Genomic DNA, 230,686 nt, shown 5'->3' on the forward strand with positions numbered 1-230,686 from the left:
TTGTTTACGGATATCGCAGAAAAAGTATATGAGATGACAGCTGAACTGAGCGAGACTGAGGAGTGAGAATATGAAGATTGTATTCATGGGAACCCCAGCCTTTGCGGTGCCAAGCTTGCAAATGCTGATGGATGAGGGCTATGAAGTTGTAGCCGTCGTCACCCAACCAGATCGACCGCAAGGACGTAAAAAGATATTGGCTCCTTCACCAGTTAAGGAAGCCGCATTATCTCTCGGTTTACCTGTGCTCCAGCCTGAACGGATGCGCAAGCCTGAGGCTGTCGCAGAGCTAGCTGCATATGAGCCTGATTTAATTGTGACCGCTGCATATGGTCAGATTTTGCCGAAAGCTGTATTGGATTTGCCGCGTAATGGTTGTGTGAATGTTCATGGTTCACTGCTTCCTAAATACCGGGGTGGCGCACCGATTCAACGCAGCATCATTAACGGTGAGAAAGTTACCGGTGTTACCTTGATGTATATGGCTGAAGGACTTGACACTGGAGATATGATCTCGCGCGTCGAGGTGGCTATCGAGGATGAGGATACTTCCGGCACGATGTTCGAGAAGCTTAGCCTTGCTGGACGTAATCTCTTGAAGTCTGAAATGCCGCGATTAGTAAACGGCCTTGTTCACGCGACTCCGCAAGACGACAGTCAAGCGACCTTTGCTCCTAACCTGAATCGTGAGGATGAGCGTTTGGATTGGAACGCTGGCTCACGTGATAACTATAATCGAATTCGTGGATTAGTACCTTTTTCCGGTGCGTTTACGCTTTGGAATGGAGAGACCTTCAAAGTATGGGCTTCAAAAATTCGTGCTGAGCAGAAATCAACGGATACTGTGCCAGGAACGGTACTTTCGGTCTCTGAGCAGGGTGTCGAGGTTAAGACTGGAGACGGAAGTCTGCTGCTAACTACGGTTCAACCTGCTGGTAAAAAAGCGATGAGCGCTGCGGACTTTAGCCGTGGCGGTGTCATGAAACCAGGGACGGTGCTAGGTTGAGCGCGGGTGGTAATAAGGGCGGCACGGGAAATAAAGGTAAAGCTGTTACAGCTTCTGCCCGCGATATCGCTCTCGATATCCTGGTTAAGGTCGAACAGCAAGGGGCTTACAGTAACTTATTGCTGAACAGCAGTCTGCAGAAGTCTGCACTCAGCAGGGAAGATGCTGGATTAGTTACAGAGCTTGTCTATGGTACCATCTCTCGGATGAATACACTTGATTATGTGCTCGAGGAATTTGTTAGCAAAGGGACCGCTAAATTGCAGCCCTGGGTGCGTAACTTACTGCGTCTAAGTTTATATCAAATTATGTACCTGGATCGCATACCCTCTCATGCAGCTGTAAACGAGGCTGTTAATATAGCTAAGAAAAAGGGCCATCAAGGAATTTCGGGTATGGTTAATGGCGTGCTTCGTAGTGTGCTGCGCGCTGGAGATCTGCCGGTAATACCTGATGGATTGAGTCCTGCGAAGCGGATATCTATTCAGTATTCCCATCCTATATGGTTAGTGAAGCGCTGGATTACCGAGTATGGTGTTGACGCTGCGGAAGCTATTTGCGCTGCTAACAATGAGCCACCCGCTGTCAGTGTACGCGTAAATACTACGATGATCAGCCGTGAAGCGCTGTTGAGTCAGATGATTGAACAAGGTCTGCAAGCTTCTGCTTCTGATGTCAGTCCTTATGGTATTGTTGTAAAAGGCGGCGGGAATCTTGCTCTTTCATCCTGGTATCGGGATGGATATTTATCTATTCAGGATGAGAGCTCCATGCTTGTAGCTGAAGCTGTTGCACCTGAGCCTGGAATGAGAGTGCTTGATTGCTGCGCCGCGCCTGGGGGCAAAACGGCCCATATGGGCGAGCTGATGAAAGATGAAGGATCTGTTCTCGCTAACGATTTGCATCCGCATAAAGCTAAGCTTATCTCGGATCAAGCTGCACGGTTAGGTCTCGAAAGCGTAGTAACAGGCAGTGCAGATGCACTGGAGCTGGAGCATACACTTGAGCATTATTCCTTCGACAGAATTCTATTGGATGCGCCTTGCTCTGGGCTTGGCGTCATCCGCCGTAAGCCAGATCTCAAATGGCGTAAGCAGCCTGAGGATGTTGTCAGTGTAGCGTCACTGCAGGGTCAATTACTGCAATCAGTCTCTAAACTGTTGAAACCAGGTGGTGTTCTGGTTTATAGTACCTGTACGACTGAACAAGCGGAAAATAGTGAAGTAGTAGCTTCCTTTTTGAAACAAAATCCTGAGTTCACTTCTATAACATTTGCTTCCCCGTTGTGGGACAGATTGGAAGGTACTGCGCTGGCTGAAGGTGAGGGAATTCAGATATTACCGCACCATTATGGCAGTGACGGGTTCTATATCTCCAAGCTTCAAAGAGTCTTGTAATATAGCAGATCTACTGACAATTGTTGTATCTTCCGCCCGCCGGGCTAACGTACGGCGGGCTATTTCTTTTACCGTCTCTGAAATTTGTGTTAAAATAGGAAGAATGAGAAATAATACGCATATCCTTATGAAAGAACAGGTGCTAATAATAATGAAACCTTTAATATATGATTTTTCTTTAGAAGAGTTACAGCAGTGGGCGAAAGATAACGGTGAGCCTGCTTTTCGTGGTGGACAGATTTTTGATTGGTTGTATGTAAAACGTGTAAGTGACTTCGAATCCATGAGCAATTTGTCTAAAGGACTTCGTCAGAAGCTGAACGAGCAATTCTCCATTGCAGCACTTACTGAGATTACTAAAATGGAATCCAAAGATGGAACAGTAAAATTTCTGTTTGGATTGCATGATGATCATGCGATCGAGACAGTTATCATGAAACATAATTATGGAAATAGCGTTTGTGTAACTACTCAAGTAGGCTGCCGAATCGGCTGTACTTTCTGCGCCTCCACGCTTGGTGGATTAAAACGTGATTTGACCGCAGGTGAAATTGTAGCACAGGTTGTACGCTCTCAACAGATCTTGGATGAGCGGGGTGAACGTGTCAGCAGTATTGTTATCATGGGTACTGGTGAGCCGTTTGAGAACTATGATGCAACTATGAGATTCTTACGTCTTATGATTCATGAGAAAGGTCTAAATATCGGACAACGGCATATTACTGTTTCCACTAGCGGGATTGTGCCGAGCATTTATAAATTTGCAGAAGAAGATACACAAATAAATTTAGCGATTTCGATTCATGCACCTAACGACAAACTGCGTTCGAAGCTAATGCCAGTTAACCGCCGCTTTCCGTTTGATGATGTGATTGAATCTTTACGTTATTATCAAGCTAAGACGGGTCGACGGGTCAGCTTTGAGTATGCACTCATCGGCGGGGTGAATGATCAGCCGGAGCATGCTGAGGAATTAGCAGGCGTGCTTAAGAACATGCTGTGCCACGTCAATTTAATTCCAGTAAACCACGTGCCAGAGCGGAAATATGTACGTACTTCACGCAATGATATCTTTGAGTTTCAACGTATTTTGGCTGACAACGGCGTGAATGTTACCATTCGCCGTGAGCAAGGCCATGATATCGCGGCCGCATGCGGACAGCTGCGTGCCAAACATATGGAGTTGGGGTGAGGATATTTGATCAGAACAGTTCATGCCAGCGATATTGGCCGAGTGCGCTCTGTCAATGAGGATTCGGTCTGGATCGGCGCGACGCGCCACGGTTATACACTCGGCATAATTGCCGATGGGATGGGTGGACATCAGGCTGGTGAAACCGCGAGCAGGCTTGCTTTGGAGACGATGAGGAATACCCTGGACGGGCTCCTTCCTGAGCTTCAGGACGAAGCACTGCGTGATGCGTTATCAGCTGCTATTTTGGAAGCTAACAGCACTGTCTTCAAGGAGGCTTCCAGCGACGATAAGTACCACAATATGGGTACTACAGTCGTTGCTGCCCTGATGAATGGTTCAAACGGATATATTGGCCATATCGGAGACAGCAGAGCCTATTTAATAAAGGACAGTGCAGCAGTTCAATTAACCGAAGATCACACGCTAGTCAATGAGCTGTTCAAGAACGGTCAGATCAGTGTGGAGGAATTAGATAATCATCCTAGACGGAATGTGCTGACGAGAGCACTCGGAACAGATGCTGAGGTGCTGGTTGATTTAGCCCCTGTTACCCTGCTACCTGGGGAACTTTTGCTTCTGTGCAGTGATGGTTTAAGTAATTTTGTTAACAATGAGCATTTGGGCAAGGTAGCGGGAATACATGAGATACCGTTAGAGGAAAGAGCGGACCGCTTACTTCAGTTGGCACTGCTTGCTGGCGGCGGCGATAATATTAGCGTCGCTTTGTTAGAACATCATGGAGAGGCCGCTGTGCCCGAAACAAAGGAGTGGGATTGATGATCGGTCACGAACTGGGCGGCCGTTACCAAGTCATCGAACGAATCGGCGGAGGTGGAATGGCGCTCGTCTATAGAGCACATGACATTCTTTTAAACCGAAACGTCGCCATAAAAGTATTGCGTAATCAATTTGTTCATGACGAGGAATTTATCCGCCGTTTTAGGCGTGAGGCGCAATCAGCTGCATCTTTGTCTCATCCGAATGTGGTTAGTATTTACGATGTAGGGCAAGAAGACGAAATTCATTATATTGTTATGGAATATATTGAAGGCAAGAATCTTAATGAAATTATAAAAGAACGAGCGCCATTACAGGTTGACGAGTCCGTAAGGATCGCTTCACAAATCTGTGATGCACTTGATCACGCTCATCAGAATCAAATTATTCATCGGGATATTAAACCACATAATATATTGATCGGGCGCAATGGCCGGGTGAAGGTGACGGATTTCGGTATTGCTCGTGCGGTAACATCTACTACCATTACTCAGACAGGCTCTGTAGTAGGTTCCGTTCATTATTTCTCACCAGAGCATGCTAAAGGTGTCTCAACAGGAGAGAAATCCGACCTGTATTCATTAGGGATTGTACTCTATCAAATGCTTACCGGAAGTCTTCCATTCTTAGGGGAGAGTCCGATTAGCGTAGCTCTAAAACATCTGCAAGAAGAGTTTGAAGAACCAAGGCTCTTGAACCCACTTATTCCGCAAAGCGTTGAGAATGTAATTCTAAGATCGATGCGTAAAAATCCGGAAGAGCGCTATCAGTCTGCAAAGCAAATGCTGCAGGATTTAGAAACCTGCTTGCTGCCTGAGCGGCGTAGTGAAGCAAAAGTTCTTTTTAACGATGAGGAAGACGAGGATCGAACGCGGGTAATACCAGCGATTAAACCGATCCAAAGAAGTAATGGCAATCGTAATCATCGCCACGACCGGATGGATACTGATGAAGACGACGATGACGATCCGGTACCTGTGAAAAAAGGTAAAAAACAATGGACTAAGCCTGCGATATGGATTGGTCTAACTTTAGTGTTATTGCTGGCCATGGCCAGTCTCGTGTGGTACGTTAAATCCCAATTAGTTGTTCCGGAGGTATCGGTGCCATACGTGGTCGGTAAACAGCTGGAACAAGCCAAGACTGAACTAGAGGATTTGGGACTTGAGGTTGCTGATCCTATACTGTATGACTACAGTCCGAATTTCGAAGAGAATGTGGTTATGAAGCAAAGTAGGGAAAAGGACGCCAAAGTGAAAAAGGGAGCCTCCCTAATTCTAACTGTGAATACGGCAAAACCATTAACTAAGATGCCAGATGTTACAAATTTAAGCTTTGATGAAGCAGTTAAAGCGCTGATGGCAAAGGGTGTACCCCAGAATCAAATTAAGAATGATCCTCTCTTCGATGAAAATACGGCGGTGGGTAAGGTTATAAAATCAGATCCGGCCTTTGAAAGCGAGTTTGATCCTGAGACGGTTTCAGTCACCCTCTACGTTAGCAAAGGGGAAGAAAGTGTCACGATGCCAGACCTCATCGGTAAGACGGAGAGTGAAGCTAAGGCGCTTTTGGAACAATACAAGCTGGTGCTAGGAGATGTAAAGGAAGAATCCAGCTTCACAGTTGATGAAGGTAAGGTAACGAAAACTTGGGCTTTTGAGAAAGGTACCTCTGTTCCACCTGGAACAGCGATTACGATTTACTTAAGTACAGGTTATCCACCTGAAGCCCTGAATTATACCTTTAATGTACCAGTAGCTCCTGCACAGGATGGAAAGAAGAGCAAGATTCGAATTGAGTTCGTTGATGCGCGCAATAATGGTGAGAAACAAGATTGGGGAACGCGTACCATTGGAAAGAGCCAAGTGCTGTCCGTTAATCTAGTGCTTGCTCCGAATAAAGATGGCTCTGTTATTGTTACCCGAGATGGTGTGCTGTTAGACACTTATGTGATCCCATATATTGATGCGAAGAATGGAACGGTGCAAGAACCTGAACCACCGACGGTTCCGACTCCGCAGCCGACTCAGACACCGACAGATCCTACACCTACTGCTGAACCGACCATTGAACCTGAGATTCTGCCTCCAAGTTCAGACAACGATGGGTCTACTAATACTGGATCAGTCAATCAGACGGGATTCCTTACTAACAATTCGGTGAATAATGAATCGAGCAATAGTGGTAACAACAAGAACAGTAATAAAAATGATGACAAGCATAATAATAAAAACAAAGACAAATCTAAAGATAAAAGCGATAACTAATCAGGGTAGAAGTACATGAATAGTTGTGGCAGCGAAGTGACCCGGGGGATTTTCAAACTTGGGTCATTTTCGCAAAATCAGGAGAGGAAGGCTCACTATGTATGCCTGAAGGAATAATAGTAAAGGCGTTAAGCGGATATTATTACGTAAAACCGCTTCGTGAAGGATTAATTGCAACAGAGGAAGATTCAGTTCAATGCAGAGGCCGAGGCATACTTAAGAAAAAGGGGATCGCTCCTCTTGTAGGAGACCGTGTGATGTATATGCTGACTGAGCATGGTGAAGGGATGGTGGATGAGCTTCTCCCTAGAGAATCTGAGTTAATTCGTCCACCTGTAGCGAATGTAAGCCTTGCCGTTCTACTATTTTCTGTGCGGGAACCTGATATGAACCTGAATCTATTGGACAAGTTCCTGGTTCATATTGAACACTCGGGACTGGAACCCTTAATAGTTCTGACCAAACAGGATTTGGCTAATGATAATGGTGAAGCCACTAAGTATGTTAAAGAGCTCTATGAAGATATTGGTTATGAAGTGATGGTTACAAGCTCAATTACAGGAGCTGGCAGTGATGAACTAAGAGAGCGGCTTACGGGTGGCATCAGTGTATTTGCCGGACAATCTGGGGTAGGAAAGTCGACCTTATTGAATCGTATTGTGCCAGGACTTAAACTGGAGACAGGTGAGATCAGCTTACGTCTGGGCCGTGGTCGTCATACTACTCGCCATGTAGAATTGATGGATATTGGCGGGGGGGGATTTGTAGCGGATACCCCTGGTTTTAGTCAGCTTGATTTTCTTGAGCTTGGGGTTGAAGAGCTCTCTACTTGTTTCCGTGAATTTGCAAACTATGCTGGGGATTGTAAATTCCGTGGTTGTAGTCATCAGCATGAACCAGGCTGCCGAGTTATCGAGGCATGGAAGGCCGGAACTATTGCTGATAGCCGGTATGAACATTACAAATTATTTTTTAATGAAATGAAAGATAAAAAGCGGAGGTACTAAGTTATGATACGAATAGCACCATCTATATTGTCTGCCGATTTCGCGAGTTTAGGTTCAGAAGTTGCAGAAGCTGAGGTCAGTGGTGGAGATTGGATCCATGTGGATGTAATGGACGGGCATTTTGTGCCGAATATAACGCTTGGTCCACCAATCGTAAAAGCAGTCTCGTTACATACCAAACTTCCACTAGACGTTCACTTAATGATTGAGTCTCCAGAACGTTATATTTCTGATTTTGCTGCTGCAGGCGCTAGTGTGATTACTGTTCACGCTGAGGCTTGCGTTCATTTACACCGTGTGGTGCATCAGATCAAGGAATTGGGTCTTAAGGCAGGAGTAGCTATTAATCCGGGCACTCCGGCATCAGCGGTGCGTGAGGTGCTTGAGGATGTGGATATGGTTCTCGTGATGACTGTTAATCCTGGCTTTGGAGGTCAAGCATTCATTCCTAACACTTTGCGTAAAATTACTCAAATTAGAGAATGGGCGAATGAAGTTAATCCCGATTTACTTATTGAAGTCGATGGTGGTGTTTCGGAAGCCACAGCGCCATTGGTTGTTAGTGCAGGGGCAGATGTTTTGGTTGCAGGAAATGCAGTTTTTGGCCGGAGTGACCGTGCTGCAGCGATCCTTGAGATTCGAGAAGCAGCGGAAGCGGCACTTCGTTAAAAAAATAGGCTATTACGACTAAAGGTATAGGCCAAGTCCTTGATGCATAAATATGGTTACATGAGCAGAAATCTCATGTAGCCTTTTTTTGTTTTGGCAGGGAGGACTGCAGTACGTTACCGTTAGAACAAGAAGAAAGTCTCCTGCGTACGGCATGAATTGATGGGAGGGTAAACCATGAAATTTTACACGTTTAAGCTGCCAAGGTTTTTGGGAGGTTTTGTTAAAGCAATTTTAAACACATTTCAGAAGAGTTGATCTTGGGCTTGAAACAGAAAAGAAAACATGAAAAAAAGCACCTTACAAATGTAAAGGGTGCTTTTTGCTTCATATGAGTGATCGCTCGGTCTTTAAAATTGCAAAAGACTAAACGCGTTCAACTTTACCGGCTTTCAAAGCACGGGTGCTGACGTACACGCGTTTTGGTTTACCGTTCACGAGGATACGGACCTTCTGAACGTTAACTCCCCAAGTACGACGGTTGCGGTTATTTGCGTGAGACACGTTGTTACCGCTGCTCGGTTTCTTGCCTGTTACTGCACATTTGCGGGACATAGATTACACCTCCTTATTCCTAACACCTGCATAAAACAATACTTATCTATAATATCACAGCAAATTTTGCTACGTCAACCGATTCAAAAACATTTATTTCTTTTAATACTTATAGTACAATGTAAATTAGTGCATTATGTCCTGTTAATCATAGAATGATTAGGCATGAAGTTAGGAAGGGGAATTCTCAATTGAGTAAGCGTTCTATAAACGGAACAGATTTTACCGCTATGGTATTGGCTGGAGCGGATAAGCTGCAACAGCATGCAGAACACGTCAATTCCCTAAATGTTTTTCCGGTTCCAGACGGAGATACCGGAACGAACATGAATTTGACGATGACCGCAGGTGCGAATGAATTGAAGAAAAATAATACAACGTCTGTTGGTCAATGTGCAGGTGTACTCTCCAAGGGCTTATTAATGGGCGCGCGAGGGAACTCCGGTGTTATTTTGTCTCAGTTGTTCAGAGGTTTTAGCAGATCTGCAGCCCAACATGATGAGCTGAACACACAGCAATTCGCTGCTGCTCTGCAAAGCGGAGTGGACGCAGCTTATAAAGCAGTTGTTAAGCCTGTGGAGGGAACTATTCTTACAGTGGCTAAAGAGGCTGCAAGACATGCTGTCTACTATGCTCGCCGAACTACAGATGTTACAGAGCTCATGACAGAGGTATTGGCCAAAGCAAAAGAAGCCTTAGCCTATACACCCGAGCAATTGCCTGTTTTGAAGCAAGTCGGAGTCGTAGATTCTGGCGGCCAAGGTCTGGTCTATATTTATGAAGGGTTTCACCAGCATCTGACGAGTGGAAGCTCCGGAGTGTCTGGACCTGTAAAAGGACAACCTCAGGCACCAATCGTGCCAGCATCTGTACCGGTGTTAAAGAAACCTGAAAGCGAACTGTCTTCTGTACAGTCTTCTGCACAATCACAGCTTTCTACAGAAGACATAGAATTTCTATATGATATGGAGTTCTTCATTAATCGCCAGTTAGGCGGTAACGTGAGAACGGATTTTGATGAGGAAGCCTTTAGGAAAGCGTTGTCAGTAAATGGAGATTCCATTATTGTAATTTCGGATGATGAAACCATTAAAGTACATGTGCATTCCAAGGCTCCAGGTGAAGTTTTGAATCTGGCACTCCTCTATGGGGAAATTACGCAGATTCATATTCTCAATATGCGTGAGCAACACCGTGACTTGCTAACAGCAGGGATGGATATTGCACCTATGCCAGATGTTTTCGCTGATATGCCGGATGAACAGAGCCGGGTACAATCAGCTCCAGCCGAACCACCAGCAGATGATTTGGCACCTTACGGATTCATCGCAGTATCATCAGGGGCTGGGATTGCAGATATATTCAAAAGTCTCGGTGTGGATGTTGTCCTAGCTGGAGGTCAGACTATGAACCCTAGTACAGAGGATTTCGTGAACGCGATTTCTTCTATATCTGCGAAGCATGTATATATTCTGCCGAATAACTCCAATATTGTTCTTGCCGCTCAGCAAGCTAAAGATCTCTTGGAGGGCGAACGTGAGATTACGGTTATTCCAAGTAAAAGCATTCCTCAAGGAATCGCTGCAGCCTTTGCGTTCCAAGAAGAGGATTCCGTGGAAATTAATTCTGGGAACATGCTAGAAGCAATCTCACAGGTCAAGTCAGGACAAGTAACAAATGCTGTCCGTGATACAAGCTTTGATGATCTGGAGATTAAATCCGGGCAATTTATCGGAATTTCAAATTCCAAAATTGTCGCTGCCGCAGATGATCTGTTAGCTGCAAGTCAGGCCCTGCTGTCCAACATGCTTGAGAATGGCGATGAAATCGTTACGATCCTTATTGGAGCAGAAACTGATTCTGAGGTCACAGATTCCTTAAGAGATTGGCTGGAAGAGACTTACCCGAATGTGGAAGTAGAGATTCATGAGGGTGGCCAACCCCTTTATTATTATCTTTTCTCCGTAGAGCCATAGATAGATGCTGAGGGTTCTATAACAGTTCAGAAGCAACTTGCTAATTACGTAGTTGGCAAAATTATAGTATGGGGGAGATAATCCATGAATCGTACCATTATCGTCACCGACAGCACATCTGATATCCCGCCAGCAATGGCGGAAACGTATGGCATTGAGGTCGTCCCTTTGACCTTGATGTTCGGCGAAGAGGCTTTCCGGGACAATCTGGATATGACGCCGGAGCAGTTCTATGAGCGACTTCCCCGCTCGTCACAGTTGCCGACTACTTCTCAACCTTCACCGGTTGAATACATGAATGTGTATCGAGATATTCTGGAACGTTCCCCGGGAAGTCCTATCCTTTCGTTTCATATTTCTTCTGGACTAAGCGGTACGTATCAATCAGCACTATTAGCTAAATCGATGTTGGAGGAAGAGGGAGAAGGGATCACTGTAGTAGATTCTCTCTCCGCTTCTTACGGTTTTGGATTTATGGTGGTGGAAGCCGCCAGGTTGGCTGCTGAAGATAAGAGTCCCGAAGCGATTCTTGAAGCTGTAGAAAGTCTGCGCCAATCTCGTAAGCTTTACTTCTTGGTAGATACACTTGAATATTTACAAAAAGGCGGGAGAATCGGAAAGGCCTCGGCCATTCTGGGAACGCTTCTTAATATTAAGCCGATCCTTTCTATTGATGCAGAAGGAATAATATATGCGGTCGAGAAAGTTAGAGGCCGTAAGAAGGCTATTGCCCGTATGATTGAATTATTTAAGAAGGATATTCAAGGTGTAGACAAAATCAATGTGGCCGTGGGTCATACGGCTGAACCGTCTTCTGGTGAAGAGTTCCTGAAAGAGCTGTCAGGACATTTTACACTGGAAGAGAAAGTGCTGACGAACGTCGGCCCTGTCGTGGGCAGTCATGTCGGAAACGGTACATTAGCTGTATTCATTTGGCCTGCAAAATGAGGGATCAATATGACACTGTCATTAAATCAAATTGAAGTAAAAAACATAACTGGCGTGAGTGCTCAAAAGCAAAGCGAGCTTCACGCCTTTGGCGTCTTTACAGTAAAGGATTTGTTAGAATATTATCCGTTTCGTTATGAGGATTATCGCCCGCGCTCGCTGAGTGAAACCAAACATGGGGATAAAGTGACTACAGAGGCTAAAGTGATCGGTATCCCTGTGCTGCAGCGTTTTGGAGGTAAATCACGACTTAGTTGTAAAATGGTTGCTGAGCCATGGATGTTCACAGCTACATGGTTTAATCGTCATTATGTGCGTGAGCAGCTTACTGTGGGAAGAGAAATTGTACTCACAGGTAAATGGGATCAGAAGCGAAATCAAATTACAGTGACGGATTTTGAATTTCCCGATCGTGGGGAAGGGAAGACAGGGACACTACAGCCAGTCTATTCCGTCGGTGGAAAGATCACGCAGTCGTGGATCAGGAAAAGTATTAATCAGGCGCTTCAACAGTATGGAGATCTAATTCCCGAGATATTGCCACATTCTATTATGCGCCAATATGATTTTATGCCCCGCAAACGGGCGATTGCTACCATTCATAGGCCAGAGGATACGCGTGAAGGGCAGCAGGGACGCCGCAGGATGGTGTATGAGGAGTTGTTTCTGTTCCAACTGAAGATGCAGGCATTCCGGGTGCTCAATCGCGGTAGGATGGATGGTGTAGTTCATACTGTGGATAACGCAACCGTTCGTCAGTTTGTTCGCAGCTTGCCTTTTGAGCTTACAGATGCTCAGAAACGAGTGGAACTGGAGATTTTACATGACCTGCGATCGCCCTATTGTATGAATCGGCTGCTTCAAGGTGATGTCGGTTCCGGCAAAACGGTACTAGCTGCCGTCGCGCTTTTTGCTACCGTGCGATCTGGTTTTCAGGGTGCGCTTATGGTGCCCACTGAGATTTTAGCAGAGCAGCATATGCGTTCACTTACGAAGATGTTTGAGCCGTTTGGAATTACGGTTGGTCTGTTGACAGGGAGTGTAACTGGACGGAAACGTAAAGAATTGTTAGCTTCACTACAAATGGGGATGCTCGATATTGTTGTAGGGACGCATGCATTGATTCAGGAGGATGTATTTTTCCGTGATCTGGGTCTTGTAGTTACGGACGAGCAGCATCGGTTTGGTGTAAACCAGAGAGGTGTATTGCGGCGCAAAGGATATAATCCGGATGTACTAACAATGACTGCAACGCCAATTCCTCGAACACTCGCGATCTCTGTTTTTGGAGACATGGATGTATCCACTTTATCGGAAAGACCGAAAGGCCGAGTGCCTATAACCAGTTATTGGGTCAAGCATGATCTCATGGATCGTGTCCTGAATCTGATTAAGCGTGAAATAGAGCTGGGACGTCAGGCTTATCTGATCTGTCCGCTCATTGAAGAATCGGAGAAATTGGATGTGCAGAATGCTATAGATTTACATATTCAGATGAGCCAAGCTTTTCCTAACTATAAAGTTGGGCTTTTGCACGGGAAAATGTCTCCTGCTGAAAAAGATGAAGTGATGCGAGCATTCTATAACAATGAATTGCAACTCCTAGTGTCCACAACGGTTGTAGAGGTGGGTGTAGACGTTCCTAATGCCACCTTAATGATTATTATGGATGCAGACAGGTTCGGACTATCTCAGCTACACCAGCTGCGTGGGCGGGTTGGTAGAGGGGAGCATGCCTCTTATTGTGTACTAGTGGCTGATCCAAAATCTGAAATCGGGCGTGAACGAATGACTGCCATGACGGACACCGATGATGGATTTGAGATTTCTCGGAGAGATTTGGAGCTGCGTGGTCCAGGTGATTTTTTTGGAACCAAGCAGAGTGGGTTACCGGAGTTTCGCTTGGCGGATATGACGGCTGACTTTGAAGTGCTGGAGCAGGCGCGTGATGATGTGGCAGAGCTGCTCAAGGATGAGAAGTTCTGGACATCTCCTGAATATGCACCTCTTCGGCATTATTTACAAGGCGAGCAAATTTTCCAAGGGGAATTAATTGACTAAGTAGGCACATCCAGCTCCTAAGCCTCATATACTGTGAAAGATTGGATATGACGGGAGGTGCTACACTTGGGTTATCAACAATTCGGAATTAGCCCTCAGCTCGTGGAACGCATCAAGCTGAAGATGAAAAACGCGACTGTCAAAGATCGTATTAAAAATATGATTAACGGCGTCTCGAAACAAGAATTACAGGACACTGCGGTTGTTCGCAGGCTGGTACGGAATGCGTCAGGTGTACTGAACGAGAAATTGACCTCGACGCAGGAAGACCAAATTGTGAAATTTATTATCGCTCAGAAAATTGATCCGAACAACACCTTCCACTTGATCCGTTTATGGGGAATGTTCCGTTAGGAAAGTGTGCTAGCTCAAAAAAATAGAAGCTGTCTCCAAAGTAGTGAATTGGGACAGCTTCTATTTTTGATTTATGCAAATCTGCAGGAATTCTTGCCTCAGAAGAAGCTTACGAGCGATAATTGAGGATATTCCTGTACTTTTGCAGAAATTCTCTTTTCTAGTGAAAGAAATGGGTAAATAAGAGGGGTCATCACTTGATTGTCAGTTATGATGGCAGGTTACTCAATCTTTGATCACTGGCAGCTGATTTGAGCACAATTTGGCTGTTGGGATCACAATCAAGGACGATGGTCCGCAGTTGATGTTCCTCCATTTTGTTGATGAGACAAAACAATGTGCTAAGCTCTCCGTTTTGCCCTGAGCCTTCAGCAAGGCCGACTTCTCGATGTAGTGAGTTTTCGAGCGCTTCCTGGACATCCTTACAACGATTGCTGGTAATCCATGCAGCGCGTGAATCGGACAAGCCTCGGAGTGAGAATCTCACACCTTCGAAGGCCAATAAGTAAGCAATAATGGAGTACATGGCTTGCTCCCAGCCAAATAGTGTGCCTGCTATAAGTAAAATAGCACAGTTCAGAATCATGATGACGACTTCGGTTGACTTTGGCGGTCCACCACTCAGAAGTGAATATCCTTGATCACTTGCATGTTTGTTCACACCACCGAATCGGACAGATATACCGATACCAAGTCCTAAACAGATGCCACCTGCCATAGCAGCAGGTAAAGGATCACTAATCACTGCAGGAAAACGGTGTAGAGCAAGAGAAGCGATGGTCAAGCAAGTCAATCCTAGAACGGTATACAGAGCAAAGCGAAGATTCACTTGCTTTCGAGACATGAATATAAAAGGCAAATTGAATAGGAAAAGGAACAATCCCAGCCGCATTTCAGTGGTATGAGCGAATAATGCCGATAAACCTGTGATTCCACCAACTACAAGCCCATGTGGTATGAGAAATAACTCTAATCCTACTGCGGCAAGTAGTGCTCCTGCAATAACGGTTAGAACTCGGAATACTAAATTTTTACGTAGTTGTTTATGTTGTGTTGTCTTAGTCTGCAATGTTTTTCCTCCTTTAGCAGGGGAAACAACTTTATTCATTTTCGTTACCTACATTTAGGTGTCTTATAATCATTTCACTTTCTTCGAATATTTATCAATGGAAGTTCTAAATGCCTTTCAGCTAACATTCATTTAAGGCAGAGATGAACTTCGCATGGCGTATTGATATTAGAAAGTGAGAAGTGAATTTTAGCAGGTACAGCCGCAGTCGAAGCAAAAATTTATAGATCACAGGACGGAATACTAAAGAAAGTGCAGGGAGTATTGCAGCTACTGCAATAGATTTAGTTCCCCACTGTTCAGTTATTTTGATGGCTCCTATTTGAGGAGTTATTTGGGGTGCCGTCCTTACGGGAGGTATAAACTTTCGCTCGTAGCGTTCAATTTCGGTTGTCGTTGATTCTTGCTCCGTAGTGAGTAATCCTCCAGACCAAACCGGCGGAAAAGAAAACATCATTCCTAGAATTAGGACTATACGAAGAAACCAATGTAGTGACAAACGCGCTATATATTGCACCGAAATAACACCTCCCAACCGTATGTAGTATAAAAAGCATACCATACCTTTTCATTTGATTCCAAATGGTTTTGTGAAAAAAAATCATTTGAAAACGATGAAAACATGAAACCGAACGGGAATAATGACGTATTTCGTAGAAAAGAAGACTTTTATTATCTTTTATCAGTCAGGAGGAATAAATTTGAGCGAATGGCAGGATTTTAACGGTTTTGATGAACGAAGCTTTTTCGGGAATTTCATTCATGAGTTGCCCCTATTTTTTAAATTATTTGCTTTGTTAATTCTAGGTATTTTCGTTTTTATAATTTATAAATCAGTGAGAAGCTGGATGTCCAACAACGCAAGTCCTTTGATAAAAGCTAGCTCTAAAGCTGTGACGAAAAGGACTGAGGTATGGGGTGGATCGGGTGAATCGAGCGCACATACTAGCTATTATGTGACATTTGAGTTTGAGGATGGTGGACGTTTGGAACTGCAGGTTAGAGATCAGGATTACGGTCTGATTGTAGAAGGGGATCGAGGAGAACTCCTTTATCAAGGGACTAGATTCAAGAGCTTTGATCGAGTCAAGGAGACTGAACGGCTTAATTTCTAAAATTGTACATAACGTTCTAGAATCACTATGCCTTTTTTGGGTAAGACTCATATGAGAGGTTTTACCATAATCTCAATCCCGGAAGGAGGCTATTGTCTTGAACTCAAAGGATCCAAAATCGCAGGGGCAGGTACCTTTTCATACACTAAGTGAGGAAGAAGTGCTCAAAAGGCTGGAAACAAGGAAAGATGGTTTGTCTTCCGGTGAAGCCGCTAAACTTCTGGAGCAGTATGGGAAGAACGTACTTCAAGAAGCAAAAACCAAATCTCTGCTAGGGAAATTTATTGAACAATTTAAAAATGTAATGATCTTTATTTTGCTAGTAGCGGCAGTATTGTCTGGGGTTTTGGGAGAATGGACAGATACAGTCATTATTTTGTTAGTAGTCATCCTGAATGCGGTACTTGGCGTTATTCAGGAAAATAAGGCAGAGCAGGCGCTAGATGCCCTGAAAAGTATGTCTTCTCCACATGCCAGGGTGCGACGTGGAGGTCAGGTCTCTGAAATTAAAAGTGAAGACCTTGTACCTGGGGATATCGTATTGCTGGAAGCTGGAAATGTAGTTCCGGCGGATATTCGACTATTAGAAGCTGCTTCATTGAAAACGGAAGAAGCCGCATTAACCGGAGAATCATTGCCTTCAGAAAAGAAGGTAGGTGTGCTTGAGGGAACAGATATTGTTATCGGCGATCGCACCAATATGGCTTATATGAGCAGCAATGTAACTTACGGTAGAGCTGTTGGTGTAGTCACAGCTACAGGAATGCAGACTGAAGTCGGCAGGATTGCTGGGTTTATCTCGGAGGAAGAGAATGATGTAACACCGCTGCAAAAGAAACTGGATGAACTAGGAAAATATTTCACCTTTATTATTCTTGGTGTCTGTGTAGTTATTTTTGCCGTCGGTATATTTGAGGGTAGAGAGCTGCTGGATATGCTTCTCACCTCGATCTCACTTGCAGTTGCAGCGATTCCTGAAGGGCTGCCAGCCATTGTTACGATTATCTTGGCACTCGGTGTGCAGCGGATGGCTAAACGAAAAGCGATTATTCGCAAACTCCCCGCTGTAGAGACACTCGGAAGCACCGAAATTATTTGCTCTGACAAGACAGGTACTTTGACTCTAAACAAGATGACTGTCGAAAAAGTGCATGTCAATGGAACTACGAAAGAAGCTGCTGAAGGTCTTGAAGGGACACCGGGTGGTGAACTATTGCTTCAGGCTATGACGCTTTGTAATGATTCCAGCATTGACGAAGGGAATTCCTCTGAAGAACCTGGAGGGAATGAAGGAGCTAAGGACCCACAAACTAAGAGTGGTAAAGCGATTATCGGGGATCCTACGGAAACAGCGTTAGTGGACTACGCGCTCAGTATAGGTACTGACAAAAGGGATTTAGAAAAGAAATTCCCACGTAAAAATGAACTGCCATTTGACTCGGACCGCAAGCTGATGACGACGATTCATGAAGTTGAGAACGGACGTTATCGTGTGTTAACGAAAGGTGCACCAGATGTGCTTTTGTCCAAATGCAGCCATATCTACGTGGATGGAGAGATTGTTCCTTTTAAGGATGAACATTCACGACATATCATGGAATGTAATACAATGCTTGCGAATGATGCACTGCGAGTGTTGGCATTTGCTTTCAGAGATGAACAGCAGCTACCGACTAACCTTTCACCGGAAGCTACGGAGAAAGAACTTGTATTTATCGGTTTAGTTGGTATGATTGATCCTCCAAGAGAGGAAGTAAGAGATGCGGTAGCTATCTGTCGTAAAGCGGGGATTAGACCTGTAATGATTACAGGAGATCATCGAGATACTGCAGCGGCCATTGCTAAAAGATTAGGTATTATCGAAGATGAGACGGGCGTATTGACCGGCAGTGAGCTGGATAAATTCAGTGAAGAGGAATTTGCTGAGAAAGTCACTAATTATTCGGTTTATGCACGTGTATCTCCTGAACATAAAGTTCGGATCGTTAAGGCATGGAGGAAAAAAGGGAAAATTGTTGCCATGACGGGTGACGGTGTAAATGATGCTCCTGCGCTTAAATCATCAGATATCGGCGTCGGGATGGGAATCACAGGAACGGATGTAGCCAAGGGCGTCTCAGACATGGTACTAGCAGATGATAACTTTACGACCATAGTTGTTGCTGTTGAGGAAGGGCGGAAGGTTTACAGCAATATCCGTAAAGCAATCCAGTTCCTACTCTCGGCCAATCTTGGGGAAGTGCTCACGCTATTCATTGCAACCATGATCGGCTGGCGTATCCTCGAGCCAATTCATATTCTATGGATTAATCTTGTTACCGATACCCTACCGGCACTAGCTCTTGGGCTTGAGAAGGCGGGGGATGATTTGATGTCCAAGAAACCACGCAAAGCCAGTAGCAGTATCTTTGCTGGTGGCGTGGGAATCGGGATCATTTACCAGGGTATATTAGAGGCTGCTCTTACGCTGTTTGTATACCAGTGGGCACATACCCATTACAATGAGGGAATTGCGGTTACGATGGCATTCGCCACATTAGGATTACTGCAAATTTCTCATGCGTTTAACGTCAGATCCAATACGAAATCGTTGTTCCAGATTGGCTGGTTCAGCAATCGGTATATGCTGTGGGCATCACTGATTTCAACACTTATGCTGGTGCTGGTGATCATCATCCCAGGACTGAATGATTGGTTTGGTGTCTCACATTTAAGCGGGTTACAGTGGGGAATTGTAATTGCTGCAGCACTGGCGATTATAGTGATTGTAGAGTTTGTAAAGCTGTTTGTACGTTTAAGTGGCAAGGGCAAGAACTGGGATTAAGAATACCGCTTTATGCTGCAACAAAGAAGCCTGAACCCTTCCAAAGCGGAGGATTCAGGCTTTCTTTAGAGGTGCCTTTAGTCAGTGAATGTGGTTACAGAATGCGCTGCATATGCAGGATTACGTTGCTCCAATACCCTGAGTCGAGTTCACTGATCTGAACGCCGGGATCACCCCAGGTGTGAATGAACTTGCCGTCCCCAATGTAAATACCAACATGCCCTGGTATAGCATCACTTTCAAACCGACCTGGGACAGTGAAGAATATAAGATCGCCGACATCTAGTGCATTGCGTTGTACTCGAGAACCTATATTATCTTGATCCTTGGCAAGACGCGGTAAGTTTACACCGAATTGTTTGAATACATGCCTTGTAAAAGAAGAACAATCAAATTTCTTAGTCTCTTCATAAGGCCCGGTACCGAATTCATAAGGTACGCCTAAGAATTTTTTGGCATAAGTAACTAATTCCTTCTTGTCTGCTTCAGAAATACTTTGAATGCGAAATGGTTTAGCTTCATTTAGTGATTTAGCAGATGGCGTTTTTATAATAGCCTCATGGTCGGTCGGTGTGGCTATGTTGATTTCACCAGACTGAGGATTCCAACCCACTTCTGTTTGAAGAAATTTGGATAGAGCTAGCGGTGTGATATAGATTTGACCTTCTTGTCGTCTAGGTGCCTGCGGTAGTGTGATTTTCTCACCTAGGGAGAAGACTTGAGTAGAGCCAGGGCGCAGCATATACATAACATCACTGTAGCCAATTTTGGTGTATCCACCATGAGTAGTATCATCTTTCATTCGATAGCCGAGTGAAGTGATCGCAGGTTTGAGTGGAATCCAGTACTTTCCTTGAGCATCGGTGATGGCGGACTTTTCATAATAACTTGAGGCTTGCATACCATCGGGAGTTACAGCGTTTACCTTGGGTTTTTGTGATTGTGAAGAGTAACCGCATGCGGTACTTGATAAAACGGCAGCGAGCAATACAGTAGCAGTGGATAGTAATTTTTTGTGGTTATTAGGCATATGACACGCTCCATGTTCAAACTGTAGTTTAAGTTTGTGCAGGGGGCTATTTTTTATGTAATGAGGACCAAGGCAATCACTGTAAGACATAACCAAGTCCTTCCTATATTGGTGAGTTATGCGCTATAAAATTTGTAATCTATGGAAGTAGGATAAGTGATTGACGGATAAACAACCTCCATATAATATAGGTTTAATAGATTTCCATCATTATTGTGAGGTACGTGTAAGCTTATGCTTTAATGCTTTTATCGATAAAAGTGATAATGCTGAGTCGCTCACTTTGATGCACGCGTTAATAATCTAATGAAATGGGGTACTTTAATGAAAAAGAAAAACATTTTAATGGGTTTAAGCTTATGCTTCATGTTAGTAGCTGCTGGCTGTGGCAACAATAACGCCGCTGTAAACTCAGGCAACGCAACAAACACTGGTAATGCGCCAACGAATGCTGGAACTGCTGATTCCAAAACGTACAAAATCGCAATTTCGCAATACGTAGAACATCCATCACTTGATGCTACACGCGAAGGTATTCTTGCTGCTTTAAAGGATGCGGGGCTTGTTGAAGGAGAAAACCTGAAGGTTGACCTTGAGAATGCTCAAGCTGACCCAGCGAATAACTTGACCATTGCTCAGAAGATTGCTGGAGACACCAACGATTTGGTAGTAGCTATTGCGACACCTTCTGCTCAATCTGTTGTTCAAGCACTTAGTAAGTCAAGTAAGGATACTCCGATTCTGTTCGCAGCTGTGACTGATCCAATCGATGCAAAGATCGTTACTGATCTAGAGCATCCTGGGGGAAATGTTTCTGGTGTATCTGACACGAATCCTGAAGCTATCAATCGATTAATGCAATTTATTGCTACTCAATTTCCTAATGTGAAGAAGCTGGGCATTGTTATCAATGAAGGTGAACCGAATGCTGTAATTATGGCGGATATTGCTAAGAAAGAGCTGGATAAACATGGCATTGAGCTTGTGAAAGCAGCCATCACGAATACTTCTGAAGTGAAGCAAGCTGCTGAATCACTTGCTGGTCGTGTAGATGCATTCTATATTACTTTGGATAACACAGTTGTGAGTGCTGTGGATACGATCATTCAAACGGCTAATGATAAGAAAATTCCGTTCTTCTCCAGTGACCGGGATACCGTTGAAAAAGGCGCATTTGCAACCGTTGGGTTCAAATATTTCGATCATGGATACCAAGTTGGACAAATGGCAGTGGACATTCTGAAGAATGGTAAAAAGCCAGCAGATATGAAAGTAACGATGCAAGAAAAGCTCGATCTTATCCTTAATCTTAAAGCCGCTGCCGCACAAGGGATAGAAGTGACGGATGCGATGAAAAAAGAAGTTGCCGATCAAGCTAACAATATTATTCAATAAGACATTATATAGGGGCGTTTCCATAAGGGCGCCCCTTGACGCTTGAAGGGAGAAGACTTCTATGTATGATTCAATGCTCGGGGCTGTGGAGATGGGATTGCTCTATGCATTTATGGCTTTAGGGGTGTATATTACTTTTCGCATTTTGGATTTTCCTGATTTGACTGTAGATGGAAGCTTTACTACTGGCGGTGCAATTGCTGCCGTTATGATTACCAATGGTTATGCTCCCTGGTTAGCCACGCTTGCTGCTATTGCAGGTGGGATGCTGGCAGGAATGTGTACGGGTCTATTACATACGAAGGGCAAGATTAATGGATTGTTATCCGGTATTCTAATGATGATCGCACTTTATTCCATCAATCTGAGAATTTTTGGCGGCAAGCCTAACTGGTCACTAATGGGTGATACCACGTTGTTCACGTCCATCAATCCACTTCTTGTTCTTCCTTTTGTTGTTTTATTTGTGAAAATTCTAATGGATTTATTCTTGCGTACAGATCTTGGGCTTGCTTTAAGGGCTACCGGAGATAATGCAAGAATGATCCGTAGTCTGGGTGTAAACACAGATAATACGACCATTCTCGGCGTCAGCTTATCCAACGGAATGGTGGCACTTTCAGGTGCATTGATCACTCAGTATTCTACTTTTGCGGATTCCTCCATGGGTATAGGGATGATTGTTATCGGCTTAGCTTCGGTAATCATTGGTGAAGCCATTTTCGGTGCTGGAAATGTATTCCGTGCGACGTTGGCAGTTGTTCTGGGTTCTATTGTTTACCGAATCGTAGTTGCACTAGCCTTGTATGTACCATGGTTGAGACCTTCGGATCTTAAGCTGATTACGGCAATTATCGTTATTTTCGCACTTATATTCCCATCGATTCAGCGTTTCTTGAAGCAGAAGAATATGGCGCGTAAACGTTCGCTTGAATTAGCTGAACAAGCGCTTAGCAGCAAGAGAGGAGGCACCATCGATGCTTAAACTGGATAACGTATCTAAGCTGTTTAATCCTGGGACACCGGATGAGAAGATCGCGCTACTTGGCATTGATTTGGAGCTTCTTCCCGGTGACTTTGTCACCATTATTGGAAGTAACGGTGCTGGTAAGTCGACACTAATGAACATTATTTCTGGTGTGATGAAGCCGGATCTTGGTTCAGCGAGTATTGAAGGGAATTCGATTAGCCATTTAGCAGAATATCAGCGCAGTCGCTGGATCGGACGGGTTTTTCAGGACCCGATGGCAGGTACGGCTCCACGGATGACGATTGAAGAAAATTTAGCGATGGCTTTTAAAAGAGGGAAGAGTAGAGGATTATCGTTTGGTGTAAATGCAGCGAGACGGACGATGTTTCGTGAGGAGTTAAGCCGTCTTGGGATCGGACTTGAGAATCGTCTGCGAGCTAAGGTAGGATTATTATCTGGTGGGGAGAGACAAGCGCTGAGTTTGCTAATGGCAACCTTTACCCAGCCGCAAATCTTGTTATTAGACGAACATACAGCGGCACTTGATCCTTCACGAGCAGAGCTGATTACTAAACTAACAGAGTCTATCGTCCGTGAGATGAAGCTGACTACGCTTATGGTTACCCATAACATGGAACAGGCTATACGTCTTGGCAATCGTCTTATCATGATGGATAAGGGCCGTATTATCCTAGATATTGATGAAACAAGGAAAAAGGATCTTACGGTAGAACGCCTGCTTGGAGAATTTGAGACCATCAGTGGTCATAAACTGGCGGATGATCGAATGATGCTTGGATAGTCTTCTATAGGAGTGTCTTAGGCTCAGGATAAGGGCTTAAAGTGAATTCTGACTCTGGATTTCACTTTAAGTCCTTTTTGTTGTAAGTTTTCCCAAATGATTCAATATCATTTATGATAGGTTATAGTGACGATAAATATTAAATACCATAATAAGGCTTTAGAGTGAATTGGAGGATGCTTATGTTTTGGAGGAATGTTAGCGCTTACAGGAGTTCGGGTATTTTTAATAAAATGATATTGATCATTTCATTTTTGCTGCTGCTGTCCTTTCTGTTCTCTTTAACCGTCCTGCAGTATGTTTATCGAATTTATGACAAGCAAATCTATGAAAAGGCATCTGAAGTGCTGGGGATGTCATCTATCAGTATAGAGAGTACTTTAAGAGAGCTGGAACAACTTTCTTTTACAGTGGTCTCTGATGAGCAAATTCAGGAATGTCTTCGCCAGTTGCAGGATGATCCTCAACCGTATGAGCGGCAGGTCCTACATAATAAAATCATAAACAGGTTGGTTGCCTTTGCAGGAGCAGAGAAATACGTCTATTCCATGATGTTGTTGGATACGAATGGCGGTGCCATGACTGCGGGGAATCGGGAAGGTGTATCACAGGATCTTCAGGATCAATTAAAGCCTCTGGCTAAGGAAGCTAGCGGTAGTATTGTGTGGTATCCCCAAGGTAATAAGAATTCACTCCTGGCTGTTCGGCAGATTAAATCTTACACCGGATCAACCTTTACGCTGGACGATTTAGGGACGTTAGTCATTCGAATTCGGATTGATCGTATTATTGCAGATAGCACTAGTAACACTTCGGATGGCGATCAGTTGATTGTTGCAGATGCCACTTCAGGGCTAGCGGTTTATCCCCAAACTCCGATGTTGCTGCCAAATGAGCTTAAAGCGGAAACGGAACGTTCCGAACTTTATCGTACGGCTAAGTATGAAGAAGGAACATACTTTATAACGAAGACTAAATCATCTTATATGGAATGGATGTATATCAATGCGACCCCCTTCAATGAGATGTTCAAACATATTACTTTTGTAAAAAAATTGGTTGTCATCATATTCGCGCTCATCTTACTCATTGGATTACTCTTAGGCTATCGATTAGCCCGAAGTATTGTACGCCCGATTTCAAAGCTGACCAAAAATATGAAACAAATTGAAAAGGGAGATCTGGATAATTTGGAGGAACAGTCGCTTGGTGTCGTTTCGCAGACTGCGCAGGACGAGGTAAGTCAGCTTAACAGAACCTTTAAAATGATGATCCGCAGAATCAGAGAACTTATCGATGAGAATTATGCGAAGCAGCTCATTATTAGAGAGACCGAGCTTAAAGCACTGCAGGCACAGATCAATCCGCATTTTTTGTACAATACACTTGAGTCGATCAATTGGTTAGCGAAGATGAACAAACAAGCTAAAATCTCAGAAATGGTAGAAGCTCTCGGCTACTTGTTTCGGAGTTCGATCGGTCTTAAAGACCCTTTGATTACGATTGAAAAAGAGCTCACCATTGTACGTAATTATGTCATTATCCAGAAGACACGATTTGACGATAGACTGGATTTCCGCATGGAGTTTCCTGAACATTTGCATGACGCTTTAATCCCGAAGCTGACGCTTCAGCCGTTGATCGAGAATGCGATCCGATATGCTTTGGAGCCTAATATCGAGCCTTGCACGATTTCTATAACCGTGAGTGAGGAAGAACAGGGCCTTGATATTCGTGTTAGTGATAACGGGCCGGGGATGAGTGCCGAGTTCATCAAAGATTTACAGCAGGGAAGAGTTAAGACACGTGGCGAAGGCATTGGGTTAGCGAACATCGCAGAGCGTATTCAAATCGTATTTGGTCCAGCATGGGGTACAGTGATTGAAAGTGAGCCAGGTCAAGGAACGACAATACATGTACGTATACCTTATTTAAAAGGAGTGCAAGAGAATGTTTAAGTTACTGCTGGTTGACGATGAACGGTTGATACTAGAAGGCATATCTCAGGTAGTGGACTGGGCTCAGGCAGGAACGGAACTTGTGGGTACTGCGCGAAACGGGATAGAAGCCTTGGAGAAAATAGAGGAGCTTCGCCCTGAAATCGTGATTACTGATATTTCCATGCCCGGATTGGATGGACTAGGCTTGGTGCAGAAATGCAGTGAACGGTTTCCTGAGGTGAAGTTCGTTATGTTGACGGGGTATAAGGATTTTGACTACGCCTGTATCGCTATGCAGCATGGAGTGAAGCATTATCTGCTTAAGCCTTGCAACGAGAATCAAATTCATGATGCGTTAGTTGAACTGGTAGCAGAGCTGAATGAACTAAAAGGCCGGACGGAATTTGTAATTGATATGAAGCAGCGTTTTACTAAAGTTCTGCCGCATGTGAAGGAACAATTTTTGAAGGAATGGATCTCTAACAAGACATACGGGAGTCAAGATTTAGAGTATTATCAGGAGCTGCTTGGCATCGAATTAAATGACAAAGTGGTGCGTATGATCTTGTTCAGATTAGAAGGTTCTTATGAATATGAGCAACTATTTGCTTTGCAAAATATTGCACAGGATATGCTACAAGAAACGTTGCTTAGTACAAGGATAGGCGGATTTATTCTGACACTAATGGAAGTCGAAGGAGAGACTGCGCTGAATAGTACACTGCTTGAGCGAATTTCTGATGTAAGGAAAATGTTCTACAAATTTTATAAAGTGGATGTAACCATTGCGATTAGTGACGCGGACTTCATGATACATTCACGGAGATTGTATCGTCAGACCCTGCAATGTCTTAACCACTGTTTTTATATGGAAGAGGGAGGTCTAATCACAGGAAGTGATATTCCTAGTGATGAACTAAGCGGAAGAAATGACATTGAACTAGATGAAGAGCAACTCTGTCTGCTGATTAAGGCGGGCGAACAAAGTGCAGTAGAATTTGAATTAGAACGGTTATTTAATCTGCTAGCTGAACAGCGTGTGGATATTAATGTAACGCGTTCTTATGTTTTGCAATTGTATTCTGCGATGATACGTCTAGCCGTCCCTGATGAAAGAAATAACTTTACTTCAAGTATGGTGGAACTGGCTGAGATCAGGACTTTAAGTGGTCTTAAAACCTATGTAAAAGATGCTGCTGCTCGGTTGACAGCGATGTATGATCGTCATTTTCGGAGTCGCCAATCGTTAATCGTAGATAAAATGTTCAAGATTATTGCTGACGATTATAAAAATGCAGAACTGTCACTTAGCTCAGTAGCTGCTGAAATGTTATATATGAATCCTGATTATCTTGGGAAGATATTTAAGAAAATTACAGGGGAGAAGTTCTCTAACTACGTTACCAACTACCGGATTACTAAAGCATCGGAACATATTATGCATAGTGGTGATGTAAGAGTATTTGAACTCGCTGAAATGTTCGGCTTCGGTGGGAATGCACAGTATTTTAGTCAAGTGTTCAAAAAAGTAACTGGGCAGACACCCACAGATTTCATGAAACCCCCTCAAGCGAACTGATTATTGAACAAACAAGACGGTTTTTTGTATTCAACAATTACTGAATATTTGAGAAGATTTAAACATGAAAGCGCTACCTGAAGGGATCAGAGCCTTTACACTATTATAGGAAAAGGGGACATGAATTTGAAAAAGAGATTCGCTTTATTAGCCGTACCATTGTTGCTGTCATCCATGTTAGCCGGTTGTGGTGGAGGGAACAACAATAACAGTGCTGCCGCTACGGATTCTGCTACAAATGCTCCTTCGGAAACGAAGCCTGCAGCTACGACCTCAGCAGAACCGGTAACCCTGCGTATTGCTTGGTGGGGTGGAGACACACGACATTCTTATACACAACAAGTAATTGATATGTATGAAGCTAAATATCCGAATGTAACGATTGAGCCTGAATATGCTTCATTCGATGATTACTGGAAGAAGCTTGCCCCTCAAGCAGCGGCGAATCGACTTCCTGATATCGTTCAAATGGATATTTCTTATATTAATCAATATGGATCTAACGGACAGCTCGAAGATTTGAAGCCTTATTTAAACGCTCAGATACAAGTCAGTGATGTGAATGAGAACGTACTTAGTACTGGGGTGATTCATGAGAAGCAATTCGGAATTCCACTAGGCGTTAACGTACTTGGTTTTCAATATGACCCAGAATTGCTAAAGAAGGCAGGGGTGGATTCCATTCCTGAGAACTGGACTTGGGATCAGTACAAAGAACTTGCTGCGAAAGCTAAATCGGCTGGACTGTATATCGACGGTTCTATGGCAGCTGACGTATTCTTCAACTATTATCTGCGTACAAAAGGGCTGGCACTTTATAACAATGATGGTTCAGCACTTGGATATGAGGATGATGCCTTGTTCGCTGACTTTTTCGGAATGCTGTCTGGTTTAATTAAAGATGGAGCGGTTCCATCCCAAGACAAACTGAGCCAAAACAAAGGCGTTATCGAAGAGTCAGATATTGTTAAAGGAACAGGTATCGGCGTATGGCAATGGTCGAACCAATATGTTGCTTTGCAAATCGCTGTAAATCGTCCTATGGCACTGGCACAAATGCCGGGCCCAGATATGGAAAAAGGACTCTACATGCAGCCAAGTATGTATTGGTCAGTTACTTCTAACTCAAAAGTGAAGGAAGAAGCAGCGAAGTTCGTTGATTTCTGGATTAATGATCCCGAAGCCAACAACCTAATCAAAGGCGAACGTGGTGTGCCAATTTCAAGCAAAATCAAAGAATCTGTAGCCTCACAATTAACGGATTCCGGTAAGCAAGTATTTAAATTCGTAGCTGACATGGAGCCAACTACTTCTCCAATGAGTCCGCCAGTTGGATCGCCAGAGGTAGTAGCACTCCTTACAGACCTTGCTGAACAAATGAACTTCGGCAAAATTGACCCAGCTGCAGCCGCCGCACAGTTCCGAAAAGAAGCGAACGCTATTCTCTCCAGCCGGTAATAGAAGGTAACAGATAACTATACTGCGTCTAACATGGGAAACGGCATGCCATTTGGTTAGGCGGCAGTCCGTTTCCCTTATTATTCACATAAAAAGGAGTTGGAGACCCTTGGCATCCACGAATCCCCTTCCTTCGAATCCGCTGGCTTTTAAGAAAAAGAAGCTAAAAGGCCGGAGTTTACGAAGCAACCTTACAGGATATGCCTTTATCAGTCCATTCGTCATTGGCTTCCTTTGCTTCACATTGATCCCGATGATCATTTCTCTTTATCTTTCTTTTACCAAATACAATTTGTTCGCTCCCCCTAAATGGATCGGATTTGATAATTACATCAAAATGTTCTCGAATGACCCGAAATATTTACATTCACTAAAGGTGACCCTGCTTTACGTATTTATTGGTGTGCCTTTACGTCTCACCTTTGCATTATTTGTAGCTATGATTCTAAATACAAAATCGCGCATGATCGGAGCCTATCGTACAACTTATTATTTACCTTCTATTATAGGTGGCAGTGTGGCGGTATCCATCATGTGGCGTAATATTTTTAGTGATACTGGAATTATTAATGGCATGCTCGGTTTTTTCGGCCTGGGTCCAGTAAGTTGGTTTGGTAATCCGAGCGCTGCGCTTATAATGTTGATCACCTTATCCGTGTGGCAGTTTGGTTCATCCATGTTGATCTTTCTGGCGGGTCTAAAAAATATTCCTGGTGAAATGTACGAGGCAGCTAGTGTAGATGGAGCAGGCTTTTTCAGAAAGTTCTTTAAGATTACAATGCCCCTCCTAAGCTCAGTTATTCTGTTCAATCTAGTCATGCAGACGATCAGTGCATTTATGACCTTTGTTCCAGCTTATATTATCTCTAAAGGTGAAGGCGGGCCAATGGACGGTACGATGTTGTATTCTCTATATCTATTCCGTCAGGCCTTTATGTTTAATAATATGGGTTATGCTTCAGCTATGGCGTGGGTGATGTTATTGCTAGTCGGCATCATGACCGGAATTTTGTTCAAGACATCCAAATCGTGGGTCTTCTACGAATCGGAAGGAGGAAAATAATCCATGGCTAAAATGAAACTGAAATGGCCGCTGTATCACATTCTTATCGGTGGCCTCGCTATCATTATGCTGTATCCGATTTTGTGGATGATCATGAGCTCTTTTAAAGAGAGCCGGCTTGTATTTGTTACCGCTCAGCAGCTTCTTCCCGATCCATGGGTGTGGGGGAATTATGCTAAAGGCTGGGAAGGGATTGCCGGATATTCCTTTGGTGTCTTCATAAAGAATTCATTAATTATCGTCGTTGTAGCAACGCTTGGGGCAGTGATCTCTTCTTCACTAGTGGCCTTCGGATTTGCACGCAATAAGTTTGTAGGGCATGGTTTATGGTTCGGCATCATGATGATGACCCTTATGCTTCCTTCAGATGTAGTACTAGTCCCGCAATATATTATCTATGCCAAATTGGAATGGCTCGATAGTATCAAGCCGATCGTGATTCCACAGTTCTTCGGTGTTCCGTTCTTTATTTTCCTAATGCTGCAGTTTATTCGGACGATACCTGTTGAACTTGACGAAGCGGCTACGATTGATGGGTGCGGGAAATTTGGTCTGTACTTCAGAATCATTCTCCCACTCATCCGTCCATCTATGGCTACTGCAGCGATCTTTTCCTTCTATTGGCGCTGGGAAGATCTGCTTGGGCCAGTGTTGTACCTGAACTCTCCATCTAAATATACAGTTTCTATGGGGCTGAAAATGTTCCTCGATAGTGAGTCCGTGTCCAACTGGGGGCCCATGTTCGCCATGTCCGTTCTTAGCTTGGCACCCGTCATGATTATTTTCTTTCTCTTTCAAAAGCAGATTGTGGAAGGAATCAGCACCAGTGGTTTGAAAGGATAAAATATCTAATGAAGAAAGGTGCGGCTGATTTTGGATAGCTATCATTTTGACTTTGGGATTAAAGATACAGCGCCCGGCTACACCAAAATTCGGCCGGACTCACGATACTCTACGGAAACGCGATTTGGTTTTACTTCAGACTCGACAGTATTCGGGCGTTCCAGGGGAGGATCAGAGACATTAAGAAGTGATTTCTGCATTCCGCAGAAGGCAGTCTTCCTGTTAGATATTCCTGATGGGATTTACCGGATTTCTTTGGTACTTGGTGACTCCTTAGCAGATACGAGTACAGTAATTCGAGCAGGCGCTGGGAAGTACGTATTAGACATATTGAATGTTCCGGCAGGTCAGTACGTACGTGAATCATTTGCGATGCGAATCATGGATGGTCAGCTAAAGCTCTCCTTCTCAGGTATTGCGCCTCGAATAAATGCTCTCGACATTGAGCCTGACAACGAAGCGCTCGTCTTATATTTGGCTGGTGATTCTACGGTGACCGATCAAGGAGAAGCTGGTTATCCCTATGCTGGCTGGGGCCAGTTGCTGCCTCGCTGCTTCAAAGCAGGTCTTGTAGTGGACAATCGAGCCATTTCTGGTCGAAGCTCCAAGAGCTTTATTGAGGAAGGGCATTTGGACAATATTTCTACTGCGCTTCGGCCAAGAGATTATATTTTCATACAGTTTGGACATAACGATTCGAAAGGGGATGAAGGTAGACATACCGAACCTTTCACTACATATAAAGAATATTTGCTACAGATGATTACAGTCGCTAGGGAAGCGGGAGCCTATCCGGTACTTGTAACTCCTGTACATCGCCGAAGATTTGATCATCTAGAAGCTATAGTAGACAGCCATGGTGATTATTTAACGGCAATGAAGGAGCTGGCCGAGAATGAGCAAATCCCACTGATCGATTTGGCGGAGAAGAGTCGTAAGCTATTTGAAGCATACGGTGTGGAAGGAACGAAGGATCTGTTCATGTGGAGTTATCCTGGAGAATATATCTTGCATCCAGTCGGTGTACAGGACAATACACATTTTCAGATTTTAGGAGCGCGTCTGCTTGCTGATTTAATCGTAGAAGGTATCCGTGAGGCCGGATTAAATGATCTTATTATTCATCTTCGACAAGGCGAATAAGGACAAGTAAAGATCTACCGATTCAACTTCTGTATGCGAGGTTAAGGTTAAGGAAAGAACTTAACTGGAAAGGCTTGCATGACAAGAAGGAGGATACTTAAACATGGCAGATAAGAAGCTGGAAGGTAAGGTAGCGATTGTAACAGGAGGTGGTTCCGGCATTGGACGAGCAACTGTGCTTGAGTTTGCCCGTAACGGGGCCAAAGTTGTGTTGCTGGATAGAACTGTTGAGAACGCAGAAAAGGTTAGAAAACAAGTGGAGAAAGAAGGCGGAGAAGCACTTGTAATTGAATGCGATGTTGCTGAACCCCCGCAAGTGGAAGCTGCTATAAACAAGGCGGCCGCAAAATGGGGGCGTCTTGATGTTGTTTTTGCTAATGCAGGGATTAATGGAGCCATGACCCCCATTGAAACGATGGATATTGAGTCTTGGGACCAGACGATTCACATCAATCTTCGTGGAACCTTCGCGACGGTTAAATATGCGATACCGCATCTAAAAGAAAGCGGCGGCAGCATCCTGATTAACAGCTCCATTAACGGAAATCGTGTATTTTCTAACATCGGTTTTTCTGCTTACAGTACGACAAAGGCAGGTCAGGTTGCTTTTATGAAAATGGCAGCATTAGAACTGGCTCAATTTCAAATTCGCGTAAATGCGATCTGTCCTGGAGCTATTAAGACCAATATAGATGACAACACTTTTCCATCCGAGGATCTGAAAGAGGTAAAGATCCCTGTTGAATTTCCGGAAGGGGATCAACCGCTAGAGGAAGGTCCCGGGCGTCCTGATCAAGTTGCGAAGCTGGCACTTTTTCTGGCCTCCGAGGATTCCGATCATATTACAGGAACTGAGATTTATTGTGACGGTGCTGAATCGTTACTTCATGGTTAAATATTTGTAAATAATCACTTCCTTTAAAACGGATTCTATCCTCTTTGTTATGCGGGATCTAATTGATCTAGAGCGCATATACATTGAGGATAGGAGTGCCGTTTTTTGCTGTAAAATAAAGCTAATCTTTATCTCTGTTTTCCGTTATAATGGAGTATCTTGGAGAAAGGAGAATGAATGATGGATTTTCATATTGAATCATTAATTAAGCTGCTAGTGGCCATGCTGTTCGGGCTGTTCATCGGGATTGACCGACAGATCAAGCAGAAACCGCTGGGGATTCGGACCAGTATGGTCATAAGCATTGCCTCGTGTCTTGTAACCGTAGTGTCCATTCATGCCTTTGATAAGTTTGCGGGTCCAGAGCATCCGAATATGGATCCGATGCGCCTCGCTGCTCAAATTGTCAGTGGAATAGGATTCTTGGGCGCCGGGGTTATATTGCGTAGAGGTGGAGATGCGATATCAGGTTTGACCTCAGCAGCACTCATCTGGACAGCTTCTGGAATTGGGATAGCTGTGGGTGCAGGATTCTATATTGAAGCTGCGTATGCAGTTATTCTTTTGATGTTTGCGGTGAATTTGGTTCCTCATTTAATTCGTTCGATTGGCCCTGAGGTGCTTAACAAGCATGAAGTTTCGGTGAGAATCATCATGGAAGCTAATTTTGTACTTACTGAAGTGATCCAAAAAATCGAGCGGCCTCAGGTTAGTACCCAACGAAGTACTAGAAGCCCCTCCCGAGCGATCCGCAGAATGAAAATTAAGGATTTGGAAGATGGAAGGCAAATGATCGATATGGTGATTTCAGCACCGGATAAAGATTACGCAACAGAAATCTATTATGATGTGAAGAAAATTGATCATGTCATGAGCGTTGAAGTGGAACAGCTGTAAAAAAGGGCATGTCACGTCATGACCAGATGTGGTAATCTATCAAGTAGAGACAATTATCAGACACTGGAAGGGAGAACATATTATTATGTCTATCACAGCCTATGAAGGACAATATGAAGGAGAAGCAGCCATCTGGTTAAAAGCTGGCCGTTATGAGGCAGCTATACTACCGGGTATCGGTGGCAACTTGATCTGTTTCCGTGATACCGAAAACGGTTACCGTTTCTTGCATGAACCGGGAGCTGAGGAAATGGAAGCCTTCAAGGCAAGTCCAGGCATCCATGGAATTCCTGTATTATTTCCTCCGAATCGTTATGAGGATGGCAAATTCCCATGGAATGGTCAAACTTATCAATTCCCAGTAAATGAAGTCGCTACGGGCAACCATTTGCATGGTTTTTTACATACGGCAGCTTGGGAAGTGGAAGAGTTCGGTAGCGGTAAGACAGAAAGCTTCGTAACCGTATTCATTAAAGTGGATGAGAATCATCCTTCTTATCAATACTTGCCACATAAATATACGATGAAACTACGTTACACCCTTGGTGAAGGTGGCTTATCTCAACAGGTGCAAGTGCATAATGATGGTGATGATGTGATGCCTTGCTTGTTGGCATTCCATACCGCGATTAATGCACCATTCGCACCGGAAAGTTCTCCACAAGATTACCGTGTAAAAGCAACTATCGGCGAGCGTTGGGAACTGGATGACCGCATGCTGCCAACAGGTAAATTCCAAGCGCTGGAGCCAGGAGAAGTTCAGCTTCGTGATGAAGGTGTGAGTCCATATTTTGCATCGATGGATAATCACTACACCGCTGTACCTCAGAACGGACGCAATCGGATGGAGCTTACTGACAGTAAAGCTGGAATAACCTTGGTATACGATGTAGGGACTTCGTACAAACAATGGATGATCTGGAACAATGGTGCTACAGAACAGTTCTTCTGTCCTGAACCGCAAATTAACTTGGTTAACGCACCAATGGTGGATCTACCGGCTGATGAGATTGGCTTGTTCAGCCTCAAACCAGGCGAATATTGGGAAGAAAGCAGTCGTCTGTACGTGAAATAGTGTTCATTTGAATAATAATATGTGATCAAAGAAAGGGCTGTCTTGTTCGTAGATTTCTACGAATAGACAGCCCTTTAACGTTTAATTAGGAGCAGAACTTTAATTTTTACTAACTATTTCTTTATTAATCTGTTCAATAATCTCTTGGATACTCTTTGAACCAAGATCCCCCTTACCACGTTTTCTTACAGATACACTGCCAGAGATTTTCTCATTCTCACCGAGAACGAGCATATAGGGTGCTTTTTCCAGCTGAGCTTCACGAATTTTGTATCCTAGCTTCTCATTTCGGATATCAACCTCTACACGAATGCCAGCTTGTTCTAAGGATTGTTTCACCTGAAATGCATAAGCAACGTAGTTCTCAGAGACGGGCAATAACTTCGCTTGAACGGGTGCTAGCCATAGCGGGAATGCGCCGGCATAATGCTCCGTAATAATCCCCATAAAACGATCAATTGACCCATAAACGGCGCGATGGATTACGACCGGGCGATGCTTAAGGTTATCTTCCCCGATATAAGTAAGATCGAATTTCTCTGGCATTTGCCAATCTAGTTGGATGGTTCCACATTGCCAGCTTCGTTTTAGCGCATCTAAAATATGGAAATCAATTTTTGGTCCGTAGAACGCGCCATCACCTTCATTCACACGATACTCGATCCCGAGATTGTCTAATACACTTTGTAAAGATTGTTCAGCTAGATCCCATAGTTCTTTTGATCCCATATAATCTGCCGGGCGAGTAGATAATTCAATCTTATACTCAAAGCCAAACACTTGATAAATATGGTCAATCAGTGAGATTACCCGGCTTATTTCATCCTCAATCTGCTCTGGTAATACGAAGAGATGGGCATCATCCTGACAGAAAGTACGAACACGCATCATCCCGTTAAGTGCCCCAGAGAATTCATGGCGATGTACTTGACCAAATTCGGCAATACGGATAGGCAACTCTCGGTAAGAATGTAGATTATTTTTATAGATCATCATATGACCTGGGCAGTTCATCGGCTTGAGTGCAAATTTTGTTTCGTCTACATTGGTGAAATACATATTGTCTTTATAGTGATCCCAGTGCCCGGATTGCTCCCAAAGCCGATTATTCATCATCAGCGGTGTACGAACTTCATCGTAATCTCTCTGTCTTTGTAGTTCACGTGCGAAATTCTCAAGCTCTGTACGGATAGTCATTCCCTTTGGAAGATAGAAGGGCATGCCTGGAGCTTCTTCAGAGAACATGAACAATTCCAGTTCCTTGCCAAGCTTACGGTGATCACGCTTCTTTGCTTCTTCAAGAAAGAGTAGGTGCTCTTCAAGTTGAGCTTTCTTAGGAAAAGCAGTTCCGTAGATACGTTGCAGCATTTTATTATTGGAATCTCCACGCCAGTAGGCACCTGCTACATTCAACAGCTTAAAGGCCTTGACCAATCCAGTTGAGGGAAGATGCGGGCCTCGACAGAGATCCGAGAATTCACCTTGTTCATAAATAGATAATACTGTGTCTTCAGGTAGATCACGGATAAGCTCCAGCTTTAAGGGCTCATTCATCGCTTCAAAAAGCTTGATTGCTTCAACGCGTGGAACGACACGGCGGACAATCGGGTGATTCTCTTGAATAATTCTCGCCATCTCTTGTTCGATTGCTACAAGATCATCCGTGGATAGAGGTGTTTCAATATCAATGTCATAATAAAAGCCATCTTCGATTACTGGACCTATGCCAAGCTGGACACCCTTATCTCCATATATACGCTTTATGGCCTGCGCCATGATATGTGCTGTACTGTGTCTATAAATTTCCAGGCCTTCTTTGCTATCCAACGTAACAATTTCGAGCTGGCAATCATGATCGATCGTTTGGTTTAGGTCAACGGATCTTCCATCGATTATTCCAGCTACAGCACTTTTTTTCAGACTGGTACTTATGACACCTGCTGCTTCTTTAATCGTCGTTCCTTGTAGTACCTCTCTAATTGTTCCGTTTTGCAGTGTTACCTTGATCTCCATGATTGTTAGCCTCCAGTTCTCAAAAATTGTTAGTGGTGAACGCAAAAAAACGCATCTCTCCCAGAAAGGGACGAGTGCGTTCAGCTCGTGGTTCCACCCTAATTCGACCTATCACAAGGATAGGACCTCATTGGTATCCTTTAACGTGGATAAGTCGGTGCCACATACTACCGTAAAATTTAGATCTACGGATTCAGCGCCACAGCTACAAAGGGGTAACTCCACAATCGTTTACTGGAGAAGCTTTCAGCCTAGACCTCTCTCTCTGGACAGTTCGTATAGGAAATCTTGTCTTTGATCATTGCCATATGATGTTGCTCGTTCATAGTACTCAATTGCACCCCATAAAGTCAAGAGGCGAGAAACCAGAAATTCAGATCTCTTTTATTGCGGTCATCATTTGTGTATTAGCGAAGGAGATGAAGTAGGCTTTGGCGAATGTATGATATCAACCTATTTTAAGGAGGTTTGATATGCAGATTCTCGCTATGCTGACGATGCTAATCGATCATATTGGCTATATCTTTTTTCCAGAGGATATCGCTTGGAGATATGTAGGAAGAATAGCCTTTCCAATCTACTGTTACGGGCTTGTGCAGGGGCATATCCATACATCATCCAGACCGAAATATTTATTCCGACTGCTTATAATCGCTATTATTGCTCAGATCCCATACAATTTAGCGATTAATCCTGGTGGATGGAATGTGGTGTTTACGCTTTTATTATCTGGAATTGTATTAGTTGTTTTAGATAAACTTCCTACTCTATGGCTTGGTATACCTGTTGTCATTGCAGCTATCGCGTTAATGGATTACTTCCCGATAGATTATAATGCGTACGGCCTGCTGCTAGTATTGATATTCCGTTATACGAGGTCATACTGGCTTGTTATGGCACATCTGGCATTAAACTTGTTTTACATGTTCTATAACTATTGGGTGGTCCAAATGCTTAGTATTTTACCGACATTGTTGATTGCTTTGATACCTGCACTTTGGGGATATTTAGAGCGTCACCGGGTGAAACGCTGGGTTTGGTGGTCTTTTTATCCTGCGCATTTACTGATTTTGGCAGTATTAAAAGGCTTGATTTACAATGAATGGGTTTCTATCGAATGGCGAAGTTTGTTGAATTTATAGTATTTTTACAATAACTCATCCTTTGATTTACAAATGTTACCTTTGCTGAGATAATGGATTGATTTTAAAAAAATTCTTAAAAAGGAGACTTGCTATGAGGAAAATGATAGCTAGAACAAAATGGTTTATTCCTTTTGTCGCGCTGCTGCTTGTTCTGGCCGGATGTCAATCGGTTGGAGGTTTCGATGTTAATAAGGCATTGATTGGGGATGTCGATGTTAAATCATCAGAATCCAGCATGACGTTTTCTATGAACGCTGAGCCTGCAGAAGGACTGAGCGCAGAAGATAAGGAAATGGTAGATCTCATAAATTCTTTTTCCCTGAGTATTAGCCATGCAAAGTTGCAAGAGAATGGTAATGTATCTGCCGATGGAACGATTGGCTATAAACAATTGAATATTCCATTCTCATTGTTTATGGACAAACAAACTTTAGTCTTTACGGTTGAAGGAGCAAAACAACCATTTTACTTCCCGGTTCAAGGCTATGATGAGGTCTTAGCTGAAGTTGGATTGGATCTGACTAAAGCTGAAGATCTTAGTAAGCTGCTAACGAAGTTTGTGGTGAAGAATCTTCCTAATCCAAGTGCAATTAGCGTAACACCAGTTAGTGAGGCTGTTTATGGCCAGCAGGTGAATATGACGAAGTTACATACCGAAGTGACGGGTGATGAGCTTCCGGCATTGTTAAAAGGATTCCTGAAATCGATCTCTAAAGATACGGAAGGCTTTACAGAATTAGTTGGTGGTCTATATGACTATCTGTATCCAGTAATCAAAGCTATGGACGAAAAAGGCTCCGGTGATTATGAAATTCCAGGTATTGGAGTCATTCCTCTGGGTGATAAAGAAGCTGTTGTAACCGTACTGCATGATGCAGCAAAATTAGCTGTGGATGCTTTACTACTGGTTTATGACAATCAACTAGACAGTCTTTACAAATCAACCCCTGAGCTTAAGACGGTCCTGAGTAAGGATACGAAGCTTGCTGTCGATATTTTTGTAGACAGTGGACTACATGTTCGTAAACAGAATGTTGATCTGAAAGTGGCGCTTCCAGGTACAGAAGATATGCCATTAAAGAGCTTCTCTCTTAAGGCTTCCAGTCAGATTTGGAATATTGGTGGGGCTGTAACGGCAGATCCAATCAGCACAGAAGGAGCTCTTGATGTTTCTTCCGGTGACCTGACTCCTGGAGAGACTTTGAACAATTTTGATCCGAATTCTAACGTTTATCGTATTTTGAAAGACGATCTTGGTATCACCAAGAGAACGATTGTCATCGAACCAGACGACGAATATTATTATCCGATCGTTGACAATAATACGACGTACATTCCTCTTAGGTATTTTGCAGAAGATTTAGATGCAACTGTGGAATGGGATACGGTCAATCGTGCTATTATCGTAACTGATGGTGTGTACGGTGATAAACTGGTATTCAAAATCGGTTCTTCCGAAGCAGTGATTAACGGTGACAAAGTGAAGCTTGCAGAGCCTGTATTTGTTGACGAATATGGTGATGCCTATGTATCGCTACGTCTGCTAGCTGAAGCACTTCATGCTACTGTGTTTGTAGATGAAGATGGTTGGATTACTATTACACGTAAATAGTTAGTTCGATCCTCATTGGCTAATTAACAGAAACAAACCCAGCTTCTAACTTCGCAGAAATGTGGGTGAAGCTGGGTTTTTATATGAAATAGGGCAGCTTTTTATTGCTTCGTTAAAACCACCTCTAGGTCGACATTACTTAACGATTTTTCTTCAGCCATACTTTGGACATACCCTCCTAAGAAACCGTCCTGATGTTCCTCCCAAAGCTTGTAGCCCGGCAACGCTTTAATATCCTTCGCAAAGGTACCTGCAGTTCCGGCGAAGTATTGTACATTCAGCTTGGACATTACCTTCGCCATGGATTCTTTTTCAGACTCCGTTAAAGGACTTTCCTTAAGACTATCCATAGCTTTGTCATAGGAGTTAGTAGCAAAGGTTTCTTCGGCATATGCCTTGAAGTTTAAGAGATTGTGATCTGTAATCTGGTTAGCTTCAGCCCAACCTTCTACGTTCAAAGACGCTGTTATATAATTTACGGTTCGCGAGACGGGATCGAAGGTCATGGCTCCATATTGATGCGGATTGACGGCCATCGCACTCGTAGCGATATCATAGATTGGCAATTGTTCAGAGGATGCTGTATCTTGATTCGCGTCTGCTGGATCTACTTGAATGTCCTGCATATGAATATGTCCTGAGAGAACTAGATTAAGTCCATTCTTCCGTAAGGATTTTATAGCTTCCTGGCTGTTATTAAGCTTGAATCCTGAAACGGACATAGAAGTGTGACTTAATAAATTATGATGCATCACCGTGATCACAGAAGCGTGCTCTTTGGCTGCGAGCTTAACGGATTCATCCATCCATGAAAGCGTAGAGGAAGCAAAACGCCCATCAGTCTGAGGGAAACCGTATTTTTTATTATTAAGGTATTGGCTACTGTCTATCATGAGAATCCATAAGTTGGGGGCAGCCTTGACGATATAGCTTAGTGATTCCTTATCACGTGATGCAGCTTCTTTGTAGCCGAAATCCGCATACATTTTGACGAAATCCTTATCTGTAATTGAATCCGTAAGGAGCTGTTTATCGCCACTGAAGGATCTAGCCCAAGGATTAAATAAGTCGTGATTGCCTGGAATGACATAAACAGAGGTTCCTTGTTGTTCAATTCGTTTTAAATTTTCGGTTAGCTTTTGATGGCTGCTGCGTTCTCCATTATTAGTTAAATCGCCACTGAGGATGATAAATGCAGGTTTTTTCTGTTCAGCGTCATAGACCAAAGCTTCAGCCATTTCATCACTGTAGGGCAGCATTTTTCCATCGCCTCCAGTTACATAAGTTTGAAAGGCCTGTCCACCATCCTGAAGAGCCTTATCCAAAAAGTGAGTGTCTGTGGCGACCCAGAAAGAGAGAGGTTTTAGCTCAGCTTGATCAAGTTCCCCAGCGTTTAAATTAGACGATTTTGTGTCTTTACAGCCAGTAAGTGCCAAGCTAAGGAAAAAGAGTACTACACAAGAGAATATGACCATTTTTTTATGTGGAATAAGAACTTTACCTGTTAAAAAATTCATTTATATAACCTTCCTTCTGTACTTTTGCTGCACTATTGTAGCTTATTTTTAGCCGGAATGTATATCGGAAAAGTGAAGGGGAGATGTTACTAATCGAGGCTAATTGTATATCCGACAAAATAAGTTGTGAATAGATGTTGTGTTTTCAGAAAAAAGGTGATAAGATGTACAAAAGTAAGTTACTTAAATAAATGGAGGTAATTATTTTATGTCTAACAATTTTCTTGAAGCAGTTAAAGGAAGACGTTCTATCTATGCCATCAGTAAAGAATCCACTGTAGCCGATGCTCAAATTATTGAAATCGTTGAGCAAGCGGTTTTGCATAGCCCAACTTCATTCAACTCCCAAAGCTCCAGAGCGGTTGTTCTTTTAGGTGAACAGCATGATAAATTATGGGATATCACTACAGAAACTTTGCGCAAAATTGTTCCAGCTGAACAATTTGAAGGAACAGCGCAAAAATTAGCATCTTTCAAGGCAGGATACGGTTCCGTATTGTTCTTTGAAGACCAAGCTGTAGTGAAGAACCTGCAAGAAAACTTCGCATTGTATGCTGAGAACTTCCCAGTTTGGTCTAACCAATCTTCAGGCATTCTGCAGTTCGTAGTATGGACTGCGCTTTCTGAAGCAGGTTTAGGCGCGTCGCTGCAGCACTATAATCCACTAATTGATGACGAAGTAAAAGAAGCTTGGGGTATCCCGCAAGACTGGAAACTGATTGCTCAATTGCCATTTGGCAAGACGGTAACTCCAGCAGGTGAGAAACAATTCCAACCGGTTGAAGATCGCGTTAAAGTCTTTAAATAAGCTTAAGTGAGTGTTTAAAACCTCCTAGACCAGGCTAATTAATTATATAGTCAGGTTAAGGAGGTTTTTTGTATGCCGTGGAACAAAGAAGATTATCCAGATTCACTCAAGAACTTCACTGCACCTATTCGTAATAAGGCGATTGATATTGCTAATGCATTGCTAGAAGATGGATATGAAGAGGGAAGAGCCATCTCTATTGCTACCGCACAAGCGAAAGAGTGGGGAGAGAATCGTGATAAGCAGGTCCGTAAAAAAGGACATTAATTAAAAGTTCGAAAGTAGGCACAAAAAAAGCAGGACAGCGTTTATTAACGCTTGTCCTGCTTTTTACTATCTTATTATTTAGCGGATTCAGTTTCTGCTTCTGCACTTGCAGATGGCTCAGGAGAAGCTGTTGCATCTTTTTTGGCATCCGTAAGTGAATTTGTGATTTTTGCTTTTGCAGTTGTATCTGTCAACCAAGTGTTGGAAAGAGTGGAAACCTTTTGAGACACAAGGGTCTTTTTGATTTCATCTTTCTTTTCTTCCATAGTGTAGTTTTTAGCGTCTTTGTGGTCGGTTACTTTAATGATGTGATAACCGTAATCGGATTTTACAGCACCACTTGTTTCCCCAACTTTAAGTTTAAAGGCTACATCGGAGAATTCAGCTACCATATCTCCACGTTTGAAGAAATCTAGATCTCCACCATTAGCCTTGGAACCAGTATCCGAAGATTTTTCTTTAGCTAGTTCAGCGAAATCTGCTCCATCTTTCAATTGCTTCAGAATTGCATCTGCTTCTTCTTTAGTCTCAACGAGAATGTGGGAAGCACGAACTTGTTCTTCTTCATTGAAAGTAGCTTTATTTGCTTCATAGTAGTCTTTGATTTCTTGATCCGTTACCGTTACTTGCGGCTCAAGAATCTTACGTAGTTTTACTTGCAATGGCATTTGCTTCTTCAAGTCATCAACAGTCATTGAGCTTTGTTGCAATGCAGCATTAAATGCAGCTTCTCCGCCGAATTGTGCTTTAAGGTCTTCTAATTCAGCATTGATGTCTTCATCAGTAACGGTTACGTTGGCTTTTTTAGCTTCTTGATCAACGAGTTCAGTAGTAATCATAGCTTGCAGCGTGCTTTCTCCGCCTGCTTCGATCAATTTATCATAAAGTTGTTCTTTAGTAATGTTAGTTCCGTTAACGCTTGCAACAGCTGTGTTGTCGCCGCCACTTTGGAATGGAGGCTTTATCAGTACAATGATGAGTGCCGCAGCCAGAACCACAGAGGCAATCATCCAGCCCTTGTTACCTTTAGGAGAAACTGGTGGAGCAGGTGGTGTCGTATTATTATTACTGCTGACTTTGTTCATTACTGGAATACCTTCCTCTTTTGTTATATTCACAGGTTCTTCAGCAGCTACGACCTCCACTTCTTTTACTTCATTGGTATTCTCGGTAGTGTTCAATTCTTCTTCCGGAGTACCGTTGTTTTCTAAGTTCTCATTTCCATTCAGATCTTTTTTGTCCATTATTAGTAATGACTCCCTTCAATATAGGTGTTGCTTGTCTATTTACAACTTTAACAGAAATCCTGATCCTAAACCTTAAGAAAGTATAAAAAAAGATAGGATCTTTTTAAGTTTCTATTAATAAAAAGCAAAAAGCCGGAAATGGCATCGGTAACATGCCCTTCCGGCTTATGGGAATAAGATGTTTACTTCAGTCCTTTCAATAGATGACGAATACTTTCCTGTTTCCGTCTTGGGACCCGTACGTTTTTAGCGAATAGGCCTTTTTCTCCGAAATAAATGCAGTCGTCTTCGATAGAACTGATCTTGTTCAGATTGACATAACAGCCACCATACACATGATAGTAAGTAGAATTGGATAACAATCGTTTTAATTGCTCGGCAGTCATTCTCTTTTTTATGTTGTAGTTTCTGCCGTGAAAAATGACCAAATCATGGTCCCCGACCTTAAAGAACAGAATGTCTGTTTCCACCTCGAAGTCCTCGTATACATTTCTGGCTTCCAGCAGGATGCTACTCATTCATGTTCCCCCTTTGTACTTAATAAAAGACTAATGTTAGCGCTTTCATTATAGCACAATCCCTAATCATTGGAAAGCCTTATTTTTGAACTATTTGTCACACTTTTTACTTTATAGTTTGTCTTTAACGTTTAAAAATTGTAAATTATATAATAGCAATACTTTGGAGGAGGATGTAGAGATGAAAAAGCAGACTAAGTTATTGCTGTTTACGGGTTCCTATGCAAGTGCCACGGAAAGCGGTGTGCAGGTATTTGAATTCGATGGCGAAGCAGGAGGTACGTTAAAATTAATCGACTCGGTTCAGGGTCTAACTAACCCCACCTTTGTTAATGTAGATGCTTCAGCCCAACGTTTATATGCCATAGGAGAAAAGCCAAATGGTGAGGGTGGAAAAGAGGGAGAAGTCGTTACCTTTGCTATCGATGCTAAGCGTGGGAAATTGAGCGAATTGAACCGTATGACCTCAATGCCTGCCTCAGGTAATGGTCAAACGACTACATGCCATATTTCTAGAGATCTAAGCGATGAATACATTGTTGTATGTAGTTATCATGGTGGCAGTGTAGGCTTGATCACATTAGATGAAGAAAAAGTTGCAAATCAACTGGCAGATGTCGCGATTCATTCCGGTCATGGTCACCATCCTGAACGTCAGGATCGCCCGCATCCCCATTCGGCTATTTTCAGTCCGGACGGACAGTATCTTTTTGTTTCTGATCTTGGGCTTGATATTATTCGGTCCTATAGAATCAATAGGGACTTGAACAAACTAGAAGTTCACGGAGATACTGCGCTTCATCCAGGGGCGGGACCTCGTCATTTTACTTTTCATCCAGATGGAAAGTCTGCTTATGTTATAAACGAGGTGGATTCCACGATAACATCGTTTACATATGACAGTGCTACAGGGACGCTTCACACGGTAGATACAGTTTCAACTTTGCCTGAGGATTTTAAGGAAGAGAATACTTGCGCTGAAATTGCTACTTCAGTAGATGGAAAATATCTTTACGCTTCTAACCGTGGAGCGGATAACATCGCAGTGTTTGCAGTGGATAACGCTACTGCCAAGCTTACACTAATTGAATATGTATCTACTCGTGGAGGGCATCCGCGACACTTCTCATTAACTCCGGATGGGGCTTACCTTATTGTTGCAAATCGTGACGGTAATAACCTGGTTGTGTTCTCAATTGAAGAGACCAGTGGCCGTCTCGTCTTTACTGGAAATACTGCCGAGGTATCCAAGCCGGTGTGTGTGAAGCCTGTGATTTTCCCTGTTTAAAAGAAACTCGTTTATGAAGAGTGAATAAGACAATTTAAGAAAATAATAAAGGGAACACCGGAGATGTAGACCGGTGTTCCCTTTATTATTGAAAATAAGATGAAGAAGTTTAATAAATGTGTGAACTATTTGAGTGAGACGGGCTTAAGAGGTACAATAGTGGATACTGCAGATTTGAAGAGCACATTCTGTCTGCCATCACCTTGCCCCTGTAAAGTGATTGTGAATGCATCATACGAGGTTACGACGCCTTGCATTTTTACACCATTTGTTGTAAAAATCGTCACGGGCACCTTTGTGGAAATAAACTGGTTCAACAAACGTTCCTGCAATTTTAGACTCTCCACTTTGGCAGCACTCCATCTTTTTGTATATTTATTTCTCTATAATTATAGCACGGGTTATAGCTTCTCTGGAAATGTGATCGACTGGCACAAAAATAGACACGGAGGTATTTATGCTTTATTATCAGAACTGGTCTAGAGGTTTTCGTTATTTTATAGGGTTTGCTGCTTGTTTCGTCGTTATTGCGATTCTAGTTCATATGAATAAGGTATCATCATTTGATAACTATATAATTCATTTTGTTCAATCCGCTGAATCACCTGGACTGACCACATTCGCCAAAGGACTATCTCTGATAGGTTCCTCCAAGGTAGCGATTGGCATATCTATCGGCACGATGGTACTGCTGTATTATCTGCTGAAACATCGGCTTGAGCTAATTCTGTTCCTATGGGTTGGACTAGGCTCACAGCTGTTGAATACACTTATGAAGTTATGGTTTCAAAGGGAGCGTCCAAATTTCCATCGTATTGTCCAAGAGCTCGGTTATAGTTTCCCAAGTGGACATTCCATGGCAGCTTTCTCCCTATATGGGGTAATTGCCTATTTACTGTGGCGTCATTTGCCTAGAAGAAGTGAAAGAATCCTGTTAATAATGTTTGCGGTATTTATGACTGTGGGCATTGGCTGGAGTCGTATTTACCTGGGAGTTCATTATCCTAGCGACGTAATTGGTGGTTTTGCTGCAAGTGGCGCGTGGCTGATGTTATCCATCAGTCTATTTGAAGCCTATAAAAAACGGATATCCTCATAAGAAATGAAGATACCCGTCTTTGTGGGGATATTTTAAAATATAAGAATATATATGTTTCACGCTATACACTATCCTTATATTTCTCGCATAAACACTTACCGTCCTAAATAGGACGCCGAAGGCGTTTTTGCTTGAGGCTTCATCACATGATGTTCCGAAGATTTATGATCTTGGAAATGACCCATTTTGCTTATTTTTTTCTTCAGCATAGACGGAAGTCCAGCCTTTAGCTTTTGAGCTTCGTCTTTTGTTAGACGTCCCTCGCTGAGGGCTTGATCCAGCCGCTTACTTGCGGATTCGCTGAGCTTTTGAATATATTGATCTTCGGTCCAGCCTTTCTTCTCAAGAGCAAGCTCGGGGAGGGTTTTGCCTGTTTTAAGGCTATTGATTAGCTCCGTACGATCCATCTCAAGCAGCTTGGCTGTTTCGAAAATAATGAAATGTCCGCCGGCTCTGAATTTCCCGTCTTTCCCTGGTGGGGGTCTATGACCGTTTTCCGAAGGCCCAGAATCAGGTGCAGTGGAGGCTACATTCTCAGCTGACACGCTCCGAGTAGGAGCAAGTGCCGGAGACAGACTGAGGACAAGAACAGCTGTGATGGTCACTAATTTTTTGATGTTGTTATTCATTCACTCACCTCGTATGTTATGTGATAGGTACTTACCTGAATTAGTATTCCCTGAAAGCTGAAAGAATCATAAGCGAGAGCTTAAATGATCATAAAATTCATCAACTCTAGGCTTGGGTAATTAGAGGAATGAGGAATTCGTAGATGTCCATATTGCAGAGTGGGCCAATTTTTAGGGGGGATATTTTTGGCTTTTGGAGCTCGCATATTTAAAACAGGAATGGCAGTCACGCTTGCCTTGTATTTAGCCGAACTGCTACATTTTCCATCTTCTGTGGGCGCTGCGATTGCAGCAATTTTCGCTATGCAGCCATCTATTTATCGCTCTTGGCGTTATTTTCTTGATCAGCTGACAACGACTACAATGGGTGCGGTACTCGCTCTTCTGGGGGGAATGCTGTTATCCAATAGTCCAATTGCGGTTGGGTTGGTCTGCATTCTTGTCATTATGATCAGTATGAAAATTAACCGAGCGGATACTATTAGCCTGACACTCGTCACTGTTATAACAGTGATGGAGGCTTCTGGAGAGTGGCAGTTCGCGCTGAATCGTTTCTTATTAACATTGACAGGGATTGTTTCTGCCTTTCTAATCAATATTATAGTAGTTCCTCCGAAACCACGGAAACAGTACATCAAGCAAATCGAGAACGTCTTTGCCAGTCTTTCCTTGCTGCTTAGAACGGCTGTATCTCATGAGATGAAGGAAAGTGTGTTTCGTGATGAAAAACTTGCGCTAGAGTCATCTATTAAATCTTTAGCCGATAAATACGCTTTGTTTGAGGAGGAGCAGAAACAGCTAAAGAGGGCGAAGTACAGTCAGACTAGACAAATGGTTGTCTATAAGAACCTGTTATCTTCTTTGCAAAAAGGCTTCGATGTTCTTGAGGCTGTGGATCGGCATTATTTTCAAGCGGATCGAAGTGAAGAGACAGATGCATTGTTTGACAGTCATTTGGAGCAGCTAATCAAATATCATCAACTGATCTTGCTGAAATTTGAAGATAAACTAAAACCAAACACTAATGAATCGGAACCCTTGGGAGAAGAGAATGATGGATTTTTGAATTCAACGATCCTGAGGTATAATGCGGAGAAAATAGGTCAACTACGATTGTATGTTGTAGCCGCAGCTATTTACGATTACGGATATCAATTAGAACGGCTTGATAAAGTGGCAGATCAGATGAATCGTATAGCTACTGAGGAAAAAGAAACGGATCACGAAGCTTAAAACATAACCTTGTGATGTGCAACATATAAGCTTAAGGGTTATGTTCAGGGTGAAACTCCAAAGGGGATGAAATGTAGTGGAGAATCATGAAATTGAATGGAAAGAGGAACAGCAGCGGGTTGACGGAGTGACTAAGCTTTTGTCTGCCCATATCCGGCGATTATCTGAGGAGCTTGGACTCCATCGCAGTGATGTGGTGGATATGCGTAAAGATTTCTGGGAAGAGGTAACGGTAAACTTCAGTAGTCCAGATGATTTAGGGGAAACTTCAACAAGTCTGCGCCAACAATCCCAAATCTTGAATGAACGTGAACGCCATCATTTACAGTCGAGCAAGGCTTTGAAAAAATATAAAAAGCTGCTCGTTTCTCCTTACTTTGGGCGTATTGACTTTACAGAAGCACCAAATGGAGAAACGGAAAAGATTTATCTAGGGATTGGATCCTTGATGGAGGATGATGGCACCTTCTTGATCTATGACTGGCGTGCGCCTATTTCGAGCTTATATTATGATGGTGCTCCTGGCCCAGCAGCTTATGAAACACCCGGTGGACTTGTTTCCGGTACAATGAATCTTAAGCGTCAGTTTGTGATTTCTGATGGTGTCATTGAAGTTATGTTTGATACTGGAGTAACGATCGGTGACGAGCTTTTACAGCAAGTGCTTAGCCATAGTGCCGATGATCGAATGAAGAGTATTGTAGCTACCATCCAGAAAGAGCAAAATGCGATTATCCGCAACGACAAAAGCCGAATGCTGGTTGTTCAGGGTGCCGCAGGGAGCGGGAAAACCTCTGCTGCATTGCAGCGGGTAGCTTATCTTTTGTATAAATACCGTGAAGTTCTGCAAGCTGACCAGATGTTGTTGTTCTCACCGAACCCGCTGTTTAATAGCTATGTTTCAACCGTGCTTCCAGAGCTAGGTGAAGAAAATATGCAACAAACCACTTTTCAAATGTATCTTGAGCATCGTTTAGGACATGAATTCCAGCTGGAAGATGTCTTTAGTCAGACAGAAAACCTATTGAATGCCCCTGATGGTCCTGAAGTGGGGATACGCAGAGAAGGCATCGCTTATAAATCATCCGTACCTTTTCTCGATGTGATTCGTCGGTATGCTACGATGCTGGAACATGAGGGCATGTTGTTCAAGCCTTTAATGTTTCAAGGTAGAGCGGTAGTCAGTAAAGAAGAAATGGAACGTCATTTCTATGCCTATGATCCCACCATTAAGCTTGCGAACCGCGTAGACTTAATGACACGCTGGTTACTGAAGAAGATTGCTGATTTTAGTCATGAGGAAAGAAACGCTTCATGGGTTGAAGATCAAATTGAGCTATTGGACTCCAGTGATTACCATCGTGCATATCAGATGTTACGACGTAAGAAGAAAGCCACGCAGGATAGTTTTGATGATTTTGATACTGAAAAAGAAGTGTTATCCCGGTATGTAGTCAGCCAACGCTTAAAACCACTGCGCGGATGGACTAAACGAGGCCGTTTTGTGGATGTTAAGGGCTTGTACAGTGCGCTGTTTACGGATCGTGAGCTTATGGAACGTCTAAATGGTGTTAATTCTCTGCCGGAAATCTGGGATGAGATCTGTGAGCAAACACTAAAATCAATCGCAGTAAACGAGCTTGCCTACGAAGATGCTACACCATTCCTTTATTTGAAGGAGTTAAGCCAAGGCTTCCGTACCAATACGCTGATTCGTCATGTGATTGTGGATGAAGTACAAGACTACTCACCTTTCCAATTAGAATTCATGCGCCGTTTATTTCCAAGGGCAAAAATGACCGTATTGGGTGATCTGAATCAGGCGATCTATGCACAAGGTGAGGTGCTCGGTGATTTGTCTAGTTTGGTAAGCATTTATGGGGAAGAAAACACAGAAGTGATCTCGTTAACCCGAAGCTATCGCTCCACTTTTGAGATTGTAGAATTTACGCGTTCAATGATTCCTGGAGGGGAAAGAATTGTGCCGTTTAATCGAAGAGGAGAAGAGCCTCAGCTAAGTGTGGTGTCTAGTGAGGATGAGCTTCTGGATGCAGTTGAAATGGATATCCGGAATTTGCAATCCAAGGGGTACCATTACGTGGCTGTCATCTGTAAAACAGCAGAAGAAAGCGCAAGAGTTCATGATGAACTACATAGTAGGCTACCCGTAAGGCTCGTTACGAAAGAAACGCCGAATTTCCAGAAGGGAACATTGGTGTTACCTGCTTACTTAGCTAAAGGTGTGGAGTTTGATGCTGTCATCATCTACGATGGTTCAGCTGAACGATATGGCAGAGAAAGTGAGCGTAAACTGTTCTATACAGCTTGCACTCGAGCAATGCACTTGCTGCATATTTTTAGTCTAGGAGAACCAAACCGGTTTCTTCCATCTGTAAAAGCAAAGACCATGATAACAAATTCGCTGTAAAGCCCAATTTTCTGATCATAAGATCGTCCTTTCGCATTGGCGGAGGACGGTCTTTTTATATGTATGAATAAAGAGGGATGAACAAACCACAATATAGAGAGTCGTCGCAAACAATGACAAAGGTGGTCAGTTCATGAAGGAAAGAAAATGGGATCTGCTTGCACTGGCATCCATTCCACTAATTATGACCCTCGGTAACTCCATGCTGCTCCCTATTTTGCCGCAGATATCTAAAGAACTAGGCATTAGCTCTTTTCAGGTGAGTATGCTGATTACTGTTTATGGATTGATGGCTATCGTGATGATTCCTATTGCAGGGTACCTGTCTGACGCTTATGGACGAAAAAAGGTGATTCTTCCGAGTCTAATCATTGCTGCTATTGGTGGAGTCGTCTGCGTGGTGGCGGCTTGGTTTATGAAGGGCGTTAGCGCCTATTGGGTCATTCTGGCCGGACGTTTGTTACAAGGGATAGGTGCAGCTGGTGCTTTTCCTATTGTGCTGCCCTTCGTTGGTGATTTATTCAAGGAAGAAGAGGATGTAAGCAAAAGTCTGGGAATTATTGAAACCTCTAATACCTTTGGTAAAGTACTCAGTCCGATCCTTGGTGCTTATCTTGGAATATGGCTCTGGTTTGCACCTTTTATCGCTATTCCTGTTCTATGTCTAATTTCATTTGCTTTAGTTCTGTTTCTAGTTCGAAAGCCGGAAGCGAAGGAACAACCTGAGAAACAGGGGATAAGAGAATTTTTATCCGGAATTATGAGCATTTTGCGTGAAAAAGGACGATGGTTGTATGCTATTTTTGCCATAGGCGGTATCTGTATGTTTGTAACCTTTGGCGTTCAATTCTATTTATCGGAAATGCTGGAATCTAAATTTAATATGCATGGCGCAATGAAGGGATTTGTGCTGGCAATACCATTAGCCTTGTTATGTCTGTCTTCATATGGAACAGGAAAGATCATTGGTCAGAACAAAACGCTAATGAAATGGCTGGGCTTTGGAGGTATGGTATTACTAACTGCAGCAATGATCTTTGCGGGGTTCAATAAAGGTATTTACTTCTTAGTCGGGTTTATGGGCTTAGGTTGTGTCGGAATCGGGATTGTGCTTCCTTGTATGGATGCTTTAATCACGGAGGGAATTGAGAAAGAGAACAGCGGTACGATTACCGCTCTCTACAGCAGTATGAGGTTTATAGGGGTAGCCGCAGGACCGCCAGTGGTATCGCTGCTGTTAAGCAGTGGCCATTGGGTGTTATTCGCTTTGATGGCAACAGTCGGCGCAATTGGTGGTTTGCTTACCTTATTTGCAGTAACGCCAAGCAAGGGGAGCAAGGGAGAATCTGGCGTGAAAGAAAAGGAGCAGGTAAATCCGCGCCTCTTGTCAAATCGTGTTCGTCAGACTTCTGCAAGGAATTTAGATGGAAAAAAGAGCTATCCTTAAGCTACGTTGCCGTAGCTTGCAGGATAGCCCTTTGATAAAAGAATGAAAGACAATCTTAAGCTTGTGGTACGGATTCCCAATCCTTCAGGAAGCGTTCGATACCGTTATCTGTCAGCGGATGCTTCCAGAGGGTAGGCAGGAGCGATCCTGGGATGGTAGCAATGTGAGCACCAGCAAGAGCGGCTTGCTCAACATGCGCAATGTTACGGATGGATGCTGCAATAATTTCGGAAGTCATACCGTAGTTAGTTAGGATGGTCTTCAGATCCTTGATCAGCTTCATTCCGTCAACACCGATATCATCCAGACGTCCTACGAAAGGAGAAATATAAGTTGCGCCTGCTTTTGCAGCCATCAAGCCTTGAGCCGCTGAGAAGACAAGCGTTACGTTAGTTTTGATACCTTTTTTTGTAAGCTCATAACAAGCTTCCAAGCCATCTTCAGTCATAGGGAGTTTAATGACAACGTTTGGAGCCCACTCAGCAATTTCATATGCTTCTTTAAGCATTTCTTCTGCTGTAAGTCCGATTACTTCTGCGCTTACTGGACCTGGAACGATGGCTACGACTTCTTTGATAACATCTTTAAACAATCTTCCTTCTTTAGCGATGAGTGACGGGTTAGTCGTTACGCCATCCACTAGTCCGAGGCGAGTAATACGTTTGATCTCTTCAATATTTCCGGTGTCCAAGAAAAACTTCATTTTAAGTTTCCTCCCTTGATTTCCATATGGATTGACAAACAATATTCATATTTTCATTATGAGACATGTCAAACGAAGTTTCAACTGTTATTTTGAATATTTCAAAATAACTTTATAGATTGAATATCGCTTACACTTGTTAAAGTGTTGAGAATATAGGATTGGTCTATGCAGTTATCCATGATAATATATAATCGGTATTGTTATTATGGAGTATTGGGTGGGACGTGATGAAATGTACTCGATATTAGTTATTTTGCTTGTGCTCGTGTTGTCAGTTGCCGGATTTTTGGCCTACCAGAACAGCAAATTGGTATCTAATCAGAATAAATTAGGAGCTTTATCACGCAATCCTTCACTAATGTATTCTATCTTTGACCAATCTTGCACTGCTAGTGTGGAAGATCCAGACGTAATTCCTTTAGTTCAATACACAGTTTTTGTGGAGTCCAGCGGGCAGGCCGTTGTGAATAAGCCTTTAGCAATCATTAATCTATGTAGAGTAAGTGCGGGTAGAGGCAATCTAGTTCTCGCTGATGTCGAACGTAGTGTGCTGGAGTATATTAAATTGACAGCCCCCTCAGATGCTTTCATTGAGCATAAAGCTTACTTACATAGGGCTGCTAACCATGCTGAAAAAGAGATGATCCTAAATTTAGAGGATGTAGTGAAATTGCAATATACATAAGACAGAATGAAGAATATTGATTTTTTCGGCTGCAAGAAGGATAATACGAAATTGGATACAAGAAAAGAGGAAATAGAGTGCCACCCGTAACGGAAGTGAAATTTGAAGTGGTTGATCCAGAGAACGCTGATTTAAGAGCGCTAATTACGTTTCTGGATGAGGAACTGAAGATGCGTTATCCGCATGAGATGATCTATGTTGTTGATTTCGAGGATCCCAAAGTTAAAGAAATGACTTTCGTAGTAGCCTACTTAAACGGAACACCAGTGGGCTGTGGCGGGCTTCGTCCACTGGATTATATCGGAATAGAGATTGCAACGATGGAGTTGAAGCGCTTTTATGTAGATTCTAGTTATCGTAAAATGGGCTTAGCTACAAATATGCTGTTATTCCTTGAAGAACAAGCAATAGCGGCGGGGTTCAAGGAGATCCGCTTGGAGACCGGAATCAAGCAGCCAGAAGCGATTGCGCTTTACATCAAGCATGGCTACCAACCGATTGATTTATTTGGACCCTACATAGGTGATCCGGACAGTCTTTGTTACGGCAAAATACTATAGAACTTTATAATGGATAACATGGGGGTATTAAAATGAGTATCAACGTTAAACAACTAGCAGCTGAAAAAGCAGTGGAATATGTAGAAGATGGAATGAAGGTAGGTCTGGGTACGGGATCAACTGCCTACTGGGCAATCCGCAAGCTCGGTGAACGAGTCAGTGAAGGCTTGAAAATTACCGCAGTAGCTACTTCACGCGCTTCCGAAGAGCAAGCACGAGAGCTAGGGATTCCACTTGTTGCTTTTGGTGATATTGATAGTCTGGACCTAACCATTGACGGAGCGGACGAGCTAGACAGCAGTCTGCAACTAATTAAAGGCGGCGGCGGCGCTTTGCTTCGTGAGAAGATTGTAGCTAGTAATAGTACCCGAATGATTGTGATTGCCGATGAAGGTAAAGTTGTAAACACGCTAGGAAAATTTCCGTTGCCGGTGGAAATCGTTCCTTTCGCGTGGGAATGGACTGTGGCAGAGCTTGCCAAACTGGGTTGCCAACCTGAATTGCGTCGCAGCGGAGAAGAGTTGTACAAGACGGATAATGGCAATTACATTGCAGACTGCCGATTTGAAGCGATAGAAGCTGCACCAAAGCTTGCGCGGACCATCCAAAACATCCCGGGTGTTGTAGATCATGGCCTATTTATTGGAATTGCAGCGATGGCGATCGTAGGTAAACTTGATGGAAGTATCGAAATTATTGAAGCTCAGCCTAAGAATTGATTAACCGCAGACATAAAGAAACTTACCGTTCATGGCCGCTAAAAGGATTGACACGGGTAGTGCTAACTCTGTATAGTGCTACTGTTATCTATTGGATGTTTATCGGATTTGGACGTGAGGTACATACCGGAGGTCCTCTTCAGTATAATCTGGTTCCATTTCGCACGGTGTCACTTTATTTCAACTTGGATAACGGTTTATCACTTATCAATCGGCTAGTAAATTTGCTAGGAAATGTTGTAGTTTTTATTCCATTTGGTTTTCTATCGCCATTAGTAAAGGTACGTCCGGTTTCTTGGCTTAGGATTTCGTTCTATGCTGTCCCTTGTATACTGCTTTTGGAGTGCTTGCAAATGCTGCTGCATGTGGGAAGCTTCGATATCGATGATTTACTTTTAAACATGCTGGGTGTGTGGACAGGCTACGGATTGTTTCGAGTGATTAGCTGTAGAAGGAACAAAGAAGGAGAAATGTGAAGAATGTTGATTGATCTTAAACCCCTCATTGGTACACCTGAGGTGAATGAGCTGCTGACTTATGCGGTCATAGATGATCCGAATGCTCTACAGCAGACTTCGTCTGAGTATAGCGAACAAGCCGGATTAAAGTTATATGGCTGGGAAGAGGAAGAATTACTGCTTGGTCTTGTGGGCTTCGAAGAAACAGAAGATGGTTCTTTGGATATTCGGCATATTGCTGTATTGCCAGAGAACAGAGGAAAAGGTTATGCACGGGGGATGATTCTGGAGCTGCTTACTACGCGTCAGCCGCGTTATCTGGTAGCTGAAACAGAGGATGAGATTGCTGCAGATTTCTACCGTAGTCTTGGGTTCATGGTGTACAGCCTCGGCGAAAATGCAGCAGGCATTGAAACGCTGAGATGTGTTTATGAAGTAGAAGAGATCGCGGATGAGGAATAAACAGTTGTTAGAAGACATACAATGGCAGGTCGAGATGAACTCTCGGCCTGTTTTTTTGTGGGGTACATTTTAAATTATTCCTTAGAATTGTAAAGTTGACTTTTGAAATAAATGGGATTATAGTTTGACAATGAAACTATTCTACAGTTGAACTATATTTGGAGGTAGGAAGCTTTGGAAGATGAAGTTCAGCATTGGATTAACCGTTATATGGATGCTTATATGATGGTGACTAGACAAGTAGCCGCAAGAATTAAAGATAGCATTGCTGCAGATACAACGAATGATCAGTATCAAATTCTGCGTCTGATACATGCTCAGGAACAATGTACATCTACATATCTGGCAGAAACTTTTTGCGTGGGTAAAAGCTCCATTACAGCAATTATCAACAGACTGGTGCAAGCGGGCATTATCGAGCGAACCCGTGATGAGAATGATCGTCGTCAGGTGTATTTATCGATGTCAGAGCATGGTAAAAAAGTATTTGAAGCAGCTGAGTCGCAAGTACATGAAGTAGTGGCCCCGTATTTGTTTCATTTTGAAAAGAAGGATATTGAGACGTTCATCATGATGTTTGAGAAACTGGCAAGTCTAATTCAGAATGATAATGGAGGGAAGAGCCAATGAAGACGATTCTAAAAGCAAGATGGGCGGTTATCGCAATCTGGCTCGCTGTAGCGGTGGTGCTAGTGATGACGGCCCCGTCTTTCTCTGATCTTGTCCGTGAGAAGGGGCAGGTTACCGTTCCAGAGGGATACCCTTCATCTAGAGCAGCAGAAATCATGAAGGAAGCGTCAAGCGACAAGGGAGGCGAATCGCTCCATCAAGTAGCCCTTGTGTTCAATAACCCGAAGGGAATCGGAGTTGAAGAAACAGCAAGTATTCAACAAGGCGTTGAGAAGCTGGCTGCGAATAAGGAATCTCTGCAGTTAGATTCCATCACCGATCCTTTTTCACAAAGTGAGCTTAAAGATACACTGATTGCCAAAGATGGCAAGACCATTATGGTGGCGTTGTCCGTAAAAGGTGAAGGAGAGGCTGTTACGGCGCTGCCAGATAAAGTGGATGAGATGCTCTCAGGTGTTAAAGCAGATCATTATTTGACGAGTGAAGGTCTGATTACTGAGGATATGATTGCTAGCTCAGAAGCAGGGCTAAAGAAGTCGGAGTATATTACAGTTGTCTTTATCCTACTTATTCTATTCGTCGTGTTTCGTTCGTTCGTAGCGCCTTTTGTACCGCTGCTGACAGTGGGTATCAGCTATATTGTATCCCAATCTGTCGTGGCTTTTTTGGTGGACCGTTATGATTTTCCTTTATCTACCTTTACTCAAATCTTTATGGTTGCAGTCATGTTCGGAATTGGTACGGATTACTGTATTTTGCTGATCAGTCGCTTTAAAGAAGAATTGATGACCGCAGAAGATACTAAAAGTGCAATCATTGCAACTTATCGAAAAGCTGGAGGAACGGTGTTCTATTCGGGCTTAGCAGTGTTTGTAGGTTTTGTAGCGATTGGGTTATCGAAATTTATTCTTTATCGTTCAGCAGTAGCTGTTGCAGTTGGTATTGCAGTTATGCTATTGGCACTTGTGACGATTGTTCCATTCTTTATGGCTGTTCTAGGCAAAAAGCTATTCTGGCCTTCCCGAGGCAAGCTGGAGCATAGTGAGAGCCGTATTTGGGGATGGGCAGGTTCTTTTTCTTTAAAAAGACCGTGGGCCGCTCTTCTAATTGTTGCAGTAATCGTAGCCCCTTTCTTAGTTACCTATACCGGTAAGCTGTCCTTTAACAGCCTGGAGGAAATTGGTTCAGAATATGCTTCGGTAAAAGGTTTTAATATTATTTCAGAGAGCTTCGGACCAGGTGAATCGATGCCTGGCAAGATCGTAATCAAGAATGATGATCGTATGGACAATTCAGAATATCTGGGACTTGCAGAGAAAATCAGCCGTGAATTGGAAAAAGTGGATAGCGTAAAATCTGTTCGGAGTATGTCACGTCCAACAGGTGAGCTGATTAGTGATTTCTTGATTCCGAATCAGGTGGGTACTCTTTCTGCTGGACTGGACCAGAGTAATGAAGGACTGACCAAGATTCAAACCGGCTTGTCTGAAGCCAGTAAACAGCTTAGCGATAATGCTCCGAAACTTACAGAGGCTGTTGCAGGAAGTGCTAAGCTGACAGAGGGCACAGCTGATCTCAAAGATGGAATCGTTGCTTTAGGTGCTGGGCTCACCCAGATTGAGAGCGGGATTAAGAGTGGCTCAGCGGGTGCGGGAGAGATCAAAGCCGGTCTTCAGCAGGCAGCAACAAGTGCTAAACAGTTAGCAGATGCAAATGCGAAGTTACTTGAGGGCTATAAAAAAATCGGTGGTGGCTTAACCCAGCTGGGTGAAGGACTCGGGCAGCTTCCGAAGCAGCTGCAAGGGGTAGCAGAGGCATTAAAAGGACTGGACGGTTCCTTTGCTGGCCTTGAGAGCAGTTATCCGGAAATGGTTCAAGATGTAAATTATTTGACGATCAAAGGTACAGTAGCACAAAGTAGTACGGGTGCAGCACAGCTAGTAGCCGGCCTTGGTCAGGTTTCAGAACAGCTTAAAGGTGCAGCTACTGGTTTAAATGAGGCGAATGCCGGTTATGCCAAAGCTGCAGCTGGGCAAACCGCGCTCGCACAAGGCTTAGCTAAGCTTGTAGCTGGAATTAGTCAACTGCAATCTGGACTCGATCAGGCGGCAGCAGGTCAAGGGCAGATCGTAGATAAGATTCCATCTATCACAAGTGGTCTTGATCAATTGCAAGGCGGACAGAAGCAGCTTGCAGATGGTTTTGGTGAATTGACAGGTCAGATTGGAGCCTTAACCACTGGACTAAGCGATAGTGCTGATGGATTGAAGCAAATTACAAGCGGTCTGGGCTCGGCACAAGAATACTTGAATCAGATTCAAGCGGCTAAGGATGAAGAACTGAGCGGATTCTTCGTACCAGCTGAGGCACTTAAAGCTGAAGGTATAAAGCAGGTATTTGATACGTACTTGTCTGATGACCGTAAGGTGATGACGTTGGACGTGGTATTCACAGAGAATCCATATAGCTCAGAGGCTATAGATAGTGTGGGTGATATTCAAGCAGCAGTAGATCGCGCAGTTAAAGGTACGAAGCTTGAAAATGCTGAAACAGCTATTAGCGGGGTTACAAGCAGTCAAAGCGATTTGCGGAACATTTCCAATGAAGACTATACACGTACAGTAATCTTGATGCTGAGCGGTATTTTCATCATATTAGTGTTGCTGCTTCGTTCAATCGTAATGCCGATTTACCTTATTATTTCACTTTTGATCACTTACTTTTCAGCGTTGGGCGTTACAGAGGCTATATTCGTTAATCTTCTGCACTTTGAAGGAATTACCTGGACGACGCCATTCTTTAGTTTTGTTATGCTGATTGCACTAGGTGTGGATTATAGCATTTTCTTAATGGCCCGGTTTAACGAAAATAAAACATGGGACGTAAAAGAAGCGATACTACACGCTATGCGCAATATGGGCACAGTTATCCTTTCAGCTGTAGTTATTCTGGGAGGTACCTTCGCTTCGATGTATCCTTCTGGGGTATTGTCGATGATGCAGATTGCTACAGTGGTGCTCGTAGGATTGGCCTTGTATGCTTTAATCTTCCTGCCGTTCTTTGTCCCTGTAATGGTACGGATCTTCGGCCGAGGAAATTGGTGGCCATTTTCGGTTAAACAGAGCGGGGAAGCTAACAAACAGGATTTAAATATGTAAATGGGACTATACTCCATTTATGAATCAGAAGTCATCACAAGTTGTTTTTTTGCAGCCAGCCACCGATATATTTATCGGTGGCTGGCTGTTTATTTGAGTAGAATGAATCGCTTCGATGGGACATTATTAGCGGGGAGAACTACTAATCCGTTCAATTGTCATGGGTCTTTTATCCATTGTCGTTTGGTTCTTTAGGTTATTGTTATTATGTTTTCTGAAAATTATAATAACATTGATTCGTTTTCAATGTCTTCAAATTACAACTAGAAAGCGAGATGATGAATGATGAAAGTAAACATGAAGAACAGCAGTATCGCAAAGAAGGTCGCTCCATTTGTTATCACAGCGGGGGTTATTGCCGGAGTAGGACTTATCGATACCGATAAAGCGTTAGGACACGGTTATGTATCCGAACCAGCAAGTCGTGCGAAGCTTGGTGCAGCGAATAATGTGGGTTCTGTTCAATATGAGCCACAGAGTCTAGAGGCACCAAAGGGCTTCCCACTGGCGGGTCCTGCAGACGGGAAAATTGCATCTGCGGGTGGCATGTTCGGAGGAATTCTGGATCAGCAATCCAGTGATCGCTGGATTAAGCACGATATGGTTGGCGGAGTAAATGACTTCACGTGGTATCTTACAGCACAACATAGAACAACAAAATGGCATTACTACATTACGAAAAAAGGTTGGAGTCCTAATGCGCCAATTAAACGTTCCGATTTAGAGCTTATTGGAACTTTTGAGAATGGCGGTAAACAGCCAGAGCGTTCTGTGACACATAAAGTAAATGTCCCAACTGACCGCAGTGGATACCATGTTATTTTGGCGGTGTGGGATATTGATGATACGGCGAATGCCTTCTACCAAGTCATTGATGTGAATCTAAAGAACGGTGAATCAGGACCTGGGGTTCAACCAGACACGGAGAAGCCGTCAACGGTAACAGGGTTACACACGATGAATGTAGAATCGGGCAGTGTAGAGCTTATGTGGAATGCTGCAACAGATAACTTAGGCGTAGATCATTACATGATTTATCGCGGGGATAGCGTCGGTATAGCGAAACAAATCGGAACATCCTCAACAACGAGCTTTAAAGACATTACTGTAGAACCAGGTAAAATTTATACATATTATATTGTTGCGGTGGATCGTGCAGGGAACATGTCAGGTGGAGGTAATATTATTGTTGTTAGCACACCAAACCCGGAAGTGGTTATACCTCCAGTGGAAACACCAGATACTGTGAAGCCTTCGATGGTTGAGGGGCTGCATACCATGTCAGTGAAGCACAATAGTGTTAATTTAATGTGGAATGCCGCCCAAGATAATGTAGGTGTTGATCATTATGTTGTGTATCGAGATGGTATTGAATTGACCCAAACTAAGGGAACTTCCTTTACGGATTTAACGGTGCAAGCTTCCACTACGTACAATTATCATGTGAGAGCTGTAGACGCTGCTGGTAATATTTCAGACAACAGCTCTTTGTATACAGTCACAACCCTTATGAAACCCGTATTACCAGATGTAGCAGCTTGGAATGCCACCGGGTTGTACATTGTAGGAACAAAAGTTGAATACAAGGGTAACGTTTATGAAGCTCGAGTGACATTTAGAAGTTTCGGTGATACCAACTGGAATCCGGAGTCGGCATTATCGCTTTGGAAATTAGTGACGAACTAATAACATCGTTTTCCCTAATTTATTATAAAAAATGGAGATCATTTCTGATAATCAGAAGTGATCTCCATTTTTGGGATAAGGAATGGTCAAGTTTATTTCATCTTGGCGAAAAAGCTGCGCAACGCCCAACCGCGCTCCTGCCGTTTTTTATATTTAGGGAGTGAACGATAAACAGCGGTGGATTCTTCGAAAGCTCGTTTTGCATCCTCTGATCTGCCAAGCGCTTTATACATCGAGCCAGCTAGATAATACGCCTCAGAAGAAGAAGACTGGATTTCTTGATACTGAGTAACGTAATGTAATGCTTTATCATGATTCGTATGGCGGAAGGTTTCCGCTAACCAAAGATACGGCTGTCCATATTGAGCCTTACGGTTGATCTCCAGACCGCGAAGCGTCTGTGCCTCGCCTTCCTCCAAAGCACCAAGCTTTAGATTCACATGTCCAAGTTCTACCCAATATTCGGCAGATTGTTCATAACGATCCTCGATTTGAAGTAGGAGATCCTTCGCTTCCCTGTATTTTTTACGTTCTGCCAAACTCCGCGCTAAATCAAATTTGGATGAGACATCATTAGGATTCAAAGAAATAGTTGTGCGTAGCTTGGAAATTTGACGCATTCTTTTGAAGGGCTTTGTAATGCTGGGGAAGATACCCACATATCGCCGATCCAAGAAATACAAGATAAGAAGCAGGATAATAATAGCCAGAAAAGGGTTGCCCACTAATCTGAAGAGCAGTAAAACACCTATAAATTTAAGCATAACTTCCCTCCATAATCATTTGGTTCCGGTATTACGATTGAAAAGGTAGATCTAAGGCAGCTAATTATACCATAATTCAAAGCAATCTGAATCCCGGGGTTTAAAAATAATACAACTTTGAGCAGCTTAATAGCGTCTTGGTGTAAGATGAATAATAATTACAATAATATCATAAGAAGGGAAAATCAAGACGAACTTATTAACAAGGAAACTACGGATGATTAGTTTAGCTGTTTGTTCTACTTTTATAGCTGTAATGATCCTCCCGCAAGCGAAAAGTGAGGTTCCAACAAAAAGATAACTTTCATTTAACACTTATTTTAATATTCTAAGGTACAATTAGTGAATTAATCTCAATTGAACCATAATAACCAGTCTGGAGTGATAGGTATGGCTTTTACAATATGTGTGTTCGCCGGATCGAATCCAGGTCTTAACTCAGAATATACGGAAATGGCTAGAGAATTGGGTTATCATATAGCTGCACAAGGGTGTAGGCTGGTTTATGGAGGCTCAAGAAATGGCCTTATGGGACAGGTAGCCGACGGAGTGTTATCCAATGGCGGAGAAGTCGTTGGGATCATGCCAGTGGATCTTTTTAAAGATGAAATCAGGCATTCTGGGTTAACGAATCTGATTGAGGTCTCTAGTATGCATGAACGTAAGGCCATTATGAGCGGTATGGCTGATGCGTTTATTGCCCTGCCTGGAGGTCTTGGAACCTTTGATGAGTTATTTGAAATCCTATGCTGGATGCAGATCGGGATTCATCAGAAACCGATAGGGCTGCTGAATATAAGAGGCTATTTTAATCCACTGCTAGCCATGATCAGTCATAGTGTAAGTGAAGGGTTCGCTCCTAAACATGCAATGAAAATGTTAGATATGAACGCTGATCCCGAATATTTGCTTGAACTGATGAGAGGTCAAGTTGATCATAGTAATAAAGGTCTTGGGAACGCTAGATTTCCTTCACAGCGCTAGATTTAAGCTTCCACGGCTCTAAGGAGCGATTGAACGCTTTACACAGTAAGGACGCAAACACTTCACGGTGTTTCCGTCCTTATTTTTTTAATAAATCATTCATTTATAGGGGGTAGGTTCATGATTCGAAAATTAGGCTTTGCGGCTGACGAGCGCTTGTTAATTATTAATGCAGACGATTTTGGAATCACTAAAGGAACTAATGAAGCTATTGTTGATTTATTTGAAAAAAAAGCTATAACATCCACATCTATTATGATGCCTTGCCCAGACTCGAATGAAGCAATGGAGATAAGTAATTGTAGAGGAATAAAGAATATGGGTATTCATTTAACTTTAACAAGTGGCGAGCAGCATCCGTACAGGCCCGTATTCCAAAATAGGAATTTAAATAGTTTAATTACGGAGGAAGGGAATTTTCATATAGATGCCACACTGCTGGAAAGAAACGCTGCTGATGATGAGGTTAGAGTAGAGATAGAAGCGCAGATCCAAAGTGCAATTGTACATGGCATTGATCCAACTCATCTGGATAGTCACGGGGGAAGTATTATGGGATTATTTACCGGCCGAGATTTTTTAGAAATAACATTTGATCTATGTGAAAAGTACCGTCTACCCTTCAATTTACCTACTAGGATAGTAGAACAACCGTTTTTTAATATGGATCAATTGAGAAGGTTTAAAAAAAGAATTTCTTCAGCAAAAGAGAGGAGCATTCTACTAATCGATGATATAGTTTCTCTTCCTTATTGTATTAACCCCACTGCTACGTACAGTGAAATGAAAAAGGGATTAACTGAACGATTAAAGAATTTAAAGCCTGGAGTAACCCAATTAACGATACATCCAGCTAAAATAACGGAGCAGTTAATAGCCCTAACGACATGTTATACAGAAAGAGAATTGGAATATCTTCTACTAAACGATATTGAAATTAAGCAAGTGATTATCAATGAGCAGATTACACTTATTTCGTGGACAGATATACGTGATATACAAAGATCTATTTAGAGAATTATAAAAAGGAATCATTATTCATTTTGTTTAATAAGAATGTGTTAAAATGGTTTAAACTTTGGAGAAGCTGGGTAAATACCCATAAGCAGTCTAGCAAAATTGCAAATTTCAGGAACGTCACGGAAGGAGTTTGAAATCCAATGAATGTGATCGTACATCATCTTATGGCTTACAATCATCAGTTTTTTAGACCTCAGCCCGTGGTCAATCCTAAGCAAGAGAGATCTAATAAGAAGAAGCAGAGTTTTCAGGAAGTGTTGGATGAGAAAATGAAAGTGTATGGAAAATACAGAATTATTAAGTAAAAGCTACTACATACGTCTGCTGAAAAAAGCCGGAATGCAGTGATCTTAGGGTCACTGTGTTCCGGCTTTTTTTAGGGTCTAACCTCAAAGAATTGGCAGCTCTTGCGGGAGTAGTAAGTCAGATCACTAACTCTGGACTGAATAACGACATCGAAATCAGTGAAGCGGACAACGGTTGCTCCTGAATTCACCAAATGATCGTCCTGAAAGACTCGGACAGGTAATTTTCGGTCAACGGCTTCTTGGAAATCACTGTCTGTAAACAGCGGGCGGTTAATCGGCATAGATATTAAACTCCTTTTGATCATTTAATGAAGGTAGAAATAAAAATAGTATACCTGCGGAAGCATGAAAAATCCAATATAAGAGTAGCTGACGAACATTTTATGAGCAACCTGTTTGGACAAAATTCTATGCGCCCACTTCAGACATAACATAGTTATGAATGTACTAAGGGGGTTTAAATATGCACTGGCTTTCCATCATTATTATTGGTCTGGCTTCAAATTTGGATAACTTAGGAATAGGCGTTTCCTTTGGCGCACGGTCCACAAGAATTACACCTCTCTCTAATCTGATCATTGCTGTTCTTTCAATGCTGGCTACCTTGCTTTCAATTACCTCAGGAGAATATGTTTCAGAATATTTCTCGGAGGCACTTGGCAATGCCATTGGTGGCTGCTTGATTCTGTTTATGGGACTCTGGAGTATTAGAGCGGTGTATAAGAAACCAACTTCAAGTGTAAGCATGGATATAGAGGCCAATGTCCTCAGCACAGCTTCTACAGATACTGGCTATCGTCATGTCTTAAGATGGCAAGAATCGGTGTGGCTGGGTGTAGCGCTGGCTATCAATTGTATTGCTACAGGCTTTGGAGCAGGGATCAGCGGTGTGAACGCAACCTTCACAGCGATCTCAGTGGGTGCCTTTTCGTTTATCACTGTTGCTGCCGGAATGCAAATCGGGAATCGAATGTCCAAAACCTGGCTAGGCAAACATTCTGATCTGATCGGTGGATTGTTATTAGTAGGTATAGGTCTGTATGAAATATTTATTTAAGCTGATCTTGAGTTCGTAAGTATTTCCACCATAAATCGGAAGTTTACCTCCTGAAAAAAAGAAAATAAACCCTGTACACTAAATCTTGTAAGAGAAACCTTTGAAAGGGGTACAGGGGAATGAATAAAGTAAAACACTTGGCACTTTCGTTAGTCGCTATCATGCTTGTAGGTTCACTGGCAGCATGCGGAGGCAACAACGCCGAGAACAACGCATCAAGTAAAAATACAGGTAACAACGCAGCAAGCACAAGTGAACCAACAAAAGATGAGGGTACTGAGCCTGCTGAGAAAATTGAACTTTCTTTCTGGACACTCGGCAACGTGAACTACGAGGATCTAGCGAAGGAGTATACGAAGGAACATCCAAACGTAACGATCAAGGTTCAAAATACGGGTGACCAAACGGCTCATCATAATAATTTGACCACAGCTTTATCGGCGGGGTCGGGTGCACCAGATATTTTCCAGCTTGAAATCGGTTTCATGGAGCGCTTTATCAATGCACAGGATAAATTCTATAACCTGAATGATCTTGGAGCCAAAGATATTCAAGCGAACTATTTGGATTGGAAATGGAAACAAGCCTCTTCCGTAGATGGCAGCTTCCAGTTGGGTTTACCAACAGATATCGGTCCGACCGTTGTTTATTACAGAACAGATTTGGCGGAAGCAGCCGGATTGCCAAGTGACCCGGAAGGATTCGGCGGAGCCATTGATACATGGGACAAATTCGCTGCTGTAGCCAAAGCTTTCAAGGAAAAGACAGGTAAGCCTTTTGTAGATCTTACAGATCTTACCTTTAATGCATTGCGTGACCAATCCGCGGATGAAATCTACTTCAGCAAAGCGGATGGCAACTTTATCGGAGACACCAACCCGCAAGTTCGCAAAGCTTATCATTTTACGGTTAAAGGTATCCAAGAAGGTTGGATCAGCAATCTAATGCTCTGGTCTCCAGAATGGGGCCAAGGAATGAACGATGGATCTTTTGCAGTCGTCATGGGACCGGCTTGGATGGCGGGAAATGTTAAGAGTAATGCTCCAGATACTACTGGAAAATGGAAAATCGCACAGCTTCCTGAAGGTGCTGGTAACTGGGGTGGTTCATTCCTGACCCTGCCTAAAGAAGGTAAACACTCGAAAGAAGCTTATGATTTCATCGCATGGATGGATAACAAGGATAATCAACTGGAATCCTTCAAGACAAAAGGGTTGATGCCTTCCATTCCTGCCCTGTACGAAGATCCTGCATTCGTAGATTTCAAGGATGAATTCTTCGGTGGTCAACAAACCGCAGTTGAATTTGGTAAAGCAGCTAATCGTGTAAAACCGGTATACTACGGTCCACTTCATGACCAAACCGATACCTTCTTCAAAAATGCACTGAAAAACGTGTTGGAGAAAAAGGCTGATCCGGCTAAAGAGTGGGATGAAGCTGTTAAACAAGCGAAGAAGCTTGCTGAACGCAGCTAAGACTTCTAACAGAAAGCGCGCAATGCCTTGAAGGTCCGGATTCATAGAGAACAGTATTCTCTGTGAATTCGGATTTAATTATAAGAAAGTATAAGTTTCACGCAATACTTTATGCTTTAATTCTCGCATAAACGATTACCGTCCTTATAAGGACGCCGAAGACGTTTTGCTTGATACGTTAGATTACCTGGAGGTGTGTCATGGCTGAGCCTGTTATTGCAAGTCCGCATGCCGAGAGCAAACGACCGTTTTTAACGGAACAAAGAAGGAGCCGCATCACCGCTTATACATTCATCTCTCCTTTTTTTATTCTGTTCTCGATATTTGGACTATATCCGATCTTCTTTACGATCTACCTTTCATTTTTTAAATGGGATGCCTTGAATCCTATGAAATTCGTAGGAATGAAAAATTATGAGCTGGTCACAAGCGACCCTACCTTTTGGATTTCTTTTAGCAACACGTTAATTATGGGACTGCTTGGTACGATTCCACAGATCCTATTGGCACTTTTGATTGCTGTTTTGTTGAATTCGGGGATGACTCGTTTCAAAAAAACGTTCCGCGTTCTCTTTTTCATGCCGAATATTACTTCAATCGTTGCGGTTACCCTGGTGTTTAGTACGCTGTTTGGGAACAACGGGATGATCAACTGGATGCTCAGTGGTTTAGGACTTGATAATGTGGCCTTCAACTCTGGCTGGTGGGGAGTCAAAATCGCGATTTCAACTATGGTGATGTGGCGCTGGACAGGGTATAATGCCATTATTTTTCTATCAGGACTTCAAAGTATTCCTACAGATTTGTATGAAGCAGCCCGAATTGATGGAGCGAACAGAAGGCAACAATTAACCTTCATTACATTACCACTACTAAAACCATTTATCGTATTCGTTACCTTGCTCTCGACCATTGGTGCGCTGCAGTTGTTTACTGAACCTTATGTATTCTTGGGGCAATCAGGAACTGGATCTACCCGTCAGGAAGGAATCACTATGGTTACTTATTTGTACAGTGAGGCATTCCGCAATGGATTCTTTGGTACGGCGGCGGCTACAGCAGTTCTACTATTTGTGGTCACAATCATATTCTCTGTCCTTAATATGCTGGTTTCAAGCCGCATGGGTGGAGATACAGGAGGGGGTAAAGCGTGAGTACTGTGCGTCTATTAAAAAAAGATCCGGATGATCTTGGGATTTTCGGCAAAGTAGGATTTTATCTCATTCTGATTCTTGGTGCACTTGTGTCCATCTTTCCTTTTTACTGGATGTTTGTAGTTGGCACAAATGATAGGGGCGCAGTATTCCATGTCCCCCCTTTGCTTACGGTTGGAAACCAATTTTTTGATAATTTCCAGCGGGTTCTGGATAAAACGGATTTCTTCCAAGCCCTTGGAAACTCATTATTCGTCTCGTCTATGGTAACCATATCGGTCGTATTTTTCTGTACATTGGCTGGTTATGCTTTTGCTAAATATGAATTCCCGTTTAAAAATATTCTTTTCTACTTTGTAATTGCTACTCTATTTGTACCCCAGCAGCTTGGTGTGTTACCTACTTATGTCATTATGGCCAAGCTCCACTGGATCGACTCCTTTAAGGCGCTGATTGTTCCGGCAATGGTTAATGCTTTTGGGATCTTTTGGATGCGGCAGTATATCTCTACAGCTGTACATACAGAACTGATCGAAGCTGGACGGATTGATGGCGGAGGACATTTCCGGATCTTCTGGAACATCGCCATTCCAGTGATCACACCAGCTATGGCAACACTAGGCATACTGAATTTTATGACCGTATGGAATGACTTCTTTTGGCCTTTGGTCGTGTTAAAGAACCAAGAACATTTTACAATACAAATCGCGCTCCAACAGTTATTCTCCAATCGTGACGGTCTGGATTATGGAATGATCATGTCAGCTACGTTTACGGCGACCTTGCCATTGCTGATCGTCTTCTTGTTATTTAGTCGTTGGGTAATTGCGGGGCTTACTTCAGGAGCTATCAAGAGCTGATCTTACTTTTAGGTCTTTACAGGGAATAGGCGGTTTCGTGAAGAATACTAGAGAACAGAGACAGCAGGGGGAAGGGGAATACCATGAAGCTCCGCCGGAAAATCTTGTTCGCTATTATTCTTCTCGTCTTTATTCCAGTGATCCTGATGGGGATCGTTACATATGTTAATTTCTCTAACGCTATGGAGAAAAAATCAAGCAACTTCTACTGGGTTTCACTGCTCGAAACGGATCGAAAGCTCAAATTCGCACTTAGCGAAATCTCCTCGATCACAAATGCTGCAATCACACAACCGGTTATTCAACAATCGCTTAAGCAGACTAATTTTGTGCTCACCTATGATCGCAAGCAGGAACTCAACAATTTGCTGATTAATCATCCGATGATTACTTCATTTAGTTTATATGGCAAAGATCGGCTGCTCTATCAATACAATGCACCGATGTCCTTTGAGGACATGAAGAAGCAGAGTTGGTTTAATGCGATGGAAAGTGCGGAGGGGCGCCCTGTATGGTCAGGACCCGGTGAGAATGGTTCAGCATTATCCGGCCATCCGGTACTTGTGCAAGCCAGAGTGATCAAAGATTATTATTCACTTGAAGATATCGGCTATTTGGTCGTGAACGTAAAACCCGATTTACTAGATCAGATTTTTTGGGAGGCAGCAACTCTGAAGAAGGGGGATATTCTGCTAGTGAACAAGCTAGGGAATATAGTTTTTAACAAATCCGGTGAACATATAGGGCAGCGCACCGAGTTCCCTTTTTTAGAAAATGATTATGCCAAGGAACAAAACTATTACATCGATAACTATCAGGGGGAACAATCACTCATAACCTTCCTCCCTTCACATAATAAAGACTGGTATTTGGCAGCGATTACACCGATGAATCTAATCTCTTCGGAGTCCATTTCTATCCGCAATATTGCGATTATTTTGAGTACGGTTTCATTGTTATCGGCGATTTTATTTGACCGCTATTTTGTTAGAAGACTCGTTTATAGCATTAATAGCGCAGTCAACGGGATGAAGCGTGTGAAGCAAGGGATTTTTACACCTATCACTACACGTTATCGTGCTGATGATGAAAGTGATTTTCTGATTGATGGCTTTAACCGAATGAGCTCACAGATCAGCGAGTTAATCGTACAGGTGCAGACGGAGCAGGGGCGGAAGAAGGAAGCAGAAATGCAGGCCTTAATGGCGCAGATTAATCCTCATTTTATTTATAATTCACTTGAATCAATTAATTCAATGGCTGTGCTGCAAGGCAATAAAGATATTAGTAAAATGGTCATTTCACTCGGCAAGCTGCTGCGAATTAGCATTAGTCAGAATCAAGAGCTGATACCACTGCAAATGGAGTTTGAGCATGTTCGCCATTATCTGGATATTCAGAAGTTCCGTTTCGAGGATGAATTTTCGTATATTATAAATCTTCCTGAGAATCTTAGAACGTTTATGACTCAAAAGCTGATTGTTCAGCCCATTGTAGAGAATGCATTGTACCATGCGATTGAGCCGATGGAGGACCCTGGAATTATAGAAATCACAGCCTATGAAATGGGTACGGATATGATCATTATCGTAAAAGATAACGGTCCGGGCTTCGACTTAGCCAAGATGATGAATCTATGGGATAACGAGGGAGGCGGCCAGAAGAAATATAGTGACAGTGGTGTAGGGCTTAAGAATGTTCATGAGCGCCTGATTATCAGATTCGGCAGTCCATATGGCTTACTTGTGTGTTCATCCCCTGGATTTGGTTCAACGATTCGAATCCGAATACCAAAAATACTGCCATAATCGATCATACAGAGGAAACAGGGGGAGATTGACATGAAGTGGTTATTGAAGTGGGGCTGGATGTGGATATATCTAGTCTTGATATCTGGCGCTGTTCTATTTATTACTTTAGGAGATCATGAACCGATTGAAGATAATTCACCAGAAAAAATAACGCTGACTTTCCGTCACTTCTGGATCAAAGAGCATGATCGGCCACTGCTGGCTATCTTTGAAGAGATCGTGGATAAATACCAAATTGCGCATCCAAATATAAAAGTTAATTTCGAAGGGTTAGACCAGACGATACACCGTGAACAAAAGCTGAAAAGTGAGATGGTTACTGGCACGCCACCAGATATGTTTGTATTATTTGGTGGGGCCGAAATAGAGCCATATGTGCGTTCTAATCGTCTTGTTGATCTGACTGACTTTGTCCGAGAGAACGGTCTAACCAATCAATTCAAGGATCTGCATCTATGGACCTTTGATAACCATATTTATGGATTGCCCATTGAAGGAAACGCTGAACCACTGTATTACAATAAGACTATATTCAATAAGCTGGGTCTAGGGGCGCCTACAACGCTGCAAGAACTCGATGATGTCATACTGGGGCTCAAGGCCGGAGGATACATTCCCTTTGCACTCGGGAATGAGGATCGTTGGCCCGCCGGGATTTTTGCACATTATTTAATGGATCGTTATGCTGGCTCCGAGCTGATCCAGAAGCTAATCACAGGTGAAGATCAAGCGAGCTTTCAGAATGAGGCCTATTTAAAGGCTTTTGAGCATTTGGATCAATGGATAAAAGAAGGTGCTTTTAGTTCCAAGTCTAATGATCTTTCAACTGAAAATGCAGTGAGTTTGTTTGCAAGCGGTAAGGCTGCAATGTATTTAAACGGGAACTGGGATATCAATTTATTTTCTGGAAGTGCGGCTCCAGCTGATTTTCAGAATGAGGTAGGCGTTATTCCATTTCCTGCCTTGAAGCAAGGAGAGGAGCCTTCGATTGCAGGAGGTTATACCATCGGCATTGGTCTTTCCTCCGAACTAAATGGAGCTAAACGGGAAGCCGCTTTGGATCTTATGAAGGCTTTTTACACGCAGGAAGTTCAGACCCGAATTGTATATGAAGGACTGAGAATTCCATCCATTCGTATTGCTTTTGATCCGGAGAAGACCGGTCCGGTATTCGCGCAAGTGATGGAAATGATGGAAGTGAACCGCAAGAGCTTTGTGCCTTACGATAACGTATTATCACCTGAAGTTAAGAAAATGTTCCTAAGTGTCATCGAAAAAATGATTAACGAAGAAATGTCTGCAGATCATGCTTTAAAGCTAGTGCAGGCATCATCGATGGAATACTGGAATCTGATCCAAAACTCAAGTGTTCAATAAGCATGGAGGTGCTGGAATGGATGAGATAGAAGAGAAATATAAAGTACTGCTCGTAGATGATGAGCCGATTATTCTTCGTAGTCTAAAGGTAGCTATTCCATGGGATGATCTCCAGATGGAAATTGTGGGAGAGGCTCGAAATGGAGAACAAGCCCTCCGCTTAATAGAAGAAACTACACCGCATATTATAATCAGCGATATCCGTATGCCTGTGATTGACGGAATCACTTTGATGAAGGAAGTATTGCCAAAGAATGCTAAGCTGGTATTTATTTTTATAAGCGGATACGGGGAGTTTGAATATGCGAGAGAAGCTTTGCGTCAAGGAGCCTTTGATTATTTGCTAAAACCTATCGATCATGACGAACTGGTTGAAATGCTATACCGAGCGAAAACAAGACTGGATGACCAAAGAGAGAACGACCAGATGCTGCATTCCGTGCAGATGCTGTCAATGCTCGCTCGTGAACGGATGTTTGCTGAAATCACTCTGGGAAATGCAAGACCTCTAGAGCATCTGAAATGGCTGGAAAATAGCGAACTTGAAGATGGCTATTTCATGGCTGTTGTCCAATTGGATGATTATTCTGCGTTGACCGGGCAGTGGAGTGTGGAAGAAAAACGACTATGGCTGTTTGCGATCCGTAATATTGTTGAAGAGTGGTCCCTGGAGCATGGAGTACTTACAGTCTTCCCTTTTCATAACGGAGAGTGGGTATTGCTCTTCCCTGGATCTCTAAGCGCGAGCAGAAGAGAACTCGGTGAACTATTGATTACAGGGATCAAAAGATATTCCAAGCTAAGCTGCTCAGTAGGGATTAGCCGCTGTACACAAGGCATTGATCAATTAAGCACAGTGTATCCTTTGGCTGCAAAAGCTTTGTATCAACGTTTCTATTCTGGACTTGCCGGGGTGTTCATAGATGAGGAAACAGCCTTCGCAGGCAATACAGAAGTGAAATATCCAAAAGAGCTGGAGACCTCGCTGATAGAGAGTATTCGTACCTTGAATAGAAACCAAATGTCATCCTTGTTTGATGAGTTGGCATTATATATTGAAGCTCAAGCTATTCCTAAAGAAATAGCAGAACGTCTTCTTGTGGAGATGGTTGTTGTGTTATACAGACATTTTGAACATTTGAATCTAAATTCGGACTGGTCTCTACATGGATTGCTAAGCAAGCTGCACCATTTGGTTACCTTGACTGAAATGATATCTGCTTTGAAGGAAGAATTTGGGGTGCGATTGAATCAAGGGAGTAAACCTGTAAATCGGGAGGACACACGCAGTTCCATCGAGAAGACAAAACGTTATATCGAGAGTAATTATCATAAAGACTTAAGTATTGAAGAAGTATCGGAACTTGCCGATCTTAGTGTCAGTCATTTTTGTACTTTATTTAAACAAATAACAGGCTATACCTTCTTGGAGTATGTGACTCACTGTCGAATGGAGAAGGCGAAGTATATATTGCAAAGTAGTAATGTGAAGGTGTATCAGATCGCTCCGCTTGTGGGTTATCAGGATTCACGGTATTTTACCCAGGTCTTCAAGAAAGCTAGTGGTCAGACACCTACGGAATACCGAGAAGAGCATGCGAGGCAGGTCAATTAGCGAAGAAGTACATGGATTGATTAGCAAAAGGGATAAAAATAGGGCATAAGTATGACATTTATCATACCCTTTACTTGATGTTTGTGACTTATAGGATGACACTTTATCTCCTATACTTAGATTAGATAAAAAGATCCTTAGCCAGACACATCAAGGAGGAAACGATAAAGATGACTACAAAACAGACATCACAGCTCTCCAGTCTTAAAAAAAGTGTAGCCCCTTACGAAAAAAACGACCGCAACGCGAGCATAAGACAGCTCATTAATACTTTAGGGCCACTTGTGCTGTTATGGGGCGGAGCGTATTTCTCTTTATCCGTTTCCTACTGGCTCACCCTATTGTTGGCCATTCCTGCAGCAGGATTTGTAATTCGAACTTTTATTATTTTTCATGATTGTACGCATGGTTCATTCTTTAAGAACCGTAAAGCAAATGACATTATCGGAACGATCACAGGTGTATTAACGCTTGTTCCTTATCGACAGTGGAAGCATAGCCATTCTATTCACCATGCCAGCTCTAGTAACCTCGATAAAAGAGGGATTGGCGATATATGGATTATGACTGTTGACGAATATGAAGCAGCTTCTTTCTGGAAACGTCTTTACTACCGTATTTACCGTAATCCGATCGTGATGTTCGGAATAGGACCTATCGCTGTGTTTATGATCCAGTATCGCTTTAATGCCAAAGGTGCAAGACGTAAAGAACGGATGAATACCTATTTAACAAATGTATCTATTGCAGCTCTCTATGGTTTGCTTATTTGGGCGATCGGCTGGCAGGCCTTTATCATGGTGCAATTGCCTATCGCTTTTGTATCTGGTTTTCTCGGAATATGGTTGTTCTATGTTCAGCATCAGTTCGAGGATTCTTACTTCGAGAATGAATCGGAGTGGAGTTATGTTATGGCTGCAGTAGAGGGAAGTTCATATTACAAGCTACCTAAGCTATTGCAATGGATTACAGGGAACATCGGGTTCCACCATGTCCATCATTTAAGTCCGAAGGTACCCAACTATAATTTAGAAAAAGCACATAATGCCACGCCACCCTTGCAAAAAGCGACGACTATAACACTTAGTTCTAGCTTGAAGGCTTTGCACTTCCGTCTTTGGGATGAAGAGAATAAGTGCTTCATAAGTTTTAAACAGATGAAGTCGAGACTAAACAAACCTAAGGTAGCAGCTGCAGCAGCAGAAGTCCTACAAGTTCATAAGACTAGACTCCAAGGAGAATAAATATTATAGGTTCGAACAAAATAGCAGTATAAAGAAAGGTTAGAGCCGGAGAAATCATTCGTGGCTCTAATCTTTTTCTGTTTGGGGTAGTGAAACAACAGATTTCCACTGAATTTATGCTAGAATAAGGAGAGTAATGTATGGTGAAAAGGAGAGCGGTCATGCAAAAGTGGCATCATATTTTTCATAAAAGCACAGGTCTCAGCCCTTATGTGTGGGTCGTTTTTTACATTCTACCGTTTTATTTTATATTTCGCTCCTCCTCAACCTATCAAGTAGTTTGGGGAATCTTGATGATCGCAGTATTTTTTGTTTGTTATGTACTTTCTTTTGTATCTAAGGGCTGGTTGGTTTATTTCTGGACGAGTGTTCAAATTATAGTGTCTATAACGATGACGCTTTTGTTCGGATATATGTATTTTGCACTTTTCCTAGCCTTTTTTATTGGGAACATACAGAATCGAGTGGGTTTCTTCACACTGTACTCTATTCATCTGTTAACTACGATCATTACGATTAATTATGAGCTGCTATCACGTAATTCAGTGTTTATTAGTCAGCTACCGTTTGTGCTTGTAAGTATGATTGCAGTGATTCTACTTCCAATTAGTACCTATAACCGAAATAATCAAGGCAAGTTGCAAGATCAATTGGAGGATGCGAACAAGCGGATATCCGAACTCGTTAAACTTGAAGAACGACAACGAATTTCGCGAGACCTCCATGATACATTAGGTCAGAAGCTTTCATTAATTGGTCTGAAGAGTGATTTGGCAGGAAAGCTAATCGACTCTAATCCTATCCAAGCAAAAGCAGAGATCAATGATGTACGACAAACGGCGAGAAGTGCGCTGAAAGAGGTTCGGGAAATGGTTACGCGAATGCGCGGCATTCGGCTTGAAGATGAACTTATCCATATTCAGCAGTTTCTTGCAGCTGCGGAAATTGATTTTACATTGGAAGGAAATCCGAAGCTAACCAATACCTCATTGATTACGGAAAATGTACTTAGCATGTGTATAAAGGAAGCAGTCACTAATGTTGTGAAGCACAGTGGAGCGCAAGCCTGCTCTATTCTGATTAAGCCCTCTCGAACGGATTTAGTCATAAAAGTGCAAGATGACGGGAAAGGAATACCTGGGAACGATCTTTATTTTAAAGGTCACGGACTGCAAGGTATGAGAGAACGTCTTGAATTTGTAAATGGCTGTATGGATATTGTGAGAGATAGCGGGACTACAATTGTGATTAAAGTACCCAATGCATTTAAGCATCAGGAACCGGAGGTCATCCTATAATGATAAAAATTGTAATCGCTGAGGATCAACGAATGCTACTCGGGGCGCTGGCCTCTTTGCTCGATTTAGAAGAGGATATGAAGGTTGTGGGCCGAGCAAGCAATGGGGAAGAAGCTGTTGCCATGGTTCAGCAGCTTAAGCCGGATATCTGCATTATGGATATTGAGATGCCGGCGATGAGTGGTCTCGACGCTGCTGAAGCCTTGAAGAATAGCGGCTGCAAAACGATGATATTAACGACCTTTGCCCGGGCGGGATATTTCGAACGTGCGCTCAAGGCGGGGGTTCACGCTTATTTACTGAAGGACAGTCCTAGTGAAGAGCTGGCACTCTCTATCCGGAATGTTATGGCAGGCAGACGCATGTATGCACCGGAGCTGATGGATGAAGCCTACAGCGGTGAAGTGAATCCATTGACTCAGCGGGAGAAGGAAGTGCTCGGCCTGATCGCCGATGGTAAAAATACGAAAGAAATTGCCAGTGAGCTGTACATTACTACCGGTACCGTACGAAATTACATCTCAGTTATCCTTGATAAGCTGGATGTGGGGAATCGGATTGAAGCGATCACTCGCTTTAAGGAAAAAGGCTGGTTTAAGTGAAAATATTAAATTTTTTAATGTTATTTTGATGTTAACACTCGCCAAATGTTCCCGAGCCGTATATCATTAATTATCAGCCTATTATTCACAATAGGACAGTTAATCAAAAGGAAGTGTATTTTCTGATGTCAAGAAAGCTAAGAGCCGGCATAGTTGGCGGCACAGGTATGGTAGGTCAGCGGTTTATTGCCCTTCTAGAGAATCATCCTTGGTTTGAAGTAACTGCGATTGCTGCCAGTGCGAAATCTGCTGGGAAAACGTATGAAGAATCGGCCAAGGGCAGATGGAAGCTATCCACTCCAATGCCTGAGAACGTGAAGAATATTATGGTTCAAGATGCTTCTAAGGTAGAAGAAGTAGCTGCGGATGTAGACCTGATCTTTTGCGCAGTAGATATGAAAAAAGAAGAGATTAAAGCGCTCGAAGAAGCTTATGCTCGTACGGGTACTCCAGTTATCTCCAATAACTCAGCGCATCGTTGGACACCGGACGTGCCTATGGTCATTCCTGAGATTAACCCAGAGCATCTTGAGGTTATTGCGCAGCAAAGAAAACGTCTGGGAACTGAGACTGGTTTCATTGCGGTTAAACCTAACTGCTCCATTCAAAGTTATGTACCTGCGCTTCATGCGCTCAAAGAATTCAACCCATCTAAAGTGGTAGTCACCACTTACCAGGCAATTTCGGGTGCGGGCAAGACTTTTGCTGACTGGCCAGAAATGCTGGACAATGTGATTCCTTATATTGGTGGTGAAGAAGAGAAGAGCGAGCAAGAGCCGTTGCGCATCTGGGGAAGCGTGCAAGAAGAAGGCATCGTAAAAAGTGAAGCGCCAACCATTACTTCGCAGTGTATCCGTGTGCCTGTAGCGGATGGACATATGGCTGCTGTATTTGTTTCTTTTGAGAAAAAGCCATCCAAAGAAGAGATTTTGAACCTCTGGAATAGCTTCAAAGGACGTCCTCAAGAGCTTGAACTGCCTAGCGCCCCTAAACAGTTCATTACTTATTTCGAAGAGGAGAACCGTCCACAGACCAAACTGGATCGTGATATTGAGAATGGTATGGGCGTATCGACGGGCAGACTTCGCGAAGATTCCATCTATGATTACAAATTCGTAGGTCTCTCCCATAACACCCTGCGCGGAGCAGCTGGCGGTGCCGTATTGATCGCTGAGCTTCTGAAAGCAGAAGGATATATTCAGCCTAAATAAAATGGATGAGCTATAAAGCGGATTCGAAATAGACACCTCATCAAAGCCTAGTCTTTGGTGGGGTGTTTTTTAATGGATTGATTTGGTGAAATAAGTCAGGGAAGGAGCTGATATACTTGTATAAATATTTATTAGCTTTTATAGGGTTACCTTTAATACTATTCACAAGCGGATGTACATCATCAACTCAAGAGGTACAAGAGTATGGAGTATCTTCCATAAATGCTGAAATTCCTATTCCGGAAAATGCCAAAGAAATCGAAGTCACGACAACTTCTAGTAATCCTAATGTAAAAATAGGCGTAAAGTACGAACTCGATAATATAGGGGGAGAACAAGGTCTCTATCGACCTGACCACTACTTTAATAAATTAGAGGATGCTGGCTGGGTTGAGCTGGAGGACAAGCGGTTAGGGCATGTGCAATTTTTCGAAAAAGAGGGTACTGTCATCGCCATTGAAATACATGAAGATACCTTTGATATTTATGAAATGAATAAAGATGCTAAATACTAATCAGAGTATCGTTAGACGAAGCTGAGCTATTACTTAAACAGAAAGTTTGAGAGTGTGGTAAAATAGATGAAGTGTATAAACTATACGAATTCTGAATGACTGACGGAGTGATATGATGGGTGCAAAAAGTAAAGGTGGCGGCACGGGCAGAGGTACGGGGAGTAAGGGCTGGACACGCTGGAACAAAACAGCAAAGCCAGTTAAACCTGCAAAAGGTGCTCCAACCACGGGTCCAGGCGCTAAAGATCTAAGTGGAAGCAAGGGCAATAACGTGAAAAAAAGCGGAAGCACCAAATAGCTCCCTTGAACTGGGTTATTCCTGAAGGTTAACATCTGATTTTGATCGTTAAAATCAGGTGTTTTTTTATTGGATAAATATGACTAAGCTTATGAATAGAAAGTAGGTTCATTGTGAGAATCGATAAATATATAAGCGAGACTGGCTTTTGTTCCAGAAGAGAAACGAAAAGGCTAATTGCCGCTGGCCGAATCGCGGTTAATGGAGTTGTCTGTGAGGCGAATAATCTTATAGAGCCAGAGGATATTGTATCCGTAGATGGAGAGCCCATAACGACTAGTAAAGGGGAGCTGGTATATCTCGCGCTGAACAAGCCAATCGGGATTACCTGTACCGCAGCCCCTGATGTGGCTGGGAATATTATAGATTTTGTAGGATATCCTTCACGAATCTTTGCAATCGGGAGATTAGATAAACACTCGGAAGGTCTCATTTTATTAACGAACGATGGAGATATCGTAAACAAAATGATGCGTTCCGAAAATGGGCATGAGAAAGAATACGTGGTTACCGTAGATAAGCCAGTGACGCCAGAATTCTTACATGAAATGTCTAGCGGTGTGGACATACTTGGGGTCACAACGAAACCTTGCGAAGTGTACCCGATCGCTGATGATGAGTTTAGAATTATCCTAACTCAAGGCCTTAATCTGCAAATACGCAGAATGTGCAAGGAGTTAGGATATAGAGTACTTAAACTAGAACGAATAAGAATCATGAATATTACACTTGATAGTTTGGAGCGAGGACAATGGCGTCATTTGAGCGGAGAAGAGCTGAGTGAGCTTATGTTCCTCTTAAATTAACTTCTTGAACAAATCCTCTAGCGGCTAAGGTGATGTCTTCAGCGCCCGCAATAGCTGATATAACGGAGATACCGTCCGCACCCGCAGCTAGTACTGGTGCTGCATTGTGCACTGTGATTCCTCCTATGCCGACTAAAGGAACCGTAATGCCGCTGTTTCGTATTTCCTCAATGACTAATGTGCCTCGAACGGCTTGGGCATCGTCCTTGGAAGAGGTAGGATAAATAGGTCCAATCCCTAGATAATCAGCTCCATCTGCAATGGCCTGCTGGGCTTCGGCGAGCGAATGAGCGGACACACCAACGATCTTGTCCTCCCCAAGCAGCTGCCTGATTGCTAGCGTGGGGGTGTCATCTTGTCCAACATGAATGCCGTCCGCATCAAGGGCGATGGCTAGATCAATATCGTCATTAACGATAAAAGGGACTCCGTTAGCACGACATATCTTTTGAAGCCGTCTTCCTAAATTAAATCTAACCTCTGCAGTTAATGCCCCTGTACCTTTTTCACGAAATTGGAACATTGTTATGCCTCCAGCAACGGCTTCTTTTAATACCTTGGCTGGGGATTTAAGGCAATTCACACTGCCCATAATGAAATAGACTTTTAATAAATTACGTAGTTGATCACTGTCTATTTGCTTCAAGGTTCATCCCTCGCAATCTATTCTGATATGCAAAATGATTCGTAGGTCCATGTCCAGCCCCTATGCCCAGCTCATCTTCAATCGCCGCTTGTATAAAAGCTTTGGCGGTTTGAATGGCCTCAGCAACGGATTTGCCTTTGGCTAGCTCAGCAGTAACTGCTGCTGAATAGGTGCAGCCTGTGCCGTGCGTGTGTCTAGTCTGAACTCGTTGACTCTCCATAAAGATGAATTCGTGACCATCATATAGGAGATCCACAACAGCCTTAGTTGAGGTATCATGCCCACCTTTTAGCACTACATAGTTAGAGCCCATGGCATGAATGATTTTAGCCGCTTCTTTACGATCGTCTATAGTAGTGATGCTTCTGTTGGTAATCATTTCAGCCTCTGGAATATTGGGTGTCGTCACTAAGGCTAGCGGGAGGAGATGATTGATTAAGGACTGAACAGCTTCTTGCTGTAGCAGCGTGGAACCCCCTTTAGCAACCATCACAGGATCAACTACAAGATTACGCCAGCTGTATTGCTGGATCTTCTCTGCTACGATACAAATGATGTCACTGTTAAATAGCATCCCAGTCTTCACGGCCTCAGGCTTCAAATCAATTCCAATGGAATCAAGCTGTTGCGTAATAGCTTCCAGTGTCAACGGAAATACGCCCTGAACTCCTAGTGTGTTTTGGGCTGTCACAGCTGTGAGTGCGGACATGCCATATACAGAAAGCTCTTGAAAGGTTTTTAAATCTGCCTGGATGCCAGCGCCACCACCGCTATCCGAGCCGGCTATAGTTAAAGCTTTGGATATAGTCATTCTGTTCACTCCTTAGGGTTGTTATCTGAGTTGTTTAATTTTTGATTTATCTTTGTAAGTTTCAGCTGTGAGCAAGCTCAATTGATTTAGAAACTCGATTTGAAAGCTCCCCGGACCTTGTCCAGTCGTTAGTTCAGCGGCGATTTCAGCAGCCACTCCATAGAAGGAGAGAGCTTCGACTGCTGCTTCAAGAGATGCTCCTTCACTTACCGCAAGAAATGCACCGACTACTGCACTTAGCAAACAACCGGTTCCCGTTACTTTTGTTAGAATAGGGTGACCATTGCTGGCAATGTAGGTGTTATCTCCATTTGTGATGACATCATCTTTTCCGGTGATGATAACCACACAATCTAACTTCCGCGCAGCTGTCTCAGCCAAGACGACGACATCGCCCTCACCTTCACCAGCATCCACCCCTTTGATAGACCAGCTCTCACCAATGACATTGGCAACTTCAGCCACATTGCCACGTAGAGCGGTAATTTGCATCTCATTCACAAGCTTTTGAGTGACAGCTGTTCGATAAGCAGTGGCTCCCGCACCCACTGGATCAAGAACTAAGGGAACGCCGTGCTTATTCGCAGATTGTCCCGCGAGCACCATAGATTGAATGGCGTAGTCATTCAGTGTGCCGATATTCAGAACTACGGCAGATGAAAATGCGGCGATATCTGCCACTTCTTCGTGAGCATCCGCCATAAAGGGGGAGGCTCCAAGCGCTAAAAGACCGTTGGCTGAAAAATTCGCTACCACGATATTGGTGATATTGTGGATCAAGGGATTGAATTCCCGTACTTTGGATAGATAACACATGATAATTCCTCCTCAAGTTTTATGGGCGAATAGCTAATGTTTAAAGATTAATAAAAGCATCCTCAGCTTTGATGTCAGTAGACAGTAAATCATTGTCTGATAGCCACTGTCGTACCTTCTCCCAAGACGCGGGTTCTTGATATCCAAAATCTTGGTCACCCGCATTCATTAGCGGTAGTAGAATAGCCAGACTCTTCTCTTCAATTTGCTTATCAAGTGGAGAGGTCTCATCTTCGTGTGAAAGCAGCAAATTCAACGCTTTTTCCGGATTCTCCTGCACAAATTGTTGTCCTTTAGTAATTGCATTTAGAAACTTTTTGAAATAGGACTCAGAATTTTGTATTCCTTGATCGCTGGCGACAAGTACTAGCTCGTAATAATCAGGGACTCCGTAATCCGTGGGGTTGAACGAGTTCACGGAATGCCCTTCTTTTTCCAAGATTAATTGTTCGTGGTTAATGAACCCTCCCATAATGGCATCCACTTGCCCCGTCGCAATCGCCGGAATAAGGTCAAAGCCTACGTCGATTAATTTGCTGGCCTTAGGGTCACCCCCATCGTTTTGGATCATCGTACGAATCATGGCTTCATAAAGAGGAATGGAAGAATACCCAATCTGTTTACCTGTGAGGTCTTTGGGACTATGAATGTCTCCAGTCTGAGGTACCATTAAATGATTAAGCGGATGTCTCACAATCGCAGCAATCGAACGTACTGGAATGTTCTCACTGCGTGCCATGAGCACCTGAGGCTGATAACTAAGCGCTAAATCGATTTGATTCGCTGCTACAAGTTTCAGTGCGTCATTGCTGTCTGCGGGCATTTGGATCTCTACGTCCAGACCTTCCTCTTGGAAATAACCATTCTGCTCAGCTGCATATAAAAAAGAGTGAACGGCATTGGGATACCAATCGAGCATAATCGTCAGCTTGTGCGTTTGTTTAATTTCGTTATTAGATGAATTAGCAGGAGTATTGCTTACATTGGATGCTTTTCCGCAGCTGGTGAAGATTAGGACTGAACATATGAGAAATACGGGAATAAGCCATTTTCTTTGGAAATTCAAATCATTCATTGCTTAGATCCTCTTTTCTTTAAAAATAATGGTTCGAGCAGAGCTATCATTAGAAACAACACTATACCAAGCGCGGACAACAGAAATACAGCGGCGAACATTTCGGCACTTTGCAAATTTCCGGCCATCCTTCGGCTAAAGTAACCGAGTCCTTTGCTGCCGCCGAGCCATTCGCCGATGGTCGCTCCAATCACGGAGTACACAATGGATAGCTTTAGTCCTGAGAAAAAGGAGGGCAGCGCCAGCGGGATTTGGGTTTTAACGAGCAGTTGCCAGCGGTTGGCGCCAAATGTTAACAATAAGTCTTTGTAGGCTTGACCACTTGTACGAAATCCGTCATATGTACTCACAACGACTGGAAAAAAAGCAGTTAGAAACACAACAGCCACTTTGCTCCATAGCGTATACCCGAACCACATAATAAAAATGGGGGATAGCGCGATTAACGGAATCGTCTGACTGATAATAAGGAACGGATAGATGGCCTTTTCAAGGGGACGAAACAAGTACATTCCGGTGCCCAGCAGTGCACCACAAATAACTGAGAGAACAAAGCCTACGCATATTTCCTGCAATGTCGCCAATAAATGCGGTCTGAGTAATTGCCTGTGTTCGATCAATGCGATGCCTATTGAAGAAGGTGCAGGTAGGATAAAGGCTGGAATCAAGTGAAGACGAACAACTGACTCCCAGATCACAAGAATGAACAACAGCAGTAGAATGAAGGGAACGTAATTGTTAACATATTTTTTAAAAGGTATGGGCTGCATACAGTCTCCGCTCCAACTCTTCCCGTAACGCTATAAACCGGGGTTCATAGTTCAACTTGTAATGTCTTGGCCTCGGTAAATCAACGACAATCTCCTGGATTTCGCTATGGATTCCTCCAGACAATAAATAAATCCGATCGCTTAGTAATAGCGCTTCCTCTAGATCATGGGTGATGAGCATCACTGTTTGACCCAGCTCATCCCAAAGCTCCAATAGCCAACGGTGTATCTCACGTTTGGTCATAGCATCGAGCGCTCCAAACGGCTCATCTAGCAGCATAAGACCGGTCCCGCCACCAGCTACAAGCGTTCGTAGAAATGCGACTCGCTGTTTCATGCCACCCGACAGCTCATGGGGATATGCCCTCTCTACATCGGCTAAACCGAAACGTGAAAGCATTTCTTGAATGCGAGAGATCGTCTGTTGTTTGCTAAACGTTGGTTTAATCTCCCAGGGCAAAAGACAGTTGTCGAGCACGGTTCTCCAAGGCAACAGCAAATCCTGCTGAGGCATGTAAGCGATCTGACCTAAGCGAGTAGAGGATGACGGGTTCGAATGAATTATTATTTGCCCGTGAGTGGGTTCGAGCAAGCCTGCTATAGTTTTGAAAAGCGTGCTTTTTCCGCATCCGCTAGCCCCAATGACCGAGACAAACTCTCCTCTGCTGATATCTAAGGATAGATCTGCAAATACAGGGGGGTGTTCAGATTCCGGAAAAGAGTAGGTTAAGCCTTGAATGGATAGGATTGTCGTGATGATTGAACCTCCTAAACGTTTTGTGATGGATAAACTTCTTGTATGCTTAAGTTTTGTGATTGATTGTAAACAAATAAAGACCCATTCATTTCCGAAGGGAAATAAATGGGTCAAAAAGTTCATTCTGCATAGGAACACTAAAATGCATGGGATGAAAATTCTGCTCCACTTCCCTCCGCTGGTATGATCCAGATCAGGTTCCAAGGGTCCGGAGCTTGAAGCTCCGTCTCAGTCGGCCGACTCCCCTAGTGAAATAACAGGTCCATATTTAATTTGTTTATAAATATACCATATCTTTCTGAGATGTAAAGAGAGGATCTTGTGAAGGATTATTCTAAGATTGGGTAATATAAGGGTAGAGATTTACCTAATATTACAATTCCGATGTATATAATCGACGGTATACAGCGGCCAGTGTAGTATACAATTTACCGGATGAATTCCGGGTAAAGAGAGGGGAATTAATTATGAAAAAACTAAGTTTAACTATTCTATTGGCGTTAACCGTGGTGTTTGTAGCGGCCTGCGGCAATAATTCGAATACCGGTACGTCTAAGAATTCTTCAGCTGGAACGAATGCTGGAAATACAGCCACTGCACAAAACAGTCTGGAAGCTGTTAAAGCTAGCGGCAAATTGCGTATAGGAACAGAAGGGACCTATGCACCCTTTACTTATCATGACGCTTCGGGCAAACTGACCGGCTTTGATGTAGAAATTGCTGAGGAAGTAGCGAAGCGTCTCGGTGTTGAACCAGAGTTTTTTGAGACACAGTGGGACGGTATTTTTGCTGGGATGGATGCCAAGCGGTTTGATGTTATTTTTAACGAAGTATCCATTAATGAAGATCGTAAAGTGAAATATGATTTCTCCGAACCGTATATCGTATCTAAAGCGGTATTGATAGTGAGTGAAAACAATGAGGATATCAAAACCTTTGCAGATCTTAAGGGGAAAAAAGCCGGACAATCTCTGACCAGTAACCTGTCTGATATCGCCCGTGAGAACGGGGCTGAAATTGTAGCTACAGATGGCTTCAATCAAGCGATGGACCTATTGACCTCAGGCCGAATTGATGCAACTGTAAATGATGGTTTGTCTTATCTAGACCTGAAAAAGCAAAAGCCTGATGTAAAAATTAAAGTAGTAGATGAGATTCCAGACGGTTCACAAAGCGCAGCTGTTTTCTTAAAAGGCAACGAAGAGTTGGTAAAAGCAGTTAGTGATGCAATTGTTGAAATGAAGAGCGATGGCACGTACTTAAAGATTTCTGAGAAATACTTTGGTGCTGACGTTTCAAAATAATTCAAGGGTTCAGAAGCTAACCAGCTTGGAGCCAAAAAAGGATGTCTAAAAATGGATGACCGCAAAATACAAATTTTCTTAGATTCACTGCTACCCCTGCTAAAAGCTGGGGTGGCTTTTACCATTCCATTGGCATTGATATCATTTGCACTGGGAATGATCTTAGCGATATTGACAGCACTGGCTCGTCTCTCCCCGTGGATACTTCCGAAGCTAATCGCCCGCTTTTATGTATGGGTCATTCGTGGAACCCCATTGTTAGTACAACTGTTTATTATTTTTTATGGTTTGCCGGCAGTGGGAATTGTGCTCGACCCTTTCATAGCCGCGACCATTGGATTTACGCTTAGTGTAGGGGCTTATTCATCGGAAATCATCCGTGCGGCTATTCTGTCGATACATAAAGGTCAGTGGGAAGCGGCTTTCTCCGTTGGGATGACTCGTACCCAGGCACTGCGCCGCATTATTCTGCCACAAGCTGCCCGTGTTTCTGTACCGCCGTTATCGAATTCCTTTATTAGCTTAGTCAAAGACACTTCATTGGCAGCAATCATTACCTATACGGAGATGTTTAGAACTGCGCAGCAGGTAGCTTCTACAACGTATGAGCCTCTGCTGGTGTATACGGAAGCCGGATTATTCTACTTATTGTTCTGCTCTGTGTTGTCAGCACTACAAAACTACTTGGAAAAACGACTGAGTCGTTACTCTGCGAGCTAAAGGGGGAGACAATTATGATTGAAATACTTAATTTGCATAAATCCTTCGGTGAGCTGCAGGTATTAAAGGGCATTGATCTGGAAATGGAGCATGGCAAGGTGCTGGTGATTATTGGCCCATCGGGTTCAGGCAAAACAACGCTTTTACGCTGCTTTAATCTGCTTGAAGTCCCTGATCAAGGAAGCTTATCGCTCAGTGATATTAAAATTAATTTCACGGATAACAAGAAAATCCCCCAGAAGTCTATTTTGGCGTTACGCCAAAAAACAGGGATGGTCTTTCAGTCCTATAATCTTTTTCCGCATATGACGGCACTAGGCAATGTAATGGAGGGGCAGGTGACGGTCCAGAAGCGATCCAAGGACGAAGCACGCGAACGTGCCCTTAAGTTATTAACTAAAGTTGGCTTGGCGGACAAAGCGGATGCTTATCCGCATCAACTGTCAGGTGGTCAGCAGCAACGGGTAGCTATCGCTCGTGCCATGGCAGTAGATCCAGAGGTGCTGTTGTTCGATGAGCCAACCTCTGCGCTTGATCCTGAGTTGGTGGGGGAAGTGCTTAAGGTTATAAAACAGTTAGCGGCAGAGGGGATGACCATGGTGATAGTGACCCATGAGATGAAATTTGCTGCTGATGTGGCTGACCGGATCATTCTAATGGATGGAGGCCATATTCTAGAGCAAGGGACTCCGCAAGAAGTTCTTGAGCATCCGCAGCATCCTCGTGCGCTGCAATTTCTGAACAGAATTAGTGGAGAAGAGATATAGAAGAAGATTAAGTCGTAAAAAAGAGCAGTTCAGGAACATTCCTGGACTGCTTTTTCGTGTGTTCAATCAGATCAGTTGAATGCCGCTTATCGGTTAGGATTTCAGACCGGTCTTCAGGAATTCCAAAGCATTATAGAGCATAATCGCAGCTTCGGCGCGAGTGATTTCACTTTTCGGATTAAACTTCCCATTGGCGTCTAAACTATTGATCTTGTATTTAAGCGAACGTTGAATGCTGCCTTGGTAAGAAGGATTCAGCGCAGCATCGTCAGCGATATCTACGGGCACTATATTAATCATCGGCAGATTCCCAATGCCTTCGACCCCTTGCACTAGATAATTGGTGAACTCTTCTTTGGTTATTGTTTTGGTTGGATCAATATCCTTAGGAAGCTCGACATGATTGTAATACGCATTAATAAAAGCTTCAGCGTACCAAGCTTTATCCTTGACTTTCGTGAACAAGCCACTAGCAACGGGAGCTTTATTGAAATCAATAGCCGCAAGACTAAGCTGGAGACCACCCGAAATGAACTGGATCCCTTGTGCTGTTGTAACTTTGGAGCTGGGCAAGAATTGGGATTCACTAACCCCTTTGATCAAGCCTTGATTTTTTAAAGAAATAATTTTTTCTTTGCCGTTTATATTGTCAATATCCTTAAAGGTGTTTCCGGCTGCAAATATTTGGCCACCCAAAGAGCAGGAGAGAATCGTAACGGTTGTAATCGCGGCTAATGTTCTTTTTTTCATATTCATGTTTATTTCACCTCGTTGTAAGGATAGGCCTCGTGGCCGCTATCAACTCCTTTAACGCAGAAAAATATGGAAAGGTTGCGGTCAAACCTACAATATTTCACGAAAAAGTAGATTTTGGTAGAAAAATAGGCAGGAAAAGGTGAAAGAAACTTTGGATAAGAGAGCTAAAATGTTATAATGATGTCAGGCTCTATTCATTCGTGACTAATTTTGATATGATTATATCGTAACGATTACTATTTACGTTTTATATTTTGATGCATAAATGGGTGCGTCTCAGTGGATACGGATGTTAAATCATTCCGGGAAGGTAGGAAATCAAATGGATCAAATTTCAAATATCAGTCAGCTTTTTGCGGCGCAAAAATATAAATTAACGCCCCAGCGTGAGGCCATAGTGAACATATTGCTCGACAATGAGAAAGATCATCTCAGCGTAGAAGAAGTATATATGCTTGTTAAGCTCAGCTATCCGCATTTAGGGCTGGCAACGGTATACCGTACACTTGAGCTCTTATGCGAGCTTCACATTGTAGAAAAGATGAACTTCGGAGATGGAGTCGCTCGTTACGATCTGCGGGGGAATGATCATTCTCACATGCATCATCATTTGATATGCAGCGTGTGTGGCAGGTTGGAGGAAATTAAGGATGACTGGCTAGTGGAGCTGGAGAAAAGAGTGGAACGTGAATACGGCTTTAACGTCACGGATCACCGCCTTGATTTCAAAGGCACTTATGACACATGTAAACGAACAGGCTGTAAAAAAGAAAAAGCAAACAAAGCGGTTTCTTAAGCCGCTTTCTAACTAAAAGGAGAAGCTGTCTCAGAAGTAGTGAATACTGCTTAGGGGGCAGCTTCTTTTTTGGAAAGTAATTAGGGAAAAACTCCGTCTAAAGTAGTGATAATTGGCCAATATGAATGGAAATGGGGAAATCCTCCCTATAAATCGGCGGAAAATCTATATTTCACAACAAATCAGTTGAATTATAGGGAGAGTTTCCCTAATTAGTATTCAAATGCGCAGAAATTTCTGAGTTATAGGGAGATATTCCTTAATTCGCACGCAAAGCAGCGCTTCTTAAAAACCGGAGAAGCGCTATGTTGCGTTTGAAACAGTTAAAAGAAAGAAATCCTGCTTTTTGGGAAAGCCTATGTCATTTTTTAGCTTCGAGTGGGTACGAAGGATTTAATCCACGTTCCGAAGCTCCCAGGGTTACGGCTCTGAACAAGGATTACACCTTCTCCGCGGAATCGGCAGACAAGCGCTTCACCACTGGTTAAACTGTTCAACCAACCCGAGGCTGCTTTTTCTACCTTATAGTCCATATAATCTGGCCAAGCGACGAGATGTCCATTGTCGATAATCATCTCTTCACCTGGTGCTAAATTAATGGCGTGGATCGCTCCGAAGGAGGACAGGAATACCGTTCCTCTGCCGCTGATTTCTACAATGAAGAAGCCTTCGCCAGAGAAAAGTCCGCGTGTTAAATTTTGCATTTTGGTATTTACTTGAATGCCTTCCGTTCCGGCTAAGAATCCGTCTTTTTGAACTAACAGCTTATAAGAACCATCTAATTCTATAGCTTGGATATCACCTAATGATCCTGGAGACAGTAGGACCTCACTTTGACCACGGATAGCTCTGAGTTCCTGGAAGAAGAATTTTTCACCGCTCAGCATTCTTCCCAGACCCCGCATCACGCCTCCATCAGCCGTTCCTTTTAACTCTACGTTAGGAGACATGGCAACCATTGCGCCCATCTCAGCTTTAACACTTTCGCCGGGGTCCAAATATACCTTCAACATTGCAAAAGCACCCTCGTACAAAACATCGTATTTCATCACTAATAACCTCCGAATCTATTTAGATAAGTTAGAAAACAAGCAGTGATCTCATTGTAACGGAATTCTGGCTGCGCTCATAGTCTGTATTATGTTAAACTATAGCTGTCTGTTAGTTCATCAATGAATAGGAGAGTGGTGCCACATGGCACGAACCAAGACTCAAAAAGCCTTGTTAAAGGCAGAGCGCTCAGGTATCTGGTGCGCAGCTCAAAGCCGAAGATCCAATAGGGATTATAGCGCCATTTCACAGCATGTAAGGTTAATGCCGAGCAAGCAGCAGCAACTGAATAAGAATAAATATAAGGAGCGGATCTTCCAAGATGATGCTCCTTTTTGTTTGGCCATTTGAAATGAATATATCACTAAGAATATACTGATTGAATACATAAAGGATAGGAGATGTGTAACTAATGAAACAAAATAAATACGACGATACGAATTTCTTCTCAGCCTATAAACAAATGCCTCGTTCCATTGGCGGGCTTAAAGCAGCTGGAGAATGGCATGTATTACAACCTCTGATCCCAGACTTACATAATAAAAGTGTTCTTGATTTAGGCTGCGGGTTTGGCTGGCATTGTTTATATGCACGCGAGCAGCAGGCAAGCTCAGTCGTTGGCGTAGATATCTCTGAAAAAATGCTTCAAGAAGCGCGTGGAAAAACAGACGATCCAGCTATTTCTTATATCCAGATGCCGATTGAGGATATTGAATTTGCGAGCGAACAATTTGATGTGGTCATTAGTTCATTGGCCATGCATTATGTAGCGTCCTTTGAAGCCATCTGTCGCAAGGTTCATGCTTACCTTAAGCCAGGCGGCAGTTTTATATTTTCAGTGGAGCATCCCATCTTTACTTCTCGAAATGAACAGGACTGGTATGTGGATGACCAAGGCAATCGTCTCCATTGGCCTGTAGATCATTATCAGTCTGAGGGATTGCGTGAAACGACATTCTTAACAGAAAATGTGATTAAATATCATCGCACAATCTCAACCTATTTCAATGACTTGATTGGAGCCGGGTTTGCTATCAAAGCAGTTAAAGAGCCTAAGCCTTCTGATGAGATGAGCAATGATCCGTGGATGAAGGACGAGGATCGCAGACCGATGTTCCTGATTATTTCAGCTCAAAAAGAATAATTATCTCATTAACATGCCTATGCTTTGAATATAGAAGCAAGGGCTATCCTAGTAGGAGTTTATCTACTTTAGGGATAGCCCTATTTTCATTGATTCGCCTTATCTCTTGTTATACTTGAGTTCTGCTGTGTACACGGTATTGTCTAGGGGACATGCCGAAACGACTTCGGAATACACGGTGAAAATAAGTATAGTTTGCGAAACCGCAGGTTTCTGCTACTTGCTCCAGCGGCATTGGACTGAAGGTGATTCGTTCTCTTGCCATCTCTAGCCGGACATCATTTACATATTTGATAATACTGGTCCCAAAGGCCTCCTTAAATAAATGAACGGCACGGGAGACGGAAATATCTACATTTGCGGCAACATCCTCCAACAGAAAAGGTAAGGTTGCATGCTCCTCAACATATTGCTTCATTCGGTAAGCTAGATAGCCTTTAGGCGTAATCGCTGGCTGATCTGTAATGAGTCTGTCGATTTCCATACACAGGATTTGCAAATAACAGGCAGATATCGCTGGTGAGAAATCGGAAAGACGTCTGTGCTCAAGAATCAGCTGACGAAATAAGCCGAGGAAATTCTCACTCAGTGGCACACTTAAGAGTGAGGGTCTCTGAGCACGTTCCCACCATTCAACAATCCAAGTGCCTTCACAAAAAATATGATAATCTCCGCTTTCAATCCGCGGCTTACCTACAGGATACTCTTCCTTATCAATAATTAAATAGTAAGGATCATTAGGAGCAAACAGCATGATATCGCCGCTCTCCACTGGTGTCATCACACCGTCGATCATTGCTCGGCTTCGGCCCTCTGTTTGCAGACGAATTAAATAGTTCTGATTTCCATGGCTATGTGACATATGGAAAGGTTTGCGGTGAAAGGAAAATCCAGCGGATAAAACGTGACAGGTAGTAGATTGATTCATATGTCCTCCTTGATGACTAGAAATGATAATCAGATTGTTCATGTTTTAATCATATTATTCATTTTATTATATACGCTTTCATATTACTATGTACCTAAGCAATAAAGAAAGAAATCGACCATCCACGCTATACGGAGTCGATATTAGCTATGCAAACAAGAATGGCAGTTGAAGGAAACTAATGGGAATCAGATTAGTCAATTCTACAACAGCATTATTGTTCAAGTGATTGCTGCTGTTGATCTCTTTGGGGACGAGCAGCAGAAAGAAGTTTAAATGAATTAGTAAGCTAACCCTAAACCCATTGGAGTGATTAGAAAATGCTGAAGATAGGTCTGCAATTGTACACGCTTAGAGAAGAACTGGAACAGGATTTTGAAGGGACACTGCGTAAGGTAGCAGCCCTTGGATATAAAGGCGTAGAGTTTTTCCACTATTTCGGCCGCACCGCAGCAGAAGTTAAACAATTGCTAAATGAGCTTGGACTGGTCGCGCTCGGCGCACATCGTCCATATGACGCATTGTTGAATGATACAGAAGCAGAAATCTCTTACAATCTTGAGATTGGAAATCCATATTTGATTGTTCCTTATTTGTCAGAAGAACAACGCAACTATGAAGAGGTTGCCGCGAATTTGAAGGTTATTGGAGAAAAGTGCAAAGCGGGCGGAGCAGTACTTCTGTATCACAATCATGATTTCGAGTTAACAGATAAATATGGTGATAGTGACCGTACTGCTTTTGATGGATTGTTTGAAGAGGTGCCGGCTGACCTGTTGCAAGTGGAAATGGATACTTGCTGGGTACATCATGCAGGCTATGATCCAGTTGAATATATCAATAAATACGCAGGTCGACTGCCGATCATCCATCTGAAGGATTTGAAGAAAAATGAAGACGGCTCTCCAGAAACTGTAGTACTAGGTGAAGGTGAAGTGAACCTTACTGCAATTTTAAATGCAGCTGTACAGGCGAATGTGGAGTGGGCGGTAGTAGAGCAGGATTTCTGCAGTCGTTCACCATTAGAAAGTGTAGAAGATAGTTTGAAATGGGTAAAAGCATACGCAAATCAAGGAGGAAAAGTTAATGTCTAATAAGTTGAAAATTGCTATTGTAGGTTGCGGTGGTATCGCAAATGGAAAACATATGCCAAGTTTGTCACGTCAGAAGGATGCTGAAATGGTAGCTTTCTGCGATATCGTTGAAGAACGTGCACAGAAAGCCGCTCAGACTTATGGCGCTGAAGGCGCTGCTGTTTATACAGATTACACTGAGCTTTTGAAAGCTGGCGGATTTGATATTGTTCATGTATGTACACCAAATGACAGTCACTCCGTGATTACTATCGCTGCATTGGAAGCAGGTAACCATGTAATGTGCGAGAAACCAATGGCTAAAACCACTGCCCAAGCACAAGAAATGTTGGATGCTGCGAAGCGTACGGGGATGAAGTTGTCTGTCGCTTACCAGAACCGTTATCGTTCGGATAGTGAATACCTTAAAGCACTCTGCGAAAACGGCGAACTAGGTGAAATCTATTATGCAAAAGCAATTGCCCTTCGTCGTCGTGCGGTTCCTACTTGGGGGGTGTTCCTGGATGAAGAAAAGCAAGGCGGCGGCCCACTGATCGATATCGGTACGCATGCACTTGATCTTACTTTATGGATGATGGATAATTATAAACCACGCAGTGTTATGGGCTCGTCTTTCCATAAACTGAGTAACCGAAAGAACGCTGGAAATGCCTTTGGTCCTTGGGATCCTGAGCAATTTAAGGTAGAAGATTCAGCTTTTGGATTTATTACCATGGAAAATGGTGCTACAATTGTACTTGAATCTAGCTGGGCACTAAATGTATCTGAGTATCGAGAAGCTCAGACGCTTCTTGCAGGTACAGAAGGTGGTGCAGATATGAAGGATGGTCTGCGCCTAAACGGTGACCGTGGTGGACGTCTGTATGAGACCAAAGTAGACTTGTCTGCTGGTGGAGTAGCGTTCTTTGATGGAGGACAGGAAAATGAATCTGATCGTGAAGCTCGCTTGTGGCTTGAGGCGGTTAGAGAAGACAAGGAACCTGTAGTTAAACCTGAGCAGGCCCTCGTTGTTACTCAAATCTTGGAAGCTATTTATGAATCTTCACGTACAGGTCGCGCTGTGTATTTTGACGGCACATCAGATAATTAATAGGGAAGTAGGAGTGGAAGTCATGAGCTCAAAGATACATTCCGTAGTCATCGTTGGCTTTGGTGGAATGGGAAGTTATCACGCGAAATTAATTAAGGAGACTAACTCCCTTGAAGTGGTAGGGACATACGACTTGCTTGAAGCACGTCGTGCGGACTCCATCAATGCTGGTTACAAGGTATATGAAAGTTATGAAGAAGTATTAGCAGATCCTGCAGTTGAGATTGTTCTTATTGCGACACCAAACGATGTACACAAAGTAATCGCTGTACGTGCGCTACAAGCTGGCAAACATGTTATTTGTGAGAAGCCGGTCGCTATGTCGAAGGTAGAGCTTCAAGAAATGCTGGCCGCAGCAGATGCAGCAGGACGTGTGTTCATGGTACATCAGAACAGACGGTGGGATGAGGATTTCTTAACGATCAAAAAAATGTATGATCAAGAGACCATTGGTTCATTGTTCCAGCTTGAATCTCGCGTACACGGAGCGAATGGTATTCCAGGAGACTGGCGCCATGTCAAGGCACAAGGTGGAGGAATGCTGCTGGATTGGGGCGTTCATTTATTAGATCAGCTCTTATTTATGATCGATAGCAAAGTCATCAGTGTGAGCAGCAGTCTGAGCTTTATTCTAGGCAATGATGTAGATGATGGCTTTGAAGCCATCCTGCAATTTGAGAATGGAATAAAAGCTATCGTTGAGGTTGGGACAACTAACTTTATTACGCTGCCTAGATGGTATGTGAAGGGTATTGAAGGAACGGGTATTATCGAAGATTGGTCTTTAACTGGACGTTTAGTAACCAGAAACAATGAAGGCGAAAAGATCGAGCCTAAGCCTATCCGTGCAGGTGTCGGATTAACTAAAACGATGGCGCCTCCTTCGGAAGGGGCTACGATTACAGAAGCTTTACCTCAACCTGCGGAGCTAGGTTCTAGCTTCTATGACAATTTCGCAGCCGTAATTGAGGGGACAGCTGAACCCATTGTTAAGAATGCTGAAGTCATGCGTGTTCAGAATTTGATTGAGGCTATTTTTGAATCTGCTGAGAAGAATCAAGTGCTCAAAGACTTCGATATGTATGGTGAAGGTAAGTAAACTATTTGCAAAAGAGGTGACTTACAATGAAACTTGGAGTATTTATGGTCTTGTTTGGGGGTCGCAAGCTGGAGGATGCTCTTGATTATGTAGCGTCCAAAGGTCTAAAGGCGGTAGAGATTGGTACAGGAGGCAATCCTGGTAACAGTCATTGTGATCCTAAGATGCTTCTCGAGAATGAGGCAGCATTGAGAGAATTCAAACATGCTGTGGAATCCCGTGGATTAACGATCAGTGCACTGAGCTGTCACGGAAATCCCCTACACCCACAAAAAGAGCTTGCCCAGAAGGATCATGAGGATTTTGTGAACTCGGTCAAATTGGCGCAGAAGCTAGGTGTTCCAGTCGTTAATACGTTTTCTGGTTGTCCAGGTGATCATGAGGGTGCCAAGTATCCGAACTGGCCGGTAGCTCCATGGCCAAATGATTATCAAGAAATTCTGGATTGGCAATGGGAGAATAAAGTGATCCCTTACTGGACTGAATGGGGAGCCTTTGCCGCAGAGCATGATGTGAAGGTTGGTCTTGAGCTCCACGGCGGATTCTCTGTTCACACACCGGGTACTTTACTGCGTTTGAGAGAAGCTGCGGGTGAGGTAATCGGAGCAAACCTTGATCCGAGCCATATGTGGTGGCAAGGAATTGATCCGGTGCAGGCGATTCATATATTGGGACGCCAAGGCGCAATCCATCATTTCCACGCCAAAGATACAGTTATTGATCCAGTCAATGTTAATATGCATGGCTTAACAGATATGCAATCCTATACCAAAATGCTTGACCGTGCATGGCAGTTCCGTTCGGTTGGTTTTGGACATGATCTTAAGACTTGGGCTGATATTATGAGCGCTCTTCGTTTGGTAGGATACGATTATGTGGTCAGTATTGAGCATGAAGATGGATTGATGTCTGTGGAAGAAGGCTTCTCCAAAGCGGTAAGTAATCTTCAACAAGTATTAATTGAGGAGCCACTAGCAGAAATGTGGTGGGTTTAGATTAAGGGCATAGAATATAAAAAATGACGTGCGTAAGCACGTCATTTTTCCTGTATTAATAATCCGAAATTTAACCCATACAAATTGGAGGACGATCATGCAGCCGATAAAAATACAGAGAGAACACAAACTACAAGTTACATCCAGTATTCAGGATTATTTTGAAGCGGAGCTATCTAGCGAAATTGGCCAATTAGCAAGTGAGAATCTTCTTGATTTTATGCTCAAAGAACTCTCACCTCATATTTATAATCAGGCACTGGCAGATGCCCGTAAAGTGATTGAGCAAAAGATGATTTCCATTGAAGAAGAATTGTATGCACTTGAGCAACCACTGACCTCTGCTAGAAGATAGTCACCAACATAATGTATTGTTGTTTACCGCTGATTGATAAGCGCTACGTCTGGATCAGTCTCAGCTTCATAATCTACACCCTCGGTCTCAAATCCAAATAACTGGAAGAACTCTTGTTTGTAGCTTTCTAGATCTGTCAATTCGTAGATATTGTTTGTCGTGAGTTCTTCCCAGATTTGAGCCACTTGATTCTGTACATCCGGGGACATCTCCCAGTCATCGATTCGGATACGCCCTTCTTCATCCACAGGAGTCCCTTCCATCGCATAAAGACGTTCTGCAAACAACCGATAGGTTTGTTCAATACAACCTTCATGAAGTTCTTTCTCTTTCATGACTTTGTATAGCGCAGAAGTGTATAGGGGGACGACAGGAATTGCTGAGCTAGACTGTGTGACCAGTCCTTTCGTAACTGCTACATAGGCCCGACCGTTTATACTTGATAGTTGAGTGTTAAGAGTGTGTGCTGTTAATTCTAGATGATCTTTTGCACGTCCAATCGTTCCCTTCCGATATACAGACTGGGTGATCTCCGGCCCGATATATGAGAATGCGATGGTGGTAGCATGATCGGCCAAAGCTCCGGCTTGATGAAGTGCTTCCATCCAAAGCTGCCAATCGTCACCACCCATCACTCGAATAGTATCATTGATTTCTTTGTCTGTAGCGGGCTCAATAGAAATTTGACTGACTTCACCCGTATGAAAGTTTACGGTTTTATTCGTGTAGGTATCGCCTATAGGTTTAATTACGGAGTTATAAACTTCACCCGTCACAGGATCTGTTCGACGGGCAGAAGCAACGCTGTAGATGACTAGATCAACTTGTCCCAATTCACTGCGAATCAGCTGTATGGTTCTATCCTTAGTTTCTTTGGAGAAGGCATCACCGGTTACGCTGTAGGATTGAAGTCCAGCTTTCTCTGCAAGTTCCTCAAAGGCTGCTGAATTGTACCATCCAGCAGAGGCTGTACGGGCTCCGTTGCTGCTGCTCTGGCGGTAGACGCCTACTGTACTGGCTCCAGCCCCAAAGGCGGCTGTAATCCGTGAGGCGAGGCCATATCCTGTTGAGGCGCCAATGACAAGCACCTTGCGTGGTCCTTTGATTTCGGGTTGTGTCTGGATATATTCGATTTGCCGCTCTACTTGACGAGCGCAACCTTGCGGATGTGCGGTAGTACAAATAAAGCCGCGTGTTCTAGGTTTAATAATCATGTTAATCGTTTCCTCTCTTTCATGAAAAGCGGGCTAATGAGACTCGTTTGTTCTAATTTTAACAATTTTCAATCAAATGGAGAAGGGTTGTTTATTTTTTGATACTTATTTCATTATGGTGGTGAGATCTTGGAGAGCTTTACTAAAACAAAATTAACGACAGAGCAACAGAGTGATTTGGTAGGTGCTACTTTTGGAAGTCATGTGAGCATTCAGCGAAGTACTGAACTGACAGGTGGCTACTTTAACGCAGCATATGACCTTTTATTATCAGATGGAAGAGACATGATTCTTAAGATAGCACCGTCAGCTGAAGCAGACACCCTTAGTTACGAGCATGATATTATGTCTGTAGAGGTTGCGGCGATGCGACTGATGAAGTCAAATGGGACAGTACCTGTGCCAGAGGTATACGCTTATGATAACAGTAAAGAAATGATTTCAAGCGAGTTTTTTTTCATGGAGAAAATAGTTGGCCAGCCTTATAATGAAATTAAGGAAGAGCTAAGTTCGCAGCAGAGAATGAGTATTGAGGAAGAGTTAGGTCGTTATTCCCGTTTAATTAATGAAATTCCTGGTGAGCGTTTCGGATTATTTAGTGCGTCCACACCCGTAAAAGGAACTTCATGGCGGGAAACTTTTAAGCATTTGATAATGAACCTGCTTGAAGATGCACATCGTTTAAAGGTAGAAATGCCCATTCCGTTAGAATCTGTTGAGGCAGAGATCAAAATTCGCTTACATGTTATGGATGCAGTCGTTAAGCCTCGTCTAATACATTGGGATTTATGGGATGGCAATGTGTTTGTGCGAGAGGGGCGCATTGTTGCATTGATTGATTGGGAACGGGCACTTTGGGGCGATCCCCTTATGGAATATTATTTTCGCTATATTGAGAATTCAGAGCATTTCTGCAGAGGTTACGGAGATAGCTTCGACAGTCCAAATGAATGTGCCCGTAAAAAACTCTACGACTTATATATCGACTTAATTTACTTCATCGAGTGTTATTCGCGTAAGTACGATAGCCAGGGCCACCTGAAGTGGGCGCATGATAATCTGCTTGAGGGCTGGAAGCGGTTCATGAATTAACATATTTTTGACACAACTACAATATGAAAGATAGGGAGGCTGAGCAACAGTAGGGGAGAATTCTTATATTTGAACGGCTGAGTGTACATATGGATACTGTAAGTTTGCTATAGCCGCTATCGATACTACGTTTGTTTCATGATCATTTATGCATAATAAGCATTACTTACTGATCACATAACCATGTAACTTTTGCTTTGGTTGTATTATTCGTGTATATTTTGATAGTGGGCTTTAGAATCATGGCAGTATTCCTTCCATACCATTTATTATATTTAGCAGTACCTAGTAGTTCTTCCTTATTCTCTGATTTGCGTATTTTAAAGTGGAACTATCACACCTATTGAGCACGCAATAATTAGATCTAGTACTAAAGTGTGAGGTTCGCCGTATTTTTTTCAGAAAAATCTTGACTAGAACCCTTAAAACTAGATAAAATAATACTTATTGCTTACAACATGCTGAGAATCATTATCATAATTGACGAGGAAATGAGAGGGTGACAAGATGGAGCGCCTTTTAGAGGTAAAAGACTTAGCGATATCATTCAAAACACATGGCGGAGAGGTACAAGCGATCCGTGGTGTTAGCTTCCATGTAGATAAAGGTGAAACTCTAGCGATTGTTGGGGAGTCAGGTTCCGGTAAAAGTGTAACCTCACAAGCGGTTATGAAGCTAGTTCCTACACCACCAGGAGAATATAAACGCGGACAGATTCTGTTCGATGGACAAGATTTGATTGGCAAGACAGAGAAGCAGATGCAGAAAATCCGCGGTAAAGAGATCGGTATGATCTTCCAAGATCCGATGACCTCTCTGAACCCAATGATGAAGGTCGGCAGACAAATTACTGAAGTGCTGCTTAAACATGAGAACATCTCCAAGGCTGATGCGAATAAACGTGGGGTTGAGCTTCTCAATCTTGTAGGTATTCCTTCACCAGAACGTCGCTTCAATCAATATCCACATGAATTCAGTGGTGGTATGCGTCAACGTGTTGTTATTGCAATGGCACTTGCTGCGAACCCTAAACTTCTGATTGCGGATGAGCCGACTACTGCGCTCGACGTAACCATCCAAGCACAAATCCTTGATTTGATGAAGGAATTGCAGAAGAAGATTGATACGGCTATTATTTTTATCACCCATGATCTCGGGGTTGTAGCAAGAATGGCAGATCGTGTAGCTGTAATGTATGCCGGACAAATTGTTGAAATGGGAACAGCGGAAGAGATCTTCTACGATCCAAGACACCCATATACTTGGGGCTTGTTAGCTTCCATGCCAAGTCTAGAGAGCAAAGGTTCTTTGCTAACAGCAATTCCTGGTACGCCTCCAGATTTGATCAAACCGCCTAAGGGCGATGCTTTTGCACTACGTAGCACTTACGCTATGCAAATCGATATGGAGAAAGAGCCTCCAATGTATAAGGTTTCGGATACCCATATGGTGAAGTCTTGGCTAATGCATCCGATGGCTCCTAAGGTGGAACCGCCGGCAGTTGTTAAGAATAGACAACGTGTGCTTAAGAACGCTTATCCAGAGCCGGTTTTGGTACAAGAAGGCGCTAATTAAACAGATTATTCTTCGAAAAATATAAAAGGAAACGTCAGGCCATTTCGATGGCTTGGCGTTTTTTTTGTGCATGAATGTTCACTATTATTTAAATAAACATGAATTAATACGAACTTAATTAAATAAAAGGATTGACTATTGTTCGTTTTCGTTTCAAAATGAAAAGGCATACATAGGGGGTATAACGATGAGAAAAGCAATTATAACTACAATGATCAGTGTTTCATTATTAGCAGTAACCGCGTGCAATGACAAATCAGCCAGTTCCATCGACACAAATAACGCAGCTGACTCTGCGCAGCCAATCTTCAAAAATGTATCTGTACATGATCCGTCGATTATTATGGCAGATAATAAATACTATGTATTCGGTTCTCATTTAGCATCTGCTAAATCAAATGATCTGATGTCTTGGACTCAGCTGTCCTCAGGGGTGGTAGAAGGAAACGTACTCATTCCTAATGTCAAAGAGGAGTTTGCGGAAGCATTAAAATGGGGACAGACGGATACCTTATGGGCACCCGATGTTATCCAATTGGCGGATGGCAAATACTATATGTATTATAATGCTTGTAAAGGGGATTCCCCGTTGTCTGCACTCGGCATAGCTGTGTCGGACAATATTGAGGGACCTTATAAGAATAAGGGCGTCATTCTGAAGTCAGGTATGATGGGTAAGGGTGATGATGGAGAAATATATGATGCCACTCAAAAGCCGAATGTAGTTGATCCGGACGTGTTCTTTGATAAAGAAGGGAAGCTGTGGATGGTCTATGGCTCGTACTCCGGTGGTATTTTTATTATGGAACTAGATGCTAATACAGGCTTCCCGCTACCAGATCAAGGTTATGGCAAAAAGCTCCTGGGTGCGAATCATGCTCGGATAGAAGCTCCATATATGCTATACAGTCCGGAAACGGATTACTACTATCTGTTCCTATCCTACGGTGGTCTGGCTGCAGACGGTGGATATAACATCCGTGTAGCTCGTTCAAAGGCGCCCGATGGACCCTTCGAAGATTCTGAGGGTCAGGATATGATTAATGCACAAGGATCTCCTACGGTATTGTTCGATGATCCAGCATATGCTCCTTACGGAGTGAAGCTAATGGGGAATTTCGAATTCCTAAATACGGATGACGAGCTGCCAGTGAGTGGAGAAGGATATGTATCACCAGGTCATAACTCAGCGTTTTATGATAAAGAGAATGGCAAGTATTATCTGATCTTTCATACACGCTTCCCGAATCGTGGAGAAAAGCATGAGGTAAGAGTTCATCAGATGTTTATGAACAGTGAGGGCTGGCCGGTGGTAGCCCCGCACCGCTATGGCGGAGAGAGCATAGAGAAATACACGAAAGAGCAAATTTCAGGCGAATATAAATATGTAAACCATAACAAAGACATTACGGCTGATATCGTGCAGTCGGAGCGGATCGAATTAACTAAAAGCGGTAAGATCAAAGGAGCGGTAAAGGGGAAATGGAAGCTTATCGATGATCATACTGCGGAGCTTACCATTGACGGTTCTACTTATAATGGGGTATTCCTGAAAGTGTGGAATGAAGCAACAGCTAGTAACGTTATGACGTTTACTGCGGTTTCCAAGGAAGGTATCTCTATCTGGGGGAGCCATGTATCAACGATGGAATAATAGATTTTTTTTGAAATTGGCAGTAGAAACGGGGTTCCACTTAGTCCTGAGAATGACTAATCTGGAACCCCGTTTTATGGATGAGTGGTCAATCTTCAAACTTTCGAATCACAATGACAGCATTATGCCCGCCGAAACCAAAGGAGTTAGACATACCTATAGTAAGATCAGATTTTCGCGCAATGTTCGGGACATAATCCAGATCACAGATGGAATCTTTGACCTCCTGATTAAGGGTAGGCGGGATGATTCCTTCTTGAATGCTCTTAATTAGGGCAATGGCTTCTAGGCCACCGGCCGCCCCTAAGGCGTGTCCAGTCATGGACTTATTAGCGGTTACGGGAATCTGGTAGGCCTGATCACCGAATAACTTCTTTATCGCAAGGGTCTCGGAGCGGTCACCTACAACTGTACTTGTGGCATGAGCACTAATTACATCCACCTCTTCGGGCTGGAGATTAGCTTCATTCAGGGCCAGCTTCATCGCTTGATAAGCACCAATTCCTTCTGGATGGGTGGCGACCATATGATAGGCATCAGAGCTGGCACCATAACCGATAACCTCTCCGTGAATCTTGGCGTTTCTACGCTGCGCATGAGAAAGTGACTCCAGAATAACTATTCCGCCACCTTCACCGATAACAAATCCGTCACGTTCCCCGTCAAAAGGCCGACTCGCCTTAATCGGCTCCTCATTTCGAGTGGATAAGGAGGTGGCATTGCCGAAACTGGCTAAAGAGATTTCGGTAATGGCTGCTTCTGATCCACCAGCAATTACGATGTCGGCACCTCCATAACGGATCAACCGGAAGGCTTCGCCGATTGCCGTATTTCCAATAGAGCAGGCAGTTACTGGAGACATTGTAGGACCCAAGGCTCCTAATTTAATGCTGATCATCGCCGCAGCCATATTGGAGATCATCATGGGAATTAAAGTAGGGCTGACCCGATCTGGTCCACGCCCCTTTAGGACACTCCCTTGCTCCATCAAGGTCTGAATTCCACCAACACCGGATCCTACATAAACTCCGAGACGTTCCTTGTCAATCTTATCAAGCTGTAGACCGGAATGTGTCCAGGCATCTTCAGCGGCTGCGAGGGCGAACTGACTAAATCTATCCATTCTGCGTGCTTCTTTACGGCCAAATCTGGCCTCCGCATCGAAATCATGCACGATTCCCGCAATCTTTGTCTTAAAGTTAGAGGTATCAAATGAAGTGATTGGGGAAATACCCGACTCACCAGAAACTAGACGATCCCAAAATTTCTCTATTGTATTTCCAAGGGGTGAGATTAGACCCATACCTGTAATAACTACGCGTTCCATAGTGAACCTCCTCAAGAAGTGTATATAGGTATTTTTCCACTTATTTTATCCTATTACAAGTTAGCGTTTATCCTAGTATAATTTGTACTATACTAAAGAATGTAACAGAGAGGAGAGGAAGCGTATGGCTAATCAGACGAGATTGCAGGCATTATCAGATTTCTTAAAAGCACGCCGTGCTGCGATCTCACCCGGCTCTGTTGGACTGCCAGAAGGCACTCGCAGGAGAACACCTGGACTTCGCAGAGAAGAAGTTGCACAGCTAGCAGGGGTAAGCAGCACCTGGTATACGTGGCTAGAACAGGGCAGGGATATTAAAGTATCTTCGTCTGTTCTGGACTGTATTGCAACTGCCTTAAAGTTAACTAGTGATGAGCGGAAGTATCTTTTTGCACTAGCACTAGAGACTGGAACAGGGAATGGTCTATTTCAGCAAGAGGAATCCTCAATAATTAGTCCTTCTTTGCAGAAAATTTTACAGGAGCTTAAGACTTGTCCTACGATTATTTCAGACCGACGTTGCGGGATTGTAGGTTGGAATGAGGCTGCAGCACATGTGTTTCTAGATTTCTCCAAACTGCCCATCGAGGAGAGAAATATGATTCGTTTGCTATTTGTTCGCAAGGAATTCAGACGTTTAGCCGTAAATTGGGAACAATTCGTAAGTGGATATCTATCCATCTTTAGAGCGTATTACGGACAATATGTAGAGGATCGTTGGTACGATGAATTTATCGAGGAATTAAAGGGACTGCATCCAGCGTTTAATGAAATATGGGAACAAAGTCGTGTTAGCTCTGCTCCAGATGTGCTATTGGAATTCAGACATGCCAAAGCAGGGAAAATGTTATTTCATTTAACCTCACTACAGGTTCAAGGCAGTACAGATTTACGTTGTAGTATTTATACGCCTGCCGCAGATTCAAATACTGAAATCAAACTGAAGCAGCTTATGGAGCAACATAAAGAATGAATGACTTAGGTAGAAGTTCATAGAAAAGCATCTCTAGCTGAACTATCAGCTAGAGATGCTTTAGAGAGCATTGTGAAATGAATCTATTAGAAATCTGATGTTGAGATTTCAATAAATCCAAATGTAGTACCTGCAGCAGTGCTTAAGAGTGCTGCAACCAACAGTGCATGAACTTGCAGTGTAAGACTATTGAATGCTGGAATCGTGTAAGTGATAACTGGAGCATTCACACGGGTTAATACTAGTTGTACCGGATGGTCCGAAATATTGTTTACTGTAACTGCAGCATTAATACCACCTGCAAGGTTTTCATAATATGATTTGCCAATGACAGGTTCTAAAACAAACAATTGAAGCGGTAATACGATGGCCATAGTAACGACCTCCTTTTCTTTTGATAGGATATACTATGCGATAAATCTATTGATGGGAGAGCGAATGACACGGGGAATTAGCACTTTTTGATAGGGGACAAGGAGATTGATTTCACGGACACTACGATACTTATTCATAGAAAACGGGCATGTCCGGTAGCCGTCTACAAGGCTATGGGACATACCCGTTTAATTGTTGAAAGATTAATGAGTGGCTATATTCTTTTTATTGGTGTGTTTACTACCATAGATTCTGTACAATATCAATCCGAACAGCATACCGATAAATGACATCACGGAAATTGTTAAGTAGAGGACCTTACCGCCAAAGGCTTCATATAATGCTCCACCAGCATAAGAAGCGAGAATACCTGATACACCGAAGAACAGTAGCGCCAAAACAGTTTGACCCGTAGCGCGCCATTCCACAGGCACAATACTATATAGATACTGAATAGCTGCGGAGTAGAATACCGGGAAGGTTAGGATTTGTAGAATCTGTAGATAGGCTAATAAATGCGGATCAGAAATCCAGGCCGAAATAAAGAACCGAAGAAAATAAAAGGCTCCAGAAATCGAAATGATGATTAGCTCTTTTCCTTTGCGAAGCCACCAAAAGCTTAAGGCAAACACAATAATTTCACTCATTGCGGCGATAAAGAACGATTGACCAACTAATTCAGGACTGCCTCCAAGCTCGCGAATATATACCCCAAGGAAGGTATCGTTCATTCGTGCGGGAACGGAGCTAATAAAGATGAGTACTAGGAATAGCAGTGTTTCTTTGTTACTAAGAAAATGCTTCAGGCTATCTAGTGTGACCGGTTTACCGGTCACCGGAGCATCTGGCATGAACCAGCTGACCACAAAGCTTGTAAGACTAATCGCGACGAACAGCAAGGCCATCCCTTGTGAACCGAAATAACTCATCACATAACCTGTGAGTAGGGCCATAACACCGTACCCCAACGCTCCGTATGTACGTATTGAACCATAGCTAATTCCAGCTGCTTCAGAGATACGGAAATTTAGGCTCTCAGCTAGCGGATCGATAGGCATTAAGAAGAAATAGAGCAGCATCGCAAAAAGAATAAGTCGCACGTAGCTGCTTGAATCGAATAAAAAGTATCCGGTCACCGCAGAACATAACAACAGAATTAACAGCACTTTGCGGATCGTTCTTGTTTTGTCACTGATCATCCCCCATAAGGGTTGAGCAATAATAGTAACAAACCCTCCAGTACCAATAATGAATCCAATTTGCGCCGGATTAAGACCTTGCTCACCTAGATAGACTGGCAGAAAAGGAATGAACATAGCCAGCAACGCAAAATACAAAAAGTTAAACCCTCGTAATAGTGTTGGTGCATTCATAAGTTTCTTTACCTCACGTATTAAATAATATTTAGATAGAGTCAATTTTGTTATTGTATCATGGATGTTGAATGATTAGGATATAAAACTATGATAAACTGAGAATAATTATAGCAAAATGCAAGGAGAAAAGCCGATGATAAAGCTGGTATCATGGAATGTTAATGGCCTTCGGGCATGTGTTAAAAAAGGGTTTAATGACTATTTCAAAGAAGTAGATGCTGATATCTTCTGTGTTCAAGAGACTAAGCTTCAAGAAGGGCAAATTACACTGGAGCATGGTGAAGAATACGAACAATACTGGAATTACGCAGTGAAAAAGGGATATTCCGGTACGGCAATATTCACCAAAATCAAGCCAATCTCTGCGAGATATGGGATGGAAGAAGATGAAGAAGAAGAAGGGCGGATCATTACATTAGAGTTCGAACATTTCTATATGGTCAATGTCTATACACCTAATGCCAAACGAGATCTGTCCCGATTGGAGTATAGAATGGAATGGGAGGACCGTTTCCGTAATTATCTCTTAGAGCTGGACAAGCATAAACCAGTTGTTGTCTGTGGAGACCTAAACGTTGCCCATGAAGATATTGATATCAAGAATGCAAAGGCTAACCGTGGGAACTCCGGTTTTACGGATGAAGAGAGAGGGGAAATGAGCACACTGTTAGAGTCGGGCTTCATAGATACATTCAGATATCTTCACCCGGAGCTGGAGGGAGTGTATTCATGGTGGTCTTATATGCCGAAGGTGAGAGAGCGGAATGTGGGCTGGCGAATTGATTATTTCTTAGCTTCTTCCAGACTTGCACCTAATGTAATGGATGCTCAAATTGATTGTCAGATCATGGGTAGTGATCATTGCCCAGTCATGTTGAAGCTAGCTGATTTTTCGGAATAAAAAAAGTGATATAAGGCCGCTAAGTTCCTGCACAGGACAAAGCGGCCTTTCTTTTATTAACTAACTATACCTATTGTATTCTTCCGATGATATCATCGAATTCAAGCGGTCCCATATTCACATTAATCCGCTGCTTTAGGATTAACATGTTCTCTAGAATATTAATATCAAGTGTAATCAAGAAAGGCATTTCAACAAATAGCAAGGACAACTGAAGCTGATCTTCTGCAGACCAAGTAAAGCTGGACATAATCCGGTTCATGAAAGGCTCCAGGATGAGTGCAAAGCTTTCGAGCCATTGTCCTCGGCCTACTCGAATGACATTCTTTTCACCAAGCTTAGTGATTAAAGTAACTTCAGCTTCATCATTGTTGAAGGAAATAGAGATAGTAGCTAGTGAAAATTGGTTATCCTCGAGTGTGTAGGTTATACCATTAATTTGATCTTCTAGAGAAGATGACTGCTGCAATTGTGGAGGGTCTATTGATAAGTTTTTTAATTGGTCTGCCAAATTACTTACTAATACTTGGTCCTCCGGAAGAGGGGCATCCTTCATGTTGGGTAGTAAATGCTCCCACACTGTATCCAAAATGCCCTGGATACTTTGGGTGGCGGCAGTAATCGCAATTACCGCATCCTGATCAGGAAGAACAACGCAGAGTTGTCCGAATGCGCCATCGGCGCGGTAGGCTCTGTGTTGGCATCTCCAGAATTGATAACCATATCCGAGCGCCCAGTCATGATCGCCTTCGCCATTGGAAATGTGTTTGGAAGTTGCCTCATTAATCCATTGTTCAGGCAGGATTCGTTGATTATTCCAGATCCCTTTTTGTAAGTAAAGCTGACCGAATTTAGCGATATCCTCTGTGGTAATGCTTAAGCCAAATCCCCCCGTGTTAATTCCACGTGGACAAGACTGCCAAGTTGCTCCGTGAATACCGAGCGGAGCGAACAGACGCGGTTTTAGATATTCTAGCAGTGTTTGGCCAGTAACTCGTTGAAGGATCGCGGACAGCATGTAAGTGGCGCCGGTATTATATAGAAAATGTGTACCTGGTTGTTTCTCCACTGGGACTGAGAAGAAAGCTTTAACCCAATTCCCGTCTGCACTTTTATGAAGTGTGTCCATAGTATCCACGACATGCCCGGTACCCATCATCAATAGATGTCTGATTGTCATGTTGGATAGATTGTCAGTGATAGTCGCAGGAGCCTCTTCAGGGAAGAAGGAGATGACTGCATCGTCAAGCGTAATTAGCTTTTCTGTAACCGCAAACCCGATTGCAGTTGAGGTGAAGCTTTTGCTAAGGGAAAATAGCATATGTGGTAGATCGGACTTATAAGGAGACCACCAGCCTTCAGAGACCACATACCCATGCCGTAGAAGCATGAAGCTATGCAGACCTAAGCTTTGCGTCTCGACTGCATCAATAAAGCTGGATATTGCGGCTGAGGAAATGCCCTGCTCTTCTGGAAGACTTCTAGATAACTGTAAGCTACTTGTAGTTTCCATTCATTCATCTCCTGAATTTTGAGAATTCTTACCTTCCTATTCTATAACAAATCCCGTTGTATAAATACTATATAAATGGGAGGATTTTCAATCCTCTATAGAGCTGCTGTTTGAGGCATCGGTATGCAATTTTTTCTCAGGCCATGAAATAACATGCGAGGTTCGGCTTAATTTCTCATAGATTAGCTGGTCATCTTTTTTGAATACCTTAATGATTAAATGAGTAAAGAAAACTAAATCGACCAGTAGAACAAAGAGATAAGCGACCGTTCTCAATGGTGAAGATAGAAGCCCCGTCACATCAGAATCGATAACAATAGCATGAAGTCCAAGTATTACCCAATATAGCAGACCATATCGGATCATAAGCGCCCAGAAAGAAGCCCGATGACCTCTGTTCGTCACCCGAATACGTACAATCCATTTGCCTAAGGTCCGCCCACCAGTGAAAACTGGAATCAGGATGAAATAAATCCCTGTTACAATCCAGAAAGCACTTTTTATATCGAATCCATAAAGTACACCAAACCCAATGATCCACACCATACTATCGATGAAAAAGGCAATCCCTCTGCGGGTATAGGAGACTCTTTTGGCGGAACGATCGATATTCGTATCCAGTTGTTCTATACGTGGCAGTAACCCGTTTATCCAGATCGCAATTCGGAATCCAAAGATTCCTCCCAGCGTGTTGGTAATAAGATCATCAACATCAAATAGACGGTAGGGATGATCAAAAAAGCCGTAGATGCCTGTAACCTGAGTGACCTCAAAAGATAACGAAAGTATGAAAGACAAGAGAATACACATTCCCCAGCGCGTTCGAAAATAGTAGCCCAGAAACAATCCAAACGGCACGGTCAAAGCGATGTTAAATATCACCTGTAAAAAAGCAGGCTCACGCAGTAACGACCAATACGTTGAAATCTGATCAGGTATGATCTTAGAACCATCAATAATATCTTGTATGAATTGAAGAGGGACGAGCTGCATCATACTTCCCAAAGGTGCCATATTATGTCTTGAGGAAGGCATCGGAAGCAAAACGAGAAAATAAGCGTTCATCAGATAGAGCAGCAATAAGTATAAGATTAAAGCTCTAAGCTTATGGATGTAGCCGTGTCTACGGTATTGGACGATTAAAAATGGGAGTGTGAAGATCAATGCCGCTATAGGAAACAACATAAAGGCATAAGAAATGGGGAAAAAGTAAGAATGAAACATAAGTCACCTGCCGAATCATTGTTTTTGTGGAATAATGTAGTCTGCTGCAAACTAGCTTTCCCGGCTCATTATAAAATTTTATGATAGGGAACTCAACTTATTTATTTAGCGCTTTCGGCATACATATGTCTATAGAGGAGCGTGAAGTGATGGAGAAAAAGGTGCAGCAGTATTATCGCCTAAAGCAAAAGCACAAGGAAATCGAAAAAGAATTGGCAGAGCTTCGGCAGGATATTCTAAGCTATTGCAGTGAGCAGGGGGCCACCGAGACTGAAATCGGAAGCTACAAAGTGAAGCTTGTGATGCAAAATCGCAAAGAATATGATGATCTCAAGCTATATGAAACCTTATCAGACCCTGAAGTGTGGCGTATGCTCTCCAAATCAGATCCCGCGAAGGTAGCAAGTTTGACCAAGCTTAACGTAATCTCTGAGGACAAGATTAGGCATACCTATTCTTTAAAGACCGTAACGTTGCTGCAAGTGGATAAAAAATAAGGATTTACGTGAGCGGTTCCTTTCATGGGGGCCGCTTTATTATATCGAATCGCAACTCTAAGCATTTTGCGTTAAAATAAGAAGTGAAGCTGACCGTCTGCTGTTAAGGAGCTCCGGTGCTTTGGTGCGACAGTAAAGCAACCATAGAGATGGAGGAAGAGAATTCATGAAAGATTTTGATGTCATGTTAGAGAAATATGCGAACCTGGTTGTAAAAGTAGGGGTAAATGTACAGCCTGGACAAGTTTTGATGGTGCATGCACCTATTGAAACGGCAGAGCTTACTCGCTTGATTGTAGGTAAAGCCTATGAAGCAGGTGCAAAATATGTAATTGTTGATTGGGAAGATGAAGCGACTACACGTATTCGTTACGAAAAAGCTCCAGAAGATTCCTTTGATTACTATCCACAGTGGCAAGCAGAAATGATGGAGAAGTTTGCGGAAGAGAACGGCGCCATCTTACATATTAAAGTACCAGATCCGGAATTGTTCAATGGTATTGATTCTTCCAAAGTGTCAAGAGCAGTTAAAGCGGCAGCGGTTGCTCGTAAGAACTACTCTAAATACACTCGTAATAGCAAAATTAGCTGGTCTCTCGTTAAGGCTCCAACGCGCGCTTGGGCGAACAAGGTGTTCGCCGATCTCCCTGAGGAAGATCGAGTGGAAGCGATGTGGGAAGCGGTATTCCAGATGAATCGTGTAGGTAGCGAGGATCCGGTTGCCGCATGGAGAGAACATATCGGTCAATTGAAAGAAAGTCAGGATAGAATGAATGCTAAGCGTTATAAAAGCCTGCATTACCGCGCTCCGGGTACGGATCTGCATGTGGAGCTTCCGGAAGGACATTTATGGCGTGGAGGCGGCGGAGAGAATGATAAAGGCGTGTATTTCGTGGCTAATATGCCAACGGAAGAGATCTATTCCATGCCGCATCGTACAGGTGTGAATGGTACAGTTAGAAGTACACTTCCTTTGAATCTGAACGGACGTCTGGTAGAAGGACTTTCATTCACTTTTAAAGATGGAAAAGTAGTAGCATATGAAGCTGAATCCGGACGTGAGCATCTGACTTCGCTGCTGGCAACGGATGAAGGCGCATCCTATCTAGGAGAAGTGGCTTTAGTGCAGCATGATTCTCCCATCTCGCGCTTAAATAGGATTTTCTACAATACAGGGATTGATGAGAATGCCTCCTGCCATTTTGCATTGGGAAGTGCTTATCCTGTCAATATTGAAGGCGGCACAAAGCTTACGAATGAAGAGCTTGTCGCAAGAGGCGCTAATGTCAGCTTAACGCATGTCGATTTCATGATTGGTTCTGCTGAGCTGGATATTGATGGAGAATTGGCAGATGGTACGATTGAGCCGGTATTCCGTAAAGGGAATTGGGTGCTGTAAGAGGAAATCCATATTAAATAATATTTTCTTATAAAAACAGCCGGCGCTCTCTTCAGTAGAGAGTCCGGCGTTTTTTTATTACCCTTAGAGATCAGTTTTACTTTGAAAAATAATTAAGGCCCATAGCCCCGCGTACTTCAGACATCGTTTCTTGAGCGATGTCGCAGGCACGCTTTGTTCCGGATAATAAGATATCCTCAACAACCTTGGGTCTGGCAGCATAATAGGAGCGCCGCTCACGCATTGGTTCAATTAGCTGGTCTAGAGCTGCCGTGATAAGCTGCTTACAGGCAGAACAGCTTATACTGCCACTTTCGCAGCTATCGTGAATTTCTGGGGCGCCATGTGAACGAACAGCACGATGATAAGCATAAATGGGACAAATATCTGGATGCCCAGGATCATTTTTATGAACACGGGCTGGATCGGTTATGGCTTTACGGATCTTGAAGGTGATCTCTTCTTTTGTAGAGTCCAGCTCGATAGCATTGCCTAGGCTTTTACTCATTTTAGCGTTGCCGTCTGTTCCTACTAGTCTTGGCGTCCCGCTGATGAGCGCTCTAGGCTCCACAAGGATGGGGCTGTACAGCTCGTTGAATCTACGTACGATTTTGCGGGTCAACTCCAGATGGGGAAGCTGGTCTTCTCCTACAGGAATAATCGTTGCTTTACAAAAGGTTATATCCGCAGCCTGGCTAACTGGATAACCAAGAAAACCGTAGTACAGTTCATCTAAGCTGGAATTTTTCGATTCGGCTTTAATCGTGGGATTATGCCTTAACGAATTCACAGTAACAAACATGGAGAATAGGACGGTCAGCTCAGCGATCTCAGGAACCATAGATTGAATAAATAGGGTTGCTTTATCTGGATTAATACCCGCTGATAAATAGTCCAGTGTGATTTCATTCAAGTTTTGAGCAAGGTGTTGAGGCCGATCAAAGTGAGTCGTTAGGGCTTGAATATCTGCTAGAAACACAAAAGTGTCATATTGCTCCTGTAGAGTTACTCGGTTCTGTAAGCTGCCGACGTAATGGCCAAGGTGCAGCTTTCCAGTCACTCGATCTCCAGTTAATACACGTTCTTTTATCATTTAAATTCCTCCTGTTTTGTCGCTTCTGATTAACATTGAATCGCCACCACCAGCCATCATCCATGGCCATCACCTCCTTAAAATGACAAAAAAACCTCATCCAATAAGGACGAAGTTGTCGTGGTACCACCTTAATTGATCGTGTTACCATACGTTTCGTTGGCTTTACGATCTTCTCTTACCTGTACGAAAGAGGGTTAAAGATAATCTCGGATACAGGTCCCTTGATAACGGCGGGAACCCCGGCTTCTCCTACAGCATCCAAGCAAGATGGTTCGGAAGAGCAACTCTAAAGGCCATTCGATCAAGCGCTGGACACCGGTTCGCAGCAACCACCGGCTCTCTGAAGTCCATGTTCGTTTGTCTACTTACCCATTGTCAGCGTTGTTCATGATATTTGGGTAATTGTAATTCTGATGAGTGAGTTTGTCAATAGGTGGAAATTAGAGGGTGATATTCGAAGGAACCAGGTTTTATAATCTAGTAAAGGTATAACTTAAATGTTTATAATCATCAGGAATTAAGTCCAATCTATCATTGCGGATTCACAATATACTAATCTATAACCTTGAAATGGAGTGATGAACAATGGCGACAATTATAAGTTATGGGTCACAGGCAAAAATCCCGTTAGACCCGTTTACTACTGCTATAACGGTTGCAGGGATTCCTGGAGCTGGAGCGGGTCTAGCCACCACGCAAGTAAATATTAGTCCGGCTAATCCGGCCTCTTTCTCCAGCAGAGTCGAGTTAAATGGTAGTTTTAGTCTTACTGCACTTGCTGATAGCCAATTTCTTGTTTTAATCCGACGTGCTGGAGTCGATATTTATAGCTCCTTTTTTCGTTTTACTACAACTACTGATATTCAATTAAATGTTCAGTGGGTTGATGGCCCTTATATTGGAATCCACAACTATGAACTGGTAATTCAGAATGATAGCGACTTGCCTATAAATATATTTGGACCCATATCATTTACAGCAACTGCTATTGGTGGAGATGGCGTAATATAATCCTCAAAAAACCCCAACCATTATGGATGGGGTTTATTAAGAGTGAACTTAAGGTTCCACTAATTATTTATTTAAAATGTTGTCCTCCAGAACAGCATATTTATCGCCATACTGCTTAATGATATGTTGTTCTCCCCAATTACAGAGAGAAGTCAAAATATCGCTTAAACTATCCCCATATTCGCTAAGCTCATATTCCACTTTTGGCGGAACCTGATTGTATACGATTCGGTTGATGATTCCATCAGCCTCTAACTCTCGAAGCTGCTGAGTTAACATTTTTTGAGTAATGCCTGGCATCAATTGTTTCAATTCTGATGTGCGTTTTTTGCCATGCGTTAAATGACAAAGAATTACGCATTTCCATTTTCCTCCGATGACTTCGAGTGTGGCTTCAACAGAAATATTATATTTTTTCTTGACGGTTGATGATGTTGTTGGTGTTGTTGTCATGATAGCCTCCAATGTATGGGCACTTTTTAGTGCCTATGGTACTTTTAAGTGCGTACTATTGATTATGTCCAATTTTATCTATCATAACATTTATCGTTCATTTTTTATAGGATGTTATAATCTTAAAGTGCTCAGCCCCAAAAAAGTTAATACAAAAAAAACCGTTTCTAAACCTTCTCCGTCTTAATCTATGAGAGGTTTAGGAGAGGGGGCTAGGGAAGGATATGACAATGACTAATGCAGAAATGAAGAAAGTAACGATTCTTGATGCACGTAGCGAGACGGATTTCTACGATTCCATATTAGTACATAGAGAACAACTATACAGTATTGCCTATAGCTACTTGCGTAACCGGAATGATGCGCTTGAAGCGATGCAGGAAATGACTTGCCGGGCTTGGATCAAAAGAAAAACATTAAAGGATCCCAAAGCGTTCAAATCATGGATCATTCGGATCCTGATTTATGTCTGTATAGATGAACAAAGACGCAGAAAACGTTCCATGCCACTTGTAGACGAGAGAATCGGTGAGCGGGTTACGCACATTGGCCATCATCGGATGGAAATGCTGTGGGCACTCGAACAGGTTAAGCCCAAGTATCGCCATGTGCTGCTGCTTAAATACTACAACGATATGACCTTAAGCGAAATCGCTAACATTCTGGATAAACCTGAAGGAACGGTCAAGACATGGCAGCATAAAGGACTCAAGCAGTTAAGAATGATCATTAAGAATCGGGGTGATTGGAACCATGAGTAGTCAGGAGGAGCTTGCCATGTTAATCGATGCTGAACGAATCCCACAGGAGCAAAAACAAGAGAGTGCAGCCGCACAAATCTATGCCATTCAAGCAGGACTCGAACTAGGTAAAAAGCGCGGAAAAAAGCTAGTGCTTGCTAGAAGCGCTATGGCTGTACTGACTGCATCTGTTTTGATTGCAGGTTTACTCTTCTTTAATCCAACCCAATGGATGCCTCAACAAGCCTCTACAAGTATTGAATCAAGTGATTGGGGTGTACTGGAGCCTTTTAAAAAGTTGGCTGAATCTGATGTGGATGCCCTTACGTTAGAATCTGCTATTCGAAACGATTATGTGCAAATCGTGAATAAGAGTGCTGAGAAAAACGGATATAAAATCACTCTAAATGCTGTAATCGCTGATGAAAATAAAATTATACTGCTGTATACAGGGAATACAAGTGATGGTCAGGAAATTTACAATGTGAATAGTGTATGGCTGACAGATGCTGTGACGGGACAGAGTGTAGTGGATAAAAATGGGAGTAGAGGTGGGATGGGTTTACATGCTGTGGATAGTATTTATACATGGCTCGGAAAAACTAGCTATCCACTAGATAAGGATAAAGCATTTCCAAAAGAGGTGGTGGCGAATTTTCAGATCGCTTCAGTGGACCCAGGAATGCTAGCAAAACCAAAAACGGGAACGGACCTAGCTGACATGCGCTATTCTGATCGTTTAAAGGTGAGCTTCGCTATTGATTCGAAATTTTGGGAGCAGAAGACCGAGACAGTAGTTCTAAATCAGCCTTTTATGATTGACGGGCATGAAGTGAATCTTGCACAGGTGGAGCTATCTCCTTTAAGTATAGTAGTTGAATTTACGTTAAGCGAGGCATTAAAAACCGATTGGGAGATCAGGAATGAAATTTTTGGAGAGACGCCTAGTGAGTTGACATCACGGATTGGGAAACACGAAATGAAAAATAATTCGATTGGCGGTAGTGGCAGTGAGGATGGCTTTATAAGTTACTTCAGCAGTAATGTTTTGGATCACCCGAAATCCTTGCGTTTGAAGCTTGATGCGGGGCCTGATCGCGAGAAAGAAGAGTATATTGATATTCTGAGAAAATAAGCAACAAGTGATGAGAGTGAGAATGTGCTGGAATTCGTAATGCAGATAAAGGTTCGCTGACAGCGACCTTTTTTTGTTTTCTAGAAGATTAAATATGATTATAAAGTCCTTTTTTAAAATAGTGCTATAATAGCTCTTTGAGTGTTCTGAGCTGTATTTTGATCTATATGAACTAGGGGTGATAGATTTGAGCGTAATCCGTATGGAGAACGTAACTAAGAAATATGAGAATACTTTGATTTTTCGAGATATATATTTTCGAGTGAGCAAGGGTGAACGAATTGGGTTAATCGGACGAAATGGTGCGGGGAAGTCTACTGTTTTTAAACTGATGATGGGAAAAGAGGAGCCAACAGCAGGGAAAGTAGAGTTAGATCCCAATGTGAAGATCAGTTATTTCTCTCAATTCTCGGAGCTTTCCGGGTCCTTGTCTGTACAACAAGAGTTAGAATTGTGCTTCGAGCAGGTAGCGCTCATCGAACAGGAGCTTAACCAAATCGGGGAACAGCTTGGGCAAGTGACGGATGATGACCAGATGAATACACTTTTAGAGCGGCAAGCAGCGCTTTTTGAACAAATGGATCATTTGGATGGCTGGAATGTATCTGTAGAAATCAACACTGTTCTGACGAAGTTGGGCTTCAATGAAAGATCACGGCATCAACCTGTTGATGAGTTATCGGGAGGCTGGAGGAACCGTGCAGCACTGGCTAAAGTCTTAATTGAAATGCCCGATGTCGTATTGCTCGATGAGCCTACTAACTTTTTGGATATCGAAGGGATCGTATGGCTGGAGCAGTGGCTGCACCGTTTTAATGGGGCAATGATTCTCGTCTCCCATGACCGGCAATTTATTGACAGAGTAGTCACGCGGACGATAGAAATCGAGAATTATCATTTTCAGGAATATGAAGGCAATTACACCGACTATGTTCGTAAAAAGAAGATGCGCAAAAAGGTGCTTGATCGTCAATTCGAGTGGGAAGAAGAGCTGCTGCTTATGGAGTCGGAGGCCATTGAAACTCGCGGGACCAAAAAATCCTCTAAGGATCGTTTATCACGTAAGCTGACCGATATGAAAAAACGCGTGGAGCCTCATCCAGTGAACGTGCTGATCACCGATATCTATAGTAATTTACGGTTTCCGGACAAGCTTGGTGAAGTGAAGGGAATTGGACAAAGCTATGATGGTCGGACGATATTCCAGAACATTAGCTTTGATATTCAAAAGGAAGATCGGATAGCTATTGTGGGGCCTAACGGAAGCGGGAAGTCGACACTTATTAAGGTATTGACTGGGCAAGAAGAGCCTGAAACGGGTGAAGTGACATGGGAACGCGGAGTTAGCTATGCTTATTTCAATCGCATGTGGGATGAACTGGATGTTAAGGATACTGTCAGTCATGCCGTCAATGTGTATGGGCTGGGACTTGACGCTCCACGGAAAAAAGTGAACAAATTCTTATCGATGCTGCAATTCTCAGAAATGGATCTGAGCAAAACGATCGGCAGTCTGTCAGGTGGACAGCAGGCCAGAGTAGCGTTAGCGAAATGCCTTCTCTCTGGCGCGGCTGTCATTATTTTGGATGAACCAACCAATCATTTGGATTTGACGAGTATTCAGGTGATGGAGCAGGCACTCATTCATTTCCCGGGGGCCGTAGTTACCGTCAGTCATGACCGCTTCTTCATCGATAAAATAGCAACGAAAATGCTTACCTTCGATCCTGAAGCAGGAATCACTGAGCAGAATGTTTAGGATTATGCTGGGAGCCGGAGGACCACCGTTGTTCCTTTTCCTACTTGACTGGTGATTTCAATTCCGTACTGTTCACCAAAATGAAATTGAATACGATCATGAACATTTTTTATACCAATATGATCTTCATCTAGGGTGTCTGATGGTTGAGAGAGACGAAGACGTAACTGTTTAAGTTTCTCTTCATCGATACCAATTCCGTTATCTTTAACGATAATTAGCATGTCATCCCCCGAAATCATCGTGGAGACTTCAAGGAGACCCTGTTCACTTCGACACTCCAGTCCATGGACGATAGCATTCTCAACGATGGGTTGAAGGGAAAAGTGCATGACTTTAATGATTTCGGTATTAGGTTCTAGCTGTTCAATATATTGAATTTTGTCCCCGAAACGTAATTGCTGGATCTTTACATACAACCGGACGTGCTCAAGTTCTTCTCGCAAGGTTACGGTTATCTTTCCGGTCTGGATATGAATCCGAAACAATCTACCTACAATCCCCACCATTTCGCCAATCTCTCTTTGCCCATTAATGATGGCTTTCATTTGAATAGATTCAAGTACATTCGCAAGGAAGTGTGGATTGATTTGGCTTTTAAGGGCGCCATATTGAGCTACTTTTTGCTGTGCTTTGGCCATAGAAGATCGCTCGATATAATTTTGCAGGTCTTTCACCATTTTACGGATTCCATTGTATAGAACACCAAACTCATCTTGACGATTACTATACAAATCCACATCAAAGTTCCCCATCCCCACCAGCTTGACCTTTCGGCTTAAGAGAATAATGGGCTTAGTGACACGCTCCGATAGGATATACATGAATAAGATCGCAGTGACAAGCGACAAGAGCGCTAAGGTTAAAATGATTTTTCCGAGAAAAGTAGCTTGCTTAGTCATTTCTTTTTCATCAATATACTGAATGACCTTCCAGTTGGAATAGGGAGACGTAACAAAGTTAATGTACGAGTCCTTATCGTCAAAAGTACCATAAAAGCTCCCCGTATCATTGCTCATAAAAGTATTAAGCGTCTGAGGTTCTATAGGGATGGGCTGTAAGGGTGACGTCTCCATGATATCAGAGCTGTAAACACTACCGCCCTTATCGTCTAAAATAATGAATTTTCGTTTGCTATTCTCCGAGAGCTTTAAGATTTCCCGTAATGAATCCAAACGGATATCGATTAACATGACGCCTATGGGCTGTTTGCTTCCTTTTTTATTGATCACCCGGGCGATAGAAATGACGGATTGCTTGGAATTGGTGCGATAGAAGGGGACATGGCTGCCAAACAGGATCACCCCGCCTTTTTTCTGCTGGGTCTGTAAATACCAATCCTCATGCGTATAATCCTTCACATCATAATCCGCACGGTTGAAATTGGCAGAGTAGAATACACGCGATCCTGCAAAAATCTGCACACTATCCACATTTTTAATTGTCATCTCAATCCCGCTGATGAAATGCTCAATCGTGTTTCCGTACTGAATATTCAGGTCGTTTCCGACGTCGTCTTTATGGATCGTCCAATGCTCCAGTGCGGTTTGGAGCTGGCTATCTACCTGTGCGTTCAGTGTCCCTTTATCAATGCTTTGAAGATATTGGTCAATATTAAATGATAGGTTATTAAGGATCAGATTAGAGCTGCTCTGATATTCATTTTTGACGGCTTGGTTTGAAAAGATATAAATGATTGCGGATATGATCAGGAGTGGAATCGTAATGGTCAGGATCATCAGCATGAAAATTTGACGATTAACATGTCGCATCCGGTATCGTCGCTTGGGTTGCTCAATCTGCATCATTTGGTCACCAGCCTGATTGTTTTCTAAAATCTGATGGGGTCATATTCGTGATACTTCGGAATGTTTTAACGAAATGCTTATAGCTTTTGTAACCACACATCGTACAGACATCGGTCACTAGAATCTCCGGTTTTTTTAAGCATTCCTGCGCATATTCCATCCGGATTTCAGTTACAAATCGCATATAGTTCTTATCGAGTTTCCGCTTGAAGAGGCGGCTTAAATAAGATGGATTATAGAAGAATCGATCTGCTACCATCTGCAGAGTCACGTCTTGATCAATATTTTCTTTTATGAAGGATTTAATATGTTCGAAGATGATCACATCCTGTTGGTGGTTATGCGTCAGACCTTCGGTATAAACAATCCCCAAATGAATCATCCATCTACCAAGCCAGTCGAAAAGCGTCTCAAGCGAATCGAAATCATCCACAAAGGTAAGGTTCAGGAGCTTTTCGCTGTACACACCTTCGATATGGATGTGGTTTTTATTGGCGAAGCGGATGATAACACTTAGGATTTCATGAAGAAATGCGAGCCAGTAATCAGGAGAAGAGACATCAGTTTTACTTAAAATATCTTGAGCCAGACGGTGCATTAGCTGAAGCGTCTCTTGTTCGTTAGCACTTTCTATGCAGGAAATCATTCGTTTCTTATCATTCTCATCTAGTTGAATCAGGGAAGGTTTCATAGAATTTGAGTTTTCTATCCATTGTGGCACATAGAATAACCTGCAATCTCTTTTGTAAAAGCGTTGATATAACATTCGATCAGACTCGTGCAGCAAAGTATTTATTTGTGCAGGGTTCTCCGTCGTCTTACCTATTACTAAATAGAGGCCTAGGTGATGTTCTAGCGTAAGCGCCTTCAGATATTGGTCAATTCGTGTCTGCACTTGAGCTTGTAGAGGGAAGTTGTCAGTAGAAGACGGAGATCCCAATACAATAAGACCATAGAGCTTTGTCTTTAATGAATATGTAAAAATAGAGTGCGGTGTAGTGGCAAGCAGATACTCGCCCACTGCGTTATGAATAAACTTCTCCGCATTTTCTCTCATAGGGATACCTGTCAAAACAAAGGGCAGATAAAGATAGTAGTTACTGTTGAAATTACATAGTTTATGAATTAGAGCATCATCGATTACTGCATCTTCTTCTTCTAGTAACAGTTTTACAAATTGTGCTCCTTCCAGCGTGGAACGTTTTAATCGGTCTTGCCGCTTTAGCTGAAGCTTGTTTATACATTTTTGTATTATTAGAAGGCTTTCTTCGTATTCCAAAGGCTTAAGCAAAAAAGCATGTACATTCCCTAGTTGTATAGCCTTCTGAGCGTATTGGAAATCGTTGAATCCCGTCAAAATGATAAATAATGTATCAGGAAGCAGATCACGAATCTGCTCAATCATTTGAAGCCCATCCATTTCAGGCATCCGGATATCGGTGATCACCAAATCGGGCTTTTCACGTAGTGCGGTGGCTATGCCTTCTTTTCCATTCTCTGCTTCAATAATGTTGTGAACCCCGAGCTCCTCCCAAGCAAAATAATGTTTTAAGCCTGTTCGAATTAATGGCTCATCCTCTACAATCATTAGTTTGTACATGAAATCCCTCCGGAAGACTAGAATTATAGTGGATCATTCGTTAGGAAATGTCATTTGATGTAAGATTAAAAGGGTTACATTAAGGCGGAAAAGTGAAAAATTATAAATTAAATTGTTAATAAGTGGTATGTGTAATGTATTATAACATTGAAGAGGTACAGTTTGAAGGGATATGTCAGAAAAGAACCCTAAAAGTAAAAGGAGTGGGATTCTCCTGAATTTGCAATTGATTTATGATTAGCGCAAGGAATAAGAGCCGTACTTTATTCCACAAAAAATAATTGGGGGTAGCACATGAAAGCAATGAAAAAAGGGCTAATGAGTATTGTTGGTGTCGCACTTTTAGGTACACAGTTAGTTGCATGTGGAAATACGAACACAGCGAATTCAGCAGTTACACCAAGTAATAATGCTGACAAGACAGAGCCCGCAGCAACTGAAGTTGCTGCTAAACCAGTAGAAATTACTTGGTGGAATTTTCCGAGCTTTCAAGCTTTAGATGGTGAAGTAGGCAAGTATGAGAAGGAAATCATTGCAGCTTTTAATGAGAAGAATCCTGAAATTAAAGTTAACCTTGAGATGATCACCTTTGAAGGCGGCCCAGAAAAACTGAATGTCGCAATTGCTTCGAATACTGCACCCGATGTGATCTATGATGCGCCTGGACGGATTATCGATTGGGGTAAAAAGGATTTGCTTGCACCGCTTAACGACATGGTGACGGATGAAGTGAAGAATGATATTTCAGAAGCTTTTTGGAAGCAGTCAAGTGTAGGCAACAACATCTTTATGTACCCGATCAACACAGCACCTTTTATGATGGCTGTTAATAAGTCTATTTTTGAAAAGATTGGCGCGCTAGATTTACTTCCTCTGGATAAGGAAGATAGAACCTGGACGTTTGAAGAATATAATAAGGCGTTGGAAGCCGTAAAAGAAAAGGCACCAGACGTTATTCCTACAGGATTCTTCGCGAAGAGCCAAGCTGGAGACCAAGGCACTCGCGCTTATCTTGCTAACTTAGGGGTATCCCGATTCTTAAATGAAGATAACTCAGCAGTCGCTATCAATACTGATAATGCTGCTAAAGCGTTAGATTGGATTGTCCAAGCTACGAAAGATAAACTCAGTGTCTCCGGTGCAGCTTCACTTGCGGCTGCTGATGTGAACGACTTATTCCTGCAAGGGAAATTGGCCTTTACACTTAACTATTCCGCGGTACTAAAAGCACAGAACGTATCTAAAAAAATGGTACAGTTCGAAGACATTCTCCTTCCATTCCCTACACTAGATGGTTCGGAACCTAAGCTTGAGCCTTATCTGGGTGGTATGGCTGTATTCAATAATGGGGATGAGGCTAAAATCGCAGCATCCAAAAAGCTGATTGATTTTATTGCTAATGATCCTGTATGGGGTAAGAAAAACTTGATTCAAACAGGAGGTCTCTCGGTTCGTAATTCGATTACTGGTCTTTATGACGATCCAGAATATAAATACGCTGAATATGCTCGTAAGTTTACGACAGATGCACCAACGATTGCCGATGGGTATGCAGATATTCGTACGTTCTGGTTCCCTGAATTACAACGTGCTTTAACTGGAGGCGCAACCGGCAAGGAAGCTTTGGATAGTTTTGCTACGAAGGCTAACGAAGCGATTACTAAAGCAAAAGCAGCTATGAAATAAAAAGTGAATGGTGTTTAAAAGAATAGAGTGCGGGAAGCACTCTATTCTTTTTAAAAAAATGAATATTTACAAGCTAAGCACCTTATAAATATCATTATTTTTCATCAGAGAAATGGGGAGAAGGTTGTGGGGACAACGGTACGCAAAATTAAAGGTTATGTGATACGCGACTGGATGATGAGTTATCTTTTCTTATTACCAGCGTTTGGATTTTTTCTTCTGTTTGTAGCCTACCCGATGATAAAAGGGGTTTATATTAGTTTCTTTGATTACTCGTTGAGAGATTTTAGCTTTATTGGTCTCGATAATTATATTTCTTTATTTAAAGATGATAATTTCATGAAGTCCATGGGAAATACTTTATTACTCGTAGTGATCACTGTACCAATCGTGATTATCTTTTCACTGTTTGTTTCAATGAATATCTATAAGAAAAAAGAGTTTGCCAGATCATTTTTCCGCGGTGTGTTCTACTTGCCAGCCGTATCTTCGGTCGTAAGTATCACCGTTGTGTGGGGCTGGATTTATCATCCCAACTATGGAATTCTGAATTATTTAACAGGTTTGTTTGGACTGGAGCCTGTTTCATGGCTAGGGGATACAAGAACCGCGTTACTTGCGATTATTGTGGTTTTAATAACGACTTCTGTAGGGCAACCGATCATTTTATATGTTGCATCTATTGGTAACATTCCTACCTCTTACATTGAAGCAGCAGAGATTGATCGAGCAACCCCTTGGCAAATTTTCCGGAAAATATTATGGCCGATGCTGATGCCAACGAACTTATATATTATCGTGATTACCACGATTAATACCTTTCAGTGCTTTGCACTGATTCAACTCCTTACCTCAGGTGGACCTGTATATAGCACCTCAACCGTTATGTATGGTGTATACGAACAAGCCTTTATGTTAGGTCATTTCGGATATGCCTCAGCCATGGGTGTCATACTCGCAATTGTAATTGGGATCATTTCTATCATTCAATTCAAATACTTTGGCAGCGATGTTGAGTATTAAGGAGGGGACAGCATGAATTCTACAAATCCACTAGAACTGAAAGCACCTATTGTCCGGCCTAAGAAAGCAAGCGTATGGAAAAAAGAATTAACAATACCAAAAATAATAGCTACCATCCTGTTGATATTGGCTACACTATTTTTTATCTTTCCTTTTTATTGGGTAGTTTCAGGGGCCTTTAAACTTCAAACGGTAGCCACGACTATCCCACCGGAGTGGTTTCCATTAAAGCCGACGCTTCAGAACTGGACAGAATTATTTAAGAATCCCGTAGAACGCTGGATGTTTAATAGCTTTATTATTGCTTTTGCAGAAATGGCTGCGATCTGTATTGTCTCTTCCTGCGCCGGATATGTTCTCGCAAAGAAATCATTTCCAGGACGAGGAATTCTCTTCACGATGTTTGTTGCCGCTATGGCATTGCCTAAGCAAGTGATTCTCGTTCCACTGTTTACGATGTTAGCTGACTTTGGTTGGGTCAATACGTATAAAGGGCTTATTTTACCGGCAATTGGTTGGCCATTTGGAGTTTTTCTGATGAAACAGTTCGCGCAGACGATTCCGGGTGAGCTGATTGAAGCGGCTAAAATTGACGGTAGTTCTGAAATTCGATTATTTGGAACGATCATTTTACCGTTATTAAAACCAGCAGTTGGTGCACTAGCCATATTCACCTTCATCACTTCGTGGAACGATTATTTCAGTCAGCTTATTATGACGAGATCAACTTCGATGATGACCTTGCCTCTTGGGGTAGCGACACTTCGAGGTGAATTTACAACGAACTATGGACTGCTAATGGCAGGAGCTGCGTTAGCTTCGATTCCTATGATTTCCATTTTCTTAATGTTTCAAAAAGCATTCACACAAGGAATTACGATGGGCGCTGTTAAAGGTTAGTTTCTCATAACAACGTAAATTAACAATAGTGATTTAAACGACGGAGGCTATTATCTATGAAATTATATGATCTTGAAGCTTTTAAAGGCATTATTATCGCTTTGTACTCCAGTTATGATGCCGAGGGGAATATCAATAAAGAAGGGGCGCGGAAATTAGCTCGTCATTATGCTTCTACAGGTGTGAAAGGTCTTTATGTTGGCGGAAGCTCAGGCGAAGGCATGCTGCAATCGGTAGAGGAACGCAAACAAATGCTCGAGGCAGTCATAGCAGAAGTAGGAGATGAGCTTACGATCATTGCTCACGTAGGTGCTCCATCTACAAGAGACAGTGTTGAGCTAGCTGCACATGCTGAATTAGTTGGCGCACATGCGGTATCGGCTGTTCCAGCGATCTATTACCGCCTATCTCCGGATAGTGTTGAAAGTCATTGGCAAGCGATTATTGACAGCACCTCGCTTCCATTTATGATCTATCACATCCCGCAAACTACAGGTTTTCAATTATCGAAAAGCTTGCTGATCAAGATGGCAGCTCAGGTTAAAGTGATCGGGGTGAAAATTTCGGCGGAGAGCACATTTGAGCTTCAGCAGTTTAAAGTCGCAGGCGGGAAGGATTTTTTAGTATTGAATGGACCGGATGAGCAGTACTTGGCTGGCCGCAGTATCGGGGCTGATGGCGGGATTGGTGGAACCTATGGGGTTATGCCTGAGCTATTTTTAAAAGTTGAACAATGTTATGGGCAAGGTGATATGGCTGAGGCACAGAAATGGCAGTTCATCATCAATGATCTCATTGTAGAATTATTATCCTTTCCATCATTATATGGTGCATGTAAAGCAATTCTGAGTTTGCGTGGATTTGAAACGGGCCTACCGAGAATGCCACTTCTACCCATCAAGGCTTCGGATCAGGATCGGGTGGAAGCTCTCAACAATAGAATATTAGAGTATATTCTTGAAGCGAAGGGATAGGGTTAATGATGACTCGAATGAGCGATATCTTTCCGATGAAAGGTCTGATCGTTTCATGTCAGGCACTTGAGCATGAGCCGCTTCATGGTGGAGATACAATGGCAAAAATGGCAAGGGCGGCGGTTCAATCAGGGGCAATTGGAATTCGGACGAATGGGGTTCCAGATATTCTAGCTATTAAAGAAGAAGTAAATGTACCGGTCATTGGACTTATTAAACGGGATATTCCCGGATCAGCCATATTTATTACGCCAACTCTGGATGAGGTGAAAGCAATCGTGTCCGCAAAAGCGGATATTGTTGCATTAGATGTTACGAATCGGGAAGGTCGCTTATTGTCGGTTCAGCCACTAATCGCATATGCCCATCAAATGGGTGTGCATGTAATGGCAGATATATCGACCTTGGAGGAGGGACTGGCAGCGGAAGAATTAGGTGTAGATTTTATTGGTACAACACTTTCGGGCTACACACCATACAGTACACAACAAGAAGGACCAGATCTTGTCTTGCTTCAGCAATTATGCGAGTTCGTGAAGATTCCGGTAGTTGCAGAAGGGCGTATATGGACACCTGAAGATGCGGCGAGTGCTAAGAGGGCTGGGGCATCTTATGTAGTTGTAGGAAGTGCGATTACAAGGCCACAGTTAATCACTTCACGATATGTCAAAGCCGTGATCGATTGCTGAGACTTAAGGAGGCGAGTCCGTGTTAAAAGATTATGATCCTCTAATGGAATATGCGGTCGGTGTGGATATCGGGGGAACGAAAATTAATGCTGGACTCGTTACACCACAGGGAGATGTAGTACATACTGTAAGTCTGAGTACAATGGCTGGGTTTACGAAGACCGTGGACCGAGCTATTCAGGCTATTCAAAAGCTTATGAGTGAAGTTAATGCGATGCACGCAGGCATTCAGTTTAAAGGGATTGGTGTAGGAACTGCAGGACAAATCGATTGGGAGTCGGGGAGTATTCGCGCTGCCTCTGAGCTTATTCCTGGCTATGCTGGGACAGCTTTGAAAGCGTTGCTTCAGAATCAGTTCCAGCTTCCGGTAATCGTAGATAATGACGTGAATGTACTGGCATTAACAGAGAAATATTTAGGTTCTTGTATAGGTGTAGAAGATTTTATTTGTCTTGCCCTTGGAACGGGTGTAGGCGGAGCAATTATTGTAGAAGGTCGCCTTGTTCATGGTTCTTGGGGCGGGGCTGGAGAGTTAGGGCATATGTCTGTAGATTTCAACGGCCCGGCTTGCGTTTGTGGTGGGAGAGGCTGCTTAGAACATTATGCCTCAGGAACAAGCATTGCTCGTCGCATGCAGGAAAAACTAACTACACACAGCTTGCCACTTTATAACTTAGATTCACGGGAAGTGATCACGAGATGGAGATCAGGAGAGCATCTAGCAACAGAAGTAATGGAAGATACAACCGCTGCGCTTGGTTCAGCTATCGCTTCATTTATTCATATATTTAACCCGAAGGTCATTGTTATTGGTGGTGGAGTGGCTGAAGCTGGTGAGTTATTATTCGAAGGAATAAGAAGAGAAGTGGGCAGGAGAACGATGCCCGCGATGCTGGATAAGGTTCGAATTGAAGCAGCCTATCGTGGGAATTCCTGTGGAATGATCGGTGCGGCATTACAGGTCTGGGAGTACGGGGTTCCATCCCTTTCTTCTTATAATAAAGGCTTTATCTAAATCTCTTGATTAAATAGAATAATTTACCGATAATGTTAAAGGGATGAGAAGAAAGGTCAAATCTTTCTGAGGTCTCTAATCCGTTTAAAGGGAGTGATGATGTTTGAGTACGAACAACACCACAATGAAGTCCGAGAGAGGTCAGTATTCGTAAGGGAAGAACACCTCTCAATGACTACGGGAGGCACTATCGGAAATGATGACATTAATGAATATGGTACGGGGAACTGAGAACGATCTACCTGCCAAAGAGATGATCAAGTATTGGAATCATGAGCCTGGAACTTTGAAGCTTGTGAGAGCAAGCAGCAATTTTATTTATACGTTTCAATGGAATAGTAAGCACTATTATTTAAGGTTTACTCACGAAGAGGATAATAGCGCAGAGAATATTCAGGCTGAACTAGATTTTATGATGTACTTATTGGAACAGGGCTATGAGACTGTAGCACCAGCACGCTCCAAGCAAGGGAAGTGGATTGAGACCCTTTCAACTGGTAATGGCAAATATCACGGGGTTGTTTTTGAACAAGCCCAGGGGGAGTACGTTCCACTTGAAAAGATGTCGGAGCTGCAGTTCCAACATTGGGGTCAAACGCTCGCGCGACTGCATAATTTCTCCGAAACTTATGCTCCGAGCACACCCGCGCGTAAAAGCTGGGTCGATTCTCTTCAATTTATTTTATCCGTATTAAGAAGACACCCCGAGGAGCATAAAGCGCTTAAGGAATATGAACGAATTGAGGCGTGGCTAAGTGAGCTCTCTTTTGGCGTTGGACATACGGGGCTGATCCATTTTGATTTTGAGACCGACAATATCTTTTATATGAAAGAGAAATCTCGATATAGTGCGATCGACTTTGATGACTCTATGTATCACTGGTTTGCGATGGATATCACATCAGCGTTGAGAGATCTATCCAAGCAGAATGATGAGGAGAGCAAGAAGAACATCGATCATTTTATTAATGGCTATAGATCTGTAAAGCGTCTGGATGATGAATATATCAAGCTATTGCCAGAATTCCAAAGATTCTCTGATTTATATGGATTCGCTAGGTTGCTTCGGAGTTTAGAGAATTTGGACGTTTCTATTAGTCCAGAATGGGCACTACAGCTTAAATCGAAATTAGAAGGAATCTGTGATCGTATTCGGGATGGCTTTCATCCACATATTGCGCTGAAGACAATTACTGAGAATAACTGGTATGCCTGCACGCAATTAGAGGTGTCCAATGAGCAAAAAACAGTTTTTCCTGTACCGGTAGTCTATTGGTTAGCAGAATCGGCTTATTGCGGAATGACTCCGCTGGCTTTATACGCAGATGAAGAATTGGTAGGCTTCTCAGTATATTCCGTAGATCCAGAGGATGGAAGTAATTGGATTATGGCTTTTATGATTGATCAGAAATATCAGAAATATCAGAATAGAGGATTCGGTAGAACCGGAATGGATGCCTTGATTCGAACTATAAAAGCGGAACATCACTGCGACAAAATCGTTATTGGGCATCGAATAGAAAACGAACGTGCTTCGAACTTATATACATCCCTTGGATTCGTTGAAGTAAGCAGGAATGAGGTTGAAGTTGTACGTGAGTTGATAGTGTAAAGAGAAAAGAGGCCGTTCCAAAAGTAGTTTTTTTACTACTTGGGAGTGGCTCTCTTCTTGTTATCCTGTAAATGACGTTCCAAATGATGATCCAAGTGAAGCCCCAATAGAACAATTAGGGAATTTCTCCCTAAAATTAAGAGGTTATTGGTCAGTAGACTGATAATCAGGGAAAAATTCCCTTAAATTCCTCTGATTTGATGAAAATCAAAGGGATTAGCCTAATTTATAGGGAGGAATTCCCTAATTTCATTCATTATTAGTGAATACCGATTATTAATAGGGAGTTTTTCCCTAATTAGTGTTAATACATCAAGTGAGAGCCTGTTGCTTGGATTATCATATGAAAAAAGCTGTCTCATAAGTAGCGTTCACTACTTATGAGACAGCTCCCTTTAAATATTAGGTCCACTCTTGTTCCAAAGCGGAATAAATAATCTCGTTGCACCATTGTTGATTACAGAATCTAGTTTCTCTAAGTACCCCGTCCTTAATCATCCCTGCTCTAATCATTACTTTCTCTGACTGAATATTCTCTGCATTGGCATAAGCAACTACTCTATGTACATTAAGAGATTTAAAAGCGTATCCAATCAGCGTCTTTACCGCTTCAGTTGCATATCCCATTTTCCAATAGTCCGGGAGTAGGACCCAACCCATTTCCCATTCTCTGATTTCTTCCCAGTTTAACTTGATACTGATATTACCGATGGGCTTCATATCCGGCTTTCTACATATTGCAAGATCATAATATTGCCGTGGATCATTTGTTGCTTGAGACAAGATCGAAAGGAAGTCATTTTTAATTTGTTGGGCATCAGGTGCAGTGTTCTCATACTTGTAGGATAGGGGATTTTGTTCTAGTTCTTCATAAAAAGAAGAATCACTGCTTGTATACCCTCTTAATATTAATCTGTCAGTTATTAATTCCACGAAGATAACACTCCTAGTCTAAGTCTTTGATTTGTGTCTCATATACAATGATTGTTAATAGTTATCTCAGATGATCACTCCTAATTTAAGTTTATAAATGGTAGACTCTGTAATGCTTGCTCTGTAATTTCTTGTAGATTCATCTGATTCCCTTTATTTTTCATAATATTTACACATTATAAAAATATAAGATCACTAATCTTCCATTTTTATCTACTAAAATAGTGGAATTGTGATAAAGTAATAATGGTTTATTTACTAGAGGAGGATTTTGGGAAATGAAAGCTATTAAATGGAGTATTGCAGCAGTACTAGCAGTATCTATGTATGGTCCAATTCATACAGCGAAGGCAGCAGATGCAAATAGCACAAATGTAGTGAACGAACAGTCAATTTCTAGCACGGATGATTTGATTTTTCAAATGGATTATACGGAGATGACTGTTGGTGACAAGGTACCTGTGCAGATTTTTGCAAAAGGGCCAGATGGCTCATCCGATCGTGTTCCTTTGTCTCAAGCAGATATGGTGATCGAGAAGCCTTACTTATTGCAAAAGCTGCCAGATGGCTCAATGAAAGCAATAGCCGTTGGTGAAACAAATGTAACCGTACGTTCAGGAACTAATTCCAAAACGTTAAAGGTATCTATCAGTGCTGATAAGGACATCGAAACAGGTGTATTAATCAGTGGCACGATGTATTTGCCTGTACAATCCACATTTAAGAGCTTGGGTGCAACTATTCAGACTAACACAGCCACTAAGACCTTTAGCATTCGTCTGGGAGATTTGCCTATCCAGCTTCAGCTAGGCAGTGATATTGCTATGGTGAATGGGAATAAGGTGAAGATGTCTGGTAAAGTGCAAACCGTGGATGGAGGAGCTGTATTCCCTGCAACCCTCTTAAAAACTTCATTGGGAGCAGTGTTGGACTTTGGTGCTCATTATGAGTCTTTGAACATCAATTTCGGTAAAGCGGAGTTATTTGCGTATACGAAAAATACGTTAAAAATAGCTAAAAGAGAATCTCAAGGGGATCTCGCTAAGCTAATCGGAAAGACTTATTGGTTCAACCAGTTTGACTCCGACTATAAATTCCAAAAAGCAACGATTGTTGATATTCTAGTGAACGACGATAATGAGTTTGCGATTTCTTTTAAATTGGCATCAGGTAAAGTTGTGGAGACTTATGATATGGAATATGATCAGGTCACTCGCGTTCTAGCAAACAAAGAGTATTTCTTTACGTCTGATCCTACCAAAATCTATAAATGGTCAAATGCAACATGGGCTAAAATTAAGGCAGGTAAAATTTCGACAGGAATGACCAAGCAGCAAGTAGAACTAAGCTGGGGAACCCCTATCGACAAATCAAGTCTATCCGGAAGTGGAATTACTGTAGAGACTTGGCGGTATGGAAATTATAACTATGTTACCTTTACGAATGGTGTTGTCTCCATGATTTACACGAACTAAGTTATCTATATCTATCCGATTCTAAACAATAGGACGTCTTCATTCTCGAAGGCGTCTTTTTTATATTCAACAGGAACTTTTGAACGTCTTTAATCATACAACCTGTCCTTGCAGCATATCTTTTGAAAGAAGCACTTTCAGAATGAAGTGTTGACTATTGTTGACCGAAATGAGGGGTTCATTCATGGCAAAGTCAAAACGTGGACATGCACTATGGAGTTTACCATCCAGGGGGAGGGGGACTTGTCCGGTCTGTCAGAGCACACGGATCAAACTGCTTTATCCAAAAAGAAAAACGGACGGGTCAGTCGTTAAGGTCTGTAAGCGTTGTGACAAGGCACCACAGACGAAAGTGGATGCAGTATTGGTGTAAAAAAGTAACGCAAGGATGCCTAGTTGCAGCTATATGCATATTGCATGTAGGTACAACTAGGCATCCTTATTTTGAAATATAAGAAAGTATACATTTCACACTATGCTGGGTATGAAATTATTTCAGCGTACGATGAATGACCTGATCACGTCTAGGTCCCACAGAAACAGTAGAAATACGTATTCCAATAGACGTTTCAATAAAGTCCACGTAACTTTTAGCTTGCTCTGGCAGCTCGTCGAAGTTCGTGATATGGGAAATATCGCAGTTCCAGCCAGATAAATGCGTTATTATCGGTTTTGCTGTGTTTAGCTTATTTGTTGCTGGAAACTTGTCAGTGATATCCCCATTTTCAAGTTCATAGGCAACGCAAACCGGAATCTCATTCAAATAACCAAGAACATCCAGATTGGTCAACACAACCTCCGTTGCACCTTGCATCAGGCATCCATAACGTGTAGCTACAGCATCAAACCAACCCATACGTCTAGGACGACCCGTAGTTGCTCCGAATTCCCCAGCATCGCCACCTCTTGTGCGAAGTTCATCCGCTACAGGGCCTTCTAATTCAGATACAAAAGGTCCGGCACCAACACAACTGGAATATGCCTTCGTTACAGCGATAACATTCGTGATGGCAGCCGCAGGTAGACCCGCGCCGACAGGTGCATATCCGGCAAGTGTCGATGATGAGGTAGAGTAAGGATAAATCCCGTGATCAGGATCACGCAGAGCGCCTAACTGCCCTTCAAGCAGAATCGTCTCATCTTTTGCATAAGCTTCTTGCAGTATTTCTGTTGTATTGGCAACGTATGGTGTCAATTGCGCAGCTTCCTTTTGCAACTGAGCCATTAATTCCGAAACTTGGAAAGGGGCTTTCTTATACAAATGTTCGAGCAATATGTTTTTTGAAGCAAGTAATTGTTCGAGACGTTTCTCAAGTTGGATAGGATCAAATAAATCCGCAACCTGTATGCCGAGCTTGGCATATTTATCCGCGTAGAATGGCGCTATCCCTCGCTTGGTTGAACCGAACCCTTGTGATCCAAGTCGTTCCTCTTCCAGCTCATCAAAACAACGATGGATCGAGAGTACGATTTGAGCACGCTCAGATACGTACAACTTCGGTTTTGGAACCCCTCTATCTGCTAATGCCTGCAATTCCTTTACTAATACTTCTGTATCAAGTGCTGTTCCTGGTCCAATAATGTTTGTAACTGAAGGGTAAAATACACCAGAAGGCAGCATATGAAGCGAAAATTTTCCATACTGGTTAATGATGGTATGACCAGCATTACTTCCACCCTGAAAACGAACTACATAGGAGGATTGAGCGGCTAATACATCCGTCATCTTCCCTTTGCCTTCATCTCCCCAGTTAGCTCCTACAATTGCGATTACGGTCACGTAATTACCTCCCAAGCTTGTGATTGGCTACAGGTCTAAGTATAATGCTAGATATAACATTAGAAAAATTGATATATGTAATATCTATTATAAGGTGAGGTAATGACTTGGGAATGGACATTAACTTGGAATGGTATCGCTCTTTTTATTGGGTAGCACAAACAGGCAGCTTAACTGCGGCAGCAGAACGGCTGAATATCACACAACCAGCGGTGAGTCACACGATTAAGCAATTGGAAGAAAAGATGGGCGGACCCTTATTTTTTCGTACCTCTAGAGGGGTGGATCTAACAACAGAAGGAAAAGTACTGCTGCGATTCATTGAGCAAGCCTTTCAGAATGTGGAGATGGGTGAGCGGGCGATAGCTGAAATGAACAATTTAAATAGCGGGGAGATTCATATCGGTGCAAGTGATACCCTCTGCAAATATTACTTGTTATCTTATCTCGAGCAATATCATGAACAATATCCTAGCGTACGTATTCATATTACGAATCGAACAACACCGGAAACGCTCACGCTTTTAAAAGAAGGTAAAATTGATTTCGGTATCGTTAGCTTACCGGCATCAGACAAACAGATTGAATTTCGTAAGAGTACACGGCTCCAAGATTGTCTTGTAGGAGGCAAGGGCTTCCGTCATTTAGCGGATAATACAATGCCGCTTTCAAACATCAAGCAGTACCCATTATTATTTCTAGAGCCAGGAGGCAGCACAAGAAAGTACATAGATGGGTTTCTTGCCTCCAATCATGTGACGATAACACCAGAGTTTGAACTTGGCAGTGTAGATCTTCTTGTTCAGTTCGCTTTGCGTGGCTTTGGTTTAGCTTTTGTTATTCGTGATTATGTAAAGGAAGAATTAAAAAGTGGGGAGCTTGTAGAAATTCCTTTAGATCCGCCATTTCCGGAGCGTAACATCGGGATAGCGACGCTTCGAGGGGTTCCTCTCTCTGCTGCATCAAAGTCCTTTCTAACCTTATTGGACTAAATTAATTCGGATTCGGGATCATACACATGAGGAGGAGGCTAAGCTATGAGTGATATACTTGGTCGGCTACGCAAGGGATACGGGAAAAAGCTGCGTTCACTTCACACCTGGAACGGCTGGATCGTCGTGATATTGGCCTTGACTGGGCTTGTGCTAGTAGGCGGTTTCTGGCGAGGTTTCCTTGGTGAAGGCAGGGTATGGATTAAAGGCTTGCATATTGTGGTAGGAATCGCATCTATCCTTCCAGTGATCTATTATCTTCTGCTGGCCAGTAAACATTGGAAACAGCTAAAGGAAAAACCTTGGCAGCGGTTTAATGTACTTGTTGTGCTTTTTCTGTTGCTTGGGTGGTTCGTTTCTGGCGTATTGTTGTGGCAATTTCGTGCGGTAGGACCGCAAGTATCTAATCTTGCATTGGTCGTTCATGATGTCCTGACATGGATTGGACTGCCTTACATTATCTATCACTCATTGACTCGTGTGAAGTGGCTGAAGGAGCCGAATCGTCGGACCATCAAGAGCGAGGGGAATGTCATTACAACATCTCAGAATACTCCGCAGCCAGTCTATACACGTAGAGCTTTCATTCGAGGGACGATCGGTGTAGGGCTTGCCCTTACAATCGGACCCTCATTTGTAAAATGGTTAGGCAGCTCGATTGGTAACATAGGTGGTAGCGAAACGATCGATAAATTAATCGAGAATGATCGCAATCAGCTGTTGCCAGCACCGCAGCCACTGGCAGCATCTTCACCGCCTCTTGGAGGTGGATCGCAGGGTCAATTCCGTGTTTATACTGTAACCCCTATTCCTGAGTTCACGAACGATAATTGGTCCTTTAAGTTGGATGGTCTTGTTGATCAGAGCTTTTCATGGAATTGGGAGCAATTCGTTCAGTTGCATCGGACGGTTCAAGTGAGTGATTTTCACTGCGTGACAGGTTGGTCCGTCTATAAGAATACCTGGGAGGGCATCAAGTTGAAGGATCTTCTGCAACGGGCTGGTGTGAAGTCTACTGCAAAGACAGTGAAGTTCTACTCAGGGGATGGGGTATATACTGATACTCTTACATTGGAACAAGCGGATATGGACGATGTTATGGTCGCGGTTATGCATGACGGGAAACCGATTCCAAGCGATCTCGGTGGACCGGTTCGGCTAATTGTTCCCAAAATGTTCGCTTACAAGTCAGTGAAGTGGTTGAACCGGATTGAACTGATCGAGGGAGAGCATACAGGATATTGGGAGCAACGAGGATATTCGAATGACGCTTGGGTATGAAAATGAGATTTTAACCTTAATGGGCTTTGGGCCTGTTAAGGTTTTTTTGTGATTAGGGATGTAAACACAGAAATATTTCCATATATATAGAAGTGAATCAACGAGGGGCATAGATCATCTGCGGAAAATTAGTTTTTTTGTAAATAAAAGGAGTATGGTGAGTTAGTTTCTGATAAAATAAAGCAAATGATGGAAAAAGTTACCGGATCGGTTAGGGAGGTGTTTATGTTGAACGGTGCAAGATCCGTAAAGCTATTAGGACTTATAGTTGGCGTGGTGTTACTGAATATTATTGTTTTGTCACCAGGGCTATTAGGGCTCGAAATTGGGGGAGTAAGTGTTCTAGAGACCTCCTTTGGCGTGACATTAGTAGTGATCAGTCTTCTCGTTGTCCTCTATGGAAGTTATAATTTGCTGTTTAAACCTTCGGTGGCTCCACCTGTAAAAGAGATAAAGACGCATGAGGATTATATAGTAGCGCTATCGCAATACAGAAATGTAAAGGTGCTGAAGAAGGACATTACGCTGGCTTTGGATCAGGTCATTCGGATGGAAAAGAAGAAAAACACGTTAATGGTTGTCCTTGGTCAGAGATTTGAGCAGTCGGAGTTAAGCTTTAAGAAGTTTATGGCAGTTAGTTGTGAAGTAGAGAAGCTCTTCTATTTGAATATCCGAGGGATTCTTAATAAGTTGAGTGTTTTTGACGCTTCAGAATTCACTCTTTTTGCCAGCCAGCAGAGAACTGCGCAGTTCTCAGAAAAACTGGTGCAGAAAAAAACAGCTCTTTACCATGAGTATTTGGCTTATGTAACGGGGTATCTCGGAGCAAACGAAGAAATTTTGCTGAAGTTAGATCAATTGCTACTTGAAATATCGTTACTAGACAGCACGAATTATAAAGATGTTGAAGAAATGCCTTGTATGAAGGAGATCGATGAATTGATCAAACAGACGAAATTCTATAAGCAATGAAAGGGCGATGCGAATGGCTAGGAAAGGGAGAACATTTCTTGTACTCGGAATTATAACTGTAGTCGTTTTTGCACTTGTATATTTTGGGATCACCTTAACATCTAATTTAGGCAAATCCACTAGTGAGGTCTCAACGGAAGATGCAGGTAAACAACTGGATAAACTTTATAAAAAAATTAATGTAAACACCGCAGAGCAGGTCAAAGGACAAATCGACCTTGATCCTGTAGCGATTGGTGATTCCTTGCCGGATATTTCTAAATTTCCTATATCAGTAACCAATACAACGGATAGCTTTGTCGAAATCTTTTCATCCACAGAGAAATCAGGAACGGGTAATGATGGATGGCTTAATGAAGTGGCGACAGATTTTAATAGTTCGAATATAGAAGTGAACGGATTACCTGTTTCAGTAAAAATTCGCAATATTGCTTCAGGAACAGCGACGGATTACATAAGGTCTGGTAAATATATACCAGATGCGTTTACACCATCCAATGAGTTATGGGGTGAGATGGTGAAAGCAAACGGCATCAAAACGCAGCTTATAACCAATCGTCTGATTGGCAATGTTGCTGGTATTGTTACGAACAAAACGAAATATGATGAGTTAGTCGAGAAATACGGTTCTTTGAACGTCAAGACGATCACAGATGCAATAGCGAATAATGAATTATCTATGGGCTATACGGATCCTTTTGCCAGCTCAACAGGTCTGAACTTTCTTGTGACTGCACTTGGGACGTTTGACAGTTCTAATTTGCTTGGAGAACAAGCGGTTCAGGGCTTTGAGAAATTCCAAGCCAATGTCCCATTTCTCGCGTCGACGACTTTACAAATGCGCGAAGCGGCTAAAACTGGAAAGCTGGATGCATTTGTCTTAGAGTACCAAATTTTCGCAAATGCTCCTGAACTGAAGGGGAGCTATGTATTTACTCCTTTTGGTGTAAGACATGACAGCCCCCTTTACGCATTAGGTGATCTACCACAAGAGAAGCTGGACATTATTGAAAAATTCGCGGAGTTTGTTGAAAAGGATAAATACCAGCGTTTAGGTGAGGAAAAAGGCTTTAACGGACTGAATGACTATCATTCGGAAGTTAATCCAGTGGATGGAAATCTATTATCCTCGGCGCAAAAGCTGTGGAAAGAGAAGAAAAACGGTAATAAGCCCATTGCAGCAGTATTTGTAGCCGATGTTTCAGGTAGCATGAACGGGGAGCCTTTAAATCGTTTAAAGCAATCATTATTAAATGGACAGAAATACTTAGGCAAAGATAATAGTATTGGTTTTGTTTCCTACTCCGATAACGTTACGATAAATCTTCCAATTGGCAAATATGACACGAATCAGCAGTCGATGTTTGTTGGGGCGATAGATGGTCTTCAGGCGAATGGGGGAACAGCGACTTTTGATGGAATTGTGGTGGCGCTCAAAATGCTTCAAGACGAAATGAAGATAAACCCGGAAATCAAACCATTAATCTTTGTATTAAGTGATGGAGAGACGAATGAAGGTCATTCACTGAATGATATCAGGGGCTTAATTGAAACCTACAAAATTCCGATTTACACCATTGGCTACAACGCAAATATTAAAGCACTGGAGAGCATTTCAAGTATTAATGAAGCAGCTAACATCAATGCGGATACAGATGACGTAGTCTATAAAATCGGTAATCTACTTAATGTCCAAATGTAAGTTAAATTTGTTAGGAGGGGTTCTATGTCTTTCACGATGGAAGTGGTAAGTCCAGAGAAATTGAAATCCGCGATTGAAGCTCAGGTTAAACCTGAGCCAGAGGAAGTAACGCAACTGAAAGAAATGGCCATAACCAATGTCTCAACGATTTTGGAGCTGGATTTAGAGTCATTGGATAAACGAAAAGAAGTACTGCAATCCATAGACAGCTTCGGAATGAGCACCATGAGATCATCTTCAGACAAGAACTCTCTTTTACAAGTTTCTGTCGGGAATTTATCGAAAACAGGGGATGAAGGTGGGCAAGTTGCTAAGGGTTTAACAGAGCTCAATCTCCAGTTGAAAGATCTAGACCCAAGCGCTGTGGATTTTGCTAAAAGTGGTCTTCTAGGCAAGTTCTTTAATCCATTACGGAGTTATTTCGCGAAGTATCAAAAGGCAGACGCTGTAATCTCAGATATTATCCTTTCTTTAGATAAAGGTAAGACCGTATTGAAAAACGATAACACAACGTTAGAGTTCGAGCAGCAATCACTTAGAGAGCTCACTAAAAAATTACAGAAGGAAATTCAGCTCGGTATGCTGATGGATCAGGAGATTGAGGCTCAACTAGAAGCAGCTAAGCTACGCAATGAGGACGAAGAAAGAGTAAAGTTCATAACAGAGGAGGTTTTGTTTCCTCTACGGCAGCGTGTGATGGATCTCCAACAGATGCTGGTAGTGAATCAGCAAGGAATTATGGCGATTGAAGTAGTCATACGAAATAATAAAGAGCTAATCAGAGGAGTAGACAGAGCCAGAAATGTTACGGTTTCTGCCCTGAAAATCTCCGTTACGGTGGCCAGTGCACTCTATAATCAACGAATTGTTTTGAAAAAAATTGAACTCTTAAACCAAACGACCAACACGCTAATAAGCGGCACCTCAAAAATGTTGAAAGATCAGGGGGCGGCAATCCATAAACAATCCCTAGAATCAAGTATTTCTGTAGATACTTTAAAACAGGCATTTACAGATGTGCTATCTGCTTTAGATTCGATAAGTACGTATAAGCAGGAAGCTCTTCCTAAAATGCGTGAAACCATTAACCAGTTCAGAGAGCTGGCAGATAGCGGAGAACAGCAGATCGTGCGGCTCGAGAAGGGAAATAAGCTGGGCTTGTAGCTGTTACCGGTCTAAAGCCATCCTAGCCTTTAGTCTGGTAAGACTCCGGTCCTAAGACTGTTTTGAGCCTTCTTATTCTCACGTATAATGAGATTAATTGATAACGTGAGAGGAAGGACATAAGAAATGAATGATAAGTTGTATACAATGCCGATCGGAGCGGTAGATTCCATGCAGATTCCCGTAGAATCGAAATCACAATCTAAACCAGGCAAACGTCGATCAAGTCCCAAGACCTATCGAAGTATGTTGTATTTTATAATCTCTTTGCCGATTACGATAGTATATTTCGTGTTTATGGTGACAGGGTTAGCGTTATCCATTGCGTTAACACCAATTTTTATCGGTATTCCCTTATTTTTCGCAGTAGCTAAAGGGTTAGACTACATTGTGAAATTTGAGCAGGAGCTAGTAAGATCACTGCTGGATATTCCAAGACCGAATGAAGAGCGTAGAACGGATATGAAGCAAGAGGGAGCGGGCTTCCTGCAACGCATGAAGTTAGGCTTTGATGGTTCAAAGTTTGCACGTAACATTATGCTGATTATGGGACGATTCGTATCCAGCATTATCTTCTTCTCATTAACGATAACTGTGGTAGCGGCTGCGCTCGGTCTGATCACACTACCTGTGTTACATCAGATTTTCTTGCAAACGATGGATTTGAATATTTTGGAGAATAGTGTGTTTGCCTTATTTAATATCGACTGGACATTATCTCAGCAATACATTTCCTATGTTGTAGCGGGACTCGTCGTTTCTGTGATCGCAACTTGGGTGATTAAATCGTTGATGGATGTACAGCGTAGAATGTTGTTTGTATCCTACGAGGAAGAACGTCAGTATTAAATGGAAAGAAGCGTAGCTCTTAAAGAGCTACGCTTCTTCTACTTTAATCGCTATCTTAATGGATTAGTCCATGGCTCAATAAGTTATTAAGCTTCTAAACAGTAGGCTTGTAGCTGCTTGCGCTTATCAGCAGTCATGCCGAATTCCTGTTCGAGGAAAATCTCTACACTTTTATAACGCGCGTCGATGGCAGAGAAAATGGCTTCCATGAATTCTCTGCGCAGTATAAGCGCAGCCATAACAGTATCGACTTCCTTAGGTGACAAATGCTGTGAGGCTTGCTTTTTTATTTGCTCATTCAAAGGACCAAGTGTCTGATTGGAGAGCAAGTAGTCTTCTATAATCGTCTCTCTTGGAACCCCAAGTGCCAGGAAGATGAATGCTGATCCTACGCCAGTGCGATCTCTTCCACCGGCACAATGATGCAGGATACTGAATTCATCTGGAAGCATAATAGTTGCCATAAGTCGTTTGAAGGAAGGGTTATTAAAGGCCATATCCAAATACATATTAACCAAAAAGTCTGTCGTAAAAAGTTCAAGGAATCCAGAACGAACCACATCTCTCATGTCTCCAGGCACCTCTTGCTTTAGTGCAGGTACACAAATGTTATTAACTCCTGGAATGACTGGATCTGGTTTTAAACGGATTTCTTCTATTCCCCGATAATCAAATATGGTCTTTATCCCCAGTGATTTTAAGAGTTTTATATCTTGATCGGTCATTCCTGTTAATTCGGCTGATCGAAAAAACAAACCGTATTTGACTCTACGGCCATCTGAGGTGGTGTATCCGCCCATATCTCGGAAATTGAGGACGCCTTTAAAGGGGATAACACGATGCTTAGAATCTGTTGTACCTAGTTTCTGGTTCATTTTCGTACCACCTTTGGTTGGTTATTGAATAGGCTATTCTAAAATGTGAAAAGGGTGTCGCTTAACAATAAAAGTTTGCCCATAATACTATATATAGTACCATGATAAATACCAACAACCCGAAAGGATAGTGTGACATTTTATAAACTAATATCTCTGTTAATTGTCGCGCTATTGCGCTGTATACGGAAATTTCTAGTAGGAGTGTGTAAAATGAATTTAAAAGAAAAGTTGATAGTAATAAAAGAAAATGGCTACCAAGCACCTCCCGATACCAACCAGTTGATACAAGAAATGATACATAACATCGGTTCTGTGGATGCCGAGCTGCGTGATGACCTGATTTATACAATCTTATCACATTGGATTCCTGGTAATTCTCTAACTGCAAATGAACTAGAACAACTTCTTCCAGTTATTTTGGATCATAACCATTTGCATTTTAAGCTTGGTGAAACAAATACAGACGCTGTCTTTACTCGATCTTTCTCAATGCTAGTCATACCACTCGTCTTAGAGAGACATAGAGAATCACCATTTCTCTCAAGAGAGCAAATTCATCAGATAAAAGAGAAAGTATTTTACAATGTACAAGAAGAGCGAGATTACCGCGGGTATGATGAAGAAAAGGGCTGGGCTCATGCCATAGCCCATGCAGCAGATGCTTTAGATGATTTAGCTCAAAGCTCCGAACTGGATAACAATGACCTCAAAACGATTCTCCATTTGGTTTATGAAAAGATGATCATAACAGATCGAATTTACTCCGATGGGGAAGATGAGAGAATGGTAAGACCCATAATTAGTATTTTAAATAGAAAAATAGTTAGTCAGACTGATGTAGAGCAATGGATTCAAAGCTTTGGTGATGTGGAGAAAAGTTCAGAGTTTCTTCCTGCCTTTAGGCAAAAAAATAATATAAAGAACTTTCTGAAAAGTTTATACTTTCGAGTGAAATTTTATAAAGTAGATGCCGATCTCTGCCCAACTATCGAGCATACATTATATAAAGTAGAAAAAGTATACTATTCCTAATTAAGAAACAAGTGAGGAACGATTCAGGCGCTTACATAGGATTAAGTTTATTAAAAAAAGCCCCAAAATATATGGGCTTTTTTATTTTTCATCGCAAAATATAACCCCCATCAGGAAATAGGGTGCTTCCCGTAGTATAGTTATTAGTCATCAAATAAAGGGCTGTATGTGCTGCTTCGTCGGCATGCCCTACCCTGCCAAGGATATTCATATTTGTATATTCATCGTAGGACTTGTCTCTAGTTTCTTGTTCTGCTCCTATCCAATTAAAGTTGGTATGAATGGTGCCTGGGGAGATAACATTTACTCGAATAGGAGCCAATTCTACAGCCAATGCTTTTCCCAGACTCTCAATCGCGCCGTTACAAGCTGCATAGGAGGCACCATCGGCAAGTGGTCGTTGACCGAATGCGCCAGACATCAGAACAATAGAGCCTGTTGCGTTTATATAGGGGATCGCGTATTTCACAGCATTATACTGAGGCCAGAACTTTGCATTAAAGCAGCTATGAGCAATCTCTAAGCTTGAAGTAATTGGTCCTCTAACATAGGAGGCGCCGGGAGTGAACAAATGATCGAAGTTGCCGGTTTTTTCGAAAAATGACTTTAAGTCTTCTTCATTTTGATTATCAAGCGAATGAATTTCGTTAGATTCGGACCCTAGAAATTGTTGGGCTTTTTCTAATTTTTCTTGTGAACGCCCGGCGATTATGACATATGCGCCTTGTTCAACCGCTTGTTTGGCAGTCGCGAGCCCAATTCCGGAGCTTCCTCCGATAATGACGATTCGCTGGTTTTTTAATGAATTCCTGGACATTTTTATCTACTCCGTTCATAGTTAAATGGACTTTTAAGTTCTGTTTTTTATTATTAGGTATAAAAGAAATTCTGCACAGTACGCACTTTTTTCGTACTAGGTACGATTGTTCGTACTAGCTGTTAAATAGAATAACTATCGAAAGAGATGATCACATGGATTTACTGGAGCCGAGATTGGCCGGAGTGCTTACAACGCTTGATAAGATCGGTGGAAAGTGGAAGCCGCTCATTTTATTTATTTTATTGATAGATGGTACCAAACGATTTGGCGAACTCAGGCGGATTATTCCAGAGGTCTCTCAAGGGACATTAACTAAGCAACTACGGGAGCTTGAAGAGGATCAACTTATCGATCGTGTGATTTTTCATGAGCTTCCATTGAGGGTGGAATATAGTATTTCAGAACATGGCAAATCACTAATTACTGTTTTGGATAGCATGTGTGGCTGGGGAAGGATGCATCAGGAGTATTTAAATAATATAAATAAGTAAGGGGCGGACATTATTATAAATACTATTTTGCAGGACCCAACGGGTCAGGCCTATAAGACGCTGATACAGGTAGCTATGGAAGTATGTGATGAATTTATTTTGGTCAAACGTGATCAGATGGAGTTAGAGCCAGAAGGATATGAACTATTGGAACGGTTACAGCCTTTTCTCAAAGAGATCGTCAAAGATGATTATTGGCCTGGGACTCGGCTTATGGGGCATTGTGCAGATGTTTATTTTTTTAGATGTTCACCGGATGCGGTCGATATTTTACTATCCTATTCTACGAGCTTATACTCATGGGTGCAGACTAGGGTGCCTGATGATCTTTGTTTTTTAAGACAGGGGCAACCGTGGTTAATCAATACAGCTCATGAGCGAGAAAGCCATATTGTAACTGATGTAGAAGAGGAGCTGAACAGACTAGAAGAGGGCGGACTATTGTTCCGTGACTTATCTGTGTTTTACCCTTAATAAAGGTAGCAAAGAGGCGATGTTTACAAAGACAGAGTCTCTTTTTTTTCTGGAAATATTTTGTAGACAAAACGGTCTACAAGTTGTAAACTCTAATTCAAATGGAAGGTCTAGGAATTGTAGACCAACGGGAGGTGCAAGGTTGAAGGATCTCAGAATGACCGAAATGGAAGGGAAATTTGCGGAATTAATATGGGACCACGAACCGATTCCTTCAGGGAATCTGGTGAAGTTATGTGAATCCGAGCTCAACTGGAAGAAATCTACGACGTATACGATGTTAAAAAGACTTGAAGCTAAAGAGATTGTTAAAAATGATAATGGTGTGGTAGGTTCTCTTATTAAAAAGGATGACTTTTATGCGGAGCAGAGCAAGGCGTTTGTGAAGGAAACCTTCGGCGGTTCGTTACCCAAATTTTTGGCTGCTTTTACAAAGAGTCGGAAATTAAGTGAAAGCGAAATTGATGATGTTCTAAGACTAATCCATGAGCATAAGGAGGAGTAACGGTGGCTCAGCTGTTTGGACTTATTTTAAACATGAGCATTACGGGAAGTTATGTGATTGTGTTTATCATCGTGGCGCGGCTGTTCTTAAGAAAAGTTCCCAAAATATTCTCCTTTGCCTTATGGTCTGTGGTTTTGTTCCGACTTCTATGTCCGTTCTCGATGGAGAGTATATTTAGTTTTATCCCTTCTGAAGTCCAGAACTCACCTCTAAATAAGCTATACACACAAACGCCTCGAATCCCAAATGTAATCAACACATCCGAGCAAGCCGTAAATAATATATCACCCGTACCTATCCCCTCTACACCTGCTGTACCAAGTAGTATAATCCCTTCAAATCCTTCAGACGTGTGGATTAACATTGTCCAATATCTATGGTTGATTGGGATTGTGCTGCTGCTCATTTACTGCATTGTTACTACTATTCGACTTTCACGAAACTTAAGAGACGCAACCCCACTTTTCGAAAATGTATATGAGCATAACGGCATCTCCATACCTTTTGTATTCGGCTTCTTTAAGCCTAGAATATACCTTCCAAACGGTCTTTCCGATCATGAAAAAGCTTATATCATCAAACACGAGCAAGTGCACATACACAGGTGCGACCACATGATAAAACCTTTAGCGTTCGCTGTTCTGTGTGTACATTGGTTTAATCCATTGGTTTGGCTTGCTTTTTATCTGATGAGTGATGATATGGAGAAGTCCTGTGACGAAAGCGTCATAAGACAGATGGGCAGTGGAATTAAAAAGGAATATTCGACATCACTTTTGTCCTTATCTACTGGAAGACGGTTTATGGGTGGTTCACCACTTGCCTTTGGCGAGAGCAACACAAAAGGACGAATTAAAAATATTCTGAATTATAAAAAACCAGCCTTTTGGGTTATTTTAGTCGCAATCTTAGTCGTGGCTGCACTGTGTGTCGGGCTCATAAGTAATCCGAAAAATGATCCATTAACCGTAAAGGATTATGCCGAGCAATTTATGGAGCAGAACATTACCAGCTATGAGAACAGTACAGATATTAAAATAATTGATAGTCAAATTACTAAGCTTGAAAAAATAGCGTCATTGGACGAACTGCTTGCAACACCCTTGGAAATTTGGAGTTTAGAATATCGCTTGAAACCGGATGATCCAACTAAGCTGACGATGACGGAAAATACGGTCGATGGATTTATTACCGAAGAAGGAAGCATGGGAAAGCCGATACTTATTTTTTCCATTATGAATTCAACACCGCAGTATCTGGGCGTCATCAGGAGCGGAGAGAATGATATGTCTTCACCAGCCGGTCAAGAAATGGCAGTGCGTGTGTTTCTTGAAGCAAACCATCAGCTTCCGCATGAAACTTATAGTGGGAAGCATATTCTAGTGAAATTCCCCTTAACTACAGGCGAAACAAGCCAACTGTTGTTATCCCAACCTGTTATTCAAGGCGCTTCAGGGATTTGGAGTGTAGAGCGCTGGAAGGATTCGAACGGAAATGAGTATTACAATACACCTCAAACCGATGTTACGATAGCTGAATATTATGCCCGTCTGCAGACATTAGCTGATGAGGGGGAGGAGCCAGCACAACTTGATCCTTTACAGGTCGCAATGAATTATATAAGCAATGATATTGGAATGGGTCAGCATGTTAAGCTGGATCAGCTTGTGGTGGACAATGAGGCTACAGCTGATGATTTTGCGATCACGCCCGAGAGTATATTAATAGGCTATGTTTTTAATCTTAGCCTGGAGAATCATTCCTTTGATTTTGATAACATTGAATGGCTAACAATGGAGGATTCCGCTCGCTTTAAAGGGTTGAATATTAATCCAGATGATGATATGCCTAATGGATTTTATATCCTCAACAAATATACGTATACCGATCCATTAGAGGTTACAGAGGATACGAGATATTCTATAGTTGATGCTAATTCGGGTGCTCTAAAAGAAGTAAGCAAGCAGGAGTTTATCGAATATTTCAAGCAATATACTGATTTTATGCCCCCATGTGTGATTACTAAAAAAGACGGATATGTCACCAGCATTGCTGAGAAATATATGCCGTGAAATTTCCACTGATGAAAAAAGTTGAAGTATATTTATAGCGCAGAAGAACCCGCATGTGGTGCGGGTTCTTCTAAGTGTTCTTCAGCATGTGTATAGGTGCTGGCTCGTTTACGTTACCTTCGGCACAATGTATTCGGTTTTTCGCATACATTGGCTTAATTACGTTACCTTCGGCACAATGTATTCGGTTTTTCGCATACATTTGGCTTATTGCGTTACCTTCGGCACAATGTATTCGGTTATTCGCATACATTTGGCTCGTTTACATTGCCTTCGGCACAATGTATTCGGTTATTCGCATACATTTGGCTATTTACGTTACCTTCGGCACAATGTATTCGGTTTTTCGCATACATTTGGCTTATGCGTTACCTTCGGCACAATGTATTCGGTTTTTCACATACATTTGGGTCGTTTACGTTACCTTCGGCACAATGTATTCGGTTTTTCGCATACATTGGCTTAATTACATTACCTTCGGCACAATGTATTCGGTTTTTCGCATACATTGGCTTAATTACGTTACCTTCGGCACAATGTATTCGGTTTTTCACATACATTTGGGTCGTTTACGTTACCTTCGGCACAATGTATTCGGTTTTTCGCATACATTTGGCTTAATTACGTTACCTTCGGCACAATGTATTCGGTTTTTCGCATACATTTGGCTTATTGCGTTACCTTCGGCACAATGTATTCGGTTATTCGCATACATTGGCTTATTTACGCTACCTTCGGCACAATGTATTCGGTTATTCGCATACATTGGCTTAATTACGTTACCTTCGGCACAATGTATTCGGTTATTCGCATACATTTGTCCGTAAGCTCGACTAAAACATGTATTCTAAGGATTTAAGATCCGCTCGGCCCGTCATCCCAAAGAGGCGTGTGCTTAATTAAAAACAGGGCTCCCCATGGCCAACAGTAGAATATAGGCCCATCCCTTGAGTTCATTTCACATTTCTCCGCAATCTAGAAATTTCAAAAATTCTATTATAGCAAGTATAAACGCCTTCGGTGTTCTTAATAGGACGGTAGAGTCTAGGCCATTGGCAGATCCAACTGTTTACGAAACTTATTCCGAACTACGACAGAGAGTGCATCTAGCTCGACAAGCTCTGTCAGAGCGTACGCCTCTTGAAGACCAACCTGCATTAGATGCAGTATATGTGACACGGATGCACCGCCAGCTCCATTTTCTTTTTTAACAATTACGTCACCTACGGAAATTTCTCCCTTTATACTGATCTGACAATTTACAAAATTTCAACTATTTAAAGAAAGGTATTGATAATTATTCTCATATGATTTAATATGATAACGATTCTCATTATCATTTCTTAGAATTAAGGAATGATAAAAAAATATAGATGGGGAGATAGAAAATGATCAGAAAAAAGTTTTATTAGCAGGGGTATCAGCAGTATTAGCTTTGAGTTTGGCAGCTTGTGGGAACGATGCAAAGGACAACGCGGCTTCAGAAAAAAGTGGAAATAATGCTGCAGTAGCAACAGAGGGAAATGCAAATAACAAAGGAAATGCGGCGGCAGCAGAGACAGTTGCCACTGAACAAACCATTACATATCTAGGTAAGGATTATGTAGTACCTGCAGAGATTCAAAATATCGTAGCTGCAAGTCTGGAATCTATGGAAGATGCTGCAATCCTAGGAGTGAAACCTGTAGGCGTACTTGCAATAGCAAATGCCATTCCAGGTTATCTGTCAACTGAATTAGCTGGTGCATCTTTAGTGGGGGATAAATTTGCTCCGAGCAATGAGGCGATCTTGCAGCTAGATCCAGATGTTATTTTAGGGTCTTCCAAGTTTGGTGAAGATGTATCGGGTGCGCTTAATAAAATTCAAACGATGATTCCTTATTCACATATCTCAACAAACTGGAAAGATAACTTGCGCTTATTAGGTCAATTATCCGGTAAGTCAGCAGATGCGGAAAAGATTATTAGCGATTATGAATCTAAAGCCGCGGGTGCAAAGGCTGAGATTGGAGAAAAACTGAAAGATAAATCCATTCTTGTAATCCGTATTCGTCAGGGCAGCATGTGTGTATATCCTGCTGGCGTTTATCTAAATCCGGTTATTTACGAAGATTTAGGTGCTACCATTCCCGAAGTAATAACAACTACTAAAGCTCAAGCTGAGCTTTCACTAGAAGCTTTAGCGGAAATTAATCCGGACTATATTTTCTTGCAGTTTGAGACCAGTGAGAATACGGATAATGCAACAGCACTTGATGATTTACTTAAGAATCCGATCTTCAAAAGCGTGAATGCAGTCAAAAACAATCATGTCTTTGTAAATGCAATTGATCCTTTGGCGCAAGGTGGTACGGCTTGGTCTAAAGTAAGATTCTTGGATACTGCAATTGAAAACCTGTTGAAGTAAAACTGAAGGTGCGATGAATAAGATGAATACAAAAAATTGGAAAGTTATATTGATCCTATCAACTTCTCCATTATTCATCGTATTAGCAATGGTTGTATCCGTCTTATATGGTGTTAAGGATATTGGAATAGCAACAATCTGGCAGGCGATTACACACTTCGACGCAAATAATGTGGACCACAACATTATTATGACATCTAGATTACCGCGTGTAATCGCCGCTTTATTAGTTGGAGCGGCCCTGGCTGTTTCAGGGGCATTAATGCAAGGCGTTACACGGAATTATCTTGCATCACCATCGATTATGGGAGTAAATGACGGATCGGCATTTGTTATTACGTTGGCTATGGTGTTTTATCCTGGATTATCGAATGTTCATATGATTCTTTTATCCATGGTGGGTTCCGCTATCGGAGCGGGGTTGGTTTTCGGATTTGGCTCATTGGTCAAAAACGGCTTATCTCCAGTCAGACTAGCCATTATTGGTACTGTAATTGGTACATTTTTAAGTAGTATTGCCTCAGCAGTAGCGATGTTTTTTCAAGTCTCACAAAATGTTAGCGTTTGGTATAGCTCAAAAATACATACTGTAAATCCGGATATGCTAATATTGTCCATTCCCTTTATAATCGTTGGTCTGCTCTTGGCGGTTAGTATTTCTAAATCTGTAATGGTTGCCTCCCTAGGGGATGAAACAGCAATTAGCTTGGGTCAACGGACAAAATGGGTGAAAATCATCAGTATTTTATCTGTTATATGTCTGACCGGAACAGCAGTGGCCTTAGTAGGTAAGATTGCCTTTGTTGGTCTAATTATTCCTCATATTACACGTTTTATAGTTGGTATCGACTATCGTTTCATCATTCCTTGCTCAGCAGTCATTGGGGCTGTTTTTTTAGCATTTTGTGATGTCTTAAGCCGGTATATTAACTTTCCGTTTGAAACGCCAATTGGCGTTGTGACCGCCTTTATTGGCATCCCGTTCTTCCTTTATTTAATTCGGGTTAAAGGGGGAGAGCAGCGTGGATAGAGGGAAAGTACAGTATAGTCGCTATCTATTGACGCTACTAGCTTTTATTCTGCTTACGCTTGTGGCGGGGTATTTTCATCTAACGAATGGCGCATTTGATATGTCTGTCATGGATGTGATAAAAACGCTGCTGCGAATCCATCCCAATCCTAAATTTGAACTGGTTATTTTTCAATTTCGATTGCCGCGGATCATTATTGCGTCATTAGTAGGCATAGGTCTGGGGATGGCTGGAACGGTCATTCAAGGCATTACCCGAAACGGGCTGGCTGATCCAGGTATCCTTGGGATTAATGCAGGTGCCGGAGCTGCCATCGTTGCATTTATGTTTTTCTTTCAGATGTCAGGGGTTACTTTTTTTAAAGAAAGCTGGTTTTCGATACTAGCCATGCCACTCTTTGGTTTTGTGGGGGGGCTTGCCGCAGTTGTGGTTATCTTTATTTTCTCTTGGCGGAATGGTGCGCTTGATATGCAACGTTTGATATTGACAGGGATCGCGATAAGCAGTGGTTTTGGGGCGTTGTCGTTGTATCTTTCTTTAAAAATGAATGCAAGTGATTACGAAATGGCTGCGGTATGGAGTGTTGGAAGTATTTACAGCGCGAATTGGACTTATATCATAATGATCACACCTTGGGTGCTGATTTTAGGATTTGTAATGTATCGAAAAAGCTACTTGCTCAATTATTTTCAATTGGAGGATTCCAGCACAAAAAGCTTGGGAATCTCCGTAGAAAAAGAAAAGCTAATCTTTCTGTTATGCAGTGTAGGAATTGTAAGTGTATGTGTGTCTGTGTCCGGTTCTATAGGTTTTATAGGATTGATGGCTCCTCACATCGCTAGAAGATTAGTAGGGATTAATCACCGCTATATTATGTTATCCAGTGCAGTGGTTGGGATGTTCTTGCTTGTGATCTCGGATTATTTTGCCAAAACATTATTTCAGCCAGCAGAGTTACCTGTGGGAATAGTCGTTTCGATTATTGGCATTCCTTATTTCTTATATTTATTAGCCAAGTCTAGAGTGTAGGGGAGAGTGAGCAGCACATATGTCAACACAAGTTGAACTCGAACACACAGAATCATGGAAACTAGAATCTCAGTATATGGGTTACACGTATGATATAAAGGTCTCACTTCCGAGAGTAGAAGCACCTGAGAAGGGATTTCCTGTCTATTACATGCTCGATGGAAATTCATATTTTCAATTGGGCCGGGATGTCGTGAAATTGCAGTCCAGAAATGCGCCGAAAACTTTGATTGCACCAGCCATCGTGATTGGTATTGGGCATTATGGTTCAGACGATGAGGTTTCTAAAAGAAGATTTTATGATTTCACGCCTACTGCGGAGCAGTATGTATATCCAGATCGTTTGAAAAATGCTGACTTAGGGCCACATGGTGGTGCCGAGAAGCTCTTATCTTTTTTAGAGTTAGAATTGATGCCGCTGATCGCTAAAAATTATAATGTCGATCCACAGAAGCAAGCCTTGTTTGGTCACTCATTAAGCGGTTTGTTTGTCCTATGGACACTATTCACTCGTGCGGAGTTATTCCAGTATTATTTGGCTTCTAGCCCGTCGATTTGGTGGAATGATCATGAAATCCTGGCCTATGCGGATCAATGGTGCAATCAGGGTCACATGACAAGACCCGAGCAACGAAAGCTGTTGATCACAGTGGGCAGTGAAGAGGCGTTTATGGTCGATGATGCTAAAGGATTATTTTCAAAATTGTGTGAGTATTCTTTGCCGAATTTACAGGTTGAGCATTACGTAGCGCCAGATGAAAACCACGCGTCAGTAGTGCCGACCATCATGAGCAGAGCGTTCCGTCTGTTGAATAGTTAAGGAGGGGGATGAAGAAAATCATGTTAGGAGAACTAACTACCTTCGAACATATGGGGCGACAAATCACCGTGTATCTTCCTAAAGCATATCAATCGTTTACAGAACGAAGCTTCCCCGCGGTTTTCTTACAGGATGGCGATTTTTTGTTCAAAGAATCGATTGCAGCTATAGAAAATGATGTGGAAGAGGGGATTACGGATCCGGTTATTTTTATCGGGATTGATTCTCAGCATCGTAATGATGAATATACACCTTGGGAAATGTCTGCTCTTTTTAAGGATTGGTCTTTTGGGGGCAAGGGGGATGCCTATTTAGATTACGTCTATCAGAATCTTGTTCCATATATTAAAAGTGCATATCGCATCTCTCAAGAGCCAGGCAAATTGGCATTAGGCGGTGTTTCATTAGGTGGATTAATAAGTCTGTATGCGATGTACAGGACGGAGCCGATTTTTGATAACTTTATACTCATATCTGCGTCTGTGTGGTTTAAAGATTTTATCGATTACATGGAGATTACAAGGTTAGATCGGGAATGCAAAGTTTATATGTATGTAGGTGAACAGGAAGGTATCCAGAAGACTAATGCACAGAAGGACATGGTCCCTAATAGCAAACGTGCTTTTAATCTTTTAAAAGAGAAGATAGATGTAGCGGATCATCGTGTGAAGTTTGAGACAGATCCACTGGGAACGCATAATGACACCTTTTTCCTACAATATTTTCCGAATAGCATCAGATTCTTGTTTCCCGTAAAATGATAAAAAGGACGAGCAGGAGGGAGTATCCTTGCATCGTCCTATTTTCACGGCTTTAGTTGCTCTTCTGTAAATTCTCAAGATGTACGTCCAGATTATCAAAGGTTTGAGAGATACCCGGCAGCATCCCCATATCAATCACTTGTTGTAACGCTTCTGGAGAAGCGTATTTACCGGTGTTTACCAGCTTCGTTTGACCAGCCAGCTCGATAAAATCTAGTTGTACAAGCGTTTCAGGCAGATCTTTCGAAATATTACCCTCTGCATCTGAGAACCAGTCCGTATAAATAATTTGCTCCGGAAACGTAATTTCCCGATAAAGCGCTTTGCCCCATGACTCCATACCGTAAAAATCACCCTGATTCTTATCCTCGCATTTCATGCAATAATGCCAAGTCCCCCCTGGACGGAAATCGACATGACATACGGGAATCGTCCAACCTTTAGGCCCCCACCAATGCTTCAAATGCTCAGCCTCAGAAAAAGCCTTAAAAACTAGCTCACGTGGAGCTTTAAAAATACGCTCTAAGATTAGTGTGCTGCCTTCAACTTTGTGTACTAGGTGGTTGGTTTGGTTAGAATTTGTCATGGGATAGATCCTCCTCGTTTACTTTTCCTTATCTGATTCCTTGCTTTGTAGCTTCTGCAAATAATCATCCAGTCGATCGTAGCGTTCCTCCCACATATGGCGGTAGGATTCTAACCAAATGTCTATTTCCTTAAATGGTTCAGGTCGGAGCTTGCAAATACGCCGATTAGCAACTGCTTGCACTTCAATAAGCCCCGCTTCACTGAGTACACGCAAATGCTTAGACGCTTGAGGCTGCCGCAGCTGAAGATTTTCCGCGATCTCTCCAACGGTTAGGGGGCTATCGCGTAATAGTTCAACGATCTGCATGCGGTGAGGCTCAGCTAAGGCACTCATTACGTTAGTATTCATAAACAAAAATCACTTCGATTCATTGAATTGATTCGTATTTCCTATTCGTGATTACAATATACCATTATGCGAATATTCCTGTAAAGGTATATTTAGAATTTTCATTGTATGATAACTTCAAAAGAAGGGCATAGTACAAGCATTAAGAAGAAAAATGTTCCATGATAACCACTAAACTTTACAAAAAACATAGGAATAGATATAATTAAGTATAACTTATCGGTTTTTGATGTACGCAAGGGGCCTAACGCCAGTAGGCTCCTTTTGTATTTCTTGGCCATGTTACAGGAGGGTGAAGGTCATACACAATGAAAAAATTATGGTTTGTGTTCATTATGGTCCGCATGGGGAGCGTTTAATCCGGCGTGGTGTGCAACTGTCTGAAATAATAGGGGCCCCATTGTTTGTATTAAATGTCGATAGTTCGGACAATGATGAATATAATCAGAGCAAAGAAATGTATATGACGGTTTGGAAACGTCTTGCCGATGAAGCTGGCGCAGAGTTTATCATTCGGAAACGTGAAGGCCGTAAAACAACTGATATTATTGTAGAAGTAGCTGAAAAGAATGAGGTTACACAGATTGTCATCGGACAATCTGCCCAGACTCGATGGCAGGAGCTTACCAAACGTAATTTCATCAATGAACTCATTGGTAAAATGAAAATGATGGATCTGCATGTCGTGGCCGTTCAACGGATGCGCGCCGGGTTGGAAGAAACCCATGAGGAAGGTGTAATCGCCTACCTGGTCAAAATTGGGGATGAGTATCAGCTCAGTGATGAACCCAAGGGAGAATATTCGCTTAAAGGAAAGTTCTTTCACGAATTACACACAGAATTTGAGAACGGTTTATTCAGAATTGAGCAAGAAGATGGAAAGGCTAGATATTTGCATATTTGTGATGGCACATTGACCGATTCTTTATAATCGGGCGTGCCCTTATCTTCATGAGGGCCTATTATTAAGGGCCCTTCCAATCATATGATCTTTGGCTTTTGGTAAAAAAGTAAGTACTAAAGTTCACAACTTGATAAGCTCAAGTGGAAAAGGAGGACTGCCTTTGCTGCATGTAATCATACTTGTTCCGTTTCTAATGGCCTTAGTAATCGCACTTTTGACCAAGAGAGCATCCAACCTTCATAGAGGATGGCTTGTTTTCCCCGGTTCGCTCGCTTTGTTTGTATATTTTTTAACCCGGATTCCCGTGATTAAGGGAGGGGATTTGGGATATGAAACCGTTTCGTGGATTCCTTCCCTAGGGATTGACTTGGTTTTCCATCTGGATGGATTAAGTTTACTCTTCGCTTTGTTAATCACTGGAATGGGTAGTCTTGTAATTATCTATTCGATTTATTATCTAGACAAGCGAAAAGAAGCGTTGACCCCTTTTTATATTTATTTAATGTTGTTTATGGGAGCGATGCTTGGCGTTGTGCTCTCGGATAACTTGATGGTGCTATACGGTTTTTGGGAATTAACAAGTGTCTCGTCATTTCTGTTGATTGCTTTTTGGCATCGGCGGCAAAAATCGCGGTATGGTGCTTTGAAATCTATGTTGATTACCGTATTTGGTGGTTTAGCGATGTTTGCCGGCTTTTTAATGCTGTATGTGATGACAGGCACCTTTAGTATTCGGGAAATTTGGAGCGAGGTTGGAGATATTAGTGGGCATGCGTTGTTTATTCCAGCGATGCTATTAATTCTATTAGGTGCATTTACCAAATCAGCGCAGTTCCCGTTCCATATCTGGCTGCCGGATGCCATGGAGGCACCGACACCCGTAAGCGCATATCTTCACTCAGCAACGATGGTTAAAGCTGGATTGTATCTTGTCGCCCGTTTCAGCCCTATTTTTGCGGGGCAATATGAGTGGTTCTGGATTGTGTCAGGCGTCGGTTTGATCACCTTGATCTATGGTTCGATCCAGGCGATGAAGCAGACGGACCTGAAGGCTCTATTAGCCTATTCAACAATTAGTCAACTTGGACTGATTATGGGATTGCTGGGAATGGGATCGGCAGCGGCATTTTATATAGGGGAAGAAGCTGTCTTTTATACTGCTGCAACAACAGCGGCTATCTTTCATCTTATTAACCATGCTATCTTTAAAGGCTCATTGTTTATGATGGTCGGTATAGTTGACCATGAGACGGGTACCCGCGACCTGCGAAAGCTGGGCGGACTGATTTCCATTATGCCGGTTACCTTTACGGTAGCGATGATCGGCAGTTTCTCGATGGCTGGTTTGCCGCCATTTTCCGGGTTCTTAAGTAAAGAGATGTTTTTTACAGCTGTTCTGAATATCCGAAACCTGGATATATTCTCTATTCCCTCGTTGTTTACGCTCTTCCCGGTTTTGGCCTGGATTGCCAGCGTGTTTACTTTTGCATACAGTATGATTTTGGTATTCCACACCTTTTTCGGAAAATATCAGCCTGAGAAGCTGGACAAAAAACCGCATGAAGCGCCATTTGGACTTCTGCTTGCCCCGTGCCTGCTTGCAGTGCTGTCTATATTTATTGGTTTTTTCCCGAATATTTTATCTAATACACTTATTATCCCTGCAATGAATGCTATTCACCCTATCTTGCAGACCGGGGAACCTTTTGTTGTGAATATCCATTTCTGGCACGGCTGGACACCAGAAGTATGGATGACACTTGGTGTTGTGATTCTTGGTATTACTGTATACCGAATCTATGGCCGCTTAAGTCTGGTCGATAAAGAATGGGGCAGTGGCTACACTTTAAATCAAGTCTATGACGGAGTAATCCGGCTGGTTGAGAAATTGTCTAGATGGGTGACTGGTTCTTATATGACTGGTTCCATGAGACATTATTTAATGTATATTTTTTCCTTCTTGATCGTAACGATTTGCGGTGTCGTCTGGTATTCAGATGGAATTACACTTGGTACGACGGAGTATACTCCTTTTTCTTTGTTTGAGGTTATTGCTGTAATGGTTTTGCTTCTAGGTGCTTTAGCTATTCCGTTTGTACGTTCGAGAATAACAGCCATTTTGTTAACAGGAATGGTTGGTTATATGGTTACTTTGCTCTTTGTTCTGTTCAGAGCTCCTGATCTGGCGCTTACACAAATGATTGTTGAAGTGGTATCTGTTACCTTGTTCCTGCTATGTTTCCGGCATTTGCCTAGGCTGGAAAAAGAGAAGCTCAAGCCTCGTGCGCATTTCCTTAAACTTATTATTTCCATCGGGATGGGCGTAACGATGACATTGGTTGCACTTGCTGCTTTAGGCAGTAGTCCGTTCGAATCCATCTCGAAATATTATGTGGAGAATAGTTATACTTTGGGTGGCGGTAAAAATATTGTCAATGTTCTGCTCGTTGATTTCCGCGGCTTTGATACTATGTTTGAAATAACAGTACTAGGCCTCGCCTCACTTGCTATTTATTCCATGATCAAGCTGCAGTTGGATGGAGAGGGTACAGCATCCCAACTGAAGAGGGTTGTTCCCTATAATAAGCCTCGTTATTCTCGAAGTGATGATGTGTTACTACAAGCGGTAGCTAAAGTAGCATTCGTTATCATTCTGATATTTTCGTTGTTTTTGTTTTTTGCCGGTCATAATAATCCGGGAGGCGGATTTATTGGGGCTTTGATGGCTTCTGCAGGTTTGGTGCTGCTTGCTATTACTTTTGGGATGGATATGGTTGAGAAGGTGCTGCCTATTAATTATCGTAAGTTAATTGCGATCGGGATTTCGATTGCTTTTCTTACCGGGGTTGGCTCATTTATATTCGGCGTACCCTTTCTGAGCCAAACGTTTGGATATTTCCAATTGCCGCTTATGGGCAAAACAGAACTAACCACTGCAATGTTCTTTGATCTTGGTGTTTATCTAGCTGTTATTGGTGTCACTATGAATATCATACTTACGATCGGGAGGGATAGCTAATGGAGCTCGTTGTTGCCTTGGCGATCGGCGTATTGTTTTCCGTAGGTGTGTATCTAGTCCTTTCCAAAAGCTTGCTACGCATCCTACTGGGTACTAATTTGATTACCCATGGTGTTCATTTACTGCTGCTGACGATGTCGGGTCTCAAGACAGGGGCTCCACCATTGCTTGGTGAAAAAGCAGAGGCATATGTAGACCCGTTACCACAGGCGCTCATTTTGACCTCAATTGTAATTAGTTTTGGAGTAACAGCATTCTTCATTGTTTTGGCATACCGGACTTACCGTTCGACGGGTACGGATGATGTGGAAGGCACCAAGGAGGAGAGACAATGAACAACTTGCTAGTGCTGCCTCTGCTGATTCCGGCCTTTACGGCAGTGATATTGATTTTTCTAAAAGAACGAGTGGACCTGCAGCGTATGATCAGTGCCGTCAGTGTGTTTTTAAATATCTTGGTTGCTGGAATTATTGTGTATCAGGTAGGTACAAACGGAATCCAAACCCTAAATATGGGTGGATGGCTTCCGCCATACGGGATTGTGTTTGTTGCCGATATGTTTGCGGCCTTACTTGTGTTAATCGGCGCTATCGTTGGTGCAGCTTGCTTATTTTTTTCCTTCGCGAGTATTGGGGAAGAAAGAGAACGGTTTTATTACTATCCGTTTTTCCATTTCCTATTAACTGGGGTGTTTGGCTCCTTTCTCACCGGAGATCTATTTAACTTGTTCGTCTGTTTTGAGGTCCTGTTAGTTGCCTCGTATGCTTTAATTGTACTTGGTGGCTCCAAAGGTCAACTGAGAGAGACGTTAAAATATGTATTAGTTAACGTGATTTCCTCTTCCTTGTTTGTAGCAACGCTTGCTTATTTATATGCCGCGACAGGAACGCTGAATATGGCACATCTATCTATGCGTGTAGCGGAAGCGGGACAAGGCGGTGTCATGAACGTCATTGCGGTTCTGCTGCTGATCGTATTTTCGATAAAGGCGGGTTTGCTGCTCTTTTTCTGGCTTCCGGATTCTTATAGCGCACCACCAGTGGCTGTTAGAGCACTGTTTGGGGCCTTGTTAACGAAAGTAGGATTGTATGCAATTACACGTACTTTTACATTGATTTTTGTTCAAGACCCGGGACTCACCCATACACTGATCGCCTGGATGGCGGGAGCGACGATGATCCTTGGTGCAATCGGTGCACTGGCTTACAACGATCTGGGGCGGATTTTTAATTATAATATCATTATCAGTGTTGGGTTTATTGCTTTTGGGATTTCTGTCGCGACTCAGGATTCGTTAAATGGTGTAGTGTTCTATTTAATGCATGACATGGTTGCCAAGGCATTATTATTTTTCCTGGGCGGGATGATAATCTCGGCATCGGGCACCGACCGCTTAAAAGAAATGGGTGGTTTAATCCGACGTTATCCGTGGACCGGCTGGATGTTTTTTGTACTGACTTTGGCATTGGTTGGTGTTCCGCCTCTTAGTGGTTTCGCTGGAAAAGTTATGATGGTACGTAGTGGATTTGGACAGGATCACGTGGCTCTTGCGCTGATTGCACTCGCATCCAGCTTCGTAGTGTTATATTCCTTGATCAAAGTATTCCAGCAGGTATTCTGGGGTGGCGAGAAAAGGGAAGAACAAGTCAAACCGCTTCATTATAAAGCTATGATGGCACCGGCGGCTGTACTGTTTGCGATTGTAATTCTGATGGGTGTAGGTGCTGAGACGGTAAATGGATACGTCAGCCAAGCCGGAGCTGTACTGGCTGATCCTGCACTTTACATTAACGCTGTCATGAAGGAGTAGATACTATGGCATTTCAACTATTATTGAATTTCATGATAGCATTCCTGTGGATGTTTCTGCACAATGACTGGACTGGTCCGCGTTTTGTCATTGGTTTTCTGCTCGGTATACTCATTCTGCTCGGAATGCGTCGTTTTTGGCCCAGGTTATATCTCGGAAAAGTGTGGGCGATCCTTAAGCTAATCCTGTTGCTGCTGCGGGAGCTGATCGTTTCTAGTTATGTAGTGGTAAAAGCCGTTCTAAGACCGGAGCTTAATATACGTCCAGCTATTCTCAAATATACTACAGAGCTGAAATCAGATTGGGAAGTGGCTACATTGATCACATTGCTCTGCCTAACGCCTGGATCGGTGGTACTTGAAGTATCGGATGATAATCGGACATTGTATATTCATGCCATGGATGTTGAAGACCCTGCACAGTTCAGAGCCAATATCCGTGATACCTTTGAGCATGCGATACTGGAGGTGACCCGCTAATGATCCATTTTATTCTTATGTTATCCATTACGATCATGGCTGTAGCAATAGGCGTATGTGCTTGGCGTCTGGTGAAGGGACCTTCCTTGCCTGACCGCGTGGCTGCACTGGATACGATCGGAATTAATCTGTTAGCCATGGTGGCCGTTTTATCGGTCTTTCTCCAAACACAGGCTTTTATAGAAATTATTTTGTTGATTGGAATTCTTTCCTTTATCGGAACGACAGCCTTTGCCAGATATATCGAAAAGGGAGTGGTGCTAGAAAATGGAAATGATCAAGACTACAGGTGAGTTGCTGTTTGCCTTGTTAATTCTTATAGGGGCATTGCTTAGCGCTGTAAGTGCTATTGGTTTGATTCGGCTGCCTGATGTATATCTAAGATCACATGCTGCCGCGAAGAGTGCCACTCTCGGTGTTTTATGTGTCTTGGTTGGGGCATTTCTATATTTTGCATTTTTTCAGGATCATATTAGTGCAAAGCTATTATTAGGAATTGTCTTTGTATTTATAACTGCGCCTTTATCCGCCCATCTAACAGGTAGAGCAGCATATCGTTCCGGTGTTCCTCACTGGGACCGGAGAATTCAGGATGATTTAAAAGAGGTGCTGGAGAAAGAGCAAGTTATACCAGTAACCCCTGAAGGAGATATACCTCAAGAACAAAGGTAGAAGTGTTAGGAATTGTCTTGATTTTCAATAACAGCAGCAAAAACTAAAACAAACCCGCATCTACACGCGGGTTTGTTTTTTATTAATGGAGTACTATTCTTTTGTTTACATCTCAACGAACCAATATTTTTCCTTCTCCAGCGAGCCTGCGTAGCACCCTTGGAAGAAACTCAATGTCTGCTTCAGGAATGTCTAATTGAATACCGTAATGGAAACAGTCCTGCTGTTCTCTATTCCATTTTAGAACTCCTTCTAAGTAAATAGATTCATCCGTAAGATTCATTTCCATACCAATCCGTATTAGATTATTCTCTGGATTAATGTTGAGGGGTAACGATAAGTGGCAGCCTGTTCGACTGATGTTGAACAGTACAGCTCTTACAGGCTTAGAAGGAACCTGGATTCCGTTAATACTAAGAATATGAAGATCAAGGGTTACAGGTTCTTTAAGGGTATATCGAAAAGGTTCAGTTCTGCGATTAGTGTTCATATGCTCCTCCATACTTTTCCATCTACTATAAATTATCGACAGGAAAACAGGATTAGTGAAGAGTTATTAAACATATTAAAGATTCGAAGTTACAAAAGCTGCATACCTGATTTTTGATTTTATCGTAACAATGTAAGTATTTCTTTTACAGAATTATCTACAAATGATCTTTCAGGACGGGATTTCATGATCACAGTAAGTCCAATTAATGATATGACTAGTGTCTGCGCTAAACTCTTTGCGTTAATAGCGGGATCAAGCTCACCTGAGCGCAAACCTCGATCAATCGTTTCTTGAAATATTACCGAGAGATACATCTGGTGTTCTCTTGTTAGGAGCTCAAATTTCTCATCGTGGGGTGAAAGTTCAACCATTGAATTAATGCAAAAGCATCCCCAGTTCGGATTTTGTCCATATTCTTTTGCTACTATATTTTCGAAAAAGTCACGGAATGCCTCTTTAACAGAAGAATTGTTTTGAAGCTTGTTACGAACATAGGCAGCATGAGAACTCGTATATTTCCGCAACGCAGCTTCAAATAGTCCTTTTTTATCTCCGAAGGTAGAGTAGATGCTAGGCCGTTGAATACCCATTCTTGATGTCAGGTCGCTTAAAGAGGTAGCCTCGAACCCTTTTTCCCAAAATACTTTCATAGCAGCATCTAATGCTTTTTCCTCATCAAATTCACGTGGTCGAGCCATACTAACTCCCTCTTTTCATATCGAACAGTATGATATTATTTTATGGTTTGAATCTTAGTATGTCAATTAAGAAATGGGTTTTTAAATCGTCTGTATCTAATTTTTTGTTGTTCTATAAGCTAATCTCTTGACAGTTATCTTTTTTTAGAGTTATATTTGTCAAATATATTTACGTACTGATCGGTATGTAATTTATGAATCTGATAAAAGTCAATCTCAGGAGGCGTTAATTTTGGGGGAATCTGTTGAGGAATCGAAAGCTATTATAGTGGATCAAACAGACAAAAAAGCTAAAAAAGTACAAGGAGGGCTTAGAGCGTCGGAACCAGTTCCTGTATCAATAATATCTCGTAGTGTGGCACTTTTATTTTCCGTCGCTTGCGGAATAGTTGTTGCTAACATATATTATGCGCAACCTTTACTGGACGCTATTTCGAACGAGTTTGGTATTTCTCATTCATTCGTTGGACTTGTTATTACAATTACTCAAATTTTTTATGCACTTGGACTGTTGCTACTAGTGCCTTTGGGTGATTTATTAAATCGGCGTTGGCTGATCGCTGGACAGATGCTGCTGTCCGTATTGGCTTTAATTGTCGTTGGTACTGCCACCAGCAGTATAGTGTTATTAATAGGTATAGCAGCGGTTGGGTTTCTTGCCGTAGTGACACAGACGCTTGTTGCGTTCGCGGCAACTTTGGCTGCTCCTGCCGAACGTGGGCGTGTCGTTGGTGTTGTGACAAGTGGAATCGTCATTGGTATTCTACTGGCGCGAACTTTCGCTGGCGTATTAATGGATTTAGCAGGTTGGCGTTCTGTCTACCTTGTTTCCGCGGTATTAACACTAATTATGGCATGTGTATTGTTTCGGGTGCTGCCACATTATGAGCACACAAGAAAATCATTATCTTACCTACAGTTGATTCGTTCAATGTTTACGTTGTTTGCTCAGGAACGAACTCTTAGAATCCGTGCTGCACTAGGTATGATGATTTTTACCGCTTTCAGTATATTATGGACGTCTTTAGTATTACCTCTCAGCGCCCCGCCGTTTTCTCTTTCACATACTGCGATTGGAGCGTTTGGTCTCGCAGGGGTTGCAGGCGCGTTAGCAGCAGCGCGAGCAGGTCACCTTGCTGATCGAAGTTTAGGGCAGAGGACTACCGGTGTAGCCTTGATTCTTTTGCTCATATCATGGTTGCCAATAAGTTATGTTCAGCATTCACTTCTTGCATTAATCGTAGGTATTATCCTACTTGATCTTGCAGTACAAGCCGTACATGTCACCAATCAGAGCATGATCCTTACTTTGCGACCTGAGGCACGCAGCAGGCTTACTGCCGGTTACATGATTTTCTATTCCATTGGCAGCGCCACTGGGTCGATCGCATCTACCAGTATCTATGTTTACTTTGGCTGGAACGGAGTGAGTTTGTTAGGTGCAATTGTGAGTGCTCTGGCTCTTCTTTTTTGGTCATTAACAAAGGAGTAACTGAAGGGATGAGTATTCGTGCTGAAAAATTGTAACACTGATCTCTTATAATTAGGTGCGATTTCTAAGTCTTAACGCTCCAGCCAGGGCTATAGTATTTCATGTCACCTGGCCGTGGGAGCAATTCGAAAAGTTTAATTCATCATAAAAAATAACAAAAAGCTCAATTAGAAACTACATCTGTTGTTGAATTAGGGAGAGGGTCTTCTGGTGAAATAAATTCGTGAATGATTTGACGGAAGTATCCGTGATTATCATAGCTATTGTACATACGCCAGGCCATTGTTTCTGAATTTCCAAAAAATAACCGCTCAAATTGGGTTTGGCGGCCACCGAATGCACCAGCTCCCAGTTCCCATGAGACCCGGAATAAGGCATTTCGGTACCGAGCATCCGAGACATTACCCTTTAAATACTGATAGAGGTATGAACCGGCACTTGAACTGAAGTCCGATTCCGAGGTGATCATAATAAGACCGCTTGAGCTGAGATTTTGAACCATTTCAACCATCTTTGGATAAAACTCTGTAAAGTGAATGGTTGAAGCTAGGAGGGGGCCTTTATCAGGTACGAGATATCCAAATTTGTCATGAGCTGCCCCGATTTCGGAAGCGAGCCTTAACGCTTTGAAGGTCTCTAGATACATTATTACTTTGGAAATCGGTACAATCGTGTAGGGTTCAAGGACAGCATTTTGTTCTTCTGCCAAAGATTCTAGCACACCGAGAAAGAACTCCGTTTTAGCAATATAGCGGGTGATGATTTGGTGACCAATATGGGTATGAAAGTGACTCTCACCGAACAATCGGGAACAGTAATTCTCATCCCCGTAATAAAAGATACGATCATGTGGGATAAGCACACGGTCGAATATAACAAGCGTATCCATTTCTTCGTACCTTGAACTTAATGGATGGTCGTAGGTGGAAGTGGCTGCATAGCTTTCGCGGCAAAAAAAAGTGATCCCCGGCAGATCATTAGGTACTGCAAAGGCAAACGCGAAGGGATTATCATCATCCACAAGGCAGGGGGAAGGCGTAGGAAATACTAGCATTTCATCGCATGTAGCCCCTTGTGTTGCCATCATAAAAGCACCGGTTACAACCATTCCTTCATCCTTGATTTCTACAACTTTAGCAGCTATAGAATCCTCTGTAGCATCAACCTGACCGGATATTTTACTTGCTTGAGGCTGGATGAATGCATGGGATAAAGTAATATCATGATCTCGGCAGTAGGCATAGTATTTCCTGAGGTTCTCAGCATATTTCGGATGAAGGTCCTCAAGGATATCGGCAGCAGTAAACAGAGACATGATTGCCGTATTCATATAATCTGGGGATCGTCCTAAAAAACCGTGATGTCTGTTTGACCAGAGTTCAATCATTTTTCTTCGGCGTTCTAAATCTTCAACACTTTTGGGCGGGAGAAAAGATAGACCAACAAGCTCTCCAGTATCAGGCGAAGGGTAGGTCATCTGCGCTAAATAACGTTCGTCACACTGCATGTTGTACATTTCGGCTTGTGTTTGTATGAGGCCTTGAAATGCAGGATGTTTGGATAAGGGCCCTTCGATACGCGTTCCTTTGTACCAGATATTGATATTTTGCCGGTCGATTCGTTCGATGTATTGATTACCATTTTTAATAGGCACATGTTCCACCTCATTGAAGAGCTGTATTATTATTTTTAATGTACGTAATCATAATTCTTCTTGTACATTGTCCATACACCGAGTCAGAGAAGGGGCCAACCTAACTAGTGATTCGTATTGTTACTTTAAGGTTGACATAAATGAGACTTACTTGTATATTTTTTACATTGGATTACAAGTGTAGTCATTTGGTGAAAAGAAAGGCGGATAGGATTATGTCTACGGAAATTCCAAAAATCTCAGATGCCGAGTGGGAAGTAATGAAGGTGCTGTGGACTGGAGCCCCGCGTACGGCAGGAGAGATTGTTGAAGCTCTTGTGGGCAGCCGGGACTGGAACCCAAAAACGGTGCGGACGCTGATTAAGCGTCTGACGGAGAAAGGGGCTATCGGTTACAACCAGACAGGAAGGGTGTATTCTTATTACCCACTGGTGCGGGAAGAGGAATGCGTCCAATACGAAACACAATCTTTTCTGAAGCGGATCTACGGTGGAACGCTGCGCCCGATGTTAGTCAACTTTTTACAGGATGAGAAGCTGTCCCGAGAAGATATTGAAGAATTGAAGAGAATTTTGGATGAGCGAAAGGACTGAGTCGCTTGCTGGAAGCTGCATACAATCTGTTGGTTAAGATATTGTCACTATCCGCTATGGCGAGCGTGCTGTCTTTGCTGATCCTGGCAACGCGTTTCTTGTTCAAGCATCGATTGAAACCGACCTGGACGTATCTTCTGTGGATGCCGCTGATCGTGAGATTAGCCGTCCCTTGGACCCCGGAAAGTACGTTCAGCATTTTTAATTTGTTGCCGCTGGAGACAGAATCAGTTCAGACTTTCAATATTCGTTCTGCGCAGCCGATTGTAGGTGATTTGTCTGTGTCTTCGATGGACATTCAAGCGGTAGATTCGTCCACGGTCGCTGAAAAAACAGGAACAGGAACTTCACAGCAAGCCGAGAAAACGGAGAGAATGACACCAATAACTGCGGAAATCTACGATCCATTTGAGATATCCAATGCACGTTGGACGCCGATGTATTTGCTGGTTCTGGTGTGGCTTAGCGGAGCAGTGGTAATGATGAGTCTGTCGGTTCGTGAACAGCTGCGATTCACGGCACGGGTTCGAGGGGAACCGGAGATTCGTTCCGCAGATATCCTGCGGTTGTTCGAAACGTGCCAACGAGAGATGAAGGTAAGGCGCCCAGTGAAGCTGGTTGAGACGAAGCAGATTGCCATGCCGACACTGCTTGGCGTTATGCACCCTAAGCTGCTGTTGCCGACATCCATGCTGCACACGCTGGAGGCGAACGAACTGCGTCATATATTTCTGCATGAGCTGGCGCATGTGAAACGTCGTGATATTTCGCTGAATCTGCTGACAGCACTGCTGCTGGCGCTGCATTGGTTCAATCCGTTGCTTTGGTATGCCGTTAGCCAAATGAAACGGGACCAAGAGGTCGCCTGTGATGCGCTGGCTTTAAAGCATATTGCATCGGAGCACCACAAAGACTACGCACGGACTCTTCTTAAACTATTGGAAACATTGACCGGTCCAATCCGAGTGGCTGGTGCAGCCTGCATTTCAAGCAGCAAGAAGGAAATGAAAAGAAGGATAACCATGATCACCAGGCATAAAAAAATCACTGCACAAAACACGGTGTTGGGGTTAGCAGTAATTATGGTCTTAAGTGGCTGTACCTTGACTGGGGCAAAGCTGAGTTCTACATCAGCCCCGGAGAAGAATGTTGTTATCCCGTCAGCTTCTCAGGTTAAAGATATACCTGCGATCGATCCCAAAGGAACCCTATTAGCGGAGAAAAACGGAATTACTATAACTGCAAAGCCCACGGCTGAGCATGCACTTTTGCATGAAGTCACGGTAGATGTACGTGGTGAAGTTAACAGAACGTTTTTATGGGATGCTGGTGAAGATGAAACGCGGCCTCCTTCCATTGAAGAAGCGGATCTTAACGGGGACGGTATTAAAGAAATCTTCATTCGTATTACTACCGGCACGGGAACAGGGCTCTCCATGAGTGAGATTCATGTGCTCCAGCCTGACACTCTGGAAGAGCTTGTGGTAGAGGACCCGGTCGAGGCGCTAAATCGGAGGCTGAAATCCTCTATTACACACCGGAATAACCACACCTACGTATCCGCTGAACTAGACGGAAAGCATTTGACTAAAGTGTATGATCACACTGAGGGAGCTTGGGGCAAGAAGATTGGTTTTGGCGCCGTAGTTTCGTATGAGTTGGAAGGAGATCGTATTGTAGCCCGGTTGGCAGGAGCAGCATCCATCTCTGAGTTTCCGCTTGAAGTTATTGTTATTTATGGCAAGGAACTTACCATTGAGAGCGCACAGATGTACTATGGCTCGTTTATTTCTCCTCCGCTCAGTGAACAGGATATTAAGTCCTTGCTGGATAAAAAGCTTCCAGCTAGCGGCTGGACCTTTGGTAAAGAAGGCGATCAATACAGGATTGATTTTATGGATCCACCGAATGGCGAAGGGGAAGGCCTTAGCTATAAAATTAATCCGCTAACTGGAACAGTTCATGATGTAACTTCTGGCAGTCCAGTGAGAAGCCTAGTGAATCGAGAAGCGGTAGATCTGTGGGACATATCTAACGGTAAGGAGTACCAGAAAGAGCTATATAGGTTACTTCAGCCAATATTTGATACAGAAGGCTTCGAGTCAACAGATGTGGATTGGATTTCCGGCTTTATTGGAGATGGTTATTTGTTCAGTAATGTTAGGCAAGGCGGCAGAGAGTTCACGATAAAAGTGGATGTCTTCACCGGTCAATGGGAAGAAATTGCTGACCCGTATAAATAGTTATGTCGATGTCGAAGAACCTCTTAACAATAAAGAAAGCCCGTGCCCAGCACGGGCTTTCTTTATTGTTACTGACTTAAAGCAAATGCTTTCCACTCACACCAAATCCAGCCCCTACTGCTGTTGTATTTATTTTATATTTTCAGCAATCCGCTTTTCCTCCTATTTACAATTCGGCTACTCGGTGATACTATATAGTGGTACTAAGCAATACAGAGTAGTATTGGAGGATTTTAATGGATAACCTAACAGAAATGCTGAAGGGAGTTTTGGAAGGCTGTGTACTTGAAATCATCAGCCGGAAAGAAACCTATGGGTATGAAATCGTAAAAACGCTAAATGCGCTCGGTTTCGAAGATGTTGTTGAAGGAACGGTCTACACCATCTTGATACGGTTAGAAAAAAATAAACTCGTCGATATCGAGAAAAAACCGTCCGAAATAGGACCACCAAGGAAATTTTATAGTCTAAATGAAGAGGGATGGCGGGAACTGTCCATGTTTTGGGAGAAATGGGGATATGTTTCGTCAAGACTTACTCAATTGAAGGAGGATAGCCGTGTATAAGAACATGCTCGCTAAATTTAAAGATTTACGTGAACAAAAAAAGGCTTACAAAGAGTGCGTAAAACGTTCAAAAGCGCTCCCAAATGATTACCGAGAAGTTTACAATATCGCATCGCGTTACATGCTGAACTTCTCATCAAACGATTCTAGTGTCATCAACCTGTTCCCCGAAATGCTCGACATGTTTGAGATGGGAGCTGCTGAAGGTCGAGATGTTCTGGAGATCGTAGGGAATGACGTAATGGCGTTCTGTGACGGGCTGCTCGAGGACGTTTCCGCTCAGACTTGGACAGGGAAAATGCGAGCGAAAATGAACGAGTCCATTCACAAAAAACTTGGAAGATAGGGGGGATTAGGATGACATCGAACAATTGGGCGATTGAAGTAATAGGCCTCAAAAAATCATATAAGAACGTGGATGTGTTGCGTGGGGTGGACTTCACCGTTCAGAAGGGTTCAACTTTTGCTCTTCTAGGGTCCAACGGTGCGGGTAAAACTACGATGATCAAAATTCTTGCCACCCTGCTCCAGCCCGACAACGGAAGCGCAAAGATTAATGGAGACGACGTAACTAAGCAACCGGAGCAAGTACGTAAGGAGATCAGCCTGACAGGACAAAGCGTCACAGCAGACTATATCCTGACCGGACGCGAGAATCTGCGAATGATGGCCAAACTCCGCCATTTGCCCGATCCTGACAAACAAGCCGAGGAGTTATTGCGTCGTTTTGACTTACTCGATGCCGCCGATCGCCGAATCTCCACGTATTCCGGAGGGATGTGTCGGCGCTTGGATTTGGCTATGAGCTTATTGGGTAACCCTTCGGTCATTTTTCTCGATGAGCCGACCACCGGACTTGACCCGCAAGCGCGTCTTGCTATGTGGGATATGATCAAGGATTTAGCGAGATCAGGTGTCACTGTTTTTCTAACTACGCAGTATTTAGAGGAAGCTGACCATCTAGCCGATCAAATCGCGATCTTACACGAAGGTCATATCGTGGCAAGCGGCAGTCCCGCGGAGCTTAAAAATAGATTGCCTAAGGGTCATATCGAGCTTCGATTCGACAATGAAACAATGTTAAATCAAGCACAAGATCTGTTAAAGGAATTTAACGCGACGGCAGATTCGAACAATCTCACGCTCTCCGTCATTACAGACGGAAGTACGAGACAGATGATGCGCCTGCTAACAAAAGCAGCGGAAGCTGACATAGAAATTGCCGAGTTTGCCCAGAAACTGCCCTCGCTTGAGGATGTTTTTCTCGCGATCGTCACTAGCAAAAAGGAGGACTCCCGATGAAATTCATTCATTTTCTAGGCGATACCGCCGTCATGAGTGGGCGTGTCATTCGCCATTCCACACGTAGCATCGACACGATTATTACCGTTATCGCTATGCCGATCATGATCATGCTGCTCTTTGTTTACATCTTTGGCGGAGCGATGAACACTGGTGATGTAAGTTATATCAATTATATTGTGCCCGGAATATTGCTCTTTTGCATTGCTAGTGGCGTGGCTTATTCTTCTCTTCGTATCAATAACGATCTCACGAAAGGCATATTCGAGCGTTTTCACTCCATGCCGATCGCAAAAGCCTCTATTCTAGGCGGTCATGTGGTTGCTTCATTAGTTTTTAACGTCATTTCATTGCTCGCCATTTTCCTTGTTGCCTTCGGAATGGGATTTCGGCCGAAAGCGGATGTGCTCGGTTGGATATTAGCCATTGGTATTTTGCTGCTTAGTATCCTTGCGTTTACTTGGATTGCCGTCACCTTCGGCTTGCTTGCTAAATCATTCGAAGGAGCAGGAGTGTTTTCTTACATTTTGATGTTACTTTTATTCGTTAGTTCTGCCTTTGCGCCGACTGACAGCATGCCTTCGGCTATCCGCGTATTCGCAGAATATCAGCCCATGACACCGCTTATTGAGAGCATTCGTTCTCTTTTACTCGGAGGAACGGCAGATAAAACTACGCTTGTGGCGGTATTATGGAGTTTAGCAATACTTGGGTTTTTCTGGGCTTCCGCTATGCGAGTGTATAAACGGAGATTGAAATAGACGTATAAAAGAGCCGGTGGCTTCTCGAAAGAGGGGGATACCGGCTCTTTGTGTACACAGGCTAATTTTAAGATGCTGGCTGAATGGTGGGGTGAATATTTCTGTGCTATTCTTGAAATGTGATTTATATAAAATTTTTGTACATAGAATTAGTAGTACCGGATTTGGTGATTATTTTCAATAAGCGAATGGGGAATGAATGATATTTTTTTAAAAATGGGGGAGTAAGTTATAGTGATACCAAACGAAGCACAAAACAAAAAACATTGGAAACGCGATATAATTATTTTTCTAAGTAGCCAAACATTGTCGTTATTCGGTTCTGCTTTAGTTCAATATGCAATTATGTGGTACGTTACGCTGACGACAAAATCAGGTATGATGATGACATTATTTATTATTTGTGGATTCATTCCTACCTTTTTATTATCACCTTTTGCAGGTGTATGGGCGGACCGTTTCAACCGGAAATATCTTATTATCATAGCAGACGCCATGATCGCCTTTGTCACACTGATTTTAGCCATTACATTTTTGCTTGGTTATGATGAAATATGGTTGTTGTTCGCCATTGCTGCAGTTCGTGCACTCGGAGCTGGAATTCAGTCGCCTGCAGTTGGGGCAATATTACCTCAAATCGTGCCAGAGGATAAGCTGACGAAGGTAAATGGGATCAATGGAAGTCTTCAAGCGCTTATGATGTTTGTTGCACCGATCGTAAGTGCGTCACTGCTTGCTATGGCAACCATCGAGGTTATTTTCTTTATCGATGTTGTCACAGCGGCGATAGCAATCTTTACATTATCTTTCTTTTTGAAAATACCGTTGCATAAAAAAGCGACTGATAAACAAACGACAAGCTATTTGGACGATTTTAAACAGGGTTTAAGTTATATTAAAAACCACAGCTTTCTCAAAACTTTTTTCATTTTTTTCGCCTTTTTCTTCGTATTGATGGCACCGGCAGCATTTTTAACACCGCTACAAGTGACACGCAGCTTTGGAGATGATTATTGGCGTTTAACTGCCATTGAAATTGCTTTTTCTATCGGTATGATGGCTGGCGGAGCTATTATTGCCTCATGGGGCGGCTTTGGAAACAAAGTATATACAATGACTTTCGCTAGCTTAATTATGGGTGTATGTACATTAGCTTTGGGTATTGTACCTGTTTTTTGGATCTACTTGGCTATGATGGCTGTATTCGGCGTAGCTATGCCCGTCTTTAATACGCCGACAACTGTAATGCTACAAGAGAAGGTAGATCCGGATTACATGGGGCGCATATTTGGAGTGTTCGGAATGATATCGACTTCCATGATGCCCATTGGAATGCTGATATTCGGTCCGCTTGCAGATATTATTGAGATTGAATGGCTCCTAATTGGAACAGGATTGTTTATTGTAATACTGTCCATTTTTTTCATACGTAACAAGCGTTTGGTTGAGGCCGGGATGCCGTTAATAAAGGAAGCATCACAAGAGCAGGAGTAGGGATTCGCTGTACCTGCGAGAATAAGGCGAACATGTGTAAATAAAAAGGAGCCCGACAATGACTTATTCACAGATGTGGAACAATTCAGAAAATGAAGCTGAAATTCTCTATTTGGAACAGCAGATTGTGGCCATCAAAAAAGAAATAATGCGAGCAAAAACCGCAGAACAACAGGAGATATTGGATCAAGCGCATCGCAAGCTGGCTGAATTGGAAGCGAAGCTGGATGAGCTAGAGGAGTAGGGGCTAACCGCCCCTTCGTGGCATCAATATTTTGACAGCTTGAATATCGGCCTCGCAACCGTACGAAGCCAATAAGCAAATACGGTCGTTCCGGTCCATGAGTTTCGCTTATTCTGTAGGTATTGATCGTTGATTATATAAGTCCGTGTGGAAGCGGGGCTTTTCAGACCGAACTTTTCCCACTCTGCCGGATCATTCGAACCTCCAAGCTTTTCAAGCATATTTTCCGACGCGATATTTATTTTAGAAGGAATTTGCTCGTAGGCTTCAGTGATTTGCGCATGAAATTCGTCGATAGGATTGCGGCTGGCAAGGCTCTCCAAGTGAATGCCTTCGCGAAGGTAAGAAACGTATGCAAGATGGTCAGCCCAGAATTCGTCGATATAAAAAAGCCGTACCCGCTGCTCCGCTGGACTCAACGGCAGCTCACCTTTCAAAATTCGGAGCCGCTCCGCGTATAAAATTCGCCTCTGATCCTCCACCATATCCGAATAACAATTCAGTTCCTTGTGGATATCGAAGTTTTGGCCCATAACAATACGCTGAGTACTGGTGATCTTGCTGCTGAGCGCCGTCTCTTCAAGCGCCTCATCCTGCCTGAGAGCGCGATCCGTTTTATGGATGCCGAAGCGAAGCAGTAACTCATCCTCCAAGCTTACATAAAAAACGGAAGCTCCAGGGTCACCTTGGCGGCCGGAACGTCCGCGCAACTGGTCATCGATCCGTACGCTTTCGTTCACATGGGTGCCAATCACGTACAACCCGCCCAGCTTAGCGACAGCTTCGGCTTGCATGGGGTTGCCGCCACCGAGCCGGATGTCAACGCCGCGTCCCGCCATATTCGTAGACACCGTCACGGCGCCGATTTCCCCTGCTTTGGCGATGATGTCGGCTTCTTCCGCGTCGTTTTTCGCATTCAGAACATGACATGGTACGCCATTAGCCGCTAGCGCCTCTGCCAGCATGGCAGACTCCTCGACGCTTGACGTACCAATGAGAATTGGACGCCCCGTCCTATGGACCGAGGAGATTTCTTGAACGAGTGCCTTAAGCTTGGCTTCTTTATGGTTATAAATCCGGTGCGGATGGTCGATCCGGATGTTTGAACGGTTCGGCGGGATTTGTACGACCTCCAGCGCATAAATATCTTTGAACTCCATTGCGGAAGCATGCGCGGTAGCCGTCATTCCGCAAATCTGCGGATACAGGCTGATAAAGTGTTGAATGGTGATCGTCCCGAGAATTTGTCCACTGGCTGTGGAGGACAGCCCCTCTTTAGCCGTAAGCGCGGCTTGCAGCCCGTCCGGCAAATACCGGTTCTCCGCCACTCGGCCGGTATATTCTTCGATCAGCTCGATTTTTCCGTCCCGGACGATATAATCGACGTCTTTCTTTAATAATGATTCCACATGCAGCGCGCAATTTAATGAAGTCAGCAAGTGGCTGTTATGGCTATCGTACAAATTGCCGCATCCCAGCAGCGATTCCGCTTGCGCAGCGCCTGTTTCATTTAAGTAAACGTTCCGCTGGAACTCGTCGAAGTCGTAATGCTCATCTCGTTTGAGCTGCCGAGCCACTTCTGCGAAACGAAAGCCATCGCTCCTGGAAGAGGGGGAATCGCCGCTGATGACTAGGGGCACCCGTGCTTCGTCGAGAAGCAGCGAATCCGCTTCGTCGACGATGACATAGTGGAAAGGACGATGTACGGTATCGGCTTCGTTTAATGCAATGGTATCACGCAAGTAATCGAATCCCGCTTCTTTGGCCGTAACATAGGTTATATCCTTGGCGTATGCTTCCTGTTTCTCGGACAGGCTCATGCCCGCTTGAACCGAGTTTACCGTTAATCCGAGGAAACGATAGATCGGGCCCATCCATTCCGCATCCCGCTTTGCTAAATAATCGTTAAAAGTCAGCACATGAATACCTTTGCCAGTCAGTGCATTTAGATATGCAGGCATAACAGCAGAAAGTGTTTTTCCTTCACCGGTATGCTGCTCGATCAAGAATCTCTCGTGCAGAGCGATGGCAGCCATGATCTGGACGTCGTAAGGATTTAATCCAAGCTTTCTCTTCGCTACCTCGCAAACTAACGCATAAGCAGCAATAAGCAGCTCATCCAAAGGTGTACCTGATTTTGCTTTTTTTTGTAACCGGAGGGATTCCGCTTGAAGCTGCCCATCGTCCCATTCTTCCAAATTCCGTTTTCTGATGAGCTCCACTTTGTCCTGATAAACTTTCAGCTTATTCTGGGTATCGCGGTCTTTGAATTTTTGCATCAATTTGACAGCTATATTCATAGAAATCTGAGCTCCCCTCGGTAGAAATACGCTTAGTTTTGAACAATATTTGCGCTGATCAGTTGATTAAGATGTCCTTGGATTCAATCTACCAAAATATTCTATTAAATGCAATTTGGACAAATCATGACTAGCATAATGTAAAATTTAAAACTCTAAGCATTCATCGCCATCTTATTTAAGTTGTTATTAGGTGGATGATTTCAATTCTCTAGCGGAAAAGTACAAGAGGTGCATACAGGCTCCTAAATCCGATTTAGGGGATTTGACACAGGCATACGCTGCTTTTACAATTGCCTATGAGTTGATAGACTTATGAGAGAGAGGCATACGCTGTGGAAACTATAGTAAGTCAAGCTTGGCCAAAATGGAGTGGAACGCTACAGAAGCGGAGCGGGGGTTGGAACAACACTACTTATTTTGTGGAAAATAACGGGAAACGCGCGGTCCTTCGAATATATGATACACATAAGGACAGAAACAAGATTGAGTTCGAGCATGCTGTGCTGGAGCAGCTTGGAACACGAGCTTTGCCTTTCAACGTACCTCTTCCCATTCTAACGACTACCGGTGAAACTATGATTCAGTTAAGGGAGAGTGGCAAATTCGCCTGCTTGTTCCGATATATCGATGGTGATTCACCTGTGGAGGAAGAGGTTTCCTACCTAGAATCCTTTGGAGCGGTGACTGGAGTTTTATCAGAAGTTCTATCAGTTATTGATCCCGGCCTTACTCCGGTGTACCGGCCATATTATGAATTGCGGACGTCTTATCCGTTATGCAGTCCGGAGGTGATCCGGGAGCTGTGCCTGAATCCGCCGGAACCTTTTACAGATCTGGGGGATCAACTGGTGATGCTCTACAGAGCTTATGTTACTATTACAGGTTCGCTGAATGAACTGGAGGGATTGCCTCACCAACTGGTACATGGTGACTTGAATGCCTCTAATCTGCTGGTACGTTTTGAAGACCCCGGACAGGTATCCTCGCTGCTTGATTTTGAGTTCTGTACCTATGATTTGCGGGTCATGGAGCCAGCAGTTATTCTATCTGGGCTGCTTGGGCATGTGGAGGAGAAGAAGAAGATTCGTGATTTCTGCCGGGGCTTCAGCCGCAGTATCCGCCTCACCCCAGCCGAAATCAGCGCCATTCCAGTGCTGATGCTGCTGAGAAAAATCGATGTCTTTCTTCATTTTGTCACCCGTTATCTGGAGGGTACCGATGAAACCCGGGTACTGCATGAGCAGACAAAGCTGCTGTCCGCAGATTTAATCCAGCTGTCTGCAGGAACAGCAGAAATTCTAGTGATATTGCAAGAAGAGCAGGGAAGTGCAAGCAGGCTATAGCTCACTTCCGCTATTAGGTTGCACCGCCGCTCCTTTGCTGTTCAGGATTTCTTTATACACCTCAATCGCCAGCGCCCGTGACTGCTTAAGATCAACGATAGCATTGGGTCTAGGCAGGTGGATAGCTTTATCGGACAAATCCGCAAGCTCCGGCAGCCAGGTGCGTATATAATCTCCGCTCGGGTCATGAGTCTGAGACTGGGTTACCGGATTCATGACCCTGAAGTAAGGGGAGGCATCGAATCCGAGCGAGGAGCTCCACAGCCAGCCGCCACGGTTCAGTACATTATCATAATCGCTCAGCTTCAGCCGGAAGTAACGCTCCCCGTAAATAAATGGACAGCCCAGATTTTTGGTAAGAAACATTGCGGTAATCATCCGCAGCCGGTTCGGCATCCATCCGGTTGTGTTCAGTTGGATCATTGCAGCATCAATTATCGGAATGCCAGTTCTTCCCAAAGACCAGGCCTCAAAGTATTTCGTACCAAGAATGCTCAAATCATACACCTTCTCATAACGGAAGAAATCTGCATCCAGCCGGGCCTGATACAGATAGAAATCCCGCCAGGCCAGCTGTCGCAACCATTCTTCCCTTCCGGTTTCTTCTTCCGCTATCCGAGTATACACAGTACGTACTGAAAGGGTACCCGTATTGAGGTGCCGGCTGATCCGGCTGGTGCCCTCCTGTGCATATCTGTCACGGCTCACAAGATAATCCTGTAAATGCAAGTTTATAAATTGCTCAAGCGTATCGTTTACATCCATCTTCTTTCCTGAGGGTGCTAACTCTTTAAGCTGAAGTGTAATCTCCTCTGGAATCTTGAAATCTTCAACAATCCTTTCGTCCAGCGTGGACGTTGACAACTGAGCCAAGGTCGAAGAATAGGGCGGACGAAACCGCTCTGTCATATAGCTGCGCCAGCGGCGGTAGAACGGTGTGAATACCTTGAAGGGTTCTCGCCGCCCGCACCAATCCATGAAATCTTCCAGATCGCAGAGCATGCTGTCGTGATAAATTTTGAAACGGATGCCGAGTGCAGATGACGTATCTTGCAGGCTCATATCTCTTTGTAAGGCATAGGGGGTGTAATCGGCGTGAACCATCAATTCCTGAATGGGGTAGGTTTCGTTCAGCCTCTTAACAATAATATCAGGCGCGCCATAAAGAATATGTAGCTGCTTGCCTTCAGTGGCGTACTCCTGCTGAAGTCTTGAGACCTGCGTCAGGAAGTTTACCCCGCTATGCTCAAGATAGCGTTGTTTGCGCAGCAGGAAGGGTTCCAGAATCAACACATGAAGGCTGCGAGAGCCAGAAGAACGTATGGCCTCAAAGGCTGGAAGATCACTAGTCCGAAGATCCTTGCGGTGAATGAAGAGAATCATTAAAAGTATTTCCTTTCTGTTATCTGAGAGAATAAACCGCTTGTCCATAATACGATAGATTTAAAGTTTTGGCGATGAACTGTCCCTACTGGAAGAATTGGAGTCAGGAGATTCGGATCATGGGCATTGCATTCACTCTGGAAAGTGTTATAACCATGATATACACCATAACTTAAGCACAAAAAGCCCGCGCCAAGACGCAGACTCTTTATGTTTATTCTTCCCCAATGGCTATGGGATTCCCCTTTACGAGATGAACCGCTAGGATGATCTTATTTGGCAGCTTCTTCATAGAGGAGGCAACGAAGACTCTTATCCGGGTAGCGTAACTCTGCAATATAGCTGCTACCGTCTTCGAGTAAAAGTTTGACGTCTACCATACCGCGACTATTATTTTTGTCGGTATCTATCAGGTATGCCATAGTGATTTTTTGGGTCTCTCCTTGTTTGTCTGTTACTATTTTTGTAGCCTCGTGAATCCAGGTCGCGTCCTTTTCAATGGCCTTGGCAGCTTCAGCACTGATCGGAGTTCTTTTCAGAGTGAAATTAGCGGCAGTCGTATCTACTACCGTCCGGGTAGGATAATCAACGATTACGGTATATTGCCAGAATTCCTTACCCTGTGCTCTTAAGGTGTCCGCTTTATAAGGAGCGAATGTAATCATCCATGATTTTCCATTAAACAATAATATTTCGTTTAAATTGGCGTATACTTCCAGCTTGGAGACGTCAGCACCAAATAGCTTCTTTACACTTGTAGTGGCAAGGGCGACGGCATCGGTCTGACTCAAATCTTTGGAGTCCAGCGGAGTTACAATGTTCCGTTTGGACATGGCATAGTCCATCCGGTAGTGCCAGTCAGTAGTTTCTAAGAGTTCCTCGTCAGTCAATGGTCGATTCGGATAAACGATCCTGTTTTTGTCCAAGTCCCAATAATGCTCTGCTTGTCCCGGCTTTAGCGGAAGTGGCTGCTTGGGACGGAGACCGTCATACAAATACTGGTCTTGCAATATCAGCCTCCGGTTCATTTCATCCTCGGTCATCGGCCTGCTCTCGGTGATCTCATTATCAGGCTTGTCCGCAAAATCATAAATTTGCTGCAATTCTTCTTGAGTCATCAACTGCTGCAGCTCTTTGTTCAGGTCGGATAACGTAGTTTTTACTTTTTCTGCTTCTACCTTTAATACAGGCGTCTTGCTGCTGCTCAAGATCTGCTTGCCCGTGTCCTGCACGACAGGAATGCTCTTGGCAACGCTGGTATTCACAAATCCTGGGACAATCATTGCGCTAACCACCAGTACGCTTCCAGAGAACAAGAGCACTGTGAGTGTAGTGGAAATCTTTCTGATGTTCATTAACTTAACCTCCATTAGGATTGGATGATGAATCTACCTAACCTTAATCCAAAGATGTTATAGAGTAGGAGGGCAGTTGTTATGAAGTTGTAAAAAGATACGCACGCAAGTCCCCATGCCAAGATCAGAGTCTAATGTTAACCTGGCCTGATGTGCTTCGGCAATTTGCCGGCATAAGGACAATCCCAGGCCTGCTCCGCCGTACTCGCGTGAACGCGCCTGGTCTCCCCGGTAGAACGGTTCAAATACACGGTTGGTTTGTTCTGCCGAGAGTCCGGCTCCTGTATCGCGGATTTCCAGCACAGCTTCTCCATTCAGCTCATAGGCCAGCATTTGGATCTCGCTACCCCGCTTGGAAGCATGAATCGCATTTTCAATTAGATTGACTAAACAAGAAGCCAGCAAATCTGCGTCTCCCCAAACAGTAGTGATCCTTTGGTGGACATGAAGTTGTATGTCTGCATCCTCTAATTTTGGGCGTTCCGTCTGTTGGACTGTTTGAAACAGTTCCGGAATGTCCACCTGCCGGAGTGCCAGCGGCTGATGCCGGAGGACAGACAAATCCAGCAGTTTGAAGGCCAAATTCTTGAGACGGAGGGTTTCGCTAAGAATATATCCGCCCGCCGTTTGCTGTTCTTCCTGGCCGATGTTGGCCGTGGTCAGAAATTCGGCGAACCCCTGCATACTGGTCAAAGGCGTGCGCAATTCATGGGCTAAATTATCCACCATCCGCTGTTTCTCTTCAGCCATCTCCGAGAGTTCGGTGACTCGCTGCTCCACAGCCTCTGCCATCCGGTTGAAGTTCAGGGCCAGTTCGCCAAATTCATCTCTACTGCGCAGCTGCACCCGTTTCGTATAGTCGCCTTCGGCGATCGTTTTGCTGGTCTCGGACAGGAGATTCAGCGGCTTACTTAGCTGCCGGATCAGCAGATACAACAGTAGCAGCAGAATTGGACCCGCAATCAAGTTAATCATTACAAAAAAGCGGTTCAGCTCCTGTTGTTTGGCGAAGAGCTCGCTGATATCACGCTGATAGACAAGCCGCATATGCTGGTAAGGAACAGGAAGCGGTGTGGAGAGCTGAATAGACCGGGCGCCTAAGGCTTCAGGCTCGCCGCTATTTCCCGAGCTTTGCTCCATGATGTTTTCATTTTGGGGAGGATAAATCATCAAGCCGTTCTCCCAGAGCTGCAAATAAATACCCTGCTTACGGTAGTAATCACCATAGGATTGGGAGACGCTGGCCAGGAGAATGGGAGTCAATGGGTTACCCCGTGCCTGAATAGAACTAAGGTTCTCATAGATATTGTTGACGATCAACAATTGTTCACTGGAGGCTCTCTGCGTCTCGCTATCTATGTTGAGCTGCCAGCTTTTCTTCATCACCATAATCACACTTACATCCAGGGTGATGACGAAGAGGGGGAGCACCGACAGTAGAATTTTATGCCAGAATCTCATGATTAACTCTGAACTTCCAGGCGATAGCCTAGTTTGAAAATGGTTTTGATCCGTTCTTCCCAGCCCAGTTTTTTGCGTAGCTGCCGGATGTGGACATCCACGGTGCGGGTGTCGCCTTCAAAATCATAGCCCCAGGCTAATTCCAGCAGCTTTTCCCTCGACAATGCAATGTTCCGGTTGCGGATTAATACCTCAAGCAGCTCGAATTCCCTAACGGTCAAATCAACTGGCGTCTGATCCACCAAAACCTGCCGTTCCAGATAACGCACCTCAACGTCATCGCAAATGAAGCTGGATGTGCCTTTTTCCCCCCTGCGCAGCACGACATTGATTCTTGCCAGCAGCTCAAGGATTTCAAAGGGTTTAATGATATAATCATCCGCGCCCAGCTCGAAGCCTTTGATGCGGTCAGCTAAAGAATTTTTGGCGGTGATCAATATCACTGGAATCTGAAAATGTGCAATCCGCTGCATAACTTCAAAACCATCCAGCTCTGGAAGCATAACGTCCAGCAGAATCAAATCCGTCTTCTCACGCTCCAGAATTTCCAAAACCTCCGGTCCACGGTAAGCCTTGTTATATGTATGTCCTACCAGCTTCAGATTCATTGTTATTAAATCACTGATCGCTCGTTCATCTTCTACTACCAATATATTTGCCATTCCGTATTTCTCCTCCTGTTCCCTTGCTGACTGAATGCTACTTCCCGTTATACACTATATACAACTAAAGGAAGAATTGTCTAGAAGTTTGGTAGTTTTATCCAGGAATAACATCTATCAGAATAGAATAGTATGTGGTCAAAAAAGAAAAAATGAATCCATACATTGCGAAACGTTACCCTAACAGAATTAACAAACTGTTGATTTCAAACCCATCTAAGAGATTCCAATGTAAGGTATATAGGCCAACCAACTCCAGCACCGCCAGCACATTCGCAGTCGTGACGCGCAGGAGCTAGCTCTGTACGCTAATGGTTTACTTGGCACAGACAAGGTCAACGTCATAAAGCGATATCCCCAGTTTGCTGGATCATACGAACGTAAGGATTTAAGAGCGTTTGCTTCGGAGGCCGGAGGCAAACGGATTGAACGTAAAAAGCCGCCCAAATTTCCCGGGCAGCCTTTCATATTCTTACGCGTGCGTCTTTTGAGATCAAGCCGTTTGCGCCTCATGTTTGCGAGTAGTTACAGTGTCTTCTTTTTCCGTGGACCCGTTGTCCTGACGCTTAACTGCTTCCTCGTCTCGAACCCCATTCAATTCATGTTCGTTCTGATGAAATTCCTTGAGTATATTCTGGTAAATATGAGCCTCTTGAAGGTTCAGTCCGTCGCGATTTTCTTTCAAAACCCAGTTCTCGACCGTTTTCTTCAAGATTTCGCTCCTCCGTTCCAGCAGTTCCGTATAACTCAATTTACTTCATCCTTTCCGGTTCATGGTTTCAAACGCCGGATGGACTTTTTTTACTTGTCAGTTCGTGCGTTTAGCATCACATCCGACGTAACGTTTACCATTATACAGAAAATCCTGGTCGAACCCAACGCGGACCAACCGTCATCAGATAGGGTGAGCACTACTCAGAATGGAACGGGAGTCCTCAGCGGACCGATTCGCAGAAGTGCGGCCGGATGCTCCGGGATGCTGACAGTTGCTTCTCTTTCATATAATCGTTTAACCAGATATCAAGCACACGCTTTTAACTCTAATCTTCCTCAAGAGCAAGCGTAATCCCCATAAGAATCCCAATCACTCTAATTTATTTCATACAGTTGTATATTCGTATATCCGGCCTTCTCCAGCGCTAATACAGACGGGTGCGGCGAGCTGATTTAAATGGAAATATGGTTTTCACTGGGCTTATTTATTTTATAGTTCACAGATTCTGGATCGCCTCTCAAACCTTCTTTATAGCCTTGTTTTGAATGATCCTGCCGATTTCCTATTGTGCATTCTAATGATAATGTGGCACACTATATATAGATAAAACCAAACGAGGCAAAGAATGCCCCGTCTCCTTTCCTTTTGGAATAGAGGCGGGGTTTTTTATGATTAGAAATATATTTCGTTGCAGAGCGAGGGGATAGGTAATGGGTTTCGAGAGGGAGCATAAGGAATGGTTATGTAATCATCTCAAACAAAGGAAGGGAGAGCGGCTCGATGCACTTAAACGCGGTCATGGTTACGGAAACCGCTTGTTTGTCGAGCGGGTGTGGTGGCCTCTTGCCGGACATTTTCACGGATTACATCCAGAATATGAAGTTAAGGACTGGCGCGGCAGATCCTATTTTGTGGATATTTTGTGGGAGATCGGAGCCTCGCGTATTGTATTTGAGATCATGGACTATGGCTCACATGGAACGGATCGTAGCAAATACCGGATGGACTTGAACCGCGGGCTTTTTCTACAGTCTCAAGACTGCACGGTGCTCTATATCTCGCTGGATGAGCTAAAAGAAAATCCATCCTTCATTCTCTCCGCGCTGCGGAATATTCTCTTTTCTTATTTGTTAGCAGAAAAGTCTGCGAAGCCAACCGCTGAGAAAGCCTATTCCAGAATCGAGCGCGATCTTATGCGGGCAGCCATCCGGCACCATCGTTTCCTTCGCCCGGCTGATGCCGCGAGAGAGCTGGAACTGCACACGATGACGATCATTAAATACTGCCGTCAGCTGGTGGATAAGGGTAAATTTCGCCCGGTGGCAAGAGGTTCATCTCAGCGGATCATTTACTATGAATATATTGGTACGCTACAAAGTCCAGATTTGATTTAAAGATGAAAGCCGTCGTGAGAATGTGTATGAAAAATCGAATACAATGTGCCGACGGTAGGTAAATGAGTCAAATATATGCGAAAAACCGAACACAATGTGCCGACGTTAGGTAAACGAGCCAAATGTATGCGAAAAACCGAACACAATGTGCCACCGGTAAGCTGAATGAGCTAAATGTATGCGAAAAACCGATAACAATGTGCCACCGGTAACGTAAAGAAAGCTGATGTATGCGAAAAAAAGAATACAATGTGCCACCGGTACCGTAAAGAAGGCAGATGTAGGCGAAAAACCGATCACAATGCGCCCCCGGCAACGTAAAGAAAGCAGATGTATACGAAAAACCGAATACAATGTGCCGCCGGCAACCTAAAGAAGGCAGATGTATGCGAAAAATCGAATATAATGTGCCACCGGTAACGTAAAGAAAGCAGATGTATGCGAAAAACCGAATACAATGTGCCGCCGGCAACGTAAAGAAGGCAGATGTATGCGAAAAACCGAATACAATGTGCCGCCGGCAACGTAAAGAAAGCAGATGTATGCGAAAAACCGATCACAATGTGCCGTCGGTACCATAAACGAGCCAAATATACGCGAAAAACCGAATACGATATTTTTCCAGTATGGTAAATGAGGCCTCTGATATCCAGGGAATCATAAGAACCCGCGCCGCGGGTTCTTTATTCTATTCTTCTCCTGTAACCACCGGATTCTCCTCATAAGAAATCCAATCGCTCCAACTCCCCGCATACAACTTCACATTCCTATACCCAGCTTTTCCAAACGCGAGCACATTCGGGCAGGCGCTTACGCCTGAACCGCAGTAGATGATAATCTCTTGCTCAGGATCGATGCCCTCATAATGCTCTTTCAGCACCTCCGTGGATTTCCAGCGCCCTTGCTCATCCAACACTTCTTTCCAGAACTTATTGATCGCCCCAGGAATATGCCCTGCCTTCGGATCAATTGGTTCTTCCAGCCCTTCATAACGACGGGACTCGCGGGAATCAATCAAAAGCGCGCCACCGTCGTTAACCACATTTTGCACATCTTCCATGCTAACAAGCATCTTCTTCTGAACATCAGCTTCATATTGACTCGGAATACGTACCGCTTGATGATCACTAACGGGGAACTTACCATTTTTCCAAGCAGAGTAGCCTTCATCCATTACAAACACACGCTCATGCCCCAAGTATTTAAGCATCCACCACAGACGGGAAGCGTAGGCACCACCTTGATCATCATAAGCTACAACAATACTATCTCTGTTAATGCCAACCTTGCTAAGAACGGTGATAAGCTTGGAGACCTCGGGCAGTGGATGGCGTCCACCGTGTTCGCTTACTGGAGCGGAGAGTTGTTCTTCTAGATGCAGATAGATTGCACCGGGAATATGATCTTCTGTATAGGCTTTACGCCCAGCTTCCGGATCCGTGAGTAGAAAACGGCAATCGACTATAACCAGTTCAGGTTCGTATAACCGAGCAAGCAGCCATCGGGGAGAAACGATTGGTTCCATAAAGATACCTTCTTTCTATTAATATGTATGGAGTCATTATAGCGGAAAATAAATGAGGACGCACCTTAAGCTTATCGCTTAACTACGTCCTTAAGTGATTAAATTAAACGATATCCTGAAGGCAAGCTACCAGTGCGCTGTATGGTGCGAACCTGCGCTGGAGTCAGCCGCTGATTGCTTGAAATGAGCGATTCGACATCTCCTCTACGGAGAAAGTCATCCAGTTCACGAATGCTGCGGTTACCACGCAGAATTACGAAATTGTCACGGAAGCGAGAACGATCGAACAGCACAAGCGTAGCGTTCGGATTCGTGGAGAAAAAGCGTAAGCTTTCTATTCCAGTAAGGATTGCATCAATATCTGCAATGCCTAGGTTGCCGCGATAGGTTTTGCGGAGTCCACGAAAGTTCTCCTCACTATATATTCTTAATCTGGGATAGATTACGGACGCTGCTTTTATGGTTACCATATTTTATCTCTCCTTGTTGGATTGACTTAGCAGGTAAATCTCCTGACTATTTGACCTCAGAAGATAACTTAGGAAAAAGGAGTAACCTGGGCAGTAGCTCCAGATTGCTCCTTTTTTGTTGAATGAAAATGTTAGATCAAGCGATATCCTGCAGGCAAAGTGCCGCTGCTGCGGATATTGCGAATCTGTTCGAGAGTTAATCTTTGATTCGTTGAAATAATGGATTCCACATCATTACCGGAAATGAAATCGTCCAAATCACGGATGCTGTGGTTTCCACGAAGTACACGGAAGTTCCCTCTAAACCGGGTTCTGGTGAACAATACCAATGTTGCATTGCTGCTAGTAGAGAAGAATCGAAGACTCTCAATACCATCTAGAATGTTGTCCGTATTACGAATGCCAAGGTTGCCGGTATAGATTCTACTGCTACCCCTAAAGTTTTCTTCATCGTAAACGGTCAAACGTGGGTAAGTCTGGGATACATGAACTTCTTTTTTCATTTGTCATTCCTCCTTTGTTATCTAATCTATGTTCATTTCAATTTTTGGTTTGGCAGATTGTCTAATAGAAAGCCCTTATTTTGCGTAATCCATAATTTCGGGCTTTACATCAATAATATATTAGTGTACTATTCAACTATAACACCGACACATTAAAATGAATTCATCAATAATAAAAAAGATGGCAGGGAGGATTACCATGAAGCAGGGAAGTAACGAACGCATGCAAGATTCAATCGTGCTGCAAATGAATGGGGTAAGCAAGATCATTAAAGGGAAATCCATTGTGGATAAGCTGACATTTGATATCCGTAAGGGAGAAATTGTTGGGTTATTGGGACCCAATGGTGCGGGGAAGACAACAACGATCCGGATGATGACGGGTCTTATACGGATGAGTGAAGGCGACGTGATCGTTCAAGGTCACAGTGTTAAGAATGATTTTAATAAAGCTATTGGACATATTGGAGCAATTATTGAGAATCCAGAGTTCTATCCGTATATGACAGGGCTTGATAATCTAAAGCAATACCAGAGAATGACAGATAATATTGAAGCTGGCAGAATTGATGAGGTTGTAGAATTGGTAGGACTTCAGGAAGCAATGAATAAGAAAGTGAAGGCCTATTCGCTGGGTATGCGTCAACGTCTTGGGATTGCTCAGGCATTACTGAACCGACCAAAATTATTGATTCTAGATGAACCTACGAATGGTCTTGATCCAGCAGGAATACGAGAAATGCGTGATTATATGCGTAGAATCGCAGATGTTGAAGGGATTTCCATTCTAATCTCCAGCCACCTGCTGACTGAAATCGAACAAATATGCCATCGTGCCATCGTGATTCAGAACGGCAAATTGGTGACCGTTACAGCGATTGGTGGGGAGCAGGAGACAGCTGCAGAAGTGAAGCTAACGATTCGCGTAGCCTCAGTTGAATCCGCAATAATCCTCTTGGGGAGGTTAGAATACGCAGAACTATTAACTATGGACAGTACTCGTTCTGAGGTGACAGTAAGTCTGCATGACAGTAGAGTGCCAGAGCTAGTGTCTGCTTTTAGTGATAAAGGGGTAGGTATTTTCCGGATTACAGAGAATAAACAAAGCTTAGAAGAAGATTTCTTGAAATGGACAGGAGGGAACCGCATTGCGTAGTTTTAATAATTTGGTGGTTAATGAATGGCTCAAGCTCTCGAAGAAACGCACGTTTTTTGTGCCTTACCTGATATTAATTCTGTTATCCCTGCTGTTAGGTTACATTGTTCATTCTGTCTCACCTGATCTGTTTGGATCAGCTTATGATTTTTCAGCAATGATGCTGCTTTCCCAAGGAATTGGGCAAGTGATTACCATTCTCGCAATCATCGGAACAGCGGGTATTGTCTCAAAAGAATATAGTCAGGGCACCATCAAATTCCTTCTAATCCGTGCGAGAAGTCGTACAGCAATACTTGCGTCCAAATATGCTGTAGTGTTGATTTACGCGTTCTCAGTGGCAGTTGTCGGCATGTTGGCGGTTTTTGCATCAGGAGCTTTATGGTTTGGCTTGAGTGGTGGTGAGGCTGGTATCCGTGAGATGTTAACCAGTTTAATGTATAACTCAGTTAGTACAGTTGTATATACAACACTAGCTTTTATGATCGGGATTTTGACAACATCTACGGGTGTTACAATTGGTGCTACAATGTTTATGCTGATGATAGACAAATTGGTTATTTTTCGTGAATTTTATAAATATGTATTATTCCCCAACCTAAATTTAGCTGCTTATGAAGGTGGAGGAGCACCTATGCCTGGAATGACGCTGACCTTTTCCATAGCAATGCTAGTTTTATACACAGCTGTCTTTCTACTCATAGGCTTCTCCGTCTTTAGACGAAGGGATGTTGCTTAATCATGACAATCGAATTCGATAACAACCTGCCGATTTATATTCAGATCATGAATTACATCAAAGGAGAAATCGTCACAGGTAAGTTAAAACCAGGAGATAAAATTCTCTCGGTACGAGAGCTTGCCAGTGACCTGCAGATTAATCCGAATACAGTACAAAGAACCTTTCAGGAACTGGAGCGTGAAGAAATCGTGGAGACCCGGCGTGGAATGGGAAGATACGTCACTAGTAATGAAGGTACGATTTTGACCATCAAAAAAGAAATGGCAAAGGATGTACTAGATCGTTTCATTCGCGGCATGCAGGACCTTGGTTTTCAAGGTGAAGATATTTTAGCGGCAGTAGCAGAGAGTATCCGAAACAAGGATGGAGAATAGGGGGGAGCAGGTTGGAAAATATACTTGAGGTTCATGACGTTGTAAAAAAATATAGATCAAAGCACGCCCTCCGCGGAGTATCCTTTAATCTGAATACGGGTAAGATCACGGGACTGCTGGGCAGTAACGGCAGTGGTAAAAGTACACTTATGAAAATCATCGCCGGGCTGACACAGCCTACTTCCGGTCGTGTATCCATTATTGGAGGGGCTGTAGGCATAGATAGTCAAGCAGTAGTGTCATTTATGCCCGATAAGCCGCTTACAGAATCCTGGATGAATGTTAAGGATGCTCTAAAATTCCAAAGTGATTTCTATCCGGATTTTGATCAGACTAAGGCTTCTCGAATGTTGGAGTTTATGAAGCTAAGAGCTCAAGATAAGGTGAAGGATTTGTCCAAAGGGATGAATGAACGTCTACAGCTTACACTTGCTTTATCACGCCGAGCTAGTCTGTATTTACTGGATGAGCCCATCGGTGGTGTTGATCCAGTAGCTAGAACTAAAATTCTTAACGCGTTAGTAGAGTTTTATGAAGAGGACAGCACCATTCTCCTTTCTACTCATTTAGTATCGGATATCGAGCGGATCTTTGATGATGTGATTTTTATAAAAGAGGGAGAAATTGTGATGCATACGGCGGTAGAGGATATCCGGCTGCGCCAAGGTAAAAGCATAGACGAACTGTTCAGAGAGGTGTACGCAGAATGCTAAAGCTAGTGAAGTATGATTTTAGACGGGATAGGGATAAGTTTCTTGCTGTTTTTGTAATCACCATTCTTGTGCAGTTTGTGATAGGATTTACTGTTCATTCTGATCAAGACATGTTCATGATGAACATCACTTCCTATGCCGTAGCAGGTGTAGTGCTTCTCTTTTTTAGTCTGCGCACTTTCGGTCAGAACCTGAGATTATTCAATCGGAGGCTTGTGCCAGTACCAGTCCTGTATACCGTTCTCTCACCGTTAATGCTGTTTTTAGGGTCGTTACTCGCTTTATTTCTAGTCGCTTATATTCATTTAGCAGTAGATATTATGATGTTTTCAACTTCGTTTTTACCGGAAAAATTTTGGCTGATTTCCGCATATACAATGCTAATAGTCTTTTGGGCTTCCGCCTACTCTATGTTGCTCGTGATGTTCTCCATGACTGTTGCAATGAGTGTGAGAGTGAAAGGAAGAGTATGGATTGGGATAGCCGTTTTTTTTGTAATACAGTATATAATTTCTTTATTAGAAACATTGATATTCAATCATGAAAATATCACTTTGGAAAGAACTTTTCGATTTGAAGTGACGGATGAGGCCGCTAAATTAAATAATATTGAGACCTCTCAGTATGTTCTTGGCTTACTTCCTACCCTGTTCGAAGCTGTGATTATTGCGATACTAGTATTTGCTATGGTTAAGCTCGTTAAAAAAAGAGTGGAGTCTTAGGCCACGGTGAAATAACGTTTTTTAGAACGGAGGCAGAGCGATTAGCTTTGTCTTCGTTTTTATGCAAAAAAAAAGACGCCTTTCTATGAGAATGGCATCTGTTATGTAGAATTCTACAAGCCCTCTACATTTAGAGAGGCTGTCCATATATCGAGTTCTCTATGTAGCAGTTCCTCTTCGTCCTCGTTCAATTTAAGTTTAACGCCATATTGGTATTGGCCGAGTCCAAACATCCAGCCCCAACGGACGCTGCCCACGAGTTGAAGCTTTTCTTCGTTTAATTGAAGATGAATCACTAGCTTTGTATCGCCCGCCGTGAATCGAAGATTCAGGGGGGTGCGCACTTTGCAGCCAGATCGGCTAAGATCGAGCAACACAGCTTCTGTTAACTTACCGGCACCCGGGCCGCTGCTACTCATAGGAACTTCAATCCAGCATTCAAGCGGCTGGTTCATTACATAACGGAATGGTTCTTTCCTGCTGGACACATCCATAATTTACCTCCCTATCGTTTATTTGCTATTATATCGAAAGGGATTGTTGAGAACAATCTACTAAAGTGCTATTTTTAATAAGAATAAATTTATTTAATACTAATGAAGGTGATGAGACTCAATATGTACCAATACCTGAATGAAACGTTCCAAAAACACAATTTTGACCAAGGAAGCCTGCAGGATGGGGAACTAAATAACTGTACATTTGAGCAGTGTTCCTTCAAAGGCAGCTCTATGGAAGAGATGACTTCCATCGGCTGCCGATTTATAGATTGCGATTTTACTGGAGCCATGCTCAATGCATCACATCATAAAGGCTCGGCTTTTACTAACTGTAAGTTCACAGGTGCGAATCTGTTCGTATCGAAATTTGAAGATTGTAAAATGGTAGGTTCTGATTTCTCAAATGCTTATTTAGACGGGATCACACTTATCGGTGGGGACTGGTCCTACACGAACCTAAGACATACCAATCTTAGTAGACAGGATCTGCGTGGAATTCGATTTATAGAAGCGGATCTAATGGGTTGTGATTTGCAAAAAAGTGATCTTCGAGGGGCTGATCTCAGCCGTGTACAATTGTCTCAATGCAAGCTTAAGGGGGCTGACCTTCGGGATGCTATGGTTGAGGGCATTGATTTAAAGAGTTTGGATCTACGGGGAGTTCGTATGGATATAGATCAGGCTGTACTGTTAGCACGCTCTTTTGGGGCTAAGGTAGGTAACTAGGAATAGGGGCATCAGCTGCTAATGTTGTAGCGGTTGATGCCCCTTTAGATTGTTATCAAGAAATACATATGTACATGGTATGAAACTTCTTATGTATATTTGCTTGCTTAACGGTTAACGCAGTCTTTTTCTGGGTTTGGCCCACCATTTAATCCAAAGAAAACCTTCGTCATCACGGAAAAATTTAATGCCTACCCAGCGTAAGGGTGTCCATAGTTCTCTAAAGTAATATGAAGGCATAGTCTATTAGACCCTCCTATATAGTCAATTAATACTATATGTTACGCTAGTTTTAATGAAACTTCAAGACAATTTTACTTATAATTACATATTATGAATCTACGAGAAGAAAAATGCTCATGTGAGCAGGACCAATAGCCCTATGTGGGTTGCATGCTTCATTTATTTCTTTTCCGTTACTTATTTCACATTCGAATTGTAAAATATTCATACGCGCTCTTTGGGCGCGTTTTTTGACGTTTTTTTTGATTGGAATCTAGCAAAGACGCTCTATTAGTAGGGATATGCACAAGCATTTCATTATGCTCAGCATTTAATAAAAGGAGAGGAAGTGATGAAATGACGGAGACCGAGTTTATTGCGAAAATCGCAAATTTTGCTGTGAAGGACATGCAGATCAGCAAGGTTCCGGCATCGCTAACGATAGCTCAAGCGGCGCTGGAATCGGGCTTTGGCAGCAGCGGATTGACTGTTAAGGCCAACAATTTGTTTGGGATTAAAGGCAGCGGACCAGCCGGTAGTATTACTGTGCAAACTACTGAATATGTTAATGGTAAAGCTGTTAAAGTAGAAGCTCTTTTTCGGGCCTATAACAACTGGGGAGAATCTGTTGCGGATCATTCCGCGTTGATTGTGAATGGGGTTTCGTGGAATCGCAATCTTTACAGCAAGGTGCTTGGTGCTAGTGGCAAGGTAGCCGCACAAGAGATTGCTGCCGCTGGTTATGCTACCGACCCAAACTATGCAGCAAAGCTAATCCAAATCATGAATACCTACAATCTGTATAAATATGATGATGAAGCCAAGGAAGGTGATGACGAAATGTCGGCAGAGGATAAACAAAGGCTGGTTAGTCTGGAAACGGAAATAAAGGAATTGCGTGCTCTTATTGTGAGCCTTACGGATAGCAAGGATACGCTAAAAACAGGTATGCAGGAACAAGGTCAGTCGATTACTAAGCTATCGGATCGTGTGACTTTAATCGAAGGCCGAGCAGTGATGAATGTACCCCCTTGGGCTGAAGCGGCAGTAAAAGCAGCGAGTGCTGCAGGGCTGCTGGATACACCGTCAGGTGGCAGTTATGACTTCTATCGCATAATAACCGTGCTGAACCGTGCAGGCTTACTTGCTCCTGGTAGTGGAAAATGAAATAAGGAGGATTAAAAACCATGTATAATGATGCTCTCAACAGTGTGCTTGCCTTTGCTTCCGTGCTGGCTGTTTTTGTAATGGCACTTGTACAACTTGTGAAGAATAGCGTGCAACTTCCGCGGAATATTGTACCGGTAGTTGGATTAGCTATTGGCTTGCTGGTTGGAGCAGTGGCCTATCCGTTCACTGATATGAATCTGATCCTGCGGCTATGGGCTGGAGGGCTAGCAGGACTTTCGGCGACGGGTTTATTTGAGCTTGCTTTTAACAAAAGGGATGGAACCAAAGCAGATGATAAATAGACTCGGCCTATCAGTTTTATAAAACAATCGTTTTATACAGGTATTGTGACTATGCAATCTATCGAGAACCCTAATATATTATCTTATGTCAATCATAAAGGGGGTGCAACGATGGGAACTTATCTTGATGGAAGAACGTCGCAAAATGCCAGTCTCGCCAACTCTATAGCTATTCCTATAACTGTTCTTAATACACCACAGCTTTTTGGGCAGATTGGGCTGATAACTGCTGGAGTGACTACAAATCCGCGTGTGCTGCTTAAAGGAACGATCTCTGTAACTCTTCCTTTAGCTTTAGTTGGAATCACAATCACTATTGTAAGGGGAACTTTACCAACCGATCCGCTTATATATTCTGCTACTTCAACTTTTGGTCTAAGTATATTGGCTCCGCAAGTCATAACCTTTTCAGCAGACGATTTCTTACCTGCAATTACACCTCAACTCACTTATACAGCATTTGTTTCATCTAATCTTCTCGGCACAGTTCGTGTGGGTCCGGAAAGCTTTGACGGTATATTAGTTTCTGATTAGACATCTTTACACTAACCTCGCGCAGTTTGCGGGGTTTTATTTTTAACCGTTCGCCCAATCTTCTTGGAGGATTAATACATATCCTGTGGTGTATTCTAAAATACGGAGGAGGTCTTCTCATGGGTGCAGAATTTGGTGGGGTTGGTGGCGCTTTTACTAATACAGGCGCAATCTTAGTGTTGTTCATCTTGTTAGTAATTATTACGAGCGCATGTATATTCTAGAGATATGAAATAGTCTGCTTCTAGCATTAGTGCTGGAAGTGGGCTTTTTTTATCGTGTTATGTTGATTGTGCTATTAATCATTGTCGTAACAGCTGGAAGCTTTTATTTCCATCATGTCGCTATTGCACGTGCCTCAATCAAGTCTGGAAGTGGAACAATCTAAAGATACTGAAGGTACTACATAGCAGCTCCTGAGCACACCGATAAGACGGTAATTATTGCGCATGGTTATGCTGGAAATGCGACTCAAATGAGCGGATATGCCAGAATGTAATACGTAAGACTAGAATATAAGATATTGCTGCCTGATGCTAGAGGACGTGGTGACAGCAGTGGTAATTATATTCGGGTTGGGTTGGCTGGAGTGCAAGGGTTATTTGAAGGGGGTTCAGCGCGTCTTGGAAGCGAATGGCCAGAACACATAAGTGATTCTTCATGGTGTGTCCATGGGGGAGCTACGGTCATGGGAAGCTTTCCGCATGGATCCGGTTCAATATGAGAGCGTAGTTCCAGAGCTTATTGGGAAATTCGTGAAGTGAGTGTCTATTTAAGGGCTGCCGGCCGAAAGGGCAGTCCTTTTGTGTTTGACATACCCTTTAGCAAACTTATAGTGTGAGTTTGCTTTTTATTCACAAATAAATGCAATATATAAATTGCATTATGTAATAAATATATTATAATTGGGGATATGGGAGGGATAATAATGAAAAAAAGTAAAATTAATGATGAACGAATTGTATCGCAAAGAAGAATGACTCAAAGTGATGCTTATCAAATATTAGTATATTGTTTGATGATTTCAGTACTGATTCAACAATTCATAATGAATGCTCCGTTTGCGCAATTTGCAGTCGAGTTTTTCTGTTTGATTGGTAGTGGAATATATATAACGATACGAAACTTGTCAGTGGGTGTTTATATTTGGGATCCCCCAAATCAAACCAACAAAAAGCTGCTCACTAACAGTATTATTTCCGGCGGGATTTGTGTTTCGCTTCTTATAATTTTGGCGGGAGAAAGAAAAGTGTGGAATATGACTTTAATCTTTGTTGCTGTCACGATTATTCATTTTCTTACACATCTTGTATTACGGAATATAAACAAAAAAAGACAGAGGCAAATTGATGATGAAATAAGTAGTGATGAAGATATGGAATGCTGATGACATAAAAGGTCTTAGAGCACGATGTTCTTTCTTAGTCTGTTTTTAAAAGTTCGTTCTATTTTAAACTATTGCTTGGATAGTAGATGATCAACATATAACTACTGGCTAGCTCACTCGGTTGGTGTAAAGTATAGGAGGCTTGAATTTAAAATGCTCAAATACATTCATCTACTAGGTCGAATTACGATAGGATTATCTGTTTTGATAATTCCTCTTAGATTAGGAGGTATTCCCACAGCTCTAATTGTGTTTTCTGTTGGAATACTGATCCATTTATTAGGATTATTCATTACGAGACATCTACAAAAATAAGCCATTGATCTCCAACTTAAGATAGGCAAGAGTAGAAACAACCAGAAATAGTTTCGCGATTATATAAATTCTTTAAACATAAATTCGGGGCCCTATCTCTAGGGCCCCTTTCATGGGAGAGGAGAAACCGGACGAAGAGCTTATGGGGAAACGTAAGCCTGCTCCGCGGTTGTCTACGACATTTGTGGTGTCGATAATTACATGATGTCCCTGGAAGCCCAGTCTTATACATAAGGAAGGCTTATTTATCGGAATAGTCTTGATATTTCCATTTTTCATATCTAGACAAATTTTTTATTTCATCGCGCAAATGTGTTACGATAGGCGTGGACTTATGCCCTTTTGGGTATAACAAACAGAGACATAGAGCGGGTGATTGACGGTGAGAGTGGTATCGGGAAGTGCAAAAGGAAGACCACTAAAAAGTGTACCGGGAAGCGGAACAAGACCTACAACCGATAAGGTGAAGGAAGCTGTATTCAGTATGATCGGTCCATATTTTGAAGGTGGAGCGGTGCTGGACTTGTTCGCAGGTACGGGTGGTTTGGGTATCGAAGCTTTAAGCAGAGGGATGGAAAGCGCCGTATTTGTAGATATGGATCCTAAGAGTATTGACACAATTCGTGCCAATTTGAAAGCGACTAATCTTGAAGCAAGTGCGCAAGTGTACCGAAATGAAGCAGGAAGAGCGCTCAGTGCATTGGAGAAGCGGGGACGTGTTTTTGATTTAGTCTTTCTAGATCCTCCGTACCGATTGAAGCACGGAGATGAGCTGATGCTGTCTATGGTAGAAAAAGGAATGCTGGAAGAGGACGCAATCATTGTTCTGGAGCATGAATCAAGTTATGCCTATCCTGAGGATATCCCGGGATTTTATAGGTTGCGTCAGGCCGTATACGGAGAAACGACAATTTCTATTTATCAGTATGAAGCTAATCCTTCAGTGGAAAGTGAGACTGGTGAGGAGGTAGAGAATGAGTCAGCAAATTAGAAAAGAACGTGTCGCCATCTATCCAGGCACCTTTGATCCAGTGACTATGGGACATATGGATATTATTCGGCGCGCATCCAAGCAATTCGACCGTTTGATCGTAACGGTGCTTAATAATTTGAGTAAGAACCCGCTATTTACAGTAGAAGAGCGGACAGAGCTTTTAAGACAGGCAACAGCTGATATTCCCAATGTGGAAATCGACAGCTTTCGGGATCTGCTAGTCAATTATGTTCGTCAAAAAGATGCTCAAGTCATAGTACGTGGTATTCGTACCGTAACTGACTTTGAATATGAACTTCAAAATGCATCCATCAACCATAGTCTGGATCCGGATGCGGAAACGATCTTTATGATGACTAATCCGAAATATTCCTATTTAAGCTCCAGCGTTGTAAAAGAAATTGCCCATTTTGGTGGGAATGTGTCCGACTTCGTGACGCCTGAGGTGGAACAGGCGATGAAGCTTAAATTTAATCGAGTCGATGACGAAAAGCACTAACAAGATATATCACTGCGGATAATGCCAATAAGATGATAAGTAGAAGAGATTGCAAACTAAGCAACTGTGGAAAAGAGCTCCATATGGCAGTTACATTAATGGTTCTGTTTGGTATGGATTGTGAATCCGCGAGCGCAGGCAAAGCAGCTTCACTTATTACCAAAAGTGGTTTCCATAATAGCAGTGTTAATAAAAAAGCATAAACGCCATGCATCAGGCGAACGACAGCATAGGGCAGGAATCGGACATTTGCTTGTTTAAGCAACGTCAGCACCTGTAGCTGTGCGCAGAGCCCGCTCCAGCCTAGTGCAGCAGAGAGGAAGGCCAAGGCTAGTACTCCTGAAGAGCCGGCTCCGATGCTCGAAAGTCCTTTGCTTATAGCGTCTGCTCCTAAATGAATCTCGAGCAAGCTTGCTGGCAGAGCGGCTGGCAAAGCAGGAAGTGCCGTAGTAATGATATTGATGACCACGGCGAACATAATCATGTAACCGCCCACAACCATCAAATTTTGCACCGCTGTAGCTACTGACTCCCCAAGAAGTCTACCGAAGCTTCGGCCATCTCTTGATCGGGCTTCGGTGGCTGCAAGTTGGACACGACTATATAAAGAAGGTCGTTTAGTATTCATGCTTTCCTTTACAGTAGGCTGCGGATTGTCTAGCCGGCCATTTAACAGAGCGTCTGTATAACTGGCCAGAAGTCCTGAAACCCAATGGATAGCAAGCAGAAAGTAACCTGCTGTAGGACTATGTAGGAAAGCTACACCAATCACAATGAGCAAGGTTACTGGACTGGCGAAATGCGTAAGTGAGGCGAGACGAGCAGCTTCCTTGTCCGAAATGCTGCCCTGCTTATGAAGCTGCATGACACCTCCGGCCCCGCCTGGGAATCCGGTGGTGATTCCAAGCGCCAAAGTCCAACCGCTCGCGCCAGGCAGTCGAAAGACCTTTTTCATCAAGGGTTCCAGGAGCACTCCGAAACCATGCACAAAGCCCGAAGCGGTTAGCATCTCAGACAGCATCAGGAAGGGTAGAAGTGCAGGGAATACAAGTGTCCACCAGAGCTTTAACCCTTGGAGAGAAGCCTCGAAAGAGCTTTCTGGTGAGATGATGATGGCAATGGCTAACAGGATTGCGATTACCCCGGATAAAAAAGGTGTGGAGCGACTAGCTAGCCGGCGTATTTTAATATTGTTCATTTCTAGAATCACCTCTTCATAACTTAAGGCATAGCGGATGTGTTATCAATTTATGCAGAGTAGACAACCATCATGCCAAACCACTAGTCGAAGCGGTAATGAAGTTCAAACATTCATATCCTAAATGTGCCGTGGGAAAGAAGGGAAGAGTAGTGAAGCAGTTGAAGCATCGGCCGGGATTCCGTGCCACAGCTTATCTCTTTACGTTAGTAGTTATCGTGTATGTATTTGTTTTTATGAACACCCCGTACATTGTATATCAACCGGGTAGTGCATCTGAAGTTGCCCCTATGATTAAAGTGGAGAATGCTGATCCAGCTGAAGAAGGAACCTTCATGATGACTACAGTATCTGCTAGTTATGCTAATGTGGCGTTGCTGGTCGCCTCTGTATTTAACTCCAATTCAGAGGTTGTCCGGAAAGAAACACGATTAGGAGATAAGTCTGAAGATGAGTATGCTGCGGAGCAGGTTTTTTATATGAACAGCTCGCAATCCTACTCCGTTCAGGCGGCCTATCATGCTGCAGGAATTCCGTATGAGGATGTTGTGGATTATTTGTATGTTTTTTCAGTTCCCGTCGCCAGTAATAAAGGGCAATTCCAGCCGGGTGACAGAATCATTAGTGTTGAAGGACAGAAGGTACCGGATCCAGAAGCACTTTCTGCTTTGCTTTCAACCCAAAAAATCGGTGATCAGGTCGCCGTTGTTTTACAAAGAAACGGTAAGGAAGTAAAGGAGCAAGTGACACTAGTCGAGATCAAAGATAAAGAAGGTACTGCAGTTCGAACTGGTTTTGGTGTCACTATAGCCGCAGTTCAAAAGGTAAAACCTAAAGAGCAAGGCAAAGCAGTCAGCTTTGTGGATACGAATGTTGGCGGTCCTTCTGCAGGTCTGATGTTCACTATGGAGATTTACAACCGGCTTACGCCTGGTGATTTAACCAAAGGTCATAGGGTTGCAGGAACGGGCACGATCGACGCTGAGGGTGTGGTAGGGGCTATCGGTGGAGTGAAGCATAAGATTGTTGCTGCAGATCGAGAAGGGGCGGAGATTTTTTTCGTTCCTGTTAAGAATTACGACGAAGCCAAAACGAAAGCTGATAAAATCGGCACATCGATGAAGTTGGTACCCGTATCGACACTGGATGAAGCACTGAAGTATATGGAGGAACTACCGGTCAAACCATGACCGGAGGTTCCAAATAATCGCGATACATATCGGTTCTGTGAGGTTCTCGAAAAGCTCCTGCGAAAGCAGATGCGGCTTGAAGGTCTCGCTCAAGTTGTGGATGGGAGCACAGTGACGGCCGCATGACGATGGGTAAGGTTGCTTTTTGTTTCATCTCTTTAAGTAGAGCTCGTCCACTTTCTCTAAAACCAAGGATTCGAATATATCCGGGCCCCTCTGCCAGTACAGAAGGGGTCATTTCTTCCTTTGTATGATTTAGCAAAATGTGTAGCAGAAGACGTTGCAGTCGTGTATGCGTATAACGCTTGCTCTTAAGGGCTTGAAGCAAACCTGAGATAGAGAATTGCTCAAGATCGGGCACAAGACGAAGGATTCTATTCTCCAAGCCTTCATTCATGTCATGGATGGTTCGTAGCTCGGCAGCGGTACGTGTAGAGAGCAGGTGACGGAGGGGACCTCGGAAATGCTCCAATTCCAGAGGACCTCTACCTGCTGCATGCTCTCTTTCTAATATGGACACGCTATATTCCGGCATGTATGCTGCTGGAGAGCCGCCTTCTTGCAGCAGCTTGCGAATAGCAGTGGCGCTTGCGATCGATGAGCCAACTTGCAAAGGATCATGGAATCCGGCTGCCGTTCGCGGAACGGTTAGCGGCTCGATCTTGCTATTTAGCCGCTGCAAGGCGATGAGATAATGCAAGCCAAGGCTGTTATTCGGCTGGCGCAGCAGCTTGCCGGCATCGCCAGGACTCTCCTCTTCATGGAGAGTCCCTTCAAAGGCCACCGCCGCCGCTGCGCTGTACGCGGCGGGGAAGCTCGCTCCGAGCGCCATACGGCGGCGGATCTCGCTCTGAAGTTCGCTGCTTTCCTCTGCCAGATACTTGGCCAGAGGAAGCAGCGAACCCAAAGTGCCGGCTTCGGAGCCGAAGCACAAGCTGTCCACGACCCCGGTCGCTTCCAGCAGTGCAACTGCTCCGAAGGCGAACCATTCTGCCGGCTGTACAGCATAGGCGACCGGCAGCTCAATGACGAGGTCGGCGCCCATTCGTAGCGCCATCTCTGTCCGGGCTTGCTTGCATACCGCCGCCGGCTCACCGCGCTGAGTAAAGGGGCCACTCATGACGACGATGGCGCGATCAGCGCCTGATAGTCTTTTGGCTTCGGTAAAGTGATGGACATGTCCGTTATGTAATGGATTGTATTCTGCTATTATTCCAACCGTTGTCATTACTGCTTTCCTCCCGCAGGTAACCATTTTTAAAATATAAGAAGGTATAAGTTTTGCACCTAACCTTTATGTCTTTTATTTCACGCTTAAACGTTTATCAACCTTATGAAGATGTCAAAATCGTTTATGCTTGTAGAGATTAGTAAGAATAAATTTTAGGAACTCTGTTCGCATAAGCTGTCATTTTGATTTACACTAATAGTTATATCATAATTCTCTCCAATTTCTGAAACAATATAAAGGGAAAATGGTTGACAAAGGTATATAATACTAGGTATAATAAATTTTGTTTGTTTGGGAGTGATAAGTTATGCAGATTCACTTTCGCAAATTAGCGAATGCCGACGAACCGTTACATATTCACGATGTTGTGGATGTCAGCGAGGTAGTCAAAGGGCGCAAGGATATTCTAGCTGTTGCTCCGCTCTCAGTGGACCTTAAAGCGCTGCCCGCGGGAACCGATTGTGTGAACGTGGTGGGGAAACTGAGTGGAGATGTGGACATGTTATGTTCACGTTGTCTCACGGAGGTCAAAAGTGATTTGAACATTCCTTTTGCTGAGACTTTCAAGTGGCTTAAGCAGCCAGTTCTTCCAGATGATGACGAAGATGAGGAACTCATTTACGTCAAGGATGAGGTTGTGGATCTTATTCCTTATGTGGAAGGAAATTTCGTACTGCACTTACCGGATTCGGTATTGTGCAAGGCAGACTGTCTTGGTCTTTGTCAGAAATGCGGACAGAACTTGAACGAAGGCACCTGCAGTTGCGACAACACAGTGATCGATCCTCGACTCGCTGGGTTGAAAGACTTTTTCAAATGAAACATTACAACAAAACACATTCTGCTTCTAGAGGAGCAGGCTGACAGAAATATCACAAGGAGGTGGAATACATGGCAGTACCACAACGTAGAACGTCTAAGACACGCCGTGACAAACGTCGCACCCACTTTAAGTTGGTTGTGCCGGGCATGGTGAAATGCGAACAATGCGGAGAGTTGAAATTGGCTCACCACGTATGTAAAGTTTGCGGAACTTACAAAGCAAGAGAAATCATCAAACAATAGTTTTGGAATAAGTAGTACTTCACTATCGGTGAGGTACTATTTTTTTTGAAATATAAGAATATATAAGTTTTAAGCTATACATTATCCTTATATTTTCGCACAAACGCTTACCGTCTATTAGGGATGCCGAAGGCGTTTGTGCTTATTCAAACATAAGCCGCCCAGAAGTCAATGCTTTATTTTTGGTGCGGCATGCTTTATACTACATATTAGTACCTGGTTCTAAATAATGATTGTGATTATTTGACCTAATATAACAGCGGCCATTCAAGCGGCCGAATGCTTTCTTTAAAATATAAGAAAGTATAAGTTATGCACCTATACTTGATGTCTTATATTTCTCGCTTAAACGCTTATCGTCCATAAGGATGCCGAAGGCGTTTATGCTTGGCACGTGCCAGGAGGTGAGCCGCAATCGAGCGGATGTCCAAGAAAGAACGTCAGCAGCAGCTGCTACATATAATTGCAGGTAATCCTTTTGTAACGGATCGGGAATTGACTCGTCAGCTAAAAGTTAGCATTCAGACGATTCGGTTAGACCGAATGGAACTGGGGATACCGGAACTGCGTGAACGAATGAAGCAAATGGCAGAGCACTCCTATGATCAGGTGCGCTCTTTGCCTGCGGATGAAGTCATCGGAGACATTGTGGATTTACAACTGGACAAGAGTGGGATTTCGATATTTGAGATTCGCGAAGACCATGTATTCTCTAGAAATGGGATCGCTCGTGGTCACTATGTGTTTGCTCAAGCGAACTCGCTTGCGGTTGCCGTAATCAACGATGAGATTGCTCTGACCGCTTCAGCCGATATACGTTTTGTACGCACAGTTCAGCTAGGTGAGAAGTGTATTGCCAAAGCACAGGTGCGGTCACTTGCCGGTAGGGGTGGCAAAGCAGAGGTGGACGTATTCACCTATGTCGGAGAAGAACTAGTGTTTCAGGGCCATTTTATAGTGTATCGGTCTGCAAATGATGAACACAGTGAAGGGGGTAACCATAGTGCTGATCGCCATTGATGCCATGGGCGGGGACAACGCTCCTGAATGTAATGTCGAGGGGGCGTTGTCCGCGGCCGCGGAATGGAAAGATACGCAGATTGTGCTCGTTGGTGACGAAGCCAGATTAGAGCCACTACTCAAAGACAAGCCGTCTAATCTGACAATACGTCATGCAGGAGACGTTATTGGTTCTGATGAAGAGCCAGTTAAGGCCGTTCGTCGTAAAAAAGACTCATCCATGGTTGTAGCTGGACGAATGGTGCGTGAAGGTGAAGCGGATGCTATGATTTCGTCGGGTAACACGGGTGCGCTAATGACCACAGGACTCCTCGTAGTTGGCCGGATGCAGGGGATTGAACGTCCTGCACTTGCACCTATGATTCCGACACTTGACGATGTTGGCGTATTGGCTCTTGATCTTGGGGCTAATATGGATGCGAAGCCTGAGCATCTGGTACAATATGCGCTGATGGGCAGCATTTACCGGAGCAAGGTTCATGGTATTGCTAAACCGCGTGTGGGACTTCTGAATGTAGGGACGGAGCCTGGAAAGGGTAACGAACTGACGAAAGAAGCTTATCCGCTGCTTGAGAACTTGCCAGGCATTCATTTTATCGGTAATGTTGAGGCACGTGACGTACTGACAGGGAATTGCGATGTGCTTGTATGCGATGGATTTGCCGGTAATATTTTGCTAAAGTCTCTTGAGGGTACGGCGGGTGCTTTGTTCTCTTTGCTCAAGGAGCAATTTAGTCGTTCTCTGAAGACTAAGCTTGGCGCGGCAATGCTGATGCCGGAGCTTAGAGCTCTGAAGGGTAAAATGGATTACAAAGAGCACGGTGGTGCACCGCTGCTCGGTCTTAGCGGATTGGTAGTTAAGGGGCACGGATCTTCTGACGGAAATGCAGTTAAGAATGCGGTAAGACAAGCGCGGATTGCTCTACAAGCCGATCTTGTGCTAAGTATATCCAAGGAAATTAGCGGGAAGTGAGTGACGACATGAGAAAGTTGCGACCGGTTGGGATTATAGGAACTGGGAAATATGTACCTGAGAAAATATTGACAAATAGCGATCTGGAAAAAATAGTGGAGACTAACGATGAGTGGATCGTCAGTCGGACAGGCATCCGTGAAAGACATATTGCTGCACCTCACGAGGCAACTTCTGATCTAGCGTATGAAGCAGCACTCAAGGCACTTGATTCCGCTGGTATGAAAGCCGAAGATTTGGATCTTATTATTATTGCAACAGTAACACCTGATAGTGCTTTCCCTTCTACAGCCTGCATTTTGCAGGATAAACTGGGTGCTAAAGGCGCCGCGGCTTTTGACTTGTCAGCAGCCTGCTCTGGTTTTGTATACAGCTTAGCTACTGCGGTTGGCTTTATTCAGAACGGAATGTACAACAATGCACTTATTATAGGTGCGGATACTTTATCCCGCATCACAGATTATACGGATCGCAATACTTGTGTCTTGTTTGGTGATGGAGCAGGTGCAGTTATCATTGGTGAGGTTCCAGAAGGTCGTGGTTTCCAATCCTTTGATCTGGGTGCTGAAGGCTCTGGAGGGAACTTGCTTAAGCTAGAAGCCGGCGGTTCGCGCTTACCTGCCTCTCAGCAAACCGTTGAAGATAAGAAGCATTTCATTTATATGAATGGCCGTGAAGTATTCAAATTTGCAGTTCGTGTAATGGGCTCAGCTACAGAACGTGTGCTTACTAAAGCTGGTCTGGGTAAGGAAGATATTGATTTGTTCGTACCTCACCAAGCGAATATTCGTATCATTCAATCCGCTATGCAGCGTCTTGATTTGCCACCAGAAAAATGTGTGATCAATGTTGATAAATATGCCAATACTTCGGCTGCCTCCATTCCACTTGCTCTTGTTGAAGCGGCGGAAGAAGGACGTATGAAAGAAGGCGACACCGTCCTGATGGTTGGATTCGGCGGCGGTTTGACTTGGGGCGCATCTGTATTGATCTGGTAATAAGCTAAGACCGTTATACGGGAAGGAGTTCATACTTATGAGTAAAATTGCATTCGTCTTTCCCGGTCAGGGAGCGCAAGCAGTTGGAATGGGCAAGGATGTTTATGATGCTCTTCCAAACAGCCGTGCAGTGTTCGAGAAAGGGGATGAAGTTCTCGGATTTCCACTGAGTAAGCTGGTTTTTGAAGGACCGGACAGTGAGTTGAAGCAAACAGTAAACACGCAACCAGCGCTTCTTACAGCAAGCGTAGCCTATCTTGAAGCTCTGCGTGAGCAGGGTATGAAGCCGGATTATGTTGCTGGTCATAGCCTTGGTGAATACAGTGCACTAGTAGCTGCCGGTGTGTTGTCATTTGAAGATGCTGTAACACTTGTGCGCTTGAGAGGTCGCTTCATGGAAGAAGCTGTTCCAGGAGGACAAGGTGCAATGGCGGCAGTGCTTGGTGCTGAACGTGAAGCGCTGGCAGTATTATGCCAAACTATCTCTGAAGAGAGTGGTGTTGTAGAACTGGCTAACGTTAACTGTCCAGGTCAGATCGTTGTTTCCGGATCTCAGGAAGGTGTTAATGGTGTTGTGCAGCGTGTTAAAGAAGCTGGTGGCAAGCGGGCAATTCCGCTAGAAGTAAGTGGACCTTTTCACTCTTCAATGATGAGAGCTGCTGCAGATCGTTTGGCAGAAGAGTTGAAGAAAGTAACCTTCAACACTCCAAATGTACCTGTCATTGTTAATGTCACAGCATCACCGGTAACAGATCCCGAAGAAATTCGCGAACTGCTTGTTCGTCAGGTGTATTCTCCTGTGCTTTGGCAGGACAGTATTGAATGGTTGATTGCAGATGGTGTGGATACTTTTGTTGAGATCGGTTCGGGCAGTGTTCTGGCCGGTTTAATCCGCAAAATAGACAAAACAGTCAAAGTAATCAACATTAATACACTTGAAAGTGTTCAAACTGTTTTGTAAGGGATGGTTTAACATTTTGACAACAGTATCATGATTGAAAGGGGATTAAACTATGTTCTCAGCATTGCGGGGCCAGACAGCCCTTGTAACTGGCGGCTCACGTGGCATTGGTCGTAGTATCGCGCTTGCACTTGCAGAACACGGCGTAAAGGTGGCTGTGAACTATGCAGGGAGTGAAGCAGCGGCACACGAGACAGTGGCTCGTATTGCCGAGCTTGGCTCGGAGGGGATTGCGCTCCGGGGAGATGTCGGCAATAGTGAACAGGCCGAGAGCCTTGTGAAAGAGGTTCTTAATACCTGGGGACGTATTGACATTGTTGTCAATAATGCCGGCATTACCAGGGATAATCTGATTATGCGCATGAAAGAGGAAGAGTTCGATCAAGTGATCGAGACGAATCTGAAAGGTGTGTTTAATTGCCTTAAGTCAGCTACACGTCCGATGATGAAACAACGTTATGGTCGTATCATTAATATTTCCTCGGTTGTGGGCGTGACAGGTAACCCTGGTCAGGCTAATTACTCTGCAGCTAAGGCTGGTGTCATCGGCCTGACGAAAGCAGCCGCTCGTGAGCTCTCCTCGCGGGGCATCACTGTCAACTGTATCGCTCCTGGTTTTATCGATACAGATATGACACGTGAGCTTTCTGAAGAAGTTCGCAGTGAGCTAGAGAAGGGCATTCCACTAGCTCGCCTTGGGCGTCCGGAAGAGATAGCTATGGCAGTTGTTTTCCTGGCTTCTGAAGGCGCCGCTTATATGACCGGCCAGACACTACACGTGGATGGCGGGATGTATATGTAACTCTCCTTTGAAAATATAAGAAAGTATAAGTTTCACACTATACTTATCCTTATATTTCTCGCTAAAACACTTACCGTCCTTATAAGGAGGCCGAAGGCGTTTTATGCTTGGGAGAAATTACACTGTTTTAAAGATGAAATGTGAGGGATCAGGAAAGCGTTTTTTGCGGTCTATGGTATTTTGACCTCATATCTCGTATAATACCAAAAGAGGAGGTGAACCGGATGTCCGATGTATTAGAGCGTGTAAAACGCATTGTCATCGACCGCTTAGGTGCCGATGAAGCTGAGGTAACATTAGAAGCGTCTTTCAAAGATGATTTAGGTGCTGATTCTCTTGATGTAGTAGAATTGGTTATGGAATTGGAAGATGAATTCGACATGGAAATCTCTGATGAAGATGCAGAGACGATTACGACCGTGGGTGAAGTTGTGAAGTACATACAATCTCATACCTAGAGTCATATGATTGAGAGTCCCGTTCCAACTTGGGCGGGGCTTCTCCTCATTTATACAGCATTAAAGATGTATTAAAGGTTGCCATGTGCAGCTTTATAGGGATTATAACAGAACCGCGTAAGCTTTAATGATGCGGTGATCGCTGTTCATATAGTAATAATTTGCAGTATATTTGCAGTATATAAGTACTGAATATAATGTATACAACCTATAGATGGGGTGATTGTGTTTGAGTCATAGAGTGGTTGTAACCGGGATGGGCGTAATTACGTCACTAGGGAAAGACTTGGAGACGTTCTGGGATAATCTGATGAGCGGTAAATCAGGTGTATCGATGGTTGAAGCGTTTGATGTCAGTGAATACACTACGCAAATTGCTTCATCAGTTAAAGACTTTGATCCTGAGGCGCTTTTTGGCCGCAAGGAAGCCCGCAAAATGGACCGTTTTGTACAATTTGCAGTGGCTGCCGGTGAAGATGCATTGCGCGACAGTGGACTTAAGATCGGTGAAGATATCGATGCTGAACGAATCGGTGTATCTGTTGGTTCGGGTATCGGTGGTCTTGGTACTTGGGAAGACAATCATAATCTGTTGCTTGAAAAAGGGCCAAAACGGGTTAGCCCGTTCTTTATCCCGATGATGATCGCTAACATGGGTTCTGGGCAGCTGTCCATTAACCTCGGTGCAAAGGGACCGAATACGACTACAGTGACAGCCTGTGCTACAGGAAGTCATTCCATTGGGGAATCATTCCGTCTGATTCAACGTGGAGACGCGGATGCTATGATCTGCGGTGGTTCGGAAGCGACCATTCGTCCAACAGGAATGGCAGGATTCTGTGCAATGAGAGCGATGTCCACTCGTAATGATGAGCCGGAGAAAGCTAGTCGGCCATTTGATGTAGATCGTGATGGTTTCGTTATGGGAGAGGGCGCTGGAATCTTGATTCTGGAATCCCTTGAACATGCTGAGAAGCGTGGAGCGAAGATTTATGCTGAGGTTATCGGCTATGGTCTAAGCGCTGATGCTCACCATATGACTGAACCGGATCCAGATGGAGCAGCTCGCTGCATGAAGATGGCAATCCGTGATGCTGGTATCTCTCCTGAAGATATTGATTACATTAACGCACATGGTACTTCAACGCCTGTAGGAGATCGATCAGAAACGGCTGCTGTTAAGAAAGCATTGGGCGAACATGCCTATAAAGTAGCTATTAGCTCAACGAAATCCATGACAGGTCATCTTCTAGGTGCTGCCGGTGGTGTAGAAGCTATTATCTGCGGACTCTCTTTGCAAAAGGGTATGATTGCACCTACGATTAATTTGGACAACCAGGACCCAGAATGTGATTTGGATTATGTACCAAATGTTCCACGTAAAGCGGATCTTGATATTGTAATGTCGAATTCGTTTGGATTCGGGGGACATAACGCAACAGTTATTCTAAAAAAATATAATCAGTAAGGGGACAGCGCGGTGAAAGGAGAACTGAAGCAGTTACAACAGCAACTTCAAATCCAATTTCACGATTCTGTGCTTCTGAAGCAGGCCTTTACCCATGCATCATATGTGAATGAACACCGTTTCAATCAGCATCAGGATAATGAGCGTCTCGAATTTCTAGGGGATGCTGTACTGGAGCTGACGGTTTCTGAATATTTGTACAATCTGTTGCCAGATCGACCTGAAGGGGAACTGACCAAGCTACGTGCCGCTATCGTATGCGAGCCTTCGCTGGTTAAGTTCGCTGAGAGTTTAGGTTTTGGCCGTTATGTACTGCTGGGAAAAGGGGAAGAACTTACGGGCGGTCGTACTCGCCCGGCCCTGCTGGCTGATGTGTTCGAATCCTTCGTGGGAGCGCTTTATCTTGACCAAGGACTGGAAACTGTACGGTCTTTTCTTGATAATCACGTATTTCCACTTGTGGAGACGGATGGGAAACTGCAAATGCAGATGACCGATTATAAGACGGAACTGCAAGAGCTAATTCAGCAGCACAATATGGGTACGTTGGAATATCGGATCATTGAAGAACGGGGACCCGCGCATGAGCGTGAATTCGTCTCTGAAGTGTTAATGACTAACCGTTCACTTGGTAAAGGGAGCGGCCGCTCGAAGAAGGAAGCAGAGCAGCAGGCTGCAGCAGCTGCACTGTTGCATCTGAAAGAAGATGGTGCCTGAATTTTGCATCATGTGGACAAGCGGAGGAGAGCAGCAAAGGTCTGAATACCGGCGTTTAGGCGGAGCTCAGACCGTTGCTGCTCTTTTTCGAAAGAATAGCCAAGCTTCATTTTGAAGCTATTTTAGGCGAATAAACGCTATGGTATAATGGGTCAGAGGTGATAGGCAAGTATGTTTTTGAAACGGATAGAATTAGCTGGTTTTAAATCATTTGCCGACAAAACAGAAATGGAATTTGTGCGCGGAATAACGGCCGTAGTGGGTCCGAACGGAAGCGGCAAGAGCAATATTTCTGACGGCATACGCTGGGTGCTCGGCGAACAGAGTGCTAAATCACTGCGTGGCGGCAAGATGGAAGATATTATTTTTGCCGGTAGTGACGCGCGTAAAGCTGTGAATTATGGTGAAGTATCACTTACGCTCGATAATGAGGATCACACGCTTCCATTGGATTTCAGCGAAGTTACAGTGACTCGGCGTGTTCACCGTAGTGGTGAGAGTGAATATTTAATTAATAAGCAATCCTGCCGACTGAAGGATATCACAGAGCTGTTCATGGATACCGGTATCGGGCGTGAGGCTTATTCGATTATCGGACAGGGTCGGATTGAAGAGATTCTGAGTACTCGTTCCGAAGATCGGCGAGGCATCTTTGAAGAGGCATCGGGTATTGTAAAATATAAATCGCGCAAAAAAGATGCAAGTCGTAAGCTTGACGACACGGAGCAAAATTTGCTTCGTATTCACGATTTGATTAGTGAGCTTGAGGATCAGATTGGTCCACTAAAGGATCAATCGGAGAAGGCCATTCGCTTTAAAGAGCTTCGGGAACAACTGAAGCATCAGGAAATTTCAGTCTATGTGCATCAGATTGAAGGGATTCATACAGCTTGGCAGGAAGGTAACACTAAGCTCGAAACTTTAAAGGATGAGCAACTGGAATTATCTACTGTAGTCTCAGCCCATGATGCCAAGCTGGAAAGCGGACGTGCCGAACTGCGCGCGTTAGAAGAACAGATCGAGAAGCAGCAAGAGCAATTGCTCCGTTATAGTGAGGCTTATGAGAAGAGCGAAGGTTACGGGGAAGTGTTGAAAGAACGCAAGCGTAATCTTGAGAGCAACCGAGAACAGTTAATGCTCACATTAGGTTCTGTAGGTGAACGTTCTGCGGATCGACAACGCGAGCTTGGAGATTTAGAAGCTAAGCTCGAAGCGTCCCGTCTCAAGCTTGTTGAGCTTCGGAAACAGATCGAAGCGGAAGAGACAAGACTCGAAGGTGTCGCTGACGGTATTAGTCAGAGCCAGGAGGAGAAGCTGAAAAGTGCTCTCCTGGAGTTAATGAACCTTATGGCGAATGCGCGTAACGAAATTCGTTACGCGGATCAACAGAAGGAGAATCTGGAACGTCGTATGAGCCGCAGTGAAGAAGAAAGCGGCAAATGGACTGCACGGCATGAAGAGTTGTCTGCTAACCAGAAAGGGTTAAAAGATAAGATTGCCCAGCTTGGAAAAGAACTAAGCAATCTTCGTGGTGCTTATATTACTGAGAGTGAACAACTTAGTAAACGTCAGAAGCTGATTGAAGAGACGCAATCAGGTCTGAGAAAGTGGGAACAGAAGCGGGAAGCACAAGTCTCCCGTCACGAGACCATGAAAGAAATGCAGGATGATTTCGATGGCTTTATGCTTGGGGTTAAAGAAGTTCTCAAAGGAGCCCGTAAAGGACAGCTTAACGGTGTGCATGGTGCGGTTGCTGAACTCATCTCCGTTCCGGAGAAGCTGGAAATGGCTGTTGAGACTGCGCTGGGTGCATCGCTGCAACACGTGGTTATGGATAATGAGAGCGTGTCTCGCCAAGCGATATCTTTCCTGAAGCAACGTCAATTGGGACGAGCTACTTTTCTACCACTCGATGTTATCCGGCCACGCCAAATTTCCGGTAGTGACCGTGGAATGGTGGAAGATGCTGAAGGTTTTGTTGGAATTGGTTCCGAACTCGTTGGATACGATGATAAGTATGCAAGTATTATTGGCAGTTTGCTTGGTAATGTAGTTATTGCTGAGAGCCTGGAGCAGGCGAATCGTATCGCCGCTAGATGCCAGTATCGTTATCGTGTGGTTACGCTAGAGGGTGATGTAGTCAATGCCGGGGGCTCCATGACTGGTGGTAGCCAGCATAAGAAGAACAATAGCTTACTTAGTCGTAAACGCCAGCTGGATCAGCTGAGCAGTGAGATCGAAGAGAGCGAGCGTCAAATTGTTAAGCTGAAGCAAGGCATAGCCAGACTTCGTGAAGAGCAGGAGAACGCTAGCGTGAAGCTAGAGGACCTGCGCCGTGATGGTGATGAGAAAAGACTGGAAGAGCAACGTGTTTCTGGCGATTTGAAGCAGCTTGAACAGGAGCTTCGGCATGTGCAGGAACAAGTGGAGAGTACAGGCGCGGAACGTAGTGGTTTTGAAAGTGAGGTTCGCGCGCTTGAGGAGACTCGAAAACAAGCCTCTGCTGAGCTTGAACGTCTCGAGAAGGAAGAGAAGGAAGCTCATGAGGGTATCCGTAATGCCGAATCGGCGCGTAAAGCGAATGAATCTGCGAAGGAAGAGTTGCAAGGTAAGCTGACCAGTATGAAGGTTTCGGAAGGCAAGCTCGATCAGGAGATCTTCTCCTTGGAGGAGCAATTACGTCGTCTAAGACAAGATGCGGGTTCACAGGATAAAGAGCTGCGCCAGAATCGAAATCTGTTACATACGATCGAACAGGATTTGGCTAGTAATGCTTTGGAAACCGTGAAACAGAAAGAAGATTTGAATAGTTATCGTCTGAAGAAGGAAGAGACAGCCGGTACTTTGGATCTAGCTCGGGCGGAACGTTCCGCGTTAACCCGTAAGCTTGAGCTAGAGGAGGGCAAGACCAAGGATCAGCGTCAGGCACTTAGAGTCGTGGAGGACAAGCTGCGTTCAACTGAAGTTTCTGTGGGTCGTCTGGATGTTGAACTTGATAATATTCTTCGTAAGCTGAGTGATGACTACGAGCTAAGCTATGAACTAGCGAAGCAACGTTATCCTGTACCTGAAGATGTGCCTGCCGTACAAGCGGATGTACAGCGTCTGAAACGCAGTATTTCTGCACTTGGCGAAGTGAACTTAGGTGCGATTGAAGAATATCAGCGTGTTCATGAGCGTTATACCTTCCTCAGCGGACAAAAAGATGACCTGGTCGAAGCCAAGACTACCTTGTACCAAGTTATCCGTGAGATGGAAGATGAAATGTCCAAACGCTTCAAACAGACCTTTGATGCGATCCGTAAACAATTCGGTACGGTGTTCTCGAAGCTGTTCGGAGGCGGACGAGCGGATCTCATGCTGCTGGATCCAGAGCATATGCTGGAAACAGGGATAGATATCGTAGCCCAGCCACCGGGTAAAAAGCTTCAAAACCTACAGCTCCTATCCGGTGGGGAACGCGCTTTAACTGCGATGGCCCTCTTGTTTGCCATCCTGCAAGTGAAGCCGGTTCCGTTCTGTGTACTGGATGAGGTAGAGGCTGCGCTAGATGAAGCGAATGTCGTGCGTTTTGCACAGTATTTGCGTGAGTTCTCAGAACAAACGCAATTTATCGTCGTTACACACCGCAAAGGAACGATGGAAGAGGCGGATGTGCTCTACGGAGTGACGATGGAAGAAGGCGGAGTATCCAAGCTTGTCTCTGTACGTTTAGAGGATGAGGAAGCAGAGATCGCATAACGGCTTGACGAAATGTTGAGCTTTTTAATACAAAACTTTTAGGAGGAAACAAATGAGCTTTTTCAGGAAGTTAAAAGAAAGCATTTCCGGCAAAACGGAAAGTGTAACCAAACAATTCCGCGACGGATTAGAAAAAACCCGTAAAGGCTTTGTCGAGAAGGTAGCGGACCTGATTATCCGCCGTAAAAAAATAGATGAAGAGTTCTACGAAGAGCTGGAAGAAATCTTGATTGGTGCGGACGTAGGTGTTAATACAGTAATGACACTTGTCGAGGATCTGCGCGCTGAAGTAAAGCAAAAGCGAATTGAAGATGCAGCTGAGCTGCAACCCATTTTGTCCCGTAAGCTCATGGAATTGCTGCGCGGCGATGACGATAACAGCCTGAAGGAAAATCCGGATGGCATTACAGTTATCTTGTTCGTTGGGGTAAATGGAGTAGGCAAGACGACTACGATCGGTAAACTAGCACATCGTTACAAACAAGAGGGTAAAAAAGTTCTTTTGGCTGCAGGGGATACGTTCCGTGCCGGAGCGATTGAACAGCTCGAAGTTTGGGGTCAACGTGCTGGCGTAGACGTAATTAAGCAACAAGCTGGCTCTGACCCGGCCGCTGTTATGTTCGATGCTGTTCAAGCGGCTAAGCAGCGGAATGTAGATATCTTGATTTGTGATACGGCAGGCAGACTTCAGAATAAGAGTAATCTGATGGAAGAGCTCAACAAGATTTTCCGTGTTATTCAAAGAGAAATTCCTAGTGCTCCGCATGAAGTGCTGATGGTGCTAGATGCGACCACAGGTCAAAATGCGCTTACGCAAGCCAAGCTATTTGGTGAAAAGAGTGGGGTAACAGGGCTCGTCTTGACGAAGCTGGATGGTACAGCTAAAGGCGGAATTGTAGTAGCCATTCGTCAGGAAATGAACTTACCAGTGAAGCTCGTAGGACTCGGAGAAAAGATGGAAGATTTGCAGCCATTTGATTCTCAGCAGTTCGTGCATGCTCTTTTTGCCGGATTAATTACCGAGGAAGAAGAATCGGAAGAGCAAGCTTAGTTCAATCATCCACACAATTTTCATAAGCAACATTTACAAGGAATGTCCTCGAAGCTATATTTAGTTATGAGGGCATTCCTTTTTTATTAAATGCTAGTTAGTTGTTAATGTAGTGACCATTAAGGAATTCTTAAAAAGTACAAATGCAGCGCGTAGGGTATCCCTTTAAATAACAGCTTTCCCTCACTAATAAGCCTCCAAAAGCGATATTCTATAAATGAGGTACTGATAAATAAATTCCACTGCCCTATAATTGTACCTGCATTAAGTCCCGCATTTACGAAATGATCGCCCTGTTCATTCTTTTGCAGTTGCAGAATTAAGGACAGAATGTCTTCGTCATAGTATGTTTCGGGTACATTCGTTAGTTGACCCTTGGACCATACTCGAAGCATATCCTCAGTGTTGCTGATTTCTTGCCACTCCAGTTCATACTGTTTTCTCTTCGCGGAGGTAAGGGGCTCCGTATTTTCGGTGTTTTTGATAATAATTTGCACCGCTTCGTTTGGGAGCTGACCCAGGGATTGGGGAGATAAGCCCATGCTAAATTGATCCGTAATCCCGGGAAGCTTCTCATAAGCTTCGATTGGATTTATAACATGAACAGGTTGCTTCCGCTCACTAAGAACAGAAAGTGCAAATCGTAAACCTGTCTGATCATGGGAGTTGTCTCCGCACCAAATAGTGATTTTTTTGTCCTCGGGAATTTCTTTTAAGGTCTGAATCATAGCTTCCAGTTTATGCTGGGGATTGAGATGATAACCCTGATCCGGAAATCGTTCCTGAAACCATAACTCACGGGCATGACACCCTTCATCATTATCTAATTTGCACAGCGGTCCAGCAGAGAACGTCTCATTAAACGAAAGTACTCTTATTAAATGACGTCTACCTACACGACTAAGTGCTACCTTCATCGAACCCGCTTCTGATAAGCCAAATAAAAGAAAAATATGATTCCGCCTAGCCTCTTCCTGCTCCATGGTCATAGTATATTTGTGATCCATTTGTTCACTCTCCTAACGTTCCAAATTATACCATATAACTGAATTCACCTCCCCAGAAAACTATATAAAAAAACCAACATATGAAAAATTCATAATAGTACTGCTTGTCACTACTCCTGCATACAATTCAATGAAGAAACTACACTTCAGCTCCGACAGCCTATATAAGAGAGAAAGGAAGCGATTCCAAACCGCGGAAATATTCAGAGATCACATTTCTCTGTTATATATATTGACATCGGCAATAGAATTTACGTATTATGGGAATACAAAACAATATTTTCATGGATATTTTCAGGAATTAAAGTATAGGTTGTTAGTAAAGATAACATTTATCGAAAGGAGTCGGGCTCATGTCCAAATTAGATCCTCTGCCAGGTCTGTCTCCATATCCGCTGCAGCATTTTTTTGATGAAATGTATGCAGATAAGAGAAATGTCCGGCCGCATTACAGACATGTGAATCGCATGTTTTCCGGAATGAGCTCGGAAGAGCTGCAGGGTAAGCAGAATTTGATGCAGCGCAGGATGATGGAGGAAGGAATTACTTTTACGTTATACAATCCGGCTCAGGATCATCCCATGGAGCGTACGATTCCCTTCGATATGATTCCACGCATTATACCTAAAAATGAATGGGAGAGGCTAGAGGCAGGAATAATTCAGCGTATCACGGCTTTGAATCTGTTCATTCATGATATCTACCATGAGCAGTACATCGTAAAGGATGGAATAGTTCCAAGGCGTATGATCATCTCCAACTGTTATTTTCGTCCCGAGATGGCTGGTCTAAGGGTGCCTGGTGGAGCCTACATTACTACCTCGGGAATCGATCTGATCCGCCATCATGATGGGCAATATTATGTGCTTGAAGATAATCTACGAACGCCTTCAGGTTTTTCATATCTTTTTAAAGGCAGAACCCTGATGAATCAGTTGTTTCCAGAATTGTCCTTTGCCAGCTCCATCCGAGATGTTGATCATAGCTTGAATCGCTTCTTGTCCGTTCTACGTAGTTTATCACCCTCACGAAAGTCAGATCCGGTTATCGCACTTCTTACACCTGGGGAATACAATTCTGCTTATTATGAGCATGCTTTTTTAGCGCAACAGATGGGTATACATTTGGTAGAAGGACGAGATTTGGTTGCAAAGGATCACAAAATATATTTAAAAGAAATGAACGGACTTCGCCGTGTAGATGTACTGTATCGGCGTTTGGATGATGATTTCATTGATCCGTTAGCTTTTCAGCCGGATTCACTTCTAGGGGTGGCGGGTCTGATGAATGCGTATCGGGCAGGGAATGTAGCGATTGCTAATGCCCCGGGGACTGGTGTTGCTGATGATAAAGCGATGTATGTCTATGTACCGGATATGATTCGTTATTATCTGAATGAAGAACCGATTCTTGGAAATGTCCCGACCTATTTGCTAGGCAGACCTGATGAACGTTTATATGTCCTTGAGAACCTATCTGAAATGGTTGTGAAGGAAACCTCTTTATCCGGGGGATATGGAATGCTGATCGGAAGTGAAGCTACGAAAGAGGAGCTGGCTGAATTCAGAATGAAGATTATTGCCGACCCGGAACGTTATATTGCGCAGCCGATCATGTCTCTATCTAGAGCACCGGTATTATCAGGTGGAACAATGGCACCGAGACATATCGACCTTCGGGCGTTTGTATTAATGGGTGCTGACCGGAAGCCGCATGTTATACCTGGGGGATTGACACGGGTGGCTATGAAAGAAGGATCATTGGTCGTGAACTCCTCACAAGGTGGTGGCGTAAAGGATACTTGGGTCATGGCATGATACTGCTATGTAGATGAAGTGAATAATAAAATGCAGCATCAATTTGTAGGATAAGGGAGTGGCTGGAGATGCTGAATCGAAATGCTGAAGCTTTGTTCTGGATCGGCAGATATATTGAAAGGGCAGAGAATCATGCGCGGCTAATCAATGTTCATTATCATATCCAGCAGGAAGAGGATTTTCATGAAGAAGGACATAAATGGTCAAGGTTAATCGATGCGCTAGGCGTTCGAGGTGAATATATGCAGCAGTTCGAAACCTTTTCCGAGCAGGATGTCCTATCTTTCATCACACTTGATTTAGGCAATTCTAATTCATTATTCTCTTGTGTACATCATGCTAGAAATAATCTGCGGACACTCCGTCAGCAGCTTCCAAGTGAATTATGGGATGTTGTCAACAGCTTCAACCTATGGCTTGGTGAGCGGTCTGTTGCAGATATTATGAGTGGTCCACATCAGTTCTATCAGCAGGTTAAGGAGCGTACAGCCATGTTTCTCGGTGCAGAGCAGTCGGTCATGCTTAGAGGGAATGAGTGGCATTTCATTGAGAGCGGACGGTTTCTAGAGCGGGCAGAGAATACAACTCGTATCTTGCAGGCGGTCATTGTCTCATGCCGTTTTAAGGAGCTTAACGCGGTTTATACTCAGTTGCAGGCGGTGCTTAAATCTGTTAGTGGGTACCAGGCGTTTCGCCGTTATTATGCTGATGCTATGTCCCCGGAGAGCATTTTAGATTTCTTGATTGCAAATCCCAAATTTCCGCGTTCCATTCGTTTTTCTTTTCATCAGCTGGAAGAGCATTTAGCAAAGCTTGAACTAGATTCCTCAGAGAAAGGTTCAGGCCATGAGAAGGTTATCCGTCAAGCGGGTAAGCTAAAAGCAGAGCTGGATTATATGGAAAAAGAAGAAATGTCCGGCGAGCTAGTGGAAGATGTGCTTAAATCGCTGGTGATATCCTGTCAAAAACTTGGTAAAACAATGGAGGGCGCCTTTTTTCGGCGAGAAGGAGTGTCTGTATGAAGATTCAAATCAATCATACCACCACATACAGCTATCCAGAGCCGGTTACGGACAGTGTCAATGAGATCAGACTCACGCCACGCACGAATTATCGCCAATCCTGTTACCATCATGAAGTGGATATTTATCCGCCAGCCAATCTATTAACCTATGAGGATTTCTTCGGAAATCGGGTCCATGCCTATTCGGTTAATAAGCCGCATACGGAGATGGTCATCCACACTAAAGCTACTGTAGTTACACTGGATAAAGCTCAGGGGACAGACCTCCCGAGAACAACTCTTGAAGAACAAATTAGATTGTTAAATGACGAGGGATTTCAGAACCGTTATATTGAGTTTATTTTGCCGACTCGTTATACCGAGGTGACGCCTGAATTAGTGGAGTTTGCCTCACAGTACCCTTTTAATGAAGCAGAGGATATGTATGAATGGATTCTTAAACTATCTGCGACGATTTATGAACAGTTCACCTATGACCCTGAGGCTACAAGTGTAAATACTACGGTAAAAAAAGCACTGAAGCTTAAACGCGGTGTATGTCAGGATTATGCTCATCTAATGATTGCTGTTTGCCGTAGTGTCGGTCTGCCGTCCAGATATGTAAGTGGATATCATTTTGTCGGTGATTTGCAAGGGAGTAATGCTAATTTTGAGCAAGCCTCACATGCTTGGGTGGAGACTCACATTCCGGGTACAGGTTGGCTTGGTTTCGATCCGACGAATAATGTTGAGGTCAATTGGCGTTATATTAAGTTAGGTCACGGACGGGACTACAAAGATATTGTACCTGTAAAAGGCGTATATCGTGGTGGAGCAGGCACTCTGACCGTGAAAGTGGACGTGCGGAAGCTGGACAATTAAATGGATCAATATAGATGAAACTCTCTGTTCAAGCTTTTGAACGGGGATTTTTTTTGTGAAGATGATTCCAGTGTACATGGTTTTGGGTAATCTTGATCCATAGTACATCACTTAGAGATCTTAAAGGAGAGATTACATATGAGTCCAAACATAGCTAAGAAACAAAGATTTATTGGGAAAACAGCAATTATTACAGGAGCGGGCTCAGGAATTGGCCGGGCTACCGCTATTAAGCTGGCGAGGGAAGGTGCTAATGTAGCGCTTTTTGATTTGAATCTTGAACGTACCTCATCTTTAGCGGATAAGTTGAACAAGTTTCGCAAAGATAGTGCATTAGCCATAGAGGTAGATACTTCGGATGAAAAAGGGATGGAGGAAGGCGTTCGCAGGACAGTCGAACAATTCGGCAGCTTAGATGTAGTATTCGCTAACGCGGGAATCAATGGTGCGGTCGGACCTATAGAGGAACTGAGCTTGAGTGATTGGGAACGCACGATGTCGGTGAACTTGACGGGGACCTTTTTGACCTTTAAATATACGATCCCTCATCTGAAGGATAAAGGGAAAGGTAGCATTATCATCACTAGCTCCATCAATGGGAATACTAGATTTGCCAGCTTTGGATGGTCTACGTATAGCACTACCAAAGCTGGACAGGTGGCTTTTGCCAAAATGGCTGCACTTGAGCTTGCTAAGTTTAAAATCCGAGTGAATGTGATCTGCCCCGGGGCGATTGCTACCAATATAGATGAAACCACTGAAATGAACGAAGAGGTAGAAGCGATCGTCATTCCGATTGAATTTCCCGATGGTGCGCAGCCGCTGGCAGATGGGCCGGGTAAACCGGATAATGTTGCCGATCTAGTTTCTTTTTTGGCTTCCGATGAATCCATTCATATTACAGGTGCGCAAATTGTGATTGATGGAGCAGAGTCTTTATTATCCTAATTTAGAGATCGCTTCTTGGTATTGTTCATACCAAACGTTCCATTCAGCTTTTCGCGACTCTAGCGTGGTACCATCCAGAAGATGCTGGATCACATCCAGACATACATGCCAGCCAGCTAAATCTCGGGGGGTGTGTGGCGTGAGCGTCCGGATCGTTTCATTCAAGACGAGTAAACATCCTTCTGAATTTGGATATAGCTCAAAGTGAACTGAATCTTCAGCCCACGTAAATTCAAGAACGGATTCATGTTGCAGGGCGGTAATCGTCATTTCTTCAAAGGTCCCGTCTTGCATATCAAACTTGATTAATCCACCTTTACGCAGGTCTTCAACACTTAATTCAGTGAACCATAAAGCAAGCTTCTCATTCTCTGTCAGAAAGGACCATATTTCTGATGCGGGATGTTTTAGTTGACGTTCGAAACGAGCGACATAATGATCATCAACTTTTTTGAGGTTAGCTATCATGTTATATTTCTCCTTTGGACTACTGTTGTAGTCCTTTTTTATTGTTTAGGAAATTATACAATACAAAAAAAATGTGGATAACTCCGAAGAAAGAGGAAGGAGGGGTGAACGTGAAGAAGCAGGAGACATGAAATAAACGAGGAGTCATCCATCAGATTCTAAAAACCGAACGGACCTTATATCCTCCGAATTGCATGTTTTAGTCGAGCCTACGGACAAATGTATGCGAAAAACCGAATACAAATGTGCCGCCAGTAACGTAAATGAGCCAAATGTATGCGAAAAATCGAATACAATGTGCCGACGGTAATATAAACGAGCCAAATGTATGCGAAAAATCGAATACAATGTGCCGCCGGTAACGTAAATGAGCCAAATGTATGCGAAAAACCGAATACAATGTGCCGCCGGTAACGTAAATGAGCCAGCGCTGTTATTCACCCCAGATCACCCGGGAAGGGGCTTGTTATTAGGGAATAAGTGCAATACGGTCCGTCCCTAATATATGTGCTCATTTCATCGAAATAAAGCCATTCGGTCCGTAAGCGGAACCTCACTACGAAGGTGTATATGGATACGAGTATGGAATTACGGATGTACTCAGCTTGTAACTCTACCTCCAAGGACGACGTCAGGCGTTTTTCTTGTTGAGTTGAGGCTTATTAGAACGAGTATAACAATTGTTCGCATGAAAAAAAACTATTGTACGGTTTGGTTAGGCGTCTGTAATATGTTACGGACAGGGAGCAGAGAATGATGGTGTAGCAGAATGAATTGAATTTGCGGAATGGGGACTCTTGAGTCCTGAGCGATCTGCGGAGGCGAATATGAGGATGCGCAGACTTTTCGGACTGCATTGCAGCTATTTGAGCTTTTTAGTGCTTATTTTAGCGGTATCGGACTGCATAGCCATAGCTCTTATTTCCACAATTTCTATTAAAAATAGGGTGTATTTGTGTGAATAGGTGCAACTGAGTCCGATAGTGTAGCAAAATAGCCTGAAATTGCGAAATTAGGGCTCCTTAGTCCGAACGATCTGCGATGACGAGGAAGATTCACAGAGCGGAAAAGCATCGCCTTTTATAAGAATACATTGCGGCAGTTTGATGTATATCTACAGTTTTTTATGCTAAAATAGACGCAATTCTGCTTGCCATACTTTTGCTTTGGCGAGGAGGATCATAGGGTGTGGCATTGGTGAATGGGAAGGGGGCTGCGTATATGGGGATGATGTCCTGGCTGGTTGAGCAGCGAATTCAAGAATCTATGCGTAATGGGGAATTTCGAGATTTACCTGGGCATGGCAAGCCACTGGAGCTTGAGGATTTATCGGGCGTGCCAGAAGAATTGCGCATGTCGTTCAAAATTATGAAGAATTCCGGGCTGGTGTCCGAGGAAGTATCATTGCGTGCAGAATGCGTTACCCTCGAAGGGCTGCTCGCTGCCTGCCACCATAGCGGAGGTATTGAAACTAGTGAAGGCAAGGCAATCCGGGCAAAATTGTCATTGAAAAGGCTGCGTCTGCAAGAGCTTCTGCGTGAACGAGGCTTAGATAGTAATTCTGCTTTTATGGAATACAGTGTTCAAATACACGAACAGATAATTAGGGAAGAAGAATAACGATTATTAGGGTTCTTTTGTATGGACATGAGGATAAATAGTATGATATAAAGGCATCTCTAAGTCGGTTTAGACGAAAGAGTTGCCTTTTTGCGTACTTCGCTTCATAAGTGTATTCTCATCTTGCTTGCTTGAAATATACCCATTCTGGATCACCATCGTCTAAATTCTCAATGATTCCGCTTCTTACAAATCCTAGAGAAAGACACACTTGCTGCATGATCGTATTGGACTCATTGGTGGAAGTAAACAGCTTTGGGGTTGGAGAATGTTCTTCAATGTAACGAATAAGTGCACCGGCAATGCCAAGACGTCTGAAATTAGGATTCACAATTACGAGCTGAATAAAACAGCATTCGAAAAAAGTGGTATCGTAACAAGCATAACCGACAGGCTCACTGTTAATCGAAGCTACAACACATTGCTCGTTTAGAATGTATTGCTCGATTTTAGGTTTGCGATTTTCGCTGCCAATGACCATGCTATCGATCTTGCTGAGTATAGATAAATCTGAAATAGCGGCAGTAGTTGTAGTTACAAGCATTTTAGAAAGCCTCCTTTTCTATAATATAAGAAAGTTATACTTGAAATAGTAAGTACAGATTGTCTTGATCTTTGAAGTTTTTTCGCACATGATGAATAGGGTTTAGTCCACATCAAAGGAAATCATAACATATTATTACAAACGATGGAGAGATATAATGAAACAGCTTCCAATTATACATGTGCTTCCAGACCTGAAACACATACTTAGCTCCTCACCGGCGGCTGTTCTGATCGCAGAACCCGGTGCGGGCAAAACAACAGGAACGCCTCCGGCATTTCTGGACGAGCCATGGATGGCTGGTAAAAGCATTCTTATGCTAGAGCCCAGAAGACTTGCTGCAAGATCAGCTGCAACTTACATGGCGTCCTGCCTTGGAGAGAGTGTTGGACAGACGGTAGGTTATCGGATGCGGAACGACACTAAGGTAGGCAAGCATACACGAATTGTTGTAGTGACTGAAGGTGTCTTAACGAGGATGCTTCAGAGTGATCCATCACTAGGGGATGTGGGTCTGATTATTTTTGATGAGTTCCATGAGCGTAGTCTACATGCGGATCTGGGACTAGCTCTGGCGCTGGAAGCGCAGGCAGTGCTGCGTGATGATCTTCGGATTCTGATTATGTCAGCAACACTAGATAGTGAACGGGTCTCGGTTATGCTGGGCGATGCACCAGTCGTTGATTGTCCGGGACGAACCTATCCGGTGGAAACTATCTATACCCCAACTACAGGGAATCTTCCGATTGAAAAATCGGCCACAGCCGTAGTGAGACGTGCGCTTGCTGAACAGCCGGGAGATATTCTTGTATTCTTGCCGGGTGAACGAGAGATTCGCAGAACCCAAAATGAGCTGGAACAGGGTAAGCTTTCGGATGGGGTCGTACTTCGCCCTTTGTATGGACAATTACCACAGGTTATGCAGGATGCTGCAGTGGCTCCGTCTAAAGAAGGTGAACGTAAAGTCGTGCTAGCGACCTCCATTGCAGAGACAAGCTTGACGATTGAAGGTGTGCGAACGGTAATTGATACAGGGCTGCGTCGCACGCAGATTTTCTCTCCGCGTACGGGAATGCCAAGTCTTACAACGGTTCCGGTATCGAAAGCCTCTGCCGATCAGCGGCGTGGACGGGCCGGGCGGACAGCTCCGGGCGTATGCTACAGGCTGTGGAGTCAGGAGGAACATAATCGCCTTCCGGATGACAATGTGCCGGAGATTATGGAGACGGATCTTGCGCAGCTCGCTTTGGAGCTGGCGCTGTGGGGCGTGCGCGATCCTGCCGCGCTAGCTTGGCTTGACGCGCCGCCCGCTGCGCCCTATGCGCAGGGCACCGCGTTACTGCGCCAGCTCGGCGCGCTGGACGCCGGCGGCGCCATCACGGCGCACGGCCGCAGCATGGCCGCGCTTGGCGCGCATCCGCGAGCCGCGCATATGCTGCTGCGCGCGGCAGAGCTTGGCGCAGCACCGCTCGCCTGCCGGCTGGCGGCGCTGCTGCAAGAGCGGGACCTGTTCAAGGGTCCCGCGGCACAAGATTGCGACCTCACGCTCCGCGTAGAGGCGCTGCTCCGGTTCGAGCGCTCCGCCGATACGGGCGGAGCGGACCCTGCGGCTCTGCGCGCGGTGGTGCGCGAGAGCCGCAATTTCCTGGCGCAGCTGCAAGCAGCGCCGGTCGGGACCGTGAACGACATCAGCCCCTGCGGTCTGCTTCTGTCGTTCGCCTATCCCGACCGTATCGGGCAGAAACGCGGTGATGGCGCGTTTCTGCTATCCGCCGGTCGTGGCGTGGCCATGCGGGAAGGGCAACCTCTGGCCCGATCCGCTTATATTGTGGCTGCATCTGTTGACGATCGAGCCACACAAGGCGCAATCTTGCTGGCAGCTGAGCTAGAAGAAGGACAACTGCTTAAATATCATGCAGATCACATCATAGAGGATTCTGACGTGTATTGGGATAAAGAAAGTGGAAGCGTGAAAAAACGCCGCCAAACGATGCTTGGCGCTCTTGTCTTAAAAGAAACGTCACATGAAAGACCCTCCGCAGAAGAAACAGCGAAAGTACTGCTAAGTGTAATCGCAGAGGATGGGATTGATATCTTACCGTGGGAAAAGGGAACCCTGCAGCTTCGTGAGCGGTTAATGTTTATGCATGCCTTACGTTCAGATTGGCCGGATGTCTCAGATGAATCATTAATTGAGACGCTGAATGAATGGCTATTACCTTATATTCAGGGTATGCGGAACTTGCGCGATCTTCAGCGAATCCCGTTATCCCGGGCGCTTGAGGGGCTGCTGGACTGGAATCAGCGACAGTTTCTTGAACAGGAAGCACCGACACATATAACAGTTCCTAGTGGTTCGCGTGTGCCGGTGGACTATGCTAATCCAGCTGCTCCCGTACTGGCTGTGCGTTTGCAAGAGATGTTTGGACAGTTAGACACCCCTAGAATTGGAGGGGGGAAGGTACCTGTTTTGCTTCATCTTTTGTCACCGGCAAGAAGACCGATGCAGGTGACTTCTGACCTTGCAAGCTTTTGGCGTGGCACTTATTTTGAGGTTAAAAAGGATCTAAAAGGACGGTATCCTAAGCATTATTGGCCAGACGACCCTTTGCAAGCTATTCCGACCCATCGAACACGTCCCAAGAAATAATATGGTTATTCGTGCACTTGAATTTTAAATTAGATGTTTTGACTTCAGCTTACAGGGTAATTAACTAGCGAAGACAATTACTAAGGAGGGCTTCAAGTGACTAAAAAAATCGTAGGTATCTTTGATACAGAACAAGAAGCAACCAGAGCCATTGAAGGACTTCACAATCAAGGGTTCAGTAATGATGAAATATCAGTAATCACACGTGATCGCGATGAGCTAAGACATATTTCGGATGATACAGGTACAAAAGCTCCCGAAGGAGTGGCAACAGGTGCTGCTACGGGCGGCGTATTAGGTGGTGTTACCGGACTTCTAGCAGGTATCGGAGCGCTCGCCATTCCGGGCATTGGTCCTATTCTGGCAGCGGGACCTATTGTGGCAACATTAACAGGTGCAGCCGTCGGTGCAGGTGCAGGTGGCTTAGTTGGCGGCCTGATCGGTCTTGGCATTCCTGAGGATGAGGCAAAAGAATACGAAGGATACGTAGAAAGTGGCAAGATCCTTGTGCTTGTTGAGGATAATGGACGAGGGTATCAAGCGCATGATGTGTTCCGAGACAATCGCTCACTAAATGCTCAGCGTTACGAAGGCGTCTATAACGAAGATACTCGTCTAGGTAATTCAATGGCTAACAGAGCAGACCGAACGGCTGAAGTTTATAACCGCGATAAAATCTAAAATGTTAATCGGTCTACTTTTACTATGAACAATCCATTAAAGACTGCACCTCCTAGCGATAAGCTGTGAGGTGCAGTCTTTGTTATACATGTGGTATGATATGGATAATAATCCAAATTATATTTGGATATTTGAGAAATAACTGAAAAATGCACAATGCTGATACCATGGCAGTCATTTCTGATGTACATAGCAGTGTTTATACTTTAGAGGCTGTTCTGAAGGAGGGCTTAAATGAAGATATTTGTAGCCGGTGCAGCGGGCGTGATAGGACGGCTATTGCTACCTAAGTTATTTGAAGCGGGGCATGAGGTTGTCGGAATGACCCATAAGGAAGAAAATAGAGCATTTATTGAGAAATGTGGAGCACAGGCGGTAATCGCGGATGTTTTCGATCGAGAGGCCATATTTACGTCCATTCACAAAGCACAGCCAGAAGTGGTTATTCATCAGCTAACTTCACTAAGTCAGCGGAATTTCTCAGATAATTCCAGGATAAGAATAGAAGGAACACGAAATATTGTGGATGCATCCCTTGCAGCTGGCGTGGAACAAATTATTGCACAAAGTATTTCATGGGCTTATGAAGCTGGAGAGGAGCCAGCTACGGAGGAAACTCCATTAGATCTTAAGGCTTTGGAGCCTCGGAGAAGAACGATTGAAGGTATATACTCACTAGAGAAAGCAGTTGCCGAGATCCCAAATCATGTGATCTTGCGGTATGGAATGTTGTACGGCCAAGGAACATGGTATGACACTGATGGTTATATGGCAGAGGAAATTCGTCAAGGACGAGTGACAGCGACAGATGCAGTTGTATCATTCCTACATGTGGAGGATGCAGCTAACGCAGCGGTGCTTGCTCTGAACTGGCCTTCAGGCCCTGTGAACATCGTAGACGACGAGCCTGCTAAAGGATTGGATTGGTTATCAGCTTATTCAGGTACCATAGATGCTCCTGCTCCTAATGTTCAAGAAGGCAGAGAAGGATGGGAACGGGGAGCCTCCAATACGAAAGCCCGAATGGATTACGAATGGAGTCCACTGTACCGGTCATGGAGGTCAGGATTTGCTCGGAGCTTGAATGTCCAGAGTGAATGAATTCAGCTACTGAAAGGAAGTGCAGTATGAGTTTACTTCTTGTGATTTTGTTCTTTATTGGTTTAATCATGATGATTAGCAATCAATATGCGATGATCAAGAAAATGGACGAAATGAATGAGTCACTAAGTGAAATTAATAATAAACTTGGTTAGCTAATGTTGAAAAGGAGTGATGACGTGGGGGTAATAAAAAATTTCTCTCTAGTGGTCGTGAATTTAATCGCGGATCTATGGTTTGGAATCGTACGAAAACCCGAATTTTATGATAATCACACGGTTACTACAACAAAGAGAGGGTATGTCCTATTTGTAACGTTAGCAGGTATTATCGCTGTGGGAACCGCCATTTGGCTATGCTCTAGAATTTATTAAGGAGAAGACTGCCAATAGGCGGTCTTTTTTTCATATTGGACGTCAGCATGCATGACTCGACAAACGGTTAAGTGAGGCTAGACGAACGAATCGAGTCGGCATTTTGTTACTACTTGCCGTGTCTTATGAAATTCAAAGTAAGGATAGTCAGGTTTAGAAAGGAACCTTGAGATTGCTGAGTTAGTTTGCGTTTGTGCTCTCTAGAAAACTGTAAAGATTAATATATAAGTGTTTATTACCAATCATTTACTTTAAGAAGTGATACTATAGATGATAGAAGGTGAAGTAGCAGCGAGGAGGAATTGTACATGCAATTAATAGGATGGTCTGAGGATGAAATATCGTATGAGCTAAGTAATCATTATTCAATTCGTAAGGCTGAATCGGAAGAGTGGGGAGTGTATTGCTCCATTTATTACAATATTCAGTATATTGGATTTTTTAGAGAAGATGGGTTCAATTCTGCCCAAAAGAATGCTTTTTGGATCTATAAAGGGGAGGCGAAAATAGGTGGAGTAAGGATGTCACCTAATCGGATTTATCATTTGTTTGTTATTCCACCTTTTAACGATACATTTGTGGTGCTTAAACTGCTAAAAAAGCTTTTGATATATTGGTCTGACCGAACGGAGCCTATAAAAACCTTCGAGGTTCTACCGGATCAAGTTCATTTATTTGCGCGGGCAGGATTTTGGCCTGATGAGTTCAGATGTCGCTGGATGCAGCGTCCTACAGATCATTTCGAGGTGGAATGGAACGAAGAATTTAGAATTGAAAGTCCACAGATCGAAGATGATGGAAAAGGTACTAGACGGTTTATTCTTGAAGATCAGATCGCCGAATGTAGCTACGCTAGCTTTGCCGGAAGCCTCGAAGCGACTAGAAGAAAGCAATTCTCCTTTGAAGATTTTATTCCAAGTGAAGAACCGAATTATACGAATGAAGCATTACTTACCGCGTCAACGCTTGTGTATGATAGGAAATCAGGACAGTTAATTGCGAATTGTCTCTTGGGCTTACAAGGAGATTATGCAGCAGTTTATAGTATTGGTGTAATGCCCGGTTATAGAGGCAAAGGGATAGCGACACTGATGTTGAAAAGAGGACTAAGTCTCCTTAAAGATAAGTATCCATTCCTTAGATTATATGTCATGGAAGGTAATGATGCGGAGTCTGTCTATACAAATCTAGGATTTGTTCAAGGAGTACAAGAGATACAGAGCATGTATATTCCCGTGAACGATCAAGCATAAACGTTTTCGGTATCCTTATAAGGGCGGTAAGCGTTTAAGCGAGTATAGCGGGGAATATATACTTTCTAAAATTTAAAAAAAGGGCTGCCGGATGGCAGCCTTCTTCATCCTATCTAGGCATGTGAGGTTATGGGAAACATGAAATGTTTAGGTAGTTCTTTTAAAAGTGGACGAACAAATAACGTATCCTCACTCTGGGGGATTAATTCTGTTTCCATATGCTCTAGTGCATAATCTGGGGTGAAATAAAAATGGATAATTTCAGTTTCAGGAGAAATAATGCTATTCAATATCGCTTCGATATCCAGACTTGTTGTACTAATCATATCAAAAATATGAAGCTGATGACCCTCATGTTTAAAGATCACTACAACGTCAGCTTCTTCAATATAATAAAAGGAATCATGAAAAGGAAGGATGAAATAAAACAGCAGCTGATGTTCATTGTTTACAACGCTGAGTATAGTGGATACCGGTACTTTTCCTTCAGCGAATTTTTTTATCATGATGAGATCAACGGAGCTATTCATAGATAAGGGACGCATAGAGAAGGTTTTAGACGTTTGATTTCTAAGATTGGAAGCGTTAATCGAAAAGCTGCTTTCTTGCATGCGTTCAAATCCGAATTTGGGATAAAAATCCAAAGCGCTGTCGTTTGCAAATAAGTAGATGAAGTCATATTCCTGTTCGTACTTCGCGATAATATGATCTATTAATTTCCTGGATAATCCTTGCATGCGATAATCAGGATGTGTCATTACAGTGCCAATTTGGATGGCATTATACTCTTTTTGATTTAATATAATCGTCATTTTGTTTATGGATGCATTTGCGATCACTTGGTCCCCATCGATATAGGAATAACAGATATACTTGTCATTCCAGCCTCCTTGTTCATACCATGGCGAAAAATCAATCCCGAAGATAGATTTAGCTAATATATTAAAGCTTTCTTTATATTTTTTGATATGCTTATAATCACTGACCAATTGGTAATCGCTCATAAGTAAGCCTCTTTTCCAAAGTGTTTTTCATAGTCACGTTTAATGGTTATATCTTACTACACCGTTCTAAAGTAATGTTTATTATAAAAAAACAATCCCGAAATGATTTGGAGGCTAGAAAATGAGAGAGATAGATTATAGTAATTATTACTGGAAAGACGAGAAAATCAGATTACGGTCAATTCAAGAAGGGGATTGGGAAGGCTATTATACGAATCGTTTCGATACTCCAGCGCGGCGACTCTTACAGTGTGCTGTAGAACTACCACCCACCATTGCCGAAGCTAAAAATTTTGCGGAGACTTACGCTGAGTTCTCATCAGATAGACTAATGTTTACGATCGAAGATTTGCATGGTGAAAATGTTGGAGGCGTAAATCTGAATAGCATTGACGAGAAAAATGGTACGTTCAGCATTGGCGTGCAGGTGGATAAAGATCATCGAGGGAAAGGGTATGGAACGAGAGCTATAACCATTCTCTTAAAGTATGCTTTTTTTGAGCGACGACTAAATAAATTTAATGAATGTGCGCTTGAAGGCAACGAAGGTTCAATAGGGATGTTAAAGAAAGTCGGCTGCGTGCAAGAGGGTGTGCGGCGGAAAGTTATTTACACGAACGGACGATATTATGATTTGATATTGTTTGGATTGACGAAGGAAGAATTTATGGAGAAAAACGCGATGAATTAGAGAGCGTAGTTTCGGACTCAGTTGCAGCTATTCCTTAAGAATAGCTGTATTTTTGTTGCTTTTTATGTCAATAGCGTCAGTGGAGTCCGTTAGCAATCTAAAAGGGGTGTAAAACAGCGTTTAGGATCAGCTGGGTCCGATGGCAGTTACGTACGAGCAAAACGGATCAAACCCAAGAAAATTTAGATAAATTAAGGTATACAACCATGTACAACCATATAATTCTGTACTTTCATCATATGAAAAATTCACAATAAGAATCAAAAAATAAACAACTCTATCTAGTTACTTTCATGAAATTCATCATCTATCCCTATTAAATTTTTATACAAATCGGAAAAAGTGAACCCACTCCCACATTTCAGGTTGTGAAAGTTGGAAAATAGTGCTTATACTAGAGTTATAGAAGGTAAGATTAACCAAAAAAACACAACATGAGGAGGGCTTATATGGCGTTTATGATTGCTCAACGGGCTTTTATCAAGGTGTATCTTATAACAATGGTAGAACAACATCGCGGGTATGGATACCAAATGCTTGAGGATTTACGTCGAGATTTCAAGGCACATGGCTATTCCCCCCCACAGAGCGAAATTTATCGCGCGCTGCATGAGCTGGTACAGCAAGGGATTTTATATCGTACTAAACAGCTAAAAGGGAATGACCCGAAGGTGGATTTTCAAGAAATTGTCTTATATCATTTTACTTCTGATGGTGAAGAGAAAGCGAAGCTATATAAGAAGCAGGTGAAGACGGATCTTGACCGCTGTCTAGGTATTTTGAACAAGGCGGTTGCGGATAACTTCTAGAACTGGAACTATAGTTATATTTTCAGGATGCTCTCACCCTGTTATAATGGTTACTGCCGGATAATTGCAGTATATACTTGGAGGTAACAAATGATGGATGAACATATGAAACGTCGATTGGACAAACAACGTAAGCTATTCAGCCAACTTGGCATCACACTAGATGCTCTAACCATACATGAAAAAGAATTCAGTATGAAGCTTCGTGGTTACGATGCGGAGGAAGTGGATACATTTTTAGATAGCGTAATCAAGGATTACGAACGTTTTTATGCCACAATCGCTGATCTGATGGATAAATGGCAGGAGCAGCAAATAGAGATGCGCGAATTAAAATCAGAAACCAAAGCCACAGAGGTTATTCAGGTCCCAGTACTTCGAGGCATTGACCCAAAGGACTTAGAAGAGGTCATTCTAAAACTGGAAACCAATGTTCGTCAGCTTAAAGATAAGCTTCCCCAAATCGAAAGCTATTTATAAGTCGAGAATTTTGAGTTCAGGAGCTGCGCTTGACATTTATAAATTTACCATTGACGAGTTAGCAGTTCATGATTTATGATATGTTCATAAATGATCATTTATATTTTAGTGGCGTGTTACCGTTAAGGGCATGAGCCAAGGATTGTCTTCATCTCGATGAGACATTTCTTGGCTTTTTTTGTTCCTAATTGACGATAATATGGGAAAGGAGTGATGAGCTTGTCGCGGGAGATCGAGCAATTTCAAGTACAGCGTGTGATTGGGAACAACGTTGTAATGGTTCAGGGAAGCAAGAACGGCAAGGAATATGTCATCATCGGTAAAGGCATTGGTTTTGCTGTGAAAGGTTCAGGTGTGATTGAAGGAAACGATCCTCGTATTGAGAAATTGTTTCGTCTAGAAGACCGCGAATCCTGGAGTCAGTATCAAATATTGCTGGAAGACATAGATCCCAAAGTGATGAGAATAACTGATGAAATAATTGCTGATATCCAAAGTCAATTTCCTGACAAATTAAACGACAAGATTTATTTGGCACTCCCGAGCCACATTCAATTCACCATTTACCGTCTGCGCAACGGGATGGATATTATTAATCCTTTTTTACAAGAAACTAAGATGTCTTTTCCGAAGGAATTTGATATCGCTTACAAGGCATCAGAGAAGATCAATGCTGAATTTCAGGTGCAAATTCCCGAAGATGAGGTTGGATTTCTAACTTATCATGTGTACTCCGCAGTTAACAATGTATCGGTGGGTCAGTTAGTAAAAGCATCTAATATTGTAAGTGAACTTCTGGATATGATACAGCAAGAACGGAATATAACTTTTGAGCATGGCAGTATGAATCATATTCGATTAATGATCCATTTACGGTTTTCACTGGAACGTATTTTGAAAGGATCACTAATAGATAATCCTTTTGTGAAACATATTAAGAAGGAATACAAAGAAGAATACAAGTTATCTCAAAAGCTCGGTAAAGTGATGCAAAAATCTCTTGGTGTAGATATCCCGGAAGAAGAGCTGTGTTTCCTGGCAATGCACTTACACCGATTATTTCAGACTTTAGTGAAGCAAAACTAACATCTTTAGAGGAGTGGAGCATATGTTTTCCAAATGGAAATCAAAAAAAGAAGAGAAACATACTGGACATACAATCGAAATCATGGCACCTATCAGCGGAGAGGCAGTTTCATTAACTGAGGTTCCGGATGAAACCTTTGCTGGTGGTCATATGGGTAGCGGAGTTGCAATCAGACCTTCCGAAGGAATACTAAAAGCTCCTTTTGATGGCACGGTTGCTCATATCGTGAAATCGAGTCATGCAGTTATTCTGGAACATTCCTCCGGTGTGCAATTGCTGTTACATATCGGAATCGATACTGTCAGTCTTAAGGGCAACGGATTTGTCAGTCATATTGCCTCTGGAGATCAAGTGAAGGCAGGTCAAACCTTAATCGAATTTGATCTGGATGTTATTCGCGCAGCAGGCTGTGACACAATTTCGCCTGTAATCGTGACTAGTACGGAGGAAACACCACCTCAAGTGAACGGACATTAT

224 protein-coding genes, 1 pseudogene, 1 riboswitch and 1 other annotated feature (2 of these 227 cut by a window edge) are annotated in these 230,686 nt (G+C 43.2%); of the genes and pseudogenes, 168 read left to right on the forward strand and 57 right to left on the reverse strand.

Annotated features, from left to right (window positions below; translation table 11 throughout):
* The 9 genes from def to spoVM form a co-directional block, all read left to right on the forward strand.
* Positions 1–66, forward strand: partial view of a peptide deformylase gene (def, locus tag ACN6KS_RS12095; protein WP_094868543.1) — the end only. 420 nt of this gene lie to the left of the window's left edge; 66 of the gene's 486 nt are visible here — the last part of the coding sequence; its start codon lies off the left edge, out of view; the stop codon is at positions 64–66.
* Positions 67–70: 4 nt separating this feature from the next.
* Positions 71–1,006 (forward strand): methionyl-tRNA formyltransferase, encoded by a 936-nt coding sequence (fmt, locus tag ACN6KS_RS12100; RefSeq protein ID WP_440962091.1) that lies wholly within the window; start codon positions 71–73, stop codon positions 1,004–1,006.
* A complete protein-coding gene (rsmB, locus tag ACN6KS_RS12105; RefSeq protein ID WP_094868545.1) occupies positions 1,003–2,403 on the forward strand; it encodes a 16S rRNA (cytosine(967)-C(5))-methyltransferase RsmB in 1,401 nt (466 codons plus the stop codon). The genes fmt and rsmB overlap by 4 nt, the downstream gene beginning before the upstream one ends.
* A gap of 151 nt (positions 2,404–2,554) precedes the next feature.
* A complete protein-coding gene (gene rlmN, locus ACN6KS_RS12110) occupies positions 2,555–3,595 on the forward strand; it encodes a 23S rRNA (adenine(2503)-C(2))-methyltransferase RlmN (RefSeq protein WP_042187390.1) in 1,041 nt (346 codons plus the stop codon).
* 6 nt (positions 3,596–3,601) lie between these two features.
* Positions 3,602–4,375, forward strand: a complete 774-nt coding sequence (locus ACN6KS_RS12115; protein ID WP_094868546.1) for a Stp1/IreP family PP2C-type Ser/Thr phosphatase — start codon at positions 3,602–3,604, stop codon at positions 4,373–4,375.
* Positions 4,375–6,642, forward strand: coding sequence for a Stk1 family PASTA domain-containing Ser/Thr kinase (gene pknB, locus ACN6KS_RS12120; RefSeq protein WP_094875655.1), 2,268 nt, complete (start codon positions 4,375–4,377; stop codon positions 6,640–6,642). The genes ACN6KS_RS12115 and pknB overlap by 1 nt, the downstream gene beginning before the upstream one ends.
* A 101-nt stretch (positions 6,643–6,743) precedes the next feature.
* Complete coding sequence (rsgA, locus tag ACN6KS_RS12125) at positions 6,744–7,649, forward strand: ribosome small subunit-dependent GTPase A (RefSeq protein ID WP_094868548.1); 906 nt, start codon at positions 6,744–6,746, stop codon at positions 7,647–7,649.
* Positions 7,650–7,652: 3 nt separating this feature from the next.
* On the forward strand, positions 7,653–8,318 hold the full coding sequence (gene rpe / locus ACN6KS_RS12130; RefSeq protein ID WP_094868549.1) for a ribulose-phosphate 3-epimerase: 666 nt from the start codon (positions 7,653–7,655) through the stop codon (positions 8,316–8,318).
* Positions 8,319–8,495: 177 nt separating this feature from the next.
* The gene (gene spoVM / locus ACN6KS_RS12135; protein ID WP_020431362.1) at positions 8,496–8,576 is read left to right on the forward strand and encodes a stage V sporulation protein SpoVM; all 81 of its coding nucleotides are present in this window, start codon (positions 8,496–8,498) and stop codon (positions 8,574–8,576) included.
* A 108-nt stretch (positions 8,577–8,684) separates the two neighbouring features.
* Here spoVM and rpmB read toward each other — a convergent pair whose 3' ends face one another.
* Positions 8,685–8,873: a 50S ribosomal protein L28 gene (gene rpmB, locus ACN6KS_RS12140; RefSeq protein ID WP_042187400.1), complete on the reverse strand. Its 189-nt coding sequence runs from the start codon at positions 8,871–8,873 to the stop codon at positions 8,685–8,687.
* Positions 8,874–9,064: 191 nt separating this feature from the next.
* Here rpmB and ACN6KS_RS12145 point away from each other — a divergent pair, with 191 nt between their 5' ends.
* The 4 genes from ACN6KS_RS12145 to ACN6KS_RS12160 all read left to right on the forward strand — a co-directional run bounded on the left by ACN6KS_RS12145 (position 9,065) and on the right by ACN6KS_RS12160 (position 14,212).
* Complete coding sequence (locus tag ACN6KS_RS12145; RefSeq protein ID WP_440962092.1) at positions 9,065–10,849, forward strand: DAK2 domain-containing protein; 1,785 nt, start codon at positions 9,065–9,067, stop codon at positions 10,847–10,849.
* 84 nt (positions 10,850–10,933) lie between these two features.
* Positions 10,934–11,797, forward strand: a complete 864-nt coding sequence (locus ACN6KS_RS12150) for a DegV family protein (protein WP_094868551.1) — start codon at positions 10,934–10,936, stop codon at positions 11,795–11,797.
* 9 nt (positions 11,798–11,806) lie between these two features.
* The gene (recG, locus tag ACN6KS_RS12155) at positions 11,807–13,858 is read left to right on the forward strand and encodes an ATP-dependent DNA helicase RecG (RefSeq protein ID WP_440962093.1); all 2,052 of its coding nucleotides are present in this window, start codon (positions 11,807–11,809) and stop codon (positions 13,856–13,858) included.
* 66 nt (positions 13,859–13,924) lie between these two features.
* Positions 13,925–14,212, forward strand: a complete 288-nt coding sequence (locus ACN6KS_RS12160) for a stage VI sporulation protein F (protein ID WP_042187408.1) — start codon at positions 13,925–13,927, stop codon at positions 14,210–14,212.
* 208 nt (positions 14,213–14,420) lie between these two features.
* Here the strand turns inward: ACN6KS_RS12160 and ACN6KS_RS12165 are convergent, their stop codons facing one another.
* Positions 14,421–15,281, reverse strand: coding sequence for a YitT family protein (locus ACN6KS_RS12165; protein ID WP_440962094.1), 861 nt, complete (start codon positions 15,279–15,281; stop codon positions 14,421–14,423).
* Positions 15,282–15,982: 701 nt separating this feature from the next.
* Here ACN6KS_RS12165 and ACN6KS_RS12170 point away from each other — a divergent pair.
* On the forward strand, positions 15,983–16,396 hold the full coding sequence (locus ACN6KS_RS12170; protein ID WP_440962095.1) for a DUF2500 domain-containing protein: 414 nt from the start codon (positions 15,983–15,985) through the stop codon (positions 16,394–16,396).
* Positions 16,397–16,493: 97 nt separating this feature from the next.
* Positions 16,494–19,220, forward strand: a complete 2,727-nt coding sequence (locus tag ACN6KS_RS12175; protein ID WP_094868554.1) for a calcium-translocating P-type ATPase, SERCA-type — start codon at positions 16,494–16,496, stop codon at positions 19,218–19,220.
* 94 nt (positions 19,221–19,314) lie between these two features.
* Here ACN6KS_RS12175 and ACN6KS_RS12180 read toward each other — a convergent pair whose 3' ends face one another.
* Positions 19,315–20,250 carry a C40 family peptidase gene (locus ACN6KS_RS12180; protein ID WP_341134542.1) on the reverse strand — a complete coding sequence of 312 codons (936 nt, stop codon included), beginning with the start codon at positions 20,248–20,250 and terminating at the stop codon, positions 19,315–19,317.
* 324 nt (positions 20,251–20,574) lie between these two features.
* Between ACN6KS_RS12180 and ACN6KS_RS12185 the strand changes: the two genes are divergently transcribed.
* The 12 genes from ACN6KS_RS12185 to ACN6KS_RS12240 all read left to right on the forward strand — a co-directional run bounded on the left by ACN6KS_RS12185 (position 20,575) and on the right by ACN6KS_RS12240 (position 34,310).
* On the forward strand, positions 20,575–21,645 hold the full coding sequence (locus tag ACN6KS_RS12185; RefSeq protein ID WP_094868556.1) for an ABC transporter substrate-binding protein: 1,071 nt from the start codon (positions 20,575–20,577) through the stop codon (positions 21,643–21,645).
* Positions 21,646–21,706: 61 nt separating this feature from the next.
* Complete coding sequence (locus ACN6KS_RS12190) at positions 21,707–22,630, forward strand: ABC transporter permease (RefSeq protein WP_094868557.1); 924 nt, start codon at positions 21,707–21,709, stop codon at positions 22,628–22,630.
* Entirely contained in the window at positions 22,623–23,417 is a 795-nt protein-coding gene (locus ACN6KS_RS12195) for an ABC transporter ATP-binding protein (protein ID WP_042187421.1), read from the forward strand. Before ACN6KS_RS12190 ends, ACN6KS_RS12195 begins: the two co-directional genes overlap by 8 nt.
* A 182-nt stretch (positions 23,418–23,599) precedes the next feature.
* The gene (locus ACN6KS_RS12200) at positions 23,600–25,375 is read left to right on the forward strand and encodes a sensor histidine kinase (RefSeq protein ID WP_094868559.1); all 1,776 of its coding nucleotides are present in this window, start codon (positions 23,600–23,602) and stop codon (positions 25,373–25,375) included.
* Positions 25,368–26,936, forward strand: coding sequence for a response regulator transcription factor (locus ACN6KS_RS12205; RefSeq protein ID WP_280785935.1), 1,569 nt, complete (start codon positions 25,368–25,370; stop codon positions 26,934–26,936). Before ACN6KS_RS12200 ends, ACN6KS_RS12205 begins: the two co-directional genes overlap by 8 nt.
* A 120-nt stretch (positions 26,937–27,056) precedes the next feature.
* Positions 27,057–28,394: an extracellular solute-binding protein gene (locus ACN6KS_RS12210; protein WP_440962096.1), complete on the forward strand. Its 1,338-nt coding sequence runs from the start codon at positions 27,057–27,059 to the stop codon at positions 28,392–28,394.
* Between the two features lie 142 nt (positions 28,395–28,536).
* The gene (locus ACN6KS_RS12215) at positions 28,537–29,457 is read left to right on the forward strand and encodes a carbohydrate ABC transporter permease (protein WP_094868659.1); all 921 of its coding nucleotides are present in this window, start codon (positions 28,537–28,539) and stop codon (positions 29,455–29,457) included.
* Between the two features lie 3 nt (positions 29,458–29,460).
* The gene (locus ACN6KS_RS12220; protein WP_094868562.1) at positions 29,461–30,300 is read left to right on the forward strand and encodes a carbohydrate ABC transporter permease; all 840 of its coding nucleotides are present in this window, start codon (positions 29,461–29,463) and stop codon (positions 30,298–30,300) included.
* 30 nt (positions 30,301–30,330) lie between these two features.
* Positions 30,331–31,443: a rhamnogalacturonan acetylesterase gene (locus tag ACN6KS_RS12225; protein ID WP_440962097.1), complete on the forward strand. Its 1,113-nt coding sequence runs from the start codon at positions 30,331–30,333 to the stop codon at positions 31,441–31,443.
* A gap of 103 nt (positions 31,444–31,546) precedes the next feature.
* On the forward strand, positions 31,547–32,338 hold the full coding sequence (locus tag ACN6KS_RS12230) for an SDR family oxidoreductase (protein ID WP_042187431.1): 792 nt from the start codon (positions 31,547–31,549) through the stop codon (positions 32,336–32,338).
* A gap of 180 nt (positions 32,339–32,518) precedes the next feature.
* Positions 32,519–33,235 carry an MgtC/SapB family protein gene (locus ACN6KS_RS12235; RefSeq protein ID WP_042126933.1) on the forward strand — a complete coding sequence of 239 codons (717 nt, stop codon included), beginning with the start codon at positions 32,519–32,521 and terminating at the stop codon, positions 33,233–33,235.
* 85 nt (positions 33,236–33,320) lie between these two features.
* Entirely contained in the window at positions 33,321–34,310 is a 990-nt protein-coding gene (locus ACN6KS_RS12240) for an aldose 1-epimerase (protein WP_094868565.1), read from the forward strand.
* Between the two features lie 99 nt (positions 34,311–34,409).
* On the opposite strand, the gene thrS is transcribed toward ACN6KS_RS12240, so the two are convergent.
* Positions 34,410–36,323, reverse strand: a complete 1,914-nt coding sequence (gene thrS, locus ACN6KS_RS12245) for a threonine--tRNA ligase (RefSeq protein WP_440962098.1) — start codon at positions 36,321–36,323, stop codon at positions 34,410–34,412.
* Positions 36,324–36,796: 473 nt separating this feature from the next.
* Between thrS and ACN6KS_RS12250 the strand changes: the two genes are divergently transcribed.
* Both ACN6KS_RS12250 and ACN6KS_RS12255 read left to right on the forward strand, forming a co-directional pair.
* A complete protein-coding gene (locus ACN6KS_RS12250; protein WP_094875674.1) occupies positions 36,797–37,465 on the forward strand; it encodes a TraX family protein in 669 nt (222 codons plus the stop codon).
* A 94-nt stretch (positions 37,466–37,559) separates the two neighbouring features.
* Positions 37,560–39,080, forward strand: a complete 1,521-nt coding sequence (locus tag ACN6KS_RS12255; RefSeq protein ID WP_440962099.1) for a copper amine oxidase N-terminal domain-containing protein — start codon at positions 37,560–37,562, stop codon at positions 39,078–39,080.
* Positions 39,081–39,181: 101 nt separating this feature from the next.
* On the opposite strand, the gene ACN6KS_RS12260 is transcribed toward ACN6KS_RS12255, so the two are convergent.
* Positions 39,182–40,597 carry a metallophosphoesterase gene (locus ACN6KS_RS12260; protein WP_440962100.1) on the reverse strand — a complete coding sequence of 472 codons (1,416 nt, stop codon included), beginning with the start codon at positions 40,595–40,597 and terminating at the stop codon, positions 39,182–39,184.
* 208 nt (positions 40,598–40,805) lie between these two features.
* Here ACN6KS_RS12260 and ACN6KS_RS12265 point away from each other — a divergent pair, with 208 nt between their 5' ends.
* Together ACN6KS_RS12265 and ACN6KS_RS12270 are read left to right on the forward strand one after the other, a co-directional pair.
* On the forward strand, positions 40,806–41,405 hold the full coding sequence (locus tag ACN6KS_RS12265) for a nitroreductase family protein (RefSeq protein ID WP_042187439.1): 600 nt from the start codon (positions 40,806–40,808) through the stop codon (positions 41,403–41,405).
* A 72-nt stretch (positions 41,406–41,477) separates the two neighbouring features.
* Positions 41,478–41,639 (forward strand): annotated as a pseudogene (locus ACN6KS_RS12270) (DUF2188 domain-containing protein); the annotation flags it as partial.
* A gap of 107 nt (positions 41,640–41,746) precedes the next feature.
* On the opposite strand, the gene ACN6KS_RS12275 reads toward ACN6KS_RS12270, so the two are convergent.
* Complete coding sequence (locus ACN6KS_RS12275; RefSeq protein WP_440962101.1) at positions 41,747–42,916, reverse strand: peptidylprolyl isomerase; 1,170 nt, start codon at positions 42,914–42,916, stop codon at positions 41,747–41,749.
* A 185-nt stretch (positions 42,917–43,101) separates the two neighbouring features.
* A complete protein-coding gene (locus tag ACN6KS_RS12280; RefSeq protein ID WP_042126947.1) occupies positions 43,102–43,437 on the reverse strand; it encodes a hypothetical protein in 336 nt (111 codons plus the stop codon).
* A 181-nt stretch (positions 43,438–43,618) separates the two neighbouring features.
* On the opposite strand from ACN6KS_RS12280, the gene ACN6KS_RS12285 reads away from it, so the two are divergent.
* Complete coding sequence (locus ACN6KS_RS12285; RefSeq protein WP_094875683.1) at positions 43,619–44,725, forward strand: lactonase family protein; 1,107 nt, start codon at positions 43,619–43,621, stop codon at positions 44,723–44,725.
* A gap of 125 nt (positions 44,726–44,850) precedes the next feature.
* Here the strand turns inward: ACN6KS_RS12285 and hfq are convergent, their stop codons facing one another.
* Positions 44,851–45,072, reverse strand: a complete 222-nt coding sequence (gene hfq / locus ACN6KS_RS12290) for an RNA chaperone Hfq (RefSeq protein WP_042126951.1) — start codon at positions 45,070–45,072, stop codon at positions 44,851–44,853.
* 110 nt (positions 45,073–45,182) lie between these two features.
* Here hfq and ACN6KS_RS12295 point away from each other — a divergent pair, with 110 nt between their 5' ends.
* A complete protein-coding gene (locus ACN6KS_RS12295) occupies positions 45,183–45,824 on the forward strand; it encodes a phosphatase PAP2 family protein (RefSeq protein WP_094868573.1) in 642 nt (213 codons plus the stop codon).
* Positions 45,825–45,919: 95 nt separating this feature from the next.
* Here ACN6KS_RS12295 and ACN6KS_RS12300 read toward each other — a convergent pair whose 3' ends face one another.
* A complete protein-coding gene (locus tag ACN6KS_RS12300; RefSeq protein ID WP_094875687.1) occupies positions 45,920–46,453 on the reverse strand; it encodes a hypothetical protein in 534 nt (177 codons plus the stop codon).
* Between the two features lie 186 nt (positions 46,454–46,639).
* Here ACN6KS_RS12300 and ACN6KS_RS12305 point away from each other — a divergent pair, with 186 nt between their 5' ends.
* From ACN6KS_RS12305 to ACN6KS_RS12315, 3 genes are all read left to right on the forward strand, one after another.
* Positions 46,640–47,686, forward strand: coding sequence for an FUSC family protein (locus ACN6KS_RS12305; protein ID WP_094868575.1), 1,047 nt, complete (start codon positions 46,640–46,642; stop codon positions 47,684–47,686).
* A 76-nt stretch (positions 47,687–47,762) separates the two neighbouring features.
* Positions 47,763–50,114, forward strand: coding sequence for an RNA polymerase recycling motor HelD (gene helD, locus ACN6KS_RS12310; RefSeq protein WP_094875689.1), 2,352 nt, complete (start codon positions 47,763–47,765; stop codon positions 50,112–50,114).
* A 133-nt stretch (positions 50,115–50,247) separates the two neighbouring features.
* Positions 50,248–51,561 carry an MFS transporter gene (locus tag ACN6KS_RS12315; RefSeq protein ID WP_094868577.1) on the forward strand — a complete coding sequence of 438 codons (1,314 nt, stop codon included), beginning with the start codon at positions 50,248–50,250 and terminating at the stop codon, positions 51,559–51,561.
* A 55-nt stretch (positions 51,562–51,616) separates the two neighbouring features.
* On the opposite strand, the gene fsa is transcribed toward ACN6KS_RS12315, so the two are convergent.
* On the reverse strand, positions 51,617–52,264 hold the full coding sequence (gene fsa, locus ACN6KS_RS12320) for a fructose-6-phosphate aldolase (RefSeq protein WP_440962102.1): 648 nt from the start codon (positions 52,262–52,264) through the stop codon (positions 51,617–51,619).
* A gap of 235 nt (positions 52,265–52,499) precedes the next feature.
* On the opposite strand from fsa, the gene ACN6KS_RS12325 reads away from it, so the two are divergent.
* The 8 genes from ACN6KS_RS12325 (at position 52,500) to ACN6KS_RS12360 (ending at position 60,625) form a co-directional block, all read left to right on the forward strand.
* A complete protein-coding gene (locus tag ACN6KS_RS12325; protein WP_143812081.1) occupies positions 52,500–52,952 on the forward strand; it encodes a hypothetical protein in 453 nt (150 codons plus the stop codon).
* A gap of 77 nt (positions 52,953–53,029) precedes the next feature.
* Positions 53,030–53,512, forward strand: coding sequence for a GNAT family N-acetyltransferase (locus tag ACN6KS_RS12330; protein WP_256989679.1), 483 nt, complete (start codon positions 53,030–53,032; stop codon positions 53,510–53,512).
* Between the two features lie 38 nt (positions 53,513–53,550).
* Positions 53,551–54,231: a ribose-5-phosphate isomerase RpiA gene (gene rpiA, locus ACN6KS_RS12335; RefSeq protein WP_143812083.1), complete on the forward strand. Its 681-nt coding sequence runs from the start codon at positions 53,551–53,553 to the stop codon at positions 54,229–54,231.
* A 59-nt stretch (positions 54,232–54,290) separates the two neighbouring features.
* Entirely contained in the window at positions 54,291–54,707 is a 417-nt protein-coding gene (locus tag ACN6KS_RS12340) for a VanZ family protein (protein WP_440962103.1), read from the forward strand.
* A 3-nt stretch (positions 54,708–54,710) separates the two neighbouring features.
* Positions 54,711–55,151 (forward strand): GNAT family N-acetyltransferase, encoded by a 441-nt coding sequence (locus ACN6KS_RS12345; RefSeq protein ID WP_094868581.1) that lies wholly within the window; start codon positions 54,711–54,713, stop codon positions 55,149–55,151.
* Between the two features lie 174 nt (positions 55,152–55,325).
* A complete protein-coding gene (locus tag ACN6KS_RS12350) occupies positions 55,326–55,781 on the forward strand; it encodes a MarR family winged helix-turn-helix transcriptional regulator (RefSeq protein ID WP_094868582.1) in 456 nt (151 codons plus the stop codon).
* Entirely contained in the window at positions 55,778–58,939 is a 3,162-nt protein-coding gene (locus ACN6KS_RS12355; RefSeq protein ID WP_440962104.1) for an MMPL family transporter, read from the forward strand. Before ACN6KS_RS12350 ends, ACN6KS_RS12355 begins: the two co-directional genes overlap by 4 nt.
* 282 nt (positions 58,940–59,221) lie before the next feature.
* Positions 59,222–60,625, forward strand: coding sequence for a lytic polysaccharide monooxygenase (locus ACN6KS_RS12360; protein ID WP_440962105.1), 1,404 nt, complete (start codon positions 59,222–59,224; stop codon positions 60,623–60,625).
* A 92-nt stretch (positions 60,626–60,717) separates the two neighbouring features.
* Here ACN6KS_RS12360 and ACN6KS_RS12365 read toward each other — a convergent pair whose 3' ends face one another.
* Complete coding sequence (locus tag ACN6KS_RS12365; protein ID WP_094868584.1) at positions 60,718–61,389, reverse strand: tetratricopeptide repeat protein; 672 nt, start codon at positions 61,387–61,389, stop codon at positions 60,718–60,720.
* Positions 61,390–61,779: 390 nt separating this feature from the next.
* On the opposite strand from ACN6KS_RS12365, the gene ACN6KS_RS12370 reads away from it, so the two are divergent.
* The 3 genes from ACN6KS_RS12370 to ACN6KS_RS12380 all read left to right on the forward strand — a co-directional run bounded on the left by ACN6KS_RS12370 (position 61,780) and on the right by ACN6KS_RS12380 (position 63,698).
* Positions 61,780–62,373 carry a TIGR00730 family Rossman fold protein gene (locus tag ACN6KS_RS12370; RefSeq protein WP_094868585.1) on the forward strand — a complete coding sequence of 198 codons (594 nt, stop codon included), beginning with the start codon at positions 61,780–61,782 and terminating at the stop codon, positions 62,371–62,373.
* A 120-nt stretch (positions 62,374–62,493) separates the two neighbouring features.
* Positions 62,494–63,387, forward strand: a complete 894-nt coding sequence (locus tag ACN6KS_RS12375) for a polysaccharide deacetylase family protein (RefSeq protein WP_440962106.1) — start codon at positions 62,494–62,496, stop codon at positions 63,385–63,387.
* Between the two features lie 146 nt (positions 63,388–63,533).
* Complete coding sequence (locus ACN6KS_RS12380) at positions 63,534–63,698, forward strand: hypothetical protein (protein WP_179281484.1); 165 nt, start codon at positions 63,534–63,536, stop codon at positions 63,696–63,698.
* Between the two features lie 71 nt (positions 63,699–63,769).
* Here ACN6KS_RS12380 and ACN6KS_RS12385 read toward each other — a convergent pair whose 3' ends face one another.
* Positions 63,770–63,982 (reverse strand): hypothetical protein, encoded by a 213-nt coding sequence (locus tag ACN6KS_RS12385; protein ID WP_042126976.1) that lies wholly within the window; start codon positions 63,980–63,982, stop codon positions 63,770–63,772.
* Between the two features lie 182 nt (positions 63,983–64,164).
* On the opposite strand from ACN6KS_RS12385, the gene ACN6KS_RS12390 reads away from it, so the two are divergent.
* The 14 genes from ACN6KS_RS12390 (at position 64,165) to ACN6KS_RS12455 (ending at position 79,024) form a co-directional block, all read left to right on the forward strand.
* A complete protein-coding gene (locus ACN6KS_RS12390; protein ID WP_440962107.1) occupies positions 64,165–64,758 on the forward strand; it encodes a manganese efflux pump in 594 nt (197 codons plus the stop codon).
* Positions 64,759–64,877: 119 nt separating this feature from the next.
* Positions 64,878–66,233, forward strand: coding sequence for an ABC transporter substrate-binding protein (locus ACN6KS_RS12395; protein WP_440962108.1), 1,356 nt, complete (start codon positions 64,878–64,880; stop codon positions 66,231–66,233).
* Positions 66,234–66,433: 200 nt separating this feature from the next.
* Complete coding sequence (locus tag ACN6KS_RS12400) at positions 66,434–67,387, forward strand: carbohydrate ABC transporter permease (RefSeq protein WP_094868590.1); 954 nt, start codon at positions 66,434–66,436, stop codon at positions 67,385–67,387.
* Positions 67,384–68,247, forward strand: coding sequence for a carbohydrate ABC transporter permease (locus ACN6KS_RS12405; RefSeq protein ID WP_094868591.1), 864 nt, complete (start codon positions 67,384–67,386; stop codon positions 68,245–68,247). The genes ACN6KS_RS12400 and ACN6KS_RS12405 overlap by 4 nt, the downstream gene beginning before the upstream one ends.
* A gap of 83 nt (positions 68,248–68,330) precedes the next feature.
* A complete protein-coding gene (locus ACN6KS_RS12410; protein WP_440962109.1) occupies positions 68,331–70,055 on the forward strand; it encodes a sensor histidine kinase in 1,725 nt (574 codons plus the stop codon).
* Between the two features lie 33 nt (positions 70,056–70,088).
* A complete protein-coding gene (locus tag ACN6KS_RS12415; RefSeq protein ID WP_094868593.1) occupies positions 70,089–71,435 on the forward strand; it encodes an ABC transporter substrate-binding protein in 1,347 nt (448 codons plus the stop codon).
* A gap of 16 nt (positions 71,436–71,451) precedes the next feature.
* Entirely contained in the window at positions 71,452–73,050 is a 1,599-nt protein-coding gene (locus tag ACN6KS_RS12420; RefSeq protein WP_440962110.1) for a response regulator, read from the forward strand.
* A gap of 170 nt (positions 73,051–73,220) precedes the next feature.
* Entirely contained in the window at positions 73,221–74,294 is a 1,074-nt protein-coding gene (locus ACN6KS_RS12425) for a fatty acid desaturase (protein WP_094868595.1), read from the forward strand.
* A gap of 161 nt (positions 74,295–74,455) precedes the next feature.
* Positions 74,456–75,592 (forward strand): sensor histidine kinase, encoded by a 1,137-nt coding sequence (locus tag ACN6KS_RS12430; protein WP_094868661.1) that lies wholly within the window; start codon positions 74,456–74,458, stop codon positions 75,590–75,592.
* Entirely contained in the window at positions 75,592–76,194 is a 603-nt protein-coding gene (locus ACN6KS_RS12435; protein ID WP_042126995.1) for a response regulator transcription factor, read from the forward strand. Before ACN6KS_RS12430 ends, ACN6KS_RS12435 begins: the two co-directional genes overlap by 1 nt.
* Before the next feature lie 125 nt (positions 76,195–76,319).
* Positions 76,320–77,405, forward strand: coding sequence for an aspartate-semialdehyde dehydrogenase (gene asd / locus ACN6KS_RS12440; RefSeq protein WP_440962111.1), 1,086 nt, complete (start codon positions 76,320–76,322; stop codon positions 77,403–77,405).
* Between the two features lie 116 nt (positions 77,406–77,521).
* Positions 77,522–77,920 carry a hypothetical protein gene (locus tag ACN6KS_RS12445; RefSeq protein WP_280785954.1) on the forward strand — a complete coding sequence of 133 codons (399 nt, stop codon included), beginning with the start codon at positions 77,522–77,524 and terminating at the stop codon, positions 77,918–77,920.
* Positions 77,921–78,035: 115 nt separating this feature from the next.
* Entirely contained in the window at positions 78,036–78,218 is a 183-nt protein-coding gene (locus ACN6KS_RS12450) for a DUF3934 family protein (protein WP_094868598.1), read from the forward strand.
* A 113-nt stretch (positions 78,219–78,331) separates the two neighbouring features.
* A complete protein-coding gene (locus ACN6KS_RS12455; protein ID WP_094868599.1) occupies positions 78,332–79,024 on the forward strand; it encodes a pseudouridine synthase in 693 nt (230 codons plus the stop codon).
* Here the strand turns inward: ACN6KS_RS12455 and thiE are convergent.
* The 6 genes from thiE to ACN6KS_RS12485 are packed head-to-tail and all read right to left on the reverse strand — an operon-like array spanning position 79,005 to position 84,022.
* Positions 79,005–79,670, reverse strand: coding sequence for a thiamine phosphate synthase (gene thiE / locus ACN6KS_RS12460; RefSeq protein WP_341134557.1), 666 nt, complete (start codon positions 79,668–79,670; stop codon positions 79,005–79,007). The two genes, ACN6KS_RS12455 and thiE, sit on opposite strands and share 20 nt — an antisense overlap.
* A complete protein-coding gene (thiD, locus tag ACN6KS_RS12465) occupies positions 79,651–80,481 on the reverse strand; it encodes a bifunctional hydroxymethylpyrimidine kinase/phosphomethylpyrimidine kinase (RefSeq protein ID WP_341134558.1) in 831 nt (276 codons plus the stop codon). The genes thiE and thiD overlap by 20 nt, the downstream gene beginning before the upstream one ends.
* A gap of 21 nt (positions 80,482–80,502) precedes the next feature.
* Positions 80,503–81,297: a hydroxyethylthiazole kinase gene (gene thiM, locus ACN6KS_RS12470; protein ID WP_341134559.1), complete on the reverse strand. Its 795-nt coding sequence runs from the start codon at positions 81,295–81,297 to the stop codon at positions 80,503–80,505.
* A 40-nt stretch (positions 81,298–81,337) separates the two neighbouring features.
* Positions 81,338–82,372: an ABC transporter substrate-binding protein gene (locus ACN6KS_RS12475; RefSeq protein WP_440962112.1), complete on the reverse strand. Its 1,035-nt coding sequence runs from the start codon at positions 82,370–82,372 to the stop codon at positions 81,338–81,340.
* On the reverse strand, positions 82,369–83,142 hold the full coding sequence (locus tag ACN6KS_RS12480) for an ABC transporter permease (protein ID WP_440962113.1): 774 nt from the start codon (positions 83,140–83,142) through the stop codon (positions 82,369–82,371). The genes ACN6KS_RS12475 and ACN6KS_RS12480 overlap by 4 nt, the downstream gene beginning before the upstream one ends.
* Positions 83,123–84,022 (reverse strand): ABC transporter ATP-binding protein, encoded by a 900-nt coding sequence (locus ACN6KS_RS12485; RefSeq protein WP_440962114.1) that lies wholly within the window; start codon positions 84,020–84,022, stop codon positions 83,123–83,125. Before ACN6KS_RS12485 ends, ACN6KS_RS12480 begins: the two co-directional genes overlap by 20 nt.
* A gap of 30 nt (positions 84,023–84,052) precedes the next feature.
* A riboswitch (TPP riboswitch) is annotated at positions 84,053–84,156 on the reverse strand.
* 210 nt (positions 84,157–84,366) lie between these two features.
* Between ACN6KS_RS12485 and ACN6KS_RS12490 the strand changes: the two genes are divergently transcribed.
* Genes ACN6KS_RS12490 through ACN6KS_RS12500 form a run of 3 tightly spaced genes read left to right on the forward strand, consistent with a single transcriptional unit; the run spans position 84,367 to position 86,690 of the window.
* Positions 84,367–85,203 (forward strand): amino acid ABC transporter substrate-binding protein, encoded by an 837-nt coding sequence (locus tag ACN6KS_RS12490; RefSeq protein WP_094868604.1) that lies wholly within the window; start codon positions 84,367–84,369, stop codon positions 85,201–85,203.
* Positions 85,204–85,254: 51 nt separating this feature from the next.
* The gene (locus ACN6KS_RS12495) at positions 85,255–85,923 is read left to right on the forward strand and encodes an amino acid ABC transporter permease (protein WP_094868605.1); all 669 of its coding nucleotides are present in this window, start codon (positions 85,255–85,257) and stop codon (positions 85,921–85,923) included.
* A gap of 14 nt (positions 85,924–85,937) precedes the next feature.
* On the forward strand, positions 85,938–86,690 hold the full coding sequence (locus ACN6KS_RS12500; protein WP_094868606.1) for an amino acid ABC transporter ATP-binding protein: 753 nt from the start codon (positions 85,938–85,940) through the stop codon (positions 86,688–86,690).
* A gap of 93 nt (positions 86,691–86,783) precedes the next feature.
* Here ACN6KS_RS12500 and ACN6KS_RS12505 read toward each other — a convergent pair whose 3' ends face one another.
* Positions 86,784–87,446: an S-layer homology domain-containing protein gene (locus ACN6KS_RS12505; protein ID WP_094877134.1), complete on the reverse strand. Its 663-nt coding sequence runs from the start codon at positions 87,444–87,446 to the stop codon at positions 86,784–86,786.
* A 322-nt stretch (positions 87,447–87,768) separates the two neighbouring features.
* Between ACN6KS_RS12505 and ACN6KS_RS12510 the strand changes: the two genes are divergently transcribed.
* Positions 87,769–88,242, forward strand: a complete 474-nt coding sequence (locus ACN6KS_RS12510; protein WP_094868664.1) for a Fur family transcriptional regulator — start codon at positions 87,769–87,771, stop codon at positions 88,240–88,242.
* A 368-nt stretch (positions 88,243–88,610) separates the two neighbouring features.
* Here the strand turns inward: ACN6KS_RS12510 and ACN6KS_RS12515 are convergent, their stop codons facing one another.
* Positions 88,611–89,291 carry a TIGR00266 family protein gene (locus tag ACN6KS_RS12515; protein ID WP_042187527.1) on the reverse strand — a complete coding sequence of 227 codons (681 nt, stop codon included), beginning with the start codon at positions 89,289–89,291 and terminating at the stop codon, positions 88,611–88,613.
* A gap of 145 nt (positions 89,292–89,436) precedes the next feature.
* Between ACN6KS_RS12515 and ACN6KS_RS12520 the strand changes: the two genes are divergently transcribed.
* Both ACN6KS_RS12520 and ACN6KS_RS12525 read left to right on the forward strand, forming a co-directional pair.
* The gene (locus ACN6KS_RS12520; RefSeq protein WP_094868608.1) at positions 89,437–89,643 is read left to right on the forward strand and encodes a hypothetical protein; all 207 of its coding nucleotides are present in this window, start codon (positions 89,437–89,439) and stop codon (positions 89,641–89,643) included.
* A 61-nt stretch (positions 89,644–89,704) separates the two neighbouring features.
* A complete protein-coding gene (locus ACN6KS_RS12525) occupies positions 89,705–90,436 on the forward strand; it encodes a class I SAM-dependent methyltransferase (RefSeq protein WP_440962115.1) in 732 nt (243 codons plus the stop codon).
* Positions 90,437–90,545: 109 nt separating this feature from the next.
* On the opposite strand, the gene ACN6KS_RS12530 is transcribed toward ACN6KS_RS12525, so the two are convergent.
* Positions 90,546–91,364 (reverse strand): AraC family transcriptional regulator, encoded by an 819-nt coding sequence (locus ACN6KS_RS12530; protein WP_094868610.1) that lies wholly within the window; start codon positions 91,362–91,364, stop codon positions 90,546–90,548.
* Between the two features lie 320 nt (positions 91,365–91,684).
* Here ACN6KS_RS12530 and ACN6KS_RS12535 point away from each other — a divergent pair, with 320 nt between their 5' ends.
* From ACN6KS_RS12535 to ACN6KS_RS12555, 5 genes are all read left to right on the forward strand, one after another.
* The gene (locus tag ACN6KS_RS12535) at positions 91,685–92,458 is read left to right on the forward strand and encodes a sugar phosphate isomerase/epimerase family protein (RefSeq protein WP_094868611.1); all 774 of its coding nucleotides are present in this window, start codon (positions 91,685–91,687) and stop codon (positions 92,456–92,458) included.
* Positions 92,451–93,548, forward strand: coding sequence for a Gfo/Idh/MocA family protein (locus ACN6KS_RS12540; protein WP_094868612.1), 1,098 nt, complete (start codon positions 92,451–92,453; stop codon positions 93,546–93,548). Before ACN6KS_RS12535 ends, ACN6KS_RS12540 begins: the two co-directional genes overlap by 8 nt.
* Before the next feature lie 22 nt (positions 93,549–93,570).
* Positions 93,571–94,647, forward strand: a complete 1,077-nt coding sequence (locus tag ACN6KS_RS12545; protein ID WP_094868613.1) for a Gfo/Idh/MocA family protein — start codon at positions 93,571–93,573, stop codon at positions 94,645–94,647.
* A gap of 26 nt (positions 94,648–94,673) precedes the next feature.
* Positions 94,674–95,642, forward strand: coding sequence for a sugar phosphate isomerase/epimerase family protein (locus tag ACN6KS_RS12550; protein WP_094868614.1), 969 nt, complete (start codon positions 94,674–94,676; stop codon positions 95,640–95,642).
* A 97-nt stretch (positions 95,643–95,739) separates the two neighbouring features.
* A complete protein-coding gene (locus tag ACN6KS_RS12555) occupies positions 95,740–95,997 on the forward strand; it encodes a DUF2164 domain-containing protein (RefSeq protein ID WP_440962116.1) in 258 nt (85 codons plus the stop codon).
* A 23-nt stretch (positions 95,998–96,020) separates the two neighbouring features.
* Here ACN6KS_RS12555 and fabV read toward each other — a convergent pair whose 3' ends face one another.
* Positions 96,021–97,211: an enoyl-ACP reductase FabV gene (gene fabV, locus ACN6KS_RS12560; protein WP_094868616.1), complete on the reverse strand. Its 1,191-nt coding sequence runs from the start codon at positions 97,209–97,211 to the stop codon at positions 96,021–96,023.
* A 129-nt stretch (positions 97,212–97,340) separates the two neighbouring features.
* Here fabV and ACN6KS_RS12565 point away from each other — a divergent pair, with 129 nt between their 5' ends.
* The 3 genes from ACN6KS_RS12565 to ACN6KS_RS12575 all read left to right on the forward strand — a co-directional run bounded on the left by ACN6KS_RS12565 (position 97,341) and on the right by ACN6KS_RS12575 (position 101,532).
* On the forward strand, positions 97,341–98,303 hold the full coding sequence (locus ACN6KS_RS12565; protein WP_440962117.1) for a phosphotransferase family protein: 963 nt from the start codon (positions 97,341–97,343) through the stop codon (positions 98,301–98,303).
* Positions 98,304–98,810: 507 nt separating this feature from the next.
* A complete protein-coding gene (locus tag ACN6KS_RS12570; RefSeq protein WP_339290742.1) occupies positions 98,811–99,878 on the forward strand; it encodes an ABC transporter ATP-binding protein in 1,068 nt (355 codons plus the stop codon).
* Positions 99,879–100,065: 187 nt separating this feature from the next.
* Positions 100,066–101,532: a glycoside hydrolase family 43 protein gene (locus tag ACN6KS_RS12575; RefSeq protein ID WP_440962118.1), complete on the forward strand. Its 1,467-nt coding sequence runs from the start codon at positions 100,066–100,068 to the stop codon at positions 101,530–101,532.
* Positions 101,533–101,620: 88 nt separating this feature from the next.
* Here the strand turns inward: ACN6KS_RS12575 and fabF (ACN6KS_RS12580) are convergent, their stop codons facing one another.
* On the reverse strand, positions 101,621–102,859 hold the full coding sequence (fabF, locus tag ACN6KS_RS12580) for a beta-ketoacyl-ACP synthase II (RefSeq protein WP_094877144.1): 1,239 nt from the start codon (positions 102,857–102,859) through the stop codon (positions 101,621–101,623).
* 124 nt (positions 102,860–102,983) lie between these two features.
* Between fabF (ACN6KS_RS12580) and ACN6KS_RS12585 the strand changes: the two genes are divergently transcribed.
* On the forward strand, positions 102,984–103,832 hold the full coding sequence (locus ACN6KS_RS12585; protein ID WP_094868620.1) for a helix-turn-helix transcriptional regulator: 849 nt from the start codon (positions 102,984–102,986) through the stop codon (positions 103,830–103,832).
* A gap of 86 nt (positions 103,833–103,918) precedes the next feature.
* On the opposite strand, the gene ACN6KS_RS12590 is transcribed toward ACN6KS_RS12585, so the two are convergent.
* Entirely contained in the window at positions 103,919–104,206 is a 288-nt protein-coding gene (locus ACN6KS_RS12590) for a hypothetical protein (RefSeq protein WP_094868621.1), read from the reverse strand.
* Between the two features lie 204 nt (positions 104,207–104,410).
* Complete coding sequence (locus ACN6KS_RS12595; protein WP_094868622.1) at positions 104,411–105,580, reverse strand: MFS transporter; 1,170 nt, start codon at positions 105,578–105,580, stop codon at positions 104,411–104,413.
* Between the two features lie 139 nt (positions 105,581–105,719).
* Between ACN6KS_RS12595 and ACN6KS_RS12600 the strand changes: the two genes are divergently transcribed.
* Positions 105,720–106,484 carry an exodeoxyribonuclease III gene (locus ACN6KS_RS12600; protein ID WP_440962394.1) on the forward strand — a complete coding sequence of 255 codons (765 nt, stop codon included), beginning with the start codon at positions 105,720–105,722 and terminating at the stop codon, positions 106,482–106,484.
* A 70-nt stretch (positions 106,485–106,554) separates the two neighbouring features.
* On the opposite strand, the gene ACN6KS_RS12605 is transcribed toward ACN6KS_RS12600, so the two are convergent.
* Positions 106,555–107,997 carry a serine hydrolase domain-containing protein gene (locus tag ACN6KS_RS12605; protein ID WP_094868623.1) on the reverse strand — a complete coding sequence of 481 codons (1,443 nt, stop codon included), beginning with the start codon at positions 107,995–107,997 and terminating at the stop codon, positions 106,555–106,557.
* A gap of 87 nt (positions 107,998–108,084) precedes the next feature.
* A complete protein-coding gene (locus tag ACN6KS_RS12610) occupies positions 108,085–109,221 on the reverse strand; it encodes a VanZ family protein (RefSeq protein WP_094868624.1) in 1,137 nt (378 codons plus the stop codon).
* Between the two features lie 149 nt (positions 109,222–109,370).
* Here ACN6KS_RS12610 and ACN6KS_RS12615 point away from each other — a divergent pair, with 149 nt between their 5' ends.
* Positions 109,371–109,718 carry a hypothetical protein gene (locus ACN6KS_RS12615; protein ID WP_094868625.1) on the forward strand — a complete coding sequence of 116 codons (348 nt, stop codon included), beginning with the start codon at positions 109,371–109,373 and terminating at the stop codon, positions 109,716–109,718.
* Positions 109,719–109,884: 166 nt separating this feature from the next.
* Complete coding sequence (locus ACN6KS_RS12620; protein WP_094868626.1) at positions 109,885–111,117, forward strand: aminopeptidase; 1,233 nt, start codon at positions 109,885–109,887, stop codon at positions 111,115–111,117.
* 97 nt (positions 111,118–111,214) lie between these two features.
* Here the strand turns inward: ACN6KS_RS12620 and trpS are convergent, their stop codons facing one another.
* Positions 111,215–112,210, reverse strand: coding sequence for a tryptophan--tRNA ligase (gene trpS / locus ACN6KS_RS12625; protein WP_094877152.1), 996 nt, complete (start codon positions 112,208–112,210; stop codon positions 111,215–111,217).
* A gap of 102 nt (positions 112,211–112,312) precedes the next feature.
* Positions 112,313–112,601: a binding site (T-box leader), on the reverse strand.
* Positions 112,602–112,798: 197 nt separating this feature from the next.
* Here trpS and ACN6KS_RS12630 point away from each other — a divergent pair.
* Positions 112,799–113,224, forward strand: a complete 426-nt coding sequence (locus tag ACN6KS_RS12630) for a hypothetical protein (RefSeq protein WP_094868628.1) — start codon at positions 112,799–112,801, stop codon at positions 113,222–113,224.
* Positions 113,225–113,287: 63 nt separating this feature from the next.
* Here ACN6KS_RS12630 and ACN6KS_RS12635 read toward each other — a convergent pair whose 3' ends face one another.
* On the reverse strand, positions 113,288–113,677 hold the full coding sequence (locus tag ACN6KS_RS12635; protein WP_094868629.1) for a winged helix-turn-helix transcriptional regulator: 390 nt from the start codon (positions 113,675–113,677) through the stop codon (positions 113,288–113,290).
* A 224-nt stretch (positions 113,678–113,901) separates the two neighbouring features.
* On the opposite strand from ACN6KS_RS12635, the gene ACN6KS_RS12640 reads away from it, so the two are divergent.
* From ACN6KS_RS12640 to ACN6KS_RS12650, 3 genes are all read left to right on the forward strand, one after another.
* Positions 113,902–114,438: a sigma-70 family RNA polymerase sigma factor gene (locus ACN6KS_RS12640; RefSeq protein WP_094877153.1), complete on the forward strand. Its 537-nt coding sequence runs from the start codon at positions 113,902–113,904 to the stop codon at positions 114,436–114,438.
* On the forward strand, positions 114,431–115,552 hold the full coding sequence (locus ACN6KS_RS12645; protein WP_341134571.1) for a DUF4179 domain-containing protein: 1,122 nt from the start codon (positions 114,431–114,433) through the stop codon (positions 115,550–115,552). The genes ACN6KS_RS12640 and ACN6KS_RS12645 overlap by 8 nt, the downstream gene beginning before the upstream one ends.
* Before the next feature lie 187 nt (positions 115,553–115,739).
* Positions 115,740–117,311 (forward strand): ABC-F family ATP-binding cassette domain-containing protein, encoded by a 1,572-nt coding sequence (locus ACN6KS_RS12650; protein WP_341134572.1) that lies wholly within the window; start codon positions 115,740–115,742, stop codon positions 117,309–117,311.
* 2 nt (positions 117,312–117,313) lie between these two features.
* Here ACN6KS_RS12650 and ACN6KS_RS12655 read toward each other — a convergent pair whose 3' ends face one another.
* Both ACN6KS_RS12655 and ACN6KS_RS12660 read right to left on the reverse strand, forming a co-directional pair.
* Positions 117,314–119,119, reverse strand: a complete 1,806-nt coding sequence (locus ACN6KS_RS12655; protein WP_440962119.1) for a cache domain-containing sensor histidine kinase — start codon at positions 119,117–119,119, stop codon at positions 117,314–117,316.
* A 4-nt stretch (positions 119,120–119,123) separates the two neighbouring features.
* Positions 119,124–120,719 (reverse strand): response regulator transcription factor, encoded by a 1,596-nt coding sequence (locus tag ACN6KS_RS12660; protein ID WP_440962120.1) that lies wholly within the window; start codon positions 120,717–120,719, stop codon positions 119,124–119,126.
* 294 nt (positions 120,720–121,013) lie between these two features.
* Between ACN6KS_RS12660 and ACN6KS_RS12665 the strand changes: the two genes are divergently transcribed.
* The 7 genes from ACN6KS_RS12665 to ACN6KS_RS12695 all read left to right on the forward strand — a co-directional run bounded on the left by ACN6KS_RS12665 (position 121,014) and on the right by ACN6KS_RS12695 (position 128,618).
* Positions 121,014–122,405, forward strand: a complete 1,392-nt coding sequence (locus ACN6KS_RS12665) for an ABC transporter substrate-binding protein (RefSeq protein ID WP_440962121.1) — start codon at positions 121,014–121,016, stop codon at positions 122,403–122,405.
* A gap of 126 nt (positions 122,406–122,531) precedes the next feature.
* Complete coding sequence (locus ACN6KS_RS12670) at positions 122,532–123,428, forward strand: carbohydrate ABC transporter permease (protein WP_440962122.1); 897 nt, start codon at positions 122,532–122,534, stop codon at positions 123,426–123,428.
* Between the two features lie 12 nt (positions 123,429–123,440).
* The gene (locus ACN6KS_RS12675) at positions 123,441–124,328 is read left to right on the forward strand and encodes a carbohydrate ABC transporter permease (RefSeq protein WP_440962123.1); all 888 of its coding nucleotides are present in this window, start codon (positions 123,441–123,443) and stop codon (positions 124,326–124,328) included.
* Positions 124,329–124,384: 56 nt separating this feature from the next.
* Complete coding sequence (locus tag ACN6KS_RS12680) at positions 124,385–125,302, forward strand: dihydrodipicolinate synthase family protein (protein WP_440962124.1); 918 nt, start codon at positions 124,385–124,387, stop codon at positions 125,300–125,302.
* 5 nt (positions 125,303–125,307) lie between these two features.
* Positions 125,308–125,991 (forward strand): N-acetylmannosamine-6-phosphate 2-epimerase, encoded by a 684-nt coding sequence (locus tag ACN6KS_RS12685; RefSeq protein ID WP_440962125.1) that lies wholly within the window; start codon positions 125,308–125,310, stop codon positions 125,989–125,991.
* A gap of 19 nt (positions 125,992–126,010) precedes the next feature.
* Positions 126,011–127,006 carry an ROK family protein gene (locus tag ACN6KS_RS12690; RefSeq protein ID WP_341134576.1) on the forward strand — a complete coding sequence of 332 codons (996 nt, stop codon included), beginning with the start codon at positions 126,011–126,013 and terminating at the stop codon, positions 127,004–127,006.
* A 196-nt stretch (positions 127,007–127,202) separates the two neighbouring features.
* Positions 127,203–128,618: a GNAT family N-acetyltransferase gene (locus tag ACN6KS_RS12695; RefSeq protein WP_440962126.1), complete on the forward strand. Its 1,416-nt coding sequence runs from the start codon at positions 127,203–127,205 to the stop codon at positions 128,616–128,618.
* A gap of 402 nt (positions 128,619–129,020) precedes the next feature.
* Here the strand turns inward: ACN6KS_RS12695 and ACN6KS_RS12700 are convergent, their stop codons facing one another.
* Complete coding sequence (locus ACN6KS_RS12700; protein ID WP_341134578.1) at positions 129,021–129,551, reverse strand: GNAT family N-acetyltransferase; 531 nt, start codon at positions 129,549–129,551, stop codon at positions 129,021–129,023.
* 278 nt (positions 129,552–129,829) lie between these two features.
* On the opposite strand from ACN6KS_RS12700, the gene ACN6KS_RS12705 reads away from it, so the two are divergent.
* Positions 129,830–131,026, forward strand: a complete 1,197-nt coding sequence (locus tag ACN6KS_RS12705) for a copper amine oxidase N-terminal domain-containing protein (protein WP_094868642.1) — start codon at positions 129,830–129,832, stop codon at positions 131,024–131,026.
* Between the two features lie 184 nt (positions 131,027–131,210).
* On the forward strand, positions 131,211–131,399 hold the full coding sequence (locus ACN6KS_RS12710) for a hypothetical protein (protein WP_076121390.1): 189 nt from the start codon (positions 131,211–131,213) through the stop codon (positions 131,397–131,399).
* Positions 131,400–131,516: 117 nt separating this feature from the next.
* Here the strand turns inward: ACN6KS_RS12710 and ACN6KS_RS12715 are convergent, their stop codons facing one another.
* The gene (locus tag ACN6KS_RS12715) at positions 131,517–132,806 is read right to left on the reverse strand and encodes an adenylosuccinate synthase (protein WP_094868643.1); all 1,290 of its coding nucleotides are present in this window, start codon (positions 132,804–132,806) and stop codon (positions 131,517–131,519) included.
* 113 nt (positions 132,807–132,919) lie between these two features.
* On the opposite strand from ACN6KS_RS12715, the gene ACN6KS_RS12720 reads away from it, so the two are divergent.
* From ACN6KS_RS12720 to ACN6KS_RS12745, 6 genes are all read left to right on the forward strand, one after another.
* A complete protein-coding gene (locus ACN6KS_RS12720) occupies positions 132,920–133,798 on the forward strand; it encodes a LysR family transcriptional regulator (RefSeq protein ID WP_094868667.1) in 879 nt (292 codons plus the stop codon).
* Between the two features lie 45 nt (positions 133,799–133,843).
* Positions 133,844–135,079, forward strand: a complete 1,236-nt coding sequence (locus ACN6KS_RS12725; protein ID WP_440962127.1) for a molybdopterin-dependent oxidoreductase — start codon at positions 133,844–133,846, stop codon at positions 135,077–135,079.
* 225 nt (positions 135,080–135,304) lie between these two features.
* Entirely contained in the window at positions 135,305–136,051 is a 747-nt protein-coding gene (locus tag ACN6KS_RS12730) for a hypothetical protein (protein ID WP_306440470.1), read from the forward strand.
* Positions 136,052–136,064: 13 nt separating this feature from the next.
* Positions 136,065–137,753, forward strand: coding sequence for a vWA domain-containing protein (locus tag ACN6KS_RS12735; protein WP_094868645.1), 1,689 nt, complete (start codon positions 136,065–136,067; stop codon positions 137,751–137,753).
* Between the two features lie 24 nt (positions 137,754–137,777).
* Positions 137,778–138,917: a toxic anion resistance protein gene (locus tag ACN6KS_RS12740; RefSeq protein WP_440962128.1), complete on the forward strand. Its 1,140-nt coding sequence runs from the start codon at positions 137,778–137,780 to the stop codon at positions 138,915–138,917.
* 126 nt (positions 138,918–139,043) lie between these two features.
* Positions 139,044–139,766 (forward strand): sensor domain-containing protein, encoded by a 723-nt coding sequence (locus ACN6KS_RS12745; RefSeq protein ID WP_094868647.1) that lies wholly within the window; start codon positions 139,044–139,046, stop codon positions 139,764–139,766.
* A gap of 86 nt (positions 139,767–139,852) precedes the next feature.
* Here ACN6KS_RS12745 and ACN6KS_RS12750 read toward each other — a convergent pair whose 3' ends face one another.
* Positions 139,853–140,641, reverse strand: a complete 789-nt coding sequence (locus ACN6KS_RS12750; protein WP_440962129.1) for a tyrosine-protein phosphatase — start codon at positions 140,639–140,641, stop codon at positions 139,853–139,855.
* A 213-nt stretch (positions 140,642–140,854) separates the two neighbouring features.
* Here ACN6KS_RS12750 and ACN6KS_RS12755 point away from each other — a divergent pair, with 213 nt between their 5' ends.
* The gene (locus tag ACN6KS_RS12755; protein WP_094868649.1) at positions 140,855–141,676 is read left to right on the forward strand and encodes a DUF2785 domain-containing protein; all 822 of its coding nucleotides are present in this window, start codon (positions 140,855–140,857) and stop codon (positions 141,674–141,676) included.
* An 88-nt stretch (positions 141,677–141,764) separates the two neighbouring features.
* Here the strand turns inward: ACN6KS_RS12755 and ACN6KS_RS12760 are convergent, their stop codons facing one another.
* Positions 141,765–142,493: an SDR family oxidoreductase gene (locus ACN6KS_RS12760; protein ID WP_440962130.1), complete on the reverse strand. Its 729-nt coding sequence runs from the start codon at positions 142,491–142,493 to the stop codon at positions 141,765–141,767.
* Between the two features lie 155 nt (positions 142,494–142,648).
* Here ACN6KS_RS12760 and ACN6KS_RS12765 point away from each other — a divergent pair, with 155 nt between their 5' ends.
* The 4 genes from ACN6KS_RS12765 to ACN6KS_RS12780 all read left to right on the forward strand — a co-directional run bounded on the left by ACN6KS_RS12765 (position 142,649) and on the right by ACN6KS_RS12780 (position 146,038).
* Positions 142,649–142,987, forward strand: a complete 339-nt coding sequence (locus ACN6KS_RS12765) for a winged helix-turn-helix transcriptional regulator (protein ID WP_341134585.1) — start codon at positions 142,649–142,651, stop codon at positions 142,985–142,987.
* A 75-nt stretch (positions 142,988–143,062) separates the two neighbouring features.
* The gene (locus tag ACN6KS_RS12770; protein WP_440962131.1) at positions 143,063–143,461 is read left to right on the forward strand and encodes a hypothetical protein; all 399 of its coding nucleotides are present in this window, start codon (positions 143,063–143,065) and stop codon (positions 143,459–143,461) included.
* Between the two features lie 142 nt (positions 143,462–143,603).
* The gene (locus ACN6KS_RS12775) at positions 143,604–143,966 is read left to right on the forward strand and encodes a BlaI/MecI/CopY family transcriptional regulator (protein WP_094868653.1); all 363 of its coding nucleotides are present in this window, start codon (positions 143,604–143,606) and stop codon (positions 143,964–143,966) included.
* 2 nt (positions 143,967–143,968) lie between these two features.
* The gene (locus ACN6KS_RS12780; RefSeq protein WP_440962132.1) at positions 143,969–146,038 is read left to right on the forward strand and encodes a M56 family metallopeptidase; all 2,070 of its coding nucleotides are present in this window, start codon (positions 143,969–143,971) and stop codon (positions 146,036–146,038) included.
* A gap of 1,044 nt (positions 146,039–147,082) precedes the next feature.
* On the opposite strand, the gene ACN6KS_RS12785 is transcribed toward ACN6KS_RS12780, so the two are convergent.
* The gene (locus tag ACN6KS_RS12785; protein WP_256990004.1) at positions 147,083–147,217 is read right to left on the reverse strand and encodes a hypothetical protein; all 135 of its coding nucleotides are present in this window, start codon (positions 147,215–147,217) and stop codon (positions 147,083–147,085) included.
* A gap of 202 nt (positions 147,218–147,419) precedes the next feature.
* On the opposite strand from ACN6KS_RS12785, the gene ACN6KS_RS12790 reads away from it, so the two are divergent.
* The 5 genes from ACN6KS_RS12790 to ACN6KS_RS12810 are packed head-to-tail and all read left to right on the forward strand — an operon-like array spanning position 147,420 to position 152,086.
* Positions 147,420–148,445: an ABC transporter substrate-binding protein gene (locus tag ACN6KS_RS12790; RefSeq protein WP_440962395.1), complete on the forward strand. Its 1,026-nt coding sequence runs from the start codon at positions 147,420–147,422 to the stop codon at positions 148,443–148,445.
* A 22-nt stretch (positions 148,446–148,467) separates the two neighbouring features.
* Positions 148,468–149,475 (forward strand): FecCD family ABC transporter permease, encoded by a 1,008-nt coding sequence (locus tag ACN6KS_RS12795; RefSeq protein ID WP_440962133.1) that lies wholly within the window; start codon positions 148,468–148,470, stop codon positions 149,473–149,475.
* A complete protein-coding gene (locus ACN6KS_RS12800; RefSeq protein ID WP_440962134.1) occupies positions 149,468–150,505 on the forward strand; it encodes a FecCD family ABC transporter permease in 1,038 nt (345 codons plus the stop codon). Before ACN6KS_RS12795 ends, ACN6KS_RS12800 begins: the two co-directional genes overlap by 8 nt.
* 19 nt (positions 150,506–150,524) lie before the next feature.
* Complete coding sequence (locus tag ACN6KS_RS12805; protein ID WP_280785993.1) at positions 150,525–151,325, forward strand: alpha/beta hydrolase; 801 nt, start codon at positions 150,525–150,527, stop codon at positions 151,323–151,325.
* 8 nt (positions 151,326–151,333) lie between these two features.
* Complete coding sequence (locus tag ACN6KS_RS12810; protein ID WP_440962135.1) at positions 151,334–152,086, forward strand: alpha/beta hydrolase; 753 nt, start codon at positions 151,334–151,336, stop codon at positions 152,084–152,086.
* A 52-nt stretch (positions 152,087–152,138) separates the two neighbouring features.
* Here the strand turns inward: ACN6KS_RS12810 and ACN6KS_RS12815 are convergent, their stop codons facing one another.
* Together ACN6KS_RS12815 and ACN6KS_RS12820 are read right to left on the reverse strand one after the other, a co-directional pair.
* A complete protein-coding gene (locus ACN6KS_RS12815; RefSeq protein WP_094878077.1) occupies positions 152,139–152,672 on the reverse strand; it encodes an SRPBCC domain-containing protein in 534 nt (177 codons plus the stop codon).
* An 18-nt stretch (positions 152,673–152,690) separates the two neighbouring features.
* Positions 152,691–153,023: an ArsR/SmtB family transcription factor gene (locus tag ACN6KS_RS12820; protein ID WP_440962136.1), complete on the reverse strand. Its 333-nt coding sequence runs from the start codon at positions 153,021–153,023 to the stop codon at positions 152,691–152,693.
* Between the two features lie 292 nt (positions 153,024–153,315).
* Here ACN6KS_RS12820 and ACN6KS_RS12825 point away from each other — a divergent pair, with 292 nt between their 5' ends.
* The 7 genes from ACN6KS_RS12825 to mnhG all read left to right on the forward strand — a co-directional run bounded on the left by ACN6KS_RS12825 (position 153,316) and on the right by mnhG (position 159,907).
* Entirely contained in the window at positions 153,316–153,954 is a 639-nt protein-coding gene (locus ACN6KS_RS12825; RefSeq protein ID WP_231573438.1) for a universal stress protein, read from the forward strand.
* Between the two features lie 127 nt (positions 153,955–154,081).
* A complete protein-coding gene (locus ACN6KS_RS12830; protein WP_440962396.1) occupies positions 154,082–156,946 on the forward strand; it encodes a Na+/H+ antiporter subunit A in 2,865 nt (954 codons plus the stop codon).
* A complete protein-coding gene (locus ACN6KS_RS12835; RefSeq protein ID WP_076121569.1) occupies positions 156,946–157,281 on the forward strand; it encodes a Na(+)/H(+) antiporter subunit C in 336 nt (111 codons plus the stop codon). Before ACN6KS_RS12830 ends, ACN6KS_RS12835 begins: the two co-directional genes overlap by 1 nt.
* On the forward strand, positions 157,278–158,756 hold the full coding sequence (locus tag ACN6KS_RS12840) for a Na+/H+ antiporter subunit D (RefSeq protein ID WP_440962137.1): 1,479 nt from the start codon (positions 157,278–157,280) through the stop codon (positions 158,754–158,756). Before ACN6KS_RS12835 ends, ACN6KS_RS12840 begins: the two co-directional genes overlap by 4 nt.
* A 5-nt stretch (positions 158,757–158,761) precedes the next feature.
* Positions 158,762–159,235 (forward strand): Na+/H+ antiporter subunit E, encoded by a 474-nt coding sequence (locus ACN6KS_RS12845; protein ID WP_440962138.1) that lies wholly within the window; start codon positions 158,762–158,764, stop codon positions 159,233–159,235.
* Positions 159,235–159,528: a Na(+)/H(+) antiporter subunit F1 gene (locus ACN6KS_RS12850; RefSeq protein ID WP_094873796.1), complete on the forward strand. Its 294-nt coding sequence runs from the start codon at positions 159,235–159,237 to the stop codon at positions 159,526–159,528. Before ACN6KS_RS12845 ends, ACN6KS_RS12850 begins: the two co-directional genes overlap by 1 nt.
* On the forward strand, positions 159,503–159,907 hold the full coding sequence (mnhG, locus tag ACN6KS_RS12855) for a monovalent cation/H(+) antiporter subunit G (protein WP_256990002.1): 405 nt from the start codon (positions 159,503–159,505) through the stop codon (positions 159,905–159,907). Before ACN6KS_RS12850 ends, mnhG begins: the two co-directional genes overlap by 26 nt.
* Before the next feature lie 112 nt (positions 159,908–160,019).
* Here the strand turns inward: mnhG and ACN6KS_RS12860 are convergent, their stop codons facing one another.
* Positions 160,020–160,397 (reverse strand): PilZ domain-containing protein, encoded by a 378-nt coding sequence (locus ACN6KS_RS12860; protein WP_440962139.1) that lies wholly within the window; start codon positions 160,395–160,397, stop codon positions 160,020–160,022.
* Between the two features lie 119 nt (positions 160,398–160,516).
* The gene (locus ACN6KS_RS12865) at positions 160,517–161,098 is read right to left on the reverse strand and encodes a TetR/AcrR family transcriptional regulator (protein ID WP_094873792.1); all 582 of its coding nucleotides are present in this window, start codon (positions 161,096–161,098) and stop codon (positions 160,517–160,519) included.
* A 340-nt stretch (positions 161,099–161,438) separates the two neighbouring features.
* On the opposite strand from ACN6KS_RS12865, the gene ACN6KS_RS12870 reads away from it, so the two are divergent.
* Positions 161,439–162,590 (forward strand): MFS transporter, encoded by a 1,152-nt coding sequence (locus ACN6KS_RS12870; protein WP_440962397.1) that lies wholly within the window; start codon positions 161,439–161,441, stop codon positions 162,588–162,590.
* 163 nt (positions 162,591–162,753) lie between these two features.
* On the opposite strand, the gene ACN6KS_RS12875 is transcribed toward ACN6KS_RS12870, so the two are convergent.
* Positions 162,754–164,244: a 4-hydroxyphenylacetate 3-hydroxylase family protein gene (locus tag ACN6KS_RS12875; RefSeq protein WP_440962140.1), complete on the reverse strand. Its 1,491-nt coding sequence runs from the start codon at positions 164,242–164,244 to the stop codon at positions 162,754–162,756.
* Positions 164,245–164,459: 215 nt separating this feature from the next.
* On the opposite strand from ACN6KS_RS12875, the gene ACN6KS_RS12880 reads away from it, so the two are divergent.
* The 8 genes from ACN6KS_RS12880 (at position 164,460) to ACN6KS_RS12915 (ending at position 171,447) form a co-directional block, all read left to right on the forward strand.
* Positions 164,460–164,837 (forward strand): BlaI/MecI/CopY family transcriptional regulator, encoded by a 378-nt coding sequence (locus tag ACN6KS_RS12880; protein ID WP_440962141.1) that lies wholly within the window; start codon positions 164,460–164,462, stop codon positions 164,835–164,837.
* A 5-nt stretch (positions 164,838–164,842) separates the two neighbouring features.
* Positions 164,843–167,080, forward strand: a complete 2,238-nt coding sequence (locus ACN6KS_RS12885; RefSeq protein WP_440962142.1) for a M56 family metallopeptidase — start codon at positions 164,843–164,845, stop codon at positions 167,078–167,080.
* A gap of 236 nt (positions 167,081–167,316) precedes the next feature.
* Entirely contained in the window at positions 167,317–167,646 is a 330-nt protein-coding gene (locus tag ACN6KS_RS12890; protein WP_042187640.1) for a PadR family transcriptional regulator, read from the forward strand.
* Positions 167,639–167,992, forward strand: a complete 354-nt coding sequence (locus ACN6KS_RS12895) for a DUF1048 domain-containing protein (RefSeq protein ID WP_082651129.1) — start codon at positions 167,639–167,641, stop codon at positions 167,990–167,992. Before ACN6KS_RS12890 ends, ACN6KS_RS12895 begins: the two co-directional genes overlap by 8 nt.
* 11 nt (positions 167,993–168,003) lie before the next feature.
* On the forward strand, positions 168,004–168,948 hold the full coding sequence (locus ACN6KS_RS12900; RefSeq protein ID WP_440962143.1) for an ATP-binding cassette domain-containing protein: 945 nt from the start codon (positions 168,004–168,006) through the stop codon (positions 168,946–168,948).
* Entirely contained in the window at positions 168,945–169,709 is a 765-nt protein-coding gene (locus tag ACN6KS_RS12905) for an ABC transporter permease (protein ID WP_440962144.1), read from the forward strand. Before ACN6KS_RS12900 ends, ACN6KS_RS12905 begins: the two co-directional genes overlap by 4 nt.
* 234 nt (positions 169,710–169,943) lie before the next feature.
* The gene (locus tag ACN6KS_RS12910) at positions 169,944–171,203 is read left to right on the forward strand and encodes an MFS transporter (protein WP_440962145.1); all 1,260 of its coding nucleotides are present in this window, start codon (positions 169,944–169,946) and stop codon (positions 171,201–171,203) included.
* Between the two features lie 58 nt (positions 171,204–171,261).
* A complete protein-coding gene (locus tag ACN6KS_RS12915; RefSeq protein ID WP_280786001.1) occupies positions 171,262–171,447 on the forward strand; it encodes a hypothetical protein in 186 nt (61 codons plus the stop codon).
* A 23-nt stretch (positions 171,448–171,470) separates the two neighbouring features.
* Here ACN6KS_RS12915 and ACN6KS_RS12920 read toward each other — a convergent pair whose 3' ends face one another.
* Entirely contained in the window at positions 171,471–173,747 is a 2,277-nt protein-coding gene (locus ACN6KS_RS12920; RefSeq protein WP_440962146.1) for a preprotein translocase subunit SecA, read from the reverse strand.
* Between the two features lie 335 nt (positions 173,748–174,082).
* Here ACN6KS_RS12920 and ACN6KS_RS12925 point away from each other — a divergent pair, with 335 nt between their 5' ends.
* Positions 174,083–175,093, forward strand: coding sequence for a phosphotransferase enzyme family protein (locus ACN6KS_RS12925; protein WP_440962147.1), 1,011 nt, complete (start codon positions 174,083–174,085; stop codon positions 175,091–175,093).
* Here the strand turns inward: ACN6KS_RS12925 and ACN6KS_RS12930 are convergent.
* From ACN6KS_RS12930 to ACN6KS_RS12950, 5 genes are all read right to left on the reverse strand, one after another.
* Positions 175,088–176,476: a cryptochrome/photolyase family protein gene (locus ACN6KS_RS12930; RefSeq protein WP_440962148.1), complete on the reverse strand. Its 1,389-nt coding sequence runs from the start codon at positions 176,474–176,476 to the stop codon at positions 175,088–175,090. The genes ACN6KS_RS12925 and ACN6KS_RS12930 overlap by 6 nt on opposite strands.
* A gap of 272 nt (positions 176,477–176,748) precedes the next feature.
* Positions 176,749–177,831 (reverse strand): hypothetical protein, encoded by a 1,083-nt coding sequence (locus ACN6KS_RS12935; protein WP_341134604.1) that lies wholly within the window; start codon positions 177,829–177,831, stop codon positions 176,749–176,751.
* 57 nt (positions 177,832–177,888) lie between these two features.
* A complete protein-coding gene (locus ACN6KS_RS12940; RefSeq protein ID WP_094873770.1) occupies positions 177,889–179,292 on the reverse strand; it encodes a sensor histidine kinase in 1,404 nt (467 codons plus the stop codon).
* 2 nt (positions 179,293–179,294) lie between these two features.
* Positions 179,295–179,954 (reverse strand): response regulator transcription factor, encoded by a 660-nt coding sequence (locus ACN6KS_RS12945; protein WP_094873769.1) that lies wholly within the window; start codon positions 179,952–179,954, stop codon positions 179,295–179,297.
* Positions 179,955–180,447: 493 nt separating this feature from the next.
* The gene (locus tag ACN6KS_RS12950; RefSeq protein WP_440962149.1) at positions 180,448–180,666 is read right to left on the reverse strand and encodes a hypothetical protein; all 219 of its coding nucleotides are present in this window, start codon (positions 180,664–180,666) and stop codon (positions 180,448–180,450) included.
* A gap of 713 nt (positions 180,667–181,379) precedes the next feature.
* Between ACN6KS_RS12950 and ACN6KS_RS12955 the strand changes: the two genes are divergently transcribed.
* Positions 181,380–182,063 carry a hypothetical protein gene (locus ACN6KS_RS12955; protein ID WP_440962150.1) on the forward strand — a complete coding sequence of 228 codons (684 nt, stop codon included), beginning with the start codon at positions 181,380–181,382 and terminating at the stop codon, positions 182,061–182,063.
* A 688-nt stretch (positions 182,064–182,751) separates the two neighbouring features.
* Here ACN6KS_RS12955 and ACN6KS_RS12960 read toward each other — a convergent pair.
* The 3 genes from ACN6KS_RS12960 to ACN6KS_RS12970 form a co-directional block, all read right to left on the reverse strand.
* Positions 182,752–183,588, reverse strand: coding sequence for a sulfurtransferase (locus ACN6KS_RS12960; protein ID WP_440962151.1), 837 nt, complete (start codon positions 183,586–183,588; stop codon positions 182,752–182,754).
* Between the two features lie 98 nt (positions 183,589–183,686).
* Positions 183,687–184,058, reverse strand: coding sequence for a hypothetical protein (locus tag ACN6KS_RS12965; RefSeq protein WP_440962152.1), 372 nt, complete (start codon positions 184,056–184,058; stop codon positions 183,687–183,689).
* Positions 184,059–184,189: 131 nt separating this feature from the next.
* Complete coding sequence (locus ACN6KS_RS12970) at positions 184,190–184,561, reverse strand: hypothetical protein (protein ID WP_094874334.1); 372 nt, start codon at positions 184,559–184,561, stop codon at positions 184,190–184,192.
* Positions 184,562–184,760: 199 nt separating this feature from the next.
* Here ACN6KS_RS12970 and ACN6KS_RS12975 point away from each other — a divergent pair, with 199 nt between their 5' ends.
* Genes ACN6KS_RS12975 through ACN6KS_RS12995 form a run of 5 tightly spaced genes read left to right on the forward strand, consistent with a single transcriptional unit; the run spans position 184,761 to position 188,268 of the window.
* Positions 184,761–185,717 carry an ABC transporter ATP-binding protein gene (locus ACN6KS_RS12975; protein WP_094874335.1) on the forward strand — a complete coding sequence of 319 codons (957 nt, stop codon included), beginning with the start codon at positions 184,761–184,763 and terminating at the stop codon, positions 185,715–185,717.
* Positions 185,710–186,456: an ABC transporter permease gene (locus ACN6KS_RS12980; RefSeq protein ID WP_094874336.1), complete on the forward strand. Its 747-nt coding sequence runs from the start codon at positions 185,710–185,712 to the stop codon at positions 186,454–186,456. The genes ACN6KS_RS12975 and ACN6KS_RS12980 overlap by 8 nt, the downstream gene beginning before the upstream one ends.
* 2 nt (positions 186,457–186,458) lie before the next feature.
* Positions 186,459–186,833, forward strand: a complete 375-nt coding sequence (locus ACN6KS_RS12985) for a GntR family transcriptional regulator (protein ID WP_094874337.1) — start codon at positions 186,459–186,461, stop codon at positions 186,831–186,833.
* Between the two features lie 11 nt (positions 186,834–186,844).
* Positions 186,845–187,546: an ABC transporter ATP-binding protein gene (locus tag ACN6KS_RS12990; RefSeq protein WP_440962153.1), complete on the forward strand. Its 702-nt coding sequence runs from the start codon at positions 186,845–186,847 to the stop codon at positions 187,544–187,546.
* Positions 187,540–188,268, forward strand: a complete 729-nt coding sequence (locus ACN6KS_RS12995) for a hypothetical protein (protein ID WP_341134610.1) — start codon at positions 187,540–187,542, stop codon at positions 188,266–188,268. Before ACN6KS_RS12990 ends, ACN6KS_RS12995 begins: the two co-directional genes overlap by 7 nt.
* A gap of 113 nt (positions 188,269–188,381) precedes the next feature.
* Here ACN6KS_RS12995 and ACN6KS_RS13000 read toward each other — a convergent pair whose 3' ends face one another.
* The gene (locus tag ACN6KS_RS13000) at positions 188,382–188,762 is read right to left on the reverse strand and encodes a PilZ domain-containing protein (protein ID WP_094874340.1); all 381 of its coding nucleotides are present in this window, start codon (positions 188,760–188,762) and stop codon (positions 188,382–188,384) included.
* A gap of 123 nt (positions 188,763–188,885) precedes the next feature.
* On the opposite strand from ACN6KS_RS13000, the gene ACN6KS_RS13005 reads away from it, so the two are divergent.
* The 8 genes from ACN6KS_RS13005 (at position 188,886) to coaD (ending at position 194,917) form a co-directional block, all read left to right on the forward strand.
* The gene (locus ACN6KS_RS13005; RefSeq protein ID WP_094874341.1) at positions 188,886–189,494 is read left to right on the forward strand and encodes a pentapeptide repeat-containing protein; all 609 of its coding nucleotides are present in this window, start codon (positions 188,886–188,888) and stop codon (positions 189,492–189,494) included.
* 579 nt (positions 189,495–190,073) lie between these two features.
* Positions 190,074–190,883, forward strand: a complete 810-nt coding sequence (locus ACN6KS_RS13010) for a glycoside hydrolase family 73 protein (protein ID WP_094874342.1) — start codon at positions 190,074–190,076, stop codon at positions 190,881–190,883.
* A gap of 20 nt (positions 190,884–190,903) precedes the next feature.
* Positions 190,904–191,188 (forward strand): holin, encoded by a 285-nt coding sequence (locus ACN6KS_RS13015; protein ID WP_094874343.1) that lies wholly within the window; start codon positions 190,904–190,906, stop codon positions 191,186–191,188.
* A 111-nt stretch (positions 191,189–191,299) separates the two neighbouring features.
* Positions 191,300–191,722, forward strand: a complete 423-nt coding sequence (locus tag ACN6KS_RS13020) for a hypothetical protein (RefSeq protein WP_094874344.1) — start codon at positions 191,300–191,302, stop codon at positions 191,720–191,722.
* 119 nt (positions 191,723–191,841) lie between these two features.
* Positions 191,842–191,946 carry a sporulation protein YjcZ gene (locus ACN6KS_RS13025; RefSeq protein WP_094874345.1) on the forward strand — a complete coding sequence of 35 codons (105 nt, stop codon included), beginning with the start codon at positions 191,842–191,844 and terminating at the stop codon, positions 191,944–191,946.
* 704 nt (positions 191,947–192,650) lie between these two features.
* Positions 192,651–193,109 carry a DUF6773 family protein gene (locus tag ACN6KS_RS13030; protein ID WP_094878495.1) on the forward strand — a complete coding sequence of 153 codons (459 nt, stop codon included), beginning with the start codon at positions 192,651–192,653 and terminating at the stop codon, positions 193,107–193,109.
* 697 nt (positions 193,110–193,806) lie between these two features.
* Entirely contained in the window at positions 193,807–194,415 is a 609-nt protein-coding gene (rsmD, locus tag ACN6KS_RS13035; RefSeq protein ID WP_094874347.1) for a 16S rRNA (guanine(966)-N(2))-methyltransferase RsmD, read from the forward strand.
* Positions 194,399–194,917, forward strand: a complete 519-nt coding sequence (coaD, locus tag ACN6KS_RS13040; protein ID WP_094874348.1) for a pantetheine-phosphate adenylyltransferase — start codon at positions 194,399–194,401, stop codon at positions 194,915–194,917. The genes rsmD and coaD overlap by 17 nt, the downstream gene beginning before the upstream one ends.
* On the opposite strand, the gene ACN6KS_RS13045 is transcribed toward coaD, so the two are convergent.
* Positions 194,889–196,115, reverse strand: a complete 1,227-nt coding sequence (locus tag ACN6KS_RS13045; protein WP_440962154.1) for a nucleoside recognition domain-containing protein — start codon at positions 196,113–196,115, stop codon at positions 194,889–194,891. The genes coaD and ACN6KS_RS13045 overlap by 29 nt on opposite strands.
* Positions 196,116–196,267: 152 nt before the next feature.
* Here ACN6KS_RS13045 and ACN6KS_RS13050 point away from each other — a divergent pair, with 152 nt between their 5' ends.
* Entirely contained in the window at positions 196,268–197,305 is a 1,038-nt protein-coding gene (locus tag ACN6KS_RS13050; protein ID WP_440962155.1) for a SepM family pheromone-processing serine protease, read from the forward strand.
* Here the strand turns inward: ACN6KS_RS13050 and ACN6KS_RS13055 are convergent.
* Complete coding sequence (locus ACN6KS_RS13055; RefSeq protein ID WP_440962156.1) at positions 197,295–198,533, reverse strand: nucleotidyltransferase; 1,239 nt, start codon at positions 198,531–198,533, stop codon at positions 197,295–197,297. The genes ACN6KS_RS13050 and ACN6KS_RS13055 overlap by 11 nt on opposite strands.
* A gap of 310 nt (positions 198,534–198,843) precedes the next feature.
* Between ACN6KS_RS13055 and ACN6KS_RS13060 the strand changes: the two genes are divergently transcribed.
* The 12 genes from ACN6KS_RS13060 to ftsY all read left to right on the forward strand — a co-directional run bounded on the left by ACN6KS_RS13060 (position 198,844) and on the right by ftsY (position 211,790).
* Positions 198,844–199,356: a YceD family protein gene (locus tag ACN6KS_RS13060; protein WP_440962157.1), complete on the forward strand. Its 513-nt coding sequence runs from the start codon at positions 198,844–198,846 to the stop codon at positions 199,354–199,356.
* A gap of 71 nt (positions 199,357–199,427) precedes the next feature.
* On the forward strand, positions 199,428–199,601 hold the full coding sequence (gene rpmF, locus ACN6KS_RS13065; protein WP_019911234.1) for a 50S ribosomal protein L32: 174 nt from the start codon (positions 199,428–199,430) through the stop codon (positions 199,599–199,601).
* A gap of 423 nt (positions 199,602–200,024) precedes the next feature.
* A complete protein-coding gene (gene fapR, locus ACN6KS_RS13070) occupies positions 200,025–200,621 on the forward strand; it encodes a transcription factor FapR (protein ID WP_042127208.1) in 597 nt (198 codons plus the stop codon).
* Entirely contained in the window at positions 200,605–201,594 is a 990-nt protein-coding gene (plsX, locus tag ACN6KS_RS13075) for a phosphate acyltransferase PlsX (RefSeq protein ID WP_094878491.1), read from the forward strand. Before fapR ends, plsX begins: the two co-directional genes overlap by 17 nt.
* Positions 201,595–201,602: 8 nt before the next feature.
* Positions 201,603–202,592, forward strand: a complete 990-nt coding sequence (locus ACN6KS_RS13080; RefSeq protein ID WP_440962158.1) for a beta-ketoacyl-ACP synthase III — start codon at positions 201,603–201,605, stop codon at positions 202,590–202,592.
* A gap of 37 nt (positions 202,593–202,629) precedes the next feature.
* The gene (gene fabD, locus ACN6KS_RS13085; RefSeq protein WP_440962159.1) at positions 202,630–203,553 is read left to right on the forward strand and encodes an ACP S-malonyltransferase; all 924 of its coding nucleotides are present in this window, start codon (positions 202,630–202,632) and stop codon (positions 203,551–203,553) included.
* 52 nt (positions 203,554–203,605) lie between these two features.
* Positions 203,606–204,355: a 3-oxoacyl-[acyl-carrier-protein] reductase gene (fabG, locus tag ACN6KS_RS13090; RefSeq protein ID WP_094878488.1), complete on the forward strand. Its 750-nt coding sequence runs from the start codon at positions 203,606–203,608 to the stop codon at positions 204,353–204,355.
* Between the two features lie 224 nt (positions 204,356–204,579).
* Positions 204,580–204,813 carry an acyl carrier protein gene (locus tag ACN6KS_RS13095; protein ID WP_036686493.1) on the forward strand — a complete coding sequence of 78 codons (234 nt, stop codon included), beginning with the start codon at positions 204,580–204,582 and terminating at the stop codon, positions 204,811–204,813.
* Between the two features lie 229 nt (positions 204,814–205,042).
* Positions 205,043–206,281 (forward strand): beta-ketoacyl-ACP synthase II, encoded by a 1,239-nt coding sequence (fabF, locus tag ACN6KS_RS13100; protein ID WP_076282776.1) that lies wholly within the window; start codon positions 205,043–205,045, stop codon positions 206,279–206,281.
* A 12-nt stretch (positions 206,282–206,293) separates the two neighbouring features.
* The gene (gene rnc / locus ACN6KS_RS13105; protein ID WP_042127220.1) at positions 206,294–206,998 is read left to right on the forward strand and encodes a ribonuclease III; all 705 of its coding nucleotides are present in this window, start codon (positions 206,294–206,296) and stop codon (positions 206,996–206,998) included.
* 171 nt (positions 206,999–207,169) lie between these two features.
* Positions 207,170–210,739: a chromosome segregation protein SMC gene (gene smc, locus ACN6KS_RS13110; RefSeq protein WP_440962160.1), complete on the forward strand. Its 3,570-nt coding sequence runs from the start codon at positions 207,170–207,172 to the stop codon at positions 210,737–210,739.
* 52 nt (positions 210,740–210,791) lie between these two features.
* Entirely contained in the window at positions 210,792–211,790 is a 999-nt protein-coding gene (ftsY, locus tag ACN6KS_RS13115) for a signal recognition particle-docking protein FtsY (RefSeq protein WP_440962161.1), read from the forward strand.
* A 119-nt stretch (positions 211,791–211,909) separates the two neighbouring features.
* On the opposite strand, the gene ACN6KS_RS13120 is transcribed toward ftsY, so the two are convergent.
* Positions 211,910–212,797, reverse strand: a complete 888-nt coding sequence (locus ACN6KS_RS13120; protein ID WP_440962162.1) for a DUF1835 domain-containing protein — start codon at positions 212,795–212,797, stop codon at positions 211,910–211,912.
* 353 nt (positions 212,798–213,150) lie between these two features.
* On the opposite strand from ACN6KS_RS13120, the gene ACN6KS_RS13125 reads away from it, so the two are divergent.
* The 4 genes from ACN6KS_RS13125 (at position 213,151) to ACN6KS_RS13140 (ending at position 217,447) form a co-directional block, all read left to right on the forward strand.
* A complete protein-coding gene (locus ACN6KS_RS13125) occupies positions 213,151–214,614 on the forward strand; it encodes a circularly permuted type 2 ATP-grasp protein (protein WP_042127226.1) in 1,464 nt (487 codons plus the stop codon).
* 68 nt (positions 214,615–214,682) lie between these two features.
* Positions 214,683–215,636: an alpha-E domain-containing protein gene (locus ACN6KS_RS13130; protein WP_094874596.1), complete on the forward strand. Its 954-nt coding sequence runs from the start codon at positions 214,683–214,685 to the stop codon at positions 215,634–215,636.
* A complete protein-coding gene (locus tag ACN6KS_RS13135) occupies positions 215,633–216,499 on the forward strand; it encodes a transglutaminase family protein (RefSeq protein WP_094874597.1) in 867 nt (288 codons plus the stop codon). The genes ACN6KS_RS13130 and ACN6KS_RS13135 overlap by 4 nt, the downstream gene beginning before the upstream one ends.
* Positions 216,500–216,637: 138 nt before the next feature.
* On the forward strand, positions 216,638–217,447 hold the full coding sequence (locus tag ACN6KS_RS13140; RefSeq protein WP_440962163.1) for an SDR family oxidoreductase: 810 nt from the start codon (positions 216,638–216,640) through the stop codon (positions 217,445–217,447).
* Here ACN6KS_RS13140 and ACN6KS_RS13145 read toward each other — a convergent pair.
* Positions 217,439–217,915 (reverse strand): SRPBCC family protein, encoded by a 477-nt coding sequence (locus ACN6KS_RS13145; protein ID WP_440962164.1) that lies wholly within the window; start codon positions 217,913–217,915, stop codon positions 217,439–217,441. The two genes, ACN6KS_RS13140 and ACN6KS_RS13145, sit on opposite strands and share 9 nt — an antisense overlap.
* A 1,188-nt stretch (positions 217,916–219,103) precedes the next feature.
* Between ACN6KS_RS13145 and ACN6KS_RS13150 the strand changes: the two genes are divergently transcribed.
* Complete coding sequence (locus tag ACN6KS_RS13150; protein WP_440962165.1) at positions 219,104–219,535, forward strand: DnaJ family domain-containing protein; 432 nt, start codon at positions 219,104–219,106, stop codon at positions 219,533–219,535.
* Positions 219,536–219,653: 118 nt separating this feature from the next.
* Here ACN6KS_RS13150 and ACN6KS_RS13155 read toward each other — a convergent pair whose 3' ends face one another.
* Complete coding sequence (locus ACN6KS_RS13155; protein ID WP_094878256.1) at positions 219,654–220,079, reverse strand: GNAT family N-acetyltransferase; 426 nt, start codon at positions 220,077–220,079, stop codon at positions 219,654–219,656.
* A 157-nt stretch (positions 220,080–220,236) separates the two neighbouring features.
* On the opposite strand from ACN6KS_RS13155, the gene hrpB reads away from it, so the two are divergent.
* The 6 genes from hrpB (at position 220,237) to ACN6KS_RS13185 (ending at position 226,138) form a co-directional block, all read left to right on the forward strand.
* A complete protein-coding gene (gene hrpB / locus ACN6KS_RS13160) occupies positions 220,237–222,729 on the forward strand; it encodes an ATP-dependent helicase HrpB (RefSeq protein WP_440962166.1) in 2,493 nt (830 codons plus the stop codon).
* 96 nt (positions 222,730–222,825) lie between these two features.
* The gene (locus tag ACN6KS_RS13165) at positions 222,826–223,410 is read left to right on the forward strand and encodes a general stress protein (RefSeq protein ID WP_094874122.1); all 585 of its coding nucleotides are present in this window, start codon (positions 222,826–222,828) and stop codon (positions 223,408–223,410) included.
* 234 nt (positions 223,411–223,644) lie between these two features.
* On the forward strand, positions 223,645–224,511 hold the full coding sequence (locus ACN6KS_RS13170) for an NAD-dependent epimerase/dehydratase family protein (protein WP_440962167.1): 867 nt from the start codon (positions 223,645–223,647) through the stop codon (positions 224,509–224,511).
* A gap of 26 nt (positions 224,512–224,537) precedes the next feature.
* Complete coding sequence (locus tag ACN6KS_RS13175) at positions 224,538–224,666, forward strand: hypothetical protein (protein ID WP_256716254.1); 129 nt, start codon at positions 224,538–224,540, stop codon at positions 224,664–224,666.
* A gap of 24 nt (positions 224,667–224,690) precedes the next feature.
* Positions 224,691–224,885, forward strand: a complete 195-nt coding sequence (locus ACN6KS_RS13180; RefSeq protein WP_094874120.1) for a hypothetical protein — start codon at positions 224,691–224,693, stop codon at positions 224,883–224,885.
* Between the two features lie 308 nt (positions 224,886–225,193).
* Complete coding sequence (locus ACN6KS_RS13185; RefSeq protein WP_440962168.1) at positions 225,194–226,138, forward strand: GNAT family N-acetyltransferase; 945 nt, start codon at positions 225,194–225,196, stop codon at positions 226,136–226,138.
* A gap of 113 nt (positions 226,139–226,251) precedes the next feature.
* Here ACN6KS_RS13185 and ACN6KS_RS13190 read toward each other — a convergent pair whose 3' ends face one another.
* Positions 226,252–227,142: a GNAT family N-acetyltransferase gene (locus ACN6KS_RS13190; protein ID WP_440962169.1), complete on the reverse strand. Its 891-nt coding sequence runs from the start codon at positions 227,140–227,142 to the stop codon at positions 226,252–226,254.
* Between the two features lie 121 nt (positions 227,143–227,263).
* Here ACN6KS_RS13190 and ACN6KS_RS13195 point away from each other — a divergent pair, with 121 nt between their 5' ends.
* The 5 genes from ACN6KS_RS13195 to ACN6KS_RS13215 all read left to right on the forward strand — a co-directional run.
* Entirely contained in the window at positions 227,264–227,833 is a 570-nt protein-coding gene (locus ACN6KS_RS13195) for a GNAT family N-acetyltransferase (protein WP_094874117.1), read from the forward strand.
* A gap of 449 nt (positions 227,834–228,282) precedes the next feature.
* Positions 228,283–228,642, forward strand: coding sequence for a helix-turn-helix transcriptional regulator (locus ACN6KS_RS13200; protein WP_042127258.1), 360 nt, complete (start codon positions 228,283–228,285; stop codon positions 228,640–228,642).
* 93 nt (positions 228,643–228,735) lie between these two features.
* Positions 228,736–229,122, forward strand: a complete 387-nt coding sequence (locus ACN6KS_RS13205) for a DivIVA domain-containing protein (RefSeq protein WP_094874127.1) — start codon at positions 228,736–228,738, stop codon at positions 229,120–229,122.
* A 219-nt stretch (positions 229,123–229,341) separates the two neighbouring features.
* Positions 229,342–230,208 carry a PRD domain-containing protein gene (locus tag ACN6KS_RS13210; RefSeq protein ID WP_371916535.1) on the forward strand — a complete coding sequence of 289 codons (867 nt, stop codon included), beginning with the start codon at positions 229,342–229,344 and terminating at the stop codon, positions 230,206–230,208.
* A gap of 22 nt (positions 230,209–230,230) precedes the next feature.
* Positions 230,231–230,686 carry the 5' portion of a PTS sugar transporter subunit IIA gene (locus ACN6KS_RS13215; RefSeq protein ID WP_042187759.1) on the forward strand. It continues 51 nt past the right edge of the window, so 456 of the gene's 507 nt are visible here — the first part of the coding sequence; it begins with the start codon at positions 230,231–230,233; its stop codon lies off the right edge, out of view.

The sequence above is a fragment of the Paenibacillus nitricinens genome, assembly GCF_052056485.1.
GTDB classification, from domain to species: Bacteria; Bacillota; Bacilli; order Paenibacillales; family Paenibacillaceae; genus Paenibacillus_AQ; species Paenibacillus_AQ nitricinens.

Coding starts and splice junctions, on each gene's coding strand:
- fmt (WP_440962091.1), top strand. CDS start 71: ATGAAGATTGTATTCATGGGAACCCCAGCCTTTGCGGTGCCAAGCTTG.
- rlmN (WP_042187390.1), top strand. CDS start 2,555: ATGAAACCTTTAATATATGATTTTTCTTTAGAAGAGTTACAGCAGTGG.
- pknB (WP_094875655.1), top strand. CDS start 4,375: ATGATCGGTCACGAACTGGGCGGCCGTTACCAAGTCATCGAACGAATC.
- rsgA (WP_094868548.1), top strand. CDS start 6,744: ATGCCTGAAGGAATAATAGTAAAGGCGTTAAGCGGATATTATTACGTA.
- rpe (WP_094868549.1), top strand. CDS start 7,653: ATGATACGAATAGCACCATCTATATTGTCTGCCGATTTCGCGAGTTTA.
- spoVM (WP_020431362.1), top strand. CDS start 8,496: ATGAAATTTTACACGTTTAAGCTGCCAAGGTTTTTGGGAGGTTTTGTT.
- rpmB (WP_042187400.1), bottom strand. CDS start 8,873: ATGTCCCGCAAATGTGCAGTAACAGGCAAGAAACCGAGCAGCGGTAAC.
- ACN6KS_RS12150 (WP_094868551.1), top strand. CDS start 10,934: ATGAATCGTACCATTATCGTCACCGACAGCACATCTGATATCCCGCCA.
- recG (WP_440962093.1), top strand. CDS start 11,807: ATGACACTGTCATTAAATCAAATTGAAGTAAAAAACATAACTGGCGTG.
- ACN6KS_RS12180 (WP_341134542.1), bottom strand. CDS start 20,250: ATGCCTAATAACCACAAAAAATTACTATCCACTGCTACTGTATTGCTC.
- ACN6KS_RS12185 (WP_094868556.1), top strand. CDS start 20,575: ATGAAAAAGAAAAACATTTTAATGGGTTTAAGCTTATGCTTCATGTTA.
- ACN6KS_RS12190 (WP_094868557.1), top strand. CDS start 21,707: ATGTATGATTCAATGCTCGGGGCTGTGGAGATGGGATTGCTCTATGCA.
- ACN6KS_RS12195 (WP_042187421.1), top strand. CDS start 22,623: ATGCTTAAACTGGATAACGTATCTAAGCTGTTTAATCCTGGGACACCG.
- ACN6KS_RS12200 (WP_094868559.1), top strand. CDS start 23,600: ATGTTTTGGAGGAATGTTAGCGCTTACAGGAGTTCGGGTATTTTTAAT.
- ACN6KS_RS12205 (WP_280785935.1), top strand. CDS start 25,368: ATGTTTAAGTTACTGCTGGTTGACGATGAACGGTTGATACTAGAAGGC.
- ACN6KS_RS12210 (WP_440962096.1), top strand. CDS start 27,057: ATGAATTTGAAAAAGAGATTCGCTTTATTAGCCGTACCATTGTTGCTG.
- ACN6KS_RS12220 (WP_094868562.1), top strand. CDS start 29,461: ATGGCTAAAATGAAACTGAAATGGCCGCTGTATCACATTCTTATCGGT.
- ACN6KS_RS12230 (WP_042187431.1), top strand. CDS start 31,547: ATGGCAGATAAGAAGCTGGAAGGTAAGGTAGCGATTGTAACAGGAGGT.
- ACN6KS_RS12235 (WP_042126933.1), top strand. CDS start 32,519: ATGGATTTTCATATTGAATCATTAATTAAGCTGCTAGTGGCCATGCTG.
- ACN6KS_RS12240 (WP_094868565.1), top strand. CDS start 33,321: ATGTCTATCACAGCCTATGAAGGACAATATGAAGGAGAAGCAGCCATC.
- thrS (WP_440962098.1), bottom strand. CDS start 36,323: ATGGAGATCAAGGTAACACTGCAAAACGGAACAATTAGAGAGGTACTA.
- ACN6KS_RS12250 (WP_094875674.1), top strand. CDS start 36,797: ATGCAGATTCTCGCTATGCTGACGATGCTAATCGATCATATTGGCTAT.
- ACN6KS_RS12255 (WP_440962099.1), top strand. CDS start 37,560: ATGAGGAAAATGATAGCTAGAACAAAATGGTTTATTCCTTTTGTCGCG.
- ACN6KS_RS12260 (WP_440962100.1), bottom strand. CDS start 40,597: ATGAATTTTTTAACAGGTAAAGTTCTTATTCCACATAAAAAAATGGTC.
- ACN6KS_RS12265 (WP_042187439.1), top strand. CDS start 40,806: ATGTCTAACAATTTTCTTGAAGCAGTTAAAGGAAGACGTTCTATCTAT.
- ACN6KS_RS12275 (WP_440962101.1), bottom strand. CDS start 42,916: ATGGACAAAAAAGATCTGAATGGAAATGAGAACTTAGAAAACAACGGT.
- ACN6KS_RS12280 (WP_042126947.1), bottom strand. CDS start 43,437: ATGAGTAGCATCCTGCTGGAAGCCAGAAATGTATACGAGGACTTCGAG.
- ACN6KS_RS12285 (WP_094875683.1), top strand. CDS start 43,619: ATGAAAAAGCAGACTAAGTTATTGCTGTTTACGGGTTCCTATGCAAGT.
- ACN6KS_RS12295 (WP_094868573.1), top strand. CDS start 45,183: ATGCTTTATTATCAGAACTGGTCTAGAGGTTTTCGTTATTTTATAGGG.
- ACN6KS_RS12300 (WP_094875687.1), bottom strand. CDS start 46,453: ATGAATAACAACATCAAAAAATTAGTGACCATCACAGCTGTTCTTGTC.
- ACN6KS_RS12315 (WP_094868577.1), top strand. CDS start 50,248: ATGAAGGAAAGAAAATGGGATCTGCTTGCACTGGCATCCATTCCACTA.
- fsa (WP_440962102.1), bottom strand. CDS start 52,264: ATGAAGTTTTTCTTGGACACCGGAAATATTGAAGAGATCAAACGTATT.
- ACN6KS_RS12325 (WP_143812081.1), top strand. CDS start 52,500: ATGTACTCGATATTAGTTATTTTGCTTGTGCTCGTGTTGTCAGTTGCC.
- ACN6KS_RS12345 (WP_094868581.1), top strand. CDS start 54,711: ATGTTGATTGATCTTAAACCCCTCATTGGTACACCTGAGGTGAATGAG.
- ACN6KS_RS12355 (WP_440962104.1), top strand. CDS start 55,778: ATGAAGACGATTCTAAAAGCAAGATGGGCGGTTATCGCAATCTGGCTC.
- ACN6KS_RS12360 (WP_440962105.1), top strand. CDS start 59,222: ATGATGAAAGTAAACATGAAGAACAGCAGTATCGCAAAGAAGGTCGCT.
- ACN6KS_RS12365 (WP_094868584.1), bottom strand. CDS start 61,389: ATGCTTAAATTTATAGGTGTTTTACTGCTCTTCAGATTAGTGGGCAAC.
- ACN6KS_RS12370 (WP_094868585.1), top strand. CDS start 61,780: ATGGCTTTTACAATATGTGTGTTCGCCGGATCGAATCCAGGTCTTAAC.
- ACN6KS_RS12375 (WP_440962106.1), top strand. CDS start 62,494: ATGATTCGAAAATTAGGCTTTGCGGCTGACGAGCGCTTGTTAATTATT.
- ACN6KS_RS12380 (WP_179281484.1), top strand. CDS start 63,534: ATGAATGTGATCGTACATCATCTTATGGCTTACAATCATCAGTTTTTT.
- ACN6KS_RS12385 (WP_042126976.1), bottom strand. CDS start 63,982: ATGCCGATTAACCGCCCGCTGTTTACAGACAGTGATTTCCAAGAAGCC.
- ACN6KS_RS12390 (WP_440962107.1), top strand. CDS start 64,165: ATGCACTGGCTTTCCATCATTATTATTGGTCTGGCTTCAAATTTGGAT.
- ACN6KS_RS12395 (WP_440962108.1), top strand. CDS start 64,878: ATGAATAAAGTAAAACACTTGGCACTTTCGTTAGTCGCTATCATGCTT.
- ACN6KS_RS12400 (WP_094868590.1), top strand. CDS start 66,434: ATGGCTGAGCCTGTTATTGCAAGTCCGCATGCCGAGAGCAAACGACCG.
- ACN6KS_RS12410 (WP_440962109.1), top strand. CDS start 68,331: ATGAAGCTCCGCCGGAAAATCTTGTTCGCTATTATTCTTCTCGTCTTT.
- ACN6KS_RS12415 (WP_094868593.1), top strand. CDS start 70,089: ATGAAGTGGTTATTGAAGTGGGGCTGGATGTGGATATATCTAGTCTTG.
- ACN6KS_RS12420 (WP_440962110.1), top strand. CDS start 71,452: ATGGATGAGATAGAAGAGAAATATAAAGTACTGCTCGTAGATGATGAG.
- ACN6KS_RS12425 (WP_094868595.1), top strand. CDS start 73,221: ATGACTACAAAACAGACATCACAGCTCTCCAGTCTTAAAAAAAGTGTA.
- ACN6KS_RS12430 (WP_094868661.1), top strand. CDS start 74,456: ATGCAAAAGTGGCATCATATTTTTCATAAAAGCACAGGTCTCAGCCCT.
- ACN6KS_RS12435 (WP_042126995.1), top strand. CDS start 75,592: ATGATAAAAATTGTAATCGCTGAGGATCAACGAATGCTACTCGGGGCG.
- asd (WP_440962111.1), top strand. CDS start 76,320: ATGTCAAGAAAGCTAAGAGCCGGCATAGTTGGCGGCACAGGTATGGTA.
- ACN6KS_RS12450 (WP_094868598.1), top strand. CDS start 78,036: ATGGGTGCAAAAAGTAAAGGTGGCGGCACGGGCAGAGGTACGGGGAGT.
- thiD (WP_341134558.1), bottom strand. CDS start 80,481: ATGACTATATCCAAAGCTTTAACTATAGCCGGCTCGGATAGCGGTGGT.
- thiM (WP_341134559.1), bottom strand. CDS start 81,297: ATGTGTTATCTATCCAAAGTACGGGAATTCAATCCCTTGATCCACAAT.
- ACN6KS_RS12475 (WP_440962112.1), bottom strand. CDS start 82,372: ATGAATGATTTGAATTTCCAAAGAAAATGGCTTATTCCCGTATTTCTC.
- ACN6KS_RS12480 (WP_440962113.1), bottom strand. CDS start 83,142: ATGCAGCCCATACCTTTTAAAAAATATGTTAACAATTACGTTCCCTTC.
- ACN6KS_RS12485 (WP_440962114.1), bottom strand. CDS start 84,022: ATGAACTTTTTGACCCATTTATTTCCCTTCGGAAATGAATGGGTCTTT.
- ACN6KS_RS12490 (WP_094868604.1), top strand. CDS start 84,367: ATGAAAAAACTAAGTTTAACTATTCTATTGGCGTTAACCGTGGTGTTT.
- ACN6KS_RS12495 (WP_094868605.1), top strand. CDS start 85,255: ATGGATGACCGCAAAATACAAATTTTCTTAGATTCACTGCTACCCCTG.
- ACN6KS_RS12500 (WP_094868606.1), top strand. CDS start 85,938: ATGATTGAAATACTTAATTTGCATAAATCCTTCGGTGAGCTGCAGGTA.
- ACN6KS_RS12505 (WP_094877134.1), bottom strand. CDS start 87,446: ATGAATATGAAAAAAAGAACATTAGCCGCGATTACAACCGTTACGATT.
- ACN6KS_RS12510 (WP_094868664.1), top strand. CDS start 87,769: ATGGATCAAATTTCAAATATCAGTCAGCTTTTTGCGGCGCAAAAATAT.
- ACN6KS_RS12515 (WP_042187527.1), bottom strand. CDS start 89,291: ATGAAATACGATGTTTTGTACGAGGGTGCTTTTGCAATGTTGAAGGTA.
- ACN6KS_RS12520 (WP_094868608.1), top strand. CDS start 89,437: ATGGCACGAACCAAGACTCAAAAAGCCTTGTTAAAGGCAGAGCGCTCA.
- ACN6KS_RS12525 (WP_440962115.1), top strand. CDS start 89,705: ATGAAACAAAATAAATACGACGATACGAATTTCTTCTCAGCCTATAAA.
- ACN6KS_RS12530 (WP_094868610.1), bottom strand. CDS start 91,364: ATGAATCAATCTACTACCTGTCACGTTTTATCCGCTGGATTTTCCTTT.
- ACN6KS_RS12535 (WP_094868611.1), top strand. CDS start 91,685: ATGCTGAAGATAGGTCTGCAATTGTACACGCTTAGAGAAGAACTGGAA.
- ACN6KS_RS12540 (WP_094868612.1), top strand. CDS start 92,451: ATGTCTAATAAGTTGAAAATTGCTATTGTAGGTTGCGGTGGTATCGCA.
- ACN6KS_RS12545 (WP_094868613.1), top strand. CDS start 93,571: ATGAGCTCAAAGATACATTCCGTAGTCATCGTTGGCTTTGGTGGAATG.
- ACN6KS_RS12550 (WP_094868614.1), top strand. CDS start 94,674: ATGAAACTTGGAGTATTTATGGTCTTGTTTGGGGGTCGCAAGCTGGAG.
- ACN6KS_RS12555 (WP_440962116.1), top strand. CDS start 95,740: ATGCAGCCGATAAAAATACAGAGAGAACACAAACTACAAGTTACATCC.
- fabV (WP_094868616.1), bottom strand. CDS start 97,211: ATGATTATTAAACCTAGAACACGCGGCTTTATTTGTACTACCGCACAT.
- ACN6KS_RS12570 (WP_339290742.1), top strand. CDS start 98,811: ATGGAGCGCCTTTTAGAGGTAAAAGACTTAGCGATATCATTCAAAACA.
- ACN6KS_RS12575 (WP_440962118.1), top strand. CDS start 100,066: ATGAGAAAAGCAATTATAACTACAATGATCAGTGTTTCATTATTAGCA.
- fabF (WP_094877144.1), bottom strand. CDS start 102,859: ATGGAACGCGTAGTTATTACAGGTATGGGTCTAATCTCACCCCTTGGA.
- ACN6KS_RS12585 (WP_094868620.1), top strand. CDS start 102,984: ATGGCTAATCAGACGAGATTGCAGGCATTATCAGATTTCTTAAAAGCA.
- ACN6KS_RS12590 (WP_094868621.1), bottom strand. CDS start 104,206: ATGGCCATCGTATTACCGCTTCAATTGTTTGTTTTAGAACCTGTCATT.
- ACN6KS_RS12595 (WP_094868622.1), bottom strand. CDS start 105,580: ATGAATGCACCAACACTATTACGAGGGTTTAACTTTTTGTATTTTGCG.
- ACN6KS_RS12605 (WP_094868623.1), bottom strand. CDS start 107,997: ATGGAAACTACAAGTAGCTTACAGTTATCTAGAAGTCTTCCAGAAGAG.
- ACN6KS_RS12610 (WP_094868624.1), bottom strand. CDS start 109,221: ATGTTTCATTCTTACTTTTTCCCCATTTCTTATGCCTTTATGTTGTTT.
- ACN6KS_RS12615 (WP_094868625.1), top strand. CDS start 109,371: ATGGAGAAAAAGGTGCAGCAGTATTATCGCCTAAAGCAAAAGCACAAG.
- ACN6KS_RS12620 (WP_094868626.1), top strand. CDS start 109,885: ATGAAAGATTTTGATGTCATGTTAGAGAAATATGCGAACCTGGTTGTA.
- trpS (WP_094877152.1), bottom strand. CDS start 112,210: ATGATAAAAGAACGTGTATTAACTGGAGATCGAGTGACTGGAAAGCTG.
- ACN6KS_RS12630 (WP_094868628.1), top strand. CDS start 112,799: ATGGCGACAATTATAAGTTATGGGTCACAGGCAAAAATCCCGTTAGAC.
- ACN6KS_RS12635 (WP_094868629.1), bottom strand. CDS start 113,677: ATGACAACAACACCAACAACATCATCAACCGTCAAGAAAAAATATAAT.
- ACN6KS_RS12640 (WP_094877153.1), top strand. CDS start 113,902: ATGACAATGACTAATGCAGAAATGAAGAAAGTAACGATTCTTGATGCA.
- ACN6KS_RS12645 (WP_341134571.1), top strand. CDS start 114,431: ATGAGTAGTCAGGAGGAGCTTGCCATGTTAATCGATGCTGAACGAATC.
- ACN6KS_RS12655 (WP_440962119.1), bottom strand. CDS start 119,119: ATGATGCAGATTGAGCAACCCAAGCGACGATACCGGATGCGACATGTT.
- ACN6KS_RS12660 (WP_440962120.1), bottom strand. CDS start 120,719: ATGTACAAACTAATGATTGTAGAGGATGAGCCATTAATTCGAACAGGC.
- ACN6KS_RS12665 (WP_440962121.1), top strand. CDS start 121,014: ATGAAAGCAATGAAAAAAGGGCTAATGAGTATTGTTGGTGTCGCACTT.
- ACN6KS_RS12675 (WP_440962123.1), top strand. CDS start 123,441: ATGAATTCTACAAATCCACTAGAACTGAAAGCACCTATTGTCCGGCCT.
- ACN6KS_RS12680 (WP_440962124.1), top strand. CDS start 124,385: ATGAAATTATATGATCTTGAAGCTTTTAAAGGCATTATTATCGCTTTG.
- ACN6KS_RS12685 (WP_440962125.1), top strand. CDS start 125,308: ATGATGACTCGAATGAGCGATATCTTTCCGATGAAAGGTCTGATCGTT.
- ACN6KS_RS12695 (WP_440962126.1), top strand. CDS start 127,203: ATGATGACATTAATGAATATGGTACGGGGAACTGAGAACGATCTACCT.
- ACN6KS_RS12705 (WP_094868642.1), top strand. CDS start 129,830: ATGAAAGCTATTAAATGGAGTATTGCAGCAGTACTAGCAGTATCTATG.
- ACN6KS_RS12710 (WP_076121390.1), top strand. CDS start 131,211: ATGGCAAAGTCAAAACGTGGACATGCACTATGGAGTTTACCATCCAGG.
- ACN6KS_RS12720 (WP_094868667.1), top strand. CDS start 132,920: ATGGACATTAACTTGGAATGGTATCGCTCTTTTTATTGGGTAGCACAA.
- ACN6KS_RS12725 (WP_440962127.1), top strand. CDS start 133,844: ATGAGTGATATACTTGGTCGGCTACGCAAGGGATACGGGAAAAAGCTG.
- ACN6KS_RS12730 (WP_306440470.1), top strand. CDS start 135,305: ATGTTGAACGGTGCAAGATCCGTAAAGCTATTAGGACTTATAGTTGGC.
- ACN6KS_RS12735 (WP_094868645.1), top strand. CDS start 136,065: ATGGCTAGGAAAGGGAGAACATTTCTTGTACTCGGAATTATAACTGTA.
- ACN6KS_RS12740 (WP_440962128.1), top strand. CDS start 137,778: ATGTCTTTCACGATGGAAGTGGTAAGTCCAGAGAAATTGAAATCCGCG.
- ACN6KS_RS12745 (WP_094868647.1), top strand. CDS start 139,044: ATGAATGATAAGTTGTATACAATGCCGATCGGAGCGGTAGATTCCATG.
- ACN6KS_RS12750 (WP_440962129.1), bottom strand. CDS start 140,641: ATGAACCAGAAACTAGGTACAACAGATTCTAAGCATCGTGTTATCCCC.
- ACN6KS_RS12755 (WP_094868649.1), top strand. CDS start 140,855: ATGAATTTAAAAGAAAAGTTGATAGTAATAAAAGAAAATGGCTACCAA.
- ACN6KS_RS12760 (WP_440962130.1), bottom strand. CDS start 142,493: ATGTCCAGGAATTCATTAAAAAACCAGCGAATCGTCATTATCGGAGGA.
- ACN6KS_RS12765 (WP_341134585.1), top strand. CDS start 142,649: ATGGATTTACTGGAGCCGAGATTGGCCGGAGTGCTTACAACGCTTGAT.
- ACN6KS_RS12770 (WP_440962131.1), top strand. CDS start 143,063: ATGGAAGTATGTGATGAATTTATTTTGGTCAAACGTGATCAGATGGAG.
- ACN6KS_RS12795 (WP_440962133.1), top strand. CDS start 148,468: ATGAATACAAAAAATTGGAAAGTTATATTGATCCTATCAACTTCTCCA.
- ACN6KS_RS12805 (WP_280785993.1), top strand. CDS start 150,525: ATGTCAACACAAGTTGAACTCGAACACACAGAATCATGGAAACTAGAA.
- ACN6KS_RS12810 (WP_440962135.1), top strand. CDS start 151,334: ATGAAGAAAATCATGTTAGGAGAACTAACTACCTTCGAACATATGGGG.
- ACN6KS_RS12815 (WP_094878077.1), bottom strand. CDS start 152,672: ATGACAAATTCTAACCAAACCAACCACCTAGTACACAAAGTTGAAGGC.
- ACN6KS_RS12820 (WP_440962136.1), bottom strand. CDS start 153,023: ATGAATACTAACGTAATGAGTGCCTTAGCTGAGCCTCACCGCATGCAG.
- ACN6KS_RS12835 (WP_076121569.1), top strand. CDS start 156,946: ATGGAGCTCGTTGTTGCCTTGGCGATCGGCGTATTGTTTTCCGTAGGT.
- ACN6KS_RS12840 (WP_440962137.1), top strand. CDS start 157,278: ATGAACAACTTGCTAGTGCTGCCTCTGCTGATTCCGGCCTTTACGGCA.
- ACN6KS_RS12845 (WP_440962138.1), top strand. CDS start 158,762: ATGGCATTTCAACTATTATTGAATTTCATGATAGCATTCCTGTGGATG.
- ACN6KS_RS12850 (WP_094873796.1), top strand. CDS start 159,235: ATGATCCATTTTATTCTTATGTTATCCATTACGATCATGGCTGTAGCA.
- mnhG (WP_256990002.1), top strand. CDS start 159,503: ATGGAAATGATCAAGACTACAGGTGAGTTGCTGTTTGCCTTGTTAATT.
- ACN6KS_RS12860 (WP_440962139.1), bottom strand. CDS start 160,397: ATGAACACTAATCGCAGAACTGAACCTTTTCGATATACCCTTAAAGAA.
- ACN6KS_RS12865 (WP_094873792.1), bottom strand. CDS start 161,098: ATGGCTCGACCACGTGAATTTGATGAGGAAAAAGCATTAGATGCTGCT.
- ACN6KS_RS12880 (WP_440962141.1), top strand. CDS start 164,460: ATGTCTACGGAAATTCCAAAAATCTCAGATGCCGAGTGGGAAGTAATG.
- ACN6KS_RS12890 (WP_042187640.1), top strand. CDS start 167,317: ATGGATAACCTAACAGAAATGCTGAAGGGAGTTTTGGAAGGCTGTGTA.
- ACN6KS_RS12900 (WP_440962143.1), top strand. CDS start 168,004: ATGACATCGAACAATTGGGCGATTGAAGTAATAGGCCTCAAAAAATCA.
- ACN6KS_RS12905 (WP_440962144.1), top strand. CDS start 168,945: ATGAAATTCATTCATTTTCTAGGCGATACCGCCGTCATGAGTGGGCGT.
- ACN6KS_RS12915 (WP_280786001.1), top strand. CDS start 171,262: ATGACTTATTCACAGATGTGGAACAATTCAGAAAATGAAGCTGAAATT.
- ACN6KS_RS12920 (WP_440962146.1), bottom strand. CDS start 173,747: ATGAATATAGCTGTCAAATTGATGCAAAAATTCAAAGACCGCGATACC.
- ACN6KS_RS12930 (WP_440962148.1), bottom strand. CDS start 176,476: ATGATTCTCTTCATTCACCGCAAGGATCTTCGGACTAGTGATCTTCCA.
- ACN6KS_RS12935 (WP_341134604.1), bottom strand. CDS start 177,831: ATGAACATCAGAAAGATTTCCACTACACTCACAGTGCTCTTGTTCTCT.
- ACN6KS_RS12940 (WP_094873770.1), bottom strand. CDS start 179,292: ATGAGATTCTGGCATAAAATTCTACTGTCGGTGCTCCCCCTCTTCGTC.
- ACN6KS_RS12945 (WP_094873769.1), bottom strand. CDS start 179,954: ATGGCAAATATATTGGTAGTAGAAGATGAACGAGCGATCAGTGATTTA.
- ACN6KS_RS12955 (WP_440962150.1), top strand. CDS start 181,380: ATGGGTTTCGAGAGGGAGCATAAGGAATGGTTATGTAATCATCTCAAA.
- ACN6KS_RS12960 (WP_440962151.1), bottom strand. CDS start 183,588: ATGGAACCAATCGTTTCTCCCCGATGGCTGCTTGCTCGGTTATACGAA.
- ACN6KS_RS12965 (WP_440962152.1), bottom strand. CDS start 184,058: ATGGTAACCATAAAAGCAGCGTCCGTAATCTATCCCAGATTAAGAATA.
- ACN6KS_RS12970 (WP_094874334.1), bottom strand. CDS start 184,561: ATGAAAAAAGAAGTTCATGTATCCCAGACTTACCCACGTTTGACCGTT.
- ACN6KS_RS12975 (WP_094874335.1), top strand. CDS start 184,761: ATGAAGCAGGGAAGTAACGAACGCATGCAAGATTCAATCGTGCTGCAA.
- ACN6KS_RS12985 (WP_094874337.1), top strand. CDS start 186,459: ATGACAATCGAATTCGATAACAACCTGCCGATTTATATTCAGATCATG.
- ACN6KS_RS12995 (WP_341134610.1), top strand. CDS start 187,540: ATGCTAAAGCTAGTGAAGTATGATTTTAGACGGGATAGGGATAAGTTT.
- ACN6KS_RS13000 (WP_094874340.1), bottom strand. CDS start 188,762: ATGGATGTGTCCAGCAGGAAAGAACCATTCCGTTATGTAATGAACCAG.
- ACN6KS_RS13005 (WP_094874341.1), top strand. CDS start 188,886: ATGTACCAATACCTGAATGAAACGTTCCAAAAACACAATTTTGACCAA.
- ACN6KS_RS13010 (WP_094874342.1), top strand. CDS start 190,074: ATGACGGAGACCGAGTTTATTGCGAAAATCGCAAATTTTGCTGTGAAG.
- ACN6KS_RS13015 (WP_094874343.1), top strand. CDS start 190,904: ATGTATAATGATGCTCTCAACAGTGTGCTTGCCTTTGCTTCCGTGCTG.
- ACN6KS_RS13020 (WP_094874344.1), top strand. CDS start 191,300: ATGGGAACTTATCTTGATGGAAGAACGTCGCAAAATGCCAGTCTCGCC.
- ACN6KS_RS13025 (WP_094874345.1), top strand. CDS start 191,842: ATGGGTGCAGAATTTGGTGGGGTTGGTGGCGCTTTTACTAATACAGGC.
- ACN6KS_RS13030 (WP_094878495.1), top strand. CDS start 192,651: ATGAAAAAAAGTAAAATTAATGATGAACGAATTGTATCGCAAAGAAGA.
- coaD (WP_094874348.1), top strand. CDS start 194,399: ATGAGTCAGCAAATTAGAAAAGAACGTGTCGCCATCTATCCAGGCACC.
- ACN6KS_RS13045 (WP_440962154.1), bottom strand. CDS start 196,115: ATGAACAATATTAAAATACGCCGGCTAGCTAGTCGCTCCACACCTTTT.
- ACN6KS_RS13055 (WP_440962156.1), bottom strand. CDS start 198,533: ATGACAACGGTTGGAATAATAGCAGAATACAATCCATTACATAACGGA.
- ACN6KS_RS13060 (WP_440962157.1), top strand. CDS start 198,844: ATGCAGATTCACTTTCGCAAATTAGCGAATGCCGACGAACCGTTACAT.
- rpmF (WP_019911234.1), top strand. CDS start 199,428: ATGGCAGTACCACAACGTAGAACGTCTAAGACACGCCGTGACAAACGT.
- fapR (WP_042127208.1), top strand. CDS start 200,025: ATGTCCAAGAAAGAACGTCAGCAGCAGCTGCTACATATAATTGCAGGT.
- ACN6KS_RS13080 (WP_440962158.1), top strand. CDS start 201,603: ATGAGAAAGTTGCGACCGGTTGGGATTATAGGAACTGGGAAATATGTA.
- fabD (WP_440962159.1), top strand. CDS start 202,630: ATGAGTAAAATTGCATTCGTCTTTCCCGGTCAGGGAGCGCAAGCAGTT.
- fabG (WP_094878488.1), top strand. CDS start 203,606: ATGTTCTCAGCATTGCGGGGCCAGACAGCCCTTGTAACTGGCGGCTCA.
- ACN6KS_RS13095 (WP_036686493.1), top strand. CDS start 204,580: ATGTCCGATGTATTAGAGCGTGTAAAACGCATTGTCATCGACCGCTTA.
- smc (WP_440962160.1), top strand. CDS start 207,170: ATGTTTTTGAAACGGATAGAATTAGCTGGTTTTAAATCATTTGCCGAC.
- ftsY (WP_440962161.1), top strand. CDS start 210,792: ATGAGCTTTTTCAGGAAGTTAAAAGAAAGCATTTCCGGCAAAACGGAA.
- ACN6KS_RS13120 (WP_440962162.1), bottom strand. CDS start 212,797: ATGGATCACAAATATACTATGACCATGGAGCAGGAAGAGGCTAGGCGG.
- ACN6KS_RS13125 (WP_042127226.1), top strand. CDS start 213,151: ATGTCCAAATTAGATCCTCTGCCAGGTCTGTCTCCATATCCGCTGCAG.
- ACN6KS_RS13130 (WP_094874596.1), top strand. CDS start 214,683: ATGCTGAATCGAAATGCTGAAGCTTTGTTCTGGATCGGCAGATATATT.
- ACN6KS_RS13135 (WP_094874597.1), top strand. CDS start 215,633: ATGAAGATTCAAATCAATCATACCACCACATACAGCTATCCAGAGCCG.
- ACN6KS_RS13140 (WP_440962163.1), top strand. CDS start 216,638: ATGAGTCCAAACATAGCTAAGAAACAAAGATTTATTGGGAAAACAGCA.
- ACN6KS_RS13145 (WP_440962164.1), bottom strand. CDS start 217,915: ATGATAGCTAACCTCAAAAAAGTTGATGATCATTATGTCGCTCGTTTC.
- ACN6KS_RS13155 (WP_094878256.1), bottom strand. CDS start 220,079: ATGCTTGTAACTACAACTACTGCCGCTATTTCAGATTTATCTATACTC.
- hrpB (WP_440962166.1), top strand. CDS start 220,237: ATGAAACAGCTTCCAATTATACATGTGCTTCCAGACCTGAAACACATA.
- ACN6KS_RS13170 (WP_440962167.1), top strand. CDS start 223,645: ATGAAGATATTTGTAGCCGGTGCAGCGGGCGTGATAGGACGGCTATTG.
- ACN6KS_RS13175 (WP_256716254.1), top strand. CDS start 224,538: ATGAGTTTACTTCTTGTGATTTTGTTCTTTATTGGTTTAATCATGATG.
- ACN6KS_RS13185 (WP_440962168.1), top strand. CDS start 225,194: ATGCAATTAATAGGATGGTCTGAGGATGAAATATCGTATGAGCTAAGT.
- ACN6KS_RS13190 (WP_440962169.1), bottom strand. CDS start 227,142: ATGAGCGATTACCAATTGGTCAGTGATTATAAGCATATCAAAAAATAT.
- ACN6KS_RS13195 (WP_094874117.1), top strand. CDS start 227,264: ATGAGAGAGATAGATTATAGTAATTATTACTGGAAAGACGAGAAAATC.
- ACN6KS_RS13200 (WP_042127258.1), top strand. CDS start 228,283: ATGGCGTTTATGATTGCTCAACGGGCTTTTATCAAGGTGTATCTTATA.
- ACN6KS_RS13205 (WP_094874127.1), top strand. CDS start 228,736: ATGGATGAACATATGAAACGTCGATTGGACAAACAACGTAAGCTATTC.